The sequence below is a fragment of the Streptomyces sp. CG 926 genome (assembly GCF_003148825.1).
Lineage (GTDB): Bacteria > Actinomycetota > Actinomycetes > Streptomycetales > Streptomycetaceae > Streptomyces.
In genome coordinates this window covers 1-229968 of sequence record NZ_QGGZ01000006.1, presented here as the reverse complement: position 1 = coordinate 229968, position 229968 = coordinate 1, and the positions used below count along the sequence as shown (strand labels likewise).

194 protein-coding genes and 3 pseudogenes (1 of these 197 only partly in view) are annotated in these 229968 nt (G+C 72.9%); 100 read left to right on the top strand and 97 right to left on the bottom strand.

The features are described 5' to 3' along the window. Positions 1-237: the 5' end (the start) of an STM4015 family protein gene (locus BCL76_RS18055; protein WP_109780515.1), read on the bottom strand. 723 nt of this gene lie to the left of the window's left edge; 237 of the gene's 960 nt are visible here — the first part of the coding sequence; the start codon lies at positions 235-237; its stop codon lies off the left edge, out of view. Positions 238-354: 117 nt separating this feature from the next. Next, on the bottom strand, positions 355-750 hold the full coding sequence (locus BCL76_RS18050) for a hypothetical protein (protein ID WP_258309778.1): 396 nt from the start codon (positions 748-750) through the stop codon (positions 355-357). 188 nt (positions 751-938) lie between these two features. On the opposite strand from BCL76_RS18050, the gene BCL76_RS18045 reads away from it, so the two are divergent. The 14 genes from BCL76_RS18045 (at position 939) to BCL76_RS17980 (ending at position 17831) form a co-directional block, all read left to right on the top strand. After that, positions 939-1265, top strand: a complete 327-nt coding sequence (locus tag BCL76_RS18045; RefSeq protein ID WP_109780514.1) for a hypothetical protein — start codon at positions 939-941, stop codon at positions 1263-1265. A 31-nt stretch (positions 1266-1296) separates the two neighbouring features. Continuing rightward, complete coding sequence (locus BCL76_RS18040) at positions 1297-2334, top strand: DUF6745 domain-containing protein (RefSeq protein ID WP_181382599.1); 1038 nt, start codon at positions 1297-1299, stop codon at positions 2332-2334. A gap of 93 nt (positions 2335-2427) precedes the next feature. Then, positions 2428-2865, top strand: coding sequence for a hypothetical protein (locus tag BCL76_RS18035; protein ID WP_109780513.1), 438 nt, complete (start codon positions 2428-2430; stop codon positions 2863-2865). Continuing rightward, positions 2865-4226: a hypothetical protein gene (locus tag BCL76_RS18030; RefSeq protein ID WP_109780512.1), complete on the top strand. Its 1362-nt coding sequence runs from the start codon at positions 2865-2867 to the stop codon at positions 4224-4226. The genes BCL76_RS18035 and BCL76_RS18030 overlap by 1 nt, the downstream gene beginning before the upstream one ends. Positions 4227-4229: 3 nt before the next feature. Continuing rightward, a complete protein-coding gene (locus BCL76_RS18025; protein ID WP_258309777.1) occupies positions 4230-4694 on the top strand; it encodes a hypothetical protein in 465 nt (154 codons plus the stop codon). Positions 4695-5136: 442 nt separating this feature from the next. Next, the gene (locus BCL76_RS18020; RefSeq protein WP_109780511.1) at positions 5137-6639 is read left to right on the top strand and encodes an aldehyde dehydrogenase family protein; all 1503 of its coding nucleotides are present in this window, start codon (positions 5137-5139) and stop codon (positions 6637-6639) included. A gap of 32 nt (positions 6640-6671) precedes the next feature. Further along, the gene (locus tag BCL76_RS18015; RefSeq protein ID WP_109780698.1) at positions 6672-8198 is read left to right on the top strand and encodes a GMC family oxidoreductase; all 1527 of its coding nucleotides are present in this window, start codon (positions 6672-6674) and stop codon (positions 8196-8198) included. Continuing rightward, positions 8195-9301, top strand: a complete 1107-nt coding sequence (locus BCL76_RS18010; protein WP_109780510.1) for a quaternary amine ABC transporter ATP-binding protein — start codon at positions 8195-8197, stop codon at positions 9299-9301. Before BCL76_RS18015 ends, BCL76_RS18010 begins: the two co-directional genes overlap by 4 nt. A gap of 82 nt (positions 9302-9383) precedes the next feature. Then, complete coding sequence (locus tag BCL76_RS18005; protein ID WP_109780697.1) at positions 9384-11429, top strand: ABC transporter permease subunit; 2046 nt, start codon at positions 9384-9386, stop codon at positions 11427-11429. A 1-nt stretch (position 11430) separates the two neighbouring features. After that, the gene (locus BCL76_RS18000) at positions 11431-12405 is read left to right on the top strand and encodes an ABC transporter substrate-binding protein (protein WP_109780509.1); all 975 of its coding nucleotides are present in this window, start codon (positions 11431-11433) and stop codon (positions 12403-12405) included. Positions 12406-12602: 197 nt separating this feature from the next. Continuing rightward, positions 12603-14192 (top strand): alpha/beta fold hydrolase, encoded by a 1590-nt coding sequence (locus tag BCL76_RS17995; RefSeq protein WP_109780508.1) that lies wholly within the window; start codon positions 12603-12605, stop codon positions 14190-14192. Positions 14193-14204: 12 nt separating this feature from the next. Next, entirely contained in the window at positions 14205-15827 is a 1623-nt protein-coding gene (locus BCL76_RS17990) for an alpha/beta fold hydrolase (RefSeq protein WP_109780507.1), read from the top strand. A gap of 103 nt (positions 15828-15930) precedes the next feature. Beyond that, positions 15931-16767: a PP2C family protein-serine/threonine phosphatase gene (locus tag BCL76_RS17985; protein ID WP_109780506.1), complete on the top strand. Its 837-nt coding sequence runs from the start codon at positions 15931-15933 to the stop codon at positions 16765-16767. A 95-nt stretch (positions 16768-16862) separates the two neighbouring features. Beyond that, positions 16863-17831: an MASE1 domain-containing protein gene (locus tag BCL76_RS17980; RefSeq protein ID WP_181382619.1), complete on the top strand. Its 969-nt coding sequence runs from the start codon at positions 16863-16865 to the stop codon at positions 17829-17831. Positions 17832-17971: 140 nt separating this feature from the next. On the opposite strand, the gene BCL76_RS17975 is transcribed toward BCL76_RS17980, so the two are convergent. From BCL76_RS17975 to BCL76_RS17955, 5 genes are all read right to left on the bottom strand, one after another. Next, positions 17972-18208 carry a hypothetical protein gene (locus BCL76_RS17975; RefSeq protein ID WP_146228401.1) on the bottom strand — a complete coding sequence of 79 codons (237 nt, stop codon included), beginning with the start codon at positions 18206-18208 and terminating at the stop codon, positions 17972-17974. Between the two features lie 480 nt (positions 18209-18688). Next, on the bottom strand, positions 18689-19876 hold the full coding sequence (locus BCL76_RS17970) for a cytochrome P450 family protein (RefSeq protein ID WP_109780503.1): 1188 nt from the start codon (positions 19874-19876) through the stop codon (positions 18689-18691). Positions 19877-19992: 116 nt separating this feature from the next. Next, positions 19993-20370: an FKBP-type peptidyl-prolyl cis-trans isomerase gene (locus BCL76_RS17965; protein ID WP_109780502.1), complete on the bottom strand. Its 378-nt coding sequence runs from the start codon at positions 20368-20370 to the stop codon at positions 19993-19995. A 168-nt stretch (positions 20371-20538) separates the two neighbouring features. Beyond that, positions 20539-20844, bottom strand: coding sequence for an excalibur calcium-binding domain-containing protein (locus BCL76_RS17960; protein ID WP_258309776.1), 306 nt, complete (start codon positions 20842-20844; stop codon positions 20539-20541). An 88-nt stretch (positions 20845-20932) separates the two neighbouring features. Further along, a complete protein-coding gene (locus BCL76_RS17955) occupies positions 20933-21727 on the bottom strand; it encodes a hypothetical protein (RefSeq protein WP_146228400.1) in 795 nt (264 codons plus the stop codon). A 108-nt stretch (positions 21728-21835) separates the two neighbouring features. On the opposite strand from BCL76_RS17955, the gene BCL76_RS17950 reads away from it, so the two are divergent. The 3 genes from BCL76_RS17950 to BCL76_RS17940 all read left to right on the top strand — a co-directional run bounded on the left by BCL76_RS17950 (position 21836) and on the right by BCL76_RS17940 (position 25397). Continuing rightward, entirely contained in the window at positions 21836-22057 is a 222-nt protein-coding gene (locus BCL76_RS17950) for a hypothetical protein (RefSeq protein WP_109780499.1), read from the top strand. A gap of 225 nt (positions 22058-22282) precedes the next feature. Continuing rightward, positions 22283-23686, top strand: a complete 1404-nt coding sequence (locus tag BCL76_RS17945; RefSeq protein WP_109780498.1) for a DUF5685 family protein — start codon at positions 22283-22285, stop codon at positions 23684-23686. 184 nt (positions 23687-23870) lie between these two features. Beyond that, positions 23871-25397 carry a DHA2 family efflux MFS transporter permease subunit gene (locus BCL76_RS17940; protein ID WP_258309775.1) on the top strand — a complete coding sequence of 509 codons (1527 nt, stop codon included), beginning with the start codon at positions 23871-23873 and terminating at the stop codon, positions 25395-25397. Between the two features lie 271 nt (positions 25398-25668). Here BCL76_RS17940 and BCL76_RS17935 read toward each other — a convergent pair whose 3' ends face one another. Together BCL76_RS17935 and BCL76_RS17930 are read right to left on the bottom strand one after the other, a co-directional pair. Beyond that, positions 25669-27888 carry an SdrD B-like domain-containing protein gene (locus tag BCL76_RS17935; RefSeq protein ID WP_146228399.1) on the bottom strand — a complete coding sequence of 740 codons (2220 nt, stop codon included), beginning with the start codon at positions 27886-27888 and terminating at the stop codon, positions 25669-25671. 116 nt (positions 27889-28004) lie between these two features. Further along, complete coding sequence (locus tag BCL76_RS17930) at positions 28005-29198, bottom strand: Dyp-type peroxidase (protein ID WP_109780496.1); 1194 nt, start codon at positions 29196-29198, stop codon at positions 28005-28007. Positions 29199-29372: 174 nt separating this feature from the next. Between BCL76_RS17930 and BCL76_RS17925 the strand changes: the two genes are divergently transcribed. Beyond that, a complete protein-coding gene (locus BCL76_RS17925) occupies positions 29373-30596 on the top strand; it encodes a right-handed parallel beta-helix repeat-containing protein (protein ID WP_258309774.1) in 1224 nt (407 codons plus the stop codon). Further along, entirely contained in the window at positions 30593-31321 is a 729-nt protein-coding gene (locus tag BCL76_RS17920; protein WP_109780495.1) for a hypothetical protein, read from the top strand. The genes BCL76_RS17925 and BCL76_RS17920 overlap by 4 nt, the downstream gene beginning before the upstream one ends. 146 nt (positions 31322-31467) lie before the next feature. On the opposite strand, the gene BCL76_RS17915 is transcribed toward BCL76_RS17920, so the two are convergent. From BCL76_RS17915 to BCL76_RS17880, 7 genes and pseudogenes are all read right to left on the bottom strand, one after another. Continuing rightward, positions 31468-32289: an alpha/beta fold hydrolase gene (locus BCL76_RS17915; RefSeq protein ID WP_109780494.1), complete on the bottom strand. Its 822-nt coding sequence runs from the start codon at positions 32287-32289 to the stop codon at positions 31468-31470. A gap of 297 nt (positions 32290-32586) precedes the next feature. Continuing rightward, positions 32587-33327: pseudogene (locus BCL76_RS39845) on the bottom strand (TylF/MycF/NovP-related O-methyltransferase). A gap of 175 nt (positions 33328-33502) precedes the next feature. Next, entirely contained in the window at positions 33503-34279 is a 777-nt protein-coding gene (locus BCL76_RS17900) for an HAD family hydrolase (RefSeq protein ID WP_109780491.1), read from the bottom strand. Positions 34280-34472: 193 nt separating this feature from the next. Further along, positions 34473-35996, bottom strand: a complete 1524-nt coding sequence (exaC, locus tag BCL76_RS17895; RefSeq protein WP_109780490.1) for an acetaldehyde dehydrogenase ExaC — start codon at positions 35994-35996, stop codon at positions 34473-34475. Positions 35997-36050: 54 nt separating this feature from the next. Beyond that, on the bottom strand, positions 36051-37358 hold the full coding sequence (locus tag BCL76_RS17890) for a GAF domain-containing protein (protein ID WP_109780489.1): 1308 nt from the start codon (positions 37356-37358) through the stop codon (positions 36051-36053). Between the two features lie 227 nt (positions 37359-37585). After that, positions 37586-38743 carry an SWIM zinc finger family protein gene (locus BCL76_RS17885; RefSeq protein ID WP_146228398.1) on the bottom strand — a complete coding sequence of 386 codons (1158 nt, stop codon included), beginning with the start codon at positions 38741-38743 and terminating at the stop codon, positions 37586-37588. Between the two features lie 159 nt (positions 38744-38902). Continuing rightward, a complete protein-coding gene (locus BCL76_RS17880) occupies positions 38903-41872 on the bottom strand; it encodes a DEAD/DEAH box helicase (protein WP_109780487.1) in 2970 nt (989 codons plus the stop codon). Between the two features lie 185 nt (positions 41873-42057). On the opposite strand from BCL76_RS17880, the gene BCL76_RS17875 reads away from it, so the two are divergent. Next, complete coding sequence (locus BCL76_RS17875) at positions 42058-42240, top strand: hypothetical protein (protein WP_030767739.1); 183 nt, start codon at positions 42058-42060, stop codon at positions 42238-42240. A 271-nt stretch (positions 42241-42511) separates the two neighbouring features. Here BCL76_RS17875 and BCL76_RS17870 read toward each other — a convergent pair whose 3' ends face one another. Then, positions 42512-43522: a polyprenyl synthetase family protein gene (locus tag BCL76_RS17870; protein ID WP_181382616.1), complete on the bottom strand. Its 1011-nt coding sequence runs from the start codon at positions 43520-43522 to the stop codon at positions 42512-42514. Positions 43523-43893: 371 nt separating this feature from the next. After that, positions 43894-44682: a hypothetical protein gene (locus BCL76_RS17865; protein WP_109780485.1), complete on the bottom strand. Its 789-nt coding sequence runs from the start codon at positions 44680-44682 to the stop codon at positions 43894-43896. 135 nt (positions 44683-44817) lie between these two features. Here BCL76_RS17865 and BCL76_RS17860 point away from each other — a divergent pair, with 135 nt between their 5' ends. Then, a complete protein-coding gene (locus BCL76_RS17860; RefSeq protein ID WP_109780484.1) occupies positions 44818-45732 on the top strand; it encodes an oxygenase MpaB family protein in 915 nt (304 codons plus the stop codon). 51 nt (positions 45733-45783) lie between these two features. On the opposite strand, the gene BCL76_RS17855 is transcribed toward BCL76_RS17860, so the two are convergent. Beyond that, positions 45784-46383 carry a class I SAM-dependent methyltransferase gene (locus BCL76_RS17855; protein WP_109780483.1) on the bottom strand — a complete coding sequence of 200 codons (600 nt, stop codon included), beginning with the start codon at positions 46381-46383 and terminating at the stop codon, positions 45784-45786. A gap of 180 nt (positions 46384-46563) precedes the next feature. Between BCL76_RS17855 and BCL76_RS17850 the strand changes: the two genes are divergently transcribed. From BCL76_RS17850 to BCL76_RS17825, 5 genes are all read left to right on the top strand, one after another. After that, positions 46564-47343 carry an MHYT domain-containing protein gene (locus tag BCL76_RS17850; protein WP_109780694.1) on the top strand — a complete coding sequence of 260 codons (780 nt, stop codon included), beginning with the start codon at positions 46564-46566 and terminating at the stop codon, positions 47341-47343. Between the two features lie 583 nt (positions 47344-47926). After that, entirely contained in the window at positions 47927-50581 is a 2655-nt protein-coding gene (locus tag BCL76_RS17840; protein WP_109780482.1) for a sensor histidine kinase, read from the top strand. Next, positions 50581-51024: a roadblock/LC7 domain-containing protein gene (locus BCL76_RS17835; RefSeq protein ID WP_109780481.1), complete on the top strand. Its 444-nt coding sequence runs from the start codon at positions 50581-50583 to the stop codon at positions 51022-51024. Before BCL76_RS17840 ends, BCL76_RS17835 begins: the two co-directional genes overlap by 1 nt. A 17-nt stretch (positions 51025-51041) precedes the next feature. Continuing rightward, on the top strand, positions 51042-51422 hold the full coding sequence (locus tag BCL76_RS17830) for a DUF742 domain-containing protein (RefSeq protein ID WP_109780480.1): 381 nt from the start codon (positions 51042-51044) through the stop codon (positions 51420-51422). Beyond that, on the top strand, positions 51419-52081 hold the full coding sequence (locus BCL76_RS17825) for a GTP-binding protein (RefSeq protein ID WP_375137936.1): 663 nt from the start codon (positions 51419-51421) through the stop codon (positions 52079-52081). Before BCL76_RS17830 ends, BCL76_RS17825 begins: the two co-directional genes overlap by 4 nt. A 25-nt stretch (positions 52082-52106) precedes the next feature. On the opposite strand, the gene BCL76_RS17820 is transcribed toward BCL76_RS17825, so the two are convergent. Further along, positions 52107-52544 (bottom strand): PPOX class F420-dependent oxidoreductase, encoded by a 438-nt coding sequence (locus tag BCL76_RS17820; RefSeq protein WP_109780479.1) that lies wholly within the window; start codon positions 52542-52544, stop codon positions 52107-52109. A 106-nt stretch (positions 52545-52650) separates the two neighbouring features. Here BCL76_RS17820 and BCL76_RS17815 point away from each other — a divergent pair, with 106 nt between their 5' ends. Together BCL76_RS17815 and BCL76_RS17810 are read left to right on the top strand one after the other, a co-directional pair. Continuing rightward, complete coding sequence (locus tag BCL76_RS17815; protein WP_030009154.1) at positions 52651-53049, top strand: roadblock/LC7 domain-containing protein; 399 nt, start codon at positions 52651-52653, stop codon at positions 53047-53049. 166 nt (positions 53050-53215) lie between these two features. Beyond that, a complete protein-coding gene (locus BCL76_RS17810) occupies positions 53216-54019 on the top strand; it encodes a DUF6397 family protein (RefSeq protein WP_146228397.1) in 804 nt (267 codons plus the stop codon). On the opposite strand, the gene BCL76_RS17805 is transcribed toward BCL76_RS17810, so the two are convergent. The 3 genes from BCL76_RS17805 to BCL76_RS17795 all read right to left on the bottom strand — a co-directional run bounded on the left by BCL76_RS17805 (position 53983) and on the right by BCL76_RS17795 (position 57954). Continuing rightward, positions 53983-54384 (bottom strand): YchJ family protein, encoded by a 402-nt coding sequence (locus BCL76_RS17805; protein WP_109780477.1) that lies wholly within the window; start codon positions 54382-54384, stop codon positions 53983-53985. The genes BCL76_RS17810 and BCL76_RS17805 overlap by 37 nt on opposite strands. Positions 54385-54464: 80 nt before the next feature. Continuing rightward, positions 54465-55343, bottom strand: coding sequence for an acyl-CoA thioesterase (locus BCL76_RS17800; protein ID WP_109780476.1), 879 nt, complete (start codon positions 55341-55343; stop codon positions 54465-54467). 88 nt (positions 55344-55431) lie between these two features. Beyond that, positions 55432-57954: a DEAD/DEAH box helicase gene (locus tag BCL76_RS17795; protein ID WP_109780693.1), complete on the bottom strand. Its 2523-nt coding sequence runs from the start codon at positions 57952-57954 to the stop codon at positions 55432-55434. Between the two features lie 144 nt (positions 57955-58098). On the opposite strand from BCL76_RS17795, the gene BCL76_RS17790 reads away from it, so the two are divergent. After that, positions 58099-58890, top strand: a complete 792-nt coding sequence (locus BCL76_RS17790; RefSeq protein WP_030732753.1) for a metal-dependent hydrolase — start codon at positions 58099-58101, stop codon at positions 58888-58890. A 62-nt stretch (positions 58891-58952) separates the two neighbouring features. On the opposite strand, the gene BCL76_RS17785 is transcribed toward BCL76_RS17790, so the two are convergent. From BCL76_RS17785 to BCL76_RS17770, 4 genes are all read right to left on the bottom strand, one after another. Further along, positions 58953-60734: an ABC transporter ATP-binding protein gene (locus BCL76_RS17785; protein WP_109780475.1), complete on the bottom strand. Its 1782-nt coding sequence runs from the start codon at positions 60732-60734 to the stop codon at positions 58953-58955. After that, a complete protein-coding gene (locus tag BCL76_RS17780) occupies positions 60731-62626 on the bottom strand; it encodes an ABC transporter ATP-binding protein (protein ID WP_109780474.1) in 1896 nt (631 codons plus the stop codon). The genes BCL76_RS17785 and BCL76_RS17780 overlap by 4 nt, the downstream gene beginning before the upstream one ends. A 159-nt stretch (positions 62627-62785) precedes the next feature. Then, entirely contained in the window at positions 62786-65722 is a 2937-nt protein-coding gene (locus BCL76_RS17775) for an FAD-binding and (Fe-S)-binding domain-containing protein (RefSeq protein WP_109780473.1), read from the bottom strand. 40 nt (positions 65723-65762) lie between these two features. After that, positions 65763-66215, bottom strand: a complete 453-nt coding sequence (locus BCL76_RS17770) for a MarR family winged helix-turn-helix transcriptional regulator (protein ID WP_109780472.1) — start codon at positions 66213-66215, stop codon at positions 65763-65765. 140 nt (positions 66216-66355) lie between these two features. On the opposite strand from BCL76_RS17770, the gene BCL76_RS17765 reads away from it, so the two are divergent. The 3 genes from BCL76_RS17765 (at position 66356) to BCL76_RS17755 (ending at position 70126) form a co-directional block, all read left to right on the top strand. Then, positions 66356-68218, top strand: a complete 1863-nt coding sequence (locus BCL76_RS17765; RefSeq protein WP_109780471.1) for an ABC transporter ATP-binding protein — start codon at positions 66356-66358, stop codon at positions 68216-68218. Positions 68219-68281: 63 nt separating this feature from the next. Further along, on the top strand, positions 68282-69145 hold the full coding sequence (mltG, locus tag BCL76_RS17760) for an endolytic transglycosylase MltG (protein WP_109780470.1): 864 nt from the start codon (positions 68282-68284) through the stop codon (positions 69143-69145). 72 nt (positions 69146-69217) lie between these two features. Further along, entirely contained in the window at positions 69218-70126 is a 909-nt protein-coding gene (locus BCL76_RS17755) for a hypothetical protein (protein ID WP_109780469.1), read from the top strand. A gap of 647 nt (positions 70127-70773) precedes the next feature. Here the strand turns inward: BCL76_RS17755 and BCL76_RS17745 are convergent. The 5 genes from BCL76_RS17745 to BCL76_RS17725 all read right to left on the bottom strand — a co-directional run bounded on the left by BCL76_RS17745 (position 70774) and on the right by BCL76_RS17725 (position 74885). Then, positions 70774-71070: a hypothetical protein gene (locus BCL76_RS17745; protein WP_109780467.1), complete on the bottom strand. Its 297-nt coding sequence runs from the start codon at positions 71068-71070 to the stop codon at positions 70774-70776. Positions 71071-71271: 201 nt separating this feature from the next. After that, positions 71272-71712 carry a VOC family protein gene (locus BCL76_RS17740; protein ID WP_109780466.1) on the bottom strand — a complete coding sequence of 147 codons (441 nt, stop codon included), beginning with the start codon at positions 71710-71712 and terminating at the stop codon, positions 71272-71274. Between the two features lie 115 nt (positions 71713-71827). Further along, on the bottom strand, positions 71828-72232 hold the full coding sequence (locus tag BCL76_RS17735; RefSeq protein WP_109780465.1) for a nuclear transport factor 2 family protein: 405 nt from the start codon (positions 72230-72232) through the stop codon (positions 71828-71830). Positions 72233-72330: 98 nt separating this feature from the next. Next, positions 72331-73410, bottom strand: coding sequence for an NAD(P)-binding domain-containing protein (locus BCL76_RS17730; RefSeq protein WP_109780692.1), 1080 nt, complete (start codon positions 73408-73410; stop codon positions 72331-72333). An 89-nt stretch (positions 73411-73499) separates the two neighbouring features. Next, positions 73500-74885, bottom strand: coding sequence for a cytochrome P450 (locus tag BCL76_RS17725; protein ID WP_109780464.1), 1386 nt, complete (start codon positions 74883-74885; stop codon positions 73500-73502). A gap of 139 nt (positions 74886-75024) precedes the next feature. Between BCL76_RS17725 and BCL76_RS17720 the strand changes: the two genes are divergently transcribed. Together BCL76_RS17720 and BCL76_RS17715 are read left to right on the top strand one after the other, a co-directional pair. Further along, positions 75025-75441, top strand: a complete 417-nt coding sequence (locus BCL76_RS17720) for an SRPBCC family protein (RefSeq protein WP_109780463.1) — start codon at positions 75025-75027, stop codon at positions 75439-75441. Then, positions 75441-75869 carry a MarR family winged helix-turn-helix transcriptional regulator gene (locus BCL76_RS17715; protein WP_109780462.1) on the top strand — a complete coding sequence of 143 codons (429 nt, stop codon included), beginning with the start codon at positions 75441-75443 and terminating at the stop codon, positions 75867-75869. Before BCL76_RS17720 ends, BCL76_RS17715 begins: the two co-directional genes overlap by 1 nt. 66 nt (positions 75870-75935) lie before the next feature. Here BCL76_RS17715 and BCL76_RS17710 read toward each other — a convergent pair whose 3' ends face one another. From BCL76_RS17710 to BCL76_RS17700, 3 genes are read right to left on the bottom strand one after another with little or no spacing between them, the layout of a single operon-like run. Further along, positions 75936-76613 carry an HAD family hydrolase gene (locus BCL76_RS17710; protein WP_109780461.1) on the bottom strand — a complete coding sequence of 226 codons (678 nt, stop codon included), beginning with the start codon at positions 76611-76613 and terminating at the stop codon, positions 75936-75938. A 45-nt stretch (positions 76614-76658) separates the two neighbouring features. After that, entirely contained in the window at positions 76659-77138 is a 480-nt protein-coding gene (locus BCL76_RS17705) for an Lrp/AsnC family transcriptional regulator (protein ID WP_033214198.1), read from the bottom strand. 25 nt (positions 77139-77163) lie between these two features. Beyond that, complete coding sequence (locus BCL76_RS17700; protein ID WP_181382598.1) at positions 77164-77925, bottom strand: YoaK family protein; 762 nt, start codon at positions 77923-77925, stop codon at positions 77164-77166. Between the two features lie 70 nt (positions 77926-77995). Here BCL76_RS17700 and BCL76_RS17695 point away from each other — a divergent pair, with 70 nt between their 5' ends. From BCL76_RS17695 to BCL76_RS17685, 3 genes are all read left to right on the top strand, one after another. Beyond that, a complete protein-coding gene (locus tag BCL76_RS17695) occupies positions 77996-78589 on the top strand; it encodes a histidine phosphatase family protein (RefSeq protein ID WP_109780459.1) in 594 nt (197 codons plus the stop codon). A 63-nt stretch (positions 78590-78652) separates the two neighbouring features. After that, on the top strand, positions 78653-80185 hold the full coding sequence (locus BCL76_RS17690; RefSeq protein WP_109780458.1) for an APC family permease: 1533 nt from the start codon (positions 78653-78655) through the stop codon (positions 80183-80185). A 9-nt stretch (positions 80186-80194) separates the two neighbouring features. Then, positions 80195-80620 (top strand): universal stress protein, encoded by a 426-nt coding sequence (locus BCL76_RS17685; RefSeq protein WP_109780457.1) that lies wholly within the window; start codon positions 80195-80197, stop codon positions 80618-80620. 52 nt (positions 80621-80672) lie between these two features. Here the strand turns inward: BCL76_RS17685 and BCL76_RS17680 are convergent, their stop codons facing one another. The 3 genes from BCL76_RS17680 to BCL76_RS17670 form a co-directional block, all read right to left on the bottom strand. Beyond that, complete coding sequence (locus BCL76_RS17680) at positions 80673-81953, bottom strand: cation:proton antiporter domain-containing protein (protein WP_109780456.1); 1281 nt, start codon at positions 81951-81953, stop codon at positions 80673-80675. Further along, positions 81940-82581, bottom strand: a complete 642-nt coding sequence (locus BCL76_RS17675) for a flavin reductase family protein (protein ID WP_109780455.1) — start codon at positions 82579-82581, stop codon at positions 81940-81942. The genes BCL76_RS17680 and BCL76_RS17675 overlap by 14 nt, the downstream gene beginning before the upstream one ends. Positions 82582-82665: 84 nt before the next feature. Continuing rightward, a complete protein-coding gene (locus BCL76_RS17670) occupies positions 82666-84267 on the bottom strand; it encodes a tryptophan halogenase family protein (protein WP_109780454.1) in 1602 nt (533 codons plus the stop codon). A 174-nt stretch (positions 84268-84441) separates the two neighbouring features. Here BCL76_RS17670 and BCL76_RS17665 point away from each other — a divergent pair, with 174 nt between their 5' ends. From BCL76_RS17665 to BCL76_RS17595, 14 genes are all read left to right on the top strand, one after another. Then, entirely contained in the window at positions 84442-85440 is a 999-nt protein-coding gene (locus BCL76_RS17665) for an AfsR/SARP family transcriptional regulator (RefSeq protein ID WP_109780453.1), read from the top strand. Positions 85441-85568: 128 nt separating this feature from the next. Beyond that, a complete protein-coding gene (locus BCL76_RS17660; RefSeq protein WP_109780691.1) occupies positions 85569-87080 on the top strand; it encodes an aldehyde dehydrogenase family protein in 1512 nt (503 codons plus the stop codon). Continuing rightward, positions 87077-88984, top strand: a complete 1908-nt coding sequence (locus BCL76_RS17655; RefSeq protein ID WP_146228396.1) for a non-ribosomal peptide synthetase — start codon at positions 87077-87079, stop codon at positions 88982-88984. The genes BCL76_RS17660 and BCL76_RS17655 overlap by 4 nt, the downstream gene beginning before the upstream one ends. A gap of 3 nt (positions 88985-88987) precedes the next feature. Further along, the gene (locus tag BCL76_RS17650) at positions 88988-89764 is read left to right on the top strand and encodes a thioesterase II family protein (protein WP_109780452.1); all 777 of its coding nucleotides are present in this window, start codon (positions 88988-88990) and stop codon (positions 89762-89764) included. Further along, positions 89715-89984, top strand: a complete 270-nt coding sequence (locus tag BCL76_RS17645; protein ID WP_309136852.1) for an MbtH family protein — start codon at positions 89715-89717, stop codon at positions 89982-89984. The genes BCL76_RS17650 and BCL76_RS17645 overlap by 50 nt, the downstream gene beginning before the upstream one ends. Position 89985: 1 nt before the next feature. Continuing rightward, complete coding sequence (locus BCL76_RS17640) at positions 89986-91200, top strand: cytochrome P450 (protein ID WP_109780451.1); 1215 nt, start codon at positions 89986-89988, stop codon at positions 91198-91200. Between the two features lie 15 nt (positions 91201-91215). Continuing rightward, the gene (locus BCL76_RS17635; RefSeq protein ID WP_109780450.1) at positions 91216-95154 is read left to right on the top strand and encodes a non-ribosomal peptide synthetase; all 3939 of its coding nucleotides are present in this window, start codon (positions 91216-91218) and stop codon (positions 95152-95154) included. A 169-nt stretch (positions 95155-95323) separates the two neighbouring features. After that, entirely contained in the window at positions 95324-96358 is a 1035-nt protein-coding gene (locus BCL76_RS17630; RefSeq protein ID WP_109780449.1) for a winged helix DNA-binding domain-containing protein, read from the top strand. A gap of 119 nt (positions 96359-96477) precedes the next feature. Next, the gene (locus BCL76_RS17625) at positions 96478-97752 is read left to right on the top strand and encodes an MFS transporter (RefSeq protein WP_109780448.1); all 1275 of its coding nucleotides are present in this window, start codon (positions 96478-96480) and stop codon (positions 97750-97752) included. A gap of 187 nt (positions 97753-97939) precedes the next feature. Next, positions 97940-102031, top strand: coding sequence for a non-ribosomal peptide synthetase (locus BCL76_RS17615; RefSeq protein WP_181382597.1), 4092 nt, complete (start codon positions 97940-97942; stop codon positions 102029-102031). Beyond that, positions 102024-105380, top strand: coding sequence for a non-ribosomal peptide synthetase (locus BCL76_RS17610; protein ID WP_109780446.1), 3357 nt, complete (start codon positions 102024-102026; stop codon positions 105378-105380). The genes BCL76_RS17615 and BCL76_RS17610 overlap by 8 nt, the downstream gene beginning before the upstream one ends. Then, positions 105380-106777 carry a condensation domain-containing protein gene (locus tag BCL76_RS17605; protein WP_109780445.1) on the top strand — a complete coding sequence of 466 codons (1398 nt, stop codon included), beginning with the start codon at positions 105380-105382 and terminating at the stop codon, positions 106775-106777. The genes BCL76_RS17610 and BCL76_RS17605 overlap by 1 nt, the downstream gene beginning before the upstream one ends. A gap of 10 nt (positions 106778-106787) precedes the next feature. Then, positions 106788-107978, top strand: coding sequence for an acyl-CoA dehydrogenase family protein (locus BCL76_RS17600; RefSeq protein WP_109780444.1), 1191 nt, complete (start codon positions 106788-106790; stop codon positions 107976-107978). Then, the gene (locus BCL76_RS17595; RefSeq protein WP_109780443.1) at positions 107975-109120 is read left to right on the top strand and encodes an acyl-CoA dehydrogenase family protein; all 1146 of its coding nucleotides are present in this window, start codon (positions 107975-107977) and stop codon (positions 109118-109120) included. Before BCL76_RS17600 ends, BCL76_RS17595 begins: the two co-directional genes overlap by 4 nt. A 65-nt stretch (positions 109121-109185) precedes the next feature. Here the strand turns inward: BCL76_RS17595 and BCL76_RS17590 are convergent, their stop codons facing one another. The 6 genes from BCL76_RS17590 to BCL76_RS17565 all read right to left on the bottom strand — a co-directional run bounded on the left by BCL76_RS17590 (position 109186) and on the right by BCL76_RS17565 (position 118403). Beyond that, positions 109186-109767 carry a GNAT family N-acetyltransferase gene (locus tag BCL76_RS17590; RefSeq protein ID WP_109780442.1) on the bottom strand — a complete coding sequence of 194 codons (582 nt, stop codon included), beginning with the start codon at positions 109765-109767 and terminating at the stop codon, positions 109186-109188. 26 nt (positions 109768-109793) lie between these two features. Continuing rightward, positions 109794-110864 carry a threonine aldolase family protein gene (locus tag BCL76_RS17585; RefSeq protein ID WP_109780441.1) on the bottom strand — a complete coding sequence of 357 codons (1071 nt, stop codon included), beginning with the start codon at positions 110862-110864 and terminating at the stop codon, positions 109794-109796. Next, entirely contained in the window at positions 110861-111550 is a 690-nt protein-coding gene (locus BCL76_RS17580) for a DUF2461 domain-containing protein (protein WP_109780440.1), read from the bottom strand. The genes BCL76_RS17585 and BCL76_RS17580 overlap by 4 nt, the downstream gene beginning before the upstream one ends. Next, a complete protein-coding gene (glyA, locus tag BCL76_RS17575; protein WP_109780439.1) occupies positions 111547-112953 on the bottom strand; it encodes a serine hydroxymethyltransferase in 1407 nt (468 codons plus the stop codon). Before glyA ends, BCL76_RS17580 begins: the two co-directional genes overlap by 4 nt. Positions 112954-113170: 217 nt before the next feature. Beyond that, entirely contained in the window at positions 113171-116440 is a 3270-nt protein-coding gene (locus BCL76_RS17570; protein ID WP_109780438.1) for a non-ribosomal peptide synthetase, read from the bottom strand. A 91-nt stretch (positions 116441-116531) separates the two neighbouring features. Further along, positions 116532-118403 (bottom strand): AfsR/SARP family transcriptional regulator, encoded by a 1872-nt coding sequence (locus tag BCL76_RS17565; protein WP_109780689.1) that lies wholly within the window; start codon positions 118401-118403, stop codon positions 116532-116534. 200 nt (positions 118404-118603) lie between these two features. On the opposite strand from BCL76_RS17565, the gene BCL76_RS17560 reads away from it, so the two are divergent. Further along, positions 118604-118825, top strand: coding sequence for a hypothetical protein (locus tag BCL76_RS17560; protein WP_109780437.1), 222 nt, complete (start codon positions 118604-118606; stop codon positions 118823-118825). A gap of 68 nt (positions 118826-118893) precedes the next feature. On the opposite strand, the gene BCL76_RS17555 is transcribed toward BCL76_RS17560, so the two are convergent. Both BCL76_RS17555 and BCL76_RS17550 read right to left on the bottom strand, forming a co-directional pair. Next, positions 118894-121926: an AfsR/SARP family transcriptional regulator gene (locus BCL76_RS17555; protein WP_258309770.1), complete on the bottom strand. Its 3033-nt coding sequence runs from the start codon at positions 121924-121926 to the stop codon at positions 118894-118896. 160 nt (positions 121927-122086) lie between these two features. Then, on the bottom strand, positions 122087-122557 hold the full coding sequence (locus BCL76_RS17550; protein WP_258309769.1) for a MarR family winged helix-turn-helix transcriptional regulator: 471 nt from the start codon (positions 122555-122557) through the stop codon (positions 122087-122089). A gap of 382 nt (positions 122558-122939) precedes the next feature. On the opposite strand from BCL76_RS17550, the gene BCL76_RS17545 reads away from it, so the two are divergent. Then, on the top strand, positions 122940-124433 hold the full coding sequence (locus BCL76_RS17545; protein ID WP_109780435.1) for an FUSC family protein: 1494 nt from the start codon (positions 122940-122942) through the stop codon (positions 124431-124433). Here BCL76_RS17545 and BCL76_RS17540 read toward each other — a convergent pair. Further along, positions 124423-126720, bottom strand: a complete 2298-nt coding sequence (locus BCL76_RS17540; protein WP_109780434.1) for a HelD family protein — start codon at positions 126718-126720, stop codon at positions 124423-124425. The genes BCL76_RS17545 and BCL76_RS17540 overlap by 11 nt on opposite strands. Before the next feature lie 141 nt (positions 126721-126861). Here BCL76_RS17540 and BCL76_RS17535 point away from each other — a divergent pair, with 141 nt between their 5' ends. The 3 genes from BCL76_RS17535 to BCL76_RS17525 all read left to right on the top strand — a co-directional run bounded on the left by BCL76_RS17535 (position 126862) and on the right by BCL76_RS17525 (position 129924). Continuing rightward, a complete protein-coding gene (locus BCL76_RS17535; RefSeq protein WP_109780433.1) occupies positions 126862-127455 on the top strand; it encodes a GNAT family N-acetyltransferase in 594 nt (197 codons plus the stop codon). A 212-nt stretch (positions 127456-127667) separates the two neighbouring features. Then, positions 127668-128804 (top strand): nitric oxide synthase oxygenase, encoded by a 1137-nt coding sequence (locus BCL76_RS17530; protein ID WP_109780432.1) that lies wholly within the window; start codon positions 127668-127670, stop codon positions 128802-128804. Between the two features lie 55 nt (positions 128805-128859). Next, positions 128860-129924: a lactonase family protein gene (locus BCL76_RS17525; RefSeq protein WP_258309768.1), complete on the top strand. Its 1065-nt coding sequence runs from the start codon at positions 128860-128862 to the stop codon at positions 129922-129924. A 97-nt stretch (positions 129925-130021) separates the two neighbouring features. On the opposite strand, the gene BCL76_RS17520 is transcribed toward BCL76_RS17525, so the two are convergent. The 3 genes from BCL76_RS17520 to BCL76_RS17510 all read right to left on the bottom strand — a co-directional run bounded on the left by BCL76_RS17520 (position 130022) and on the right by BCL76_RS17510 (position 132822). Beyond that, positions 130022-130936 carry a sirohydrochlorin chelatase gene (locus BCL76_RS17520; protein ID WP_078913245.1) on the bottom strand — a complete coding sequence of 305 codons (915 nt, stop codon included), beginning with the start codon at positions 130934-130936 and terminating at the stop codon, positions 130022-130024. Positions 130937-131032: 96 nt separating this feature from the next. Next, positions 131033-131719 (bottom strand): uracil-DNA glycosylase, encoded by a 687-nt coding sequence (locus BCL76_RS17515; RefSeq protein ID WP_030762111.1) that lies wholly within the window; start codon positions 131717-131719, stop codon positions 131033-131035. An 11-nt stretch (positions 131720-131730) separates the two neighbouring features. Continuing rightward, positions 131731-132822, bottom strand: coding sequence for a WD40/YVTN/BNR-like repeat-containing protein (locus BCL76_RS17510; RefSeq protein WP_109780686.1), 1092 nt, complete (start codon positions 132820-132822; stop codon positions 131731-131733). Between the two features lie 224 nt (positions 132823-133046). On the opposite strand from BCL76_RS17510, the gene BCL76_RS17505 reads away from it, so the two are divergent. The 3 genes from BCL76_RS17505 to BCL76_RS17495 all read left to right on the top strand — a co-directional run bounded on the left by BCL76_RS17505 (position 133047) and on the right by BCL76_RS17495 (position 136030). Further along, on the top strand, positions 133047-134369 hold the full coding sequence (locus BCL76_RS17505; protein ID WP_109780431.1) for a wax ester/triacylglycerol synthase family O-acyltransferase: 1323 nt from the start codon (positions 133047-133049) through the stop codon (positions 134367-134369). A gap of 76 nt (positions 134370-134445) precedes the next feature. After that, the gene (locus BCL76_RS17500; RefSeq protein WP_109780430.1) at positions 134446-135546 is read left to right on the top strand and encodes an NADH:flavin oxidoreductase/NADH oxidase; all 1101 of its coding nucleotides are present in this window, start codon (positions 134446-134448) and stop codon (positions 135544-135546) included. 136 nt (positions 135547-135682) lie between these two features. Further along, positions 135683-136030, top strand: coding sequence for an ArsR/SmtB family transcription factor (locus BCL76_RS17495; protein WP_109780429.1), 348 nt, complete (start codon positions 135683-135685; stop codon positions 136028-136030). 15 nt (positions 136031-136045) lie between these two features. Here the strand turns inward: BCL76_RS17495 and BCL76_RS17490 are convergent, their stop codons facing one another. The 3 genes from BCL76_RS17490 to BCL76_RS17480 all read right to left on the bottom strand — a co-directional run bounded on the left by BCL76_RS17490 (position 136046) and on the right by BCL76_RS17480 (position 138949). Beyond that, entirely contained in the window at positions 136046-136654 is a 609-nt protein-coding gene (locus BCL76_RS17490; RefSeq protein ID WP_109780428.1) for a prealbumin-like fold domain-containing protein, read from the bottom strand. Between the two features lie 173 nt (positions 136655-136827). Then, a complete protein-coding gene (locus tag BCL76_RS17485; RefSeq protein ID WP_109780427.1) occupies positions 136828-138192 on the bottom strand; it encodes an FAD-dependent oxidoreductase in 1365 nt (454 codons plus the stop codon). Positions 138193-138244: 52 nt separating this feature from the next. Further along, complete coding sequence (locus tag BCL76_RS17480) at positions 138245-138949, bottom strand: DUF305 domain-containing protein (protein ID WP_109780685.1); 705 nt, start codon at positions 138947-138949, stop codon at positions 138245-138247. An 82-nt stretch (positions 138950-139031) separates the two neighbouring features. Between BCL76_RS17480 and BCL76_RS17475 the strand changes: the two genes are divergently transcribed. Then, on the top strand, positions 139032-140516 hold the full coding sequence (locus BCL76_RS17475) for an LVIVD repeat-containing protein (protein ID WP_109780426.1): 1485 nt from the start codon (positions 139032-139034) through the stop codon (positions 140514-140516). A gap of 20 nt (positions 140517-140536) precedes the next feature. Here BCL76_RS17475 and BCL76_RS17470 read toward each other — a convergent pair whose 3' ends face one another. The 4 genes from BCL76_RS17470 to BCL76_RS17455 all read right to left on the bottom strand — a co-directional run bounded on the left by BCL76_RS17470 (position 140537) and on the right by BCL76_RS17455 (position 143564). After that, positions 140537-141166, bottom strand: coding sequence for a TetR/AcrR family transcriptional regulator (locus BCL76_RS17470; RefSeq protein WP_109780425.1), 630 nt, complete (start codon positions 141164-141166; stop codon positions 140537-140539). Positions 141167-141268: 102 nt separating this feature from the next. Then, positions 141269-141928 (bottom strand): phosphatase PAP2 family protein, encoded by a 660-nt coding sequence (locus BCL76_RS17465; RefSeq protein WP_109780424.1) that lies wholly within the window; start codon positions 141926-141928, stop codon positions 141269-141271. A gap of 61 nt (positions 141929-141989) precedes the next feature. Further along, entirely contained in the window at positions 141990-142928 is a 939-nt protein-coding gene (locus tag BCL76_RS17460; RefSeq protein ID WP_109780423.1) for a M56 family metallopeptidase, read from the bottom strand. Positions 142929-143009: 81 nt separating this feature from the next. Then, positions 143010-143564: a DUF5134 domain-containing protein gene (locus BCL76_RS17455; RefSeq protein ID WP_109780422.1), complete on the bottom strand. Its 555-nt coding sequence runs from the start codon at positions 143562-143564 to the stop codon at positions 143010-143012. A 130-nt stretch (positions 143565-143694) separates the two neighbouring features. On the opposite strand from BCL76_RS17455, the gene BCL76_RS17450 reads away from it, so the two are divergent. Further along, positions 143695-144234: a GNAT family N-acetyltransferase gene (locus BCL76_RS17450; RefSeq protein ID WP_109780421.1), complete on the top strand. Its 540-nt coding sequence runs from the start codon at positions 143695-143697 to the stop codon at positions 144232-144234. Positions 144235-144285: 51 nt separating this feature from the next. Here the strand turns inward: BCL76_RS17450 and BCL76_RS17445 are convergent, their stop codons facing one another. Continuing rightward, positions 144286-144978 carry a glycerophosphodiester phosphodiesterase gene (locus BCL76_RS17445; RefSeq protein ID WP_109780420.1) on the bottom strand — a complete coding sequence of 231 codons (693 nt, stop codon included), beginning with the start codon at positions 144976-144978 and terminating at the stop codon, positions 144286-144288. Positions 144979-145168: 190 nt separating this feature from the next. Further along, positions 145169-145795 carry a PadR family transcriptional regulator gene (locus BCL76_RS17440; RefSeq protein WP_109780419.1) on the bottom strand — a complete coding sequence of 209 codons (627 nt, stop codon included), beginning with the start codon at positions 145793-145795 and terminating at the stop codon, positions 145169-145171. Between the two features lie 49 nt (positions 145796-145844). On the opposite strand from BCL76_RS17440, the gene BCL76_RS17435 reads away from it, so the two are divergent. The 5 genes from BCL76_RS17435 to BCL76_RS17415 all read left to right on the top strand — a co-directional run bounded on the left by BCL76_RS17435 (position 145845) and on the right by BCL76_RS17415 (position 151155). After that, complete coding sequence (locus tag BCL76_RS17435; protein ID WP_109780418.1) at positions 145845-146966, top strand: LLM class flavin-dependent oxidoreductase; 1122 nt, start codon at positions 145845-145847, stop codon at positions 146964-146966. A 235-nt stretch (positions 146967-147201) separates the two neighbouring features. Beyond that, entirely contained in the window at positions 147202-148608 is a 1407-nt protein-coding gene (locus tag BCL76_RS17430) for a DUF6421 family protein (RefSeq protein WP_109780417.1), read from the top strand. 26 nt (positions 148609-148634) lie between these two features. Then, entirely contained in the window at positions 148635-149396 is a 762-nt protein-coding gene (locus tag BCL76_RS17425) for an SDR family NAD(P)-dependent oxidoreductase (protein WP_109780416.1), read from the top strand. Continuing rightward, on the top strand, positions 149375-150469 hold the full coding sequence (locus BCL76_RS17420) for a threonine aldolase family protein (protein WP_375137935.1): 1095 nt from the start codon (positions 149375-149377) through the stop codon (positions 150467-150469). Before BCL76_RS17425 ends, BCL76_RS17420 begins: the two co-directional genes overlap by 22 nt. 86 nt (positions 150470-150555) lie before the next feature. Continuing rightward, positions 150556-151155 (top strand): transglutaminase-like domain-containing protein, encoded by a 600-nt coding sequence (locus BCL76_RS17415; protein WP_109780414.1) that lies wholly within the window; start codon positions 150556-150558, stop codon positions 151153-151155. On the opposite strand, the gene BCL76_RS17410 is transcribed toward BCL76_RS17415, so the two are convergent. Next, entirely contained in the window at positions 151091-152353 is a 1263-nt protein-coding gene (locus BCL76_RS17410; RefSeq protein ID WP_109780413.1) for an MFS transporter, read from the bottom strand. The genes BCL76_RS17415 and BCL76_RS17410 overlap by 65 nt on opposite strands. A gap of 80 nt (positions 152354-152433) precedes the next feature. On the opposite strand from BCL76_RS17410, the gene BCL76_RS17405 reads away from it, so the two are divergent. Further along, positions 152434-152997, top strand: a complete 564-nt coding sequence (locus tag BCL76_RS17405; protein ID WP_109780412.1) for a CGNR zinc finger domain-containing protein — start codon at positions 152434-152436, stop codon at positions 152995-152997. A gap of 148 nt (positions 152998-153145) precedes the next feature. Continuing rightward, positions 153146-153553, top strand: a complete 408-nt coding sequence (locus BCL76_RS17400) for a hypothetical protein (protein WP_109780411.1) — start codon at positions 153146-153148, stop codon at positions 153551-153553. 73 nt (positions 153554-153626) lie between these two features. Here BCL76_RS17400 and BCL76_RS17395 read toward each other — a convergent pair whose 3' ends face one another. Then, complete coding sequence (locus tag BCL76_RS17395; RefSeq protein WP_109780410.1) at positions 153627-154349, bottom strand: lysophospholipid acyltransferase family protein; 723 nt, start codon at positions 154347-154349, stop codon at positions 153627-153629. A 234-nt stretch (positions 154350-154583) separates the two neighbouring features. On the opposite strand from BCL76_RS17395, the gene BCL76_RS17390 reads away from it, so the two are divergent. From BCL76_RS17390 to BCL76_RS17360, 6 genes are all read left to right on the top strand, one after another. Further along, positions 154584-154913: a thioredoxin family protein gene (locus tag BCL76_RS17390; protein WP_258309765.1), complete on the top strand. Its 330-nt coding sequence runs from the start codon at positions 154584-154586 to the stop codon at positions 154911-154913. Positions 154914-155288: 375 nt separating this feature from the next. Next, entirely contained in the window at positions 155289-155810 is a 522-nt protein-coding gene (locus tag BCL76_RS17380; RefSeq protein ID WP_109780408.1) for a flavin reductase family protein, read from the top strand. 200 nt (positions 155811-156010) lie between these two features. Beyond that, entirely contained in the window at positions 156011-156796 is a 786-nt protein-coding gene (locus BCL76_RS17375) for an electron transfer flavoprotein subunit beta/FixA family protein (protein ID WP_030012969.1), read from the top strand. Between the two features lie 58 nt (positions 156797-156854). Beyond that, positions 156855-157817, top strand: coding sequence for an electron transfer flavoprotein subunit alpha/FixB family protein (locus BCL76_RS17370; protein ID WP_109780407.1), 963 nt, complete (start codon positions 156855-156857; stop codon positions 157815-157817). 238 nt (positions 157818-158055) lie between these two features. After that, positions 158056-159603: a serine/threonine-protein kinase gene (locus tag BCL76_RS17365; RefSeq protein ID WP_109780406.1), complete on the top strand. Its 1548-nt coding sequence runs from the start codon at positions 158056-158058 to the stop codon at positions 159601-159603. Positions 159604-159812: 209 nt separating this feature from the next. Further along, positions 159813-161111 (top strand): DUF6986 family protein, encoded by a 1299-nt coding sequence (locus tag BCL76_RS17360; RefSeq protein ID WP_109780405.1) that lies wholly within the window; start codon positions 159813-159815, stop codon positions 161109-161111. Between the two features lie 191 nt (positions 161112-161302). Here BCL76_RS17360 and BCL76_RS17355 read toward each other — a convergent pair whose 3' ends face one another. Next, positions 161303-162289, bottom strand: a complete 987-nt coding sequence (locus tag BCL76_RS17355; protein WP_258309790.1) for a LacI family DNA-binding transcriptional regulator — start codon at positions 162287-162289, stop codon at positions 161303-161305. Positions 162290-162478: 189 nt separating this feature from the next. On the opposite strand from BCL76_RS17355, the gene BCL76_RS17350 reads away from it, so the two are divergent. Further along, positions 162479-163516, top strand: coding sequence for an NUDIX hydrolase (locus BCL76_RS17350; RefSeq protein ID WP_109780404.1), 1038 nt, complete (start codon positions 162479-162481; stop codon positions 163514-163516). Positions 163517-163554: 38 nt separating this feature from the next. Here the strand turns inward: BCL76_RS17350 and BCL76_RS17345 are convergent, their stop codons facing one another. Beyond that, positions 163555-164190 (bottom strand): MBL fold metallo-hydrolase, encoded by a 636-nt coding sequence (locus BCL76_RS17345; protein WP_258309764.1) that lies wholly within the window; start codon positions 164188-164190, stop codon positions 163555-163557. Between the two features lie 108 nt (positions 164191-164298). Continuing rightward, positions 164299-165663 carry a dipeptidase gene (locus BCL76_RS17340; protein WP_109780402.1) on the bottom strand — a complete coding sequence of 455 codons (1365 nt, stop codon included), beginning with the start codon at positions 165661-165663 and terminating at the stop codon, positions 164299-164301. A 351-nt stretch (positions 165664-166014) separates the two neighbouring features. On the opposite strand from BCL76_RS17340, the gene BCL76_RS17335 reads away from it, so the two are divergent. Both BCL76_RS17335 and BCL76_RS17330 read left to right on the top strand, forming a co-directional pair. Beyond that, the gene (locus BCL76_RS17335) at positions 166015-167217 is read left to right on the top strand and encodes a geranylgeranyl reductase family protein (RefSeq protein WP_109780682.1); all 1203 of its coding nucleotides are present in this window, start codon (positions 166015-166017) and stop codon (positions 167215-167217) included. 150 nt (positions 167218-167367) lie between these two features. Then, positions 167368-167904 carry a hypothetical protein gene (locus BCL76_RS17330; protein ID WP_109780401.1) on the top strand — a complete coding sequence of 179 codons (537 nt, stop codon included), beginning with the start codon at positions 167368-167370 and terminating at the stop codon, positions 167902-167904. Positions 167905-168022: 118 nt separating this feature from the next. On the opposite strand, the gene BCL76_RS17325 is transcribed toward BCL76_RS17330, so the two are convergent. Further along, on the bottom strand, positions 168023-168481 hold the full coding sequence (locus tag BCL76_RS17325) for a nitroreductase/quinone reductase family protein (RefSeq protein WP_109780681.1): 459 nt from the start codon (positions 168479-168481) through the stop codon (positions 168023-168025). Between the two features lie 157 nt (positions 168482-168638). On the opposite strand from BCL76_RS17325, the gene BCL76_RS17320 reads away from it, so the two are divergent. After that, positions 168639-169337, top strand: a complete 699-nt coding sequence (locus tag BCL76_RS17320) for a TetR/AcrR family transcriptional regulator (protein ID WP_109780400.1) — start codon at positions 168639-168641, stop codon at positions 169335-169337. Between the two features lie 171 nt (positions 169338-169508). Next, complete coding sequence (locus BCL76_RS17315; protein WP_109780399.1) at positions 169509-170453, top strand: spherulation-specific family 4 protein; 945 nt, start codon at positions 169509-169511, stop codon at positions 170451-170453. Positions 170454-170710: 257 nt separating this feature from the next. Here BCL76_RS17315 and BCL76_RS17305 read toward each other — a convergent pair whose 3' ends face one another. The 3 genes from BCL76_RS17305 to BCL76_RS17295 form a co-directional block, all read right to left on the bottom strand. Next, positions 170711-172243 carry an FAD-dependent oxidoreductase gene (locus BCL76_RS17305; RefSeq protein ID WP_109780398.1) on the bottom strand — a complete coding sequence of 511 codons (1533 nt, stop codon included), beginning with the start codon at positions 172241-172243 and terminating at the stop codon, positions 170711-170713. A 225-nt stretch (positions 172244-172468) separates the two neighbouring features. Further along, entirely contained in the window at positions 172469-172720 is a 252-nt protein-coding gene (locus BCL76_RS17300; protein ID WP_109780397.1) for a DUF6332 family protein, read from the bottom strand. 77 nt (positions 172721-172797) lie between these two features. Beyond that, positions 172798-173541, bottom strand: a complete 744-nt coding sequence (locus BCL76_RS17295; protein ID WP_109780396.1) for a maleylpyruvate isomerase family mycothiol-dependent enzyme — start codon at positions 173539-173541, stop codon at positions 172798-172800. Between the two features lie 39 nt (positions 173542-173580). On the opposite strand from BCL76_RS17295, the gene BCL76_RS17290 reads away from it, so the two are divergent. Further along, positions 173581-174264 (top strand): alpha-ketoglutarate-dependent dioxygenase AlkB family protein, encoded by a 684-nt coding sequence (locus tag BCL76_RS17290; protein WP_109780395.1) that lies wholly within the window; start codon positions 173581-173583, stop codon positions 174262-174264. A gap of 43 nt (positions 174265-174307) precedes the next feature. Continuing rightward, positions 174308-175585 (top strand): ROK family protein, encoded by a 1278-nt coding sequence (locus BCL76_RS17285; RefSeq protein WP_109780394.1) that lies wholly within the window; start codon positions 174308-174310, stop codon positions 175583-175585. 542 nt (positions 175586-176127) lie between these two features. Here BCL76_RS17285 and BCL76_RS17280 read toward each other — a convergent pair. After that, entirely contained in the window at positions 176128-176676 is a 549-nt protein-coding gene (locus BCL76_RS17280; protein ID WP_109780393.1) for an ATP-binding protein, read from the bottom strand. Positions 176677-176875: 199 nt separating this feature from the next. Between BCL76_RS17280 and BCL76_RS17275 the strand changes: the two genes are divergently transcribed. Next, on the top strand, positions 176876-178030 hold the full coding sequence (locus tag BCL76_RS17275) for a PLP-dependent cysteine synthase family protein (RefSeq protein WP_109780392.1): 1155 nt from the start codon (positions 176876-176878) through the stop codon (positions 178028-178030). A gap of 369 nt (positions 178031-178399) precedes the next feature. Further along, complete coding sequence (locus BCL76_RS17270; protein ID WP_146228394.1) at positions 178400-178930, top strand: hypothetical protein; 531 nt, start codon at positions 178400-178402, stop codon at positions 178928-178930. Here BCL76_RS17270 and BCL76_RS17265 read toward each other — a convergent pair. After that, positions 178902-179390, bottom strand: coding sequence for an SRPBCC family protein (locus BCL76_RS17265; protein ID WP_109780390.1), 489 nt, complete (start codon positions 179388-179390; stop codon positions 178902-178904). The two genes, BCL76_RS17270 and BCL76_RS17265, sit on opposite strands and share 29 nt — an antisense overlap. 241 nt (positions 179391-179631) lie before the next feature. On the opposite strand from BCL76_RS17265, the gene BCL76_RS17260 reads away from it, so the two are divergent. After that, entirely contained in the window at positions 179632-182010 is a 2379-nt protein-coding gene (locus BCL76_RS17260) for a hypothetical protein (RefSeq protein ID WP_258309763.1), read from the top strand. Here BCL76_RS17260 and BCL76_RS17255 read toward each other — a convergent pair. From BCL76_RS17255 to BCL76_RS17235, 5 genes are all read right to left on the bottom strand, one after another. Then, positions 181952-184423 (bottom strand): right-handed parallel beta-helix repeat-containing protein, encoded by a 2472-nt coding sequence (locus BCL76_RS17255; protein ID WP_109780389.1) that lies wholly within the window; start codon positions 184421-184423, stop codon positions 181952-181954. The two genes, BCL76_RS17260 and BCL76_RS17255, sit on opposite strands and share 59 nt — an antisense overlap. Before the next feature lie 155 nt (positions 184424-184578). Further along, positions 184579-185208 (bottom strand): Rv1733c family protein, encoded by a 630-nt coding sequence (locus BCL76_RS17250; RefSeq protein WP_109780388.1) that lies wholly within the window; start codon positions 185206-185208, stop codon positions 184579-184581. Between the two features lie 208 nt (positions 185209-185416). Further along, positions 185417-186241, bottom strand: coding sequence for an MOSC domain-containing protein (locus BCL76_RS17245; RefSeq protein ID WP_109780387.1), 825 nt, complete (start codon positions 186239-186241; stop codon positions 185417-185419). Between the two features lie 46 nt (positions 186242-186287). After that, on the bottom strand, positions 186288-186797 hold the full coding sequence (locus tag BCL76_RS17240; protein ID WP_030713698.1) for a DUF6643 family protein: 510 nt from the start codon (positions 186795-186797) through the stop codon (positions 186288-186290). 246 nt (positions 186798-187043) lie between these two features. Further along, entirely contained in the window at positions 187044-188222 is a 1179-nt protein-coding gene (locus tag BCL76_RS17235; protein ID WP_109780680.1) for a glycosyltransferase, read from the bottom strand. A 616-nt stretch (positions 188223-188838) separates the two neighbouring features. Here BCL76_RS17235 and BCL76_RS17230 point away from each other — a divergent pair. Continuing rightward, entirely contained in the window at positions 188839-189630 is a 792-nt protein-coding gene (locus BCL76_RS17230) for a glutamate racemase (protein ID WP_181382595.1), read from the top strand. Between the two features lie 144 nt (positions 189631-189774). Next, complete coding sequence (locus BCL76_RS17225) at positions 189775-191391, top strand: ABC-F family ATP-binding cassette domain-containing protein (RefSeq protein ID WP_109780386.1); 1617 nt, start codon at positions 189775-189777, stop codon at positions 191389-191391. Here the strand turns inward: BCL76_RS17225 and BCL76_RS17220 are convergent. Next, positions 191361-191677: pseudogene (locus tag BCL76_RS17220) on the bottom strand (ADP-ribosylglycohydrolase family protein); the annotation flags it as partial. The gene BCL76_RS17225 and the pseudogene BCL76_RS17220 sit on opposite strands and share 31 nt — an antisense overlap. A gap of 286 nt (positions 191678-191963) precedes the next feature. Here BCL76_RS17220 and BCL76_RS17210 point away from each other — a divergent pair. The 4 genes from BCL76_RS17210 (at position 191964) to BCL76_RS17195 (ending at position 196068) form a co-directional block, all read left to right on the top strand. Next, positions 191964-192479, top strand: a complete 516-nt coding sequence (locus tag BCL76_RS17210; RefSeq protein WP_109780384.1) for a hypothetical protein — start codon at positions 191964-191966, stop codon at positions 192477-192479. A gap of 105 nt (positions 192480-192584) precedes the next feature. Further along, entirely contained in the window at positions 192585-194210 is a 1626-nt protein-coding gene (gene lnt, locus BCL76_RS17205; protein WP_109780383.1) for an apolipoprotein N-acyltransferase, read from the top strand. Positions 194211-194253: 43 nt separating this feature from the next. Continuing rightward, positions 194254-194736 carry an NUDIX hydrolase gene (locus BCL76_RS17200; RefSeq protein ID WP_109780382.1) on the top strand — a complete coding sequence of 161 codons (483 nt, stop codon included), beginning with the start codon at positions 194254-194256 and terminating at the stop codon, positions 194734-194736. A gap of 102 nt (positions 194737-194838) precedes the next feature. Beyond that, positions 194839-196068, top strand: a complete 1230-nt coding sequence (locus BCL76_RS17195) for an acyltransferase family protein (protein WP_109780381.1) — start codon at positions 194839-194841, stop codon at positions 196066-196068. 246 nt (positions 196069-196314) lie between these two features. Here BCL76_RS17195 and BCL76_RS17190 read toward each other — a convergent pair whose 3' ends face one another. The 3 genes from BCL76_RS17190 to BCL76_RS17180 form a co-directional block, all read right to left on the bottom strand. Continuing rightward, entirely contained in the window at positions 196315-197541 is a 1227-nt protein-coding gene (locus BCL76_RS17190) for a cytochrome P450 (RefSeq protein WP_109780380.1), read from the bottom strand. A gap of 352 nt (positions 197542-197893) precedes the next feature. Beyond that, complete coding sequence (locus BCL76_RS17185) at positions 197894-198658, bottom strand: trypsin-like serine peptidase (protein WP_109780379.1); 765 nt, start codon at positions 198656-198658, stop codon at positions 197894-197896. Between the two features lie 140 nt (positions 198659-198798). Then, positions 198799-200283 (bottom strand): glycosyltransferase family 39 protein, encoded by a 1485-nt coding sequence (locus BCL76_RS17180; RefSeq protein ID WP_109780378.1) that lies wholly within the window; start codon positions 200281-200283, stop codon positions 198799-198801. Between the two features lie 159 nt (positions 200284-200442). Here BCL76_RS17180 and BCL76_RS17175 point away from each other — a divergent pair, with 159 nt between their 5' ends. Both BCL76_RS17175 and BCL76_RS17170 read left to right on the top strand, forming a co-directional pair. Beyond that, positions 200443-201732, top strand: coding sequence for an ATP-binding protein (locus BCL76_RS17175; RefSeq protein WP_109780377.1), 1290 nt, complete (start codon positions 200443-200445; stop codon positions 201730-201732). A gap of 120 nt (positions 201733-201852) precedes the next feature. Continuing rightward, positions 201853-202197, top strand: a complete 345-nt coding sequence (locus tag BCL76_RS17170; protein WP_109780376.1) for a DUF6191 domain-containing protein — start codon at positions 201853-201855, stop codon at positions 202195-202197. On the opposite strand, the gene BCL76_RS17165 is transcribed toward BCL76_RS17170, so the two are convergent. The 5 genes from BCL76_RS17165 to BCL76_RS17145 all read right to left on the bottom strand — a co-directional run bounded on the left by BCL76_RS17165 (position 202175) and on the right by BCL76_RS17145 (position 207440). Next, the gene (locus BCL76_RS17165) at positions 202175-202801 is read right to left on the bottom strand and encodes a hypothetical protein (protein ID WP_109780375.1); all 627 of its coding nucleotides are present in this window, start codon (positions 202799-202801) and stop codon (positions 202175-202177) included. The genes BCL76_RS17170 and BCL76_RS17165 overlap by 23 nt on opposite strands. After that, positions 202798-204414 (bottom strand): serine/threonine-protein kinase, encoded by a 1617-nt coding sequence (locus BCL76_RS17160; RefSeq protein ID WP_109780374.1) that lies wholly within the window; start codon positions 204412-204414, stop codon positions 202798-202800. Before BCL76_RS17160 ends, BCL76_RS17165 begins: the two co-directional genes overlap by 4 nt. 145 nt (positions 204415-204559) lie before the next feature. Next, positions 204560-205813: a Tm-1-like ATP-binding domain-containing protein gene (locus tag BCL76_RS17155; protein WP_109780373.1), complete on the bottom strand. Its 1254-nt coding sequence runs from the start codon at positions 205811-205813 to the stop codon at positions 204560-204562. A gap of 48 nt (positions 205814-205861) precedes the next feature. After that, the gene (locus BCL76_RS17150) at positions 205862-206341 is read right to left on the bottom strand and encodes an NUDIX domain-containing protein (RefSeq protein WP_109780372.1); all 480 of its coding nucleotides are present in this window, start codon (positions 206339-206341) and stop codon (positions 205862-205864) included. 58 nt (positions 206342-206399) lie between these two features. Continuing rightward, complete coding sequence (locus BCL76_RS17145) at positions 206400-207440, bottom strand: cation diffusion facilitator family transporter (RefSeq protein ID WP_109780371.1); 1041 nt, start codon at positions 207438-207440, stop codon at positions 206400-206402. A gap of 179 nt (positions 207441-207619) precedes the next feature. On the opposite strand from BCL76_RS17145, the gene BCL76_RS17140 reads away from it, so the two are divergent. Genes BCL76_RS17140 through BCL76_RS17130 form a run of 3 tightly spaced genes read left to right on the top strand, consistent with a single transcriptional unit; the run spans position 207620 to position 211823 of the window. Further along, on the top strand, positions 207620-210010 hold the full coding sequence (locus tag BCL76_RS17140) for an ABC transporter ATP-binding protein/permease (RefSeq protein ID WP_109780370.1): 2391 nt from the start codon (positions 207620-207622) through the stop codon (positions 210008-210010). 5 nt (positions 210011-210015) lie between these two features. Next, a complete protein-coding gene (locus BCL76_RS17135) occupies positions 210016-210780 on the top strand; it encodes a hypothetical protein (protein WP_109780369.1) in 765 nt (254 codons plus the stop codon). Between the two features lie 2 nt (positions 210781-210782). After that, entirely contained in the window at positions 210783-211823 is a 1041-nt protein-coding gene (locus BCL76_RS17130; RefSeq protein ID WP_109780368.1) for a serine/threonine-protein kinase, read from the top strand. A gap of 91 nt (positions 211824-211914) precedes the next feature. Here BCL76_RS17130 and BCL76_RS17125 read toward each other — a convergent pair whose 3' ends face one another. Next, positions 211915-213210 carry a streptophobe family protein gene (locus tag BCL76_RS17125; protein WP_109780367.1) on the bottom strand — a complete coding sequence of 432 codons (1296 nt, stop codon included), beginning with the start codon at positions 213208-213210 and terminating at the stop codon, positions 211915-211917. A 93-nt stretch (positions 213211-213303) separates the two neighbouring features. Between BCL76_RS17125 and BCL76_RS17120 the strand changes: the two are divergent. Further along, a pseudogene (locus tag BCL76_RS17120) lies at positions 213304-214578 on the top strand (DUF6777 domain-containing protein); the annotation flags it as partial. 403 nt (positions 214579-214981) lie between these two features. On the opposite strand, the gene BCL76_RS17115 reads toward BCL76_RS17120, so the two are convergent. Continuing rightward, positions 214982-215221 carry a hypothetical protein gene (locus BCL76_RS17115; RefSeq protein ID WP_109780366.1) on the bottom strand — a complete coding sequence of 80 codons (240 nt, stop codon included), beginning with the start codon at positions 215219-215221 and terminating at the stop codon, positions 214982-214984. A 125-nt stretch (positions 215222-215346) separates the two neighbouring features. Between BCL76_RS17115 and BCL76_RS17110 the strand changes: the two genes are divergently transcribed. From BCL76_RS17110 to BCL76_RS17100, 3 genes are all read left to right on the top strand, one after another. After that, on the top strand, positions 215347-216534 hold the full coding sequence (locus tag BCL76_RS17110; RefSeq protein WP_109780365.1) for a sensor histidine kinase: 1188 nt from the start codon (positions 215347-215349) through the stop codon (positions 216532-216534). Positions 216535-216713: 179 nt separating this feature from the next. Continuing rightward, entirely contained in the window at positions 216714-217325 is a 612-nt protein-coding gene (locus BCL76_RS17105) for a response regulator transcription factor (protein WP_258309789.1), read from the top strand. Between the two features lie 120 nt (positions 217326-217445). Next, a complete protein-coding gene (locus tag BCL76_RS17100) occupies positions 217446-219521 on the top strand; it encodes a SpoIIE family protein phosphatase (RefSeq protein WP_109780363.1) in 2076 nt (691 codons plus the stop codon). 149 nt (positions 219522-219670) lie between these two features. On the opposite strand, the gene BCL76_RS17095 is transcribed toward BCL76_RS17100, so the two are convergent. The 3 genes from BCL76_RS17095 to BCL76_RS17085 all read right to left on the bottom strand — a co-directional run bounded on the left by BCL76_RS17095 (position 219671) and on the right by BCL76_RS17085 (position 223219). After that, positions 219671-221671, bottom strand: a complete 2001-nt coding sequence (locus BCL76_RS17095) for an ABC transporter permease (RefSeq protein ID WP_109780362.1) — start codon at positions 221669-221671, stop codon at positions 219671-219673. Positions 221672-221871: 200 nt separating this feature from the next. Then, positions 221872-222666, bottom strand: a complete 795-nt coding sequence (gene modA / locus BCL76_RS17090; protein ID WP_109780361.1) for a molybdate ABC transporter substrate-binding protein — start codon at positions 222664-222666, stop codon at positions 221872-221874. Positions 222667-222823: 157 nt separating this feature from the next. Then, positions 222824-223219, bottom strand: coding sequence for a TOBE domain-containing protein (locus BCL76_RS17085; protein WP_030772813.1), 396 nt, complete (start codon positions 223217-223219; stop codon positions 222824-222826). 135 nt (positions 223220-223354) lie between these two features. On the opposite strand from BCL76_RS17085, the gene BCL76_RS17080 reads away from it, so the two are divergent. Continuing rightward, entirely contained in the window at positions 223355-223741 is a 387-nt protein-coding gene (locus BCL76_RS17080) for an RNA-binding S4 domain-containing protein (protein WP_030772809.1), read from the top strand. Positions 223742-223851: 110 nt separating this feature from the next. Here the strand turns inward: BCL76_RS17080 and BCL76_RS17075 are convergent, their stop codons facing one another. The 8 genes from BCL76_RS17075 to BCL76_RS17040 all read right to left on the bottom strand — a co-directional run. Then, entirely contained in the window at positions 223852-224265 is a 414-nt protein-coding gene (locus BCL76_RS17075; RefSeq protein WP_109780678.1) for a PTS-dependent dihydroxyacetone kinase phosphotransferase subunit DhaM, read from the bottom strand. Positions 224266-224315: 50 nt separating this feature from the next. After that, the gene (gene dhaL / locus BCL76_RS17070) at positions 224316-224930 is read right to left on the bottom strand and encodes a dihydroxyacetone kinase subunit DhaL (protein WP_109780360.1); all 615 of its coding nucleotides are present in this window, start codon (positions 224928-224930) and stop codon (positions 224316-224318) included. 60 nt (positions 224931-224990) lie between these two features. Then, complete coding sequence (dhaK, locus tag BCL76_RS17065) at positions 224991-225995, bottom strand: dihydroxyacetone kinase subunit DhaK (protein ID WP_109780359.1); 1005 nt, start codon at positions 225993-225995, stop codon at positions 224991-224993. A gap of 190 nt (positions 225996-226185) precedes the next feature. Then, positions 226186-226770, bottom strand: a complete 585-nt coding sequence (thpR, locus tag BCL76_RS17060; protein WP_109780358.1) for an RNA 2',3'-cyclic phosphodiesterase — start codon at positions 226768-226770, stop codon at positions 226186-226188. After that, on the bottom strand, positions 226763-228241 hold the full coding sequence (locus BCL76_RS17055; RefSeq protein ID WP_109780357.1) for an MFS transporter: 1479 nt from the start codon (positions 228239-228241) through the stop codon (positions 226763-226765). Before BCL76_RS17055 ends, thpR begins: the two co-directional genes overlap by 8 nt. 293 nt (positions 228242-228534) lie before the next feature. Then, the gene (locus BCL76_RS17050) at positions 228535-229170 is read right to left on the bottom strand and encodes a VOC family protein (protein ID WP_109780356.1); all 636 of its coding nucleotides are present in this window, start codon (positions 229168-229170) and stop codon (positions 228535-228537) included. A 75-nt stretch (positions 229171-229245) separates the two neighbouring features. Further along, positions 229246-229650, bottom strand: a complete 405-nt coding sequence (locus BCL76_RS17045; protein ID WP_109780355.1) for an ArsR/SmtB family transcription factor — start codon at positions 229648-229650, stop codon at positions 229246-229248. Positions 229651-229764: 114 nt separating this feature from the next. Then, on the bottom strand, positions 229765-229968 hold a 204-nt coding region (locus BCL76_RS17040; protein WP_146228393.1), incomplete at its 5' end, for a CbtA family protein.

Below are 229968 nucleotides of genomic sequence, written 5' to 3'. Positions count from 1 at the left end.
GTCGTAGGCCTCTTCCCAGGAGCCCACCACGATCGCGCGGACCAGGGAGGTGTCGACCGAGGCGGTGAACCGGGCGAACGCCTCGGTCCAGCTCTCCTCGCTGTCGTAGCTGTCGCAGGAGATCCGCCACGCGACGGCGTCCGCCGGGGGCAGGGGAGTGGTCTCCGCGTCCTCCGGGGTCGGGAAGTCGAAGACGGGCAGCCCGCACGATTCCGTCAGGTGTCTCGGGTAACTCATGGGGTGCCCGCCGTTCCTCGCCTGTCGCGTCCGATGTGCTGCAAGTTGTACCAAGGGGCACTGACAGCGACCGCGGCAGGGGCCGGTGCGGGCGGCCGAGACCCTGAGAGTGTCCGGTCAGATTCGGTAGGGGTGGAGAGCGACGCCCCGCGATCCGACGCCGATCTCCACCCAGGACCCGTCCGTGCTGCTGGGAATGGGCGATGCCAGGTCGAACAGCACGGACCAGTCGCCCATCTCGAGGTAGGCGGCTCCGTCCTCGGTCAGGCGAAGCCGGCCGCGCATGGTCACCCGGTCGCCTTCCTGCCGGAGTTCCGGCTCGGTGGCAGCGACCGGACGGGTGTTCCGGCCCCAGTGGATGTCCGCGTCGACGGTCCATTCGACGAGGTGCCGACCGTCCGCTTCTCGCGGATCACCGTGCCAGAGCACCACGGCGGACCCGACGGGGGTGTGAACCCGAACGCGCATGCGCTGCTGCGGGGCCTGCGGCAGGATCTCCGTGCGGACGAACATCGCCTCATCATCCACGACGGCAAGGCACGGCACGGCGCGGCACGGCACGTCTCCGGATCGAGGAGTGGTCGGGCCGCCGGATGCGAGCGGTGCCTGGTGCCACCGGGCGGCGGGCCGTTGTCAGACCCGCGCCCTACCTTCGGAGAAGAACGCGGCGCACCGGGCGGCGCGGGGGGAAGGGGACACCCATGTACCGGCAGGGGGACGTGCTCATCGTGCCGCTCGACGAGTCGGCGGTGCCGCCGCACGCGGCCGACGTGGACCAGGAACCGCGGGACGGGCGGGGCCGGATGGTCCTCGCGCTCGGCGAGGTCACCGGACACGCGCACGCCGTGCTCGGGCCCGGCCGGCTCGTCCGCGAGCCGGGAGCCTTCGGCCCGCTGCTGCTGCACCTGCCGGACGGCGGGCGGGTGGTGCACGAGGAACACGCCGCGATACCGCTGCCCAAGGGCTGGTACCGGGTGGTGCGGCAGCGGGAGTACATCCCCGGAGCCGTACGGATCGTGGCGGACTGACAGCGTGTCGGACAGTGGGGGGAGCAAGATCGTGTCGACGGACATCGACGTGTGGAGGGCCGCCGCGGCGGCCACCGGGCCGGCCGATCGCGCGGCCGCCGAAGCCGGGGTGCGCCTCGCGTACCGGACCGCGGGCCTGGCGGAGCCGGAGCGGATCGTCTGGGCGGACTCGCCCCGGGCCGCGGTGCGTCTGCTCGGCGAGGACGACGGGCCGTGCGGCCCCGCCGCGCGCGGGCGCGGCGTACGGGAGGCGGTGCGCAGCGCGCCGTGGGCGGCCGAGCGGGACCGGGCGCAGCGGCGGCTCGGCCCGCAGGGCTGGGGCCGGCACTGGGGAGCGACGGGCGGCCACCTGTGGGAGCACACGGAACGCCTGGCGGAACGGGTCCGCAGCGGCCTCGTCGAGGAATTGACGGCCGGGTCCGCCGACCCCGCCGCCGCGGAGCGCTCGCTGCGCCTGCTGCTCCTGGACGCGGTGCTCGGGCAGCACGACGCGGCCTGGCTGTGCGCGTTCGACACCCAGGAGGGCACGCCCCTGCACGGACTCGGTGTCCTGGCCCGCTCGGCCGGTTGGTGGTGGCCCTACGAACGGCTGGCCGTGCTGTGCGAGCGCCCGGTGGAACTGCACCGGGACGAGGCGGGCAGGCTGGACCGCGGGGACGGCCCGGCACTGGCGTTCCCCGACGGATTCGCGCTGCACGCCTGGCGAGGCATGCCCGTACCGGCCGAATTCCTGGCGGGACTGAGCACGTTGACGCCGGAGCGGATCCGGGAGGAGGAGAATGCCGAACTGCGGCGGGTGATGCTGGAGTTCTACGGGTACGACCGCTATCTGCGGGAGTCGGGCGCCACCCCCGTGTACCAGGACGAGACGGGTGTCCTGTGGCGCATACCCATGCCGGACGACGAACCCGTCGTGATGGTGGAGGTCGTCAACTCGACACCGGAGCCGGACGGCACCAGCCGCACCTACTGGCTGCGGGTGCCGCCGACGACCCGCACGGCCCGCCAGGGAGTGGCCTGGACGTTCGGTCTCGAGCCCGAGGCGTACGCGCCGATTCGGCAGACGTGATCCGACACCGGCGGGCGAATGTCCGCGAGCAGACGTGATGTCCGGTCAGAAAGTGGTGCAGCAGCGGCAATCCGGGTGTGCGAGGCTAGGGAAATGACGTTCGAATTCGACGCGGAGTGGACGCGGGCCAAGGGGGAGGCGGCGATGCGCCTCGCCTCCGCCGAACCGTCGCCCGGACCGACTCCGCAACCCGGTCCGACCCCGTCCCCGTTCGGGGCGAAGCCGGATCTTGGCCTGGCCGCCGGACCCGTGCACTCCAAGGCGTCCGGCCTCCGTACGGCGAACGCCGAGGCGCGGGGCAAGTCCACCCTCGACGACGCCGAAGCCGTGGGCAAGAGCCACTCCGGCTGGGTGGCCGGTCCGGCCAGCAACGACTGCGTGGCCGGCTGGCAGCGGCGGCTGAGGGAGCTCGCGGACCTCGTCGACGACGCGGCCGACGCCCTGACCACGGGGGCGAACGGCATCACCGCCGAGGACCAGGCGATAGCCGACCGGCTGCGCGCGGCCGGCGGCGTACTGGAGGACGCCTGATGGTCTCCGTACCCGAGCTGAAGCAGGCCGACCCGCAGAAGTGGCGCACCGCCGCCGACGACGCGGTGGCCGTGGCGAAGCAGTGCGACGGCCTCGCCACGTACGCGCGCCAGGACGTCGCCCGTACGGTCAGCCGGTGCTGGACCGGCGAATCCGGCCGCGCCGCCACCGAACGGTTCGTGAAGCACGCCGACGACTACGAGACGTCCGGGCTGGCCCTGCGCGCGATGGCCAAGGTCTACGACGACCTGGCCGAGGCGATCGTGGGGGCGCAGCGGGACCTGACCAGCGCCTTGGACTACGCCCGCGCCCGTGACCTCAAGGTCGACGACAGCGGCCGGGTCCAACTGGCGCGCCCCGTCATGGTCCCCGCGGGCAGCACCGAGCACCTCGAACCGGTCAACCACGCCCAGGGGATCATCGTCGACGCCCTGCGCAGGGCCACCCAGGCCGACGTGGACGCGGCGCGGGCCCTGCGCACGATCGAGGGCCTGACCGCCATCTCCGATCCGGCCCTGGCCAAGGAGGCCCTGACCCCTGGCTCACCGCTCGCCATCGCCCTGTCCCTCTCGGGCGGTACCGACGGCCTGCACCCGATCAACGTCTCCCCGGCCCAGTTCGCCGCGGTGAACCGGGCATCGGCCGAGACGGGCATCAGCCGCAAGCTGCTGCTGGCGATCCTGTGGCAGGAACAGCAGTGGTACCAGAACTTCAGCCCCGGCCTGAGCGGCCCGCTCGCCCAGGCGGGACGGATATTCGACTGGACGCTGCAGCAGTCCCTCAAGCCCGACAAGTCCCTCGGCATCACGCACATGAAGCCGGACACGGCGAGGGAGGTGATGACGCAGAACCGGCGTGCGTTCACGCTCGCCGACGGCACGTTCCTCGGGGATCTCGATGACTCGGAACTCACCAAATACATCGAGGAGAACCCCGATGAGAACATCCGGATGAGCGCCTATCACCTCCAAGGCTTGCAGGAAAATCCGTACGGGGCGAGGACTGACAAACAACTCTTCACCCTCTACGCGGCGGACACCCCGGAGGTCCGGGAGCTCAACGAGCAGTACGGCGACGAGTCGGGCAGCCGAGGCGGCGACATCAAGATCCGCGGAGGGAACTGGGACAAAGTGGAGCCGCACCTGGACGATGCCATGGCCTGGTACGCGCTGACGGACGAGCAGCGGGCCACCGCTGTGCGGCAACTGGAGTCGCAGACCCCGGTCGGCCATCACGTGTCCATCGACCCGATCTACCATGAGGGCGGGGGCCCGCACACCGGGACGGGAACCGGTCCCGCGGAGCCCGGCACCCCCTCGCCGAGCCCGGGTCCGGCACCCACGCCGCCGAGGAGCGACTGACGCATGCGCACACGGAAGTCCATCCCGCTGCTGCTGTGCCTTGTGCTGACACTGAGCGGATGCGGTCTCGTCGGCGGCGACCGTGGTCCCAAGCCGTTGACGCCGATGCCGAGCGAGGTGCCGGCCGGTCCCGAATACGCGTCGGTCGACGACGTGGTCGCCGCCCTGGTGAAGGGCGGCTTCGACTGCAAGGTGACCCTGCGGAACGAGAACAAATTCGGCTCGGACGCCACCTGCGAGGTGCAGCACCGCGGGACGACCGTCTACAACGAGGTCAAGGTGCTGAGCACGGCGCGGTTCAGCCGGGACGAGGTCGGCGATTCGATCGCCACCGGGCGTCGGGCCTACCGGCACACCTTCGTCGCCGCCGGAAACTGGTTCATCTGGGTGCGGCCCGGGGTCTACGCCCACGACATGGCCGCGGCTCTGCCCGGTTCCGTGGTGCTGGACCCGATCGTGGACAAGTAACCGGGGCTCAACCCCGCCGTAGGGGCTTCCCCCGGCGACGCGAGCAGGGGCAGCCCCATGTAGGCGCCGCCGAGCCGGATGCGCCGGCGGCTCGGGGGCGTGATGCCGTCCTCGTGCTCGCCCCCTCCCGCGGCCCCGCGACCGCGCTCACGCGCCGTGGCCACCCCCGTGATGGACGCCCGCGTCGTGCGAGGGCCGCCGGTGGCGGCCCTCGCGGCCGAAAGAGGCGTCCGCCCCACCCCTCCCGCCCGGCCGATCGGTACGTCGGCCGACCTTGCTCCGGAGACATGTGTCACATGTCCCTGTTTGGGGTGTTTTCGAGAGTGAACCAGAACACTCTCCGCGATGTATTGCGCATGGGTTCCGAGAGTCGGGGCAGGCGGCCGGATCAAGTCGGTCTGACCGACAGGGGGACTCTGAGGAACGAAAGGCAATACGTACCGTGACGGCAGCACAGCAGACCATCCACGTGGGCGGAGAGTGGCGCGCAGCCCTGTCCGGGGCCACGCGCGAGATCATCGACCCCGTCGACGCGACGCCCTTCGAGGTCGTGGCGGAGGGCGGTGTCCTGGACACCGACGACGCCGTGGCCGCGGCGCGAGCCGCCTTCGACGCCGGCGCCTGGCCGCGTACGCCCGTCGCCGAGCGGGCCGCCCTGCTCCGCCGGGTCGCCGCGCTGCTGGAGCGCGACCGGGAGCGGATCGGTGCCCTGGAGAGCCGGGACGCGGGCAAGACCCTCGAAGAGGGCCGCGTCGACGTCGACTGCGTTCGTGACGCCTTCCTGTACTTCGCCGACCTCGTGGAGAAGGAGGACGGCGGGCGGATCGTCGACGCCGGCTCGACCGAGATCCACAGCGTCGTCGTGCACGAGCCGGTCGGGGTCTGCGCGCTGATCACCCCGTGGAACTACCCGCTCCTCCAGGCCAGCTGGAAGATCGCACCCGCGCTCGCCGCCGGCAACACCTTCGTGATCAAGCCCAGCGAGATCACCCCGCTGACCACCGTCGTGCTGATCGAGCTGCTCCTGGAGGCCGGACTTCCGCTCGGCGCGGCCAACGTCGTCACCGGCCCCGGCGACACGGTCGGCGCCCGACTCGCCGAGCACCCCCACGTCGACCTCGTCTCGTTCACGGGCGGTCTCGTCAGCGGTACCAAGGTGGCCCGGGCCGCGGCCGACAGCGTGAAGAAGGTCGCTCTCGAACTGGGCGGCAAGAACCCCAACGTCGTCTTCGCCGACGCCTGCTCGACGCCCGAGGGCTTCGACACCGCCGTCGACCAGGCACTCAACGCCGCGTTCATCCACAGCGGTCAGGTCTGCTCCGCCGGCTCCCGCCTCATCATCGAGGAGCCGCTGCGCGACCGGTTCGTCGCCGAGCTCGCCCGCCGGGCCGAACTGATCAGGCTCGGACGCGGCACCGACCAGGGTGTCGAGTGCGGTCCGCTGGTCTCCGCGGCCCAGCTGGCACGGACCGAGGCGTACGTGGCCTCCGCCATCGCCGAGGGCGCGGTCCTGCGCGCGGGCGGCGAGAGGCCGGCCGGCCCCGGCTACTTCTTCCGGCCCACCGTCCTCGACCGGTGCCACCGCGGCATGCGCGTCGTCCGCGAAGAGGTCTTCGGTCCCGTCCTCACCGTCGAGACCTTCCGCACCGAGGAAGAGGCCGTCGCCCTCGCCAACGACACCGAGTACGGCCTCGCCGGAGCGGTCTGGACCTCCGACGAACACCGCGCCCGGCGGGTCGCCGGCCTGCTGCGGCACGGCACCGTCTGGATCAACGACTTCCACCCCTACCTCCCGCAGGCGGAATGGGGCGGCTTCGGGAAGTCCGGCATCGGCCGCGAACTGGGCCCCGGCGGCTTCGCCGAATACCGCGAGGCCAAGCACATCTACCAGAACCTCGCCCCGCGCCCCGTGCGCTGGTTCGCGGGCGCGACGGCGAAGGGCTGAACATGAACGACCAGCACATGAACGACGGGCACATGGACGACCAGCACGTGTACGACTACGTCGTCGTCGGCGGCGGCACCGCCGGCTCCGTCATCGCCTCCCGGTTGACCGAGGACCCGAACATCAGCGTCGCCGTCATCGAGGGCGGCCCCAGTGACGTCGGCCGTGACGACGTCCTCACCCTGCGCCGCTGGATGGGCCTGCTCGGCGGTGAGCTCGACTACGACTACCCCACCACCGAGCAGCCGCGCGGTAACTCGCACATCCGCCACAGCCGCGCGCGGGTGCTGGGAGGCTGTTCCTCGCACAACACCCTCATCGCCTTCAAGCCCCTCCCCTCCGACTGGGACGAGTGGGCCGAGGCCGGTGCCGACGGCTGGGACGCGAAGGCGATGGATCCCTACTTCGCCCGGCTGCGCAACAACATCGTCCCCGTCGGCGAGGCGGACCGGAACGCGATCGCCCGGGACTTCGTCGACGCGGCGCAGACCGCACTCGGCGTGCCGCGGGTCGAGGGCTTCAACAAGGCCCCCTTCGACGAGGGCGTCGGCTTCTTCGACCTCGCCTACCACCCGGAGAACAACAAGCGGTCGTCCGCCTCCGTCGCCTATCTCCACCCGTTCCTGGACCGGCCCAACCTGCACATCGCCCTGGAGACCTGGGCGTACCGGCTGGAACTGGAGGGCGCCCGCGCCACCGGCGTGCACATCCGCACCAAGGAGGGCGCGGAGCACGTCGTACGCGCCCGGCGCGAGGTCCTGGTGTGCGCCGGGGCCGTGGACACCCCGCGCCTGCTGCTGCACTCCGGCATCGGGCCGCGCGCCGACCTGGAGAAGCTCGGCATCCCCGTCGTGCACGACCTGCCGGGGGTCGGGGAGAACCTGCTCGACCACCCCGAGTCGGTCATCGTGTGGGAGACGCACGGGCCGATCCCGGAGAACTCCGCGATGGACTCCGACGCCGGACTGTTCGTCCGCCGGGACCCGCGGTCCGACGGCCCGGACCTGATGTTCCACTTCTACCAGATCCCCTTCACCGACAATCCGGAGCGCCTGGGCTACGAACGGCCCGCGCACGGCGTGTCGTTGACCCCGAACATCCCCAAGCCGCGCAGCCGCGGCCGGCTCTACCTGACGAGCGCCGACCCCGAGGTCAAGCCCGCGCTCGACTTCCGGTACTTCACCGACGAGGACGACTACGACGGCCGGACCCTCGTCGACGGGATCCGCATCGCCCGACAGATCGCGGCGAGCGAACCGCTGGCCGGCTGGCTGAAGCGCGAGGTGTGCCCGGGCCCCGAGGTGACCTCCGACGAGGAACTCAGCGCGTACGCCCGCCAGGTCGCGCACACCGTGTACCACCCCGCCGGCACCTGCCGCATGGGGGCCGCCGACGACGAACTCGCCGTCGTCGCACCCGACCTGAAGATCCGGGGCCTCGACGGCATCCGGATAGCCGACGCGTCCGTTTTCCCCACCATGACCGCCGTCAACCCCATGATCGGCGTGCTCATGGTCGGCGAGAAATGCGCCGACCTGCTGGGAGGAACCATCCGATGAACCATCCCGTAACCCCCCTGACGAACCACCCGACGAAGACGCCGGACTCCGCCGCGGAGTCCGTCTTCTCCGTACGCGACCTGTGGAAGGTCTTCGGCCCGAAGGCGGACCGCGTGCCCGCCGACCCGGAGCTCGGAGCCCTCGACGCCACCGAGCTGCGCGAGCGTACCGGCTGCACCGCCGCGGTCCGCGACGTCTCCTTCGACGTCCGCAAGGGCGAGGTCTTCGTCGTCATGGGCCTGTCCGGCTCCGGCAAGTCGACGCTCGTACGCTGCCTCACCCGGCTCATCGAACCGACCTCGGGCACGATCTCCATCGACGGGGAGGACGTGCTGTCCATGGACACCGGCCGGCTCCGCGAGCTGCGCCGACACCGGGCGGCCATGGTCTTCCAGCACTTCGGACTGCTGCCCCACCGGACGGTGCTCGACAACATCGCCTACGGGCTGGAGATCCAGGGCGTGGGACGCGGCGAACGGCGCGAACGCGCGGCCGAGTTCGTCGCCAAGGTCGGCCTCGACGGCATGGAGCACCGCAGGCCGAGCCAGCTGTCCGGCGGCCAGCAGCAGCGTGTAGGACTGGCCCGCGCACTCGCCGTGGACCCCGAAGTCCTGCTGTTCGACGAGCCGTTCAGCGCACTGGACCCGCTCATCCGCCGGGACATGCAGGAAGAGGTCGTACGCCTGCACCGGGAGGAGGGACGCACGATGGTCTTCATCACGCACGACCTGAACGAGGCGCTCAAGCTCGGCGACCGCATCGCGCTGATGCGCGACGGCCGGATCGTCCAGCTCGGCACGCCGGAGGAGATCGTCGGCGCACCCGCCGACGACTACGTCAGGGACTTCGTCCGGGACGTACCGCGCGAGCAGGTGCTCACCGTCCGCTCGGCGATGCGCCCCGCTCGCGCCGCCGAGTCCGACGCCACGGGCCCGGCACTCGCCCCCAGCGCCACCGTCCACGAGGCCATCGAGGCCGTCGCCCGTACCGGCGAGAACGCTCGGGTCGTCGAGGACGGCCGGTGCCTCGGCGTGGTCGACCACGCGGGACTCCTCGGTGTCGTCGCCGGGGTCCCGGCCTCGACCGGGAAGGCGGTGGCCTGATGTACGACCATACGACCTGGCCGCCGCCGTGCGGCACGACCTGCGCCGCCGCGACGGCGACCCACGCCGGGCGGTGCGGCCGATGACCACCACCGCCACCCCCGCTCCGCCGGACCCCACGAACACGAACACGGCCACGAACACGGCCACGAACACGAGCACGGCCACCAGCGCGACCACGACCGCCCCCACGCCCTCCACCGACACCGGGCCGGGTGCGCTGCGTACGCTCACGCGCCACCGCGGCCGGCTGATCGTCGCCTGCGCGGCCGTCGCGTTCGTCCTCGGCTGGGCGCTCCTCGGCGCCGGGAACTGGCCCGCTTCGCTCTCCGTCGACCTGTCCGGACCGCTCGAACGCACCAGCGACTGGATCATCGACAACCGCGACGGCCACCCGCTCTTCCTCTACTTCCTCGGACACGTCAGCAACGTCGTCGTCGTGTCCGTCCGCGCCGTGTACCTGGTGCTGCTCGCCCTCGGCTGGGCCGGCGTCACCGCCGCCGCCGCTCTGCTGGCCTGGCGCGTCGCCGGTGTCCGGCTCGCGCTGGCCTCCCTCGCCGCCTTCGCCGTGTGCGGACTGCTCGGCATGTGGGTGCCCACCATGCAGACCCTCGCCCTGATGGTGGTCGCCGTCGCCGCGTCCGTGCTGCTCGGAGGTCTCCTCGGGCTGGCCGCCGGCCTGTCGGACCGGATGCACCGGATCCTGCGGCCCGTACTGGACACCATGCAGGTGCTGCCGGCCTTCGCGTACCTCCTGCCCGTCGTCCTGGTCTTCGGCATCGGCGTGCCCGCCGCCGTCCTCGCGACCGTCGTCTACGCGGCTCCGCCCATGGCCCGCCTGACCGCGCTCGGACTGCGCGACGCGGACGCCGGGGTCGTGGAGGCCGCCACCTCCCTCGGCGCCACCGGCCGGCAGCGTCTGCTGACCGCCCGACTGCCGCTGGCCCGCAAGGAACTGCTGCTCGGCCTCAACCAGTCGATCATGATGGCGCTCGGGATGGCCGTGATCGCGTCCGTCATCGGCGCGGGCGGTCTCGGCGACCGCGTCTACCAGGCGCTGGCCTCCGTCGACGTCGGTGCCGCGCTCGCGGCCGGCGTACCGATCGTGCTGCTCGCCGTCGTCCTGGACCGGGTCACCGCCGCGGCCGGACAGCGGATCGGCGAAGCCCCGGCCGACCACTCCCGGCTCCGCTGGGCCGTCGTCGCCCTGGTGACCGCCGTCGTCGCAGTCGGAGCCCGCCTCCTTGACCGGCTTTCCTGGCCCGACGCGTGGACGGTGGACTTCGCCGAGCCCGTCAACGGGGCGGTCGACTGGATGACCGCCCACCTGTACTCCGGTGTGCCCCTCGTCGGCGGCACCGCGGACTGGGCGGGGCACTTCACCAGCTGGGTCCTCAACCCGCTGCGCGACGGACTGCAGTGGCTGCCCTGGTGGGCGGTCCTGCTGACCGTCGGCGTCCTCGCCCTGCTCATCGGCACCTGGCGCACCGCCGCGACCGCCGTCCTCGCGATGGCCGCGATCGGCGTCCTCGGCGTCTGGGACCCGGCGCTCGACACCCTGTCCCAGGTCCTGGCCGCCGTCACCGTGACCCTGCTGCTCGGCTTCGCCCTCGGCGTCGCCGCGGCCCGCAGCGCCCGCCTGGGGCGCGCGCTGCGTCCGGTGCTCGACGTCTTCCAGACGATGCCGCAGTTCGTCTACCTGATCCCCGTCGTCGCCCTGTTCGGTGTGGGCCGCGCCCCGGCCGCCGCGGCCGCCGTGGTCTACGCGCTGCCCGCGGTCGTGCGCATCACGGCCCAGGGCGTGCGCGCGGTGGACCCGTCCGCGATGGAGTCCGCGCGCTCGTTGGGCGCGACAGGTCGCCAGCAACTGCTGCAGGTGCAGCTGCCACTGGCCCGGCCCGCGCTGCTGCTCGCCGTCAACCAGGGCGTGGTGCTGGTCCTCGCCGTGGTCGTCATCGGTGGTCTCGTGGGCGGCGGCGCGCTCGGCTACGACGCGGTCTTCGGCCTCGCCCAGGGTGACCTCGCGACCGGTCTGGTCGCCGGCGCCGCGATCGTCTGCCTCGGCCTGATGCTCGACCGCGTCACCCAGCCGACCGGACGCCGCGACCTCACCGGAAAGGGGGCCTGACATGGCTCGCACCACACGCACCGCCGCCCTCGCGGCGGCAGCCGCCGTCTCCGTCGCCCTGACCGCCCTCACGGGCTGCGGCGCCGCCGACATGACCCGCCAGGCCTCCCCGTATGCCGACGCCAAGGGCTCCCGCACGGTGACGCTGTCCGTGCAGTCATGGGTCGGCGCACAGGCCAACGTCGCCGTCGCCCAGTACCTGCTGGAGCACGAGCTCGGCTACCGGGTGGACACCGTCCAGATCGACGAGGTCCCGGCCTGGGACGCCCTCAGCCAGGGCCGGGTGGACGCCATCATGGAGGACTGGGGTCACCCGGAGCAGGAGAAGCGGTACATCGACGACAAGGCGACGATCGAGCGGGGTGGCGACCTCGGGGTGACCGGCCACATCGGCTGGTTCGTGCCGACGTACTTCGCCGAGCAGCACCCGGACGTCACCGACTGGAAGAACCTGAACAAGTACGCCGACCAGCTCCGTACCGCGGAGAGCGGCGGAAAGGGCCAGTTGCTGGACGGCTCCCCGTCCTACGTGACGAACGACAAGGCCCTCGTGAAGAACCTGGACCTCGACTACCAGGTCGTCTTCGCGGGCTCCGAGGCGGCGCAGATCACGCAGATCAAGCAGTTCGCCAAGGAGAAGAAGCCCTTCCTGAGCTACTGGTACAAACCCCAGTGGCTGTTCGAGCGGGTCCCGATGACAGAGGTGAAGCTGCCCGAGTACAAGGAGGGCTGCGACAAGGATCCCGAGAAGGTGGCCTGCGCGTACCCGCACACGCCGCTGCAGAAATTCCTCAACGCCCGCTTCGCGGCCGACGGAGGTGACGCGGCGGCCTTCCTGAAGAAGTTCCGCTGGACGACCGACATGCAGAACGACGTCGCCCTGATGATCGCCGAGGAGAAGCTGTCCCCCGAGGAGGCCGCGGGCCGCTGGGTGAAGCGGAACGAGGCCACCTGGCGGCAGTGGCTCCCGTCCTGACGCGAGGGCACGGAGGGCGCCCCCGCCCTCCAGGCACCCTCCCCACGGCCCGGCCGGCCCCGGGCCGTGGGGGGCTGATCGCCCCGCGTGCGCGCGTACGGTCCAGCCGGTAGCGTCGAGAGCGAGTGTTCCGCCCGAACCGCTGTCGCCTGGCCCCGGCGGGGTAGCCGCCGCTGTCGGCAGAGGAACGAGATCACATGCCACAGCACGCCGCCCACGCGGTGACCGCCGCGGCCGCTCTGGTCTGCCTGGCAGCATTCGGCCCCGCACCGAGCAGCGCCGCCGCAGCACTCTCCGCGCCATCAGCCTCCGCGCCGTCGGCCTTCGGGCAGCCGGCGCAGCGAACGGGTACGGCAGCCCCGTCCCGGTTCGTGCCCGGGCCCTGTCCGAAGCCGCCCGAGCCGATCGAAGCGCTGGGCAGCGCGCGGTGCGGCTACCTGGAGGTGCCCGAGAACCGCTCCCGCCCCGGCGGCCGGACCATCGAGCTGGCCGCGGCGGTCATTCCGGCCGTCCGACCGGCGAAACCGGCCCAGGACCCCGTGGTGTTCATGGCCGGCGGCCCCGGTGGCGACACCTTCGACGACATTCCGTTCCTCGTCGAGTCCGGCCTGAACAAGGACCGCGACCTGATCGTCATGGCCCAGCGCGGCAACCTCTACGACCGGCCGAACCTCGCCTGCCCGGAGCTCGACCGCTTCAACGCCCAGGCCGTGGGCCTGGGTTATGACGCCGAGCAGGCGGAGCGGCTCATGCTGAAGGCGGTGCGGGAATGCCGGGACCGCCTGACCGCCGAAGGCGTCGACCTGAGCGCCTACAACACCACCGAGAACGCGGCCGACTTCGCCGACCTCCGTCGGGTGCTGGGCATCCCCCGCTGGAACGTCTACGGGTACTCCTACGGCAGCGACCTGGCGCTCACCTACCTACGCCTGCACCCCGAGGGAATCCGCGCCGTCGCGATCGACTCGGTCACGCCGCCCCAGCACGCGACCCTGCCCTGGGGATGGAGCAGCGCCGCCGAGGGGATCGACAACATATTCAAGGCGTGCGCCGCGCAGCCGGCCTGCAAGAGCCGGTACCCGGACCTGCCGCGCCTGTTGACGCAGCAGGTGCGCAAGTTGGAGGCGCACCCCCTCACCCTGAACGTCCCGCCGCCCGGCGGAGGAAAGCCCGTCAAGGTCGTCCTGGACGGAGGCGCTCTGCTGAACCTGATCGTCGCCTTCACCCCCCGGCCCAAGGACATCCCGGCGGCGCTCGACGAACTCAGTCGCGGGAACCCGCAGCGCTTCGCGCAGGCCCGGGCGGCCGGCTCGGTCCAGAACGTCGGCGCGTTCGCACACGGCCTGACGGAGTCGGTGGCGTGCGCCGAGTGGGCGCCGGGATTCTCGGAGTCCGACGTACTGGAGGCGGGGCGCAAGGCCTTCCCCGGGTGGCCGGACACGGTTCTGGCCCAGGTGCCGCAACTGCCCTTCCAGTACCCGGCGTGCCGGATCTGGAACGTGCCGGACCGCGCGTCCGTCCAGCGGGTGGCCACGCTCAGCTCGGTACCGGCGCTCGTCGTCTCCGGCACGTTCGACGCGAAGACCGGGGCCAGTTGGGCGAAGGGCGTGGCCCGCGACCTGTCCCGTTCGACCGCCGTGCAAGTTCCCGGGATCGGCCACTGGGTGGTCCCGCAGTCGCCTTGCGCGCAAAGCGTCCTGGCTTCGTTCCTCGCGCGCCCCACCGCGCCCGACACCACCTGCGTGGACGACCTCGAACCAGAACCGTTCACGATCATCCCGAAGTGACCAGGAGGGCAGATGGCACTCCACCCGGCGCCCCGTCGGCGCCGCACCGAACGACGACTCCTGGCCACCTCGGCCGGCCTGGTGACCGGGCTCCTGGTCACCGGCCTGCTCACGGCCCCCGCCCAGGCGCGGTCCCGGACCGACACCACCCCCAGCCCCAGCTCCGACGCGCCCATCGGCACGGTCGCCCGGACCGTGGGCGACGCCCGCTTCGTACCGGGTCCCTGCCCGAAGACGCCGGAACCGATCGAGGCGCTCGACGAGGCCCGCTGCGGAACGCTCACCGTGCCCGAGAACCGAGCCGAACCGAGCGGCCGGACGATCCGACTCGGCGTCGCGATCGTGCCCGCCGCGACCGACAAGCCGAAACCTGATCCCATCGTGTGGCTCGCCGGCGGCCCCGGCGACGACGCCGTGGGAGAGGCGAAGATGGCCATCGACGGCGGCCTGAACCGCGACCGTGACGTGATCTTCATGTCCCAGCGCGGTACGTACTCGGCCGTTCCGGACCTCCTGTGCCCCAACATCGACGAGTTCAACGCGCGCTCCGTCGGCCTCGTGCAGAACGACCCGTCCACCGAACGCCTGCACGTCGAGGCCACGAAGGCCTGCCGCGACAAACTGGCGGCCCGTGGGATCGACCTCGGCGCCTACAACGACACGGAGAGCGCCGCCGACTACGACGACCTGCGCAAGGCCCTCGGCATCGAGCAGTGGAACCTGTACGGGATCTCCTACGGCACCCACCTGGCGCTGGTCTACATGCGCCTGCACCCCGACGGGCTCCGGTCGGTGGGCATCGACGGCATCCTGCCACCCTCCACGTCCGGGTCGGCGGCGACCTGGAGCAGCGCCCGGCAGGGCTTCGACGGCCTGTTCAAGGCCTGCGCGGAGCAGCCGGCGTGCAACAAGCGGTACCCGAACCTGTCGGCCACCTTCGACCGGCTCGTCCGTGAACTCGAAGCCCATCCGGTCACCACCACCGTCACCCTCCCCGACAGCGACAAACCGGTGAAGGTCGTCCTGGACGGCGCAGCCCTGGTGAACTGGATGACCTCGGCCACCCACGTGGCGCCCCAGGTACCCGCCGCGCTCGACGAGCTGGCGCACGGCAAGCCGCAGCGGATCGCCCAGCAGTGGGCGGGCGGCAAGCTCAGCCCCCAGGCCATGGGCAGGGTCGCGCACGGGCTCGTCTACGGCGTCTTCTGCAGCGAGTGGACCCCGTACGAGACCCAACAGGAGGCGCTCCGGGGCGGGCAGCAGGCCTTCCCGTCGTTCCCCCGCTCGGTACAGGCCCAGGCTCCGCAGCTCGCCTTCCTCCGGCCGGACTGCGACGCCTGGAACGTCCCCGCGGCGGCGCCCTCGATCCGGGACGTCACGCGCGGTGACATCCCGACCCTCGCCCTGTCGGGCGGGTTCGACTCCCAGACCGGGGCCGACAACGGACCGTACGTCGCGAGCACGCTCAGCAAGGCCAAGGTCGTCACCGTCCCGTACGAGCCGCACGTCGTCTTCGCCACCTCCAAGTGCGCCCAGGAGATCGCCGTCTCCTTCTTCGACGACCCGGCCGCGCCGAGGACCACGTGCCTGGACAGCCTGAAGGCACCCGAGTTCGAGATCACTCCTGAGTCCTGAGACCACCTGGCCCGTCGGTCCACCGCCGATCCAGCCCTGTGGAGGCAGCCGGGAGCAGCGGTTAGTGTGAGGTGGGGACGCTGCGGGAGAGCCAGGAGCCGTGATGCGCGGACACCGGCCCGAGCAGCCCGACAACGTGCAGGAACTCCTGGTCGCTCTCGGGCAACTCGTCGATCAGGCCCTGGACCGGATCGAGTACCAGCGGGCCAGGGTCGAACTGGCCGTGGCTCTGCAGCGCCACATGCTCCCACCCGGCCTGCCCGAACTGCCCGGGCTACGGCTGGCCGCCAGATACGCACCCTCACGAGGCGGTCTCGAGGTGGGCGGCGACTGGTACGACGCCTTCGTCATGCACGACGGGTCACTGGGGCTCACGGTCGGCGACGTGCAGGGTCACGACGTGGAGGCCATCGCCTTCATGGGGCAGGTGCGCACCAGTCTGCGCGCCCTCGCACAGACCACCAGCGACACCCGCGAGGTACTGGGCCGCGCCAACGATCTGCTGATCGCCATGGGGCGCGGCCTCTTCGCGACGTGCTGTTTCCTCCGCCTCGACCCGGTCAGCCGCGATCTCACCGTTTCCAGGGCCGGCCATGTCCCCATGGTCTGGGCCACGGCCGGCGGCCGTCACGGCATCGCACTCGACCGCGGCGGCCCACCCCTGGGCATCCTGCCGGGGGAGCGGTACCCGGTCACCCATCGGAGCCTGACCGAGGCAGGGGTGCTCGTCCTGCTCACCGACGGAGTGGTGGAGGGCCCGCACTACCCGATGGAGTCCGGTCTGGCCGAGGTGGAGAAGCTGGTGCGCGCGGGGTTCGACGCCGATCCGGACGTGTTGGCCTCCGCCGTCGTCAAGGTCGCCGACCTGACGGGACACCGCGACGACGCCGCGGTCCTCGTCGTCCGGTACGACGGCGGCGGCCCGCGGGAACCGTACTGACCGACGGCGCTGCCCGGCGGCGCTGCCCGGCGGCGGCCGCTGGGGTCGCCGGCGCCGGGATCTGAGCGCAGACTGCTGTCGTGGGCAGCGCGGAGATGGGTCGTCTCGGGTCCGCCGCGCTGCGCATCCTCGCCGTCGCCGCCGTGTACTACGGGGCCGCGAAGATCGGCCTCCTCGAGCAGCTGGTACGCGACCAGGTCACCCCCTTGTGGCCACCGACGGGCGTCGCCCTGGCCGCGCTGCTCCTGATGGGGTTGCGCGTCTGGCCGGGTATCGCACTGGGCGCGTTCCTCGTCAACGTGTCCCTCGGGCCGTCGTTGGTCGCCGTCCTGGGCATCACCGCGGGCAACACCCTGGCTCCGGTCTGCGCCGCCCTGATGCTGCGCAGCGCCGGGTTCAGGAACGACCTGGACCGGCTGCGGGACGTACTGGGCCTCGTCTTCCTCGGTGCGCTCGCCGGGATGTCGATCAGCTCGACCATCGGCAGCGGCGTACTCGTCCTCTCCGGAGCGCTGGACACGGGCGACTTCTGGCCGACGTGGTCGATCTGGTGGACCGGCGACGCGATGGGAATCCTCGTCGTCACGCCGTTCCTGCTGGTGCTGCGCAAGGCCCGGTGGCCGGTGCGGGCCGGACTCGGCCGCTGGTTCGAGGCGGTGGCGCTGGCGCTCGGTACGGTCTTCGTCACGCTCCTGGCCACGCGCACCCGCGATTCGAACCTGCTCTTCCTCGTTTCGCCGTTCTTGATCTGGGCGGCCTTCCGCTTCCGGCTGGCCGGGGCGGCGCCGTGCGCGCTCGTCGTGGTGACGCTGGCGATCCTGGCCGCCGACGGCGACAGAGGCCCGTTCGTCGGCGAGGACGTCGTCGCCGGCATGGTCACGCTCCAGGCCTTCAACGGCACGACCGCGCTGACGGCTCTCCTGATCGCGGCCGTCATCACCGAACGCGACAGAACGCATGAGGAGATCAAGCAACTCTGCGCGCGGCTCGCGGAGGTGGTGTCCCGGATGGAGCCGCGACCCGAGTCGTACCGGCAGCCGCCCGAGGACCGTCCGCCGCCGTGACACCGCCGACGACACCCCGGTGGGGCACCCCCGTGGTCGAACGGGGCGTCCGTGCCGCGATCGGAGCGGCCTCCGCGCAGGGAAGGGCCGGCGCGGGCATGCCCGCGCCGGTCCGTCCGTTCGTGCCGAAAGCTGCGCGATCAGCAGTCGCCGTCGTCCCAGCCGCCACCCCAGTCGTCATCGTCGTCCCAGTAGCCGTGGCCGTGGCCGCCGTACCCGTGGTCGCCGTGGCCCCAACTGCCGCCACTGACGCTCGTGGCCGAGTGCGTGGGAGCCGCTGCCGAGGCCGTACCTGCGGCTCCGAGGGCGGCGCCACCTGCCATCAGAACACCGACGGCGGACACGGCGAAGAGCCGCTTCACTCTCAGTGCTTGCATGATTCCGAACCCTTCTTTTCGTTGACGTGTCACGCGATTTCGGACGCGACGAAGAGCGCCCTCCCGCGCCAAGGGGTGGAGCGCGGGTGCGTGAACGACCGCGTGGCTGCGACGCGCGATTCCCCTGTCAACGCCACCTGTTGGGGAGGCGGACCTCTGGGCCGACGCGCGAATCCTCAAGCATGGTGCTTGGGCGCACTACTGCGGGACGAGTGTTCCCCGCAGTTGCGGTTCTCACTTAGTGACGCTAGTCCCATATCCGCCGCTCGGCATCTCGGGATGAGGGGCACGGCCCTCTCCCGAATCCTGCATTCGGGGCAAGCCGGGAGGGGCCGCAGCGCGCGGAACACGCTGCGTGCTCAGGTTAGGACCGCATCGATGCGCCATGCACGAGAAGGGACCCGGTCAGCCCATCGGGTGACATCGATGCGAACGGATGACTCGAACCACCCGCACAGGGAGGGCAGTTGTGTACGGGCTTCAGAGCGTCAGGGGGAGAGCGGCCAGGCCACGGGTGAGGCGGGTCCGGCGCCAGGTCAGGGACTGCGCGGGGACCGCCAGGCGGGTGTTCGGGAAACGGGTCACCAGGGTGCGCAGCGCGATCTCCGCCTCGGCACGGGCCAGCGGGGCGCCCGGGCAGCGGTGGATGCCGTGGCCGAAGGAGAGGTGGCCGCCGGCGTCGCGGTCGAGGTCGAGGCGGTGCGGGTCGGGGAACGCCGTGGGGTCGCGGTTGGCGGCTCCGGGGGCGATGAGCACCGGGAAGCCCGCCGGGATGTCGATCCCGCCGACGCGGAGGTCCTCCGTGCTGTGGCGGAAGGTGGCCACGCTCACGGGGGAGTCGAAGCGGAGCAGCTCCTCCAGGGCGCCGGGGATCAGGTCCGGGTCCTGGCGCAGGCGGTCGAAGGCCTCCGGGTGGCGGAGCAGGGCCAGCACGGCGTTGCCGATGAAGTGGGTGGTGGTCTCGTGCCCGGCGACCAGGAGGAGGGCGGCCAGGGACACGGTCTCGTCCCGGTCGAGGTCACCCGCGTCGCAGTCGCGCAGGAACGAGTGCAGCGGGCCCTCGCCGTCAGTGGCGCGGGCCGTGTCGACGAGGTGGGTGAGGCGCTCGCCGATCAGGTGCGAAGCGGCGTCGACGCGGTCGGTGTCGGACGCGTCGAAGAGGTCGTGGGACCGGTCGGCGAGCGTGGCACGGTCGGATTCCGGCACCCCCAGCAGCTCGCAGACGACGGTGACGGGCAGGGGTACCGCCAGATCCGCCACCAGGTCGACCTCCGCGCCCGGGCGCCAACCGGCCACGAGGTCGTCGACGACCCGGGTGATGTACGGGCGCAGCTCCCGGACGCGTCCGGTGGTGAACAAAGGCGACGCCACCCGCCGGTGGCGGGTGTGGGCGGGTGGGTCGCTCGCCAGCATGTTGCGGGAGATCGCCGGGTGCAGGTCGCGCATCGAGGGGCGGTCGGCGAAGAAGCGGCCCGTGTCCTTGGACAGACGGGGGTCGACGAACGCCTCGCGGGCCTCGGCGTGGCCGGTGATCAGGTACGCCTGGCGGCCGCCGGAACCGGTGGGGACGCGTTGCACCGGGCAGCCTTCGCGCAGCCGGTCGTAGGTGGCATAGGGGTCGGTGAAGAAGCGCGGGTCACGCAGGGGGTCCGGCCGCGCGGCGGTCATGAGGCCGCGCACGCGTGTACGCCCGCGTGCCTCACACGCCGCGCGCGGCGCGGCTGCTCAAGGTCCATGTCCTCATTCTGACGACGCCGGGCGGCCGGGCCGTGGCCGGTCCGTCCTCACACCACGGACAGCAGGTCCACCACGAAGACGAGCGTGGAACCCGCCGGGATCAACGGCGAGGGGGACTGCTTGCCGTAGCCGAGGCGCGGGGGAACGATGATCTCGCGCCGACCGCCGACCTTCATCCCCCGGATCCCCCGGTCCCAGCCCTTGATGACCCGGCCGCCACCCACGGCGAACTTGAACGGCTCACCCCGGTCCCAGGACGCGTCGAACTCCGCTCCGGACGCGAAGGTGACCCCGACGTAGTGGACCCGGACCACCCGGCCCGGCTTCGCCTCGGCGCCGTCCCCGACGACGATGTCCCGGATGGTCAGCTCCTGCGGAGCATCACCCTCCGGAAGCTGGATCTCGGGCTTCGTCAGTTCACTCATCGCAGCCTCATCACTCTCCGCCGGTCCCTCGTACCGACCGACCGGCCGCATGATCACTCCCTACGGCACGCACATCGACCGAGGTACATCAAACCCCACGGAGATGCGTCGTGCCCGGCCGCGGGCGTCCGAAGGACACCCGGGCCGGGCACGACGGCACCCTTGCCACTACGTCGGCGGCGGTTTGATCGGCTCGATGATCGGCGCGCCGTCCACGTCGGTCATGAAGTCGCGGTGGACCGGCTTCCTGTCCTTCGGCTCGGGGAGGTCCGGGCACGCGATGCCGTCGCCGTCCCGGTCGAGTCCGTTGGGGTCGAGCGCGTCCGCCCGCAGCACCGCCTGCGCGTCGGCCTGGGCCTTGAACGTGCCGCAGTCGACCACGTGTCCCTGGTGCACGTACGGAGCGACGTCGAACGGATGCTCCGGGGGCGCGGGGTCACCGGAGCACGCGGTCAGTGTGATCGCCGCGATCACGCCGACCACCGCGTGACAGGTACGACGAACGGGTCGTGGACGGTGGTCCGAACCCTGGTGGAGCGTGCGTGGCTGCTCTGGCATCGTCCTAGGCCGTCCCTGTCCGGAACACCGCGACCTTGTTGTTCACCGTGTCGACCGCATACACCTTCGCCGTGATGTTGTTCGCGGCCAACGCGGTGAACGCGCGGGGAGTGCCGAGCGGAGCCTGCGTCAGCAGCGCGCTCCCGTCGACGATCCCGATGCCGCCCGGCGAGCCGACGACATTCTGTTGGGCGATGAAGACCCTGTTCAGGTTCTTCAGCACGGTGATCTTGCGCGGCAGGTTCCCGCCACCTGTCGCCGGGCAGACCAGCGATTGCCCCGTGACGGTCCTCCCGACGATCCGGTCGATGCGGCCGCCGGTACCACCGCAGTGCGTGCCACCGCCCGAGTAGACGTAGACCGCCCCTGCCGCCGAGTTGTAGACCGCGGCGTAGTTCCCGGTGGGTATGGCGGGTGAGTCGTTGATCGGCGTCGAGCTGCCGTCGCCGGGGTTGATGACGATCGTCGTCGGAACCTGCTTCCAGTTCGAGGGCTTCCCCGGTTCCGGGACGCACCTCCTGGCGAGGAGGTAGACCAGGTTGCGCGCGGAATCGACAGCGACGCTGGCGCGAGCGGAGTTTCCGACGAGGAAATTCCCGGTATTGGTGCCGCAGGATCCCCTCGTCGGGAACTGCGTCACGATGTCGGCGGTGTGGTCCTGTGTCGAGATGCGATAGAGGCCGATGGTGGTGTTGGGGCCTGTGTTGGTGGCGGTGCCGTTGACGAACGCCTGCTTGGCGAAGTAGACGGCATGGCGCACGGGGTCGAAGGAGAACTCCATGCCGCCGCTCGCGCCCACGACTCCCGGAGCGGGCATGACGATCGGCGTCGCCGACGAGGTGCCGGCCGCGATGTAGGAGACCTCCGGGGCGAGTCCGGGACCGCCGGCGACGTAGACGCCTTCGAGGTGCTGGTGGGTACGGCGGCGATCCGCAACCTGATCCGCGAGGGCAAGACCCGCCAGATCCGCAACCTGATCTCGACCGGCCACCGTGACGGCATGCAGACCCTTGAGTCCTGTATCAACGCCTCTGTCGCCGCCGGCACCATCACCTACGAGGAGGCCGTGCAGCACACGGCCTACCCGGACGACATCCAGCGGCCCCCGGTCCCGGTCGGCCGCCCCTGACGGCGGGGCTGCGACAGCGGCGCCGCTGCCCTCGTCTCGCTGTCCCCGTACCGGCTCGACCTCGCGGACACCCCTCGGAAGGGACCCTTTAGGATGTCGGCCGCGCGTCGATGTCACATGCGGTCGACGTCACGCCGGGTCGTGTCTGTCTCATCTGCGGTCGTATGTCCGTGAGCCACCCGAGCGGACGCGTGCGGGTAGCTGTTCCTACGGGGGAGAACATCGGTGTTCGGAATCATCAGACCATGCCGTCATCGCCTGGGCGAGGGCCTGCGTACCGAGTGGATGGCGCATCTGTGCGGGCTGTGCCTGGCCTTGCGGAGCGAGTACGGGCAGTTCGCGAGAGTGGCCACCAACTACGACGGCCTGATCGTCTCGGTGCTGACCGAAGCGCAGTCGGAGCGTACCGGGGACCGGCGGCGTGGTGCCGGTCCGTGCCCGCTGCGCGGGATGCGGTCGGCGGACGTGGCGCAGGGCGAGGGCGCGCGGCTGGCGGCGACGGTGTCGCTGGTGCTGGCCGCGGCGAAGATGCGCGACCATGCGGTCGATGGCGACGGGCTGGTGGGGCGCCGCCCGGTGGCGTCGGCGGCACGCCGTATCGCCCGGAACTGGGACCGTGCGGGCGTCGCGGGCGGCGACCGGCTCGGCTTCGACACCGCGCTGCTGCTCGACGCGGTCGAGCGCCAGCCGGACGTCGAACGGGCTACCGGCCCCGGCGACTCGTTGCTGACGGTCACGGAGCCCGCGGAGACGGCGACGGCGGCCGCCTTCGCCCACACCGCGGTGCTCACGAACCGCCCGGGCAACGCCGAACCGCTGGCGGAAGCCGGCCGGCTGTTCGGTCGGCTGGCGCATCTGCTGGACGCGGTGGAGGACCTGGACGCGGACGAGGCCTCCGGCGCGTGGAACCCGGTCGCGGTGACCGGCGCGGACCGCGCCGAGGTCCGCCGGCTCTGCGACGACGCCGTCCACGGGATCCGACTCGCCCTTTCCGACGCCGTGTTCGTCGACGGTCGGCTGGTGCAGGTGCTTCTGGGCGGCGAGTTGGAGCGCGCCGTCGATCGCGTCTTCGACCCCCGGCACCGTCACCATCAGCACCGCCGCCAGGTCCGGGCCCCGCGCATGCTGCCCTGGCTGGGACGCCGTACGGAGACGGCAGCGCCCTCGCAGACCGGCACGGGCGCGGCCTGCGGCGTGGGGGAGCTCACGGGCGCGGCACCGCAGGGCGGGGTGATGGCGTCGGGCCGGCCCTCACAGGGGCAGTGTCCCCGGTGTCGCGAGTCGGCCCGGTTGTGCGGCGACTGCAGGTTGTGCTTCCGGTGCTGCCGCTGCCGCGTGGACGACGGCCAGGACGGTGGCGAGTCCTGGCAGTTCGGCGACGGCAACCGCAACGGCGGCTCGAGCCGGGACGGTTCCGGCAGGGACGGTTCCGGCGGTGACGGCTGGTTCGGCGGCCAGAGCGGCGGCAACGGGGGCGGGTCGTACGGCGGCTCCGGCGGCTCCGGCTCCGGCGGCGGCCATGGCTCGGGCGGCTCGGGTGGCTCCGGCGGAGGCTCGGGTGACGGCTGCGGCGGTGGTGGGGGCGGCTGCTGCAATCCGTGCAAGTGCTGCTGCGACTGCTGCGACTGAACCACGGATGAACCCGGTTCCCCGCCCGGCGGAATACCCCCGGAAGCCGTGTCCCGGCCGTTCCGGGTCGGCAAAATGGTTGGCGCTCGGGCGGCGGCACCGAAAGGATTCGGAGAACACCGATGAGTTCTTCCCGGCGCCGCAGTCTGACAGTGTGACCTGCCCACGTGCGGAGGACACTCACATGACGGAAGGCACCATGCCCGCGCCACACGCAACGCCCACCCTCCCGCCCACCCTCTCGCCCGCCCGCGTCACCGCCGTGCTGCGGATTCTCGTGCTGTCCACGTTCGTCGTCCTCCTCAACGAGACGATCATGGTCAACGCGATCCCGCGGCTCATGCGCGATTTCGAGGTCACCGCGGCAGCCGCCGGCTGGCTGTCCACGGCCTTCATGCTCACCATGGCCGTCGTCATCCCGGTGACGGGGTGGTTCCTGCAGCGCGTGACGACTCGGACCGCCTTCACCCTCGCCATGGCGCTGTTCCTCGCCGGCACGGCTCTGGCCGCGGCCGCGCCCGCCTTCCCCGTACTGCTGGCCGCCCGCGTCGTCCAGGCCGGCGGCACCGCCGTCATGATGCCGCTGCTCATGACGACGCTGATGACCCTGGTGCCCCCGCACGACCGCGGCCGTGTCATGGGCAACATCACCCTGGTCATCTCGGTCGCACCCGCCCTCGGCCCCGCCGTCTCCGGTGTGCTGTTGCAGCTCGGGTCATGGCGCCTGCTCTTCCTGGCCGTGCTCCCCATCGCCGGAGCCATGGCCGTCTTCGGGCGGCGCAACCTGATCAACATCGGCGAGCCGCAGGCCACCCCGATCGACTGGATGTCCGTCCCCCTGGCCGCGGCGGGCTTCGGCGCCCTGGTCTTCGGCCTGAGCGGGCTCGGCGCCGAGAACGCGGCCCAGGCCCTCGTGCCCCCGGAGGCCACCACCCTGGCCGGCGCCGTGCTCGTAGGGCTGTTCGTATGGCGACAGCTGGCACTGCAGCGTTCGTCCGCACCGCTGCTGGACCTGCGTGCCCTGACGTTCCGCCACTTCTCCGTGGCGCTCGGCCTGATGTGCCTGTCCTTCATGGCCCTCATGGGGACGTTCATCCTGCTGCCGATCTATCTGCAGGAGGTGTGCGGCCTGACCTCGCTGCAGACCGGGCTGCTCCTCATCCCCGGTGGCCTGACCATGGGCCTGCTCGGACCACAGGTCGGTAAGCTCTACGACCGATTCGGCGCACCGCGCCTGGTCGTCCCGGGAGCCGCACTGACAGCGCTCTGCCTCGCGCTGTTCGCCCTCACCGCGGAACGGACCTCGCCGTGGCTGGTGCTCGCCCTGCACGTGGCCCTGAGCGCGGGCATGGCCTTCGTCTTCACCCCCGTCTTCACCTCCGGCCTCGCCGTACTGCCGCCGCACCTCTACCCCCACGGCTCCGCCATCCTGGGCTCGCTCCAGCAGGTCGCGGCCGCCGCCGGCACCGCCCTGGTCATCAGCGTCATGTCGGGACACGCCGCCACGGCGGCGGCCGAGGGCGCCGACCCGACCGGCGCCCTCGCCACGGGCATCCGCTGGGGCTTCGGCATCGGCGCCGTGCTGGGCACCCTGGCCGTGCTGGTCGCGTTGCTGATCCGCACCCCACCCGCTCCACAACAGCCCGCTGCGCCCGAGGCCCAGGACGAAGACGGCACCACGACGAACAAGACGGCCCACACCCCCACCTGACGCCCAGCATCAAGGGTCCGATGCCCGCCGGCGGTCGAAGAAGGCGCCTGGCCGGGGGAAAGCCCCGGCCAGGCGCCGCTTCTCGTGCGCCTGGAAGAAGCCGAGGCGCTTGGGGGAGTACGAGACCAGGAGGTTTTTCGTCTGCCGGTGGTACAGCAGCTGCACCCATGCTGACCTGCTGAAACCGTGGTACGCGTGGCGCTCTGGTGGGGGCTGGCCCGGAAACCCCGGCCGTCCACGGACGGCCGGGGTCCCGTTGGTGCGTGGAACGTCAGAGGCGCTGTACGAACAGGCCGGCGTCGATCGTGTGGTCGACGGTTCCGGGCGGACCGGTGGTGATGTCGACGGTGGCGGTTCGGGCGTTGGCCGGGCCGTCGGGGGACGGGTCGGAGTCGAGGTCGCCTGCCGCGCCCGCGGCGTTCTGCGGGGACCAGACGAGGCTGCTGGCGGCCGGGGGCCGGCGGGGGTTGATGACGCCGGTGTCGGCGGTGGACTTGTCGAAGCGGATCTTGTACGAGGTGTTCGGGCGCAGTCCGTGCTGCGGACCGAAGTAGTAGGTGCCGTCCGCGCCGGTGGTCGTGGTGGCGAGGAGGGTGCCGTCGGCGGTGAGGAGCTGGACGGTCACTCCAGGAATGCCGGGCTCGTCGACCTCGACGCTCTGGCCGCCGCCCTGGTTGCGGTCCCACCAGACGCGGTTGCCGATCTGTACGGCGGGTTCGTCGCAGAGCAGTTCCAGGTCGCCGAGGCCGTTGGCCTTGCCGAAGCCGCCGTCCTGGTGGGCGTTGAGGTACTGGATCGTGAAGCCCTGCTGATTCGGGTCGGACCCGCGGCTGCCGGTGAGCCGGTCGAAGTAGCCCGTTCCGCCGGTGAAGTACTGGCCCCCCGGGTCCAGCATGGTGCTGGCCACCCGTTGCTCGCGCAGGGACAGGGCGATGGCGCCCTGGGCGGTCTCCAGGTGTTCGAGGGTGGTGATGAAGTCACCCGGGTAGAACTCCACGACGTTCGCGGGCTGTCCGCCGTTGGGCTGGGTGGGCGCGTTGTTAGGGCAGTTGCCCGTGCCCTCCCAGTCGAAGGTGCCGTTGGCCTTGCGGCAGGCGCGGTTGAGGTCGCCTCCGGAGTGGGTGGTCCAGAGGCGGCCCTGGAAGGCGGGGTTGGGGTGGGGCATCTCGTAGCCGGTCATGTCGGCGAACCGGTCGCGGAAGCCGAGGATCAGGTCGCCGTTGCTCTCGACCTCGATGTCGCTGAGCATGGGCTCGGGACGGGAGACGATCTGCTGCGGGAACGCGCTCGCGTTGGGGAGCCAAGGGTTCCAGACGTTGGAGCCGGGGACGGCGGAGCTGGCCTGGCCACGCGGGAAGTTGAGGATCTTGCGCAGGACGGGCGACGCTCCGAAGGTGTTCGTCTGAGGGGAGTACGTCCAGACGACGGCCTCCATGTCCGCCCGGTTCTGGGTGGACTCGCCGGAGCAGACGCCGCCGACGTAGACGACGCCGTCCCGTACACCGAGACCGAACGGGCGCCAGTCCCCCGCGGCGCGGCACCCGGGGTTGGGGATCGGGACGACGTCGATGGGGGCCGTGGCCGTGGGCTGGTCGGCGTCGTAGGTGTAGAGCTGCCGGTCGTTGAGGTTGACGACGTAGAGCTCCTTGTTGTCCTCGGAGATCTCGATGTCGCCGAGCGATTCTTTGCCGACGGCCGCGACGAACTCGCCGTCGAAGCGGACGGGATCGTTGTGCGCCGTGTTGCCCGCGTTGGGCACCGTGGCGAACAGGGTCGTCGCGCCGCCGGCGCGCGGGGTGACGTAGATGCCGCCGGTGCCGGCGGGGCCGTAGACCGTGTGCCGCTTGGCGTAGGCGCCGGCGAAGATGCGCCGCTGTTCGCGGTGGTAGGCCAGGCCGTAGGTGTTGCCCGTGTCGTCGCGGGTGGCCAGGGTGGTCACGTTGTTCTGGGAGGTGCTGTCACCGCGGGCGCTGAACGGGAAGCGCACGGTGGTGCGTACGTCGCCGTCCTTGTTGGCGGCGACCTGGCAGGGGGTGCTGAGTTCGGGGTTGTCCTGGCAGTAGTCGGCCGGGTTCCACACGCCCATGGTGATCTCGGCGTCCTCGCCGTCGCGCACGTCGACGATGGTGCCCTGGGCGGCGAGACCGCCGGTGGCCGCGAAGGAGTCGTGGAGGAAAGTGCCGTTGGGCAGCCGGAGCCGTACGTAGTACTTGCCCTCGAAGAGGTTCGCGGACGGCGGGAAGACGGCCACGCCGTCGGGGCCGGTCCGGGCCGTCCGGACGTTCCCGTCGACATCGGTCAGTTCCACGGTGATGCTGGAGACGCCGATCTCCTTCAGCCGGTCCCAGAAGCCGTTGGAATCGGAGTCCCGGATCACCCTGACCCGGACCGTGCCGTCGTCGACATCCGCCGCCACGGCCTGTTGGAGCAGACCGCCGCTGAGGGCGACGACAGCCGTCATCGCCAACGCGGCTCGTGTGAATGCGCGCAAGAAAAGCCTCCCTGATTACACAAAGTCGCGAAATTGAATACTCTGTGTAGTCATTGATCATGGTCGGCGGGTTGCGCGCGGCGCACGCCGGACACACGGAAGTTCCCTCCAAAGGGTCAGGGGGTGCGTCGCGTTGACGTTGTGCCGAACAGTGGCTGCCCGAGGGGGCGCCTACCGTCGAAGCCGGGCAGGATCAGAAAGGTGCCCGAGGCGGTGGCGGTGACGAAGCGCATCAGGTCATCCCCTTCGTCCAGCCGCTGCTGGGTGGCGGTGAACGTGCGCAGCTCCCGCTGGTGGCTGACGAACAGCAGGCCCTGGTCGTCGGGAGCGTTGCGGTAGCTGTAGCCGCGCCGGAGCATCAGGCCGCCCCCCGAGGCGAGGGAGTTGGCGCGCCGGGCGTGGGCCATGGCTGGTACGAGGTAGCGCCCGTCCGAGGTCTTGGCCGACAGGTCGAGCCGGTCCGTCGCGGAGCCGCCGCTCAGGGGCGAGCCGTCGTCGCGATGGCGGCCGATGACGCGCTCCTGCCCGGACACCGGCTGCGCCTGGAATTCGGGTACGTCGATGCGCAGACGCCGGACGACGGCGATCGTCCCCCCGGCGAGCGGCCCGCCGGCCGGCAGCCACACGTGTCCCGCCAGCTCGGCGGCGGAGCGCGGGTTCTCGATGCCGTCGGGGAAGCCGAGAAGGTTGCGGACGGCGCCGGTGCCGGCGGGGCGGAATCCTGGCTGGGACCAACGCGGGACGCAGCCGTCGGCCGCGAGGGACGCGGACAGGGAGGTGTCGGCGAGGCCCACCACGAGGGGATCGCCCGCGCAGATCTGGACGAGGAGATCGCCGCCCCAGGTCAGCTCCCCGCGCTCCTCCCGTGCGAAGGCGGGGAGTTCTGCGGCGCCGGGCAGCTTCGGGTCGACGGCGGACACCAGCCGGGGTCCCACGCCGACGGTCACCGTCAGATCGCCCGGTGGCATGCCTGCCAGCCGCCCGCCCGCCGCTCGGGAGGACAGCTCCGCGATCACGGCCCCGAGGCGGCCCAGCATCCCGGCGGGGGGAGCCCCGCCCTCCGGGAGTCCGTAGACCGTGAGCACGGTGTGCTGCTGCGGCTGCCGCGGCCGGTCGATGCCGGCCTGGTGTGCACCGGCCGCCACCACGGGTGCCCCGGGTCCGGGTGCCGCGGGCGGTGTCGTCGTGACGGTGCGGCCCGGTGGGCCGGGTGTCGCGCGGCAGGCTCCGAGGGCGAGGGTCGCGGGGATCAGGCCGAGCAGCAGCCGGCGTCGCCCCTCCGAACCAGAGTTGTTACTCGGTGAGTTCATTCGACTACTCTAAGTGTCGATCTTGTTTCCGTCCGACCCGGAAGGAAAGGCCTCCCAGTGCTGCGTTCACGGTGGCGAACCCTCGCGGCGGTACCGACCCTTGCCCTCACCGCCTCCTGCGGACTGCTCCCGGCGGGCGGTGCCGCGACCACGGACAAAGGGCATTCGCCAAGCGTGATCCGGGTTCCGGCCGATGCCTCGACCATCACGCAGGCGGTGGACCGTGCCCGTCCCGGGGACCTCGTCCTCCTCTCGCCCGGCGTCTACAAGGAGACCGTCACGATCCGCACCGAGCGGATCGTGCTCCGCGGCGCCGACCGCAACCGCGTGGTCATCGACGGCGAAGGGCGCCGGGGCAACGGTGTCGTCGTGACCGCACCGGCTACCTCGGTGGAGAACCTCACCGTGCGCGGCCACCTCCAGAACGGCGTCCTCGTCACCGGCATGACCAGCGGGGGCGAAGGCGTGGGCCGCGGCAGCGACGGCTACCACCTGCTCGATCCGAAGACCGACCCTCCCCTGAACGGCTTCCGCGTCCGCTACGTCACCGCGGTCAACAACGGCCTCTACGGGATCTACGCCTTCAACGCCCACCACGGCCTCATCGAGCACAACTACGCCTCGGGCTCCGCCGATTCCGGCCTGTACGTCGGCCAGTGCAAGCCCTGCGACATCGCCGTCCGGGGCAACCTCGCCGAACGCAACGCGGTCGGCTACGAAGGCACCAACGCCAGCGACCGCATGTGGGTGACCGGCAACCGCTTCAGCGGCAACCGGGTCGGCATGACCGTCAACTCCGACTACCTGGAAGCCCTCGTACCGCAGACCGGCGCCACCATCGCGGGCAATCTGATCGCCGACAACGCCGCGCCGGACACGCCCGAGCAGGCCGACGGCGGGTTCGGCATCGGGATCGGCATCGCCGGGGGGCGTGCCAACACGATCCTCCGTAACCGTGTCACCGGCCATCCCCGCGCCGCCTTGGTCCTCGCCTCCGCCGAGGACCTGCCTCCGAACGGAAACCGTGCCGAGGGCAATCTCTTCCAGGCCAACACCCTCGATGTCGCCTACCTGGCATCCCCCCGCGCCCCAGGCAGCAACAACTGCCTCACCGGGAACACCCTCGCCACCACCCTCCCCGCCGACCTCGCCACGACCATGGCCTGTCCGGGCGACGCGGCACCGGCCGCCGGACCGACCACCGGGCTCACGAGCCCGCCCGCCCCCGTCGGAACACCTTTCCTCGACGTCCCGGCTCCCCCCGCCCAGCCGCAGATGCCCCACGCCGCCACGGCCCCCGCCGAACCCGCCACCGGCCTGCCCGGCCCCATCGACCTGGCGTCCGTACACCTGCCGGCCCCCGGCCTCCTCACCGAGTGGAGCCGGGACCGCCGATGACACCCCGCCGTCACCTCGCAGCCGCAGCGCTCACCTGCCTCCTCGCCCTCACCGCCTGCACCACACCGTCCGATGGCACCACCGACGCCGCCGGCTCCGGCCCCAGGCGGCTCACCGCCGAGGAAGCCGACCGCCTCGCCCTCGCGCGCTTCGCCACCTACCGGCGCGGAACCGGCAACATCACCGTCACCATCCCCACCCGGGGCCGCACCCTGTACCTGTCCGGCCGCATCGACTGGCGCCGCCACACCGGCTACGCCACCCTGCGCACCGACGACCACCCACCGACCACCCAACTCGTGCGCTGGAACCTCACCCGCCTACGCACCCACCCGGCGACCACCGGCCCCCTGCCCGAGCACCCGCCCGCGGACGGCTGGCAGGAGCGGCCCCTCGAACGGCTCAGCTCGACCCTGGACACCGTCCTCCTGCTCCTCCTCAACCTCTCCGCCGACCGCCCCGACAACGCCCAGCTCCTCGCCAACAGCACCGCCCGCCGACTCGCCGAGGAACGCATCGGCACCACCCCGGTGATGGTCGTCTCCGGCCCGGCCCCCGCGGGGCGCGCCCCGAACTCGCCCGGCAACACCCGCTACTGGATCGATGCGAAGGGCAACCTCCTGCGCTTCACCGCCCGCCCCGGCGGCGAGACCGCCTGGACCACCGCAGACCTCCCCCAGACCCCGGCCCCGCCCTTGCCGCCGGATCCGACACCGTCTCCCTGAACCGCGCCCTTGACGTTCGGCCGTGGCGTACAAGGCCCCGCACACGTGGGGATGGCCCCCAACCGGGCGGTACAGGATCCTCGCACGGGGAGTCCCCCACCTACGTGGGGGCCGCGTGACAGCGAGGGCCCGGGTCCTGCCCGGGCCTACCGCGGCGGGCCGAGGTGCTCCAGCAGCAGCTTCGACGTGATCTCGGGCGCCTCCTCCGGAGCGAAATGCCCTACGCCCGGCAGAAGTTCGAGTCGGTAGGGGGCGTCGACCCAGTTCGCGGTGTCCTCGATCCCCGACAGGGCTACGGCCACATCGTCGGTGCCTGCGATGAGGAGGGTGGGCACACACGTCTTGGCAGGCTTGGGAAACCCGCCGGCGCGGTACCAGTTCAGGGCGGCGGTCAGCAGCCCGGGCTCCTTGGCGAACCGTGCGTAGTAGTAGTCCACGAGCTGCGGGTCGGGCAGGCCGAAACGGTCGAAGTCGGCGAGCATCGCCTCCTCGGGGACGGGAGGGGGCTGGCGGAACAGCTCCTGGTACCGCGACATGCGTTGCTGTACGGGATCCTGGCGCAACGCCCGGCCGAACGCACCCGGGTGCGGCAGGGAGACGGCCGTCAGAGTACGCACCCGCCCGGGCTCCAGGGTGGCCGTCGCCCAGGCGATGGCGGCGCCCCAGTCGTGTCCGGCCAGATGGAAGCCGTCCCAGCCCAGCGCGTCGGCGATCCGCAGGACGTCGTCGACGAGGTGGCCGGTCGCGTACTCCTTCAGGTCCGTCGGCCGTACGCCCGGCGAGTAGCCCCGCTGGTCGGGGGCCACGGCTCTGAAACCCTGTTCGCCAAGAGCCCGCAGCTGGTGCTCCCACTGGACGGAGAACTGCGGGAAGCCGTGGAGCAGCAGGACCGGCGTTCCGTCCGAGGGCCCTGCGGCCAAGGCGTCGAAGACACCAGCCTCGGTGGGAATGGTCTCCTGGGTCAGCACGTTCGGGCACTCCTTCGGGCGGCGGTATGCGCGTACGGCACAGCGTCCTTCCGCCCTCGTCGTCGATTTGCTCGAGGTATTTCCACTGCGGCCAGGCAGGCCTTCGCGCCTGCTCTGGGGAAGCCTGTCGGGGGAGGAAGCCGAACAGCGGATGGCCGCACACAGGTGCTCCGCGATCAGCTCCGACAACCACTGCGCGAAGTGTCCGGGCTCGGTCGGAACCTGATCCGCCGGCTCCTGCACGCGCGCGACGGAGCCGTCGACCCCGCCCTCCTCCATGTCCTGGAACTCTTTCGTTCAGACGGCGGGCGGACGCGAGTGGAACGCCGCGTGGCGGTAGATCCCGAGTTCGCAGCCCTCACCGGCACGGACCACTGGGTAAGCGGTGGTGCCGAAGTAGTCCTGGCAGGCTTTGAAGACCCCTGGGTACCTCGGTTTGGCGACGGCGGGCCGCTGGAGCGGGATGCCGGGGTCGGCATAGTCGTCGACCAGGATCACCGCGCCGGGTGCCAGGCGGGGCACGCAGTGGGTCAGGCCGGTGAGGATCGAGTCGTACATGTCTCCGTCGAGGTAGACGAGCGCGATGGTCTCGGGCAGTCGGCCGGGAAGGGTGTCGGCGAACTAACCGGCGTGGATGGTGGGCTGCCGGAGTCCGAAACGGTCGTGCAGCGCGGTGACGTCCTCGGGGCCGGCGGTGAACTCGCCTTCCGGGACCGTGGCATTGTCTCGCCGGCCGCCACTGGGCAGGCCTTGGAAGGAGTCGTAGGTGTGGACGGCCCGCTCGTCGCCGAGCCCGGTCAGGACGGTCCGGAGCCAGGTGGTCATGGCGCCGCGGTAGCAGCCCAGCTCCACGATCGCGCCTTGGATGTTCTCGTGGGTCAGGCGGGTCAGCTCGCGCTCGACGACGGGGAGCCGCCCGCGGTCGACGGTGCGCGTGTACTCGCTCTCCAGGACGGAGCGGATCTGGTCGCGGTGGGGGTGGGGCATGGTGGTCCTGTCTCGGACGGGTTGACGGTCCTGCCGCCTCGGGCAGTACACGGCGCAACGATTCAGCAGCCTCGGCGGACACGTGCGGCCCCGCACGGTCGGAGGAGCGCGGGAAGCACGGCCGAGCCCGGGGGAGCCGCCCGGCAGGCGCTCCGGGAGCCGGTGTGCCGGATGTGCCCCGGTCGCCCGGGCCACCCGCGGATGGAGGTGCCGCACGCGGCAGCGGCTACACGGGCGGCTCCGGGAGGACCTCGGATCCTCCTGCACGCCAGCAGGTGAGCCACCGGTCCAGTCTGAGATCCAGGAGGGACTCCCAGGCGAGGTCCGCCAGTGGGCACGTGCCCCCGACCACCACGACCGGGATCCCGGCGGCCTTCGCGGCCCGCACCCCCACGGCGGAATCCTCGAACGCCAGGACGGAGCCCGGCGGGACCTCGAGGTCCCGGCACGCGGCGAGGTAGATATCCGGAGCCGGCTTGGAAGCGCCTACCTCGTCCGCCGCGACCGTGACGGCGAACCGGCCGCCGAGCCCGATCGCCTCCAGCGTCAGGTCCAGCACGCGCCGCGGCGCGTTGCTCGCCACGGCCACCGGCATCAGCTCCGCGATCCGGGCCACGCACCGCAGGGCCCCGACCATCGGGCGCACCCCGGACCGAATGCGCCGCATACCGGCGTCCAGGAGCTCCCGTTCGATGAACCGCTCACGCCCCGTCTCCGTGAAATGCCCGGCCATCATCGCGGCCACGTCCGGCACGTCGAGCCCGAGCAGTGCCTCCCGCTCGACGTCTCCGAAGGCCAGCCCCCTGCGCCGGTACAGCTCGGCTCTCGCCGCGGCCCACAGGGGCTCCGAATCGGCCAGCAGGCCGTCGCAGTCGAACACCACGGCCGAGGGCGCCGGCCCGCGCCAGACCGTGCCGCCGTCGGCCGCCGTGGGAAACGTCGTCCACTCGGCAGGCCCGGACCATCTGCCGGGAGCAGCCCCGGCCACCTGTTGCTTGTTCACGTGAGGGCAACGCTCTACCGGCTACAAGGTCACCAGCGGCGCGGTCGGACCACCCGTACCTGCACAGCGGTCAGAACGATCTCCTGGGTGAACGAACCGCTTCTCCGTGCCCGGGGCCCTGCCTGCGCCCGGTACGACGCCGCGGGGTGCCTTTGGATCGGCAATCTCCATACCGATGGGCAGACTTGGGACGCTAGAAGAACCCCAGTGCCTTCGGCGAATAGCTGCAAAGAATGTTCTTCGTCTGCTGGTAGTGCTCCAGCATCATCTTGTGGGTCTCCCGGCCGATGCCCGACTGCTTGTAGCCGCCGAACGCGGCGTGGGCCGGGTAGGCGTGGTAGCAGTTCGTCCAGACCCGGCCCGCCTGGATCGCGCGGCCGGCGCGGTAGGCCGTGTTGATGTCCCGGGTCCATACGCCCGCGCCCAGGCCGTACGCCGTGTCGTTCGCGATCCGGACGGCGTCCTCGAAGTCGTGGAAGGAGGTCACCGACACCACCGGGCCGAAGATCTCCTCCTGGAAGATCCGCATGCGGTTGTCACCCTCGAAGATGGTCGGCTCGACATAGAAGCCGCCGGCGAGGTCGCCCTCCAGTTGCCGGCGCTCGCCGCCCGTGAGGATCTTCGCCCCCTCCTGCCGGCCGATCTCCACGTACGACAGGACCTTCTTCAGCTGCTCCTCGGAAGCCTGCGCACCGATCATCGTGTCCGTGTCCAACGGATGCCCAGGAACGATCAGTTCGGTACGGGCCACGGCGGCGTCGAGGAAGTCCCCATACCGGCCCCGCTCGACCAGGGCGCGCGAGGGGCTCGTGCACACCTCGCCCTGGTTGAGGGCGAACATGGTGAAGCCCTCCAACGCCTTGTCGCGCAGGTCGTCGTCCGTGGACCAGATGTCGTCGAAGAAGAGGTTCGGGCTCTTGCCGCCGAGTTCCAGGGTGACCGGCTTCAGGTGCTCGGCCGCGTACTGCATGATCAGCCGACCGGTGGCCGTCTCCCCGGTGAAGGCGATCTTCGCCGCCCGGGGGCTGGACGCGAGCGGCTTGCCCGCCTCCTCCCCGTAGCCGTTGACGATGTTGACCACGCCCGCCGGCAGCAGGTCAGCCACCAGGCTCAGCCAGTAGTGGACGGAGGCCGGGGTCTGCTCGGCCGGCTTGAGGACCACGGTGTTGCCCGCCGCCAGCGCCGGAGCCAGCTTCCACACCGCCATCAGGATCGGGAAGTTCCACGGGATGATCTGCCCGACCACGCCCAGCGGTTCGTGGAAGTGGTAGGCGACGGTGTCGTCGTCGATCTGGCTCAGCGCGCCCTCCTGTGCGCGCAAGGCTCCCGCGAAATACCGGAACTGGTCCACGGCCAGAGGCAGGTCGGCAGCCAAGGTCTCGCGTATCGGCTTGCCGTTCTCCCAGGTCTCCGCGACCGCGAGCGCCTCCAGGTTCGCCTCCATCCGGTCCGCGATGCGCAGCAGGACGGACGCGCGCTCGCCGACCGAGGTACGCCCCCACCCGGGCGCCGCCGCGTGGGCCGCGTCCAGCGCCCGCTCCACGTCCTCGGCGGTGCCCCGGGCGACCTCCGTGAAGACCTGGCCGTTGACGGGGGAGGGGTTCTCGAAGTACCGGCCGCGGGCGGGCGGGGCGTACGCGCCGCCGATGAAGTGGTCGTAGCGGGGCGCGTACGACATGAGCGCCCCCTCGGTTCCGGGCGCAGCGTAGCGGGCCATGGTGTCCTCCCCTTGCCGGGCGCCGGCCGCCGTCGGACAGCGCTCGGGGGGAGGCTAGGAGCGGGCAGGTTGCGGATACGTTGCACGCCGCCGACCAGCGGGATCCGGGCGCGCGCCGAGCTCCCGGTCCAAGGCGTGTACGCGGGCGAGCGCGGCCGGACGGCGCTCCGGCGGCAGCGCCGTCGCCAGCGCCCGCCACGCCTCCGGGTCGTCCGCGCCCCACGGGCGGCACACCCAGTCGGCCAGCAGCCCGGCATCGGCCCGCGCGATCACCGCCGCCCGCGCCTGCTCCTCGATCCGGCGCCGCAGCCGGACGATGCCGGGCGCGGTGGAGGCCGGCAACAGCGGCCCGGGGTAGCGATGGAGGGCCGCGGACACCGCCCCCGCGGCCAACTGCCTGGTCAGGAGGGTGAAATCGGTGTCCAGCGGACCGGCCGTGCGATACGGCCGCGAAAGCGGCGCCGACGGTCCGAGCAGGGCGCGCAGCCGGGACATCTCGGCCCGCAGCGTCACCGGTGACACCGACTCGTCCTCGTACAGGGCGATCGCCAGCTCCTCGCCCGAAAGACCCTCGCGGTGGTGCGCCAGCAACGCCATGATCTCGCTGTGCCGCCGTCCCAGTCGAAGGGTGCGACCGGCGGTCACCAACAGAGCCTCGTCCTGGCCCAAGGCGGCCAGGGTGTCCGCGGCGGCCGGCGGCCTCGGTTCGAGCAGCGTCAACTGGGCTTCCGCCGCTCGGGCCACCGCTTGAACGAAGCCGAGGGAGTGCGGGTGGGCCAGGCTGTCGCCCCCGGTGATGTCCACGGCCCCCAGCAGCCTGCCCGTCCGGGGGTCCCGCACCGGCGCTGCCGCGCAGGTCCACGGGTGCACCCGGCGGCTGAAGTGCTCGGCCCCGAAGACCTGCACCGGTTCACCTGTCGCGACCGCCGTCCCGGGGGCGTTGGTCCCCATCGCCGACTCCGCCCAGCGCGCACCCGGAACGAAGCCGAGGCCCTCGGCCCGCCGCAACGTGCCCGGTTCGCCCTCCACCCACAAGAGGCTGCCCCGCGCGTCGCACACGGCCAGCAGATGCGCCCCGTCCGCGGCGAACGCCCCGACGAGATCCCGGAACAGCGGCATCACCCGGGCCAGCGGGTGCTCCTGGCGGTACGACCGCAGCTCCGCCTCCGTGAGTTCCACCCGAGGCGTGCACTCCGGGCTGAGGCGGGCTCGCGCGCACCGCCGCCAGGACCGCGCGATGACCGCCCGCACCGGGGCGTCGACCCGCCCGTCCCGGGTGAACGCGGCATGGGCCCGGCGTAGTTCGCGCGTCCGCGCGGCCGGATCGGCCCCGCCCGGCAGCGCCACCGACGGATCGCCCATGTCACCCTCCTGTGGTTCCGCGCGGTACGGGGCTGCGGAGTTGCGGAGTATGCGGAGTTTGCGGAATTACGAAGCCCCGGACTCGTCGAGCTGCTGGGCTGCCGAGCTGTCGAGCCGTCGAGCTGCTGAGCCGTCGAGCGTCCCCATCGTCGTCCGGGGATCGGGTCCCGGCAAGCCGTGTGTCGGCCAGGGCGCCGGTGGTACGCCGCCCGCGCGGGGCCGAAACCTCACGGGGCGGGATCGGCCTCCCACGCCGAGCCCGGGTCCGGGGCGGAGGGACCGGACGGGATCCACCGCCCCGCCTCGCGGTGGTACGGCCACCAGCGTCCCTCCCGCCCCAGCCGGAGCTGGCGGTCGGTGCCCGCCTGCGTCCAGCGGGCGCGGACCCGGCGGAGCGCCGGCGCCTCCCCGTCCGCCCAAGCCGCGGCCAGGGCCGCCCGGGCGCGGGCCAGGGTGCTCCGGTCCGGCGTCCAGTCGTCCTCCAGCGCCGAGAGGCCCGGGGCCGCGCCGAAGCCCCAGGCGCGTACGGCCAGTTCCATCTCGGCCCGGCTGCGTCCGGTAGCCGCCGCCAGGCGGGAGCGGACCCGGAAGTCATCGGCCTCGGCCGTGAGGCGTACGGCGTCCTCGGCGAGCGTGAGCGGGGCCGTCGGGGCGCGATCGGCGTGGCCCGGAGCCAGGGCCTCCGCGAGCCGCCGGTGGGCCTCGGTCGCGGCCGCCTGGGCCAGGAACTCCACCGCGTCCACATCGAGAGGCGGTTCCGGTTCCGCCTCCGTGTCCAGCGTCGGAGGCTGGCCCGGCGCCTCGGGCAGCTCCGGCAGCGGGGGCAGCACGGGACGGGCAGCACCCGCCGCGAAGACCTCCGCCGCCGGGACCCCCTCGTCGACGGGCCCGTCCGGAGCCTCCGCTTCTGCTTCCGCCGTGCTCCGCTCCGCCAGGTCGTCCACCAGCTCCCGCTCGCCCCGGCCCCGCAGGAGCAGCAGGACGAAGGGGTCCTGGTCCAACAGCCGAGCCACCTGGTAGCAGAGCGCGGCCGTGTGCGGGCAGTGGTCCCACTCACCGCAGTCGCAGCGCGGATCGAGGTCCCCGATGCCGGGCAGCAGTTCCACCCCGGCGGCGGCCGCGTCCTCGGCGAGTTCCGGCGGCACCTCCCGGTCGAGCAGAGCCGCGATGTGCCCGGCCTCCGCGGCCGCCAGATCCAACAGCCGGTTCCACTGCGCTTGCGTGAACTCCTGTACCAGCACGTCCGTCCGATGCGCCGTCCCGTCCGGGTCGCGCACCACCGCGGTGATCCCGCCGGGGCGCACCGACACCGCGCCGACCGCGCCCGAGCGGGCGTACCGGCGACCGTGTTTGACCTGCGTCCCGTCGAGCGCGCTGTCCTCCAAGGCGCGCAGCCAGGCATGGCCCCACCAGGTGTGGGCGAAGCCGCGGCCGCGAAGGGGCGCAACGGCCGGGAAGGTCTTCTCGTACGGCTCCCGGTCCCGGCCTCCGTCTCGGTCTTGGTCTCGGTGTCGGTTTCGGTTTCGGTTTCGGCTGTTCATCGCTCACTCCCCGCGTGTGATCGGGCGTAGCGCCACGAGTTCGGCCAGTTCGGCATCGGTCAGTTCGGTCAGCGCGCCCTCGCCGCCCGCGAGGACGGAGTCGGCGAGTGCCCGTTTGCGCGCGAGGAGCTGTGCGATCCGGTCCTCGACGGTGCCTTCGGCGATGATCCGGTGGACCTGGACGGGCTGGGTCTGGCCGATGCGGTAGGCGCGGTCGGTGGCCTGTTCCTCGACGGCCGGGTTCCACCAGCGGTCGAAGTGGATGACGTGCCCGGCCCGGGTGAGGTTCAGCCCGGTGCCCGCCGCCTTCAGGGACAGCAGGAAGACGGGGACCTCACCCGCCTGGAACCGGTCCACGAGCTCCTCACGGCGCGGCACCGGCGTCCCCCCGTGCAGCAGTTGCGAGCTGATCCCGCGGGCCGCCAGATGCTTCTCCAGGATCCTGGCCATCGCCACGTACTGGGTGAAGACGAGGACCGAGCCGCCCTCCGCCAGGATCGTGTCGAGGAGTTCGTCGAGGAGCTCCAGCTTCCCGGAGCGGGCGCCGCCGCCACCGGTCGCCTTCGCGCCGGGTTCCGCCGGACCGTGCTCCCGCAGGTAATGGGCCGGGTGATTGCAGATCTGCTTGAGGGAGGTCAGCAGCTTGACCACCAGACCGCGCCGCTCCATCCCGTCCGACTCCGAGATCGCGGCGAGGGTCTCGCGTACGACCGCCTCGTAGAGCGAGGTCTGCTCGGGGCTGAGGGCGACGGCGTGGTCGGTCTCGGTCTTGGGCGGCAGCTCGGGTGCGATGCCGGGATCGGACTTCTTGCGACGCAGCAGGAACGGCCGGACGAGCGCCCCGAGCCGGGCGGCGGCCTGCGGGTCGCGGCCGTTCTCCACGGGGTCGGCGTAGCGGGAGCGGAAGGTGCCGAGGCGGCCCAGGATCCCGGGGGTGGTCCAGTCGAGGACGGCCCACAGCTCGGAGAGGTCGTTCTCCACGGGGGTGCCGGTCAGGGCCACGCGAGCCGGGGCCGGGATGGTGCGCAGGGCCTTGGCGGTGGAGGAACGCGGATTCTTGACGTGCTGGGCCTCGTCGGCCACCACCATGCCCCAGCGGACGGCGGCGAGTGCGGGCGCGTCCAGGCGCATGGTGCCGTAGGTGGTGAGGACGAAACCCCCGCTGAGGTCGGTGGGGCCCGTGGGGCTGGTGAGGTCGGTGAGGCTGCGGCCCGGGCCGTGGAAGCGACGTACGGGGGTGCCGGGGGCGAACTTCTCGATCTCCCGCTGCCAGTTGCCCAGCAGCGAGGCCGGGCAGACCACCAGGGTCGGTCCGGCGGTGGTGGGGTCCTCGGGCCGGTTGCGGTGCAGGTGGAGCGCGATGAGGGTGACGGTCTTGCCGAGGCCCATGTCGTCGGCGAGGCAGGCGCCGAGGCCGAGCGAGGTCATCCGGGCCAACCAGCGCAGGCCGCGCAGCTGGTAGTCCCGCAGGGTGGCGCGCAGCTGCGGCGGCACGTCGACGGCGTCGGTCTCCTCCTGCGGGTCGGCGGTCAGCCGCGCACGTAGTCCTTCCAACGGACCGGTGGCCGCTACGTCGACCCGCTTGCCGTCGATCTCCGCAGACCCGGTGAGTACGGCGGCCAGCGCCTCCGCGGCCGCGATCCTACGGTCCTGGCGGGCGCGGGCCTGGCGGGCCTCGGCGGGATCGACCAGGACCCAGCGGTCGCGCAACCGCACCAGGGGGCGCTTCGACTCGGCCAGGCGGTCGAGCTCGGCCCGGGTCAGATCGCCCTGGTCGCCCAAGGCGTGGCGCCAGCTGAAGGAAAGCAGGGCACCCGGGGAGAGCAGGCCGGAGGGGCGGGCACTCACGGTGGTGTCGTCGGGGGAGCCGAGGACGGCCCGGGCGCTGAGGTCGCGCAGGAGACCTCGCGGCCAGTGCACCTGGACCCCGTCGGCGGCCAGGGCGGCGGCGGCTTCGCCGAGCAGCTCCGTGACCTCCTCGTCGGCGAGTTCGACCGAGTCCGGGACGGCCGCGCCCAGCAGTGGGGCGAGCGGGGGCCACACTCGGGAGGCGCGGCGCAGGGCGCGCAGCGCGTCCATCCGGGCTCCGGCCGGGAAGGCGGCCGCGGTGGCTCCGGAGCCGGCCCAGACGTCGGCGGCGTCGGCGACGAGGGCGGCGTCGGCCGGGCTGTGCAGCTGCAGGACGGCGCGGAAGACGGGGGCGGCGTCGAGGGCGGAATCGGGGGCGGCTTCCGGCGCGGCTTCGAGGGGATGTACCGCGTCCGGGTCGGGGACGTGGTCGAGTTCGATCCGTAGGGAGATCCGCACCCCGGCGTCGTGGCCGGCGGCGACCTCGGCGACCCATCCGCGCAGCTCGGGGTGGAGCCGCGGCGGGCGGTCGGCGTACGTGGGCCCACCGGCGGCCGCCGGGGCGGCGGGAGAGCGGGGGAGGGTGTCGGCGACGGCATCGAGGAAGGCCCGCAGCAACGGCTCCGGCGCGGGCAGCCGGGGCGGTCCGTCGGAGTTCAGCGGCACGCAGTGGGCGGCGGCCGGCATAGCGGCGGCCAGCTCCCGGATCTCGTCGAGGTCGGCGGCCCCCAGAGGTCCGATCCTCCAGGCGTCGTGCCCGGTGGGGCTCAAGCCGGGCAGGAGCTGCCCGCGCGCGGCGAAGCGCAGGGCGAGCAGCGCGGCGGCGCCCCAGAACGCCGCGGTGCCGGCACCCGCGGCCACGGTGTCGGCCTCCGCCGCGGTGGACCGGGCGCGGGTGAGCAGGGGCAGGGCTTCGTCCATGGACAGGACGAGCGCGAGCACGGTGGCCCGACGCAGGTCAGGGGTGATGACCGTGAGCTCCTCCAGGCCACCGACGGAGGCCCCGGCAGCGGTGGCGACGGGCTTGCCGTCGGGCCGCCAGAGGGCGATCCGGCCGCAGCGGGCCGGGTCGGCGGGAAGGAACACGGCGGAGTGGTGGATGAGGCCGGAGATCTCGGAGAGCACGCATTCCTCAAACTTGACTACTGGGTACGGGGTGGCCGAGGGTACCCCAACGCGGGCGCCCGACGCTGGGAGCGCCGCCGTGACCCGGGTCACTTCGAAGGTCGGTCGGGCGTAGGGGAACGCGCGGTCGTGACGGCACGTTGAGGGGGTGAGTAGTGGTCGACGGCAGAAGGAGGTGTCCGCAGATGTCCACGAGCGGAAAGATCGCGGTTGCCGGAGTCGTGGCAGCCATCGCACTGTTCTGGACGGTGGGGTTCTGGGCGGGGTTGCTGGTCCTGATCGGCGTGCCGCTCGCCGCCTATCTCCTGCTGGACCCCTCCCAGCGGCGTCGGCTGCGGGGTGTGTCCAGGAAGCAGATCGGCCGCTGACGGCGGCCGCGCGCGCGGTCGCCCCTCGGGGTGCGGCCGGGCTCCGGCTTCGATGCGGAGCCCGGCGGGCGTGACCGCGGGGCGAGGTCCTCGTGCGTACCCGCTCGGTGGCGGTCACGCCCGAGTGGTGTGGCGGCCCCGCCCGCGCGGCGCGGTTCACGACGAAGCGGGTCGGGCGGCGCGGTTCACGACGACGCGGTTCGCGCGGCGCGGGTCCGGCGGCGCCGCTCGCCACGGCAAGGTCCGGCGGCGCCGCTCACGACGACCGGGGTCAGGCGGCGCCCCGTACGGCGACCGGTGTGAGATCGAGGTCGAGGTCGGCTTCGAGCAACATCTGGGACGCGTGGTCCACGAGGTGCCGGAGCACCGGCAAGTAGGTCTCGTCACCGCCCAGTTCGTCGAGGATGCGGTGCCCCTCGGCGCGGAACACGTCGATCTCCGCCCGGTACCGGGCGAGGGCGGTGGGCGTCCGCAGCAGCCCGTCCAGTTCCGTTCTGGCCTGATGTGAGCGCCCGGCGGCAGCGCACAGACCCAGGATGCGCTCCCGGTCATCGGGCGAGGCGTCCTCGACGACGGAGGCGAGGAGATAGGTGACGGTGCCGTTGAGCAGGTCTTCATTGCGACCGGACAGGATGTCTTCCTGGTCGTTGAATATCTGCCAAAGGATGCCGAAGACGTAGCCGAATTCACGCCACAGCTCCACCTTCTCGGCCGTCGTTCCCGAGAATATGGCGGCCATCGCCGTGATCATCCCGAAGGGGGCGCCGGACTTGCCGCGGTACGTCTCGACCACCGATTTCCGCGAGGCGCAGCCGATGTCCCCGCGCATGTCGTCGATCTGCCCGTCGACGCCGATGATCCAGCCGTTGAGGATCTCGGTTATCAGCGCACTGCGCGCCGATTCCGGGAGATCCTGCGACAGGAGGATCTGAATGGGGAGAGAGTTGCCCGTGATGACGGAGGCGAGCAGTGCTTCGTTCTCGGTGAGCTCACCGGAGATGGAGGCGCCGTCGGCGTCCGCCAGGTCGTCGAGATAGCAGGCCGAGGTCCACCACAGCAGATGGACGGCGGACAGCGGAATGGCCGGTTTCGGATTACCGGTTTCTATGGCGTGCGTGAGGAGCGGCAGCACCGAGAGGGGATGTCTCAGTTTGCGCTGCTCCAAGAGCTTGGCCACCGAGTTCCTGGTCGTGCCGGCCAGGGGGCCGAGGCGCTCCAGCGCGGTGTCGATCTCCGCGTCGATGTCCTGCGAAACTTCCCGGTGCAGGTCCAGGTAGGACATGGAATTCAAGAATGGCCTCCGTCGTGGAATGGGCCGCAGGTGCGCGGGGCACACCTTTGAGCCGCGTGACTGGCCGATTCGATCATTCCGGACGAGGGGGATCCAGAGCTATTTCCAGCCACTCAGGCCGAATCTTTTCTCTCATGAGGGGTCCGCGCGGACCGCGCCCGACCCCGGGCGTCGACGAACCGATCGGTATGGGGCGTACATCACGGCCCCTGTCGTCGCCGTCGCCGTCGCCGTCGCCGTCGCCGTCGCCGTCGCCATCGTCGTCGCTGTCGCTGTCGCTGTCGCCATCGTCGTCGCTGTCGACATCGGCGCCCGCGGGCTCATGACAGGGCCCCTTGGGCTCATGACAGCGCCCCGCGGGCTCATGACGGGCGGACCGCGATCCGGTCCAGCGCCGTCAACAGGTCCGGCAGGTCCGGCAGATCCGCCTCCCCGTCGTGGGGAACGGTGAGCACCTCGCTCGGTTCCTCGTCCAGCAGGACGAAGGCCGCCTCGCCGGTACGCGCCACCAGCGACCAGCCGGGCCCGTCCACCCGCAGCGTCCTGGCCCCCTCGCCGGCGAAGGAGGACCGCACCCGGCCGGGCGGCGGCGGGGTCTTCGTGTACGCCGAGGCCTCTTCCAGCGCCCGCGCGAGGCCGGGATGCGCGGCGGCCGCCGCCCCACCGTCCGTGGCCTCGCGCTCCCGCCAGTCCGCCCACTCCCGCGCTATCTGGTCCGCGCCCATCCGGCGCTGCACCGGACCCCACGCCTCCGCCGAGGGCGGGGCGAGCGGGACCCGCCCCGTGCCGTCCGCTCCCTGCTCGGGATCGTGCGGATCCGGGATCCCCGACGCGGCCACCGACAACTCCAGTGGCCAGCCCGCCAGCGAGACCACGATCGACCGTTCGTCGGGGGACAGGTCGTACTCCATCCCACAGTCCCAGGAGGCGATGGCCGTCGCGACGAGCGAGACGTCGTCCACGACGACCGTCCAGCGCGCGCCCTCCTCGTCCTGGCCGAGCACCAGCCCGTACCCCTCCCCGCCCGGCGCCACGCCCAGCAGGGCGCACGCCTCGGGGAAGTCGTCGCCCAGGATGCTGGGGAACTGCGCCGGGGTCAGCAGCACAGCGGTCAGCACGTACAGCGAGCCGCCACCCTCGTCGTCGGACACCTGGCCTCCTGGTAGCTCTCTCGTCGGCGCACCTTAACCAGCGGGTAACCCGCCCGTCGAGAGCTTGCGGGACACGATTTCCAAGGCTGCTACCTGCACGTAGAGTTGGGGACCCGCCACAGAAAGGGACACCAGGTGCAGCGTTACGATCGGCTGAGGGAGATCCTCCGTCTCGATCCCGACAAGGACTTCCTCGCCATCTACCGGCTCACCGCCACCTACGAGTTCCCCTGGGACTTCACCCGCGCCCTGGAACTCGCACTGTTCCGGACCTATGCGGTCCCGAGCATCGGTGGCCTGCTGGCCGAGACCGCCGAGTTCACCGACCGCGCCCAGAAGCGCTACGACGACACCGCGCTGCTCCTGGACGCGGTCGTCGAGCACGGCTTCGAGAACGACACCGCGCGCACCGCCATCCGCCGCGTCAACCAGATGCACCGCAGCTACGACATCTCGAACGAGGACATGCGGTACGTCCTGTGCACGTTCGTGGTGATTCCGGCGCGCTGGCTGGACGCCTACGGCTGGCGTCCGCTGACCCACCACGAGCGTCGGGCCTGTGCGAACTACTACGCCACCCTCGGCCGCCATCTGGGCATCACGGACATCCCGGGCTCCTATGAGGAGTTCGAAGCCACTCTCGCGGCCTACGAGGAGGCCCACTTCGGCTGGGACGAAGGCGCCCGCAAGGTCGCCGACTCCACGCTCGACCTCATGGCCTCCTGGTACCCGGCGCCGGTCGCCCCCGCCGTGCGGCGCGCGAGTCTCGCCCTCCTCGACGAGTCGCTCCTGGGTGCCTTCCGGTACGACGCCCCGCCTGCCCCGGTCCGGCGCCTGGTCCAGGGTGCCCTGTGGCTGCGCGGCCGCGCGGTACGGCTGCTGCCCCCGCGCCGGGCCCCGCACTACGCCCGCCAGAACCCGGAGATCAAGGGCTATCCGGACGGCTACGACGTGGGCGAGCTCGGCACGTTCCCCGTGCCCGGCTCGGGTGGCTGCCCCGTGCCGCATCCCCGCCGGCCCGCCGGAGCCGAGGCCCAGCCTCCGACCTGATCCCGGGCACCTCCGCGGACCCCGGGCCGGTGGCCGACGTACAGGCGTATCTCACGGGCGGCGCACGGCCAGCACCAGGAAGCGGTCGTCGTCGTCCGCGTACGAGGTCAGGTCCCAGCCCGAACCGCTCAGCAGCGGGCCGAGGTTGTGCTCGGCCCGCATGTCCTCGGGGGTCAGCTCGCGGCCGTGGCGCGCGGCGAGGGCCGCTCGCCCGATCGGGTGGAAGAGCGCGAGCCCGCCACCGGGACGGACCACGCGGGCGAGCTCACGCAGGTTCGCCCCGGGGTCGGGCAGGTGGGCGATGAGCCCGGCGGCGAAGACCGCGTCGAGCGCCTCGTCGCGCAACGGCAGCCGGGCCACGTCGGCGAGCACCAGGGCGCCGTCGGCGTCCCGCCCCGCTCGCCGCGCGGCGGCCAACATCTGCGGGGTGAGGTCCACTCCGAGCACGGTCCCGCCGGGTCCGACGGCGGTCCGCAGCGCGGTCATGGCCCGCCCGGTGCCGCAGCCCGCGTCGAGCACCCGGTCCCCGGGCCGCAGTCCGAACTCGGTCACGGCAGTGGTGAACGCGGGCCCGTCCCCGGGGAACTTGCGGTCCCAGTCGGCCGCGCGGGCCCCGAAGAACTCCTGCACGTGTGTCTGGTCTTCGCTCATGCGCCCATGATCCCCCACGGGTGTCCGCCGGCGGCGTCCCAGCGGACCGTGTGCAAGCTGGCACGTGGTGTGATCGGAGATGAACGTAGCTCTGTCATATTCCAGCAGTTCCAGCTGCTTTCGAAATGCGCCCCTTGTTCGCGCCCTCACCCGGACTAGCGTCCCGTGGCCATGGGACACCTGGGACATCTGGACCACGCCGCCTATGGGTGGCTGACACCCGTGCTGTCATACGTGATGGCATCGATCGGCGCCGCCCTCGGGCTGCGCTGCACCGTCCGCGCGCTCGCCACCACCGGGGCCTCTCGCCGCAATTGGCTCCTCACGGCGGCCTCCGCCATCGGCACCGGCATCTGGACCATGCACTTCGTCGCGATGCTCGGCTTCGAGGTCACGGGCACCGAGATCCGCTACAACGTGCCGCTCACGATCCTCAGCCTGCTCGTTGCCATGCTGGTCGTCGGCGCCGGAGTCTTCGCCGTCGGCTACGGCAAGGAACGCGGCAGGTCCCTCGTACTGGGCGGCCTCACCACCGGACTCGGTGTCGCCAGCATGCACTACATGGGCATGGCGGCCCTGCGACTGCACGGAGAGGTCTCCTACGATCCGCTCACGGTCGGACTCTCGGTCGCCATCGCCGTGATCGCCGCGACCGCAGCCCTGTGGGCCGCGCTCAACATCAAGTCACCGCTGGCGGTCGCCGTCGCCTCGCTCGTCATGGGCGCCGCCGTCAGCAGCATGCACTACACGGGGATGATGGCCGTCGCCGTCAGCGTCAGCCCTTCGGACGCGGTCCTGCCCGGTGCCACGGCGATGCAGTTCATCTTCCCGCTCGCCGTCGGGCTGGGGTCCTACCTGTTCATCACCGCCGCCTTCGTCGCGCTCTCCCCGACGGTCGACGGGCGCGCCGGCTCCGCTTCGAACGGGCAGGTGGGGGAACGCACGATGACGGCCCACTGACCCTCCCACCGACGCCCGCCGCCCGCCCGACGGCCGGCCGCCCACCCACCGACTGCCGACCGCCGACCGACGGCCGACGGCCGACCCGACTGCCCACCCACCCGACTGCCCACCCACCGAAGGCCGCCCCGACCGACCGCGGCCCACCCGTGCGACCGCCGCCCACCCACCCACCGACCGCCCACCCACCGACGACCGACCAGACCGACCACCCACCGACGACCGACCGCACACCGGCGGCCCACCGGCCACGCGGCGCGCACGGGCCGGCCCGTCGACCACGCCGATCCCGCGGCACCGCACCACCGCGCACCGGCCGTCACACCCCCCCCCCGCAGCCCCGCCCCGCAGCTCCGTCCCGCAGCCCCGCCCCCCCCCGCCGGGCCCCCCCCCCCCCCCCCCCCCCCCCCCCCCCCCCCCCCTCCCCCCCCCCCCCCCCCCCCCCCCCCCCCCCCCCCCCCCCCCCCCCCCCCCCCCCCCCCCCCCCCCCCCCCCCCCCCCCCCCCGCCCCCCCGCTCTGCAGTCCCCCCCCCGCCCCCCCCGCCCCACCGCACCCGTAGGCACCGCCCGGAACGAGGAGCCCATGCGAACACCCCGCAGAAAACCGGAAGCAGCGGCGCCGAGGCCGCCCGCGCCCCCGGCACGCGGCCGCCGGGCCCACGCCGGGCCGCCCGCCGAGGAACCGGCCGAGCTCCAGGCCCACCGGCCCTACCCGCCCGCCGCGCGCCCGAGTGGACCCCGGCCGCGATTGCGGCTGCGTCCCGCCACCGTCCGCGCGAAGATCGTCTCGCTGCTGATGGTCCCGGTCGTCTCGCTCCTCGCCCTCTGGGCCTTCGCCACCGTCAACACCGCCCAGGACATGGCCCGGCTCAGCCGCGTCCACCAGGTCGACACCGAGATACGCACGCCCGTCGCCGCCGCCGTCACCGAGCTCCAGGCCGAACGCCGCGCCGCCGTCCGGCTCCTCGCCGACCCCGCCGCCGACCAGGGCGCCCTGGACCAGCAGGCCCGCCGGACGGACGCCGCCGTGCAGCGGCTGCGCCTCGGCGACCAGCACACCGTCGCGGACTCGGGCGACTACCGCTCCGACATCGTGGTCCGGATGGAGGCGTTCGTCGCCGCCGCCGAAAGCCTGGCGGCCTCGCGCAAGGACATCGCCGACCGCCGCGCCACCCCCGAGGCGGCCTACACCATCTACACCCGTGTGGTCGACTCCGCCTTCGCCGTCGGGGGCGCCCTGACCGGCGGGAAGAAGGCCGAACTCGGCCCCGACGCCCGGGTCCTGCTCGAATTCTCCCGCGCCGCGGAACTGCTGTCCCGGGAGGACGCACTGCTCGCCGCCCCCGGCCCGCGTACCGCCGAAACGCTTCGGCAGCTGACCGGCGCCGTGGAGGCCCGCCGCGCGCTCACCGACTCCGCCGCCCGCGACCTCCCCGCCGACCAGCAGGCCGTCTGGGAGTCCGCCGCCAAGAGCGCGGCCTACGCCGACCTCACCGGCGCCGAGGACCGGGCGCTGGCCGCCGGCGCCGCCAAGGAGAGCCGCGGGGTGCCCGCCGGCTGGGAGGCCGCCCACAACGTCATCGCCTCCTCGATGCGGGAGGTCGAGGCGGGGGCGCAGGTCGCAGCCGCCGACCGGGCCGACCCGTTCACCGAAGGGGCGCTCACCCCGGCCGGGGCCGCCGTGCTGCTGGGCCTGGTGGCCGTCGCCGCCTCGCTCGTCATCTCGGTCCGGATCGGCCGGGGCCTGGTCGTCGAACTCGTGTCGCTGCGCAACACCGCCCTGGAGATCGCCCACCGCAAACTCCCGCAGGCGATGGAACGGCTGCGCGCCGGCCAGGAGATCGACGTCGCCGCCGAGACACCGCCCGGGCCACCGGCCGAGGACGAGATCACCCAGGTCGGCGAGGCGCTCGGCACCGTTCACCGGGCCGCGCTCAGCGCCGCCGTCGAACGGGCGGAACTCGCCAGCGGGATCTCCGGCGTCTTCGTCAACCTCGCCCGCCGCAGCCAGGTCCTCGTCCACAAGCAGCTCAGCCTGCTGGACTCGATGGAGCGGCGTACCGACGACCCGAACGAACTCGGTGACCTCTTCCGCCTCGACCACCTGACCACCCGGATGCGCCGGCACGCGGAGAGCTTGATCATCCTGTCGGGTGCCACCCCGGGCCGCGCCTGGCGGATGCCGGTCCCGCTCACGAACGTCGTGCGCGCCGCCGTCTCCGAGATCGAGGACTACCCACGGATCGAGGTCCGGCAGCTCGCGGAGGCCGCCGTGGTCGGGGGCGCGGTCGCCGACCTCACCCACCTGCTCGCGGAACTCATCGAGAACGCCGCCCAGTTCTCCCCGCCGCACACCAAGGTCAGGGTCAGCGGCGAGCCCGTCGGCGCCGGCTACGTCCTGGAGGTCGAGGACCGCGGCCTCGGCATGGGCTCCGAAACCCTCGGCGACGCCAACCGTCGCATCGAGCAGTCCGAGTCGCTCGACCTCTTCGACAGCGACCGGCTCGGGCTCTTCGTGGTCAGTCGGCTCTCGGCGCGCCACGGAGTGAAGGTGCACCTGCGCACCTCGCCCTACGGCGGTACCACCGCGGTGGTGCTCCTGCCCAACTCCATGCTCCAGAGCGCGATCACGGCCGGAGTCCCCGCCGGAGCCCCTGCAGGCGCTTCCGCCGCTTCCACCGCTTCCGCCCACGGCTCGGCCACGATCTCCGCCGAGGCCCCGGAATCCGACCCGGCGGTGCGACCGGAGCCGCCGGCTGCCGCTCCGGCCCGTACCCCGTCCCGGTCCTCATCCCCGAAGGCGGTCCTGCGGGCCGAAGAGCCACCCGCCATGACCGTCGTACGGGAGGACGCCCACCCCCAGCCGCAGGCCCACCCCCACCCCCACCCCCAGTCTCAGGCCCCGGCGCCGCATCCCGTAGGCGAGGAGCCCCGCCCGGCACCGGTGGCTTCGCTCCGGCCGCGTACCCCCGGTGGCGCGGGCGCCCGTACCCAGACGGCCGCCGCGGCGCCCCCGGCCTCGGTGACGGAACTGCCGCGCCGGGTGCGCCAGGCCAGCCTCGTGCCGCAGCTTCGGGAGGCCCCCGCCCCCAAGGCCCCAGGCGCGGCCCGTCCTCCCGAGGAGCCGCCGGGCCGCAGCCCGGAGCAGGCCCGGGATCGGATGGCGGCCTACCGGGCCGGCTGGGTCCGCGGCGCCCAGGAGAACTCCCCTCACGCAGGCAGCGAAGGAGAAGTGTGATGATCGAACATCAAAGGATCGACCTCGACGGCGGCCGCAGGTCCGGCGACCTGGACTGGCTGCTCGACGACCTGGTGCTCCGGGTCCGCGAGGTCCGGCACGCCGTGGTCCTCTCCAACGACGGCCTGGCGGTCGGCGCCTCCAGCGCGCTCAGCCGGGAGGACGCCGAGCACCTGGCCGCGGTGGCCTCCGGCTTCCACAGCCTGGCCAAGGGCGCGGGCCGGCACTTCCACGCCGGGGGCGTGCGCCAGACGATGGTCGAGATGGACGAGGGCTTCCTCTTCGTCGCGGCCGCCGGTGACGGTTCCTGCCTGGCCGTGCTCAGCACCGCGGGCGCCGACATCGGCCTGATCGCCTACGAGATGGCCCGCCTGGTGAAGCGGGTCGGCGAGCACCTCTACACCCCGCCCCGGTTCGCGGCGCACCCGCCGGCCGCAGGCTGAGGGCGGCGGTCCGGCACATGAACGGCCAGTGGTACGACTCCGACGCGGGCCCGCTCGTCCGCCCGTACGCCATGACCGGCGGGCGCACGAAGCCGGGACCCCACGGGGTGCGCTTCGATCTGATCGCGCTGGTCGTGGTCGATCCGGAGGGTACGGACGAGGCGGCCGAGTCCCTGATGGGCCCCGAGCACCGGGCACTGCTCGGACTCTGCCGGTCCGAGACCCAGTCGGTGGCCGAACTCGCCGCCGACGCCGACCTTCCGGTGGGGGTGGTGCGGGTGCTGCTCGGGGACCTGCTGGAGGGCGGGCACGTCAAGGTCAGTCGGCCCGTACCGCCCGCGCAACTACCGGACGAGCGGATTCTGCGTGAAGTCATCGAGGGATTGAGAGCGCTTTGATGGGACAGCATGACGACCGATCTGCCGGACCGGCCCCGGGGGTGGATCCCGGTCCCGGGGAGGATCCCGAACTGGCCGCGCTCGCGCTGAAGATCCTGGTCGCGGGTGGCTTCGGGGTGGGCAAGACCACGCTGGTGGGCGCGGTCAGCGAGATCCGGCCGCTGCGGACGGAGGAAGCGCTGAGCGAGGCGGGTGAACTGGTCGACGACACGGGCGGCGTGGCCCAGAAGACGACCACGACCGTGGCCATGGACTTCGGGCGGATCACCATCCGATCCGGACTGTCCCTGTACCTGTTCGGCACGCCGGGGCAGGACCGGTTCTGGTTCCTGTGGGACGAGCTGTCGCAGGGCGCGCTGGGCGCGGTGGTCCTTGCCGACACGCGGCGGCTGGAGGACTGCTTCCCGGCGGTGGACTACTTCGAACACCGGCGGATCCCGTTCGTGGTGGCCGTCAACTGCTTCACGGACGCCCGGCGGTTCGGGGCGCACGACGTGTCGCGGGCGCTGGACCTGGAACAGGGGACTCCGGTGGTGCTGTGTGATGCGCGGGACCGGGACTCGGGGAAGGAAGTGCTGATCAGGCTGGTCGAGTACGCCGGGCGGGTGCACACCGCCCGGCTGCTGGACTCGGTGGAGCCGCAGGCCGATTCCGTGTGAACCGGCCGGTCGGCGGGGGTGGATGTCAGTCGGCGATGTCGGCGAGGGCGATCACCTTGTCGATGGGCACCCTGACGAGGAGTTCGGTCGGGACGGCGTTGCGGCGGCCGAAGGCCTCGCCCTGCTCCTCGCCCATGTAACGGGCGCCGATCCGGGTGGCCCAGGCGAGCAGTTCGTCGGGGCCGTCGCTGTGTTCGCTGATCTCGGCGCGGCCTTCCAGGACGACGAAGGAGAAAGGCGGCCGGTCGTCGTCCACGCAGAGCGCGACCCGGCCGTCGCGGGCCAGGTTGCGCCCCTTGACGGTGTCCTTTCCGGTGTTGAAGACGAAGGAATCGCCGTCGAGTACGAACCAAATGGGAGCGATGTGCGGACTTCCGTCGGCGCGCACGGTGGTGAGCTCTCCGGTGCGGGTGGAGTGCGAGACGAATGCCCGCCATTCCTCTTGAGTCATCTTCTTCGTCATGGGGACATCCTCCTTGCCCGAAAGGCGCTGGTGGGGAAGGCTTGCGGCACGACTATGCGGGGTGGGGCGCGGCCAAGTGGCCGACGTCAACGGGGAGGGGCTGGGAATGGCACTGGACAAGCAACTGGACTGGCTGTTGGACGACCTGACGCGCAGGGTCCAGCAGGTGCGGCACGCGGTGGTGTTGTCCAACGACGGCCTGGTCACGGGGGCGAGCGCGGGCCTGGCACGGGAGGACGCGGAGCACCTGGCGGCCGTCGCGGCCGGCCTGCAGAGCCTTGCCAAGGGGTCCGGCCGCCACTTCCGGGCCGGCGAGGTACGGCAGACGATGATCGAGTACGACGAGGGAGCACTCTTCGTCATGGCGGCGGGCGCGGGCAGCAGCCTGTGCGTGCTCAGCGCCGCCGAATCGGACATCGGCCAGGTCGCGTACGAGATGACGCTGCTGGTCAACCGGGTGGGCGAGCACCTGGGCGTCGCGGAACGGCGCATCACCGGCGGCTGAACCGAGCCGAGCCGAGCTGAACCGAGCTGAGCAGACTCGTGCCGAGATCGAGCCGGGTTCGAGCCGCTCGGGGAGTTGTCCACAGGCCTCGCGGGGTGTCATTGCGTTGAGTTACGTTCTTCACACAGAGTAATCACTGCTCGTGGGGGAGGACGTAATGACGCAGATGGGGACCACACTTCGGGAGGATGTGGCCGACGGCGCCACGGACGTGATGCTGGGTGGCGCGCAGGCCGCCGGTGAACTGGGGCTGAGCCGAGCCGAGTTCGCCAGGGCGGTCCAGCTGGGGATCGTACGGGCCGGACCGCGTACCCTCGGCGGCGCCGCGCGTTACGCACGGGCCGAGCTGGACCGGGTCGGATCGGCGGCGGAACCGCCGGGCGCGCTGCGGGAGCAGGTCGAGACCGTGGCCGGGGCGGAGGCCGCGGCCGAGGTGGTGGGGGTCGGCCCGAGCCGGTTCACCCGGCTCGCACGCTGCGGGCACGTGACCCCGGTCGGCTATCGGATCAACCGGTACCGGGCCGTGGTGTGGCTGTATCTGACCAAGGAGCTACGAAGCTTCGCCGCGCGCGAGCCCGCACTGCTGCGCGGCATCGCGCCGTCGGCGGACCGGGAGCTGATGGCGGCCAAGACGGATCTGCGCCCGCGCTCGTGGCGCGGGCGGCACGTCGGGCTGCTGCTGAGACGAACAGCCGACCCGTGGGAGCGCGCCGCCGTGCTGGCTTCCGTACTCCCCGAGGTCGAGCTGCTGGAGGCCGTGCCCGACCCGGCGGAGCGGATCGTCCTGGCAGCCCTCGGCCCGCCCCCGCCGTACGGGCACCCACAGGTACCGGCGGCTGCCGCGGTGGCGTCGGGACTGCTCAAGGCCGGTCCGCCGGACGAGATCCACTGGTACCGCACCAGCCTGGACTTCGCCCTCGCGGGGGCGCGCGATCAGTCGAAGTCGACGGGGGAGAGGGGGCCGACGTAGACCCAGGCCCCGGCCTCGCGGGAGAAACTGCTGTGCTCGTGCAGCGAGCCCGTGTGCCGACCCTCGCGGTAGTGGGCACGGAACTCCACCGAGCCCTCCGTCTCGAACATCCCGCCGCGTTCGGTGGCGAGGATCTCCAGCCGCTCCCAACGCTGTTCGGGATCCAGGTCGAGGCGGTCCGGGCGGGTGTCCGGGTGCCAGGAGCGCAGCAGGTAGGCGGTGTCGCCCACCGCGAAGGCGCTGAACCGGGAGCGCATCAGCCGCTCGGCGGTGGGCGCCGAGCGGGCACCGGAGTGGAAGGGTCCGCAGCACTCCTGGTAGGTGGCGGACAGCCCGCAAGGGCAGGGGACGGCAGGGGTGGGCATCGGTGTGCTCAGTTCTCCGGGGCGGGCTCGGACGACGGGGCGGGCTCGGACGACGGGGTGGGCCGGGTCGGACGGGCCGGCTAGGACGGCTTGGCGGGGTACGGGCGGAAGAGGCCCTCCTGGACCACGGACACCAGCAGCCTTCCCTCCACGTCGTAGATGCGGCCCCGGGCCAGACCACGGCCGCCGTGCGCGATGGGCGACTCCTGGTCGTACAGGAACCACTCGTCCGCACGGAAGGGCCGATGGAACCACATGGCGTGGTCCAGCGAGGCCATGTCGAAACCGCGCATGCCCCACAGGGGTTCCACCGGGATGCGCACGGCGTCGAGGAGGGTCATGTCACTTGCGTAGGTGAGGGCGCAGGTGTGGATGAGGGGGTCGTCGCCCAGCGGGCCGACCGCGCGCATCCATACCGCGCTGCGGGGATCGGACCCCTTGAGCTCCTCCGGAGTCCAGCGGAGCCGGTTGACGTACCGGATGTCGAAGGGCTGGCGGCGGGCCATCCGCTCCAGCGCCTCCGGCAGCGCCCCGAGGTGCTCGCGGATCTCGTCCGCGAGCTTGGGGAGCGTGTCCGGATGAGGAACGTGGTGAGGAGGCAGCTGGTGCTCGATGCCGCCCTCCTCCGCTTGATGGAAGGAGGCGGTGAGATTGAAGATCGTCTTGCCCTGCTGGACCGCGGTGACCCGGCGCGTGGTGAAGGACCGCCCGTCGCGCACCCGCTCCACCTGGTACACGATCGGCACCCCGGGGATGCCGGGGCGCAGGAAGTACGCGTGCAGCGAGTGGACCGGGCGGTCGCTCTCGACGGTGCGCCCCGCGGCCACCAGCGCCTGGCCGGCCACCTGCCCGCCGAAGACGCGCTGGAGGGACTCCTGCGGGCTGGCGCCGCGGAAGATGTTGACCTCGATCTGCTCCAGATCGAGCAGATCGACCAGTCTCTCGGCGGGGTTCGTCATCAGAGGATCTCCACGGTCGGGTCCGGCGGGTCCGGCAGGTCCGGTGAGGCGGGCGGGGCGGGCGGGTACGGCGGGGTGCGAGGGACGGTCAGAGCGCTCCGAGCTCGCCGACCGAGGTGACCCGGATGACGGCCCGGCCCTCCTCGTCGGAGGCGGCCAGGTCGACCTCGGCGCTGATGCCCCAGCCATGGTCCCCGTTGGGGTCCGCGAAGGTCTGGCGGACGCGCCACAGGCCGTGCGCCGGGTCCTCCTCGATCTGCAGCAGCTTCGGGCCGCGCGCGTCGGGGCCGGTGCCCAGGTCGTCGTACTCGTCCCAGTACCCGTCCAGGGCCTCGCCCCAGGCATCCGCGTCCCAGCCGGACTCGGCGTCCAGCTCGCCCAGCACGTTGACGTGGTCGAGGGCGGCCAGCTCCACCCGACGGAACATGGCGTTGCGGACCAGGACGCGGAAGGCGCGCGAGTTCGCGGTGACCGGCTTGACCTGGTCGGCCTTCTCCTGGGCCTGCTCCGCCGTCTCCACCTCCGGGTTCGCCAGCTGCTCCCATTCGTCCAGCAGGCTGGAGTCGACCTGGCGGACCAGCTCGCCGAGCCAGGCGATCAGGTCCTGGAGGTCCTCGGACTTGAGGTCGTCGGGGATGGTGTGGTCCAGCGCCTTGAACGCGCTCGCCAGGTAGCGCAGCACGATGCCCTCGGTACGGGCCAGCTCGTAGAAGGAGGTGAACTCGGTGAAGGTCATCGCGCGTTCGTACATGTCGCGGATGATCGACTTCGGCGAGACCGGGTGGTCGCGCACCCACGGGTGGCTCTTCGCGTACACGTCGTAGGCGTGCGACAGCAGTTCTTCGAGCGGCTTGGGATAGGTGACGTCCTGGAGCCGCTCCATCCGCTCCTCGTACTCGATCCCGTCGGCCTTCATCTGGCCGACCTGGATACCGCGCTCCTTGTTCTGCTGGGCGGCGAGGATCTGGCGCGGGTCGTCCAGCGTGGACTCCACGACGGAGACCATGTCCAGCGCGTAGGAGGGGGACTCCGGGTCCAGCAGGTCGAAGGAGGCCAGGGCGAAGGTGGACAGCGGCTGGTTGAGCGCGAAGTCCTGCTGGAGGTCGACGGTGAGCCGGATGGTGCGGCCCTCCGCGTCCGGGGTGTCGAGCTTCTCGACCACACCGCCGTCCAGCAGCGAGCGGTAGATCGCGATGGCCCGGCGGATGTGCCGCAGCTGGGCCTTGCGGGGCTCGTGGTTGTCCTCCAGCAGGTGACGCATCGCCTGGAAGGCGTCGCCCGGCCGGGCGATCACCGACAGCAGCATGATGTTGGTGACCTTGAAGCGGGAGGTGAGCGCCTCCGGGTCGGCGGCGATCAGCTTCTCGAAGGTGGTGTCCGACCAGGCGACGAAGCCCTCGGGAGCCTTCTTGCGCACCACCTTGCGGCGCTTCTTCGGGTCGTCGCCGGCCTTGGCGAGCGCCTTCTCGTTCTCGATGACGTGCTCGGGGGCCTGGGCGACCACATAGCCCGCGGTGTCGAAGCCGGCCCGGCCGGCGCGCCCCGCGATCTGGTGGAACTCCCGGGCGCGCAGGGTGCGGACCCGGTTGCCGTCGTACTTGGTCAGGGCGGTGAACAGCACCGTGCGGATCGGGACGTTGACGCCGACGCCGAGGGTGTCCGTACCGCAGATGACCTTCAGCAGGCCGGCCTGGGCGAGCTTCTCGACGAGGCGGCGGTACTTGGGCAGCATGCCCGCGTGGTGCACACCGATGCCGTGTCGGACGTAGCGGGAAAGGTTCTGGCCGAACTTGGTGGTGAACCGGAAGTTGCCGATGAGCTCGGCGATCTTGTCCTTCTCCTCGCGCGTGCACATGTTGATGCTCATGAGCGACTGCGCCCGCTCGACCGCCTGGGCCTGGGTGAAGTGCACGATGTAGACGGGGGCCTGCCGGGTCTCCAGCAGCTCGGTGATCGTGTCGGTGATCGGGGTGGTGACGTACTCGTAGGAGAGCGGGACGGGCCGGGTCGCGGAGCGGACCACCGAGGTGGGCCGGCCGGTGCGCCGGGTCAGGTCCTCCTCGAACCGCTTCATGTCGCCGAGGGTCGCCGACATCAGGATGAACTGCGCCTGCGGCAGCTCCAGCAGCGGGATCTGCCAGGCCCAGCCGCGGTCCGGCTCGGCATAGAAGTGGAACTCGTCCATCACGACCTGGCCGATGTCGGCGTGCTTGCCGTCGCGCAGGGCGATGGAGGCCAGCACCTCGGCGGTGCAGCAGATCACCGGGGCGTCCGCGTTCACGGAGGCGTCGCCCGTCAGCATGCCGACGTTCTCGGTGCCGAAGAGCTTGCACAGGTCGAAGAACTTCTCCGACACCAGCGCCTTGATCGGGGCGGTGTAGAAGGTGACCTTGTCCTGGGCCAGGGCGGTGAAGTGCGCGCCGGCCGCCACCAGGCTCTTGCCGGAGCCGGTGGGGGTGGACAGGACGACGTTCGCCCCGGAGACGACCTCGATCAGCGCCTCCTCCTGAGCCGGGTACAGGGTGATGCCCTGGTCCTCCGCCCACGAGGAGAAAGCCTCGAAGAGGGCGTCGGGGTCGGCGTTCGGCGGGAGCTGATCAATGAGGGTCACACCCCCCATCTTGCCTGGCTTCCCCCCGGATCAGGGAACCGGCGGACGGAACGAAGATCACCGACGGTACGCTGTGCCGTCGATGCGGCCCGAACGAACCAGTCGACCGGGCCCGACCACACACCAGCGGGGCGGGAAACGACCATGATGGGTCCGGCGCACTCATTGTCCGGTGCAGCGGCCTGGCTGGGGGTGGGCGCGGCCACCGCGGCCGCCGGCCACCCCATGCCCTGGCCGGTCCTCGTCGTCGGCGCGCTGATCTGCGCCGGGGCGGCCCTCGCCCCCGACCTCGACCACAAGTCGGCGACGATCTCGCGCGCCTTCGGACCGCTCTCCAAAGGCGTGTGCGAGGTGGTCGACAAGATCTCGTACGCCGTCTACAAGGGCACCCGCTCCAAGAAGGACGCCCGCCGCACCGGCGGCCACCGCACGCTGACGCACACCTGGCTCTGGGCCGTGCTGATCGGCGGCGGGGCCTCCCTGCTCGCCGTCACCGCCGACCGCTGGGGTGTCCTCGCCCTGCTTTTCGTGCACCTGGTGCTGGCGGTCGAAGGCCTGCTGTGGCGGGCCGCCCGGATGTCCAGCGACGTCCTGGTCTGGTTGCTCGGCGCGACCAGCGCCTGGATCCTGGCCGGGGTGCTCGACCAGCCCGGCAACGGTGCGAACTGGCTCTTCACGGGTACGGGCCAGGAGTACCTCTGGCTCGGCCTGCCGATCGTGCTCGGGGCGCTGGTCCACGACATCGGCGACGCGCTCACCGTCTCCGGCTGCCCGGTCCTGTGGCCCCTGCCGATCGCAGGCAAGCGCTGGTACCCGATCGGCCCGCCGAAGGCGATGCGCTTCCGCGCCGGCAGCTGGGTGGAGCTGAAGGTCCTGATGCCGGTCTTCATCCTGCTGGGCGGCTTCGGCGGAGCCTCGGCACTCGGCTTCATCTGAGCAAGAGACCGGGCGGCGGAGGGACCGGTCACCTCCGCCGCCCGGTGCTTTCGTGGCTCGGCTCAGCCGTGCCAGGAACGCCACAGGGCCGCGTACGCCCCGTCGGCGGCGACCAGCTCGTCGTGCGAGCCGAGTTCGCTGATCCGGCCGCCCTCCACCACCGCGATCACATCCGCGTCGTGCGCGGTGTGCAGCCGGTGGGCGATGGCGATGACCGTACGGCCGTCCAGCACCCGGGCCAGCGAGCGCTCCAAGTGCCGTGCCGCGCGCGGGTCCAGCAGCGAGGTGGCCTCGTCCAGCACCAGCGTGTGCGGATCGGCCAGCACCAGCCGGGCCAGCGCGATCTGCTGCGCCTGCGCCGGGGTCAGCGCCGTGCCGCCCGAACCGACCTCGGTGTCCAGGCCCGACTCCATGGCCCGGGCCCAGCCGTCGGCGTCCACCGCGGCCAGCGACGCCCACAGCTCGGTGTCCCCGGCGTCCGTCCGCGCGAGGCGGAGGTTGTCCCGCAGCGTGCCCACGAACACGTGGTGCTCCTGGTTGACCAGGGCCACGTGCTCCCGCACCCGTTCCGCGGGCATCCGTGACAGCCGCGCCCCGCCGAGGGTGACCTCGCCGGTCCGGGGCGCGTAGATGCCCGCGAGCAGCCGTCCCAGGGTGGACTTGCCCGCGCCCGAGGGGCCGACCAGCGCCATCCGCGTGCCCGGCGGCACGGACATCGACACCTGGTGCAGGACGTCCACGCCCTCCCGGTAGCCGAAGCGGACCTCCTGGGCCCGCACGTCCCGGCCCTCGGGCGCCACCTTCGCGTCCCCGGCGTCCGGTTCGATCTCCCGCACGCCCACCAGGCGGCCGAGCGAGACCTGCGCGACCTGCAACTCGTCGTACCAGCGCAGGATCAGACCGATCGGATCGACCAGCATCTGCGCGAGGAGCGCGCCCGTGGTCAGCTGCCCGACCGACATCCAGCCCCGCATCACGCAGAACCCGCCGATCATCAGCACCGAGCCGAGGATCGTCACAAAGGTGACGTTGATGACCGGGAAGAGGACCGTCCGCAGGAACAGCGTGTACCGCTCCCACGCCACCCACTGAGAGATACGCCGTTCCGACAGCGCGATCCGCTCCGGCCCGAGGCGGTGCGCCTCGACCGTGCGGCCCGCGTCCACCGTTTCGGTGAGCACGGCCGAGACCGCCGCGTAACCGGCCGCCTCCGAGCGGTACGCCGACGGCGCCCGCCGGAAGTACCAGCGGCAGCCGATCACCAGCACCGGCAGCGCCACCAGCGCGGCGAGCGCCAGCGGCGGCGCGGTCACCGCGAGCGCCCCGAACAGCAGCCCCGCCCACACCACGCCGATGGTCAGTTGTGGCACGGCCTCGCGCATGGCGTTCGCCAGCCGGTCGATGTCGGTGGTGATCCGCGACAGCAGGTCACCGGTACCGGCCCGCTCCAGCACGCCCGGCGGCAGACCTACCGACCGCACCAGGAAGTCCTCGCGCAGATCGGCCAGCATCTCCTCGCCGAGCATCGCCCCGCGCAATCTGACCAGCCTGACGAAGAACGTCTGGACCGCCAGGGCCAGCGCGAACAGCAGCGCGACGCGCCCCAGATGCAGCTCGCGCGCCCCCACCGAGAGGTCGTCCACGACCTGGCCCAGCAGGTACGGGCCGGCCATGGAGGCGATCACCGCGGCCGCGTTGACGCTCACCAGCACCACGAAGGCCCGCCGGTGGCGTCGGAACAGGCCGCGCACATAGCCCCGTACGGTCGCCGACGTGCCCACGGGCAGGGTCGCGGCCGACTCCGGGGCGGCCGGATCGTACTCCGGCGGCGCCACGCCGATCATGCGGATTCCTCGATCTCTGTGAGTACTTCTTCCAGTTCCGTCAGTTCCGTCGGTTCCGCCCCGCCGAGCCCCCGCTCCTCGTCGGTCTCGCGCGTGACGACCGCCCGGTAGCGCGGCTCGCGCTGCAGCAGCTCGCGGTGCGTACCGACCGCCGCCACCGTGCCCTCGTCGACGAGCACGACCCGGTCCGCGCGGTCCAGCAGCAACGGCGAGGACGCCAGTACCACCGTGGTCCGCCCGGCGCGCAGGGCCGCGATGCCGTCCGCGATCCGCGCCTCGGTGTGCGAGTCGACCGCGGAGGTCGGCTCGTCGAGCACCAGCACCTCCGGATCCGTGACCAGGGACCGGGCCAGCGCGAGACGCTGACGCTGGCCGCCCGACAGGGACCGGCCGCGCTCGGTGATCCGGGCGTCCATCGGGTCCTCGACCCCGTCGGGCGCCGACTGCAGCAGCGCGTCCAGGACGTCCGCGCACTGGGCCGCGCCCAGCGCCGCGGCGGAATCGACAGCACCGGAGGCCGGAACGTCGAACAGCTCCCGCAGCGTCCCGGACAGCAGCACCGGATCCTTGTCCTGTACGAGGACCAGGGTGCGCGCGGTGTCCAGGTCCAGCTCGTCCAGCGCGACCCCGCCGAGGAGCACGGACGGCGCACCGGCCGTGGCCTCCTGCGTGGCATCCGTCCCCGCGTCCGAAGCCGCGGCCTCGTCCATCGGGTGGCCGCCCAGGCGTTCGGCGAGCCGTCCCGCCAGGTCCGGGTCCCCGCACACGACGGCGGTGAACCGCCCCGCGGGGGCCAACAGTCCGGTCCGCGGGTCGTACAGGTCCCCGCCGGGGGCCGGTGCCCTCACCGGCTCGGTGCGGGCGAGGTGCTCGACGGCGGCGGTGGCGGCGGCGTCCGTCCGGTTCAGCGACAGCACCCGGGCGGCGCGCTTGGCGGAGGGACGGGAGAAGGAGTACGCCATGGCGATCTCCTGGAAATGCCGCAGCGGGTAGAGCAGGGTCGCCACCGCGCTGAACGCGGCGACGAGTTCGCCCACCGCGATGTGCCCGTCCGAGACGAGCGTGGCGCCGTACCAGACCACCGTGATCATCAGGGCGCCCGGGAGCACCACCTGGATCGCGGAGATCAGTGCCCACATCCGCGCGCTGCGCACGGCGGCCGCGCGGACCTCCTGCGAGGCCTCGCGATAGCGGCCGAGGAAGAGTTCCTCACCGCCGATGCCGCGCAGCACGCGCAGGCCCGCGACGGTGTCGGAGGCCAGCTCCGTGGCCTTGCCCGCCTTCTCCCGCTGGACGTCGGCGCGTCGGGTGGCGCGCGGCAGCAGGGGCAGCGGCGACAGGGCGATCAGCGGGACGCCGATGGCGACGACCACACCGAGCTCGGGGGCGAAGAACAACAGGCCCACGCAGACGAGGACGACGGAGAAGAGGGCCGCGAGGAAGCGCGAGACCGCCTCGACGAACCATCCGATCTTCTCCACGTCGCCCGTGGACACGGCGACCACCTCACCCGCGGCGACCCGCCGGGTGAGCGCGGAGCCCAGTTCGGCCGTCTTGCGCGCGAGGAGTTGCTGCACCCGGGCCGCGGCGGTGATCCAGTTGGTGACGGCGGTGCGGTGGAGCATCGAGTCGCCGACCGAGATGGCGACGCCGATGGCCAGGAGCAGCGCGCCGACGAGCAGCAGGCGGTTCGGCTCGCGGTCGACCACCGCGTTGACACCGAGGCCCACGGCGTACGGCAGGGCGGCGACACCGGTGAAGTGCAGCATGCCCCAGCACAGGCTCTTGAGCTGTCCACCGAGTTGACCGCGCCCCAGCCACAGCAGGAACCGGGGGCCGGAACGAGCGTCGGGTACCCCTGGATCCGGATACGGAAGATCGCTGATCTGCATGACGCCCCATGACTGGTCGAGTGGTCCAAACCGTGCAAGGTTCGCCTTCCGGACCGGTGCCGGGCAATCGATTTTCCGCGGGACGCCCGCCGCGGCCAGCGGGTTTACGGCGGCGGGGGCGGCGTGGCGCCTGGTCACGGGGGTCGCGCGCCCCGGCGCTCAGGGGCGGGTGGCGCGCTCCAGTTCGAGCAGCGCCGAGTGGTAACTCCGTCCCGTCGCCCCTTCCATGCCCACCTCGCACATCCGGTTCGCCGACAGATGGACGTCGAAGGCCCGCGCGGTGACCTCGGCCGCCTCGCGCGCCGTCGCCGAAGCCGTCAGCTCCGGATGCAGCATGCCCCGATCGCCCGCGAAGGCGCAGCAGCCCGCGTCGTCGGGGACCACCACCTCCTCGGCGCACGCCTCGGCCACCGCCCGCAGCCGGTCCTCGTCACCCAGGTGCCGCATCGAACAGGTGGGGTGGAGCACGGCGGAGCCCACCGTGCGACGGATCTCCAGACGCGGCAGCAACTCCTCGGCGGCCCACACGATCGAGTCGAGGACGCGCAGCTCCGCGTGCAGGGTCCGGTTCTGCGGAGTCAGGTACGGAACCACCTCGCGCGCGATGCCCAGCGTGCAGGAGGAGGCGTCGACGACCAGCGGCAGCAGCCCGCCGGCGGTCCAGCCCCAGGCCGCCTCGACGATCCGGTTGGCCATCACCCGGGTGCCGGCCTCGTATCCCTTGGAGTGCCAGATCGTGGCGCAGCAGGTGCCGCCGACGTCGCCGGGGATCCAGACGGGTCGGCCGGCCCGCTGCGACACGGCCACCACGGCCTGGGGCAGCGAGGGGCCGGGCGGGCCCTCCGGGCCGCCGAAGATCCGGTTGACGCAGGCCGGGTAGTACACGGCCGCCGCGCCCACCCGCCGGGTCGCGGGCAGGTGCCGCGCCGCGGCGCCCGGGAGCTCCGCGAGCCACCGCGGGACCAGGTCCGGACGTACGGCCTTGCGCGCGGCCCCGGTGACCGCCGCCAGCAGCGGGTCCCCGACCCGGGGCGGGATGCGGTCGGCGGCCGCCACCACCAGCCGTGCCGCGGACTCGGCGACCCCGAACCGCCGCGCGGCCAGCGCGGCGGCGGCCTCCTCGCGCGGGCCGTGCTGGCGGTGGCGGAAGTCCTTCATCAGCGCCCCGGTGTCGATGCCGACCGGGCAGGCGAGCTTGCAGGTGGAGTCGCCCGCGCAGGTGTCCACCGCGTCGTAACCGTAGGCGGCGAGCAGTTCGTCCAGCACGGGGGAGCCGGGCTGCTGGCGCATCATCTCGCGGCGCAGCACGATCCGCTGGCGCGGCGTGGTCGTCAGGTCCTGGCTGGGGCAGACCGGTTCGCAGAAGCCGCACTCGATGCACGGGTCGGCCACGGCCTCCACCTGCGGAATGGTCTTCAGACCGCGCAGATGGGCGCGCGGGTCGCGGTCGAGGAGGACGCGCGGCGCGAGCACTCCGTCCGGGTCGACCAGCCGCTTCGTGCGCCACATCAGGGCGGCGGCCGCGGGACCCCATTCCAGCTCCAGGAAGGGGGCCATGTTGCGGCCCGTGGAGTGCTCCGCCTTCAGGGAGCCGTCGAACCGCTCCACGGTGAGCCGGCAGAAGGCGTCCATGAAGGCCCCGTACCGCTCGACGTCGGCGGGGTCGGCGGCGTCGAAGGCGAGCATGAAGTGCAGGTTGCCGTGGGCCGCGTGACCTGCGACGGCCGCGTCGAAGCCGTGCTCCGCCTGGAGCGCGAGGAGTGCCTCGCAGGCCTCGGCCAGCCGGGCCGGAGGCACCGCGAAATCCTCGGTGATCAAGGTGGTGCCCCGGGCGCGGGCGCCGCCGACGGCGGTCACGAAGGCCTTGCGGGCCCGCCAGTAGCCGCCCACGGTCTTCGGGTCGCCGGTGAAGGCGTTGGTGATCGAGGCCACCGGGGCGACCAGGTCGAGGTCGCCGAGGACCCGGGCGGCCCGGTCCGCGCAGGCGTCCCGGCCGGCTCGGTCCGGCGCGCGGAACTCCACGAGCAGGGCCGTGGTGTCGCGGGGCAGGTCCGCCCAGTCGGCGGGCACCCCCGCGACGCTGACGGAGGCGCGCAGGGTGTTGCCGTCCATCAGCTCGACGGCGACGGCTCCCGCTTCGTTGAAGAGGGGCACCGCCGCGGCCGCGGCGGGCAGCGAGGGGAAGAAGAGCAGGGCCGAGCAGACCTCGCGGTCCAGCGGGAGGGTGTCGAGGACGACCTCGGAGATGAAGCCGAGGGTGCCCTCCGAGCCGACCATGAGCCCGCGCAGGATCTCGACGGGCGTGGTGCCGTCCAGGTAGGCGTCGAGGCGGTAACCGGTGGTGTTCTTGATCTCGTACTTGGCGCGGATCCGGGCGACCAGAGCCGGATCGGCCTCGATCTCCCGCTTGATCTCCATCAACCCGTGGCACAGGGCCGGTTCGGCGCGTGCCAGTTCCTCGTCGGCCAGGGGGTCGGCGGTGTCCACGACGGTGCCGCCGGGCAGGACGAAGGTGAGGGAGGAGAGGGTGCGGTAGGAGTTGCGGGTGGTGCCCGCCGTCATGCCGGAGGCGTTGTTGGCGACGACCCCGCCCAGGGTGCAGGCGGCGGCGCTGGCCGGGTCGGGGCCGAGGATCCGGCCGTGCCGGGCGAGGGCCGCGTTCGCCCGGGCCACGGTGGTGCCGGGCCGGATCCGGGCCCGCCTCCCCTCCTCCAGCACCTCGATCCCGACCCAGTGGCGGCGTACGTCGACCAGGATGTCCTCGCCCTGGGCCTGGCCGTTGAGCGAGGTCCCGGCGGCCCGGAAGACGACCTCGCGCCGGCGGCCGTGGGCGTAGGAGAGCACCGCGGAGACGTCGTCGATGTCCTCGGCGACCACCACCACCTGGGGGACGAAGCGGTAGGGGGAGGCGTCGGAGGCGTAGCGGACCAGGTCGGAGACCTTCCACAGCACCTTCTCGGGGCCGAGCAGCGCGGTCAGCTCGGTGCGCAGCGGCTCGGGCGTGCCGCCGGACCGGTGCCCGGGGAACCGGTCGGGGGCGGGGCCGCCGATGCCGCGGGGGCGCAGGGCCCCCGGCTTCGGTTCCAGCAGCGGCATCTGCGACCCCTCGCGTCGTCGAGGCCCTCGGGTGGCCTACTCAGCAGGTGCGCTCCGCCGGGGCGTCCGACAGGGCGTTCAGCAGACCGCCGAGCACTTCGCGCTGGTCGGCGGTCAACGGAGCCAGGATCTCCTCCGCCGCGTCGGTTCGCGCGTTGCGCAGCCGGCGCAGCGTGGCGCGGCCGGTGTCGGTGAGCTCGATCCGGATGACCCGGCGGTTCGCGGGGTCGGGGGCGCGCCGTACGCACTCGGCCGCCTCCAGGCCGTCCACGAGGGTGGTCACCGCGCGCGGGACGACTTCCAGACGGGCGGCGAGATCCGCCATACGGGGTGCCTGCTCGCCCTCGTAGTGCGAGACGAGGCGCAGCAAACGACTCTGGGCGGGAGTGATCCCGAGCGGCACCATGTGGCGCTTCTGGATCCGGTGCAGCCTGCGCGTCAGGCGCAGGAGCTGTTCGGCGAGGAGGCGATCGCTGTCGGAGGCGGAGCTCATGCGGGAACAATATCAGGATGCCGTTCATTGTGAGTATAGGTAACAATGACCTATGCTCCAATGGTCCCGACCTCACCGAAGGGGACCTTCGCGTAGACCCGACCGCCGACCACCGACTTCCGACCCCCGAGAGGGTGCCCATGCCACACGACGAACCGAAGTGGATCCCATCGAAAGACCCCATCGACCCCGCCCGTCCCGCCCCGGCGGAGCAGCCGCGTGAGCTGCGCCGCATCGTGGGGCTGTTCCGGCCCTACCGCGGTCGGCTCGCCGTCGTCGGCCTGCTGGTCGGCGCCTCCTCGCTGGTCGGCGTCGCCTCGCCGTTCATGCTCCGCGAGATACTCGACGTCGCGATCCCGCAGGGACGCACGGGGTTGCTCAGCCTGCTCGCGCTCGGCATGATCCTGACCGCCGTCGTCACCAGCGTCTTCGGCGTGCTCCAGACCTTCATCTCCACCACCGTCGGCCAGCGCGTCATGCACGACCTGCGCACCGCCGTCTACGCGCAGCTCCAGCGGATGCCGTTGGCCTTCTTCACGCGGACCCGCACCGGAGAGGTGCAGTCCCGCATCGCGAACGACATCGGTGGCATGCAGGCCACCGTCACCTCCACCGCGACCTCGCTCGTCTCGAACCTGACGGCCGTCATCGCCACGGTGGTCGCCATGCTCGCGCTCGACTGGCGGCTCACCCTGGTCTCGCTGCTCCTGCTGCCCGTCTTCGTGTGGATCAGCCGGCGGGTCGGACACGAGCGCAAGCGGATCACGACGAAGCGGCAGAAGCAGATGGCCGCCATGGCCGCGACGGTCACCGAGTCGCTCTCGGTGAGCGGCATCCTGCTCGGCCGCACCATGGGCCGCTCCGAGTCCCTCACCGCGGCCTTCTCGGTCGAGTCCGAGAAGCTCGTCGACCTGGAGGTGCGCTCCAGCATGGCCGGGCGGTGGCGGATGTCCACGATCGGCATCGTGATGGCCGCGATGCCCGCGCTCATCTACTGGGCGGCCGGCATAGCCCTGCAGACGGGCGCCCCCTCGCTGTCCGTCGGCACCCTCGTCGCCTTCGTGACGCTCCAGCAGGGCCTGTTCCGGCCCGCCGTGAGCCTGCTGTCGACCGGTGTGCAGATACAGACCTCCCTGGCGCTGTTCGCCCGCATCTTCGAGTACCTCGACCTGCCGGTGGACATCACCGAGCGTGCGGACGCGGTGCGCCTCGACCGGGCCAAGGGCGAGGTCACCCTGGAGGACGTGCACTTCGCGTACGACGCCAAGAACGGTCCGACCCTCTCGGGGATCGACATCACCGTCCCGGCCGGCGGCTCCCTCGCCGTCGTCGGCCCGACCGGCTCCGGCAAGAGCACGCTCAGCTACCTGGTGCCACGGCTCTACGACGTCACCGGCGGACGGGTCGCCCTCGACGGGGTGGACGTGCGCGACCTCGACTTCGACTCGCTGGCCCGCTCGATCGGCGTGGTCTCCCAGGAGACCTACCTCTTCCACGCCTCGGTCGCCGACAACCTGCGCTTCGCCAAGCCGGACGCCACCGACGAGGAGATCACCGAAGCCGCCCGCGCGGCCCAGATCCACGACCACATCGCCTCCCTGCCCGACGGGTACGACACCCTGGTCGGTGAGCGCGGGTACCGCTTCTCCGGAGGCGAGAAACAGCGCCTGGCCATCGCCCGCACCATCCTGCGGGATCCGCCGGTACTGATCCTCGACGAGGCCACGAGCGCCCTGGACACCCGCACCGAGCATGCCGTCCAGCGGGCCATCGACAACCTCTCCGCGGGGCGTACCACCATCACCATCGCCCACCGCCTCTCCACCGTCCGCGACGCCGACCAGATCGTGGTCCTGGACGCCGGGCGCATCGCCGAACGCGGCACGCACGAGGAGCTGCTGGGGGTCGACGGTCGGTACGCGGCCCTGGTCCGCCGGGACCAGGACGCCGAGCCGGCGCCCGAGCCGCCGGAGGGCGTCCAGCTGGCTCCGGTAAACGTATGACCGTATGACCGGCGCGCAGGTCGGGTGCCGGAAATGTGACGAATCGCGGGTTAGCGTTCCCGTATGCGTCATGAGTACCGGCCGCCGCAGCGCCGTTCCCGGCTGACCCGCCGGGGCCGGCTGGCGCTCTTCCTCGGCACGCTGCTCGCCCTCGGTGCGGCGGTCCTGATACCGATACTGCGCGGTGGCGACGTGCCGGAGACACCACGTCGGCTGCTGATCCCCGAGGGCTGGCGGGCCCCGCAGGTGTACGCCGCGATCGACCGCGAGCTGAAGCTCCCGCCGGGATCCACGAAGAAGGCGGTGCCCACCGCCGGGCTGGCACTGCCCGCGGAGGCCAAGGGCAACCCGGAGGGCTTCCTCTTCCCGGCGACGTACCCCGTGACCTCGAAATCCACCCCGGCCACCCTCCTCACGCTCATGGTGCGGACGGCGAACCAGAAGCTCGCCACCCGGGCCGTCGCCGACGGCGGCAAGGCCCACGGGATGACCCCGTACCAGACGGCCACCCTCGCGAGCATCATCGAGGCGGAGGCCGAAGGCCGCGCCGACATGGGCAAGGTCGCACGGGTGGTGCACAACCGGCTGGCGAAGTCGATGCCGCTCCAGATGGACTCCACCATCAACTACGCCCTGAACCGCAGCACCCTGCACACCAAGCTGAGCGACACCCGGATCGACAGCCCCTTCAACACCTACGAACGCCAGGGGCTGCCCCCCACGCCGATCGACAACCCCGGGCTGGGAGCGATGGCGGCCGCGGTCGCCCCGACGCCCGGCGACTGGTTGTTCTTCGTCACCGTCAAGGCGGGCGACACCCGTTTCTCGGCGACCTACGAGGAACACAAGAAGCACGTCGCGGAGTTCAACCGGATCCACGCGAGCGCGGGCTCCCGCACCGGTCAGGCCGGGCCCACCGGGAAATGAGGGGCGCCGGCCGCGGCGGCGGCCCTACGATCGGCGGCCTGCCGGAAGCGTCGACCGAGGGGGCCGAGAGCCGTGAAGTGGCCAGGGAGAGCGAAGCCGCAGCGAGGCGGGCCGGGTGCCGGCGCCGGGCGACCCGTACGCGCCGAGCCGACGGAGCGGGCCGAGCAGGCGGCGCAGGCCGAAGCGGCGGCGCAGGCCGAAACGGCCCGGCGGCACCTGATCGAAGAACGCTGGGGAAGGCAGACCGCGGCCTGGGCGGACTGGCTGGCCCGTTCCCCGGCCGGTGTGGACCTGCACCTGTGGTGGCAGAGGCAGAACGACCTCGTTCCGCTCATCGGCGAGGAGCCCTACCGCGACCGACTCGCCGAGCTGCTCTCCCGGGCGGCCCCGCGCGATCTCGCGGCCATGGGACTCGGCTGTTCCCGGCGGGTCGACCGGGCCTGCCGCACCCCCGAGGTCTGCGGGCAGGATCCCGAGCCGCGTCCGGACGTCCGCCCCTTCGGCCGCAGCGGCCCGGTCCCGGGGGCGTGCAGCTCCTTCATCGACTGCTACACCTCGCACGAGATCCGGGTCCGGTTCAGCGGCGACGACCGCCACAGCGCAGTGATGCTGCTCCGCGGCGGCCCCGGCGAGGCGCGGCTGTGGGTGGACGGCGTGCCCGTCCTGGAGGGGGAGTGGCTGGACAACGGCGGTCACTGGCTGGACGAGCGGTTCTTCGTCATCCGGATCGGCGGCCCGGACGACCATCCGGAGCAGGGGTACACCTCGATCGGCCAATGGCTCTACGACATCGTGTCCCTCCTGGTCTACGACGCCGAGCTGCGGATCCCCCACGTCCTGATCCCCGGACCCACCGAGAACTGGCGGGATCCGGTGGCGGATGTACGGGACGGGACGGTCCGCGTCTACGCGGACGAGGCGGCCCAGGCCGCCGCCACCCCGGACCGGGAGTTCCCCGTCGGGGCTCCCCCGACAGGCTGAGGGCGGAGTGCTGACATCACCTCGGCCGGTCATCCGTTCACCTGACGAGAACGGGTGGCGCCGGGATCATTCAGTGAGGGATCCTCAGGAAATACTCAAGTCTGTTGATCGTCCTGTACGGATCGCTAGTGTTCATTTCGATCCACCCGACACGACTCTCCGTCGACGGGGGACCGTTGCGGCCGGAGAGTCGCATGCCGTCTTCCGATCGTGAAAGGTTGCGGAATGAATGGTCTCACTGCTCTGGCGGCGGCCGCTTTCGGCTCCACCGTGTATCTCGTAACTTTATCCACGGTGAAATGGCTGAACGCGTCGGCCCCCCGCGTCAAGGTTGCGGGCCTGGTCGTGACCGGCATGATTCTGTGCGGGCTCATAGGGGTCGTCGCGTCCGCGAGCCAGAGCGTGGCGATCGGGTTTGTCGTGGGTGCCGGCCTGACACCGCCCGTACATCGATGGATTCTGCGGCGACGCTTGTCCGTACGGGGAGGGGGCTCTCTTTCTCCGCGATAGCGGTTGTCGTCATCGAGGACGAGAATCTCCGGTGCCTTCCGTCCCGACAGTCGATGAGGGCTTCGGCCTCTCGCTCGTCACGCCGCCGCAAACCTCGGCATCCGGCCGCCCGAAGCGTTCGCCGCAGGTGGTTGTCGTCAGGTGCCGGAGTTGTCGACGAACCCCACGACATCGAGGAACTCGATGTGCGGCGCCACACCGTAGATGTGCGTCACCTTGTCGACGATCTCCTCCGTGAAGAAGGCGCGGGCCTTCGCCTCGTCGTCCCACACATAGAAGTTCCTTGCTCGAACGCCGTCTTCGTCGAGCATGAAGCTCTTGAAGCGAAGGCCGGCCATACCTTCGAATGGCGCTCGGAGTTCGTCGGCGATCTTTGTGAGAGCGGAGCGATCGAACGTTCCGGTCTGCGTGAAAGTCACGAGCACGCCGATCATCGGGCCTCCTGTCGATGGGGTGAGCAAACCGTGGATCGAGTCGCGTCAGCGGCGGAGCCCAGTGCATGCGAACGGAAATTCTGGTTGCTGGGGCCGCGAGTCGGTGCAGGAGCGCGTCGAGTTTCGCGTGCGTGCATGCTCGATCGAACTTATGGGTGAGGTGGGCTTCGCCGGTCCGTCCGCTGTCCGTCGCGGTCTCGATCAGGTCTTCGGGGCGCCGAAATCGGGCAGGGTGACCGATCCGTCCGCGGCGAGGGGGAATCCCGGATTGTGTGCGACTTCCCAGCAATGGCCGTCCGGGTCCGTGAAAGCGCTGGAGTAGAACCCGATCGCATTGACGGCCGCCGGCTTGGTGACGGTGCCGCCCGCCCTTCGCGCCGCGGCCAGCACCTCGTCCACCTCGGCCTCGGAGCGGACGTTGTGGGCGAGGGCGATCCCGCCGAAGCCGCCGCCCGGTCCGGGCTCGACCCCGCAGTCGCGCGCCAGCTTCTCCCGGTCCCACAGCACCAGTGCGAGCCCGCCGGTCTGGAAGAAGACCGTCTCCTCGACCTCCTGCCCCCGCCAGCCCAAGGCCTCGTAGAAACCCTTCGCGCGGGCGAGATCGGAAACCCCCAGGGTGACCAGGGTGATGCGCTGTTCCATGCGAGCACAGTAGAACGCCGCGCGGGACGGCCGCCGCATCCGCGCCCGGCGGCGCGAGGCGGCTCGGGGGTGGGGTCCGGGGTGGGGTCCGGGTCGGGGTCCGCTCGGCGGCCGATCAGTCGCCGAAGTAGGCCGTGGCCACCGCGTAGGTGTCCTCGTAGAGGTGGTAGCGGGTGATCCGCCCGTCCCGGACCGTGGCGTGCAGCGCGAACGCGGTGTCGATGTCCCGGCCGGTCTTCCTGACCTCGGACACCATGCGGCCGAGGAGCACCACGTCGTCGCCCTCGGCGATGACCTGGCGCAGGTCGAACTCCTTGGGCCGCACATGGGTCCGCAGCAGCTCGAAGAACGTCCGCATGCCGTCCGGCGAGTCCACCTCCGGAACCCACGGAATGCCCGGCGGGTGCGGGATCGAGAACGACACCCGGTCGGCGAACAGCGCCGCAGCCTCCGCACTCTTCCCTTCGGCCAGCAGCGGGAACAGGCGTTGGACGGTCTCCGTCGGTGAGGGGGTGGCCATGCCCGTCGACCCTACGCGGGCGGGCGAGGCCCTCGCTCGATGCTCGCCGGTGATGTCCGGGAAGCGGCCCGGAAGGGCCACCGGATCAGCCCACCGGATCAGCCCACCGGCGCGCCCGCCGTTTCGCGGCTCAGGAGCCGACGGATCTCGCGGACCGCGGCGCCGCCCGCGCGGTTGGCTCCGACGGTCGACGCCGACGGGCCGTAGCCCACCAGATGGATCCGCCCGTCGCGCACGGCCCGGGTCCCCTCGACCCGGATGCCGCCGCCCGGCTCGCGCAGGCGCAGCGGGGCGAGGTGGTCGACGGCCGCCCGGAATCCGGTGGCCCACAGGATCACGTCCGCGTCCACGTGGCTCCCGTCCGCCCAGGCGACGCCGGCGGGGGTGATCCGGTCGAAGACGGGCCGCCGGTCGAGCACGCCCGAGGCCAGACCGGCCCGGACGGCGTCGTTCAGCGGGAGTCCCGTCACGCTGACCACGCTCTGCGGAGGCAGTCCCTGGCGCACCCGCTCGTCCACCTGGGCCACCGCGGCCCGGCCCTCGGCCTCACCGAAGCTCCCGTCGCGGAAGACCGGGGGCCGTCGGGTCACCCAGGTGGTCCCCGCCGCCACCTCGGCGATCTCCAGCAGGTGCTGCACCGCCGAGGTGCCACCGCCGACGACGACCACTCGCGCCCCGGCGAACTCCTGCGGCCCCGGATAGTTCGCGGTGTGCAGTTGGCGGCCGCGGAAGGTCTCCTGGCCCGGGTAGCGCGGCCAGAACGGCCGGTCCCAGGTTCCGGTGGCGTTGATCAGGGCCCGGGCCGTCCAGATGCCGACCGAGGTCTCCACGCGCAGCCGCCCCGCGTCCCCCTCGCGTACGGCGGAGACGTCCACGGGTCGGTGCACGCGCAGGTCGAAGCGGTCCTCGTAGGCGGCGAAGTACTCCCCGACGACCTGCGAGGACGGTCGGAGCGGGTCGGCGCCCGTCAGTTCCAGGCCGGGCAGGGCGTGCATGCCGTGGACCTTGCCGTAGGTGAGCGAGGGCCAGCGGAACTGCCAGGCGCCGCCCGGGCGGGGCGCGTGGTCGAGGACCACGTGGTCGATCTCCGCCCGGGTGAGGTGGTAGGCGCTGGACAGGCCCGCCTGACCGGCACCCACGACCACCACGTCCACGTCCCCGGCGGCGTTCCGCGTCATGTTGTTCACGGTTCTACCAACCGGTCGCGGGCCCCGGATCTTCCCGGGAGGTTCGGGGCACCCCCGTGGTTCAGGGGCACCCCCGTGGTTCAGCGGGCGGCCCCGCCGTGCGCGCCGGCGCCTGCGCGGCGCAGGGTCGCCAGGACCGGATCGGTCGGTTGCAAGGTGAGCCCGGGGAAGACCCCGGCCCGGGCGCTCCCGCTGTCCAGGTGGAACCGCTGCGCCAGCACCGCCAGTACGAGCGCGGCCTCCACCAGCGCGAACCGCGCGCCCAGACAGGCCCGCGGGCCGCCGCCGAAGGGGAACCAGGCGTGCTCGGGCACCGGGTGCGGGGCGTCCGCGTCCCACCGTTCGGGGCGGAAGGCCTCCGGGTCCGGGAACCACCGGGCGTCGCGGGGCATCGACCAGGGGCTGGTCCATACCGAGGTTCCGGCCGGTACCGCGCGCCCGCCGAGGGTCGCCCCCTCCGTGGCCACCGCCGAGATCAGCCAGATCGGCGGATAGATCCGCAAGGCCTCCTTGACCACCTGCTGGGTCCAGGGCAGCCGCGCGTAGTCGTCGTAGGTCGGCAGCCGCCCGCCGAGCACCCGGTCGAGTTCCTCCGTCAGCCGGGCCCGTGCCGACGGCGCCCCCGACAGCAGCTGCCAGGCCCAGGTCAGGGTGGTCGAGGTGGTCTCGTGGCCGCCGATGTAGAGGGTGATCGACTCGTCCCGCAGCTCCTTGCGGGAGAGCGGCCCGCCGCTCTCGTCGCGGGCCGCGAGCAGTCGGCTGAGCAGGTCGTCCCGTTCCGCGCCGGCCGCCGATGCCGCCTCGTGCTCCCGGATGACGTGCTCGATCTCCCGGTCGAGCACCGCCACGGCCGCCCGCATCCGGCGGCGCCCGGGAGTGCGTACCCAGGGCGGCAGGAACAGCGTCAGCCCGCGGAACTCCGCGCCCAGTTCGCGCTGCGCCGTGGCCATGGCCGCGCTGATGGGCGCCTCCCGGCCGGCGGCGTCGCTCCCGAACAGCGTGCGCACCGCGATCCGCTGGGTGAGTCCGGCCATCTCCCGGTGTACGTCGACCCGTTGCCCCGCGCGCCAGCCGCTCGCGAGGGCGTCCGCGCACTCGACCATCGTGGCGGCGTACGAGCGCACCTGGCGTGGCCGCACGGCCGGCTGGACCAGCGCCCGCTTGCGCCGCCAGTCGTCCCCGGTGGCGACGACCACGCCGTCGCCCAGCAACTGGCGGAAGGCCCAGCCCAGTTCCGTCGGCCGGAAGGTGGACTCGACGGCCCCGAGCAGCTCGCCGGCGTGCTCGGGTCGGGAGACCAGGATGTTGCGCCGGCGGCCGAGCGCCCAGGGCACCCAGTCCCCGTAGCCGTCGCGCAGGGACTCGAAGAAGGCCAGTGGGTCGCGGGCGAAGGCGGGCAGGTTGCCGAGCAGGGGCCAGCGGCGCGGTCCGCCGCTCCGGGTGCCCGGGGTCAGGGTCGCGGTCACGCAGGCATGGTGACAGCCGCCCCCGCAGGCCACCAGAGGGCGGACGGTGTCTCCTCGGCGCGGTCGGGCCCGGCATCGTTGACGAATAGTCTGCGCGTAGATAATCTATGGACAGACGATCCGATCAGGGAGACCAGCCATGTGGGAGTACGAGCACAGCATCGAGACCGGCGCCACCCCCGAGGCGATCTGGCGGCTCTGGGCGGACGTGGAGAACTGGGGCGCCTGGAACGCCGAGATCCAGAAGATCGAGATCGACGGCCCCTTCGCGGCCGGTACGCGGATCACGATGACGCCGCCGGGGGAGGACCCGATCCCGCTGCGCATCGCCGAGGCGGTCGAAGGTGAACTGTTCGTCGACGAGGCGCGCTTCGACGGCCTGCTGCTGCGGACCGTCCACCGGATCGACCCGATCGGCCCGGACCGGATCCGGGTGGTCTACCGGATGGAGATCACCGGCGACGGCGCCGACGAGATCGGCGCGCAGATCGGTCCGGGCATCACCTCCGACTGGCCCGACACGATGGCCGCGCTGGCCGAGCTGGCGCTCCGCTGATGCCGCTCAGCCCCGGCGAGAGCCCCGGGTTCCTGCTGTGGCACGCCACCCTGCGCTGGCAGCGCGACATCGCCACGGCCTTGGCCCCGCTCGACCTCACCCACGTGCAGTTCGTGCTGCTCGCCTGTACCTGGTGGCTCAACGGCCAGGGCGAGCACCCCAATCAGCTGGCCGTCGCCCGCCAGGCCGGTACCGACGTCAAGATGACCTCCCAGGTCCTGCGCACCCTGGAACAGAAAGGGCTCGTCGCGCGGGAGGTCGACCCGGCCGACACCCGCGCCAAACGGCTGCGCGTGACCGATGCCGGAGCCGAACTGGCCCCACGGGCGATCGCCGCCGTCGAACAGGCCGATGCGGAGTTCTTCCGGCCGGTGCCCCTCGGCGACGCGGTGGCCCTGCTCGGTCGCCTGGCCCGTCCGGAGGCCTGAAGGTCCGGAGAGCCCGAACCCCGGCGGGCGGTCGCCGGGGGATGAGGTCGGATACCGCTCGACGCGCTAGGCGGTCCGGCGTGCGGCCAGCCAGTCGTACGCCGCGTCCGCGCTGAACTGCGGCTGCCCGCCCGGGAAGAGGAGTTCGGCAGAGGCGAAGGCCGGGTCCTGCGCCATGTCCGGGGTGTACGGGACGGCCACGCAGGCCATGCCCGCGGCGTGCGCGGCCCGCGCCCCGGGCGCCGCGTCCTCGACGACCACGCAGTCGGCGGGCTCGGCGCCCAGTCGGCGCGCCGCCTCCAGGAACACGTCCGGCGCGGGCTTGCCCCGCGCCACCTCCTCGGCGGAGACCGTCGTCGTCAGCAGCGCGTCCAGCCCGGTGCCCGACAGCACCGCGTCGATCGCCTCCAGCGAGGAGCCGGAGGCCACCGCCATCGCGACGCCCTCGCCGTGCAGCCGCTCGACGAACCCCCGCATCTGCGGGAAGACCTCGGTCCGGGTGCGGGCCAGCTCCAGGTACGCGGCGTTCTGCTCGGCGAGCAGCCGCTCGACCGGCGCCCGGATCCCGTACCGGTCCCGCAGGATCTCCAGGGTCTCCCGCGTGCCGATGCCGATGAAGCGGGAGTGCTGCTCCCAGGTGAAATCGGGGACCCCGTGCCGCTCCAGGGTGCGGCGCCCGGACTCGTAGTAGTTGGGCTCGCTGTCCACGAGGGTGCCGTCGAGATCGAATATGACGGAAATCATCCGATACACCCGTCCTACAGGTCGCGTCCTGTTTCGATAATCCTGTCAGGTTTTGCTGGCATTTCTTCCCACGGATTCGACCAGCGGCAGCAAGCGGTGCGGCACCCGTTCGCGCAGTGCCACCTCCGTACGGGTGCGGACCACGCCCGGGAGCTGGATCAGCCGCTGGATCACGTCCTCCAGGTGCCCGTTGTCCCGGGCCGCCACCCGGGTCAGCAGGTCCCCGCCGCCGGTGATCGAGAAGGCCTCGATGATCTCGGGCACCGCGGCCAGCGCGTCCCCCACGTCGTCCAGATGGCCCTGCGTGACCTCGATGTGCACGAAGGCCAGCACCGGATGGCCCAGCGCGGCGGGGGAGAGCACCGGCCCGGTGCCCGTGATCACGCCAGTGCGCTCCAGCCGGTCCAGCCGTGCCTGCAAGGTGCCGCGCGCGACGCCGAGGATCCGGGCGTACTCGCGGACACTGGTGCGCGGCTGCTCGATCAGCAGGCGCAGAATTCTGGTGTCGAGCTCGTCCACCGCCACGTCCCGACTGTACCAATGGCCCCGCTCACCCCGGCTTTTCCCGGCCGGGTGTCTGGTCGGTGTGCAACGCGGGCTGGCCCCGGTAGAGCAGGCCCACGACCAGCACCGTCACGGCGGCCGGCAGCAGCAGTCGGCCGACCGTGCAGCCGGCCCGCAGCATCAGCGCGCCGAGGAACCCGCCGGCGAACATGGCCAGGACGGACAGGCCGCGCAGCTTCCAGCCCGCCGTCCGGTACCCGTAGATGTTCTCCCGTCCCATGGCCGAAGCCCCGATGAAGGCCGTCATCGACCGGGTGACCAGCGTCGTCGGTACGCCCGGCACGTTCGCCCGCATGATCGTGGTGTTGCGCAGTCCCATCGCCAGGGCCAGCACCACCATCGCCGCCAGATGCCGCACGGTCGGGGATCCGTACTGCGGAGCGAGCCCCCAGCCGATGCCCGCGGCGATCAGGATCAACCCGGCCTCGGCGAGGAGGCCGATGACGAACCAGCGCCTCCCGCGGATCTCGCTCACGGACTCCAGATGCGACCCGCCCACCACTCCGACCACGAACGCGGCCAACGAGACCCCGGGCGCGAGCGTCTCCAGCCTCCCCGCCCCGGCCGCCCCGAAGGCCACGAACAGCACATTGCCCGTCTGCATCGCCGTGAAGGCCGGCCCGAGCGCCAGCAGGCTCACCGCCTCCACCAGCCCGGTCACCCCGGTCAGTACGACCATCAGCGCGGGCATGTGCGGGGGCAGCAGCGGCGCACCGGCCCTCCGCCCGGCCTCCCGGTTCTCGTCCATGACGCCCGACAGTGACACGCCCGCCCCCGTGCTCCGACGCCGACATGCCGGAAGACATAGGGTCCGGAGGATGAGTGACCTGTTGCTGGTGAGGCACGGCGAGACCGCCTGGAGCGCGAACGGGCGGCACACGGGGCGCACCGATCTGCCGTTGACCGCGCGCGGGGTCGAGGAGGCCATCTCGCTGGCCCCCTTCTTCCGGGACCAGCAGCCCGCCCTGGTGCTGACCAGCCCCCTGCGCCGGGCCGTCGCCACCGCCGAACTCGCCGGCCTCACCGGCGGCCAGGCCGACCCCGACCTGTACGAATGGGACTACGGCGGCTACGAGGGGATCACCACCGCGCAGATCCGGGAGACGACGCCCGACTGGTCCCTGTGGACCCACGGCGTCCCGCCCGGCGACGCCGAGCACCCGGGCGAGAGCGCCGCCCAGGTGGGCGCCCGCGCCGACCGCGCCCTGGCCCGCGTCGCCCCCGTGCTCCGCGCGGGCGGCGGCGACGTGGTGCTCGTCGCCCACGGCCACTTCCTGCGCGTCCTCACCGCCCGCTACCTGCGCCTGGAGCCCGAACACGGCCGACTGTTCCTGCTGCGCACGGGGACGGTCAGCGTGCTGTCCACGGAGCACGACCTCCCGGTGATCGCGGGCTGGAACACCCGCCCCTGACAGCGGCGCCGGACGCGCTCGCCTCGCCTCGCGCGCCGCCGGGGCGTGCGTGACCATTCGTACATGGGTCACGACGCGTACACGGACGAAGGCAGTGCGGGTGCCGGACCGGAGGGCTTGGACGAGAAGCTCAAGGCCAACGCGATCGGATTCCTCGACGCACTCGTCATCGGCCTGAACTCCACCTCGCCGGCCTACTCCCTGGCCGCCGTCCTCGGCCCGATCGTGGCGCTGGCCGGCATCTACGCGCCCGGCGTGATGCTGGCCTCCTTCGTGCCGATGCTCCTGATCGCCGCCGCCTTCTACTACCTCAACAAGGTCGACCAGGACTGCGGGACCACCTTCTCCTGGGTCACCCGGGCCATGGGTCCCTGGGCCGGCTGGCTCGGCGGCTGGGCCATCGCCATGACCGGCGTCCTGGTCATCGGCTCACTCGCGGACGTCGCCGTGCACTTCGGGCTGCTCGCCGTCGGACTCGACAGCTGGGCCGCCAACGCCTGGATCCGCCAAGGCCTCACCGTCGCGGTGATCCTCGCCATGACCGGCATCTGCGTCATCGGCACCGAGCTCTCGGCCCACCTCCAGGACGTCCTCATCCTCGCCCAGGTCTTCTTCCTGCTGGCCTTCGCCGTGGTCGCCATCTACCGCGTCTACGCCGACACCAGCACCCTGGACTCGATCGAGCCGTCCCTCAGCTGGCTCAATCCCTTCGGCGCGGGCGGCGCCGCCCTCACCGGCGGGCTGCTGCTCGGCGTGTTCATCTACTGGGGCTGGGAGTCGGCGGTCAATCTCACCGAGGAGGTCGAGAACTCCGCCACCGCGCCCGGCAAGGCGGGCATCTGGTCGACCGTGATCCTGCTGGTCACCTACCTGTCCGTGGGCTTCGCGGTCGTCGCCTACGCGGGCACCGCCTACCTCGCCGAGAACGCGGGCGAGGAGGAGGCCATCTTCGCGGTCCTCGCCCACGAGGTCATGGGCGGCTGGGACTGGGTGGTGCTCCTCGCCGTCTGCACCTCGGCCCTCGCCTCCACCCAGACCACGATCATCCCCGCCTCCCGTACCGCCCTGTCCATGGCCCGCCGGCACGCGCTGCCGCACCGGCTCGCGCACATCCACCCGAGGTTCCGCACGCCGGACGTGAGCACGTGGTGGGTGGCCGGCATCGCCATCGCCTGGTACCTCGTCGTCAACCAGATCAGCGAGAACGCCCTCCTGGACTCGCTCACCGCGCTCTCCCTGCTCATCGCGTTCTACTACGCGCTCACCGGCCTGGCCTGCGCCGTCTACTACCGCCGGCACCTCCTCGAGAACGTGCACAACTTCCTGCTGATCGGACTCGGCCCGGTGATCGGCGCCGGCCTGCTGACCTGGCTGCTGGTGGAGTCGATCGGCGACATGTCCGACCCGGAGAACTCCGCCGGCGGTGTCTCCTGGTTCGGACTCGGCCCGCCGCTGGTCATCGGCATCGGCATCGCGCTCGTGGGCGTGGCCGTCATGTGCTTCTGGCGGGTCCGGGACGGCAGGTTCTGGCAGGAACGGCGCGGCGTCGTCGACCCGGAACTCGTCCATGCCGGGAAGCCCAAGACACCCTCCTAGGAGCCCCCGATGTCCGTGGTCCTTGGATACGACGAGTCACCGGGCGCCGAGCGGGCGCTGCAGGTGGCGCTGGAGGTGGCCACCGCCTTCGGCGAGCCCCTCGTCCTCGTCTACGGCGCGGCCGCCCCGGGCCCCACCGGCGAGGAGTCCCGCGCCCACCGCGAAGCCGTCCGGCAGGCGGGCCGCAGCGCGCTCGCGCACGCCGTCGAGGAGGCCGATGCCGCCGGGGTGCCCTCCTCGGTCGAGGTGGCCGACGAGAAGCCCGCGCAGGCCCTCTTGGACGCCGCCGAGCGCCACCGGGCCCGCGTCATCATCGTCGGCAGCTGGGGCGACAGCCCGCTGCGCGGCGCGCTGCTCGGCTCCACCCCGCACAAGCTGCTGCACCTGTCGCCGATCCCGGTGCTGTGCGTACCGACCGGACCGGAGGGCGCCTGACCGCCGTGGTGCGGCCGGGGCGGGCGGACACCCTCCGGTACCGGTCCGCCCCTCAGGGCCCGGAGAGGGCGCTTTCGGGCTCGGCCCGCGCCGGGGCCCGGCGGCTCACCCCCTTCCCGGCGCGCAGCCGGCTCAGGGCCGGGCTGGTGATCGCCGTGGTCACCAGGGCCATCAGCACCAGCATGGTGAACAGTTGCGGTCCGATGACGCCGAGTTCCAGGCCGACGTTGAGCACCACCAGCTCCGTCAGCCCCCGGCAGTTCATCAGCGCCCCGATCGACAGGGCCTCCCGCCAGGGTCTTCCGCAGACGCGCGCCGCGCCCGCCGCGCCGCCCCACTTGCCGAGGAAGGCCACCAGCAGGATCGCGGCCGTCCAGAGCCACAGCTCCGGCGCGGCCGTCAGGCCACCGATGTCCGTACGCAGACCCGTGTGCACGAAGAACAGCGGCAGCAGCACGGGCACCGTGAACGCGCGCAGCCGGGCCGCCGAGGCCTCGATGCGCCGGCCGGTGCGCGGGGTGACCACCCCGAACAGGAACGCCCCGAACAGCGCGTGCACGCCGATCCGGTCGGTGGCCAGCGCGGACAGGCTCAGCCCGCTGAACAACGCCACCAGGACCGCAGCGTCCCCGGCCCGGTCGGCGCGGGCCGACCAGCGGGCCAGCAGCGGTCGTACCGCGTACAGCATCACCAGGGTGAACGCCACGGCGAGTCCGGCCGTGGTGGCCGCCTCCAGCGGGGACCCCGCGGTGGCGAGGGCCACCACCAGGGCCAACAGGCACCACGCGACGACGTCGTCCACGGCCGCGCAGGCCATGGCGAGCGCGCCGAGCGGAGTCCCGTACAGGCCCCGGTCGATGAGGATCCGGGCGAGGACCGGGAACGCGGTGATGCTCATGGCCACGGCCATGAACAGGGTGAACGGCATCCGGCCCACCCCGTCGGGGGCGAACTCGCCGTACATCGCGACCGCGAGGAGCGCGCCCAGGACCAACGGCAGCAGCATGCCCGCCTGGCTCACGGCCACCGCGACCCGGGTGTGGCCGCGCAGGCTCTTCAGGTCCAGCTCCAGCCCGACCAGGAACATGAAGGCGAGCAGCCCGAGCTGCCCGAGCACCGAGGTGTACGGCAGCACGGACGGCGGGAAGAGCGCATGCTGTGCCTGAGGCCAGATCCAGCCCAAGAGTGACGGGCCCAGCAGGATGCCGGTGGCGATCTCGCCCACCACCGGCGGCTGCCCGAACCGGCGGCAGACGGCCGCCCCCACCTGGCAGGCCAGGATCACCACCGGCACGGCGACGAGCAGGGCGGGCAGCGGGTCAACGGACGACACGGGTACCTCCCTCGGGCGCGGCGGGCCGCAGGGCGGCGGGCCGGTCGCGGTGCGGGGCGGCCTGCGCGGCCTGAGCTGCCGGCTGTGGGGCCGCGGCCGCCGCGGACCACGGGGCGTACCGGCGCAGCCCGTAGAGCAGCGGTTCCCGGTCGTCCCGTACGGTCACCCGGCGGGCCTCGGCGAAGACGGCCGTATGGTCCCCGAAGCCGACGGTTCTCACCACGGCGCAGTCCGCGACGGCGTGCGCGTCCGCCGTCAGGTGCGGTCCGCCCGCCCCCAGCGGCAGCCGCCACTCGACGCGGTCGAAACGGTCGGGCGCCCCCGAGGCGAACAGGTCCGAGGTGCCGCGGGCCCGCTCGTGCAGCAGGTTGACGGCGAAGTGGCCCTCGGCGAGCAGCACCGCGAGGGTCGGGCTCGCCGCCCGTATGCACACCACGAGCGTCGCCGGTTCGAGGGCGACGCTCGCGAGGGAGGTGCAGGTCAGTCCGTGCGGCACGGAATCGGAGTCCAGTGTGGTGACGACGGACACCCCGGTGGGGAAGGAGGCCATGAAGGGACGGAGGTCCGTCGGCCGGCCCCCGGCCGACTCGTCCGGTGCGGCGGGGTGGGGCACGGAGCGGTGGGGCATGTCTGACTCCTGAGGTGGCTGAAGCAACTGCGGCCCGGCAGCCGGCGGGAGAGCCGTACTGCCGGGCCGTGGGAGCGGTGGGCCTTACGCGCCGTGCAACTGGCGCAGGTAGTCGTAGGCACTGGGCAGCGTCTCCAGCAGGTTCTGCTGTTGGCGCTTGACCGCGTCGAAGAGGGGTTCGGCACCGGCCACCGAGTCCGGCCGGTGCGCCAGGGAGGGCAGCGGGGCGTCCGGCTCGAGGCCGAGCCCCGCGAAGATGCAGTAGTAGCTGCCGTTGGTCCAGAAGTTACGGAACTCGGCCTCGAAGTTGCCGTAGTACGTCGACTCGTCGGTGATCGGCGAGTTGATGGGCAGACCGGCCTTGTAGGCGGAGATCTTCTGCTGGATGTTGTCGGGGAGGGTGAGCTTCTTGTTGGCCTGCCAGAACGGCGTGTCGTTGCGCGGCGCGTAGAAGAAGTGCGCCTGGATGAAGTCGCGGGTGTCGTCGAACATCACCTCGATCTCGTGGTTGAAGCTGTTGATCAGACCGTCGTTGAAGGTCTTGTCCGGGAAGTGCTTGGCCAGCTGGTAGATCGCGGCGGTGATGAAGTAGATGCCGGTCGACTCCAGCGGCTCCAGGAAGCAGGAGGACAGACCGATGCTGACGACATTCTTCACCCACGCGCGCCGGTTGCGGCCGACGCGGAAGCGGATGTGGTTGAACTTCGTCTCCTCCACGTCCAGGCCCCACATGTCCGCGAACTCGCGGGTGGCGGTGTCCTGGTCGGTGAACTTGCTGGAGTACACGTAGCCGGTGCCGAAACGGCCCAGCATGGGGATCTTCCACGCCCAGCCGGAGGACATGGCGATCGCCGACGTGTACGGCTCCACGCCGTTCGCCTCGTCGTCGTGCGGGACGGCCGTCGCCACCGCGCTGTCGCACAGCAGGTGGTCGCTCATGTCGATGAAGGGCTCCTCCATCGCCTGGTTGATCAGCAGGCCGCGGAAGCCCGAGCAGTCCACGAACAGGTCGGCGTCCAGCGCCAGTCCGCCCTTGGTGTGCAGGGTGGTCACGTAGCCGCGCTCGTCCTGCTCGACCCGCACCATCTCGTCCTGTACGTGGTTCACGCCCTGCTTCTCGGTGCTGAACCGGCGCAGGAAGTCGGCCACCAGCTGGGCGTCGAAGTGCCAGGCGTAGCGGGTGGCCGGCCGGCCGTCGAGCCAGCGCGGCGCCTTCATCGCGTCCATCACGGGGGGCTCGCGGAAGCAGGCGTAGTCGAACGGCTCGGTGGTGCGGCCCTCGTACTTGCGCTTGAACCAGTAGTGCGACAGCGGGGTCTGGTCGTAGTCGGGGAGCAGCCCGAACGGGTGGTAGAAGTGGTCCGGACCGCCGCCCGGCAGCTCACGGGCCGCCGACTCGCCCTGCCCGTCCGTCCGCCAGTTGACGAAGCGCACCGCCATCTTGAAACTCGCGTTGCACTCCCGCATCCACTCGTCCTCGGCGATGCCCAGGTAGTCGAAGAAGGAACGCTGCAGGTTGGGCACGGTGGCCTCGCCGACACCGATGCGCGGGATCGTCGGCGCTTCGAGCACGGTGATGTCGACCGTTCCCTGCAGCGCCTTTCCGAGGTATGCGGCCGTCATCCAGCCGGCCGTGCCGCCGCCCAGGATGACGACCTTCTGAAGCCGGGTGTCGCTGCTGGTCATGAAACAGCCCTCATTTCGGATTCGGCGGTTCGGGTGGTCGTGCTCATCAGTGTCGAAAAACCCCCTATCACCGCTCTACACCGCTCGGATCCGGCCGTTGTAGGGCCCTTGTAGAACCCCCGGACACACTCCTCGCAGGCAGAGCGGCAGGCTGAAAACCACCGGGAGGACGCGATGACCACCGCAGCGACCGAAACAGCGGGACCGGCCGTACGGGTCCGCTTCCTGGGCGACTTCGAGCTGACCGTCAACGGCACCCCCGTCCAGCGCTGGCGGGCCGGCAAGGCCCGTGGCCTGTTCCAGTACCTCGCGGTCCACCGTGGCCAGATGCTCACCCGCGACCGGCTCTACGCCTCCCTGTGGCCCGGCGCCGACTCCGCCGCGGGCAGCTCCCTGAAGGTCGCCGCCCACGCGCTGCGCCGGGTGCTCGACGCCCACCCCGACCGCCCCGGTGACTCCGGGATCCAGTTGGTCTACCGGGACTTCGGGTACGTCCTGCACATCACCGGCCTCTGGTGCGACCTGGACCGGTTCCAGGAACTGGTGCACACCGGCCTGCGCGCCGCCGCGGCCGGTGACGCCCCGCTCGCCCGCACCCGGCTGCGGGCGGCGATCGGCCTCTACGGCGGCGAGTTCCTGCGGGGCGAGAGCGCCGACTGGGTCGTCGAACAACGCGAGTACCTCCGGGCGCTCGCGCTGCGGGCCCTGGGAGCGCTGCGCGCCGACGCCGAGGCCCGCGAGGACTTCGTGGAGCTCATCGAGGTCTGCAGGCGCACCCTCGAGATCGACCGCCACCACGAGGAGACCTACCGCGCGCTGATGGCCGCGCACGGCCGGCGCGGTGAACTCGCCTGTGTCCGGCGCTGGTACGAACTGTGCGCCCGCCGGATGCGCGACGAGCTGGCCGTGGCGCCCGGCCACGAGACCCAGCGGCTGCTGGGCACCCTGATCCCGGCCGCCGCTCGCGCCGCCGCTGCCGCTCCCGTCTCCGCCGTCACCGGCGCCCCACCCGCCACCGTCCGCGCGCTGCGGCCGACGGCCCGCCGGGCCGGGACCCCCGCCTGGAGCCCGGAGGCCCGTACGACCGCCCTGGCCCGCACCGTGCGGCGGGCCAGGCCCGACAACCGGGCCGCGGCCGCCCTGGCCCGTGCGGCCGACCAGGCGACCGCGTGAGCCCGACCCAGCTGTTCAGCGAGCCCGTGATCCCGTGACCGAGTGAGGACCCCACCGTGACCGTGCTGACCGTGCCGACCGAGCCACAGGACTCCAGACCCGCCGGGGCCGAGCTCGACGCGGCCCCCCTGCCGCCCCGCTACACCGACCAGTGGATCGGCGGCGCGTGGGTCGCCTCCGACGCCGACGGCCGCCTCGTCGTCACCGACCCCGCCACCGAACGCGCCCTGGCCACCGTGCCCGCGGGCACCGCCCGGGACGCCGACCTCGCCGCGCGCGCCGCCGCGGCCGCCTTCCCGCGCTGGGCCGCCACCCCGCTGCGCGAACGCACCGCGCTGCTGCGCCGGGTCGTCGAGGCCATGGAGGTCCGGGCCGACCGCTTCGCCGAGACCATCACCGCCGAGGTCGGGGCGCCCGCCCGGATGGCCCGCCAGACCCATGTCGGGCTCTCCCTCGGCATGGCGGCGCACTGCGTCGAGACCGCCGCCTCCTACACCTTCGAGGAGCGCGTCGGCCACTCGCTCGTCGTGCGCGAGGCCGCCGGCGTGGCCGCGTGCATCACCCCGTGGAACACCCCGCTGCTGCTCACCGTGCAGAAGATCCTCCCCGCGCTCGCTGCCGGCTGCACGGTCGTGCACAAGCCGAGCGAGATCACCCCGCTGCACGCCCGGCTGCTCGCCGAGGCCGTCGCCGAGGCCGATCTGCCGCCCGGCGTCTTCAACATGGTGGTCGGCACCGGCACCACCGTCGGCACCGCCCTCGTCACCCACCCGCTGGTCGACGTGGTCTCCCTGACCGGTTCCACCCGAGCCGGCCGCGAGGTCTCCGCGCTCGGCGCCGACACGGTCAAGCGCGTCCACCTCGAACTCGGCGGGAAGAACGCGAGCCTCGTTCTGGACGACGCCGACCTGGCCGCGTCCGTGGCCGCCACCGTCGACCAGATGCTCTTCAACACCGGCCAGACCTGCCTGCAATGGAGCCGGCTGCTGGTCCCGAGGCACCGCCAGGACGAGGCGGTGGCGCTCGCCGGTGAGGCCATGGCCGGGTATGTCACCGGCGATCCGCGCGACCCCGCGACCGACCTCGGCCCGTTGGTGTCCGCCGCCGCGTACGCACGGGTCACCGACCACATCCGGCGGGGCATCGAGGAGGGCGCCGGGCGGCTGGTCCGCGGCGGCCCCGACCGGCCCGCCGGCCTGGACACCGGCTACTACGTCCGGCCCACCGTCTTCGCCGACGTGGACCCCCTGAGCACGATCGGCCAGGAGGAGATCTTCGGGCCGGTGCTCTCGGTCATCCCCTACGACGACGAGGACCAGGCCGTCCGGATCGTCAACGGCACCCGCTACGGGCTGCACGGCGCGGTCTGGTCCGGCGACGACGCCCGCGCCGAAGCGGTGGCCCGGCGCTTCCGCTCCGGCCTGGTCGACGTCAACGGCGGCCAGTTCAACCCGGCCGCCCCGTTCGGCGGGTTCAAGCAGTCCGGGATCGGGCGCGAATGCGGCGCCGCCGGACTGGAGGCCTTCCTGGAGACCAAGTCGATGCAGCTCCCGCAGGGCACGGGAGGCCAGGTGGTCGGCCCGCGCCTGCGGGCCACCGCGGCCGCCCGCCCCGCGGACACCGAGAGGAACGACGGATGACCGACCGGCACGCCGAGTCCCCCGGGGCCACCGCCCCGGGCGCCCCGGCCGACGACGCACCGCCGCGCGCGGCCCGGGCCGAACCGGGCCCCGCCGAGCCGGCCGACGCCGCGCTCCCGCCGCTGTTCGCCCGCCTGGAGCGGTGGACCCGCGAACAGCCGAACGAGACCGCCGTCAAGGCCTTCGACGGCACCCTCACCTACGCGGCGCTCACCGCCCGCACCGCCCGGTACGCCACCGCCCTCGCCGGGGCCGGGGTCGGCCCGGAGACCGCCGTCGGGCTGCTGCTCGGTCGGTCCCGGGAGAGCGTGCCCGCCCTGCTCGCCGTCTGGAGCCTCGGCGCGACCGCCGTCCCCCTGGACCCCGCGCATCCCGTCGAGCGCCTCGGCCGCGTCCTGCGCGACGCCGGGGCAGCCGTCCTGGTCGCCCCCGAGGTGCCCACGGGCCTGGAGCCCGGCGGGATCACCCTGCTGGCCCCCGCCGACATCCGCCGCAGCGCCCCCGGGCCGCTCGGGGTGTCCGTACCCGCCGCCGACAGCTGCTCGTACCTCATCTACACCTCCGGAACCACCGGCCGCCCCAAGGGGGTCGAGGTCACCTACCGGGGCCTGGACACCTTCGTGCAGGCCCTCGGCGACCTCGGACTGCCCCCCGGCGGGCTCGGCCTCAACGCCGTCTCGCCCGCCTTCGACGGCTGGCTCTGGTGCACCCTGCTCTACCTGACGCACGGCCAAGGGGTCGCCCTGACCGACCTCTCCCTGGACGGGCTGCGCCAAGCCGCCGCCGAGGGCCGCGAGCCGCTGCCCGTCGGCCTGCGCACCGTCTCCCTCACCCCTTCGCTGCTGGCCGCGCACGGCGCCGGGATCGACTCCGCCGAAGTGGTCGTGGTGGCCGGGGAGGCCTGCCCGGCCGCGCTGGCCGAGCGGTTCGCCCGCGGCCGCCAGCTGCTGAACGTGTACGGGCCGACGGAGGTGACCATCGCCGCCACCTGGGCCGACAGCCGACGAGGGGACGACGTGACCACCATCGGACGACCGCTGCCCGGCTACCGGGCCTACGTCCTGGACGAGGAGCTCCGCCCGGTCGCCGCCGGAACCGAGGGTGAGCTCTACCTCGGCGGCCCGGCCGTCGCCCGCGGCTACCGGGGCCGTCCCGGGCTCACCGCGAGCCGCTTCCTGCCCGACCCCTTCCAGGGCGGCGGCACCCGCATGTACCGCACCGGTGACGTCGTGGTCCGCCGCCCGAGCGGCGAACTGGAGTACCGGGGACGCCGCGACGACCAGGTGAAGATCCGCGGCCACCGCATCGAACTGGGCGAGGTGGAGCGGATCGCCGCGGAACTCCCCGAGGTCGTCGCCGCCGCCTGCTGCCCGCTCGCCGCGGGGCAGACCCTCGGCCTCGCCGTGGTCGCGGCCCCCGGTGCCGACCCGGCGGGCCTCGCCGAGCTGGTCGTGGAACGCTGCCGCAAGCAGCTGCCCGCGGCCGCGGTGCCCGCCGCCGTACGGGTGCTCGACCGGATCCCGACCCTCAGCACCGGAAAGGCCGACCGCGAGGCGCTGGCCAAGTACCTGGCGGCGCCGGACCGGACACCGGGCACACCGGTGGTGGCCCCGGGCAGCGGTCCGACCACGAGCGAGCGCGTCGTCATGGCCGTCTGGGCCGACGTGCTCGCCACCGAGATCCCCGGCCCCGACGCGGACTTCTTCGAGCTGGGCGGCCACTCACTGGCCGCCGCCCGCGCGGTCTCCGAACTGCGCCGCGTCACCGGACTGCGCGTGGGCCTCGGCGCGTTGCTGGCGGAGCCGACGGCCCGGCACTTCGCCGCCGAACTCGACCGGCTGTCCGCCGAGCGGGAGGCGTCCACCCCCGCCGGCCCGGCCGACGACACCGCCGAAGGGGCCTGAGCCATGGGCACCTGGATCTCCACCTGGACGGACGACCCCGCCGACCGGGCCCTGCCCGCCCTGCTGTGCCTGCCCCCCGCCGGGGCCGGTTGCCAGCAGTTCCGCTCCTGGCAACCCGAGCTGGCCGGCACCGCCCAGGTGTACGGAGTACAGCTGCCGGGCCGGGAGAACCGCTGGCGGGAACCGATGCCGGACACCTTCGACGAGGCCGTCGAAGCCATCGCGGCCGAACTGGTGTCCACCCTGGGGGACCGGCCGCTGATCGTCTTCGGCCACAGCTTCGGCGGCCTCCTCGGCTACGAGGTCTCCCGCCGCGTCGCCCCGCGGGCCCTGGTCGTCAGCGGCTGCCGGGCACCCGGCCACTGGGACGGGGCCGGCCGCGGCATCGTCGACGACGGCGAGGAGCTGGACAAGCTCTTCGACACGGCCGGGCTCGACCCGGAGCTGCTCGACGAGGACACCCGCGCGCTGATGGTCGCCATGCTCCGCAAGGACGCCCAACTGTCCCTGAGCTACGTCCACAAGCCCGGCGTCCGCCTCGACGTGCCCGTCCATGCCTGGGGGGCCGACGGCGACGAGACCGTCACCGCCGCCGACCTGGACGGCTGGGCCGCGATCACCACCGCCGCCTTCTCCCGGCACACCACCACGGGCGGCCACCACGCCGTACTGCGCCACCCGAGGCCCGTACTGGACCAGCTGACCGCCCTGCTCCGGGCCGAGGGCGCCGATTCGCCCGCCCCTGCCCCCGTACCGACCCCCACCACGACCGGCGCCTGAGCGCCCGACCGTCCCCTTCCGCCCGAGTCCGGAGGACACCGTGCCCACCACCCACCAGGTCCTCGTGAACCACGAGGGGCAGTACGCGCTGTACCCCGCCACACGCGAGACCCCCGACGGCTGGACGCCGGCCGGGTTCGACGGCACCGAGGACGAATGCGCCGGCTTCGTGGACGCCCACTGGCCCGACACCCGCCCGCTCAGCCTGCGAGGAGCCTGAGATGGAGATCGACCTGCTCGACCCGGGCCCCTTCGGCCGCAACGACTTCTGGCCCACCTTCACCTGGCTGCGCGCCCACTCGCCCGTCCACTGGCACCCCGAGGCCGGGAGCGAGGACGGCGGCTTCTGGGTGCTGAGCCGGCACCGCGACATCATGAAGGTCTACGCCGACAGCGACACCTTCAGCTCGGCCCGTGGGATGCGCCTGGGCAGCGACCCGGCCGCCGTCGCCGCCGTCGCCCAGCGCATGCTCATCGTCTCCGACGTCCCCCACCACACCCGCCTCAAGCGGGCCCTGCACCAGGCCTTCGGACCTCAGCAGATGCCGCGCCTGGAGGCGATGGTCGACAAGGTCGTCGGCGAGCTGGTGGCCGAGGCCGTCGAACGCGACGAACTGGACTTCATCGACCTCGCCAAGCAGCTCCCCAACCGGGTCGTCTGCGCCATGATGGGCATCCCGCGCGCCGACTGGGCCTGGATCGGGGCGCTGACCACCGACGCCTTCGACTCCCCGGACGACGAGGTGCGCACCAACGCGCACTCGGAGATCTTCCTCTACTTCATCGAGCTGCTCGCCGAGCGCCGGGCCCGCCCCGGCGACGACCTGGTCAGCCAGATCGCCCACGACACCCTCGTCGACGAGGGCGACGGGGTCGAACGGCCCCTCAGCGACCACGAGATCGTCTTCAACCTCAACGGCGTGCTGTCCGGGGCCAACGAGACCACCCGCTACTCGGCGGCCGGCGCGGTCCACATGTTCGCCGAACACCCCGACCAGTGGCGGCTGCTGCGCGGCCTCGGCCAGGACGGCATCGCCCCGGCCGTCGAGGAGATCCTGCGCTGGACCACCCCCGGGGTGCACGCCCTGCGCACCGCCGTCCGCGACACCGAGATCAACGGGATCCCGGTGGCCGCGGGCGCCCGGGTGACGCTGTGGAACGTCTCGGCCAACCGCGACGAGGACGTCTTCGCCGACCCGCACGCCTTCCGGGTCGACCGCCGCCCCAACCGGCACGTCGCCTTCGGGCACGGCCGCCACCTGTGCCTCGGCGCGCGGCTGGCCCGTTTCGAACTCGGCGCCCTGCTCACCGAGATGCTCGGCGCGCTGGACGGCTTCGAACTCGCCGGACCCGTCACCTTCAACTCCTCCAACTTCACCTGGGGGATCAACGCTCTCCCCGTGCGGCTGCTGCGCAGCCGAGCCTTCGCGAAGTAAGAAAGGGCCCGCACTGTGACCACCGCACTCGTCGACTTCAACCGCTCGGACGCCGCCTTCCCCACCACCGGGTATCCGCAGCTCCTCGCCGAACAGGCCGCCCGCACCCCCCGGGCCACCGCCCTCGCGCAGGGCGACCGCAGCTGGACCTACGCCGAACTGGAGGCCGCCACCAACCGGCTGGCGCACGCGCTGATCGCCCGCGGCGCCGCCCCCGGGACCCGGATCGGCCTGTGCTACCCCCGGAGCGCCGACTACGTCATCGGCTCCCTCGCCGTCCTCAAGACCGGTGCCGCGATCGTCGCCCTCGACCCGGTCAACCCCGACGACCGGCTCGCGGCGATGATCGCCGACGCCGCCCCGCTGCTCGTCCTCACCCCGGCCGACCTCGGCCGCCGGATACCCGAGGACGTCCCACAGGCCGAGGTCGCCACCGCCGGAGCGGGCCTGCCCGACACCGCGCCCGCGGTCGTCACCGGCCCCGACACCGTCAGCCACCTCATCTACACCTCCGGATCCACCGGCACCCCCAAGGCGGTCCTCGAACGGCACGGGGCGCTCACCAACCTCGTGCACTGGACCACCCGCGCCTACGGGGTCCGGCCCGGCGACCGCGCCTCCTGGATGTCCACCCCCGGCTTCGCCGTCCAGATCATGGAGTGGCTGGCCTACCTGCCCGCCGGCGCGGCCATCCACATCCCCGAGGCGGGGCAGGCGCAGACCCCCGAGCAGATCCGCGAGTGGCTCGTCGGCGAGGGCATCACCCACACCATGCTGGTGGCCGCCCTGGCCGAGCCCGCCTGGGGCCTGGAGTGGCCCACCGACACCGCCCTGCGGATCCTGGTGACCACCGCCGAGCGCGTCCACAGCTGGCCGCCCGTCGACACCCCCTTCCGGGTCGTGATGACCTACGGCACCACCGAGACCACCAACGTCCTGTCCTGCCTCGACCTCGGCGCCGGCATCGACTTCACCAGCCAGGCCACCTCCGACGAGGTCCGCGCCACCCGGCAGGTCCCGGTCGGCGTGCCCATCGCCAACCTCCGCGTCCACCTCCTCGACGAGGACGGCGCCCCGGTGCCCGAGGGCGAGGTCGGCCGCCTGCACGTCTCCGGCGCCGGCGTCGCGGCCGGCTACCACGGCCGCCCCGAGCTCACCGCCGCGAAGTTCCACCCCAACGTCCTCGCCGACGACCCGCACCCGGTGCTGTACGACACCGGCGACCTCGCCCGCCGCCGCGAGGACGGCGCCGTCGAACTCCTCGGCCGCTCCGACTCCCAGGTCAAGATCCGCGGCTTCCGCGTCGAGCTCGGCGAGGTCGAGACGCACATCGCCCGCCTCGACGACATAGCCGAGGCCGTCGTCGTCACCCAGGAGCGCGGCCCCGGCGACAAGCGGCTCATCGCCTACGTGTCCCCGGCCGGCGCGGCCGAACCGGACTCCGCCGCCGTGCGCGCCGAGGTCGCCCGCACCCTGCCCTACTACATGGTCCCCGCCACCGTCGTCGTCCTGCCCTCCCTCCCACGGCTGCCCAACGGCAAGGTCGACCGGCGCAGCCTGCCCGAGCCCCCGGAGGGCCGCGACGCGGTCGGCGCCGGCTACGAGGCTCCCCGTAACGAGGTCGAGGACGGGCTCAGCAGGCTGTGGGCCGAGGCCTTCCGCACCGACGGCGTCGGCATCCACGACAACTTCTTCGAGCTGGGCGGACATTCACTGCTGGCCTTCCAGCTGATCGACGAGATCCGCCGCCGCTACAGCGTCGAGCTCAGCCTCTCCGACCTCTCCACCTGCCCCACCGTCGCCGAGCTCGCCACCCTCGTCACCACCGAGCGCGCGGGCGGCCGCGGCTCCTTCGGCGGACTCCCGGCGATCGTCCCGGACCCCGCCGCGCGCTTCGAGCCCTTCCCGCTCACCGAGAGCCAGCAGGCCCTGTGGATCGGTCGTGGCGGCCTCGTCGAGCTGGGCAACGTCGGTTGCCACGGCTACTTCGAGTGGGAGAGCGAGAAGCTCGACGTGCCCCGCTTCGAGGGCGCCTGGCGCCGGCTCGTCGAACGCCACGACGCCCTGCGCACCCGCGTCCTGCCCGACGGCACCCAGCAGGTCTTCGAGGAGATCCCGGCCTACGAGATCCCCGTCACCGACCTCGGCGACCTCGACGAGCAAGCCCGGGGGGCCGAACTGGCCGCGCTGCGCGAGCGACTGTCCCACCAGGTGCTCGACGGCGACGCCTGGCCGCTGTTCGACGTACGGATCAGCCTGCTCGGCGGCGGCCGGGCCCGGATCCACCTCTGCCTGGACTTCCTCGTCGCCGACGCCTGGAGCTACTTCCAGGTCCTCATCCCCGACCTGGTCACCTACTACGTGGAACCGGGCGCGGAACTCGCCCCGCTGGAGCTGACCTTCCGCGACTACGTGCTCGCCGTCGGGAACTCGCTGCGCGACAGCGAGCTGTACCGCCGCTCCGAGTGGTACTGGCGCGACCGACTCGCCACCCTCCCGCCCGCCCCCGAACTGCCCGAGCGCCCGGCCGACGCCCCCGAGCTGCCCGTCCGCTTCGAGCGCCGCAGCCACGTCGTCGCCCCGGAGCGGTGGAGCCGGATCCAGGAGCGCGCCCACGCCCGCGAGGTGACCCCGTCCGGGGTCCTGGCCGCCGCCTACGCCGAGATCCTCGGCCGCGCCGCCGGACAGGCCCGGTTCACCATCAACTTCCCCCTGTTCAACCGCCTTCCGCTGCACCCGCAGGTCAACTCGCTGCTCGCGGACACCACGACCACCCTGCTGCTGGCCGTCGAGCAGACGGAGAGCACCTTCGCCGGACGGGCCCAGGCCGTCCAGCGCCGGCTCTGGGCCGACCTGGAACACCGCTACTTCAGCGGGGTGCAGGTGCTGCGCGAGCTGACCAAGCTGCGCGGCTCCCTCGCCCCGGCCATGCCCGTCGTGATGACCAGCCTGGCCGGCCACCCGCCGCAGTACGAGGAGACCGAGCTGGGCGCGCCCGTCTACGGCATCTCCCAGACCCCGCAGGTCTCCCTCGACTTCCAGGTCTTCGAGAAGCCCGACGGCCTCACCTTCAACTGGGACTTCCTGCCCGCCGTCTACCCGGACGGACTCATCGACGCGATGTTCGAGGAGTTCACCGCCCTGCTGGACGCCCTCGCCGAGGACGAGATCTGGGAGCGCCACTCCCCGCCGCCCGGCGAGGAGAGCGCCGCCCCCGTCACGGCCGAGGAGCGCGACACCGGCGACGCCTGGGAGCGGTACTGGGCCGGGATCCGACGCACCGGGCGCGGCGGCGACGTCATCTGGGACGCCGACAGCGGCGAGGAGTTCCACTGGTTGCTCGACCAGGCGCGGCGCCACTTCCGCGACGGCCTGCCGCTCATCGACCTGGGCTGCGGCAACGGCCGCTACAGTCGCGAACTCGCCCCGTACTACCCCCGGGTCGTCGGCGTCGACGTCTCGGCCAGTGCCATCGAGCACGCCACCCGTGAGGCGGAGGGAGTGCCGAACGTCGACTACCTGGCGATCGACATGACCGACGCCGAGCAGGCCGCCGTCCTGGGGGAGGGGCCGTACAACATCTTCGTCCGCGGCGTCTTCCACGTCCTGGACAGCGAGGCCCGGGCCCGGCTCGCCGCCGTAGCCGATCGCCTGCTGGGGGACGAGGGCACGCTGATCGTCCACGAGCCCGACTACTCCAGCAACTCCTTCGGGTACCTCGGCTTCGTCGGCGGCAAGCGCGGCCGCGCCGAGGACCTGGTCGGCCCGCTGGAGGCGGCCGGCGTCCGGCACTCGCACCGCTTCACCCGGCCCGAACTGGCCGAGGCGTTCGGCGCGGACGGGTGGGAGGTCGTCGAGGACGAGGCGATAGAACTGCACGCGATCGACCCGCGGTCGGACTCCGACGCCCTGCGGTTGCCCGGATACTACGCGGTGCTGCGCCGCAAGCGCTGACGTCCGCACGCTCCGGCCCGGCTCTGTGCCGGGCGGCTCCCCGCCGCCCGGCACAGGGCCCGCGCGTCGTTCGGAGCACCGGACCGGTTGCGGTGAACGGGCCGTCGCAGCATGGCGGCCCGCGGGTGGGAAGACGCGGCCACGGCCGCACGGCTGAAAGACTGGACACGTGGAACGACGTACGACGACCGACCGGCTGCTCAGGGCGCGCGCACAGGCGATCGGGGGCGAGGTCCGGGAGGAATCGGTCGCCGCCGTCCTCGACCGGGTGCTGGCCGTACAGGCACAGGACCTGCCCGCGGCGGAGCTCGGCCTGCGGGTACGGGCCCGCGGGCTGACCCAGGACGCGGTGCGCCGGGCCACCGACACCGAACGCAGCGCCGTCCGCGGCTGGTTCATGCGCGGCACCCTCCAGCTGGTGCCGGCCGCCGACGCCCGGTGGCTGCTGGCCCTCTTCGGCCCCGTCCACCTCGCGCTCGCCGCCCGGCGGCTGCGCGAACTGGGCCTCGACGAATCCCTGTGCACACGCTCGGAACAGCTCATCACCGAAACGATCGGCGCCGAGGGGCCGTTGACCCGCGCCCAGCTCACCGACCGGCTCACCGCCCTCGGGGTGGAACCGAAGGGCCAGTCCGCCTTCCACCTGATCCGCCGCGCCGCGCTCGCCGGCCGGATCTGCCACGGACCCCAGCGGGAGGGCGAGGCCACCTTCGTCCTCCTCGACGACTGGCTGCCCGCGACCGGCCCCCTCCCCTTCACCGGAGCCGCCGCCGAACGCGAACTCGCCCGCCGCTACCGCGCGGCCTACGGCCCCTCCGACGCCCTGGACTTCGTCCACTGGTCCGGGCTGAAGACCACCACGGGCAAGAGCGCGTGGGCCGCCGTCCGCGAGAGCGGGCCCGAGCCCTCGCCCACCCCGGGCGAGCCCGACGTACGCCTGCTGCCCGCCTACGACAACTACCTCGTCGGCTACCGCAACCGGGACCTGTCCGTGCCCGCCGCACACGAGCGCCGGGTGTGGCCCGGCGGCGGCCAGATCCGCGCCACCGTGCTCGTCGACGGCCTGGCCGTCGGCACCTGGTCGGGAGGTCGCCGCGGGGCGCCGGTGGCCGTCGAGCCCTTCCCCGGGGCCGAACCCCACACCCCCGCCGTGGCGGCCGGCATCGCCCGCGAGAGCGCCGACATCCGACGCTTCTCCAGCTGATCTCATCGCCTCTCTACAAGGGCTCTACAGTCCCCGGATTCATAACCGGCCGCTAACTCGGGATCCATAGCGTCAGTGCCGTCCGACAATTCCGTACCCAATCAGAAAAGGGCGTCGACATGGCACTCGGTCGGCATTCCGATTTCAATCGCCTGTGGTTCGGGCAGACCGTCAGCAACTTCGGCGACAAGATCTCCCTCCTCGCACTCCCGACGCTCGCGGTCGTGGTCCTGGACGGCGGAGCCCTGGAGGTCGGCGTGCTGGGCGCGCTGCGCTTCCTCCCCTTCCTGCTGCTCGCCCCGATCGCCGGGCTGGTGGCCGACCGGGTCTCGCGACGCACGGTGATGATCGTCGCCGACCTGGGCCGCTTCCTGGCCCTCGGCACGATTCCGCTCGCGTTCGCCCTCGACTCCGTCAATATGACGCACATCTACATCGTGGCGGCCGTCACCGGCTGCCTCACCACCTTCTTCGAGGTCTCGTACCAGTCCTGGCTGCCCCAGCTCATCGGCACCGAGAACCTCATCGAGGGCAATACCAAACTCCAGATCAGCCGAAGCGTCGCGGAAGCGGTCGGGGCCGGCGCCGGCGGCGCCCTCATCCAGCTGCTCGGCGCGGCACGCGCCATCACCGCCGACGCGTTCACCTTCCTCGTCTCGCTGATCGCCCTCCTCGTCATCCGCCACCGGGACACCCGCGAGCGGACCGAGGAGCGCAAGGCCTCCGCCAAGGCGGAGCTCAAGGAGGGCATGAAGACCCTCTTCGGCAATCCGGTCCTGCGCGGCCTGTTCACCGCCAACGTCGTGGTCAACCTCGGTGCCGCCATGGGTGACGCCCTGCTGATCGTCTACGCGTACAAGGTGCTGGACCTCAGCCCCGGCCAGGTCGGTATCGCCTTCGCCGTCATGTCGGTCTTCGTGATCGTCGGCGCGGTGCTCTCCGAGGTCGTCTCCAAGAGCCTCTCGGTGGGCCGCCTCCTGGTCATCACCGCGGTCGTGCTCGGCGCCGGTTACATCCTGGTCCCGACGGGCGGCGCGGTCGGCGGCTTCGTCGGACTGATCGTGGTCCAGGCCGTCATCGGCTTCGTCTCCCCGATGTTCGACATCCACGTCCTCAGCCTCGTGCAGGGGGTCACCCCGAACGAGCAGATGGGCCGCGTCAGCGGCACCGCCCTCTCCGCGGTCTACGGCGCCCTGTCGCTGGGCTACTTCGCCGGCGGCGCGCTCGGCGAGGGCATCGGCCTCACGGCCGGCCTCGCGGTGGCCGGCGCGGTCACCATCGTCGGCGGACTGACCCTGCTCGCCGGACCGGTGGCCAAGATCAAGGAAATGCCCGCCGGCGACACCGCCGAGGAGGGATCTCCGGCGGCCGACGAGGCCAAGATCACCGCCTGATCGACGCACGACGGGGGAGCGGGAGTGGGTGCTGGCCGAACGGCACCCACTCCGCACCGCGCCCCGGGCCCCACCCCGTACGTCCGCACCCGCGCCCGTACCCACCCGCACACCCAGCGCCGCGCACCCCGCGGCGCCACCTCGCCGTATCCCTCTCCCGACTCCCGAAGACGCACGGAGGCTCAAGGTGAGCGAGTCCCTCGCCGAACGCATAGCCGCACTGCCGAAGTCCCGCCGGGCACTGTTCCAGGCCCTGACCGGCCGAGGTGGTGGGCGCGCCGCCGTACGGGAGGACCCTGAGCCGGCACCCCGCGACCCCGCCGAAGCGCCCGTGCTCTCCTTCGCGCAGCGCCGCCTGTGGTTCATCGACCAGCTGCAGCCCGGCAGCCCCGCCTACAACGTGCCCGTCGCCACCCGCATCCGCGGCCCCCTCGACGTCCCCGCCCTGCACGCGGCCCTCCAGGACATCGTGGACCGCCACGAGGTGCTGCGGACCGTCTACACCTACCAGGAGGGCGCCACCGAGGCCGTCCCCCGCGTGGTGGACGGCTACCGGCTTCCCCTGCCGCTGACCGAACTGCCCGACGAGGCGGCGGCCCGCCCCTTCTACGACGCCGACGCGGGCGCCCCCTTCGACCTGGCCGGCGCCGTCCCGCTGCGGGCCCGGCTCGGCCGGATCGACGCCGAGGACCACGTCCTGGTCCTCAACCTGCACCACATCGTCACCGACGGCTGGTCCATGCGGGTCCTCTACACCGAACTGGAGCGCGCCTACGCCGCCCGCACCGGTGCCCCCGCCGATCCGGCGGCCCCCCTCGCCCTCCAGTACGCCGACTTCGCCACCTGGCAGCGCCGCCGCGTCAGCGGGGACCGGCTGGAGAGCCTCACCTCCTTCTGGCGCGAGGAACTGGGCGGCGCCACCCCCGTGGACCTGCCCACCGACCGGCCCAGACCGCCCGTCTTCGGCCACGCCGGCGCCTCCCGCTACATCGACCTCCCGCCCCGGCTCATCGCCCGGCTGCGGGAGTTCGGCAAGTCCGAGGGCGCCACCCTCTACATGACGATGCTCGCGGGCTTCGCCGCCACCCTGCGCCGCTGGACCGGCCAGGAGGACATCGTCGTCGGCACGTCCGTCTCCGGCCGCGACCACCCGGCCTTCGGCGAGCTCATCGGATTCTTCGTCAACACCCTGCCGCTGCGCATCAGAACCGGCGGCGACCCCGGCTTCGCCGAGCTGGTCCGCGCGACCCGCCACACCACCCTCCAGGCGTACGCGCACCAGGAACTGCCCTTCGACCTGATCGTCGACGCCCTCGGACTGCCCCGCGACCCCAGCCGGCCGCCGCTCACCTCCGTGATGTTCCTCCTCGACGAGACCCCGGACACCGCCCCGGGCCTCGCCGGCGTCGCCACCGAGCCCATCGACTTCTCCTCGCACGCCACCAAGTACGACCTCATGATCAGCGTCCACGACACCGGCACCGCCGTCCGCGCCCTCGTCGAGTACCCCACCGCCCTGTTCGACGCCGCGACCGTGGACCGGTTGCTCGGCCACTTCCTCACCACCCTCGAAGGGGCGCTCGACCGCCCCGACGCCCCGCTGTCCGCCCTGCCGCTGCTCACCGACGCCGAGCGCCGGGCCGCCCTGGTCGACTGGAACGCCACCCGCGCCCCCTTCCCCCAGGACGCCTGCCTGCACGAGCTGTTCGAGCAGCACGCCGACCGGCGGCCCGACGCGCCCGCCGTGATCCTCGGCGGACTCGGCGGCTGGAACATCACCTACCGGGAGCTGGAGGAGCGCGCCAACCGGCTCGCGCACCGACTGATCGAAGCCGGCGCCGGCCCCGACCGGACGGTGGCCCTGTGCCTGCGCCGCGGCCCCGCGCTCGTCACCGCGATCCTCGCCGTCCTCAAGGCCGGCGGCGCCTACGTCCCCCTCGACCCGGACTACCCGGCCGAGCGCCTGGCGCTGCTGCTGCGGGACTCCGCACCGCCCATCGTCGTCTCCGACGCGGAACTGATCGGCCGGCTGCCCGTCCCCGCCGGCACCGCCCAGGTGCTGCTCGACACCGACCGGGCCGCGCTCGCCGAGCTGCCCGCGACCCGCCCGGCCGTCCCCGTCACCTCCCGGGACCTGGCCTACGTCATCTTCACCTCGGGCTCCACCGGCACCCCCAAGGGCATCGCCCTGGAACACCGCGGCGTCGTCAACAACCTCCTCGACCTCAACCGCTCCTACGGCATCGGCCCGGGCGACTCCGTCCTCGCCCTGTCCTCGCCCAGCTTCGACATGAGCGTCTACGAGACCCTCGGCATCCTCGCCGCCGGCGGCACCCTCGTCCTGCCCGACCCGGCCGCGGCCAAGGACCCGGCCCACTGGGCCGACCTGGTCGAGCGGCACGGCGTCACCGTCTGGAACTCCGCCCCCGCCCTCCTCGGCCTCCTCGCCGACCAGCTCGAACACGCCGGCGGGCCCCGACTGCCGAAGCTGCGCACCGCGTTCCTCGGCGGCGACTGGATCCCCGTCACCCAGCCCGACCGGATCCGCGCCTTCGCGCCCGGTCTGTCGTTCGTGGCGCTCGGCGGGGCGACCGAGGCCTCCATCCACTCGGTGGAGTTCCCCGTCGGCCGGGTCGATCCCGCGTGGACGAAGCTCCCGTACGGGCGCCCCATGGCCAATCAGCTCACCTACATCCTCGACCCGAACGACCGCCTCGTCCCCGTCGGCGTCCCCGGCGAACTCCACCTCGGCGGCGTCGGACTCGCCCGCGGCTACCTGGGCCGGCCCGAACTGACCGAGGAGAAGTTCGTCCGGGTCGAACTGGAGCCCGGCCGTACCGAACGCCTCTACCGCACCGGCGACCTGGCCCGCTACGGCGCCGACGGCACCATCGAACTCCTCGGCCGCACCGACTTCCGGATCAAGCTCAACGGGCTGCGCATCGAGCCCGGCGAGGTGGAGAGCGCACTGCGCGAGCGCCCCGGGGTCCGCGAGGCCGTCGTGGCCGCCCGCCGCACCGCCGGCTCCGACCGCCTCGTCGGTTACGTGGTGCCCGAGGAGGGGGCCGACCTCGACCCCGCGGCCCTGCGCACCGCCCTCGCCGCCGTCCTGCCCCCGCACTGCGTCCCCGCCGAACTGGTCCTGCTGGAGCGGCTGCCGCTGAGCCCCAACGGCAAGGTCGACCGGGGCGCCCTGCCCGATCCGCGCCCCGCCGCCGCCCCGGACCGGCCCGCCGCCGCACCGGCCGACGGCGACCCCGTCGCCCTGCGGATCGCCGCCGTCTGGGCCGAGGTGCTCGGCGTCGCGCAGGTGGCACCCGACGACGACTTCTTCGCCCTCGGCGGGGACTCCTTCGCCGCCGTGCGCGCGGTCCGCGCCGTCGCCACCGCCCTGCCGGACGGCGGAGCCGCCGCCCTGCGCGTCGTCGACCTGTTCAGCAATCCCACCCCGGCCGGCCTCGCCGCCCGTACCGCCGAACTCGCCGGAACGGACACGGGAGCCGGACCGCAGCACCACCGACTGCTGCACCGGCTCACCCCCGAACGCCCGGCCGGCACCACCACGCTCACCCTCGTCTGCTTCCCGCACGGCGGCGGCGACGCCATCGCCTACCAGCCCCTCGCCGCCCAACTCCCGCCGCACATCGCGCTCCTGGCCGTCTCCCCGCCCGGACACGACCCGCTGCGCCCCGGCCCGATGCTGCCGGTCCCCGAGTTCGCGGAACTCGCCGCCGAGGAGATCGCCCGCACCGTGCGGGGCCCGTACGCGGTCTACGGCCACTGCGCCGGAGTCGTCACCGCCCTGGAGACCACCCACGTACTGGAACGCCTGGGGCAGCGCCCGATCGCCCTCGACCTCGCGGCGGCCCTTCCCGAGGAGGACCCCGAGTACGCCCTGGAGATGGAACGCGTCTCCGGTGACGACGACCTCGTCGCGTACCTGACCACGATGGACGGCTTCGACGGCGTCCTCGACGACAGCGACCTCACCGCCGTCCTGCGCATGGTCCGCCACGACATGACCGAGGCCGCCCGCTTCTTCGCGCGCACCCCCGGGGGCTACGACCGTCCCCTGACCACCCCGCTCACCGTCATCATCGGCGACGCCGACGACGCGACCGAGGGCTACGAGAACGGCTACCGCGCCTGGGGCCGGTACGCGGCCGACGTACGCCTCGCCGTGATCCCGGGCGGCCGCCACTACTTCGCCAAGCACCTGCCCGACGCGCTCGCCGCGCTCCTCGCCGACCTGCACCGCAACGGAGGAACCCATGTCTGATCTCGCCGAACGGCTCGGCCGGCTGCCCCAGGGACAGCGCTCCCGGCTGCTGGGCCGGATGCGCAACCAGATGACGGCCGGCGTGGGCCGCCGCGTCGAACTGAAGCGCGCCGACCACGGACCGCGCTCCCGCACCTCCTTCCAGCAGGAGCAGATGTGGTTCGTCGACAAGCTCGGCGCCGGCAAGGCCCGCAACAACATAGCCCTGGCCATAGGCCTGGGCGGCCCCCTCGACCGGGCCGCCCTGCACGAGGCGCTCAACGCCGTCGTCGCCCGCCACCAGGTGCTGCACAGCAAACTCGTCGAGATCGACGGAGTCCCCTGGCAGGAGCCCGTCCCCTCCTTCGTGCTCGGCGTCCAGAGCACCGACCTCTCGGGCAGCGAGGACGCGGACCGCGCACTCGCCGAACTCACCTCGAGCTGCGCCGCCGCCCCCTTCGACCTGGCCGCCGGCCCGCCCGTCCGCGCCCACCTCGTGCGGCTCGCCCCCGAGCGCCACGTCCTGCTCTGGGTCGTCCACCACGTCGCCTGGGACCCGGGCTCGACCCGGATCTTCACCGAGGAACTGACCGCCAGCTACGCGGCCGCCGCCGCGGGCGAGCGCCCCGAGACCGCCCGGCTCGCCGTCGAGTACGCCGACTTCGCCGCCTGGCAGCGGGCCAAGCTGGAGAACGACGAGCACGGCCGGGCGCTGGCGACCAAGTGGCGCCAGATCCTGGCCGGCGCCGTCGCCACCGAGGTGCTGCCCGACCACCCGCGCGGCCCCGAGACCCGCGGCGACGGCCGCGGTCTGAAACTGACCCTGGACCAGAAGCTGCTGGACCGCCTCACCGAGCTCGCCGACGCCAACAGCACCACCGTCTTCACCACCCTGCTCGCCGCCTTCAACGCGCTGCTGCGGCACTGGACCCGCACCGAGGACGTCGTCGTCGGCACGGCCAGCGCCTCCCGGCCGCACCCCGACCTGGAGCAGGTCATCGGCTGCTTCGTCCAGATGATCACCCTGCGGACCGAGGTCACCGACCAACTCACCTTCCGCGAGCTGGTCACCCGCACCGCGTCCTCCGTCATGGACTCCTTCACCAACAGCGAGCTGCCCTTCGAGCAGGTGGTCGAGGCCGTCCGCCCGGTGCGCGACCCGCTGCGCCACCCGCTCTTCCAGATCGAGTTCACCTCGCTGGGCCGCTGGGGCACCCACCGGGCGCAGGCCGCGGACCTCGAATTCACGATGGACCAACTGCACGACGGAGCAGCCAAGTTCGACATGAGCTTCCTGGTCGGCGAGAACGACGGCCTGGAACTCTCCCTGGAGTACAACACCTCCCTCTACCGGCACGGCACGGCGAGCGCCCTGCTCGGCGCCTTCCGCCAGGTCCTGGAGCAGGTCGCCGAGAACCCCGACCTCCAGGTCGGCGACATCAGCCTGGTCGAGGAGCCGGCCGCCTCCCGGCACGCCCGCGAGCTGTCCCGCGGCGGCCCCGTCGACGAGGCCGCCTGGACCACCACCCTGGACCGCGCGTTCCGCGAGCGGGCCACCATCCACCCGGACGCCGTCGCCGTCCGCCACGGATCCACCCGGCTCGACTACGCGGCCCTCGACCGCTGGTCCGAGGCCATCGCCCACCGGCTGCGCGACCGCGGGGTCCGCCACGGTGACCCCGTCGCGGTGTGCGTCTCCCGTGGCCCGGCCGCCGTCGCCGGCGTCCTCGGCGTGCTCAAGGCGGGCGCCCACTACATCCCGATCGACCCGGCCGCCCCGGCCGAGCGGACCCGTACGGTCCTGGCCGACGCCAAGGTCCGGCACGCGCTCGTCGACGAGGCCGCACAGCTGCCCGTACCGCTGGAACTGGTGACCACCGGAACGGCCGCCCCCGTCCGGGAGGTTCCCTCCCTCGCGCCGACCGCCACCCCCGGCGACCTGGCCTACGTGCTCTACACCTCCGGCAGCAGCGGCACCCCCAAGGGGGTCATGATCGAGCACCGCTCGGTCACCCACTTCTCCCGCACCATCGCCAAGGCCTACGAGATCCGGGCCGAGGACCGGGTCCTGCAGTTCGCCCCGCTCACCTTCGACGTCTCCGTCTTCGAGATCTTCACCACCCTGCTGGCGGGCGGTTCGCTCGTCATCGCCACCGACGACGAGCGCCGCGACCCGGCCCTGCTCCAGACCCGGATGCGCGAGGACGCGGTCACCGTCGCCGAACTCCCGCCCGCCCTGCTGCCCTTGCTCGACCAGGCCGGCCTGCCCGACCTGCGGCTGGTGTCGGTGGGCGGCGAGGCCTTCCCGGGCAGGCTCGTCGCCGAATGGACCGCGGGGGAGCGCAGGTTCGTCAACGGATACGGGCCCACGGAGGCGACCGTCGCCGTCACGCTCATGGACTGCACCGGCAGCTACGACCGCAACCCGCCGATCGGCCGCCCCATGCCGGGCCACCAGGCCTTCGTCCTCGACGAGCGGCTGCGGCCCGTCCCGCCCGGCGTCCCCGGCGAACTCTGCGTCGCAGGTCCCGGCGTGGCCCGCGGCTACCTGGGCCGCCCCGACCTCACCGCCGACCGCTTCGCCGACAACCCCTACGCGGACGGCCCGGAGACCGAGCGCCTCTACCGCACCGGCGACCTGGTCCGCTGGCTGCCCGGCGGGAACCTGGACTTCCTCGGCCGCACCGACCGCCAGCTCAAGGTGCGCGGCCACCGCATCGAGCCGGGCGAGGTCGAGTCGGTGCTCACCGGGCACCCCTCCGTGCAGCAGGCCGTCGTGGTCGCCCAGCCCGCCGCGGGCGGCGAGCGCATGCTGGCCGCCTACGTCACCGTCGAGCAGGTGGGCTCGTACGCCTCCGAGGTCGCCGACGCCGAGGGCCTGCGGGCCTACGCTGCCGGCCGACTGCCCGGCTACATGGTCCCGGTCGTGGTCGTCCTGGACGAACTGCCCCTCACCCCGCACGGCAAGGTCGACACCGCCGCGCTGCCGCAGCCCACCGAGCTGTCGGCCCAGGGCGGCACCGCGCCCCGCGACGCCGTCGAGGAGCAGATCTGCCGGGACATCCTCACCCCGCTGCTCGAATGGCAGAACCCGGACGTGGAGGGCGACTTCTTCGCCCTGGGCGGCAGCTCCCTGCAGGCCACCATCGTGGTCTCCCGGGTCCGCGCCCTCTTCGGTATCGACATCGCCCTCGCCGACTTCTTCGGCCGGCCGACCGTCTCCGGGCTCGCCGAACTGGTCCGCACCGCCAAGGCCGAGGCCGCCGGCGAACAGGACCGGCTCCTCGCGGTCTTCGAGCAGATCGAGAACATGAGCGACGACGAGGCCGCCGCCCTCCTCGGCTCCCTCCAGCACCCGGACGGCCCCTGATGGCCGACCCGGCCGGGCTCGAAGGAGCACTCGCCGCGCTCCCCGAGGCGAAGCGCGAACTCGCCCGCCTGATGCTGGCCGCCCGCCGGCCCGTACCCGCCCACCCGGCCCCGCGCTCCGGCGCGGGGCCGGTCCCCCCGACCGCCCTCCAGTCCCGACTGTGGCGCCGCGAGCGCACCCACCCGGCCGTCGCCACCGGCTCGCACGCGCTCCGGCTGACCGGCCCGCTCGACGCCGACCGGCTCGTGGCGGCCCTCACCGGGGTGCTGCGCCGCCACGAGGCGCTACGCACCCGGCTCACCGTCTCCACCTCCGGCCAACCCCGGTTGCACGTGGACGAGGAACCGGTGCTGCGGCTCACCCGGGCCGACCTCTCCGGCTTCACCCCGCAGGCCGCCGCCGAACGCGTGGCCCTGCAGAGCACCGAGAGCGCCTCCACCGTCCTGGACCTGGCGAGCGGCCGCACCAGCGCCTTCCGACTGCTGCGGCTCGCCCCGGACGAGCACGTCCTGATCCTCGCCTCGCACCTCGCGGTCTTCGACGGCTGGTCCTCCGGGGTCTTCCTCGCGGACCTGGCGGCCGGCTACCGCGCGGGCCCGGCGGGCCTCACCCCGCCCGAGCTCCAGTTCCCCGACTACGCCGACTGGCAGCACCGCTGGCTCGCCGGACCCGACGGCTCCGCCGAACTGGCGCGCCGTCGAGCGGTGTTCGCCGCCGACCCGCCCGCACCCCGGGCACCCGGCGGATTCGAACGCGGCCATCTGCCGGTACGGCTGGCCCGCGGGCCCGTCGACGCCGGGCTGGAGCTCGGCGCGGCCGAGGGGGCCACCCCGTTCATGACACTGCTCGCCGCGCTGGCCGTCGTACTGGCCCGCAGGCAGGGCCGTACCTCCCAGGTGATCGGCACCCCCGCGGCCGGCCGTTTCGCAGGCGCCCTCGAAGGCGCCGTGGGGCAGTTCACCACCGTGGTGCCGATCCGGCTCGACCTCGCGGGCGGCCCCACCTTCCGGGAGCTGCTGCACCGCACCCGAGCCGCGGTGGCCGACGCCCTCGCCCACCAACGCCTGCCCGTGGACGTCCTGTTCGGCGACGGAACACCCCCGCCGTACAACGTCCTGTTCGCCCTCCACAACTACCCGTCGGTCCCCCTGGACCTGCCGGGCATCGAGGTAGGCCAGCTGCCCGGGCCGCCCGCCCGGCACCTGGAGCTCTACAGCCCCGACCCGGCCGCCGCCCTCGCCTGCGTCGGCCTCGTGGAACGGGACGGCGAGATCGGCGGCACCGCCGAGTACAACCGCCACGCGGCCACGCCCGAGGACGTGCGAGGGCTGCTCACCGGAATCGAGGACGTGCTGGACCGGGCCGTCGCCGCGCCCGCATCCCCACTCACCACCTAGGGAGTTGCCCGTGCTCACCACCGAGTTCTACCGCGCGCCCGCGGACTGCGGGCTGCTGCGGAGCGGAGCCGACGTGCCCCGCACCCCCATGCGGGCCCTGCGCGAGGACATCCACGACATCCTGGTCTCGGCCCCCGTGGCCGAGGCCCGGCGCACCCGCGACCCCCGGCCCATCCACCGGGCCCTGGGCGAACAGGGCCTCCTCGCGCCCCAGTGGCCCGAGGAGTACGGCGGCCGGGGCATCAGCCAGGTCGCGGCCGCCGTGCTGGTCGAGGAACTGGCCATGCACGACGTCCCCGACCTGCTGCACACCCTCACCGTGCAGATCGTCGGATCCACCCTGCTCAATGTCGCGAGCCCGGCGATGAAGGCCCGGCACCTGCCGGGCTTCGCCGCCGGCACCGCCTTCGGCTGCGTGCTGTTCAGCGAACCCCAGGCCGGCTCCGACCTCAACATCCTCTCCACCCGGGCCGTTTCCGACGGCAACGGCGGCTACAAGCTGTACGGCACCAAGGTCCACTCGCTCTTCGCCCGGCTCGCCGACTACGGACTGTGCCTGGCCCGCGGCGAGGACGACGCCTTCAGCCTGTTCCTCGTCCCCCTGGCCCAGCCGGGCGTCACCATCCGGCAGATCCCGGGCATGGGCGACGACGCCTTCCACGAGGTCACCCTCGACGGCGTGGCCGTGACCGCCGACGACGTGGTCGGCGAGACCGGCCAGGGCTGGGCCATCGTCGTCAAGACCCTCGCCTTCGAGCGCACCGGACTCGACTACTACGTCAAGGCGCTGCGCTGGTACCGGGCCGCCGTGGAACGGCTGGAGGTCCACACCGACCGGCTGGAGGCCGGCCAGCACGACCAGATCGGCCTGGCCAAGCTCAACGCCCGGCTGCTCGCGGCGGGCACGCTGGTGCGCCGCGTCCTCACCCGCCTCGACCGGGGCGAACTCAACGAGGACGAGGCCGCCGCCGCCAAGTGGTATACCACCGAGCTCGCGGCCGAGGTGGCCTGGTGGGCCGCGGAACTGGACGGCGACCGCAGCATGACCCTCGACGACCCCGAGGTCGACGGGGTGGCACACCCACTCGACGCGGCGTTGCGCGAAGCCCCGGGGATGCGGATATCGGGCGGCACCGCCGAAATGATGCTGGAGACGCTGGCCCGGCTGCGTCTCGACTCAGGGGCGGAGGTACGGCCGTGACATCACAGGCGGTAGGCGGGAACGGTACGGGCGGGCCGGGCGCGGCGGCGCCCGAGCGCTGGCGGGAGCGTGAGGACGAGGACTCCCTCTTCCGGCAGCTGCGGCTCACCGTGCGCCAGGGACTGGAGGTCGACGGGGACACCCCCGCCGGCGCCTGGGAGGCGCTGACCCAGGTCGGCGCCTGGGAGTTCGCCCTGCCCATCGGCCACGACGGCCTCGACCTAGGGCAGGCGGTCGTCGCCATGGTGTGCGAGGAGGCGGGCAACGCGACGCAGCCCGTCCCGCTCACCGACACCCTCCTCGCCCTGGACCTGATCTCCGGCCTCGGCCCGCTCGCCTCCGAAGCCGCCGACGTCCTCCTGGACCAGGTCCGCACCGGGGAACTGGCCCTCGCCGTGCCGGGTCGGCTGCCCGATCCGCGCGGGACCGTACCGCCGGGCATCACCTGGAAACCGGACCCGGACACGGGCGACGTCCTGCTCACCGGCACCGGCGGCCCCTTCGCCGCCGGCGTCGCCCCCGGCGCCCTGCTGGTCCTGGCCGGCGGCCCCGACGGCCCGTGCGTGGCACTCGTGACCCTGCCCACCGAGGGCGTCCGGGTACGCCCGCTGCGCGACCACGGCGGGGGAGCGGTCGCCGGCGCCGACTTCGACGAGGTACGGCTGCCCGCCGAGGCGGTACTGCTGAGGGGCCTGGCCGCCGAAGCGGCCCTCGCCCGCGTGGGCCTGCGCGCCGCCGTCCATCAGGCCTCGCTGCTCGCCGGGATCACGGCGGCCGCCCTGACGGCGGTCGTCTCCCGGATCCGCGGCCGACAGCAGTTCGGCCAGGCCCTGGTCAAGCACCAGGGTCCCCGGCTGCGCGTGGCCGGCCTGCTGGCCCGCCTCGACGCCGTGCGCTGGGCCGTCGGGGACGCGGCCCGGGACCTCGACGAGGACCGGCTCAGCGCGGGGGAGGCCGCCGGGCTCATCGCCCTCACGGCGGAGACCACCCTCGACGTGACGCGTGACGCGGTCCACCTGCACGGCGCCTCGGGCCTGGTCCGGGACGGCCTGGTGGCGGGCTGCTACCGACGCGCGGCCTGGGAGGCCATGCGCTGCGGACGTCCCGCCCACCTCTGGGACATCGCCGCGCACACGCCCTGACCGGCACCCGCACGAGGAAGGGGCCCCCGCACCGCGGGAGCCCCTTCCCCGTACCCCGAGGACCGTCAGACCAGGTCGCGGCGCATGACCCAACGATGCCGCTTGTCGCTCTTGGCCTCGGTGCGCCGCACCCGACGGAAGCCCGCCCGCTCGAACATGTCCATCGTCCCGACATAGGCGAGGGTCGGGTTCACCCGGCCGCCCTCCGGGTCCACCGGATAGCCCTCGACGGCGGGCGCACCGTGGGCGCGCGCGTGCTCGACGGCCCCCTCCAGCAGGCCCGAGGCGACCCCCTTGCCGCGGAAGTCCTTGCGTACGACGAAGCAGGTCACCGACCACACGGGCAGATCGTCCACCGGTGTGATCGTCTTCGAGGAGGTCAGCCGGTCGAGCTGCCGGCGCGGTGCCACGTTGCACCAGCCGGCCACCTCGCCGTTCAGGAAACCGAGGACCCCGGGCGGCGGATCGGCCTTCTCCATCAGGCCGCGCAGGTGCTCGCCCCGCTCGTCCGCCGTGAGTCGCCCGTAGTCGCCGGTGGACAGCCGCCACGCCATGCACCAGCACGTGTGCGCGCTCTTCTTCGGCTGGAGCACCTGGCGGATGTCGTCCCACAGATCCGCCGTGGCGGGCCGTACTTCTAAACTCATGCTGCTACTTCGCTCTCTTCCGCTGCTTACGAGCGTCCCGCGGCCGCGGTGTCCCGCGTCCCGGCGACGACATCGGTCATCACGGCGGTCAGCACCCCGAGGGCCCGCCGACACGCCTCTCGTCCTGCGTCCAGATGGGTGACCAGCCGGACCGTCTCCGGGCCGGGCGCGGTCACCAGTACTCCTTCCTTGGCGGCCCGTGCGACGACCTCGTCGGCGCCGGGAACCTCGATGAGGACGATGTTGGTCTCCGGCGGGCGCACGGTGAACCCCGCGTCCCGCAACCCCGCCGCCAGCAGGGCGGCATGGGCGTGGTCCTCGGCGATCCGCTCCACGTGGTGGTCCAGGGCGTACAGCCCCGCAGCCGCCAGGATGCCCGACTGGCGCATGCCGCCGCCCAAGCCGTGCCGCAACTTCCGGGCCCGCGGCAGCTGTTCGGCCGCCAGCAGGAGCACCGAACCGACGGGCGCGCCCAACCCCTTCGACAGACACACGGACAGCGAGTCGGCCGTCCGCCCGTACGCGTGGGCGGAGGTGCCCGTCGCGGCCATCGCGTTCCAGATCCGGGCCCCGTCCATATGGACCGCGAGGCCCGCTCCGGACGTCAGTTCGCGTACGGCGCGCAGCGTGTCCAGCGGGTGGACCGCACCGCCGGCCCGGGTGTGGGTCTGCTCCACCTCGACGGCACGGGTGCCGAGCGTGTACGGGTTCCCCCGCCGGACCACCCCGGCCAGCAGGGCAGCGGTGACCACCCCCCGCTCCGCCGTCACCGTGCGCGTCTGGATCCCGCCGTAGCGGGCCGGGGAGGCCTCCTCGTGCGCCAGGATGTGCGCCTCGGCGTCGCACACCAGCTCCTCGCCGGGACCGACGAGGAGCTGGAGGGCGATCTGGTTGGCCATCACCCCGGACGGGGTGAACAGCGCCCCGGAGAAACCGAAGAGCCCGGCGAGCCGGTCCTCCAGCGCGCGGACGGTCGGATCCTCCCCGAACAGGTCGTCGCCGACCTCGGCCGAGGCCATCGCGGCCCGCATCCCGGCACCCGGCCGGGTCACCGTGTCGCTGCGCAGATCGACGGTCTCGAAGCTCCCGATGCTCATGACGGTACGTCAACTCCTTGCTCGCGGGGTCGTGGGGTGAGTTCGCGGGCCGCCACCCAGTCCAGCAGCGGGCGCACCAGCCGCCAGGTATCCCGCACCAGTTCCCCGGCGCGCGCCGTGTGCAGCCCGGCGTCCGGACCGTGGCGGCGCCACGCGTCGATCTTGCGGTGGCGCAGCAGCCCCAGCCGCGGGTGGTCCGCCGGGACCCCCCGCGGCCGGGACTTGAGCCGGTCGCCGCCCAGGGTGAACCCCTGGGCCTCCAGCCGGCCCGCGATCGCGGCCAGCTCCGCGCCGCCGTCCTCCTCCTCGACGGCGGCGCGGTACCGGGCGACCTCGGCCCCGGCATAGGGGTACCAGCGCCCGGAGGCGTAGAGGCCGTGCCGGTCCAGGTGCACCCACAGGCCCAGGCAGGGCAGCAGATCCAGATAGGCGCCCTGGTAGGTCTTGTACGGGGACTTGTCGTGGGACATCCGGGTGTCCCGGACCGGGCCCAGCACCTGCACCTCGCCCGACCCGGTCGACTCGGCGAAAAGCACGCTCAGTTCAGCGGCAAGCTCGTCCATCGGCGCACGTACGTCACGCTCGTACCGCTCGCGGTGGCGCAGTCGCCACGCCTCCTTGCTGTTGTCGGCCGCGAGGTCCTCGTACAGGCGCAGTGCCGAGGGCGGGAAGCCGCTGAAGGTCACGGCAGATACCCCGGCAGGGGGTGGGCGGCGCACAGTTCGGAGACCCGGGCACGCACCCGCCCGCGCAGGGCGTCCGGCAGTACGCCGCCCTGCGCGCGCAGCGCCACCAGCACGTCGGCGACCAGGTCGGCGCACTCGGCGGCCACCGTGCGGTCCATCCCGCGCGCGGCCAGCGTGTTGGTGCCCAGCCGCAGTCCACCGGTCACCCGCACCGGCGTGGTGTCGCCGGGGACCCGGTTGCGGTTGACGACGATCCCGCAGGACTCCAGGGCCTGCTCGGCGACGTCCCCGGTGACCCCGGTGCCGCGCAGGTCCAGCAGCACCATATGGGTGTCCGTACCACCGGTGACCAGCCGGAACCCCCGGTCCAAGAGGCGCTCGGCGATCGCCTGCGCGCCGTCGGCGAGCCGCTTGGCGATCTCGGCGAAGTCGGGGCTCGCCACGAAGTCCAGGGCACGCGCCTTGGCCGCCACCGATGCCAGGTCGGGCGTGCCCTGGGTGAAGGGGAACACGGCGCGGCGCAGGGTCGCGGCCAGGGTGCCGCGCTCCGGCCCGGCCTTTCGGGCCTCCCGGCCCAGCAGGATCAGCCCGCCGCGCGGACCGTACAGCTGCTTGTAGGTGCTGGTGGTGGTCACGTGGGCATGGTCGACGGGGCTCTGGTGGAGGCCGGCCGCGACCAGTCCCGCGATGTGCGAGATGTCGGCCAGGAGATAGGCGTTGGCCTCGTCCGCGATCTCCCGGAAGCGGGCGAAGTCGATGCTGCGGGGGTACGCGCTCGCCCCGCAGACGATCAGCTTCGGGCGGTGTTCCAGGGCCAGTTCACGGATCTGGTCGTAGTCGAGCAGCCCGTCCGGGGTCACCCGGTAGCCGTGGGCGCGGTAGTAGCGTCCGGTCACCGAGGCCGGGGAGCCGTGGGTGAGGTGCCCGCCGCAGTCCAGGTCCAGCCCGAGCAGGGAGTCGCCCGGGTTGAGCAGCGCCGTGATCACGGCGAGGTTGGCGGAGGAGCCGGAGTGCGGCTGCACGATCGCGTCCTGGGCCCCGAACGCCGCGCACGCCCGGTCGATCGCGAGGCGCTCGATCTCGTCGGCGACCCCGCAGCCCGCGTGGTAGCGGTTCCCGGGGAAGCCCTCGGCGGTCAGGTTGCCGAGCGCGCTGCCCTCGCAGGCCAGGACGGAGGGGTCCGCGACACTGGACGCCGCGACCATCATCAGGGTGTCGCGCTGACGTGCCGACTCCCGGGCCAGCAGCGTGTACAGCTCGCCGTCGCGCTCTCTGAGCCGCGTCGCGGCGTGCCCGGCGAAATCGACCAGATCGGGATCGGGATCGGGCCCGTGACCGGAGCCGGAGCCGGGCGCCCCGGGCAGCTCCGGCTCGGTGACGGGCGCGGGCAGGGTGAGACTCATGACTGTCCCCTCTCGGAATCGTCCGTGATGACCGTGCTGTGCCGAACCGCGGCCTGGGTCGTCTCTTTCGGATCGTGGCGGCCGAGCCCGCGGCGTCCGGTGCCGTGCCCGGCAAGGCGGAGGGGCGCCCGTGTACTGGACGTACTCGGTCGTCCCGACAACGCAGCCGGGTGCGGTGCCGGGCGTCGCGGGCCCGGCAAGATCCGAAAGAGACGGCCTATGCCGACGCGCCGGCCTCGTCCGCCTCCAGCTCTCCGAAGGCCTCCGCGGCGGCGACCGCCTCCGCGCCGTGCTGCTCGTCCGCGGCGATCTTCTCGGCCAGCTCGCGGATCAGCGGGTTCTGGAACACGGTCTTCACCGGCACCGGCACCCCCAGCAGCTCCCCCAGCAGACCGGCCAGCCGGGTGCCGCTGAGCGAATCGCCGCCCAGGCTGAAGAAGTTGTCACCGGGCGCCACCCCGTCCAGGCCGAGGATGTCGGCGACCGCCGCGCACAGCACGAGCTCCAGCGCACTGCCCGGCCCGTCCCCGGCGTCCCGTACGGCCGCCTCGTCGGCGGACTGCTGCCGCCCGGCGGAGGAGGCCAGCAGCAGCCGGTCGACCTTCCCGTTGCGGGTCAGCGGCAGCTCCGGCAGCACGGTGAGCGCGGCCGGCACCATGTACCCCGGGAGCTGGGCCGCGAGCCGCTCCAGCACCGGCCCGGCCGCCTCCGCGCCGGCCACGACGTAGGCGTGCAGCCGACGCACCCCGTGGGCACTGGCCGGGGCCACCACCACGGCCGCCTCGACCTCGGCGTCCTGGCGCAGCACGGCCTCGATCTCACCGAGCTCGATCCGGTGGCCCTGGATCTTCACCTGGAAGTCGTCCCGGCCCAGGATCTCGATGCTTCCGTCCGGCAGGTACCGGCCCAGGTCCCCGGTCAGGTAGGCGCGTTCGCCGCTCTCCGGCAGGCGCACGAAGCGGTTCGCGGTGCGCTCGGCGTCGTTCCAGTAGCCGAGGGCGAGCCCGACGTCACTGGCCACGGCCATCTCGCCGACCACCCCGAGCGGGCGCTCGTAGGCGGCCGCGTCGACGATGTAGTAGCGCTGGTTGGTGATCGGCTTGCCGTACGGGATGCTCGTCCAGGCCGGGTCGACCTCGCCGATCGGCTGGAACAGCGACCAGCAGATCGTCTCGGTCGGACCGCCCGAACCCACCACCTCGATCCGGGGACTCTGCGCCCGCAGCCGGTCCGGCAGCGTCAGCGGGATCCAGTCGCCGGAGAGCACGGACAGCCGCAGCGACTCCAGCGGCCGGTCGCCGCCGCGCCGCTCGCGCACCTCGGCCTCGCCGACGAGCAGCTCCATCAGGACGGGCACGGAGTTCCACAGGGTGACCTGCTCCGCCCGCACCAGATCGGCCCACACATCGGGCTCGGCGTGCTCGAACGGCGGCGGCAGCACCACGGTTCCGCCCTGCGTCAGCACCCCGAACACATCGTAGATCGAGGCGTCGAAGTGCAGCCCGGAGATGGCCAGCAGCCGGTCCCGCGCCCCGACCTCGAAACGGGTCGCGACATCGCGGATCAGGTTGACCACGCCGATGTGGTCGACCATCACGCCCTTGGGCTCACCCGTCGAGCCCGAGGTGAAGATGGTGTACGCGAGGTCCGCCGGGGTCTGCGCGGTCTCGGGCCGCATCGCGTTCCCGGACTCGAAGTCCTTGTCGACCCGGTAGCGACGGGCCGTGGGCGGCCAGCTGATGCGGGATTCCAGCCAGGACTGGGTGAGGATCCGGTCCACCTTGCCCTCGGTGAGCAGGCGGCGAAGCCGCTCCGGCGGCACGCTCGGGTCCAGCGGCAGATAGGCGGCGCCGGCGGCGAGGATCCCGTACACCGCGGCGTACTGCTCCCAGCCCTTCTCCATCACGACGGCGACCAGCTCGCCCGGAGCCGCCCCGTGGTCCCGCAGCGTGTGCCCGATCCGCCAGGCGTACGAGGCCAGTTCGGCGTAGCTCAGGCGCCGCCCGGTGCCGTCCACCACGGCCTCGGCGTCGGGCGTGCGCTCGGCCTGCCGGGCGAACAGCTCGTGCAAGGTGGTGTACGGGATCTGCCCGGCGGTGTCGTTGACCTCGCGGCGCAGCGTCCGCTCGGCCGCCGGGATCAGGTCGAAGCGCCCGGTGTGCAGGGCCTCCGGGTCCCGGGTGAGCCGCTCCAGCAGGTCCACGTACACGCCGAAGGCGGCGTCGACGAAGCCGGGCGCGAACGCCCCGTCGACGAAGTCCCAGATGACGCGCAGTTCACCGGCCAGTTCGCGCAGCTGTACGTCCAGCGAGACCTGCGGGGTCTGCGAGATCGAGTACACCTCGCGGCCCAGGTCCGTGACGGGCCTGCGCACCGGGTAGTCGAGCAGGCTGGTCACCACGATCGGCATGCCGGCCTGCGCGCCCACCCCGTGCAGCCGGGTCAGCTCGCGCAGCACCCGGACACCGTTGAAGGAGCCGTGCTCCGCGTCGCGGGCGAGCTGGTCGCGCAGGGCGTGCGCGCGGTCCAGGAAGGTCGCGCCCGAACCATCGGCGGCGAGCATCACGGCGTTGGTGAAGTCACCGAGGACGCCGGTGATGTCCGGGTGCACCGCCGGGCGCTGGAAGATCGGGTAGTTGACGGTGAAGTCCGACTCCTCCGCCCAGCACCGGACCACCTCGGCGAAGGCGGCGGTGAGCAGGACCGACGGGGTCAGCCCCGCCTCGTGCGCCCGCGCCGAGAAACGCTGCCACTCGGCGGGGGACAGCCGGTGCTCGCGCCGGTCGAAGCGCACCTCGCGGCCGGGGTCGGCGGAGCCGCCCGTGGGCAGCGACGGGGCCGGCGGCAGGGTGGGGACGCGCTCCAGCCAGTACGCGCGGGCGGCACGGAAGGCCTCGGTGTGGGGCAGGGCGTCGGCGCGCCACCGGGCGTACTCGGCGAAGCTGATACCGGGCTCGGGGAGTTCGGCGTCGGGGTCCTCGTACAGGTCGACGAGCTCGGGGAAGAGCACCTGGAAGGCACTGGAGGCGTCCAGTACCTGCAGGTCGATCCCGAGGTGGACGCGGCTGAGGTTCCCGGGGCCGCCCAGCCGGATGATCCGCAGGTCGAACAGCGGCCAGCTGCCCACCGGGAAGACCACGTGGCTCATCTCCTCGCGCAGCGCGGCGAGCCGCTCCCGCGAGGCGTCGGCGGACAGCTCGCTCAGGTCCACGACCGGTATGTCGAAGGGCAGCGGGTCGGCCGGCACCCACTGGGTGCCGTCCGTGCGCCCGATCGCGCGGAGCATGTCGTGACGGGCGACCACCTTGCGCCAGGCGGCGGCGAAACGCTCGGGATCGAGGTCGGCGCGCTCCCATTCGAAGTATCCGTAGCAGCCGATACCGCCCAGCTCGACTGCTTCACCTCGCCCGATCATCAGTGCCTGCTGCGTCTCGGTCATCGGGAAGGACGCGGCACTGTCCGCGCGAGCGGGCAGGAGCTCGGTCATGGTCCAACTCCATTCGGTGTTACGGGCCGTCGGCTGGTGGGTGCCCGGGGTGGGTACGGGCCGGAGCGCCCTGCTGCGGGGCAGGGCGAGGCTAGGGGCGGTGAGTTAGCCGCCGGTTATGTTCGGTGCGGGCGGTGCTCCCGCGGTCGGGCGCGGCCCTCTCGCCCAGGGAGAGCGCGAAGAGTCGTACGAGCGGATGGAACAGGTAGCAGGGCCTGCCCTGCTCGTCCGCGCCGCTGACCTCCAACAGGGCCGCGTCGGCCAGCGCCTCCGACAGCCGCTCGGCCTCGACCTCCGGCAGGTTCAGCGACATCGCCGCGTCCACGGCCGGGAACGGCCTGGGGCCCAGTGCGGCCAGCGCCGGGAACACCGAACGCACCTCCGGGTCCAGCGCCCGCCAGGACGGCAGCAGCGAGCTGTGCACGTCCAGATCACCCGAGTGCAGCTCCCGCAGCCGGGTCACGGGATCCGCCAGCCGGCGGGCCAGCCGGTCCGGGGTGGAGTGCGGTCGGGCGGCGATCCGGGTCCCGACGATCCGCAGGGCCAGCGGCAGGCCTGCGCAGTGCTCGACGATCGAGGACGCCGCACCGGGTGCCGAGGCCACCCGGGCGGGACCGGCCGCGGCCGAGAGCAGCTCCAGCGAGTCCCCGGGTGCCAGCGGGGCGAGGGCCACGGTGTGCGCCCCGGCCACGGTGGGCAGGGCCGTTCGCCCGGTGACCAGGACCGCGGGCTCCGGGGTGTTGGGCAGCAGCGGACCCAACTGGGCGGCCCCGGAGGCGTTGTCCAGCACGATCAGCAGCTGCTTGCCCCGGGTCCGCTCCCGGTAGAGACGGACCAGCTGGTCCTGGTCCTCGGCGGCCGGTACGTCGTCCATCGGGCCCAGCGCGCGCAGCAGCCCGCGCAGTACCCGGGTGGGGTGGCGGGGAGTGCCGTCGGGCGCGCGCAGGTCGGCGTACAACTGCCCGTCGGGGAAGTGGCGCCGGCAGCGGTGGGCCGCGTGCACGGCCAAGGCGGTCTTGCCGAGCCCGGCCATGCCGGTGACCAGGACCCGGCGGGGCCGCTCACCGCCCTGCGCGTCGGGGGCCAACGCACGACACAGCAGCTCCAGTTCGGGCTCCCGGCCGGTGAAGTCGACGGTGTCGGGCGGCAGCATGGCCGGGGCACCGTCCGGGCGCCCGGCGGCGTCGCGCCGGGGACCGGACAGGACGGCCGGGGCGGTGCGCGGCTGCCGGTCCAGCGTCCCCTCCAGCAGTGAACGGTAGGTGGCCTGGAGCTCCTCGCCGGGGTTCACCCCCAGCTCGTCGGCGAGCACCGCGCGGCCGTGGTGGTAGAGGTGGATGGCGTCCGCCTGCCGCCCCGACCGGCACAGGGCCGTCATCAGCTGGCACCGGATGCGCTCGCGCAGCGGGAACTCGGCGACCAGGCCGGTCAGCTCTCCGGTGACCTGTTCGTGCCGGCCCAGCGCGAGATCGGCCGCGATGCGGTACTCCAGGGTGACCGCCCGGGCCTCGGTGAGCCGCGGCGCCTCCGCGTCGGCCAGGTATTCCGTGGCGTTGGCGAAGGGCAGCCCGTTCCACCGGGCCAAGGCGCCGCGCAGCAGCTCACCGGCCTTTTCGAAGTCCTCGGCGATCAGTGCCTCACGGCCGCCGATCGCCATCTTCTCGAATTCGTTCAGGTCGAGCGTCGCATTACCGATGCTCATGGCATATCCGGGCGGCCGACGATCGATCAGAACACCGTCGCCGAGAATCTTGCGCAAACGGGAAACATAGGTGTAGAGCTGTGCGCTGACGGTGGCCGGTGGAGCCCAACCCCACAGCAGCCGGCACAGCCGTTCGTCGGAGATCACCTCCTCACGGGCCACGAGGAGCGCCGCGAGCACGGTGTGCAGCTTCGCCCCGGAGAACGCGACCCGGCGGCCGTCCCGCCGTACCTCGACCGGCCCCAGCACTCGGAATTCCATGTACCGCCCCATCCGTGATTCATGGAGAAGAATCTCTGAACGAAGCTAGTGGAGTGCGTTGTCTCCTCGATATCGTGTCGATTTCGAGGGCGGCCCGGGGCACGAAATCGATGGAACACAGAAGGAAAAGGAGGCGTCCCTACTGTTCCATCCATGCCGCAGCGAGCGGCAGTGATGCTCCACCGAGAGGGGATTCCCAGATGCGCAGCACGCGGACGGCGAAGACGGCGAACACGACGGCGGCGGCCTGCCTGGTCGTTCTGGCGGGGATGTTCGTCGGCACGGGGGCAGCGTCGGCCGGCCTGACGGACACGCACACCGCCACACGGGCTGACGGCGACATGCCCTGGGGCGTCGTCAAGCCGCTGGACCCGCCGCGCCACGGCTCCGCCGGCACGCACGGCGACATGCCCTGGGGCTGACCCGCCCCACTCCCGGCCCACTCCCGGCCCGCCCCTGCCCCGCTCTCCCCACGACGCCCAGCCGGCGGCTAGCCCTCCGGGCGCGTCAGCAGCACCGTCAGTTCCGCCGCGGTGAAGGAACGATGCGGCATTTCACCGGCGCCCCCACCGCCCAGTTCGTCCGCCGTGTCCGACGCGGCCTGGACCGCCGCCAGCAGCCGGTCCGCCTGGGCCCGCCAGGGCTGCGCGCCGACCTCGCCGAAGGCGGCCCGCGCCCGCCGGAACCTCTCCGCCGCCTCCGCAGGGCGGCCGCCGATCGCCTCCACGCACCCGAGATCGGTCTCCACCCGGGCGTACAGGAAACGGTCCGCCAGCTCATCGGTGATCTCCAGGGCCTGCTGCAGCGTTCCCCCCGCCGCCGGCAGCAGGCCCTGGCTCCACTGCGTCTGCCCCAGCCCGCGCAGCGCGTGCGCCTCCCCGACCCGGTCGCCCTCGCCCCGGGTCAGCCGCAGTACCGCGCCGAAGGCCTCCGCGGCCTCGTCCAGATCTCCCGCCCGCAGCCGCACCTCGGCCAGCCGGTACACGCTCTGCGCCTCCGCCCGTACCGATCCGGTGCGCCGGCTCAGCGCCACCGCCCGCTCCGCGAGTGGCAGCGCGCCCCCCACGTTGCCCCGGTCCAGCTCGATCTGCGCCTGGAAACCGAGCAGGTGGGCCTCGTTCCCGATGTCACCCGTCGCGTGGAAACCGCTGAGGGCCGCCTCGCAGTACTCCAGGGCCCGCTCCCAGTCCCCCTGGAACCGCGCGCACATCGCCAGGTTCCGCTGGGCGAGCGCCGCCCCGCCCATGTCACCGGCGTTGCGCAGCAGCCGCAGCGCGGCCATGTTCCAGCCCTCGGCCTGCTCGTACCGCCGCTGGTAGATCGCCAGCGACCCCAGCAGCCGGAGCATCGTCGCCTCGCCCGGCTCGTCGCCGGTGCGCCGGGCCGCGGCCAGCGCCTGCTCGGCGCAGCGCTGCCAGTCCTCCAGGTAGTTCTTCGTCTCGAAGTGCGGCACCGCGCTCTCGGTCAGCGTCCACGCGTACCGGGCCCGGCCCGTCTCCGCCGCGTGGGCCACCAGGTCCGTGACGGCCGTGCGCTCCGACTCGAACCAGTCCATCGGCGTGGCCAGCAGCTCGTCGGCCAGCTCCGGCAGGAAGCGCGGAGCCGGTTCGGCCGGCCGGCCGACCGGGAACTCGCGTCCGTCGATCCGCCGGTGTGCCTCCTCGGCCAGCCAGAGCCAGGACGCGAAGGCCCGCTCCAGCGCCCCGTCGGTCTCCCCCTCCGGCTCGTCCGACTCCGCCCGCTCACGGGCGAACAGCCGCAGCAGGTCCTGGAACCGGTAGCGGGCGGCCCGCCCCGGCTCGGCGTCGGCCACCTCCAGCAGCTGCGCGTCCACCAGGTGGTCGATCAGTTCCTCCGCGTGCCACACGTCCGTGTCCAGCACGGCCGCCCCCGCCCAGGCGGCGAAGTCGGCCGTGCGCAGGAGTCCGAGCCGGCGGTACATCCGGGCCGCCTCGGGGGGCAGGTCCCGGTAGGTGAGCCGGAAGCCGGCCCGCACCCCGCCCTCGCCCGGGCTCAGCACGTCGAGCCGCGACCGGTGGTCGCGCAGCCGCGCCACCAGGCTCCGTACGCTCAGACCGGGTTTGGCCGCGAGTCGCGCCCCGGCGATCCGCAGCGCGAGCGGGAGGCGGTCGCAGAGCGCGCCGAGCTGCTCGACCGCCACCGGATCGCTGCCGAACCGGTCGGCTCCGGCCAGTTTGATCAGCAGCGCCGTCGCCTCGGTCGGCTCCAGCATCCGCAGCCGCAGGGTCAGCGCCGTGTAGTCCCCGGTCAGGTCACCCAGGCTCTCCCGGCTGGTGGCCAGCACCACGCTGCGCCCGCCCCCCGGGAGCAGGGGTCTGAGCTGGTCGAAGGAGCGTACGTTGTCCAGGACGATCAGGGTCTTACGGGTGCTGAGCAGGCTCCGGAACAGCGAGGCCCGCTCGTCGGGATCCGCGGGTATCTGGGGCGCGCCGATCCCGAGGGCCCGGAGGAACCGGTCGAGCACGGCGGCGGGGGACACCGGCGCGTGCTCCTCGTCGTACCCGCGCAGATCGGCGAAGAGTTGGCCGTCCGGGAACTGGTCGGCGACCTGGCTCGCCCAGTGCACCGCGAGGGCGGTCTTGCCCACGCCGCCCACGCCGACGATGGTCGCCAGCGCCGGGGTGTGGGGGTTGTAGGGCTCCTTCAGCAGCCGGTCCAGTGAGGTCATCTCCCGCTGCCGGCCGGTGAACGCCATCACGTCGGCGGGCAGTTGTGCCGGGATGGTGCTCAAGGCCGCGGGCGCGGGCGCCGCCGTGGCGGGGGGCCGGGTCAGTTCGGGGGAGTCGCGCAGGATCAGCTCGTGCAACTGGCGCAGTCCGGGACCCGGTTCGATCCCGAGCTGCTCGGTGAGTAACCGGCGGCCGTCCAGGAACACCTCCAGGGCCTCGGCGCGCTGCCCGGACCGGTACAGGGCCAGCATGAGGTGCTCGCGGCACTGTTCGCGCAGCGGGTGCCGGGCCACCAGCTCGGCGAGCTCCCCGGTGAGCGCGCGGTGCCGGCCAAGCTGGAGCATCAGCCCGGCACGTTCCTCCATCAGCGCCAGCCGCATCTGCTCCAGCCTGGTCGTCTCCGCCTCCAGCCGGGAGCCGGACGGCTCGTCGAGCGCGGAGCCCCGCCAGATGCTGAGGGCCTCCTCCAGCTGCGCACACGCCTGTTCGGTCCGTCCGTGCCGGGCGGCGTCCCGCCCCTGCTCGGCCCGCTCCAGGAACTCCTGGACGTCGATCCGGTGCTCGCCCTTGGCCAGCAGGTAGCCCGGGGGAGAGGTGATCAGCAGATCGGTCACCCCGGCCTGCTTGAAGGTCTTGCGGAGGGTGGCCACGCAGATGGCGATCTGGTTGCGGGCCGTCGCCGGGGGAGATTCCGGCCAGACGGCGTCCACGAGCGTGTCCACCGACACGATCCGGTCGGCGTAGAGGACCAGCATCGCGAGGACCGTGACCTGGCGCCGGCCGTTGATGCGCAGCGGACCGTCATCGGTCTGGACGAGCAGCGGCCCCAGCACTCTGAAGACAAACCGATTCAAAAGGTCCCCCGGCCTTGAAACCCCGCGTCAGGCGCGAACGGTACCGCAAAGAGCGTTCCTCGGTGCAGTCAACTCTTTGGAAAAACATCGGCAGTTTCAGGCCGGCTTGTCCGTATAGCGGCGGACACGTGCGCGGGCTTCACGCAGAGTCGTCGGATCCGATCGACGACAACGCGCCGGAAAGGCCCCGCAGCACCTCGGCCGTGCGGTACACCTCGTCCTCGCCGCCGAGGCCCTCGCACAACTGCCGGGCCAGCTCGGCGAGACAGGAATCGATCTCCCGTTTCGCGGCCACGCCCTGCTCGGTGGCGGTGAGCAGCTTGGCCCGCCGGTGCGCCGGATTGTCCAGGTAGATCGCGAGCCCTTGGCGCACCAGCAGGTCCGCTATGCGCTGCACGCTCTGGCGCGTGGTCCCCACCCGCCGGGCCACGGCGGACACGGAAAGTGACTCACCCGTCACCGTGGTGAGTATCTGCCAGCGCGCCGCGCTGAGCCCCGAGGCGAGCGTGAGTCGGTCGAGGGCCGCGGTGAACCGTCCGTTCAGCCGGAATACCGCCACAGCGGCCCGGCTGAACGCCTCGGCCTCCCCGAACTCCGCCGTGCGCGTCAACGTCGGTCCCCTTCCGTACGTTCCGCGGGTCGCTGCACGATAACAGCGCGTGGTCACGTGGACGAGAGTCGGCCAGGACGGCGTGACCCGGCCGGTGCCAGGCTCCCGCCGACGATGGTCCGATGGCAGGCCCATGGCCGACATGTCCGTGCCTCGGCTGTACCAATGGCCCAGTACCCAAGGGTCCGTTTGAGCCAGTAGGCCCTCGGATGCTTATCTGTGTCGTATCCATGTACTTACGGCGCCGCGCAGCGCCGGACGGCAACGAGGCCGGTTCCGGAGCGCGGCGCCTTCGCCGTGCCCGTTCGCCGCCCACCACCCCCGGGCGGCGCCGGGCCGGCGCGCAGCACTCCGAGGGGGGCGGCACACCGCCGTGAAGAGGATGTTCGTGGCTCCGGATCCGGGGCGTATGAGACTGCGGAACTCGGCCCGCGCGGTGATCGGCGTCGCCGCCGCCGTCGCGCTCGCCGAAGCGTGCGGTCTCTCCCAGACCGCCTCCATCACCGGGGGACTGGCGGCCCTGCTCGCCCTCTTCACCGTGCTCGACGCGGACGTCCGCGCCCAGCGCGTCACCACCGCCCTGCTGCCCGTCGCCGGATTTCCCGTCCTGACCCTCGCGACCACCCTGCACGGGGTGCCGCTCGCCCGGGACGCCGCCTTCCTCGCCGTCGTGTTCGCCGGGGTCCACGCCCGCCGCTTCGGCCCGCGCGGACACGCCCTCGGGATCTTCGGCTTCATGATGTTCTTCGTCACCCAGTTCCTGCACGCCCGGCCCGGGCAGCTGCCCGAGCTGTACGCCGCCGTGGGACTGGCCCTCCTCGCCGCCGGAGCCGTGCGCTTCCTGCTGTGGCCCATCGAGCGGCGCACCCCGCCCCCCGCGGCCCCGCCCGGCCTGCCCGGGACCGGACTCGCGCGGCCGACCACCCGGCAGGCCTTCCAGGCCACCGCCGCCTGCGCCTTCGCGCTCGGCATCGGCCAGGCGCTCTCCGACGACCGCTGGTACTGGGCCGTCGGCACCTCTTGGTGGATCTTCGTGAACACCACCTCCCGGGGCGAGACCCTCGTACGGGGCTTCCGCCGCGTCCTCGGCACCGTCGTCGGCATCGCCGCCGGCCTGCTGATCGCCGTACCCCTGCACGGCGCGCCGGTGCCCACCGCCGCACTGGTCGCCGTATGCGTCTTCGGGATCTTCTACACGGCCGCGCCCTCGTACTCCTGGATGATGTTCTTCGTCACCGTCATGGCCGGGCTGCTCTACGGCCTGCTCGGCGTCCTGCACCCCGGACTGCTGCTCCTGCGCTTCCAGGAGACCGCCATCGGCGCGCTCGGCGCCGCCCTCGCCGTCGTGATCATCCTCCCCGTCACCACCCACGCCGCCAACGACGCCTGGATCCAGCGCGCCCTGCACTGCGTACGCGCCTGCACCGCGGCCGCCCTGGACCGCCTCGCCGGCGACCCGGACGCCGACCCCGCCCCGCACGCCGCCGAACTGGAGCTGCTGCTGGGCCGGGTCCGGACCGCCCTCGCGCCGCTCGTCCACCCGCTGAGCCCGCTGCGCGCCCGCAAGGCCCGGGCCCGGCAGGTGCTCGCGCTCCTCGACGACTGCGCCCGGGACGTGCGCGGGCTGGTCGCCGTCGCCGCCGACCCGCAGGCCTCCCACGACGCCCGGCTGGCCGCCGCCTGCTGGCGCGTGGAGGCCGCGGTGGAGGCCCTGACCGCCCCGGGAGCCACGCCCGGTCCCGCCACCGTGCCGCAGCCCCGGCCCGCCGCCGCGGAACCGGCGCTCGCCCATCTCCACGGTCTGGAACACACCCTCGTGGCACTGGCGACCCCGCTGCGCACCGACCCCCGGGCGCCGCTCGTCATCAGCGCCTGAGCAGCCCCTGCGGACCGTCGGCCAGCCCTGCCGGCAGCCGGCCGGCGGTGTGCACCACCCCGAGGGTCTGGGTGGCCCGCGTCAGCGCCACGTACAGATCGCTCGGCCTCAGCTCGACCGGTTCCACCACGATCACCGTGTCGAACTCCAGCCCCTTGGCCTGGCGCGGGTCCAGCAGGACCACCTCCCCGGTCAGATCCGGTTCCGCGCCCTCCCGTACCCCCGGCAGTACGGCGGCCAGGGCCGCGTGCCGCGCCCGCGGCGCGATCACCGCGAGCCGCCCTTCGGCCGGCAGCTCCCGCGCCACGGCCTCCCGGGTCGCCGCCGCGAGGTCACCGGTCGCCTGCGCCCACGGCCGCACCCCGGTGGCCCGTACCGACCGCGGCGGCTCGAAGCCGGGATCGCCGGTCCGCAGCACGGCCGCCGCCACCTCCATGATCTCGGCCGGCGTGCGGTAGTTGACCCCCAGCCGGACCAGCTCCCAGCGCTCGCCCACGTACGGCGAGAGGATCCGCTCCCACGACCCGCAGCCCGCCTCGTCGGCCGTCTGCGCCGGGTCGCCGACCAGCGTCATCGACCGGGTCGGGCAACGCCGCATCAGCAGCCGCCACGCCATCGCCGACAGCTCCTGCGCCTCGTCCACGATGACGTGTCCGAAGGCCCAGGTCCGGTCGGCCGCCGCCCGCTCGGCGGTGCTGCGGTGATCGGCCTCCTCATGGCGCTCGGCCATCCGCTCCGCGTCGATGATGTCGTGGGCCGCGAGGTATTCGTTCTCCTCGTCCTCGAACTCGTACGACTGCGAGCCCTCGGACAGGTCCAGCACCCCCTGCGCGTAGGCGATGCGGCGCTGCCGGTCCCGCTCCTCGGCGGCTCGCCGGGCGCTGTCGTCCTCGCCGAGCAGCTCGGCCGCCTCGTCCAGGAGCGGCACGTCGGCCGGGGTCCATTCGGGCCGGCCCGAGGGCGCGCGCCGGATCAGGTCGGCCTCGTGCGCGGGCAGGTGCGTGGGATCCGCGAGGAAGTCGGCGATCAGTCGCTGGGGGGTGAGGGAGGGCCACAGCGAGTCGATCGCCGCGTGCACGGCGGTGCTCGTCGCGATCTCCTTGCCGAGCTGGGCGATGTCGTCCGAGCCGAGCAGGTTCGGACCGCCGTACGGATCGGCGCCCAGCCGGTCGACGAGCTGCGCGGTGAGCGCGTCGATGATCGGGAAGGCGAAGGAGGGACGCGCCTGGTTGTGCGGCAGCCCGGTGGCCCGGGCCCGGTCGCGCGCCTCGTACGCCATGGTGCGGTCCAGCCGCAGCGTCCCGTACTCCTCGTGGTCGATCTCCAGCGCCGGCTCGGGGACGGTGTCGTACTCCTCGCCGGTGTCCGCCGGCACCGTCTCCGGCAGGCACTGCCGGTCGGCCACCACCCGGGCGAGGACCTCCGCCATCGCGGCCCGCCCCTTCACCGCGGCGGCCCCCGGGCGGTCGGCGGCGGTGGCGTGCACACCGGGGAAGAGCTCGCCGGGGGTGGCCAGCAGCACGCCCGTCTCGCCGAGGGCCGGGAGCACCCCGCCGATGTAGCCGAGGAAGGCCGGGCCCGGTCCGACGATCAGCACACCGCGCTTGGCGAGCAGCTCCCGGTGGGCGTACAGCAGGTAGGCGGCGCGGTGCAGCGCGACCGCGGTCTTGCCGGTGCCGGGACCGCCCTCGACGACCAGCACCCCACGGTGCGTGGAGCGGATGATCCGGTCCTGCTCGGCCTGGATGGTGCGCACGATGTCGTGCATCCGGCCGGTCCGGGCGGCGTCGAGCGCGGCGAGCAGCACGGCGTCCGCGTCGGCGCCCTCGTGCCCGGTGCGCTCCGCGTCGGTCAGGTCGAGGATCTCGTCGTGCAGAGCGGTGACCACACGCCCCTGGCTGCTGATGTGCCGGCGGCGGCGCAGACCCATCGGGGTGTGACCGGTGGCGAGGTAGAAGGGGCGGGCCACGTCCGCGCGCCAGTCCAGGACCAACGGGGTGCGTTCCGCGTCGTCGGCCCGGATTCCGAGCCGGCCGATGTGGTGGTCCCGACCGTCGGAGAACTCCAGACGGCCGAAACACAGGCCGTTCTCGCCCGCATTCAGGGCGGAAAGCAGACCGGACTGCTCGGCGACCAGGACGTCCCGCTCCAGCCGCGCCTGAAATCCGGTCCCGACATCGCGCAGCGCCCCCTCGACCGCCTGTTCGGCCTGGTCACGCAGACCGTCGAGGCGCCGATAGAGGTCGGTGACGAATTGCTGCTCTTTCCGGAATTCCTCGGTTGACAATTGCACTCCTGCCGCGCTACAATGTCCTCGTAAGCTTCACCACGACTTCGTTCGAAGCAAAGTCGTGAACCATTGAATATACGCTCTTCTCTCCCTCGTCAGCCAATTCGGACGGGGGATTTTTTGCGTACGGTGGATCTCATGACCACCGCACACGGCTCGGCCGACACGATCGTGTACCGCCCCGCCCGTCCCGAGGACGCGGGTGCCATCGAGGCCCTGGACAGCTCCTTCACCACCGCCACGGTCTTCGAGGTGAGCGAGCCGGGTCCGGACGACGGCTACGCTTCGGGCTTCCTGCTCCGCGAGGTCCCCGTGGACCCGCCCGTGCACAAGGTGTTCCCGCCCGAGGAACACGACGAGCAGGTCTTCGGCGGGGGCAAGGACTCGGACGCCGACGCGCGGACCTTCGTGGCCCTCGACGGCGAGCTGCTGTGCGGGTACGCCGCCGTCGGATACGCGCCCTGGAACCGGCGGCTGACCGTCGAGGACATCGAGGTCGCCCCCGGCCATCGGGGTCGCGGCATCGGCCGCGGCCTGATGGAGTGCGCCGAGCGGTTCGCCCGCGAACGGGGCGCACACCACCTGTGGTTGGAGGTCAGCTCGGTCAACGCCCCGGCGGTGCACGCCTATCGACGGATGGGGTTCACCTTCTGCGGCCTCGACACCGCGCTGTACGACGGCACGCCGGCGGTCGGTGAGCGGGCGCTCTACATGAGTCGCCCCTGCCGCTGACCCGGCGCACCACCAACTCCCGGAACGCGCCGGATCGTACGCCCCCGCGTGCTCCACCGCAGCCCGATTCATGAGGGATCACTCCAAGGAGTGCTCCCTCACGGCCAATCACCCCGCGCTGACCTGCGACATGTACAACGGGTAATTGTTTATTGCACATTCATCCGGCAAGTACAGGGTGGATCTGGTCGGACAGGGGGTAACCGCCCGGAATGGAAATTCTTCAACAGCGCTCCACCACCGCTCAGGTGTGGGAAGCGGCCGAGGAGTTCATCCGACTCTTCCACCGGGAGAACGCGGACGCCGGCGACCCGCGCGCCCGACTCGCCGCCGTGCGGGCCGAGCTCGCCGCGACCGGCACCTATGTGCACACCCCCGCGGAACTGGTCCACGGGGCCCGGGTCGCCTGGCGCAACAGTAACCGCTGCATAGGGCGGCTCTACTGGAACTCGCTGCGGGTCCGCGACCGCCGCGGGCTCACCGACGCCGACGGCATCGCCGCCGAGTGCTTCGACCACCTGCGTGAGGCGACCAACCGGGGCCGGGTCAGGCCCACCATCACCGTCTTCGCCCCGGACGCCCCGGACCGACCCGGCCCGCTGATCTGGAGCGAGCAGTTGGTCAGATACGCGGGCTACGGCGACCACCCGTCCATAACCGTCGGCGACGCCCGCAACGCCCCGCTGACCGAGGCCCTGCTCCGGCTCGGCTGGCCCGGCGGCCCCGGTACCCCCTTCGACCTCCTGCCGCTGGTGGTCCAAGGCGTCGACGACAAGCCCCGCTGGTTCGAGACCCCCGCCGACGCCGTCCTGGAGGTGCCGATCGACCATCCCGACGGCGACGGCTGGGCGGATTGGGGGCTGCGCTGGCACGCCGTACCCGCCATCTCCAACATGTGCCTGGAGGTCGGCGGCATCCACTACCCGGCCGCGCCGTTCAACGGGTGGTACATGGGCACCGAGATCGGCGCGCGCAACCTCGCCGACACCGACCGGTACAACCTCCTCCCCGCCGTCGCCCGCCGCCTGGGTCTGGACACCTCCAGCGACCGCTCCCTCTGGAAGGACCGGGCGCTGGTCGAACTCAACCGGGCCGTCCTGCACTCCTTCGACCGCGCCGGGGTCACCATCGCCGACCACCACAGCGAGTCCCGGCGCTTCCTGTCCCACATGGAACGGGAGGAGCGCAAGGGGCGCGAGGTGGGCGCGGACTGGTCCTGGATAGTGCCGCCGATCTCCGGCTCCGCCACCCCGGTCTTCCACCGCACCTACGAGGACCGCAGCAGCAGCACCGCCTACGTCCACCACCCCGGCGCACAGGAGCGGGCCCAAGGGCGGGATTTGGTCTAGACCTTCTGTTACCGTCGGCTCCGAACGGATCCGGCAGCGGTGAAAGGGGCTCGACGTGGGCGACGCGGACATCAGGGACCGGGGCGGTGAACCCCGGGCCTACATCGGCTCGTTCACCTCGACGGGTGGCCGCGGAGTCACCACCGCCGCCGTGGATCCGAAGACCGGGGCGCTGACCCCGCTCTCGATCACCCCCGCCGAGGACCCCTCGTACCTCGCCCTCTCCCGCTCCACCGGCGTGCTCTACGCGGTGAACGAGACCGAGCGCGGCGCGGTGGCCGCCTACCGGCCGACCGCCGCGGGCCTCGCCCCCCTCGGCGCGCCCGTCCGCGTCGGGGGCTCCGGTCCCACCCACCTCAGCCTGGCCGGGCGCCGGCTGCTCACCGCCAACTACACCTCCGGCAGCGTCAGCAGTATCCCGCTCGCCGCCGACGGCCGCCCGGACGGACCCTCCCACGTCCTGTCGCACCAGGGCTCCGGTCCCGACGCCGACCGGCAGGAGGGCCCGCACGCCCATCAGGTGCTGCCGGACCCGACCGGCCGCTGGGTGCTCAGCGTGGACCTCGGCACCGACTCGGTACGGGTCTGCGCGCTCGACCCGACCACCGGGGCGGCTCGGGTGCACACCGAGACCGTGCTGCGCGCCGGGACCGGCCCCCGCCACCTCGCCTTCCATCCGGAGGGTGAGGTGGCGTACGTACTGCACGAACTGGAGCCGCAGGTGACCGTCTGCCGCTGGAACGCGCGGTCCGGGCGGCTGGAACCGGTCGGGGAGGTTCCGGTGGCCTCCGGGGGCTCTTCAGGGGCCGTACGGGCCTACCCCTCGGCGATCGTCGCCTCGCCCGACGGCCGGTTCGTCTGGGCGGCCGTCCGCGGAACCGACGCGATCGTCACCCTCTCCCTCGCCGACGGGCCCGCGAGGCCGCGGCTCACCGGCGCCGTGGCCTGCGGAGGCGCGTGGCCGCGCGATCTCGCCGTCGATCCCTCGGGGAACCGGCTCTACGCGGCCAACGAGCGCTCGGGGGACGTCACCTGGTTCGAGGTGGACCCGCTGACCGGACAGCCGCGCCGGGCCGGCTCGACAGCCGTACCGGCGGCCACCTGCGTCGTCCTCGGCTGAGGCGCGCGGCCGCGCAGGGGGACGGGAGACGCGAAAGGGCCCGCGCCCACCACGGGTGACCGTGGCGGCGGGGGCCCTTTCGCGTCGTACGGGTGGGTCAGTGCGCGGCGGCGTCCTGGGCGATCCCGAGAGCGGCGGCGTACTGCGCGACGGCCAGCTTGCCGAGCGCGCCGTAGGCGCCGAGCACCTCGGCCGTGGCGCAGTCGGCCTCCTTGCAGGCGGTGTCGAGCAGCCCGTCGGCGGCCTCCGGGCCGATCAGGTACGGGGCGAGCGCGAGCAGCGTGGAGCCCTCGCGGCGCAGCTGCTCGGCGACCGCGGCCACCGAGCCCTCCTGGTCGAGCGCGGCGGCCTTGACGGGCACGGCGAGTCGGGCGGCCAGCAGCATGCCGGTGATCCCGGCGGCCTGTACGGCCTCCTCGCCACCGGTGGTCGCCAGGACGATGCCGTCGGCGGCGGTGGTCACGGTGAAGAGCCGGGCGCGGTCGGCGCGGGCCAGGCCCGCCTCGGACAGGCGCACGTGCAGGCCCTCGGCGAGCAGCGGGTGCGGGCCGAGCACGTCGGCCAGCTCGGCGGCGGCGGAGGAGTCCATCAGCGCTTGGCGCATCCGGCGGAGCAGATCGCTGTCGGGGCCGGCGAGCAGCGGTACGACCACGGCGTCCGGGCCGGTCGGCGCGGGCACCTCGTGGCCGGCCGCGCGGGCGAACTCCGCGCGCGCGACACGCTCGGTCGCGACGGCGGACAGCACGCCGGACAGGGACGGGAACTCGGTGGCGTCGTCACCTTCGAGGAAGCCGATGCGGGCGTCGAGGCCCGGCAGCTCGGAGCGGCCGATGCTGATGATCTCTTCCGCCAGCCCTCGCGAGGCGGCCGAGGGGGCACCGGGCACGGCGAGCACCAGCGCGGGCGCGCCCTCGGGCGCCACCGCGGGCTCGGGCCGGCGGTGCCGTCCGGTCTGGCGGGGTCGCGGCATTCGTACGGGCAGGCCATTTGCGGGCCCAGTGGGGGAGCTCATGGCGCCGCATGCTACTGGCTTATCGGAACAAGGTGTTCGGGCAGGGCCTTCTCGCGAGGCATCTGTCCGTATTTATCCGGTGAATATCAGATACGTTCAACTGACTGACGGCAAGCGCCAGTCCACAGCCTGTGAGCCCAGCCCCACCAGCAGCTCGTTCGTCCGGCTGAACGGCCGGGAGCCGAAGAACCCGTAGTCGGCGGACTTGGGGGAGGGGTGCGAGGACTCCACCACGGGCAGTTCGCCGAGCAGCGGCCGCAGGTTGCGGGCCGCCCGTCCCCAGAGGATGGAGACCAGCGGCTTGCCGCGTGCGGCCAGGGCCCGGATGGCCTGGTCGGTGACGGCCTCCCAGCCCTTGCCCTGGTGCGCGTTGGAGCGCCGGGGCGCGGTCGTGAGCGACCTGTTCAGCAGCAGGACGCCCTGCCGGGTCCACGGGGTGAGGTCGCCGTTCGCCGGGCGGCCGGTGCCGATGTCCCGGTGCATCTCCAGGAAGATGTTGTCGAGGCTCGGTGGCACCGGCCGTACGTCGGGTGCCACCGAGAAGGACAGTCCCACCGCGTGCCCCGGTGTGGGGTAGGGGTCCTGCCCGACGATCAGCACCTTGACCTCGTCGAAGGGCTGTTGGAAGGCGCGCAGCACATTGGCCCCGGCCGGTACGTACGTCCTCCCCGCCGCGATCTCGGCGCGCAGGAAGTCGCCCATGGCGGCGATCTGCCCCGCCACCGGCTCCAGAGCACGGGCCCAGCCCGGCTCGACGATCTCGTTCAACGGTCGTGCTGCCACGGTGGATCACTCTACTGGCCGAACGTGGCCGCCCGCACGCACAGGACGTCGGGGAGGTGCTCGGCGAGGAGTTGCCAGCTCTCGCCGTCGTCGTGGCTGGCGTACACCTCGCCGTTGCGGTTGCCGAAGTAGATGCCCGCCGGGTCCGCGTCGTCCGTGCACAGCGCGTCGCGCAGCACCGTGCCGTAGTGGTCGCCGGCGGGGAGTCCGCGGGCCAGCGGCTCCCAGGTGGCGCCCGCGTCCCGGGTACGGAAGACCCGGCACCGGTGCTCGGCCGGGACCCGGTCGGAGTCCGCGTTGAGCGGGAAGACGTAGGCGGTGTCCGGGCGGTGCGGATGGGCCGCGACCGCGAAGCCGAAGTCGGAGGGGAGGCCGCCGCCGATGTCGGTCCACCGGCCGCCCGCGTCGTCGCTGCGGTAGACGCCCCAGTGGTTCTGCAGGTAGAGCCGGTCGGTGTCCCCGGCGTCCTGGGCGATCTTGTGCACGCACTGGCCGAACTCGGGGTTCGGGTCCGGCAGGAACACCGCCGAGACCCCCTGGTTGGACGGGTTCCAGCTGGCCCCGCCGTCCGTGGTGCGGAACACGCCGGCGGTGGAGACGGCCACCGTCACCGCGTCCGGGTCGCGGGGGTCGGTGATCACCGTGTGCAGGCCCTCGCCCCCGCCGCCCGGTACCCACTTGTCGCGGCTCGGGTGCTCCCACAGCGGGCGGACCAGCTCGAAGGAGTCGCCCCGGTCGGTCGAGCGGAACAGCGCGGCCGGTTCCGTCCCCGCGTACACGACGTCGGGGGCCTCCGGGCCGGCCGGCTGCAGCTGCCAGACCCGTTCCAGGGAGGCCCCGGTGTCCTTCGGGAACTTCACGGCGGGTGCGGCGGGCTCCCGCCAGGTCGCCCCGAGGTCGTCGGAGCTGAAGACGGACGGGCCCCAGTGGGCGCTGTCCCCGCCGACCAGCAGTCGGGGTACCGGTCCCCGTCGGTCCACGGCGACCGCGTAGACGGCCTGGGCGTTGAACTGGGGTCCGTCGAACTCCCAGGGCGCCGCGCCCCGGCGACGTCCGACGAAAAGTCCCTTGCGGGTTCCCACGAGCAGCACTGCGTCGGACATGGCCGGCACCTCCGGGCCTCGTCGCCCTCCATGGGCGTTCCTTGCGGAGTATGTTTTCGGCCAGTCTGCACCCACCCGGTGACAGTGACCCGGCGGACGGTGCGGGGCTGCTGATGAGCAGATCAATACCGATCGTTTACCGCCTCGAAATGATTGCTACTTGCATGTAGGTGTCCGTAATGGATTGACTTCAGGTCACTGCCGCCGCACGCGAGAGGACGTATGTGGCCACCGAGCACCTGTCCCCGCTCGACCTCGCCTTCTGGCGGATCGAATCCGCCGACCACCCCATGCACCTGGGGGCCCTCGCCGTCTTCCGTGCCGCCGGACCCGGCGCCGCGGAACGGGCCGCCCGCCTGCTCACCGACCGGTGCGTGGCCGTGCCCCGCCTGCGCCGCCGGATCCGCGACGTGCTGCTGCCCGTCGGGGCGGCCGCCTGGTCGCCCGACCCCGGCTTCGACCCGGCCCGGCACGTGTTCCTCGTCCGTACCGACGAGAGCGTTCCGCACGCCGCCGCCGGACCGCTGATGGCCCGGCCGCTGGACCGGACGCTGCCGCCGTGGGAGGCGCACGTACTGGCCGGACCCGATCCGGACTCCTTCGCGGTCCTCTTCAAGTTCCACCACGCCCTCGCCGACGGCCTGGGCGCGCTGGCCCTCGCGGCCACGCTGTTCGACGAGGCGACGGCCCCACGGCCGCCCGTGCGCCCGGTCCCCGAGCAGCGGGGCGGCTCCGTCCTGCGCCGGCTCCCCGCGGCCTTGGCGGCCCGGGTCCAGGACGTCGGCCAGGCCTTGGAGATCGGGGCCGCCGTGGCCCGCGCCGGACTGCCGCTCGGGGTGCCGACGGCCCTCACCGCGGACCCCACCGGCTCGGGCGCCCGTGCGGTCGCCTGTCTCGCGCTCGACCTGGACGAGGTCAACCTCGTCCGCAAGGGCGCCGGCGGCACCGTCAACGACGTGCTCATCGCCCTGGTCGCGGGAGCGCTGCGGCGCTGGCTGGCGGAGCGGGGCGATCCCGAGCCCTGGGGCGCGGGCCCACGAGCGCTGATCCCGGTGTCCCGCCGCCGCGGGCCCGGAGGGTCGGGAGGCGCGGGCAACCGGCTCTCCGGCTATCTGCTCCGGCTCCCGCTCGCCGAAGCCGATCCGCTGCGCCGCCTGGACAGCGTGCGCGCCGCCATGGACCGCAACAAGGACGCCGGACCCGCGCGCGGCGCCGGGGCCGTCGCCCTGCTCGCCGACCACGTCCACCCGCTCGGCCATCGGCTCGGCGGCCCGCTCGTGGCCCAGGCCGCCCGGCTGCTCTTCGACATCCTGGTCACCAGCGTGCCGCTGCCGAGCTTCACCTTCACCCTCGGCGGCAGCCCGGTCGGCGAGGTCTACCCGCTCGCCCCACTGGCCCGAGGACAGTCGCTGGCCGTCGCGGTCTCCACGTACAAGGGGACGGTCCACTACGGGCTGGTCGCCGACGCGGGCGCCGTGCCGGATCTGGCGGCCCTGACCGGGGCGTTGCGCGCGGAACTCGACGAGCTTGTACGAGAGGTCTCGTAGTACGAGGGAATCCGTAGTACGGTGACTCTCGTACTTGACCGATCCCCGGCATGCCCGGTCGTATCTGGAGAGCCTGATGAGTGCTGCCCCCGCCGCCTTCGCCGCCCTGTTCGCGCCCTACACGCTCCGCTCCGTCACCATCCCGAACCGGGTGTGGATGGCCCCGATGTGCCAGTACAGCGCCGAGGCGTTCGGACCGAACGCGGGCGTGGCCGGCGACTGGCACTTCGCGCACTACGCCGCCCGCGCCACCGGCGGTACGGGCCTGATCGTCCAGGAGGCCACCGCCGTCTCCCCGGAGGGTCGGATCTCGCCCTACGACCTCGGCATCTGGAACGACACCCAGGTCGAGGCGCTGCGCCGGATCACCTCCTTCGTCAGGTCCCAGGGCGCCGTCCCCGCGATCCAGCTCGCTCATGCCGGACGCAAGGCATCGACCGACCGGACCTGGAAGGGCGGGCGCCCGGTCGGGTCCGAGGCGCACGGCTGGCAGCCGGTCGCGCCGAGCGCCGTGCCGTTCGCCGAGGGTTACCCGGTACCGCACGAGCTGACGGTCGAGGAGATCCGGGAGATCACCGGCCAGTTCGCGGTCGCCGCCGAGCGCTCGCTGGCCGCGGGGTACGAGGTCGTCGAGATCCACGGCGCCCACGGCTACCTGATCGGTGAGTTCCTCTCCCCGTACAGCAACAAGCGCACCGACGAGTACGGCGGCTCCTTCGACAACCGCACCCGCTTCGCCCTCGAAGTCGTGGACGCCGTCCGGGCGGTGTGGCCCGAGGAGCTCCCCCTCTTCTTCCGGATCTCCGCCACCGACTGGCTGGAGGAGGAGGGTTGGACCGCGGACGAGACGGTCCGGCTGGCCGACCTGCTGCTCGAACACGGCGTGGACCTGCTCGACGTCTCGACCGGCGGCCTCGCCCCGCACGCCGTGATCCCCGTCGGCCCCGGCTACCAGGTTCCCTTCGCGGCGCGGGTCAAGGCCGGCACCGCCCTCCCCGTGGCCGCCGTCGGCCTGATCACCGAACCGGAGCAGGCCGAGAAGGTCCTCGCCAACGGGGAGGCCGACGCCGTCCTGCTGGGCCGGGAACTCCTGCGCGACCCGTTCTGGGCCCGCCGCGCGGCCAAGGAGCTGGGCGGAGAGCTCCGTACGCCCGAGCAGTACCACCGCTCCTGGTGACGCGGGTACGGCTCCGGCGGCCCCGCCCCGGAGCCGTACCGCCGGTTTCCCCGACCGGCCCGCCTTCTTCGACGACTCTCGTACCATGGGGCCCGCGGCATCCGGAACACACCGACCGAGCGAGTGGAGCAGGGACATGACGGAACGGGACCCCTCCCGCACCCTCGTCCACCCCGAGGCGGGCGAGATCCGCCTGGAGGGCGTGCTGCACGCGCTCTCCGATCCGGTCCGGCTGTCCATCGTCCTGGACCTGGCCGCCTCGGCCGAGGACCTGGCCTGCTCGTACTTCGACCTGCCGGTCACCAAGTCCACGACCACCCACCACTTCCGCGTCCTGCGCGAGAGCGGCGTCGTACGCCAGGCCTACCGTGGCACCGCCAAGCTCAACGCCCTGCGCCGGGAGGAACTCCAGGAGCTCTTCCCCGGCCTCCTCGACAGCGTCCTGGCGGCGGCCGCCGCCGAGGCGGCCCGACTCACGGCCTGAGCGGATCGAGCCACCTCACCGGGTGGACACGGGTGTCAGGCTGTTCTCGGCGATCACCGTCACGCCGTCGGAGATGTTGCCCTCGGTGAGCAGCAGCGGGCCGAACACCGGGTCCACGGGCAGGTCGTGGCCGGGCGGGGCCTGGGTCTCCTGCCAGTAGTAGAGGCCGGTCACCACCGCGCGGGTGCAGGTGCCGTCGGTCGCGGTGGTGCAGGGGTCGCCGATCGCGACGTCCGGGTCGAGGCCGGTGGTCTGCAGTCCCGGGATGCCGTTGGCCTCCACCCAGAGCTGGAACTCGGCGCCGGACAGGCGGGCGCCGGTCAGCGCGTCCTCCTTGATCACCGTGACGTCGCCGAGGGGCTCACCCGGGCCCGCGCAGCCGGGAGGCCCGCCATCGCACCGGGGTGGGGGGCACCACCCCTGGCGGTCGGCCCCGGTGTGGTCCGGGCAGCGGGCGGCGCCCCCGGCGACCTGGCTCTCGATGCCCGGCCGGCTCCGGACGTCCGCGCCCGCCCCGGCCGCCGCGGCGTACGAGGGCGTCGGGACCAGCAGAGCCGCCGCCACCGTCCCGAGGATCCAGGGCCGCCACCCGGCCGCCCACCGGAAGAATCCGTTCGCTGCCATGACACTCCATCCGCACGCTGCTCCGGGGCTTCGATCCAGCGACATGATCGGCCCGCGCGCACGGGGCGGCACGGCGACACTCCCGCAGGGGCCCCTTCCGGCCGGACGACCACCCGGAAGCACGTCCGGGGCCGGCCCCCGCGGCGAGCCCGGCGTGATCGGCGAGAGACGGACTACGCCGGGCCCGAGCCCGCCGCGTCCAAGAGGCCGGGCCAGTCGGGAATCTTGACGGAGCGTCGGCCCAAGGAGCGCCCCAGATCGGCCTCGGCCGCCTCGATGGCCAGCCAGCCCGGCCACCGGACCGGGCGCAGACCCGCCGCCCGCAGGGAGTCCAGCGGATCTCCCGGGAGGTCGCGCCGGACCAGTGTCCCCGCGTCCTGGAGCAGTGCGGACACGGTCTCCTTGGCGCAGGGCCGGTTCGTACCGATCACCCCGGTCGGGCCGCGCTTGATCCAGCCCGCCACGTACTCGCCGACCGAGGCCCGGCCCGCGCGCAGCACCCGGCCCGCCGCGTGCGGGACCGTACCCTTCGCGGGATCGAAGGGCAGCCCGGCGAGCGGAACGCCCTGGTACCCCACCGAGCGCAGCACCAACTGCGCCGCGATGTCCTCGTACCCGCCCGTCCCGGTCACCCCGCCCCGGCCGTCCGGGGCGGTGCGCTCGAAGCGCATCCCGGTGACCCGACCGTCCGGCCCGCCCAGGATCTCCACCGGGCGCAGGTAGAACCGCAGCGCGATGTGGCGCGGCTGCCCGCCCGGATCCGCCTGCGCCCAGCCGCGGAGCACCTCCAGGTTCCGCCGGGCCACCGCCGGCAGGGCGGCGGCCGCCACCGGGTCGGCGTAGACGGGGTCGAGGGCCAGTTCGGCCGGATCGGCCCGGATGTCCACCTCCGGCAGCGTGCCCAGTTCGCGGAGCTCCTTGGTGGTGAACCGACCCTGCGAGGGACCGCGCCGGGCGACCATCGACACCGCGCGCACCCCGCTCTCCGCGAGCGCGCCGAGCGCCGGCTGCGGCATGTCCGTAGGGGCCAGTTCGGCCGCGCCCCGGGCCAGGATCCGTGTCACGTCCACCGCGACGTTGCCGGCCCCGACCACCACCGCCGCGTCCACGCCGGGCAGGTCGAACGCCTCGGCGGCGGCGTCCGGGTGCCCGCTGTACCAGGACACGAAGGCCGTGGCGGAGTGCACCCCGGTCAGCTCCTCGCCGGGGATCCCCAGCATCCGGTCCCGGGCCGCGCCCACGCAGTACACCACCGCGTGGTACAGCTCCAGCAGCCGGTCGGTGGGCAGCGCCTCCCCGCCGACCTCGACGTTGCCGAGGAAGCGGATCCGCTCGTCCTCCAGCACGGTGCGCAGGCTGCCCTGGAGCGACTTGATCTTCTCGTGGTCCGGGGCGACCCCGTAGCGGACGAGTCCGTAGGGGGCGGGGAGCCGGTCCAGCACGTCCACCCGTACCCCGGGCACCTCGCGCTGCTGCACCAGCGTCTGGGCCGCGTAGACCCCGCTGGGGCCCGATCCGACGACGGCGACACGAAGCACGGCGGAGCTCCTCCCGCAGGTGGTCCCAGCATGACACCGGCCCCTCGCGGAGTCAGCCCATCGCGCGCATCCGGTGGATCTCGGCGCTCTGGGTGGCCACCACCTCGGTGGCCATCTCCTCCACGGCCACGTTGTTCCCGCCCGCCAGCGCCTCGCCGGCCATCTTCACGGCGCCCTCGTGGTGGGCGGTCATCAGCTTCAGGAAGAGCCGGTCGAACTCGGCCCCTGTGGCCGCGGTGAGCTCGCTCAGCTGCTGCTCGGTCGCCATTCCCGGCATCCCGCCGTGGTCATGGCCCGCCGCCGGCGCCCCGGGAGCGGCGGGGGCAGGGGCCGGGTCCGCGGTCGTGGCGGGGTGGCGGACCAACCACTTCTCCATCGCGCCGATTTCGGGCTTCTGGGCCGCCGCGATCCGCTCCGCCAGCCGTTTGACCCCGTCCGCGGCGGCTCGATCCGGTGCCAGCGCGCTCATCGTGAGCGCCTGCCGGTGGTGTTCGATCATGTGTGACACGTAGGTGCGGTCGGCGGCGTTCGGACTGTCGTCGGGTTTCGCCTTCGCGGCCTCCTCGGGGGTCAGGCGGCGGGCCTTCTCGCCCGGCCCGCCCGGGGCGACGATCGTGGCGCGGTCCGATCCTTCGTCCGCCTGGCAGCCGGGGAGCGTCAGCAGGAGGGCCGCGGTCGCGGTCGCGACCGCCACGGCGAACCGTCGGGGCCGCGCCGATAACACCCTGCGGACCCGGACCCTGTGGGCTTTTGCCATGTCCATGAAGGGAAGATACTGCCGGGGTCCTGGTTCCGCTCCCTCACGGGCGGAACCGATCGGGCTCTCAAGGGAGGGCACAGTGACCTCGCTCCACAGCAGGCGATTACGGAACGGGAGGGTGGGGGCGGCCGTCGCGGCGGCCGGACTCCTCGCCACGCTCCTGGCGGCCGGACCGGCGGCCGCCACCCCCGACCCGGGCGACCTGGCACCCGGCGGTGCGCATCAGCACGATGCGGGCCTCACCGAGGGCCGGGAGCTCGCCCCGGGCGACATCCCCGGCCAGGACGAGATCGTGCACAGCGCCAACGTCAAGCCCCTGGCCAACATCCCCAGCACCGACCCCACGGGGATCAACACCGACCTGGCCTTCCAGGGCAGGTACGCCTACGCGGGCAATTACAGCGGCTTCACCATCTACGACATCGCGAACCCGAAGGCGCCGAAGACCGTCACCCAGGTGCTCTGCCCCGGCGGCCAGAACGACATCTCCGTCCACGGCGACCTGCTCTTCCTCTCCACCGACTCCTCGCGCAGCGACGACACCTGCAACAGCGTCTCGCAGCCCGCCACGGAGAAGTCCTCGTGGGAGGGCATCAAGATCTTCGACATCAAGGACAAGAAGAACCCCAGGTACATCAAGTCCGTGGAGACGGCCTGCGGTTCGCACACCCACACCTTGGTGCCGGGCGACCGCGACCTCTACCTCTACGTCGCCTCGTACTCCCCGAACGAGGCCTTCCCCGACTGCAAGCCGCCGCACGACGGCATCTCGGTCGTCAAGGTCCCGAAGAAGGCGCCGACGAAGGCAGCGGTCGTCGCCTTCCCGGTCCTCTTCCCCGACGGCGGCAACCCGGGCGCGCCCACCAACCCCGGCGTCTCCAAGACCACCGGCTGCCACGACATCACCGTGCTGCCGTCGAAGAACCTGGCCGCCGGCGCCTGCATGGGTGACGGCATCCTCTTCGACATCAGCAGGCCCGAGCAGCCGCGGGTCATCGACCGGGTCCAGGACAACGTGAACTTCGCGTTCTGGCACTCGGCCACCTTCAACGAGCGTGCGAACAAGGTGGTGTTCACCGACGAACTCGGTGGCGGTGGCGGCGCCACCTGCAACGAGGCCACCGGTCCCGACCGCGGCGCCGACGGCATCTACGACATCACCGGCCGTGGGGACCAGCGCAAACTCGTCTTCCGCGGCTACTTCAAGATCCCGCGGCACCAGGCCGACACCGAGAACTGCGTGGCGCACAACGGTTCGCTGGTCCCGGTCGGCGGCGGCCGCGACATCATGGTGCAGGCCTGGTACCAGGGCGGCGTCTCGGTATGGGACTTCACCGACTCCACCCGGCCGAGGGAGATCGCGTACTTCGAACGCGGGCCGCTGACGACGGACCAGCTCGGACTCGGCGGGTCCTGGTCGGCGTACTACTACAACGGGCACATCTACTCGAACGACATCGTCAAGGGCCTCGACGTGCTGCGGCTCGACGACCGGCGCACCGATGGCGCCGCACGGGTGCGCATGGACCGGCTCAACGTGCAGACCCAACCCGACTACCACTGACCTCAGGAGCGCCTGGGGTGTCAGGCCTGTGAGGGGAACGTTCCGCCGGGCGGCCCGCCGTCCGGCGGAACGCCGAGCTCCCAGTCCAGCCCGTAGCGCTGGAACAGCTCCGCCCGCAGCCGGCGCGCCGGCATCGGGGCCCCGGGCAGCAGGATCGCCACGACCGCGCCCATCAACAGGGCCCGCAGCAGCGGATAGTCCGCGTCCGGGTCCGCCGAGCCGTACCGCACCACGGTGTCCCGCAGCAGCTCCGCCAGCCGCTGCTGCTCGGGACACTGCACGAAGCCCTCGGCGGTCAGGATGCCTGCCATGTGCGTGCGCATCAGCAGGGGTTCGTCCCGGGCCAAGCCCAGGACCGCGTCGACGGCGCGCGCGAGCCGCTCGCGCCCGCACTCGCTGCGGGGCTCCCGCTCCAGGGCTTCGTGGAGGGTGAGGTGCATCAGCCGGTGCACCGCGGACTGCAGCAACTGCCGTTTGCCCGGGAAGTAGTACGAGACCAGGCCGCGTGCCGCGCCCGCCCGGTCGGCGATGTCGCCGAGCGTCGTGGCCTCGTAGCCGTACTCGGCCACGAGTTCGACCGTGGATTGCAGCAGCCGCTCCCGGGAACGTCTGCGCAATTCTTCATTGACCGATGCGCTGCGCGGGGACATGCTTACTCCTGCGTTGACTGGCTACCGGCCAATATACTCAGCGCACGGGGTCGCCTGCTCTGGGTGACACGGGGGATCATCCAGGGCAGGCACGCCGTACCCTCACCGCTCCACCGGGTCGCATCCGCGTTCGCGCACGGGCACGGACGTCGCCAGAGCCACCAGGGCCACTCCCAGCAGCCAGCCCGCCAGCACGTCCGACGGCCAGTGCACCCCGAGGTACACGCGGGTGAAGCCGACCCCGAGCACCGAGACCGCGGCCACCGTCCAGGCGGCCACCACGCGAGCACCCGGCCCCCGGCCCGGAGCCGGGCGGGGGAGCAGCCACAGGAGCAGTCCGCACACCACCGTCGCCGTCATGGCGTGGCCGGACGGGTAGGCCGCGTACTGCGCCGAGTCCACCGGATCCGACCACACCGGACGCTCCCGCCCCACCAGAACCTTCAGCCCCTGCTGCAGCGCCGACGCCATCAAGGTCACCAGGGCCACCAGCAGCGCCCGTCTCCGGTCGCCCCGCCACCACAGCACCACGCAGGCGACCGCCGCCAGCGCCCGCATGGTCCAGGGGTCCCACACCCAGTCGCTGAGCACCCGCATGAACTGTGTGACGGCGGGGTGGGTCACGGCGTGGGCGTGCAGCTCCCGCGCGACCCGCTCGTCGTAGGAGAGCAGCGGTCGCCACCCCGCCACCACGAGCGCCGTCAGGACCGCCGCGAGCAGCGCACAGCCGATGCCCGTCCACCACAGGGGATCTTTGCGCATGGCCCGATCCTCGCACCGTCGAGCGCCCACGGGCGGCGGGCAGCGCCGGGCGCCCGCGTTCTTACGCCAGGGCGCTCAGCCCCGGTACGAAGGCCACCACCAGCGGGATCGCGGGGACCAGTGTGGCCAGTGCCGTCAGCCGCAGCCGACGGCCGGGGGAGAGTCGGGGTGTCGCGGACAGCAGCCTGCGCACCCGCTGCGGCACGTGCGCGTGCTCGGGCGAGGAGGTCCCGAACACGCCCCGGTCCTCGTTGAGTCCGACCAGCGCCAGCGCGATCGTCAGCCGTCCGAACCGTCGGGAGGCCACATCGTCGGCGGCCATCTCCACCAGGCGGTGCATCTCCGCCTCGAACGCCGCGAAGACCGGCACCTGCGGGAAACCCCGGGCCAGCGCCCGCGAACAGTGCAGCAGCCAGTCGTGCCGGGCCGCCGCGTGCCCCTGCTCGTGCGCCAGTACGGCGTCCAGCTGGCTGCCCTTCAGCCGGGCCAGCGCCGCCGTCGTGACCACCAGCTGCGGGGCCGCTCCCGGCAGCCACCAGGCGTCCGGCCGGGGTCCCTCCAGGACGACGAGCCGCGCGCCCGTCGGGTCCTCCCCGGGCAGCAGCGGGGCCCTGACCAGCAGTTCGCTGCCCTGTGCGCGGCGTCGGGCCCGCGCCCGCAGCACCTCACCGGTCAGCATGGCCCCGGTCCACAGTCCGCCGCCCGCCAGCACCAGCGCGGTCAGAGCGGCCCAGGGCCCGCCGGCCGCGCCCAGGGCGTAGGCGTCGACCACCCCGTGCGGGGCGGAGGCGAACAAGCGGCCCCGGACGGCCTGCCAGGCGGCCGCCGCGCTCAGCAGCATCGACAGCCCGAGGCACAGGAGCACGGCGCCGACCACGCACTGCCACACCCACAGGGCGACGACCGGCTCACGCTCGGGCCATCGGGCCCGGGCCAGCAGACGGGGGGCGAGCACCGCGGTCAGGGCGCCGAGCAACAGGAGAACGGCGGGGACCATCATGGCCGCCAGCCTATGAGCGCGGGACTACCTGCGGGTACGCCCTCGGGCCATTGGTGACGCAGGACACGTCCGCCGGCGCCGTCACATCGTGAGCAGCATGGCCAACATGCCCATTCCCATGGCGAGTCGGCAGGCGCGGACGAGCTCGGTGGGTCCGCCCCGGCCGGCGGCCGACGGCGGGGGGACGGCGCCGCCCGTGGTGATCAGCCGGGCCCCGCCCAGCATCACGTACCCGGCGTAGTAGAGGAGCAGCGCGCCCGTCAGCAGGGCAGGTCCACCCGCCTGGGAGTGCTGCTGCCCGTGCCCGGACCCGGTCCCCGTCATCAGGGCCATGTAGACCATCGTCAGCGAGCCGACCAGGTGGTGGGCGTGGTGGGAGCCGCCCCGCAGCAGCCACAGGGCGTGCAGGGCCGCGCCGCAGAAGACCACGCCCAGCACGGGAGCCCGCCACGCCTCACCGCGCCCGCCGAGGGGCACGGCCATCAGGGCCATCCCGAATCCCATCACCGCCTCCCCGGCGGCGGCGCCGCCCGAACCCCGCGCCCGCCGCAGGCAGTACGCACCGCTCACCGCGCACAGCAGCACCAGCAGCCAGGAGGAGACGGAGGTGGTGAGGGACGTGGCGGAACCGTGCACGGCGGAACCTCCCGGTTCGTCGGCGTCACGGGGAGAGATGCCCCTCTCACAGCACCCTCACGCGGCTCCGGGTTAGGCTCTCCGTGCCTTCCCGGCATGTCATATGCCGCCGCACTGAACGGAGCGCCCGATGACGACCGCCCAGCCCGAAGCCCTGAGTTTCCGCAGCGCCGTGGAGACGGACGTACCGGAACTGGTGGAACTCGTCGAGTCCGCCTACCGAGGGGACGCGAGCCGGGCCGGTTGGACCACCGAGGCCGACTTCCTGGACGGGCAGCGCACCGACCCGGACGGGGTCCGCGCCGTCATCGCCGCCCCGGACGGGGTCCTGCTCGTCGTCGAGCGCGCGGGCGAGCTCGTCGCCTGCTGCCAGCTCGAACACCGCGACGACCACGTCTACTTCGGGATGTTCGCCGTCCGCCCCGGCCTCCAGGGCGCGGGCCTCGGCAAGGAGATCCTGGCCGAGGCCGAGCGCCGCGCCCGCGAGACGTGGGGCGCCAAGGAGATGCGGATGACGGTGGTGCACGTACGGGAGGAGCTCATCGCCTACTACGAGCGCCGCGGCTACCGGCGCACCGGCGAGATGAGCCCCTTCCCCTACGGTGACGAGCGCTTCGGCGTCCCGCGCCGTACCGACCTGGCCTTCGAGCTGCTGGTCAAGTCGCTCTGAGTCGGAGTCCGAGCACGGGTCCGAGCCGGATCAGGAGCCGGGCCGTCGCCGTCAGGCGGTGAAGCGGCCCGTACTGCGGATCTCCGGGAAGTCCGTGACCGCGCCGTCCAGTCCGAGCGCCCGCGCGAGCCGCAACAGGTCCAGGGTGTCGACCGCCAGGCCCGTCACGCGCAGGCCCGCCGCGTGCGCCGAGTCCACCGTCTCCAGGCTGAGCCGGTGGACGTCCACGGCGACCGTCGCGGCGCCTACGGCCGACGCCCGGTCCACGACCGACCCGGCTCCGTCGCCGGGGGAGTCCGCGTACAGGACGGTCCGTACGCCCGGCGCCAGGCGGGCCGTCTCGGCGAGCACCGCTTCCTGGGCGGAGGCCACCTCCACCCGGGAGGTCAGGTCGTGGCGCAGGATCAGTGCCGCGAGCGCGGTGGCGGTGGGCAGGTCGCCGACGAGGGCCTGGATCGGCACCCGGACCGCGTCCAGCACCTCCTCCAGGACCGGCACGCGCTCGCCCTGACCGGCGTCCAGCTCGCGCAGCTCGGCCACGGTCAGATCGGCGACGGCCCCCGAGCCGTCGGTGGTCCGGTCCACCTCGGGGTCGTGCACGGCGACCAGCGCCCCGTCCTTGCTCAGGCGCAGATCCAGAGCGATGACGTCCATGCCGCAACGTTCCGCTCGCAGGTACGACCGCAGGGTGTTCTCCGGTTCGACACCCATGACCCCGCGGTGACCGATGGTGAGGAAAGTCAAGGTTCTCTCGCTTCCGTCGACGGCGGCTCCCCGCGCGGCTTCGGTGTCCCGACCGGCCGCGCGTGATGAGGTCGCATGCTAGTGCGCCACGGGTGCGAAGGGACCGGGCGTGCAAGGCCCCCGAGGAGCGCCCCGGCCGCTTCCCGCCAGGGTTGTGCGCCCCACCGGGAGCGGCGCCGCGTCTGTCGCGTCACCCGGGCGTGGGCGCGTCCCCGTCGGCTTGACGGCCCGGGTCGCGCCGAGCCTCGGTCAGCCCGTCCAGGTCCGTGAGCAGGGCCTCGGCCAGTTCGAGTTCGGCCAGGTGCTGCCGCTCGCTCCACCGCAGCGCGAGGGTCGGGAACGTCCATTCCGGTACGCCGCTCGCGTGCTCCATCGCCTCCCGTACGGCGGCCAGCTCGCCCCGGGTGCGCTCCAGGTGCTCGCCGACCATCGCGCGCAGCCGCTCCGGCTCGGCCAGGTGACCGAGCCAGATCCGCAGCAGCAGCCCGTGCTTGAGCACCGGGGGCCCGGCCTCCGCGGTGTCGGCGGCCCAGCCGGCCAGCGCGCCGCGTCCGGCGTCGGTGATGGCGTAGCGGCGCTTGGCCCGCGCCTCCTCGGGTCCCGAGCGCACGGAGGCCGCGTAGCCCAGGTCCTCCAGTCGGCGCAGCTCCGCGTAGATCTGGCTGATGGCCGGTGACCAGTAGAAGAAGCGGAGCGAGGAGTCCGCCCACTTCTTCAGTTCGTATCCGGTCCGCTCACCCGGGAAGGAGAGCAGGCCCAGCACGGCCCACGCGGTCGGCGGCAGCTCTTGCTTCTTCGACTCCTGACTACTAGTCATATTTCGAATTGAAGTGAGACCGGGTACGCGACGCAACCCTGGAGGCACAGTGGAATTCTCCGTGATCTTCGAAGCTCAGCTTGCCGACCCGACGGTGGAACGGGAGCACCAGCTCATCCATGACTGCGTCGAGCAGGCCGTGCTCGCCGAACGCATGGGATTCGACCGGATCTGGGCGGTCGAGCACCACTCGCTCAAGTGGTACGCGCACATGTCGGCCCCCGAGATCTTCCTGACCTGGGTCGCGGCCAGGACGAACACCATACGCATCGGCCACGGCGTCGTGTGCATGCCCTTCAACTTCAACCACCCGGTGCGGGTCGCCGAGCGGGCCGCCATGCTCGACCTGCTCTCGGGCGGGCGCCTGGACCTCGGGGCCGGACGCGGCGGCACCGAGCAGGAGACCTCCTTGTGCGGGGTGGACCGGGACCGCACCACGGCCGAGGTCGAGGAGGCGCTGCGGATCATCGGTCGGGCCTGGCGGGAGGAGGAGCTGGAGTACCACGGCGAGCTGATCGACATCGATCCGCACCCGATCCTGCCGAGGCCGCGGCAGGCCCCGCATCCGCCGTTGTTCCTGGCGTGCAGCAGGGGCGAGACCCTGGTCCGGGCGGCCGAGCTGGGGATCGGGGCGTTGGTGATGGGCTTCGCCGGTCCCGAGTCCATCGCGGGGATGCGTTCCGTCTACGACGCGGCGATCGCCGGACGGGACGGCAGCGGCTTCGTGTCCACGGTGGTCAACGACCACTTCTCCGTACTGTGCCCGACCATCGTGCTCGACGACCGGGAGGAGGCGCGTCGGATCGGCGTCCGGGGGCAGCGGTTCTTCGCCCAGTCCATCGGTCACTGGTACGGCGGGGCGGGCGTCCCGGACGAGGCCGTGGTCGCGGGCGCCGACGAGGTCGAGGAGATGCGCACGGCCGCCGAGCAGGTGGTGGCCCGGCTGCACGAGCTGGACATCCCCGTCCGGCCGACCGCGACGGCCACCTTCAACGCCGACCACGCCTACGGAAGCGCCGACGACGCGATCGCGTACGTGGAGCGGCTGCGGGAGGCGGGCGCCGACGAGATCATGTGCCTGATCCAGATGGGCACGGTGGGGCAGGAAGCCTGCCTGGAGACCTTGAGGCAATGGGGCGAAAAGGTCATTCCGCACTTCCGGGGCGTGTGATGTGCGCCTCGGTCGCCTGTCGGTCCCCACCCGCCCGGGCCCGGTCGGAGGGTGGCCGAAAGGCGGACGAGCCTTGGCGCAATTGGGCGGAGTGGTCAGTTCCGCAGCAGCGAACGGGAAGACTTCCGGTGAAATGGGGGGTGACGCAGGATAATTTCCCGAGTTCCCTCTTGAGGGGGAGAGCCTCGCGCGCATACTCTGCCCATACGTGAGGTTCTCCTGTGGAGGAAGTGACATGACGGAAACTCTTGTGCCCGGTACCGGCGGCGCCGTGATAACCGCCGAAGCGCGGGTGGTCGACCACCCCGCGTGGCCCGAGCTCAAGGCCGCCGTGGAGGAGATCCGGCCCTGGCAGGCCAAGGACGGCTCCATCGACTTCGAGGTCGAGGGCGCGCACGGCCGTGCCACCGTCCTGGCCGCGGTGGACCGCGTGATCGCAGGGGTCGAGGCGCTCTCGCCGCTGCTCCCGCACGGTGCCGCGTACCACCAGGCTCTCGTCGCCGACCTGCGCAAGTGGGCCGCGGACGACTTCAAGGTGCCGGACTTCCTCGACTCCCTGCTGGCCTTCCACCCGGCCGCCGAGCGCGCCGACGGGCTCCAGCACCTGGTCGTCTTCCCCATGTACACCCAGAACGGCAACCTGGACCGCAACCTGGAAGCCGTCGTGCTCAAGATGGTGTGGCCCGAGTGGCTCGCCGAGCTGGAGCGCACCCGGTACGACAACCCGCTCTTCCTCGGCATCACCTTCGAGGACTTCACCCCGGGCTACGACACCCACTCCGCCGTGCTCTTCCCGGAGACCATCGCCGTGCGCGAGGCCCCCGAGCGCTTCACCTGGGGCGGTATCTTCTGCGACCGCGAGGCCGCCCGCTACCGCAAGGTGACCGAGGCCGCCGTCGACATCCTGGGCATCGACCTGCCCGAGGACATCGCCCGCATGGTCGAGGACCAGGAGCGCTGCGAGAAGGCCTTCGTCCTGTGGGACATGGTCCACGACCGCACCCACAGCCACGGCGACCTGCCGTTCGACCCCTTCATGATCAAGCAGCGCCAGCCGTTCTGGATGTACGGCCTGGAGGAGCTGCGCTGCGACCTCACCGCCTTCAAGGAGGCCGTGAAGCTGGAGTCCGAGGGCAACGAGCACGGCCGTGACGTGCAGTACGCCGTCCTCTTCGACCGGATGTTCCGCTTCCCGGTCTCCGGCGACCGCAACCGGAACTACGACGGCCTCGGCGGCCAGCTGCTCTTCGCCTACCTCCACAAGCACGACGTCGTGCGCTGGACGGACAACAAGCTGAAGATCGACTGGATGCGCGCCCCGCAGGTCACCAACCAGCTGTGCGCCGAGATCGAGGACCTGTACCGGGCCGGCATCGACCGCCCGAAGCTCGTGCACTGGTTCAAGGCCTACGAGCTGGTTTCCACCTACCTGGCCCCGCACCCGGGTTCCAAGTGGGCCAAGGGCGCCGACGCCCTGGACCTGACGCAGCCGCCGCGCAAGCTCGTGGACGACGTGCTTCCGGACGAGTTTCCGCTCAGCATGTTCTTTGAGGCGCTCGCCAAGAAGCTCAAGGGGACGATCGCGTCGACCAAGGGCATCACGGCCCTGAACGCAGAGCAGGCCGAGCGAGTCGCCGCGTGAGCACTCGCCCACAGGAGGCTGCACAGATGAACGGCTCCGGGAACGGCAACGGAAAGCTGCACGGAGCGGTGGTGGCGGTGGCCGGGGCCGGCGGGCCCGCCGGCCGCGCCACCCTGCTCCGCCTCGCCGAGGCGGGTGCGGTGGTCATCGCGTCCGACGCCGATCCGGCGCGGCTTGCGGAGGCCGTGGACGCGGCCCGCTACGCCCACGGTGGCGCCACCATCACCGGTGACACCGTGGACCTGCTCGACCTGGACGCCACCAAGGCCTGGGCCGAGCAGACCGAGAAGGAGTTCGGCCGGATCGACGGCCTGGTCCACCTCGTCGGCGGTTGGCGCGGCAGCAAGACCTTCACCGACACCGACCTCGCGGACTGGACCTTCCTGGAGAAGCTCCTCATCCGCACGGTCCAGCACACCTCGCTGGCCTTCCACGACGGCCTGCTGCGCAGCGATCGCGGCCGCTACGTGCTGGTGAGCCAGTCCGGGGCGCACAAGCCGGTCGCCAACAACGCCGCGTACAACGCGGGCAAGGCGGCGGCCGAGGCCTGGACCCTGTCCATGGCGGACTCCTTCCGCAAGGCGGGGGGTGACGAGGGTCCCGGCGCGGCAGCTGCGATCCTGGTCATCAAGGCACTGGTGCACGAGGCGATGCGCGCCGAGCGCCCCACTGCGAAGTTCGCGGGCTTCACCGACGTCACGGAGCTGGCCGAGGCCATCGCCGGCGTCTGGGAGCGGCCCGCCATCGATGTGAACGGACAGCGTCTGTGGCTCACTCCGCAACCGTGAGAACCGAGGCAGGGAAGACCGACGCCAGGCGCCACCACGACCCGGCGGTGCGCGGCTTCGCGAGCGACAACTACGCGGGAGTGCACCCGGAGATCCTGGCCGCCGTCGCGCTCGCCAACGGCGGCCACCAGGTCGCCTACGGCGAGGACGACTACACCGAACACCTGCAGAAGGTCATACGCAGCCACTTCGGGCCGTACGCGGAAGCCTTCCCGGTCTTCAACGGCACCGGCGCGAACGTCACCGCCCTCCAGGCGATGACGGACCGCTGGGGCGCCGTGATCTGCGCCAAGAGCGCCCACATCAACGTGGACGAGGGCGGCGCGCCGGAGCGGATGGCGGGCCTCAAGCTGCTCGCCGTACCGACCCCGGACGGCAAGCTCACCCCTGAGCTGATCGACCAGGAGGCCTGGGGCTTCGAGGACGAGCACCGGGCGATGCCGCAGGTCGTGTCGATCACCCAGAACACCGAGCTGGGTACGGTCTACACCCCGGACGAGATCCGGGCGATCTGCGAGCACGCCCACGGGCTCGGCATGAAGGTCCACCTCGACGGTGCCCGGATAGCCAACGCCGCGGCCTCCCTCGACGTGCCGATGCGCGCCTTCACCAACGCGGTCGGCGTGGACGTGCTGTCGTACGGCGGCACCAAGAACGGCATGATGTTCGGCGAGGCCGTGGTGGTGCTCAACCCGGACGCGGTCCGGCAGATGAAGCACATCCGCAAGATGTCGATGCAGCTCGCGTCCAAGATGCGCTTCGTGTCGGTGCAGCTGGAGGCCCTGCTCGCCAAGGACCTGTGGCTGCGCAACGCCCGGCACGCGAACGCGATGGCACAGCGGCTCGCCGCCGGTGTGCGCGAGACGGACGGCGTGGAGATCCTCTACCCGGTGCAGGCCAACGCGGTGTTCGCGCGGCTGCCCCACGAGGTCTCGCGGCGGCTGCAGAAGCGTTACCGCTTCTACTTCTGGGGCGAGGCCGCGGGCGATGTCCGCTGGATGTGCGGTTTCGACACCCAGGAAGAGGACGTGGACGGCTTCCTCCAGGCACTGAAGGAAGAGCTGGCGCGCTAGGTCGGCTCACCGCACCTGTCTGCATAGATATACCCTCGACCGTGCATCTATTGATTCACGGTCGAGGGTATATCTATGCTCCGGCCATGCAGCTGATCCAACAGAGCCCCGATATCCACGCCTATTTGGCGTCCAGCGAGGCGATCGACCACTGGCATCCGGTCGTACAGGAAATCTCCGACACGCTCTGGTCATCCAGCGGCGACGCATATTCATACGCCGAGGCCGCCTTCGAGTTCGTCCGCGACACCATCCCGCACTCGGGCGATTCGGGCGACCCGCGCGTCGCCTGGCGGGCGTCCGACGTCCTCACCACACGCAACGGCATCTGCTACGCCAAGGCCCACGCCCTCGTCGCGCTGCTGCGCGCCCAGGGCATCCCCGGGGCCCTGTGCTACCAGCGCCTCGCCGACGACGACGGCACGAACCCCGTCGTGCACGGCCTGGTCGCCCTGCGGCTGCCCGGCAGCACACGCTGGTCCCGCCTCGACCCGCGCGGCAACAAGCCCGGGGTGGACGCCCGGTTCGACCTCGACCAGGAACGGCTCGCCTTCCCCGTGCGCCCCGAACTCGGCGAGATCGACTACCCCGAGCTCCACGCCGCCCCGCACCCGGCCGCGCTCAAGGCCCTTCAGGAGTCCGCGGACCGGCCGCGGTTGTGGCGGAACCTGCCGACGGCTCTGTAGCGCCCGCGGTCACGGTACCGGCGGTGCGGCCCGACTCCCGCGGCACCGTCAGCGTGTGCAGCAGCGCCGCCGCGAGCAGCAGCCCGGCGATCCCGGCCAGCAGCGCCGCCGCGGGCGCGTCGGCCGCGAGCCCCACCAGGGCCGCCCCGGCCGACGCGGCCGTCAGCTTCAGCCCCGCGCCCAGGGTGAACACCTGGGTCCGCACCCCCTCCGGCGCGTAGCGCGCGCGGATCCGCAGCGTCGCCGTGAGCAGCGGCCCGTCGCACACCCCGGCGAGGGCGAACACCGCCGCCGTCACGGGCAACGACGGGGCGAACGCCGCCGCCGCGAGGGCCGCCCCGGTCCCGGCCAGCGCCCACCGCACCAGCCGGCCGGGCTCCACGGAGGTGATCCGGCCCAGTGTGAGCGAGCCGCCCAGCGCGCCCACAGCGAATGCCGTCATCAGCACGCCCCCACCGCCCGGGCTGCCGAGCTCCGTCGCCAGCAGCACCGAGACCGTGGTGAGCGAGCCGATGCCCACGAAGCCCAGGGTCGTGGCCGAGGTGACCGCCCGCAGCTCCCGGATCCGCCACAGGGCCGCGAGGCCCGCGCCCAGCCCGGCCCGGGGTGTGCCGGGGACCGGGCCCGCGCCGTCGCCCGCGCCCCGGTCCTCGTACGGGAGGGTGGCCGCCAGCGCCGCCGCCAAGGCTCCCGACGCCGCCAGGACGGCCATGGCGGGCCCGGCCGAGCCCAGCGCCGCGACCAGTCCGACCACCGCCGGCGCGGTGACCGCCGCCGCGTTGTAGGTCGCGGCGTCCCAGCCGTACGCCCGGTCCCGCCCGGGTCCGGCCGGGACCAGGGCGGTGATCAGGCTGGACAGCCCGCCCGTCACCATCGGCCCGCAGGAGCCGCCGAGCACGGCCACGGCCAGGACCAGCGGTACGGGGGCCCGGCCGAGCAGGAGGGTCAGCGCCGCGACGGCCGTCGCGAAACCGGCCAGGGCTCCCGCGTGGAACAGGCGCGGTCGACGGGTCCGGGCGGCCGCCCCTGCGAGCGGGGCGGCCAGGACGTGCGGGGCCAGCCAGGCCGTCAGGACGAACGCCCCGTGCGCCGCGCTCCCGGTGCGCTCCAGGGCGAGCAGCACCACGGCCATGCCCATGCCCTCCGAGGCGATGCGCGCGGCCAGCGCCGCCGCCAGGTATCGCCCGAAACCGCCCATGGACCCCTCCCCGATACGCTGTAACGCGATAGGCGCACAAGACGTTACGTGATGTCCGTGTAGGGCGAAAGGACCTGGGGATGGGTGACCCGCAGGAGGGCCTCTCGGCGGCCCGTCGGCTGATCGACCTCGCCGAAGCGGTCCGGACGACCCCCGACCTGCCGCGCGCCGAACTCGCGGAGCTGCTGGCCGGGCACGGGGAGCGCCCCGCCGACCTCACGGAGGAGGTGTTCTGCGAAGCGAGCGCGGCGGAACTGCGCGCCGCGGCCCGGCGGATGGTGGCGGTGCTGGGCGAGGGCGACGAGGACCGCGCCGCCGAGGCCGTCAACGCCCTCTTCGCGGAGTACGGCACCCGTCCCCGCCTCACCCGCCACGACGGGCACCCTTGGCACCTGCATGTCGACCGGGGCGAGGAGGCCGGCTGGGGCGAGTGGTTCCTCGCCTCGGGCGCCCTCGCGCTCGCCCAACTGCTCACGGAGTACGGGCGGATCGCCTGGGGCTCCTGCGCCGCCGAGAGCTGTGGGCGCCTCTTCCTCGCCACCGGCCCTGGCAGTACGCGCCGCTACTGCTCCGGTAGTTGTGCCACCCGGGCCAGGGTCGCGGCCCACCGCCGCCGGAGGCGGGAGGGGGAGGGGGAGGGCTGAGCGGGCTCCTACGGCCGACGAGCCGAGCCGAGCCGAAATCAGAGGCTCGGCGATCCGTCAAGCCACGAGATGCAGCGACGTGACGGGAGGTGAGGGATGCGGCGTACTGGAGGGGTCCACTCCGGCTTCCTTCACGAGGAGAACACTCATGACCCGCCTCTTTCGACCCCGACGCCTCGCACTGCTCGTAGCCTCGACCGCCATCGCGGCGGGAGGCGTGCTCGTCCCCACGACCGCCTTCGCCGCCACCCCCGCGTCGCCGCACACGATCGTGGCGGACGGCTCCGACGGCGGGGTGCACGTCCCGGACAAGGGGCAGCAGTGGCAATGTTTCGCGGCCCCGTGCGAGGCCCCCGGCGGCACCACGCCGGAAGAGGACCACCACGACAAGCGCGATCACGACAAGAGGGATCACCGCGACAGGCGGGACCGCCACGACAAGCGGGATGACCACCGTCCCGGCCGGCACGACGAAGGCGGGGTGCACGTCCCGAACGGGGAACAGCAGTGGCAGTGCTTCGCCGCCCCGTGCGGGCCCCCCGGCGGAGACCACTGACGGGCGCCGCGCCCGCCCTCGGCCTCCGGGACCGCCTCGCGGTCCGGGAGGCCCTCGTCAGGAGCGGAAGGGGTCAGCCCGCCTCGCGGACCTCGGCCGCCGTCGGCGCGGTGCCGCCGAGGTGGGCCGGCAGCCACCAGGAGTCGTCGGTGCCCTTCGGCTTGTCCGGGTAGGCGCGCTGCGCCGCGTCGAGCAGCTCCTGTACGCGTTCGCGCACCCGGCGGGTGATGGCGCCGGCGTACTGGTCGGCCGGGGCCTCCACGGGCTCGCCCACACGCATCGTCACCGGGATGTGGCTGCGCTTGAGGTTCTTCGGGCGGCCCTTGGTCCACAGCCGCTGGGTGCCCCACAGCGCCACGGGGATCAGCGGGACGCCGGCCTCCTGCGCCATGCGCGCCGCACCCGACTTGAAGCTCTTGAGCGTGAAGGACTGGGAGATCGTCGCCTCCGGGAAGACGCCGATGATCTCGCCGGATCGCAGCGAGTCCAAGGCGTGCTGGTAGGCGGCCTCACCCTGCTTGCGGTCGACGGGGATGTGCTTCATCGCGCGCATCAGCGGGCCGGACACCTTGTGCCGGAACACCGACTCCTTCGCCATGAAGCGGACCAGGCGCTTCTGCGGCCGCGCCGTCAGGCCGGCGAAGATGAAGTCGAGGTATCCGATGTGGTTCGACACCAGGACCGCACCGCCCTTGCGGGGGATGTTCTCGGTGCCCTTCATGTCGATACGGATGTCCAGCGCGCGGAAGAGTCCGTGCGCGGCGCCGATCACGGGAGGGTAGACGAGCTCAGCCATGGTGGGGAGACCCCGCTTTCTGCCTGGGGAGGTGCTCCCGGCCGGAAGTTACGGAAGCGTAGGTACGCGACCATGGGGATCGTGCCCCATACGCGGCCCGCTGGCCAGTCCAGACGCCCCTGCCCGGAGAGATTCTCATCACGCCGGGAATGTAGCGGCCCCGCCGGGTGCTCGGTTGCACGGACGAGCGTACGGGGATGATGTACGCGGACGAATACGGCGACGGGAGCGCGGGTGCTGGGGCAGGAAGACGTGCGGGCCCGGCTGGGCGCCGCCGAACTGGGCGCGCGACCGGGGGAGCGGGCCACCCTCGTGCAGTTCTCCAGCGCCTTCTGCCAGCCCTGCCGGGCCACGCGGCGGATCCTCGCCGAGGTCGCCGCGATGGTGGACGGGGTGGCGCACATCGAGATCGACGCCGAGGAGCGGCTCGATCTGGTGCGGGCCCTCGGGATCGAGAAGACCCCGACCGTACTGGTCCTGGACTCGGCGGGCCACATCGTGCGGCGGGCCGCCGGGATGCCGCGCAAGGTGGACGTGATCGCCGCCCTGGGGGCCGCCGTATGACGCGGGGCCTGGCCGCCGGGGGCCCGGACATCACCGCCGGGCGCCACGGCCTCACCGCCGGGCGGCCCACCGTCGAGGGGCCCGAGGCGCCGGTGCGCACGCCCGCACACAGCGTGACGCGCCTGACATCTGCCCGATCTCGCTTGACTGTGTCCACGGGAGATCGCCAGGCTGGCGGCATGCGGTATGAACTCCTGCTCTACGGACGGGTCCATGTGGACCTCGTCCGCCACGCGAGCGCGCGCTGTCGGGCCCACTGAACACACCGGCCCCCGATCCTCGACAGCGCCCGCGCGTCCCGCGGCAGAAGGCAGAACCCTGATGACTGCTCCGACAGTCCCGACGGTCCCCACGGCTCCGTCCCCCCGCTCCCCGATGTCCACCCGTCCCGGCTCCGCGCCGGCCGCCGGCGCGACCCGCCCCGGTTCGCCCGACCTGCTGCGCTCGGTCTTCCGGCAGCACGCCGCCGGCGTCGCCGTGATCACCGCCCAGGACGGCGGCCGCCCGGTGGGGTTCACCGCCACCTCGCTCAACTCCGTCTCCGCCGATCCGCCGCTGCTGTCCTTCACGATCGGCACCGGGGCCTCCAGCTGGCCCGCGGTGCGCGACAGCGAGTACCTCGGCGTCCACATACTCGGCGAGCACCAACGGGAGCTGGCGGGGTTGTTCGCCCGCAGCGGAGCCGACCGTTTCGGTCCGCCGACCGGCTGGGCCGCGGGCCCGCACGGGGTGCCGGTGCTGGACGGCGTACTGGCCTGGCTGGTCTGCCGGGTGGTGGCCCGTGTGCCCGCCGGTGAACATCGTGTGATCATCGCTGAGGCGGTCGTCGGGGATCCGGCCGGGGAAGGTCGCCCCCTGCTGTACCACCAGGGGCGCTTCAACGCGTTGCGCGACTGAATCGTCCCTGCTTGGGAGGGTCGGACGGCGTTGGGCAGATCACAGCTCGGCAGCCTTGCGACTTGGCGGGACCCACGGTGTACTGACGAGTAACATTCCCTTCGGAGCGCGGGCCGCCCCGACCGGGATCCGCCCGACAAGGCGCCTATGCTGCCTGCATAAGGCGGTACCAGAAAAGACGATGCGGTAGGAGAGCCGGCGTGAGCCTGAGGATCGTTGTCTGTGTGAAGTACGTGCCCGACGCCACGGGCGACCGGCAGTTCACCGAGGACTTGACCGTCAACCGTGACGACGTCGACGGCCTGCTGTCGGAGCTCGACGAGTACGCCGTCGAGCAGGCGCTGCAGATCGCCGACGAGGCCGACGATGCCGAGATCACCGTCCTGACGGTGGGCCCCGAGGACGCCAAGGACGCGCTGCGCAAGGCGCTCTCGATGGGCGCCGACAAGGCCATCCACGTCGAGGACGACGACCTGCACGGCAGCGACGTCATGGGCACCTCTCTGGTGCTCGCCAAGGCGATCGAGAAGGCCGGCTACGACCTGGTCATCACCGGTATGGCGTCGACCGACGGCACCATGGGTGTGCTGCCGGCGATCCTGGCCGAGCGCCTGGGCGTCCCGCAGGTCACCCTGCTCTCCGAGGTCAAGGTCGAGGACGGCACCGTGACCGGCCGCCGTGACGGCGACACCGCGAGCGAGCAGCTGGAGGCCTCCCTCCCCGCGCTCGTCTCGGTGACGGACCAGTCGGGCGAGGCCCGCTACCCGTCCTTCAAGGGCATCATGGCCGCCAAGAAGAAGCCGGTCGAGTCCTGGGACCTGTCCGACCTGGACCTGGAGTCCGACGAGGTCGGCCTCGAGGGCTCCTGGACCGCGGTCGACTCCGCGGCGCAGCGCCCGGCCCGCACCGCCGGCACGATCGTCAAGGACGAGGGCGAGGGCGGCAAGCAGCTGGCCGAGTTCCTGGCCGGCCAGAAGTTCATCTAAGAACTTCGGCCACCCCTCTTAGCCCCCAGACACTTCGCAATCGCAGGAGAGCAGTCCCATGGCTGAAGTTCTCGTCTACGTCGACCACGTGGACGGCGCCGTCCGCAAGCCCACCCTCGAGCTGCTGACGCTCGCCCGCCGCATCGGCGAGCCCGTCGCCGTCGCCCTGGGCGCCGGTGCCGACGCCACCGCCGCGGTGCTCGCCGAGCACGGCGCGGTCAAGGTCCTCACCGCCGACGCCCCCGAGTTCACCGAGTACCTCGTGGTACCGAAGGTGGACGCGCTCCAGGCCGCGTACGAGGCCGTGTCCCCGGCCGCCGTGCTCGTCCCGTCCTCCGCCGAGGGCAAGGAGATCGCCGCACGCCTGGCCGTCCGTATCGGTTCGGGCATCATCACCGACGCCACCGACCTGGAGGCGGGTGACGAGGGCCCGGTCGCGACGCAGGCCGCCTTCGCCGCGTCGTTCACCACCAAGTCCCGCGTCTCCAAGGGCACTCCGGTCATCACCGTGAAGCCGAACTCGGCCCCGGTCGAGGCCGCTCCGGCCGCCGGCGCCGTCGAGGCGCTCGCCGTCACCTTCGGCGCCTTGGCCACCGGCACCAAGGTCACCGCTCGCACCCCGCGCGAGTCGACCGGCCGCCCCGAGCTGACCGAGGCCGCGATCGTCGTCTCCGGTGGCCGTGGCGTCAACGGTGCCGAGAACTTCCACATCATCGAGGACCTCGCGGACTCCCTCGGTGCGGCTGTCGGCGCCTCGCGTGCCGCCGTGGACGCCGGCTGGTACCCGCACTCCAACCAGGTCGGCCAGACCGGTAAGTCGGTCTCCCCGCAGCTGTACATCGCCTCCGGCATCTCGGGCGCGATCCAGCACCGGGCCGGCATGCAGACCTCGAAGACCATCGTGGCCGTCAACAAGGACGCCGAGGCCCCGATCTTCGACCTCGTCGACTACGGCGTCGTCGGCGACCTCTTCGCGGTCGTCCCGCAGCTGACGGACGAGATCAAGGCGCGCAAGGGCTAGGTGCCCCGATCCCGGGAAGGCGATCGGTCGCCTACCGGGTGCACGAACGAGTGAGGGCCTTCCGGGGCCGGTGCGGACGGCGACGTCCCCATCGGGACCGGAAGGCCCTCGTCGTATACCGACCTCGGCGTCCCCGAGCAGGCGGCCGCTGCCCGCAACCCCCCTCGTACGGTCACGGGAGGGGCGTAGGCTGCGATCAGCCCGGGGAGGGCGCGGGAACGGGGAAGGGGTTCTTCCGATGCGGGGCGCGTTACTGGAGGGGCGTTACCGGCTGGAGCGCAGGCTCGGGGCCGGTGGGATGGGCGAGGTGTGGCAGGCCCGGGACCTACGACTCGACCGGGCGGTCGCGGTCAAGGTGATCTCCCGGGGCGTGGCCGGCGACCACCTCCTGGAGGAGCGCTTCCGCAAAGAGGCCCGCACGGCCGCGAGCCTGACCCACCCTCGGATCGTGACGGTCCACGACCACGGCGAGGTCGAGGTCGACGGCAGCCCGGTGCTGTTCCTCGTCATGGAGCTGGTACCGGGGCGGCCCCTGACCGCCGTGCTGGGTGAACACCGCTCGGGTGCGGATCCCGCCGCCGTGGTCCGGTGGGCGGTACAGATCTGTGAGGGCCTGGCCGCGGCACACGGGGCCGGTGTGGTCCACCGGGACATCAAGCCGGCCAACATCATGGTCCACGGGCCCGCCGAGGCCGACGTCACCATCTGCGACTTCGGTATCGCCCGCCTCGCCGAGGAGACCGGCACCGGTCTGACGGCCACCGGCGCGGCCATCGGCACGCCGACCTACATGTCCCCGGAGCAGGCGCGCGGCGACCGCCGCATCGACGGCCGCAGCGACCTGTACTCCCTCGGCTGCATGTTGTACGAGCTGCTGTCCGGCAGGCCGCCGTTCACCGGCTCCGGGCTGTCGGTGCTCTCGCAGCACCTCACCAGCGAGCCCACCCCGATCAGGGACTCCCGGCCCTCGGTGCCCGAGAAACTGGAACGGCTGGTGCTGGAACTGCTGGCCAAGGAGCCCGCGGCGCGACCGGCCGACGCGCAGCAGGTGATCGACCGCTTGCGCAAGGCGGCGACGCGTCCCCGGCCCGGGCCCCGGCCCCGCCCCGAGCCCCGGCCGCGCCCTCGGAATGCGGCCGATCCGGCCGGCGGGCGCGGGAAGGCGACCGCCTTGGGGGCCGATGCGCCCGCGGCGGCGCCGGCCGTCCGCACCGGGTCCGGCCACCCGATCCCGGCCTCGTCCGTACCCGGCACCCGGCCCCGCCTCCTGTGGGGCTCGCTGCTCGCCGCCGCCGGGGTGTACGCCCAGCTCGTGGGACTGGGTCGATGGGGCGCGCCGGCCCTCGGGACGCTCGGCGCCGCGCTGCTCGCCTACCTGGTGGCGTTCTTCGTCTCCAGGAGTTCCGCCGACGCCACCGACCAGGACGGCCGGGGGGTCGCGGCCGCCGCCACGACCGGCGTCCTGATCGGTGTGGTGCTGCTGTTCTGGCCGCCGGCCCCGTGGTGGGTGGGGGTGCTGGTCCTGTGCGTGTCGTGGATGGCGCTGCTGTTCCTGTCCTACCTCGTCCAGGGCCTGGTGGGCGCGCTGGCCCGGCGCGACCCGTGGGTGGCCTGGCTCGCCACCGAGGCCGGGCTGCTCAACGCGGCGGTGTTCGCCGGCGTCCTGGCGGCGGACGGGAAGGCCGTGTACGCGGCGGTGGCCTTCGGGCTGGCGATGTGGCCGGCCGCGGCGCTCGTCATGGCGGTCTGTGTTCCCCGTATGCGGGCGGCGCAGGTCCCGGCCTGAGTCGGGACCGTAGCTGCCCGGCCTGAGTCGGGACCGTAGCTGCTGACCTGCGTACTCTCCGACCGCGGGGCTGTGTGGTGTTTGTCACCGCGCAGCCCCGGGTCGTTTGTCCCAGGCGGCGGGGGGACCATTGACGGAGCGGAACCCCGTGACTAAATTCTGCTATGCGGATCTAAGCTTCCGTGAAGCGGAAAAGAGGAGAGTGCACGATGGGTCAGCAGGAGAAGGTGGCGACGAGCCTCGCAGGCGCGGTCAGCGAGGGCATCAGCGCCTCCCTCGCGCCGGTGGACGCGGAGCTCGCGCGCCACTACCCGGGCGACCCCGGCACCCGGCAGCCCATCCACACGGTCTACGTACCCGGTGACGTCTTCGCCGCGGACACGATCCGATCCTGGGGCGACCAGGCCCTCGCCGCCCTCGACGAGCACGCCCCGGACGCCGCCACCTTCGCCAAGGTGCTCGGCATCTCCGACGAGCTGGCCGTACCCGTCTACGACCGCGTCCGCGCCAAGCTCCGCAGCGAGCCCATCGAGGACCTCCGCGTCGACTTCGAGGACGGCTTCGGCGTCCGCTCCGACGAGGAGGAGGACCAGGCCGCGGCCCGCGCCGCCCGCCTCGTCTCGGAGGCCTTCTCCAACGGCACCAACGCGCCGTACATGGGCATCCGCATGAAGTGCATGGAGTCCAACGTCCGCGACCGCGGCATCCGCACCACGGACATCTTCCTCTCCGGCCTGCTGGAGCACGGCGGCCTGCCCGAGGGCCTCGTCCTGACCCTGCCGAAGGTCACCTACGCCGAGCAGGTCAGCGCCTTCGTCAAGCTGCTGGAGGCCTTCGAGAGCACCCGCGGCCTGCGCCCGGGCCGCATCGGCTTCGAGATCCAGATCGAGACCAGCCAGTCCATCGTCGCCTCCGACGGCACCGCCACGGTCGCCCGGATGATCGAGGCCTCGAAGGGCCGTGCCACCGGCCTGCACTACGGCACCTTCGACTACAGCGCCTGCGTCGGCGTCTCCGCCGCGTACCAGTCGAGCGACCACCCCGCCGCCGACCACGCGAAGGCGATCATGCAGGTCGCGGCCGCCGGCACCGGCGTACGCGTCTCCGACGGCTCGACCAACGTGCTGCCGATCGGCACCACCGAGCACGTCCACGAGGCCTGGAAGCTGCACTACGGCCTGACCCGCCGCGCTCTGGCCCGCGCCTACTACCAGGGCTGGGACATGCACCCGGCGCACCTGCCGACCCGCTACGCGGCCGTGTTCACCTTCTACCGCGAGGGCCTGGAGGCCGCCGCCGCGCGCCTGAAGGCGTACGTGGCCAAGATCGAGGGCGACGTGATGGACGAGCCCGCCACCGCGAAGGCCCTGGCCGGCTACCTGGTGCGCGGCCTCGACTGCGGCGCGGTGGGCGCCGACGAGGTCACCGCCCTCACCGGCCTGACCCGCGCGGAACTGGACGCCTTCGCCATCCCGCGCCGCTCGGCCACCCTGACGGCTTCCAACTGAGCGACCCGAGCCGCCCGACGGCATGAGCGACCCGGCCCGGATCCCCGGCGCCGGGCCGCCGCCATGCCCGGGCCCGGGCCGGGGCCCGGCAGCACTCGGTACGTGCCGCCGACGTGCCGATCGCCGCGATCTCGAACGACCTCGCCCCGGGCGGCCCGACGCCGTGTCGCGCGGGCCGACCCGGTGAAAGGTCAGCCCGTCGGCGGGAGTTCGCCCGAGCCGCGCGGGATCAGGTGGGTCGGGAGTTCGATGCGGGACGGGGTCAGGTCCGCGCCCGCGAGGCGTTGGAAGAGGCGGTCCGTGGCTACCCGGCCCAGGGCCGCCGGGTCCTGGGCGACCACCGTCACGCCCGGCCGGAGCAGATCGGCCAGCTCGAAGTCGTCGAAGCCGACCAGCGCCACCGGACGGCCGTGCGCCGCAAGAACCCGTACCACCGTCACCGTCACCCGGTTGTTGCCGGCGAAGACGGCGGTCACCGGGTCCGGGCCCCTGAGCATCGCCTCGGCCGCCGCCGAGACCCGTTCCGGGGCCGTGGACCCGAGCGAGACCCAGGCTTCCGCCACCGGCAGGCCCGCCTCCGCCATCGCCGCGCGGTAGCCGCGCAGACGCTCCGCCACCGTGTGGATGCGGGGCTGGTCGCCGATGAAACCGATCCGGCGGTGGCCGCCCGCGATCAGGTGGGCCACCCCGCCCCGGGCGCCGCCGAAGCTGTCCGACAGGACGACATCGGCCTCGATCCGGCCCGCCGGACGGTCCACGAACACGGTGGACACACCGGCCCGCATCTCCGGCTCCAGATAGCGATGGTCGTCCCCGGCCGGGATCACGATCAGCCCGTCCACCCGGCGGGCGCACAGCGCGAGCGCCAACTCCCGCTCCCGGTCCGGGTCCTCGGCGCTGGAGCCGTTGATGAGCAGCGCCCCGTGCGCCCGGGCCACCTCCTCCACCGCCCGGTTGAGCGGACCGTAGAAGGGGTCGGCGAGATCCTCCAGGACCAGGCCCACGGTGGCCGTGCGGCCCTTGCGCAGCACGCGGGCACTGTCGTTGCGGCGGAAGCCGAGGGCCTCGATCGCCTCCTGGACCCGTCTCTCGGTCTCGGGGGTCACCCCCGGCTCACCGTTGACCACGCGCGACACCGTCTTCAAGCCGACGCCCGCCTGGGACGCCACGTCCTTCATGGTCGGCCGGTTGCCGTAGCGGAGCTCGGACGGGTGGCGGTTGTGGGGCACGGTGGCGAATCCTCCGGGGCTCACGAGCAGGGCTGTGACCTTGAGGATAAGCACTGGGCCGATCCCGAGGTTTTCGTGGCAGGCTGATGCGGGCAAGCCACTGGGGGCTCCGGACGAGCCATGGGGAAAGGGGTAGACGTGATTGTCTGGATCAACGGCACGTTCAGCGCCGGAAAGACCAGCACGGCCCGCGAACTGACCGGAATCCTGCCGGACAGCACCCTGTTCGACCCGGAGTTCATCGGCGACGCGTTGCGCGTGCTGCTGCCGGCCAAGCGGCTGGCCGAGGTCACCGACTATCAGGACCTCCCGAGCTGGCGGCGGTTGGTGGTGGACACGGCCGCGGCGATGCTCGCCGAACTGGGCGGGGTGCTCGTCGTACCGATGACACTGCTGCGCCAGGAGTACCGGGACGAGATCTTCGGCGGCCTGGCGGCTCGGCGGATCCCGGTGCGGCATGTGGTTCTGGCTCCTGCGGAAACGATCCTTCGGGAGCGGATCGCGGCACGGCAGGAACCGGGGGAGCCCGCGGAGGTCGACCTGCGCGTCCGACAGTGGGCCTACGACCACATCCCGGTCTACCGGCAAGCACTCGGCTGGCTGACCGGCGACGCCCACGTCATCGACAACGGGGTGCTGACCCCGCGGCAGACCGCCGAGCGCATCGCCGAGGCCGTCCGCTCCGACACGGCGAAGGTCTGCGACATCGTGCAGACCCCGGAGCCCACCCGGGAGACGGTGGCCGCCGGGGTCCTACTCTTCGACGAGCAGGACCGGGTGCTGCTGGTCGACCCGACGTACAAGGCGGGCTGGGAGTTCCCGGGCGGGGTCGTCGAAGCGGGCGAGGCACCCGCGAGCGCCGGCGTACGGGAGGTCGCCGAGGAACTGGGCCTCGTACTGGAGCGGGCGCCCGGGCTGCTGGTGGTCGACTGGGAGCCGCCCCAGCCGCCCGGCTACGGAGGGCTGCGCCTGCTCTTCGACGGCGGCCGGCTGTCGGCGGAGGCCACGGCCCGGCTCCGGCTGCCCGGACCGGAACTACGGGCCTGGCGCTTCGTCACGGAGGCCGAGGCCGCCGACATGCTCCCGCAGCACCGCTACGAACGCCTGCGCCGGGCCCTGCGCGCCCGCGAACGCGGCCGGCCCGCGTACCTGGAGGCGGGCATACCCGTCGGCTGAGCAACCGGGCCCCGGCGCGCCCCCCTCGGACGGGTACCTCAGGCGGGTACCTCGGACGGGTACCTCGGACGGGTACCTCGGACGGGCGTTCCCGACGCGGCTGCCGCGGCGGCTGTGCCCACCGTCAGTGGATCGCCGTGGCCGAAGCGGGCGACCGAGGGGGCGAGCGCGGCCGGGCGGTGGAAGCTCGCGATCGCCCGGCGCCGGTCCACGTCGAAGATGTCCGGCAGCGGCCGCCCGACGGCGCCGACGTAGTCACCCGTGAACAGCACGCCGTGGCGCGGACGGTGGATCCCGATGCTGCCGTCAGTGGGGCCCGGGGCGTGCACGACGTACGGCCCCGTCCCCGAGTCCAGGGCCTCCCCGTCCTCGACCTCGTGGTCGACCGGGGTGGTCGGGGTGGTCGGGGCCTCGGGGACGGCCGGGCCGTGCGCGTACGGCGGTATCTCCCGATCCAGCAGCACCGGTTCGGGCACGGGCACCGGCCGCTCGCCCCGGATCACCGGTGCGTCCGAGCGGTGCGCCGGCACCCGGACGCGCCGGCGGGCGGCGAGTTCACCCGCCGCGCCGACCTGGTCGCGGTGGCAGCGCGTGAGGACGATCCGCTCCAGCCGTTCGGGCGTCACGGTGAGGGCTTCGTCCGGCCGGCCGCGGCCGCGCGTCCGCGAATGCACCGGGAGCCGAGTACGCCCAAGGCGCACTGCGCGGTGCAGTGCGCCTCGGGCGTTCACGTTCCGGTCAGCTACGCGTCCACTCGGCCGATACCGGCCCCGGCAGGCGGGTCAGGCGCGCTTGGACTCCGCGTAGTCGACGAGGAAGAGGGCCTCCGCCACCGACAGGCGCTCCAGCTCCTGCGGCGACACGCTCTCGTTGACCGCGTGGATCTGCGCCTCCGGCTCGCTCAGCCCGATCAGCAGCATCTCCGCCTCCGGGTACAGCGACGTCAGTGTGTTGCACAGCGGAATCGACCCGCCCATGCCACTGATCTGCATCTCCTGGCCGGGGTAGGCGGCCTCCAAGGCCCTGCGCATCGACGTGTACGCCGGGCTGTCGGTGTCCGCCTGGAACGGCTGACCCTGACCGACGACCTCCAGTTCGAGGCGCGCCTTCCACGGGGTGTGCGCCTCCAGGTGGGCCTGCAGCAGCTTGACGGCCGAGGCGGTGTCCACGCCCGGCGGCACCCGCAGGCTGATCAGCGCGCCGGCGCTCGCGTGCACCGACGGGGTCGCGCCGACCACCGGCGGGCAGTCGATGCCGAGCACCGTGACGGCCGGGCGGGCCCACAGCCGGTCCGCGATCGTGCCCTCGCCGATGAGCTCGACACCGTCCAGGACCTTCGCGTCGCTGCGGAAGTCCGCCTCCGGGTACTGCAGGCCGTCCCAGACCTCGTCCGAAGCCAGCCCGTCCACGGTCGTCGAACCGTCCGCCGCGCGCAGCGAGTCGAGTACGCGGATCAGCGCGGCCAGGGCGTCGGGGGCGGCGCCGCCGAACATGCCCGAGTGCAGGTTGCCGCCCAGCGTGTCGATCTTCACCTTGACCAGGCACATGCCGCGCAGGGTGGCCGTCACCGTCGGCAGGCCGAGCCGGAAGTTGCCCGCGTCACCGATGACGATGGTGTCGGCGGTCAGGAGCTCCGGGTGCGCCTCGGCGTACTGCTGGAGGCCGCCGGTGCCCTGCTCCTCCGAGCCCTCGACGATCACCTTCACGTGCACGGGCACACCGCCGTTGGCCTTCAGCGCGCGCAGCGCCAGCAGGTGCATGATGAACCCGCCCTTGCAGTCGGCCGCGCCGCGCCCGTACCAGCGGCCGTCGCGCTCGGTCAGCTCGAAGGCGGGGGAGGTCCAGGCCGCGTCGTCGAGCGGCGGCTGGACGTCGTAGTGCGCGTAGAGCAGCACGGTCGGCGCGCCCTCGGGGCCGGGCAGGAAGCCGTAGACCGACTGGGTGCCGTCGGGGGTGTCGAGCAGCGCCACGTCCTGGAAGCCCTCGACGCGCAGGGCGTCGGCCACCCAGTTCGCGGCGGCTTCGCTCTCGCTCCGGGGGAACTGCGCCCAGTCCGCCACCGACTGGAAGGCCACCAGCTCGGTCAGCTCCTGCTTGGCGCGGGGCATCAGCGAGGAGACGGTCTCGGCGATCGGATTCTGGGACATGGGCACGCTCCTTTTGGGTGCGACGTTGTTCTGTGTGTACGCCGCCCGCATCCGCGGGGTGTGCGTATGTCGGGTGGGCGAAAGACAGTCTTGATCCTCGCACAGCGGGACCGGGCGGTGTCTCGCCGTAGGATTTCCCCGGCATCGGAGCAACCGGGTGATCAGGAGCAGCAACACATCGTGAGCAGCGACGACGACGTACGCGACGCAGGCGCAGGCGCAGGCATGGACGCAGACGCAGGCATGGACGCAGGCGTGGGCGCAGACGCGGCAGACGCGGCAGACGCAGGCGTGGGCACGGGGCAGGACGCCCAAGGGGCGGGCGACGAGGCGGCCGGGGAGAGCGGCGAGGTGTGGGACGTGGTCGTGGTCGGGGCCGGACCTGCCGGGTCCTCGGCCGCGTACGCGGCGGCAACGGCCGGGCGGCGCGTGCTGCTGCTGGAGAAGGCCGAGCTGCCGCGCTACAAGACCTGCGGCGGCGGCATCATCGGCCCCTCCCGCGACGCCCTGCCCCCGGGCTTCGCTCTGCCCCTCAAGGACCGCATCCACGCGGTCACCTTCTCGATGGACGGGAAGCTGACCCGCACCCGACGCTCGAAGCACATGCTTTTCGGGCTCATCAACCGCCCGGAGTTCGACGCCGGCCTGGTCGCCGAGGCCGAGAAGGCCGGCGCCACCATCCGTACGGGTACGGCCGTGACCCGCGTGGAACAGCACGGGGCGGCCGTTCCCGATCGGCGCACCGTCGCCGTGGTGCTCGCCGACGGGGAGACCGTGCTGGCCCGCGCGGTGGTCGGCGCGGACGGCAGCGCGAGCCGGATCGGCGCGCACGTCGGGGTGGAGATGGACCAGGTGGACCTGGGCCTGGAGGCCGAGATCCCCGTTCCCGAGACGGTCGCGGAGGACTGGAAGGGGCGGGTGCTGATCGACTGGGGCCCGCTGCCCGGCAGTTACGGCTGGGTCTTCCCCAAGGGCGACACCCTGACCGTCGGGGTCATCTCGGCCAAGGGTGAGGGCGCCGCGACCAAGCGCTACCTGGACGACTTCATCGCCAGGCTCGGCCTCGCCGGCTTCGAACCGGCCGTCTCCTCCGGCCACCTGACCCGCTGCCGCAAGCCCGATTCGCCGCTCTCGCGCGGCCGGGTGCTGGTCGCGGGCGACGCGGCCGGACTGCTGGAGCCGTGGACCCGGGAGGGCATCTCCTTCGCGCTGCGCTCCGGACGGCTGGCGGGGGAGTGGGCGGTGAAGATCTCCGAGGCGCAGGACGCCGTGGACGCGCGCCGCCAGGCCCTCAACTACGCCTTCGCGGTGAAGGCCGGGCTGGGCGTGGAGATGGGGGTCGGCACGCGGATGCTGCACCTCTTCGAGGCCAAGCCGCGGCTGCTGCACGCGGCGATCACCGGCTTCGGTCCGGCGTGGCGGGCGTTCGCCCGGATCACGCGGGGCTCGACGACGCTGGCCGAGTTGGTGCGTAGGTATCCGCTGGCCCGCAAGGCGCTGCACATGATGGACGCCCGACAGGCGGCAGCCCGCAACGGTGCCGGTCAGGGCTAGGTCGTCTCTTCCGGATCTTGTCGGGCCCGGCCCGCTCGGCGCGGCACCTCATCCCCCGGACCCGGTCCGGGGGCCCTCCCCGCGGTAGCTGGGGGAGAGGCACCGCACCGGACGGCCCGGGCTCACCCGACAAGATCCGAAAGGGATGGCTTGGGCGCCGTCGTGGGCGGGGTCGGCGAAGCCCGGCCTGACGGTACGGGCCCGGTGGCGGGTACGGCCGGCGGCCCCGGCCCGGCCGATGGCCCCGGCCGGGCCAGCGGTGCGAGCCCGGACGGCGACGGCGGTGGTGGTCCGGACTGGGGGAGCGGCTCGAACCTTCTCGGGGTCGACCGGCCGGATGTCGTCCTCGCGGCCTTCGAGCGCGGCGAGCCGATGGTCGGGGTGGCGGTGATCGGGCTCGCCCTCAACCATGCCGACCCCGCGGCTGTGTTCCCCGTGGTCGCGAGAGCGTTGGACTCGGCGGACCGGGAGGTCCGCCGGCAGGGGGTCATCGCCTTGGCCCATGTGGCGCGGCTCCACCGCACGGTGGACCGACGCTGTCTGGAGCTGCTGCGTCGCTGCCCCCGAGGCAACGAGGCCGACGACGACCTGTGGTCGTTCGTCCCGCACCGGGAGCTGCCGCTCTGGTTGTGGCGGCACCACGCTGGGGAGCGGCTGGTGTTCCGGCTGCGCCGGCTGTTCGGCTGAGCGACCGGTCCGGCCCGGAGCGGTCGCCGTCCGGGCGTCGAGCGGTTGCCGTCCGGGCGGCGCGCGGCCGTCCCGGGAGGTCGCCGTCGCCCGCTCGCCCGCTCGCCGGGTCAGTCGGTCAGTCGGAGACGGTGATCAGGAAGACCGGGTGGTCGGCGGCGGCCGCACGGAGTTCGGCGTCGGAGGACTTGGCGGTGACCCCCTGGAAGAACCGGTTGACCTCCCAGCCCCACTTCTCCAGGTAGGCGCGCAGGATGTCGGCCTTGCGCATCGGGTCGGTGATCTCGGTGACGGTGAACGCGCGCACCTTGCGCCCGACGCGCAGCTCGCCGCCGCCCGCCACCCGCATGTTGCGGACCCACTGGGAGTGGCCGCGGGCCGAGACCAGGTACTGGGCGCCCTCGAAGGTGTGCGGGTTGACCGGGATCCGCTGCATCTCGCCGGACTTGCGACCGCGTACCGACAGCTCGGCGGTGCCCGCCAGGCTGATGCCGAAGCGGGCCAGCTTGCCGAAGAGCGCGTTGAAGCGGGTCGCGAACGGGGTGGCCTGGACGTAGTAGGGGGTGGGCGCGTTCATCGTGACCTCCGGGGCCGCTTCCTGCATTGAGAGAGCACCGCTCTCGCTTGAGAGCAGTGTGCACGGATCGATGCACCAAAGCAAGAGCAGTGCTCTCGAAATGGAGCGCCAATCTGTTTTCTGGGCAGTGCTCCGCTCGCGTGGCAGACTGACCCGCATGAACACCGTGCGAGGGGCCAGGGAACGGGCCCGCATCGAGGTCACTGCTGCCATCAAGGACGAGGCCCGCCGCATGCTCGCGGCCGAGGGTGCCGCCAAACTCTCCCTGCGCGCCGTGGCCCGCGAGCTGGGCATGGTCTCCTCCGCCCTCTACCGGTACTTCCCGAGTCGGGACGAACTGCTCACCGCTCTCATCATCGACGCGTACGACAGCGTCGGCGCGGCCGCCGAGTCCGCCGACGCCCAGGCCCGTGCCGCCGGGGCCCCGCCCCGCGCCCGCTGGATCGCGGTCTGCGAGGCCGTCCGCTCCTGGGCGCTGGAGCACCCGCACGAATACGCCCTGATCTACGGTTCCCCGGTCCCCGGCTACAGCGCCCCCGCCGACACCGTCGGCCCCGCCTCCCGTGTCGCCAACGCCTTCATCGGCATCCTCCGCGCCGCGTACGAGGGCCCCGGCCTCGCCCTCCCGCCGCTGCCACCCGCCCTGCGCCCCGAGGCCGACCGCATGACCGCAGACTTCGCCGAGGGTCTGCCCCCGGCGGTCACCGCCGCGCTCGTCGCCGCCTGGGCCCAGTTGGTCGGGCTGGTGTCCTGCGAGTTGTTCGGCCAGTTCAACCGGGTCGTCGAGGACCGCGCCGGCTTCTTCGCGCACGCCGTCGACCAGTTGGCGCACGGGGTCGGACTGCCGTCCGTATGACGGGAGGGCAGTGACGCCCGGACCGCCGCGCAGATCCCGGAGATTCACATGATGAGGGGATGGCTCGCTCTTCTGTTCCTCATACGAATGCGGGCGGTTCAGCCTTGAACGATGGGCCGCCCGTCTAGTGTTCCTCGGGTCGCCCCCCTGCCGCCGCCGGAGGAAACGTTCATGCCTCGCGCCGTGAAGGCCTTGTACGCCGCCCTGGTCACCGCCTTGTTGGCCGTGTCGGCGCCCGCCATCATCGCCGCGGCCCGTGACACGCCCCCGCGGGCCGCTCCGGCGCCCGATCCGCCCCCGACGCCCCGCACGCCGGGCGTGCGGGGCCTGGACATCGGGGTCCCCGCCTATGTCTGGGCGGACGACCCCATGCTGACCGACCTCACCGCCACCGCGCCGGCCCCCTCGGTGGTCGTGCTGAACCCGGGCAACGGCGACTCCCCGTTCGACGGCCGCTGGCGCTCCCGCGCCGACGCGCTGCGCGCCCGTACCACCGCCACCGGTGAGAAGACCCGGGTACTGGGCTACGTCCACACCGACCACGGCAACCGCGACATCGCCGCGGCCAAGGCCTCCGTCGACAACTACCTGAGGCCCCCCGACGGCCGCCTCCACGTGGACGGCATCTTCTTCGACGTCGTCAGCCGCGACTGCGGCCCGGCCAACGTGACCCGCGACTACTACGCCGAGCTGCGCCGCTACGTCCAGGAGCGGATGGACGCCATCGACCCGACCGCCGCCGACCTCGTCGTCAACAACCCCGGCACCGCCATAGCCGACTGCTACCTGGAGCCGGGCCACCGCACTGCGGACATCTTCGTCACGTTCGAGGACACGTACGCCGCGTACACCGGCGCCGGATGGCTCGGCGGCAACGTCTTCGACCACTCCTCCGGCTACCGCTCCGGCACCGAACTCGACCCGAGCGGCACGGCGTTCTGGCACCTCGTCCACGACGTCCCCGACCCCGAGGCGATGCGCGCCACCCTCCGCACGGCCTTCGACCGGGGCGCGGGCTACGCGTACGCGACCAGCACGGTCATGCCCAACCCCTGGAACGCGGGACCGACATGGAAGTACCGCACCCAGACCACGTACGCGGCCACCCTCGGCTGAGGACCGCGCCACACCCCCGTGCCACACCCCGTGCCACACCCCGGCCGGCGTCGGGTGGACGCCGCCCGGCGGTGTGGCACTCCGCCCCGGTCGTGGCGGCGAGAGAGGCGAGCACGCCCGTCCGGCGGCCGGCGTCACTCGCCGGCGGTGCGCGGCGGGTAGCCGGACCCGAGACCGTCCTCGCTCCGCGACCTTCGGCAGTCGGTGATCGAATCACCGGTGGACATCACCGTACTTCCCGGGCCGGACAGTGATCGTCATGCCGACTCTCCCTGACCCGACCGGCCGAACCACCGGCCGACGGCCTGCTCGCACGCCTCCGGTTCGAAGTCGCGACCGCCCGCCCAGGCGACGACGCCGTCCGGCCGTACCAGCACGGCGCCCAGTCCGAGGTCGTTCCTCGCCGCCCCGGCCGCGTACCGCAGCCGGCTCTCCAGGCCCGTCGCCACACCCCGTAGACGGCGGTCGGTACCGAAATCCAGCACGACACCACGTCCGTCCTGCGTCAGATCGCCCAGACGAGTGCCGTCCTCGAGCCGGAAGTCCGGGGCGTCGCGGCCGATCAACGGATGCTCGCCGCCCAGGTCGTGACGTATCCACGATCCCGACAGCCTCTCGAACGCGTAGGTCGTTCCGGCCCGGGTCCCGAGCAGGTCGCCGACCACACCTTGGAGCGCCCGGGCGTGCGGGCCGGGCCTCATGACCGCCACCTGGGCGCGCGTCCAGTCGAGCACCTGGGCGCCGATCGGACGGCGCTCCTGTGTGTAGCTGTCGAGCAGCCCGTCCGGCGCGTACCCGTGCACGGTCGCGGCGAGCTTCCACCCCAGGTTCACGGCGTCCCCGATGCCCGTGTTGAGTCCCTGTCCGCCCAGCGGCGAGTGGATGTGGGCGGCGTCGCCGGCGAGCAGGACGCGTCCCCGCCGGTAATGCGTCGTCTGCATCGCGCGATCGGTGAAGGTCGAGACGAGACGCACGTCGTCCAGCGTCACGTCGGTGCCGGACACGCGGCGCAGGACCGCCTGGAGATGCTCGCGCGTCGGCTGCCGGGACCGGTCGAACGCGCCGCCGTCGAAGTCCATCATGCCGATGTGCCCCTCGGCGGCCATCCGGATGTACATGCCCGTCGGCGTCAGGTGGAACCCGGGGCTCAGCAGGCCGGGATCGGCGAGCGTGGCGAGCATGACATAACCGGTGAACAGCGGCTCGGTGCCGGTGAATTCGAAGCCCGTGAGGCCGCGCACCGCGCTGCGTCCGCCGTCGCAGCCGACGAGCCAGCGCGCCGGGTAGGCGTCCTCGCCGGCGTACGCGACCACATGTCCGTCCTCCTGCGCGACGCCGGAGACGGTGACACCGCGCCTGATCTGCACACCGAGCTTCGCGGCCCGCTCGGACAACACCCCTTCCACCGCTTCCAGGTTCGTCAGGATGCCGTCCGTCGCCGGGCCGGGAAGCCGGAACGGCAGGGCGGCGAGGTCGACCTCGGCCGGATCGAGCACCAGGCCGGCGAAATGGCCCACGCCGCGCGGAGATGACGGTTCGTCCGCGTCGGCTCCCGGACCGGGATCCTCGGGGACACCCGACGCCGTCAGCAGGGGGCGCAGCATTCCACGGCGGTGGAACGCCCCGACCGACGCGGCGGACAGGCCCCGCATCCCGAGCGGGGCCGCCCGCCACGGGGAGCCGGGCTCCGTCTCCCGTTCGAGCACCAGGACAGAGCAGCCCGCGAGGCCGAGCTCACAGGCAAGGAACAGACCGACCGGGCCTGCGCCGACGATCACTACGTCATGCACGAGAGTTCCCCTTTCCGACGCCACGGCCGGATGGGCACCGGCCGGACCTCTCGAAAGGTGCCGGACCCGACCGACATCGGGCCGACAGCCGCCGACACCGCATCGACAGCCGCCGACCCGGCATCGACTCCCTGCCGACAGCCCGCCGACACGCCGCCGCCGACACGCCGCCGACGACGCGGCCCCCCGCGCCCGGTCCGCATCGGTGGCCCGCCCTGGGTCGGGTCAGTCCCCGTCGTTCTCCGGGCGGCGGGCGAATCCGAGCAGCACATGGGTGACGCGGAGCAGGAACACCACCGCCGCCAGGATCACCCCCGCCACGGCCAGGGTCCGGCGCGTCGCCGGGGAGAGGGAGAACGCGAGCGCGGGCCCGTACACCGCGCCGAAGGCGAGGGCGGCCGCGAAGCAGGCGCTGACGAAGGCGTAGCCGATCTCGATGGTGATCGCGTCCCGGTCCGCCTGCGTACGTCGCCCCATGCGTGGAGTGTCACAGCGCACACGGCCCGTCACAAGCCCCTCCACGCCCCTTCGCGCCGCGCCCCGTCGTGCGGCGGTCAGATTCCCGCCGTGTCCGTCCACAGCCGGGCCAGCGCCAGGTCGCCGCTCACCCCCGGACCCGCCAGCGGGACCCGGTTCCACAGCGCCTCGTACAGCCAGGCCGCCTCGCCGATCAGTTCGCAGTCGGCCGCCTCGCCCGTGTCGCCCCGCACCGTACGGGCCGGCGCCGCCGACAGGTGTACGGTCCACGCCGCCCCCGTGTCGGCGGCCCGCACCCGCACCACCTTCGGCTCGGCCGTCCGCACCCGGCTGCGCGGCCGGGCGTGGAAGCCGGTCAGCAGCTCGTCCACCCCGTCCTCCGCGAACTCCGGCTCCAGCGCCGAGAACAGCACACCGAGCGCGGCCTCCGCGTCCATCCGGTGCACGGCGGTCTCGTGCGCCTGCCGCCGGGCCCAGAACGCCACCGGCGAGGGCGGGGCCGTCGGCAGGAAGGTCCAGCACTGCACATCGGCCGGCGCCTCGCCCAGCGTCCGCACCAGGTCCGCGTGGCCCTCCCGGAACCAGGACAGCAGCTCGCCGCCGACCAGCTCGGGGGCGTCCGGGAAGCCCACCGGCTCCAGCCGCCGCTCCGCGACGTACGCGGTGGCCCAGCGGTGCACCGAGCCGGTGTGCCGCAGCAGGTCGGTGACGCGCCACCCCGGACAGGTGGGGACCGCGGCGTCCGTACCGGCGCGTTCGGCCACATCGGCGAGCAGCTCGCCTTCGCGCGCGAGGGTCTTCACATGTTCGGTGATCTCCATACCGTGAGTCTTATCAGCCCGCCCGCGACAATGGAGAGCATGAACGGGGAACTCTTCCCGCGCGAGCGGACCGTGATCGCCCCCGGCGCGGTGCACGTGCCGGACTGGCTCGGGGCGGGGCGCCAGGGCGAGTTGCTGGCGGCCTGCCGCGCCTGGGCCCGGCCGCCCGCCGGACTGCGCACCGTGCGTACCCCGGGCGGTGGTGTGATGACCGCCCGCCAGGTGTGCCTCGGCCTGCACTGGTACCCGTACGGATACGCGCGCACCGCCGTCGACGGCGACGGCGCACCGGTCAAGCCGATGCCGCCGTGGCTCGCCGAACTGGGGCGGGAGGCGGTCACCGCCGCCTACGGGGTCCCGCCCGGGTCCGGGTCGGGGTCCGAGCCCGGGTCCGAGCCCGGGGAGTCCTACGACATCGCGCTGATCAACTTCTACGCGGGCGACTCCCGCATGGGCATGCACCGCGACGCCGAGGAGCGGTCGAGCGCGCCCGTGGTCTCGCTCAGCCTCGGCGACACCTGCGTCTTCCGCTTCGGGAACACCGCCTCGCGCGGGCGCCCGTACCAGGACGTCGAGCTGCGCAGCGGGGACCTCTTCGTCTTCGGCGAGGCGAGCCGACGGGCCTATCACGGGGTGCCGAAGGTCCTGCCGGGGACGGGCCCGCGGGAGCTCGGACTGACCGGGCGGCTGAACATCACACTCCGGGTCGGTGGGCTGGGCTGAGCGGCGGCACCCGGCGCCCTCCGATCATGCGAGGATCGATGCCATGAACGGCAACGGGGCCCCGCCGCGGGTGGGGGATGTGACCACGCCGTCCGCGTCCGGTACGGCGGCGCGGACCAGGCTGGAACGGGGTCGCGGCGCGCTCGGGCCGGCGCTGGAGCTCGTCCACACCGGCCGTGCCCCGACCCGCGCCGTGCTGACGGCCGAGCTCGGGGTCACCCGCGCCACCGCCGGCGCGGTCGCCGCCGAGCTGGAGGCCCTCGGGCTGATCCGGGTCGATTCCCGCCCGGGAGGCGCCGGCGGGACCGGTGGCACCGGCGGAGCCCAGGGCCGCCCCTCGCACCGCCTCTCGGTGGCCGAAGACGGCCCGGTGGCGCTGGCCGCCCAGGTGCACTCGGACGGCTTCCGTGCCGCCCTGGTCGGCCTCGGCGGCCGCATCGTGGCCACCGCCCCCGGCAAGGTCACCGTCTCCGCCGATCCGGCGCAGGTGCTCGGCGCGGTCGTGGAGGCGGGCGCGGAGCTGCTCGCGCAGAGCGGTCGCCGCTGCGTCGGCGCGGGACTCGCGGTCCCCTCGGCGGTCGCGGAACCGGACGGCACGGCGCTGAACCCGCTGCACCTGGCGTGGCCGGCCGGTTCTCCGGTACGGGCCATCTTCGCCGAGTGCGTGAAGGCGGCCGGGATCGACGGCCCGGCCCTGACCGGCAACGACGTCAACCTGGCGGCTCTGGCCGAGCATCGGCACGGCGCGGGGCGCAGCGCCCAGCACCTGCTGTGCGTGGCCACCGGGCACCGCGGGGTCGGCGGGGCGCTCGTACTGGACGGCCGCCTGCACAGCGGGAGTTCGGGCCTGGCCCTGGAGGTCGGCCACCTCACCGTGAACCCCGAGGGGCGGGCCTGCCACTGCGGCAGCCGCGGCTGCCTGGACGTGGAGGCGGACCCGCTGGCCTTCCTCACCGCGGCGGGCCGCAGCCCCGGCCCCGAGGTGTCGCTGCTCCAGCAGGCCCGCGACCTGTTGCGCGACGAGCCCACGGAACCGACGGTACGGGCGGCCACGGAGGAACTGATCGACCGCCTCGGCCTCGGCCTCGCGGGCCTGGTGAACATCCTCAACCCGGACCGGATCATCCTGGGCGGACTGCACCGGGAGCTGCTGCACGCCGACCCGGAGCGGCTGCGCGCGGTGGTCGCGGACCGCAGCCTGTGGGGGCGCAGCGGCGGGGTGCCGATCCTGCCGTGCACCCTGGACCACAACAGCCTGGTCGGCGCGGCGGAGCTGGCGTGGCAGCCGGTGCTCGACGACCCGCTGGGAGCCCTGGCCTAGGTCGTCTCTTCCGGATCTTGCCGGGCCCGCGACGCCCGGCACCGCGCCCGGCCGCGTTGTCGGGGCGGCCGAGTACGTCCGGTACACGGGGGCTGCCCCTCCGCCTTGCCGGGCACGGCACCGGACGCCGCGGGCTCGGCCGCCACGATCCGAAAGTGACGACCTAGGTCGTCTGTTCCCCCGGCCGGGAGGGGCCACCGGGGGAGGGGCTCCCTTGCGCTGGACGTCCTCGGGTGCCCCGACAGCGCGGGCAGGTGCCGGGCGGGCCGGGCCGGGCGAGATCCGGAGGAGAAGGCCCAGGTCGTCCCGGTCCTGCCGGTCAGGCCCGTCAGGCCGGGCTCAGACCGTCCACCCCGAACCGGACCGGTCGGTCCGGGACGCATCAGACCGGTCCCGGACCAGGTCGGGCTGGACCGCATCGGGCCGGGCCGCATGTGGTGGGATCGGCCCGGGTCGGGCTGGACCGGACCCCGCCGCATGGGGTGGGCCCGGATCGGGCCGGACAGGGGCCGGGCCCGGCCGGGTGGGTCGGCCGGCGTCGGTCACCCGGGCCGGGCGCCGACCGGCGAGGCCACCGGCAGGCCTGTCGCGACGGCCCCCGGATCGACGGCCAGGAGCACCGCCCGCGCGGGTTCTCGTACGGGCGTGGCCCTGATCGGGACCGGCCGTACCAGTGCCGCCGGGGCCGGGGACGCCGTGAGGGAGAACCACACCGCCTTCCCGGGGCCGTCGGGCCGCTCGCGCGCCCCCCAGGCCTCGCTCAGCGCCGCCACCAGGGCGAGCCCGCGTCCGCAGGTCTCCAGCGCCTCCGCCCGCGTCTCGTGGACGACCGGTAGCCGCGGATCGCTGTCGATGACCGACACCGTGAGTCGCCCGAGCCGGAGTTCGATCTCCACGGTGCAGGTCTTGTCCGGCTGCGCGTGGCGGTGGACGTTGCTGAGCAGTTCCGTCACGCCGAGCGCAGCCCGGTCTATGAGCGGATCCAGCTCCCAGTGACGCAGTTGTGCAGAAACGATTCTGCGGATTTGGCCGATCCGCGACGGCAAGGCCTGCAGTTCGACGACGCAGTGCCTGCGGGAATGACTGATCACGGCTGCGACTCCCCGACATGAGTGTTACGGGTGCTGCACCCTCGGTAATGCTCCACCAGGGTCACCCACGGTGCCCCGCAGTGCAACCGAACGCCATCGAAAGGGATTCGCATGGATCCCCAAAGCGAACGTTTGTGCAGGTGGGAGAGGTACATTGCGAAGAAGGGGGGCGAAGTTCACCCACGAAGGAGCGCGGCACATGAGCACCACCGGCACCACCAGAACGTCCGGTACCACCGGTACGACTGCCACGACCATCGATGTCGATCGCAGCGACGCGGACTACCGGGCCTGGCTGAAGGAGGCCGTCCGTAAGGTCCAGGCCGATGCCAACCGCTCCGCCGACACCCACCTGCTGCGCTTCCCGCTCCCCGAGGCGTGGGGCATCGACCTCTACCTCAAGGACGAGTCCACGCACCCGACGGGCTCCCTCAAGCACCGACTCGCGCGCTCGCTGTTCCTGTACGCGCTCTGCAACGGGTGGATCCGCCCCGGCCGCCCGGTGATCGAGGCCTCGTCCGGCTCCACGGCCGTCTCCGAGGCGTACTTCGCCAAGCTGATCGGTGTCCCCTTCATCGCCGTCATGCCGCGCACGACCAGCCCGGAGAAGTGCCGCCTCATCGAATTCCACGGCGGCGAATGCCACTTCGTGGACGACTCGATGAAGATGTACGAGGAGTCGGCGGAGCTCGCCGCCCGGACGGGCGGGCACTACATGGACCAGTTCACGTACGCGGAGCGGGCCACCGACTGGCGCGGCAACAACAACATCGCCGAATCGATGTACCAGCAGTTGCGTCTGGAGCGGTACCCCGAGCCCGCCTGGATCGTGGCGACGGCCGGCACCGGCGGCACCTCGGCGACCATCGCGCGCTACGTGCACTACATGCAGCACGACACCCGCATCTGTGTGCCGGACCCGGAGAACTCCTGCTTCTTCGACGGCTGGACGAACAACGACCCGGACGCGAGCAGCGATTGCGGCTCCCGCATCGAGGGCATCGGCCGGCCGCGGATGGAGCCGAGCTTCGTGCCGGGGGCCATCGACCGGATGATGAAGGTCCCGGACGCGGCGAGCATCGCCGCCTGCCGGGCGCTGGAGACGGCCATAGGGCGCAAGGCGGGCGGCTCGACGGGCACCGGTCTGTGGAGCGCCCTGAAGATCGTCTCGGAGATGGTGGCGGAAGGCCGCACGGGCAGCGTCGTCACCCTGCTGTGCGACCCGGGCGACCGCTACCTGGACAAGTACTACTCCGACGAGTGGCTGGCGGCGCAGCGGCTCGACATCGCCCCGTACGCGAAGACCCTCGACACGCTGCTGACGACCGGGGCCTGGAGCGAGCCCACCGTCTGACGGTCCGCGGGCTCGTCCGGGCGCTGTCCTGGTGGCGCGGGCGGTGACGAAGCCGTGACGAAAACTCCCTGGTGGCAGGGGGGTTACCCGATTACGCTCGGCGCGTTCGGATCGCGGGTGGTCGGGGGGAACATGGCGGGCATCGAGTACAACAGACCGGAGCGGGATGCGCGCACACGGGCCCAGGTGACCGGTCCGGGTGTCCGGCCCGGGGGTGGGAACCGGGCTTCCCACCTGGAGTGCCCGAGCTGCCTGAGCTCCGACTCGGTCCGTGCCGTTCCGGCCGTCTGCCTCGGCGGGGAGCGCCGGTTCCATCAGGAGACCCGTGACGGCGACCGGGGCACCGATGCCCGCGAGACCGTCCCTCGGTTGGCCGACGCACTGGCTCCGGCCCCGCCGCCCCCGGTGACCGCGGGCCGGACCGCGCTGGGCGTGCTGCTGGTCCTGGTGGCGATCGGTACGTTCATCGGCGGTGCGCTGGGTGGGCACTGGTTCGCCGACGCGCCCGAGGCCGAGCAGGCCGGATGGCCGGGCGGGGGCTGGAGCGGCAGCTCCCCGTCCGCTCCGCCCGAGACCGGGGCGGAGCTGCTGTTCCTGGCCTGGATCTCGGCGTTCGCCCTGCTGGGAGCGGCCCTGCTGATCGTCACCTCCGTACGGACCCAGCGGGCGTTCCGGGCGCGGATCGCAGCCGGTCGCGACGCCGCCGAGGAGGTCTGGTCCCGGGGCTGGTGCTGCGAGCGCTGCGCGGTGGTCCACTGCGCCGACGGGCCGGGGATGACCCTGCAGGAGTTCCGCAGGGCCGTCTGGGGCGCGGGCGGCTACGGAGAACTCGCCGAGGTGTACCGCGTGTCCGGCACGATGACCGCCCCGGCTACTGATCCGCCCCGCTCCGGGAGCTGAGTCTCCGGTCCAGGCTGCGGACCGCCGTGCGGAAGGAGTGGCCCAGGCCCGGGCGGGCGGCGGTCAGGCCCAGGCGGAACAGGGTCGGCCCGTCCGCCGCGAAGGTCCAGCGGACGTGCGTGCCGGTACCGGCCGGGGTCAGCCGCCACTCCTCCAACAGGGCCTGCATCCCGGGCGCGTTGGTGGTGTCGACCCGGTAGGCGTAACGCCGCTCGGGATCGGCGGCCATGACGGTCTCCTGGAAGCGCACCCCACCCCTCAGCCTGACCTCGCGGCCAGCGCCCCCGTGCGTGGGGCGGGCCGACGTCACCGCCCCGAACCAGTCCGCCCAGCCCTCCACTTCCTCGGCGAGCGCCTGGTACACGGCCTCGGGCGGTGCCACGGTGTCGGTGGCGAAGACCAGCCGTACCGGCGCGTCCTCGATGAAGTCGAGCCCCACCGGGCGGAGTCGGCGAGCCATGGGCGGTACCCCCTGGGGTGAGGTGCTGAACGGGCGTGCGCGCCACCATAGCCCCGCATCCGCGAGAAGTCCGTAGTGATCTCGACCGAACCTGAGCGATCCCGTCCGACGCCTTCCGACCTCGCCCGACCTCGTCCGACCCCGTCCGATCCGTGTCGATCCCCGCGTGGGACCTGGGCAGCGGCCCCCGCGCGCGAGATGCTGGAGTCGCGTGGATCCCGCCCCGCGAGCGGAGGCCGCTGTGCCCGACCCTGCACCCGACACGACGTCAGGTACCCCCCTCGCCCTCGAACTCCTGGTCCACGGAGTCGCCGGCGCCGCCCCCGGCGAGCTGCTCGGCGACCCGCGCACCGTCCGGGTCACCGGCGACTCCACCGCCGCCGTCTTCCGTCGTACCGAGGACGCCGACGCCGAGGCCCACCCCGAGCGGTACGCCGGGCGCCCCGTCCCCGAGGCCTACTGCTGGTCCCGGCTCACCTCCGGCAACGGCGCCCGAGCCCTGTGGCTGCTGCTCCTGCCCTTCATGGTGGCCAACCTCGCCCACTGGGCTCGGCCGGCCACGCCCGCCGCCGACCCCGCGCCGCGCGCCGTGCGCACGTACGGGGTCCTCGTACGGATCCTCGCCCTCAGCCTGACCGTGCTGCTGATCGCCGCCGCCTGCGAGGTCGCGCTCGACCTCCTCGCCTGGCAATGCGCGGGCTCCGGGACCTGCGCCGGCTCCCGGTACCGCTCCTGGCTGGGCTTCCTCGCGCCCGGCGGCGGCTGGTGGGCCCAGCCCGGGCGGCGCCTCGCCCTCGGGGCCCTGGTCCCCACCGCGTTGACCGGGCTGCTCTGGTACCTGTCGAACCGCACCTGGAGCGCCTACGAGTCCCAGCCCCCGCCCGCCGGCGCCGCCGACCCGGACACCGCCTCGGATCCCGTGCCCGCGCTCGGGCGCCCCGGGTTCTGGTACGGCCGCCGGCTCGTCGCCCGGCTGCGTGCCGCGCACACCGCCGCCGGGCTGCTCACCGTGGCGGTGGCGGTCTCCGTGCCGACCGCCCGCCACGACCGCCGGTCCGGCGCCCCCGTCCTCGCGGCCTTCGGCACGCTCACCCAGGTCCTGCTCGCCGCCGGGGCCCTCGCCGTGGCCTCGGTCGTCTGCCGGCGCGGCCGCACCGAGGCCCGGCCCGACCACCGGCTCGACCGGGCAGCCGTCACCCTGCTGCCCGGCGCCTCCGTCGCCCTGCTCGTCGTCGTCCTCGTGCACGCCTGCTGGTCGCGCCCCGACTGGACCGCCACCGGACGGCTCCCCGGGGACCTGACCTTCGGCGTCCTGATGCTGGGTCAGGGGCTCTGCGTGCTCGCCCTGGCCGCCGTCGCCCGGTACCTGCACCGCAGGGCACCCGACCCGGCGGCCGCTCTGCGCGGCCTGGGTGGACCCGCCGTCGCCATGCTCGGCTGCGCGCTCGGCGGGGTGATGTCCGGCGGGGTCGCCCAGCGCGTCGCCGACTGGCTGGACGGGGGAGCCACGCCCGGAATGCCCGGCGCCGCGCTGCCCGGGCCGCCCGTACTGCTGTCCTGGCAGGCCGCCGTGCTGCCCCCGCTGCTCCTCGTACTGGCCCTGCTCGCGGTCCGGTTCGCGGTACGCGGGGCTCGGGCGCGGGGTCGGCTCGCCGCCACCGTGGCCGCCGAGTACCCGGGGGAGACGCCGGACCTGGCCCGTAGCCGCCGGATCGCCGGGGCGCGGACCGCGGCCGCGCTGACCGACTCCGCGCCCTGGTTCGTCGCGGCCGTCTCCGGGATCACCCTGGTACTCGGCGCGGGCGCGTTGGCCGGGGCTTGGTTCACCGGGAAGGTCCCGGGCGAGGCGGCCCGTGGGACCCTGCCGGTCCTGGAGGCCGCCGCCCGCGCCGCCCAGGACGCCGGGTCCTGGCTCATCGGCCTGGGCATCGCCGCCTTCATCGCCTGGGGCCGCCGTGCCTACCGGGACCCCGCCGCGCGCCGGACCATAGGGATCCTGTGGGACGTCGGCACCTTCTGGCCGCGCGCCGCGCACCCCTTCGCACCGCCCTGCTACGCCGAGCGGGCCGTCCCCGACCTGACCTGGCGGATGGCCGGTTGGACCGGCCGCACCGGCGGCCGCATGGTCATCTCGGGCCACTCCCAGGGCAGCGTGCTGGCCGCGGCGGCCGTCTGGCAACTGCCGCCGGCCGCCCGTCGCCGGGTGGCCCTGCTCACCTACGGATCCCCGCTCGCCCGTCTCTACGGTCGCTGGTTCCCCGCCTACTTCGGCCCCGAGCCGCTCACCGCCCTGCACCGCGAGGTCGACTGCTGGCGCAACCTCTGGCGGGCCACCGACCCCATCGGCGGCCCGGCGCTGCCCGGCGCCGAGCCCGGCGTGGACCGTGGCCCGCTCGCCGACCCGCTCGCCTACGGGCGCACCGCCCGCCATCCGCTGCCCGCCCCGATCCTGGGCCACGGCGACTACCAGGCCGATCCGGCCTTCGCCGCCGAACGCGACGCCCTGCTCGCCCGCCTGGACGCCGCGGCACGGGCCGACCTACCGGGTCAGCGGCTCCCGGTCAGCAAGGAGCGGGCAGGGCCGGCAGCGCCGGCAGATCCGCCGGGAACAACAGGGTGAGCTCGTCCGTACTGGGCTCCGCGAGCTGGGCCACCCGGCCCGCGTGCCGCTCGACCATCGACTCGAAGGTCTGGCGGGCCGTGCGGCCGTTGCCGAAGGCCGGGCCCTTGGGCAGCTCCGCGAAGTACGTCAGCAACGCCTGCGACGTACCCTCCCCGAGCCGGTACTCGTGCTCCTCCGCCTGCTGCTCCACGATCCGCAGCAGCTCCTCGGGGCCGTAGTCGCCGAAGGTGATCGTCCGGGAGAACCGCGAGGCCACTCCCGGATTCACCGTCAGGAAGCGCTCCATCTCCGCCGTGTACCCGGCGACGATCACGACCACCGCGTCCCGGTGGTCCTCCATCAGCTTCACCAGCGTGTCGATCGCCTCGCGCCCGAAGTCCCGGCCCGAGTCCTCCGGCGCCAGCGCGTACGCCTCGTCGATGAACAGCACCCCGCCGCGCGCCCGCTCGAACGCCTCCTGGGTACGGATCGCCGTGGAGCCGATGTGCTCGCCGACCAGGTCCACCCGGGACACCTCGACCAGGTGCCCGCTCTCCAGCACCCCGAGCGAGGCCAGGATCTCCCCGTACAGCCGGGCCACCGTGGTCTTGCCGGTGCCGGGGGAGCCGGTGAAGACCAGGTGCCGGCGCACCGAGGCGGCCTTCAGGCCCGCCTGTTGCCGCCGCCGGCCGACCTCGATCATGTCGGTGAGCGCCCGTACCTCGCGTTTCACGCTGTCCAGGCCCACCAGCGCGTCGAGCCGACCCAGCATCTCGCCGGAAGCCGGCGCGGCGGCGGCCGGACCGTCCTCGGCCCCGTCCGCCGGCCGTGGCACGGTGGGCGGGGGCGGCGACGCCGGCGCCGGCCGCGCCACGGGCCCCTGTGTCCCGGTGGCCGTACGGATGCCCGGCCGCGCCTCGCCGGGTGCGCCACCCGGGACGGACCGGTCCGTGAGACGCGCGCCGGACTCGTCGCCGGTGCACTCCGCGACGGTCGGCCCGTCCTCCGCGAACTCGTAGCCCCCGCGGGCGCAGCGCTCGGTGTGGCACCGTGTCAGCGTGGTGCGGCAGCCGTCCATGACGTGGAAACCGAAGCCGGAACTGCCGGTCACCCGGCAGGCGGTGAAGGTGCCCCGGCCGCCCGCCGACACGTAGAAGCCGGCCTCGGCGGGGGAGGTGACGGTGCACCGCTCCAGGGTGGGGTCGGCGCCCTTGGTGACGATCACGCCGGTCTGTACGGCGTCGATGGTGCAGCCGGCGAGCGTGCCGCCGCTGCCGTGGTCGCGGAACCAGGCCCCGGTCGCCGCCTCCCGGATCCGGCAGTCGTCGAGCTGGGCGGTGGCCCCGTCGCTCACGGACACGGCGGTGTTGCGCACCTGGGACAGATCGCTGTCGACGACGTCGACGCGCGATCCGCGGTCGAGTACGAACAGCGCGTCCGGCACGTCGTGCACCCGGCAGGAGTCGAGGGAGACCGTGGCACCGTCACTGATCCACACCGCGGGATAGTCACCCGTGCTGTCGTGGATCTCGCAGGACTCGGCGTCCACCCGGGTGCCCGGGTCCCACACGGACAGGCCGTTGCGGCCGAACCGGCGCACGGTGGTGCGGCTGAGGGTGAGGACCGAACGGGACCGCAGATCGACCGCGTTCTCCGGGATGTCGTGGATGTCGCAGCCGGTCAGGGTGAGCACCGCGTCGGTGTCGAGCGTGACCCCGTCGGCCGAGGTGCGGTGCACCGAGCAGTCCGTGAGGCGGGCCGTGGCGCGCGCGGCGATCTGCACCCCGGCGCCCTTGACCTCGTACACCTCGCAGCCCAGGGCCTCCAGCCCCGAGCCCTCGCCGGTGATCCCGATACCCGCGCCCGTGGCGTGGTGGACGCGGCAGCGTTCCAGCCGGGGCCGGCCACCGCCGCGCACCGAGATGCCGTTCTGCCCGGCGGCCACGACCTCGCACTCCTCGAACACCCCGCCGCCGCCGTCCAGTACGGCGATGCCGACACCGGCCGGATTCTCCACCGTGCACCGTCGCACCAGCGGCCGGGCTCCGGAGCCTCGTACCTCGATACCGGCGGCGGAGTGGGTGCTCACCCGCAGATCCGTGAGCTCGGGGCAGCCGTCCTCCACCAGCAGCGCGGGCGCCGCCCGGTCCTGGCCCTCCAGATACAGATCCTGGACGACGGCCGAGGCGCGCACGGTCAGCGCGACCCCGTCGACCGGGGCGATCCGCACCGACCCCCCACCGCCCTCGGGTCCGCGCAGGGTGACGGCATGGTCCAGCACCAGGTTCTCGCGGTAGGTCCCGGGGGCGATGGTCAGCACGTCCCCGTCGCCCGCCACGGCGAGCGCGGCGGTCAACGTCGGATACTCACCGGAGCGGCGTCGCCACCGCGAAGTCCCGCCGTGCGTCACCTGGACCGTGCCCTGAACCATGGTGCTGTCGTGCCCCCACCCTCGTACTCGCGCTGCCGATACGACCGATGCCACTGACGTCCGAAGTCACCGCAGCCACCGGAGCCACCGCAGTCGCTGGAGCGACCCGTCCGGCGGCTCCACCGTAGCGCGCGCGGAGCCGATGAGCTGCCAGGTCAGCTGCCCGCGCCCGCTCGACCCCAGTCCGGCCCCGCCGCCGCCCAGGCCCGGTCCAGACGTATGTACCGCCGATGCATGAGCCGTCGTACGACCAGCCGCCGGACCGTCTCCACCAGAGTGGCCACGCAGATGGCGGCGGCCAGCCCCGCCATCCCCGCGTGGAACACGGCCGCGGACGGGTCCAGCGGTTGCCCCACGACCTTGCCGCGCGCGTCGGTCCAGATCCGGAACCGCTCGCCGGGATGCGGCGGCTCCTCGGCGGCCGGCACCGTGCCCTGGTGGCTGCTGCCGTCCGGGGCGGTCCACGAGGCCACGATCTGGGTCCGGTGCGGGGTCGTCCGCTGCGCCGACGTGTCGGCACTCGCGCTCGCCGACGCCTGCGCGGCCGTCCCCGACTCCGAGGCGGGCCGCAGGACCACCGCCGGGACGAGATGGCGCTCCTGCCGCTGCTCGTGCGCCGCCTGCTGGAGCGTACCGTCCACCTGCAGGCCCGCGACCCAGCCGATGGTCGGAGCCACCACCAGGACACACACCAGCGCGGCGAACGCCACCCACGCCTCGAAAAGATCGGTCGGCCGGCGCAGCGGATTGCGCCGCCAACGCCACACACCCATTGCTGTCCGCACGGTCCGGCTCCCCCAACCTGTGCCAGTCTCCGCCTGTCTGCGCCTCTGTCCTGACTGCTCCAACGGCTTGGTCGTGCCAGTTGGTTCCAGTCCGGGCGCCGAGCCCCTCGAAGGTGTCAATCCGGTCGTCCGGTCGCCGGTCCGCGACCACCCTTCCGACACCTTCCCTCACTTCTGTCCCCCCTGTAGCGGGCGGGTACCGCACGCGTCAGAGGAGGACCCGCACCTCGTCGCCGACACGCACCGTGCCGACGCGCACCGGTACCAGCATCCGGCCGAAGGCCAACGATCGACCGATCCGCCGATGCTTGGCCAGGGTCTTGAGCGGTTCCTTGCCCCGCTCCGCCGTCTCCTGGTCGGTGGTGGTCACCACGCACCGGCCGCATTCGCGCACGCCGCGGAAGACGGCGTCGCCGATCGCGATGCGGAGCCAACCGTCCTCCGCCCACGCCTCGGCCCCGGAAACCACCACATTGGGGCGGAAACGGTTCATCGGCAGCGGACCCTCCTCAGGATGGTCCCCCTGCGCGATCAGCGAGTTGAGCGCGTCCAGCGAGGCGAGCGTGGTGATGAGCAGCGGATAGCCGTCGGCCAGGCTCACGGTCTCGCCCGGCAGGGCGTAGTCCGGATCCACGGGACGGCGTACCGCCGGATCATCCATGTGCACCAGCCGTACCGGCTCCCCGAGGTACGTGCTGAACCAGTCGGCCGCGGTGGTCGCCGCGGCCACGGTCTCGACCTTCTTCCCGAACAGCATCGCCGGCTCCAGCGGACCCGGCTCGGGCACCTCCACGAACAGCTCCGCCATACCCGGGGCCGTCACGGCGATCCGGCCACCACCCGCGGGACGGGCCGCGGCCAGGGCCAGCCGCGGATGGCGGCGCTGGGTGATGACCGTGCCCTCAGGATCGATCAGCGCCCAACGTCGGTCCCCGGACAGACCCCAGGGCTCCACGGCCACCTCGTCGGGAGCGGTCCCCGCTACCGATTTGACGGGATGGATATGGAGCGCCTGCACGTGCATGTTCGACATAGGGGCATACTGCCGGCCCCTCCGTGACCCGCGCCTCGGCGCCCCGTCAGTAGCCGCGCCCCTGGTAGGGGCGGCCGTACGGGTCCTCGTAGGAGGCGGCCGGCACCGGTGCGGGCACCTGCATCGGACGCGGCGCGGCCGGACGCATCGCCTCGTACCCGGTGGCCATGGCGACCGGGCGGGGCTGCTGCGGCTGGGGCTGCGGCATGTATCCGCCGCGGGCCGCCATCGGCTGCTGCTGCGGGATGTACGGGGCCGGGGCCTGCTGCAGCGGCATCGGTTGCGGGGCCGACTGCTGCTGGTACGGGTATCCGTACCCCGAGGTCTGTTGCTGCTGGGGCTGGGCCGGCGGCAGCGCGGGCATCGACGACGCGAGAGCCGGCAGGTACCCGCCGCTCGAGTATCCGGCGCTCGGGGACTCGTAGGCGGCCGGGACGCGGATCGGGGCGATCTGCGGGGTGCCGCGTTCGGCGACGAGGGAGTCGTAGATGGGGGTGTCCGGGAAGGAGGGCGCGGAGTAGTAACCGCCGCCATAAGTGGAGCGGGGGGAGGTCATGGGACCTAAGTTAAGCCCACGACTTCACCGGGTCCATAGCGAGGTGTCGTCAACCCCGCCCTGACCTGCATATTCGCAGGTCAGGGCCTCACCTTTCACTTGACGTTCACGTGCACGATTCGCCACTTCCGCCCCATCTTGTTCGTACTCGTGCTAGCCGGGCGGGTGTTGCGGCGACTTCGTGCTGACGCAGCGTCACAACGCCATGACCTCGGATGACTCCGTTTCGTGCGGCAGTTCACGGTTTCAGGCGTCGCTGGGCCGGGCATAGGTACGGCCCTTCCAGGCCGCCCCGCGTCCCCGGTAGTGCTGCACGGCCGAGTCCACGGTCATCAGGAGGTACAGCAGCGCGGTGAACGGAAGCAGCGGTGCGAGCACGACCGACTGGCGGTAGTACCGGAGCATCGGCAGGTAGGTGCCGGCCATCAGCAGCCACGCCAGGCCGCCCGCCCAGGCGACGGCCGGATGCCCGGTCGCGAGCCCGGCCAGGAGGGCGGCCGGGGGTACGAGGTAGACGAGCGCCAGCCCGGCCACCGTCCCGGCCAGCAGCAGGGGCTGGTGGCGCAGTTGCGCGTAGGCGCTGCGCGAGACCATCCGCCACAGGTCCGCGAGCGCGGGGTACGGGCGCACGCTGTCGACCCGCTCCGCGAGCCCCAGCCAGATCCGGCCGCCGGAACGCTGCACCGCGCGGGCGAGCGAGACGTCGTCGATCACCGCCTGGCGGATCCGGTCGGGGACCCCGGCCCGCACGGCGGCGGTGGTGCGCAGCAGTACGCAGCCGCCGGCGGCCGCCGCCGTCCGGGCGGAGGGCCGGTTGATCCGGCGGAAGGGGTAGAGCTGGGCGAAGAAGTACACGAAGGCCGGTACGACGAGTCGCTCCCACACGCCGACCACCCGCAGGCGGGCCATTTGGGAGACGAGGTCGAGGTCGGCGGAGGTCGCGGCGGCGACCAATTCGCGCAGACTGTCTGGTTCATGTGCGATGTCGGCGTCGGTGAGGAGGAGGAAGTCGGGCTCGGCGGAGTGCGCGGTGCGGGCGATCGCGATGCCGTGCCGGAGGGCCCAGAGTTTGCCGGTCCAGCCGGGGGCGGGGTCGCCGGGGGAGACGACGGTGAGCGGGAGTCCGGGGTGCTCCCGGGCGAGCCGGCGGGCGAGTTCGCCCGTGCCGTCGGTGCTGCCGTCGTCGACGAGGATCACCTCGGCCTCGCCGGGGTAGTCCTGGGCGATCAGCGAGGGCAGGCTGCGCGGCAGCACCTCGGCCTCGTCCCGGGCGGGGACGACGATCGCGACGGACGGCCAGTGGGCGGGGGCCGTGCGCGGCGGGAGGCGGACGTCGGTCCGCCAGAACATGCCTTGGGCGAGGGTGAGCCAGAGCCAGGCGGCGAGGGAGGCGTAGGCCGCGCAGGCGGCGGTGAGGAGGCCCATGGCGGCAGTGTGCCGCGCCTCGGCGGGTGTGTCGCGCATCCCGACGGCCCCGGGTGCGGCGCCCTCCCGGCGGCGGTCGCCCGACTCGGTCGGGACGGTGTGCCGGTGTGCCGGTGTGCCGGTGTCCCGGGTGCTCGGCCGCACGGGCGCGGTGGCCCTCCGGGCTCGGTGCGGTGGGCTCCCGGCTCGGTGTGGGTCGTCTTCCGTGCGCGGTGTGGTGGCGTTCCGGGGTGGGTGGGGTGGGCTTCCGGTCCGGTGTGGGTCGTGTTCCGGGCTGGGTGGGATGGCGTTGCCGGCCAGGCGCGACCGGCTTCCGGCTCAGGAGCGACGGCGGTCGGGGGCGGGTGCGGCCGCTGCCCTCCGGGCGGGGTGCGATGGGCTCCCGGCTCGGTGTCGGCGGTGTTCCGCTCCCGGTGCGGTGGCGTTGCCGGCCAGGCGCGACCGCTGCCTTCCGGGCTCGGTGCGGTGGGCTTCCGGTTCGGTGTCGGCGGTCGGGAGTGGGTGTGCTCCGGCTGGGGTGCGCGGGCGTTGCCGGGGGCCCTGGGCGGGGTTCGGGGGTTCGCGGGTGTTGCGGTGGGAGAGCCTTGTCGGGGCGGGGGTCGATTAAGGTGGCCGGGTGAAGATCGCACTCATGGACTCCGGAATCGGCCTCCTCGCGGCGGCCGCGGCGGTGCGGCGGCTGCGGCCGGATGCCGACCTGGTCGTGTCCTCCGACCCGGACGGGATGCCCTGGGGCCCGCGCACCCCCGCCGACCTCACCGAGCGGGCGCTGGCCGTCGCCCGGGCCGCCGCCGCGCACGGTCCGGACGCGCTGATCGTCGCCTGCAACACCGCCAGCGTGCACGCCCTGGACGCCGTACGGGTCGAGCTGGAGCCTGCCATCCCGGTCATCGGGACCGTGCCGGCGATCAAGCCCGCCGCGGTCGCCGGCGGCCGAGTGGCGATCTGGGCCACCCCCGCCACCACCGGCAGCCCCTACCAGCGTGGGCTCATCCGTGACTTCGCCACCGGGGCCCGGGTCACCGAGGTGCCCTGCCCCGGGCTCGCCGATGCCGTGGAGTACGCCGACGACGACGCCGTGACGGCTGCCGTCGCCGCGGCCTCCGCGCTGACCCCGGTCGATGTCACCGACGTGGTGCTGGGCTGCACGCACTACGAACTGGTCGAGGGCTCCATCCGGGCCGCCCTCGCCGCGCGGACCCAGGGCGCGGAGCTGATCTACCACGGTTCCGCCGAGCCCGTCGCGGTCCAGGCGCTGCGCCGCTTGGGTCTGCGGCCCGAGCCCGGCCTGCCGCGCACCGGCGGGCTGGTCGTGCTGCGCAGCGGTCGCGAGGGGGCCCTGCCCGCCGCCGCGCTCGCGTATGCCGAAGGCCGGCTGCTCGCGGGTGAGGGCGCGCCCGTCGGCTGACCGGGCTCGGCCTCCTCCCACCTGCTCCGGCGCCCCACCCCCGGCGAGACGAAACGTCTTGCATGCGATGCGGTTCTGCCTTACGGTTGCCGATGTAGCGAGACGAAACGGTTCGTCTTGCACATCTCGAAAGGGGGATCGCCCTTGCGCGCTCCACTCGCCACCACCCAGATCGTCCTGTCCGAGGTCAGCAAGAGCTACGACACCCGCGTCGTCCTGGACCGCGTCAGCTGTACGGTCCGGCCCGGCGAGCGGGTCGGCGTCGTCGGCGACAACGGCTCCGGCAAGTCCACCCTGCTCCGGCTGCTCGCCGGACGGGAACGCCCCGACCACGGCGAGGTCGCCGTCACCGCCCCCGGCGGCCTCGGACACCTCGCGCAGACCCTCGACCTCCCGCCGACCGCCCGGGTCGGCGACGCCGTCGACCTCGCGCTCGCGGACCTACGCGCCCTGGAGGGCCGGATCCGCGCCGCGGAATGCCGGCTCCACCGGGCCGACCCCGAGGAACTGCTCGCGTACGGAGACCTCCTGGCCGCCTACGAGGCGCGCGGCGGCCGCGATGCGCGGCGACGCGTCGCGGCCACCCTGCGCCGCCTCGGCGAACGCGCCGAGCTCGACCCGGACCGTCCGCTCGGCACCCTTTCCGGCGGTCAGCGCTCCCGCCTCGCGCTCGCGGCGACCCTCGCCGCCGAACCGGAACTGTTGCTGCTCGACGAGCCCACCAACGACCTCGACGACGAGGCGGTCGCCTGGCTGGAGGACCATCTGCTCGCCCACCGCGGCACCGTCATCGCCGTCACCCACGACCGGCTCTTCCTCGACCGCGTCACGACCGCCGTCCTCGAAGTGGACCAGGACCGCCGGACGGTACGCCGCTACGGCAACGGCTACGCGGGCTACCGCACCGGCCGCGCCGCCGAACGGGCCCGCCAGGAGCGGGATTACGAGGAGTGGCGCGAGGAGGTGCGGGACGCCGAGCGGCTCGCCGACACCAACATCGGTCGGTTCGCCGCGATCCCGCGGAAGCTGCCGCGCGGCTTCAGCGGAGCCGGCGCCTTCCGGGCGCGGTCCCGCACCCATGGCGCCGCGAGCCGCGTCCGTGCCGCCCGCGAACGGCTGCGCCGGCTGACCGAACACCCGGTCCCGTCGCCCCCGCGCCCGCTCGTCTTCACCGGGCACTTCGCCGAGGGTTCGGCGGGAGCGGGAGTGGTGGAGATCGCCGACGCCGCCCTACCGGGACGGCTCGCGCCCCTCTCGCTCACGCTGGCGCCGGGGGAGCGGCTGCTGGTGACGGGGCCCAACGGCGTCGGGAAGTCGACCCTGTTGCACCTGCTCGCGGGTCGACTCGAGCCCGCGCGGGGCAGCGTACGGACTCCGCCGCGGGTCGGGCTGCTCCGGCAGGACGATCCGTGGCAGCGTGAACCACGTTCCGTCGTCGAGGTGTTCGGCCAGGAGTACGCCGACCGGGTGGCGGGTCACGGACTGCTCGCCCCGGCCGACCTCACCCGGCCCGTACGCGCCCTCTCCGCCGGGCAGCGCCGAAAGCTGGAGCTGGCCCGGCTGGTGGCGCGGCCCCTCGACCTGCTCCTGCTGGACGAGCCGACGAACCACCTGGCCCCGGCCGTGGTGGAGGAACTGGAGGCGGCCCTGGCCCACTTCGGCGGCACCCTGGTGCTGGTCACGCACGACCGGCGGCTGCGCTCGGCCTTCCCCGGACGGCGCCTGGAACTTCAGCGGGAGCCGGCCGCCGCGAGCCGCTGAGCCAGACCGCGCAGGTCGTCCGCGTCCAGGACCCGGTCACCGAAGCCGGGCAGCGGCACGTGCAGCGTCGCCGTCCAGTGCTCCGGGACCGCCGCCCGGCCGTACCGGGCCCCGGCCAGGGTCCCCGTGACCGCGGCCACCGTGTCGGTGTCCCCGCCGAGGTCCACGGCGGCCCGGACGGCTTCGGCGAAGGTGGTGGTGGTCCGTAGGGCCCACACGGCCGAGCCCAGACACGGCCATACCGCCCGGTTTACTCGGTGGCCTGCGCCGGATGCCGTATCGGCGCGCTGCTCGCCGCGCTCGACGGCCTCGGCGGCGAGCGGATCGCGACGGCCGGCGCCACACCGACCCGGCCGTACTCACCGCCGGCCTGGTCGTCGGTGCCGACGGCATCCGTAGCGCTCCGCCGTAGCGCCCAGCGGGTCGCCTTCGCCTCGCGGAACCTGCACCGCTGCATGACCGGCCGGCACCCGGACCCTGCGCGACGCGCTCGTCCGCGGTGCGGGGGCCGCGGGGCACCGGGTGGGCGAGGGACGGTGGCGGGCAAGCGGAACGTGAGTACGCTGCTACTCATGACGGGTCACCCTCCGGGTCCGCTCTGGGCGGGCCGCGCCTCCAACCGCGTGCAGTGGCTGCTCGCCGCCATCGGTGCGGCCTGTCTCGCGCTCGGCATCGAGCTCGCCGTCGACTACGCCTGGACCGCCGGCATCATCCCGCTGCTCATGTCCGTGATCGGCTGCCTCGCCGTCGGGCTGCTCATCCTCTACGGCACCCTCGCCTTCGTGCACGTCGCGGTCACCGTCGACGCCGAGGCCATGGAGGTACGCTGCGGCCACATCGGGGTGCCCCGCCGCAGGATCCGGCTCACCGAGGTCACCTCCGCCGAGTTCGTGCCCAGCATCACCCCGCAGCAATGGGGAGGCTGGGGCCACCGCTGGCGCCCGGAGAAGGGCACCGCGATCATCGTCCGCCGCGGCGAGGGCGTGGCCCTCGTCCTCGTCGACGGCAAGCGGTTCACCGTCACCGTCGACGACGCCGAGAACGCCGTCCGCGTCATCCGCACCCACCTGCGCGCCCTCGCCCGGTAGATCCGGTAGATCCGGTAGACCCGGTAGGCCCGGTAGAGGGGTGTCCCGGCTAGCGCGGCCGGGCGCTTACCGGCCCGCGAGGCGCGGGGACGTACACTCCGCCAGATGAGCAGCAGTGTCACCCGCACCACCGGGAACGAGCCCTCGCAGTCCGCCGACGGGCCCCCGGCCGAGGCGGCCGCGCCCCCCGCGACCGCCCGGTCCGCCGCGAACCGGAGGGGGCTGTGGCTGCTGCGCGCCGTGCTCGCCACCCTCTCCGGCGTGCTGCTCTACCTCAGCTTCCCGCCCCGCCCGCTGTGGTGGCTGGCCCCCCTCGCGCTCGCCCTGCTCGCCGGCTGCCTCCACGGCCGCCGCGCCCGGGCCGGCTTCGGCCTCGGGCTCCTCGCCGGCCTCGGCTTCCTGCTGCCGCTCCTCGTCTGGACCGGTGAGGAGGTCGGCCCGGTGCCCTGGCTCGCGCTGAGCACCCTCGAAGCGCTCCTCATCGGCCTCACCGGCCTCGGGATCGCCCTGGTCAGCAGGCTCCCGGCCTGGCCGCTGTTCGCCGCCGCCGTCTGGGTCGCGGGCGAGGCCCTGCGGGCCCGGGCCCCCTTCGGCGGCTTCCCCTGGGGCAAGCTCGCCTTCGGTCAGGCCGACGGCGTCTTCACCCCGCTCGTCGCCCTCGGCGGTACACCGCTGCTCTCCTTCGGCGTCGCCCTCTGCGGATTCGGCCTCTACGAAGCCCTGCGCACCGCTCGTCGCCACCCCGGCCGCACCACCGCCGCGCTGACCGCGCTCACCGTCCTCGCCCCGATCGGCGTGGGCCTCGCCGCCCGCCCGCTGGTCTCCGACGCGGCCGAGGACGGTACCGCCGTGGTCGCCGTCATCCAGGGCAACGTGCCCCGCCTCGGGCTCGACTTCAACTCCCAGCGCAGGGCCGTCCTCGACAACCACGTCAAGCGCACCGTCCAGCTCGCCGAGGACGTCAAGGCCGGGCGCGCCCCGAAGCCCGACTTCGTCGTCTGGCCGGAGAACTCCTCCGACCTCGACCCGTACGCCGAGCCGGACGCCCACGACGTCATCGATCAGGCCGTCAAAGCCATCGGCGTGCCCGTCGCCATCGGCGCCGTGGTGGCCCCGGAGACGGGCCCGCTGCGCAACACGATGATCCTGTGGGACCCGGTCAAGGGCCCCACCGTGACCTACGACAAGCGCAAGATCCAGCCCTTCGGCGAGCGCATCCCGATGCGCTCCGTCGTCCGGCTCTTCAGCGCCGACGTGGACCGGGTGCGGCGCGACTTCGGTCCCGGCAAGGACCCCGGCGTCTTCGACATGGCAGGCAGCGGCGTCGGCATGGTCACCTGTTTCGAGGCCGCCTTCGACGACGCCGTCCGTTCCACCGTCCAGGCGGGCGCCCAGGTGATCGCCGTACCGAGCAACAACGCCACCTTCGGCCGGACCCAGATGACCTACCAGCAGCTCGCCATGGACCGGATCCGCGCCGTCGAGCACAGCCGGACCGTCCTCGTCCCCGTCACCAGCGGGGTCAGCGCGGTCATCCGCCCCGACGGGAAGATCGTCGCGCAGACCGAGATGTTCACCGCCGACGCGCTGGTCGCCGAGATCCCGCTGCGCTCCGGCCGTACCCCGGCCACGGTCGTCGGCCCGCTCCCGGAGTACGCGCTGCTCCTGCTGGCCGCGGGCGGCTTCGGGTGGATCCTGAACCGCCGGATCCGCTCGCGCCGCGCCGCCTGAGGCCGGATCGGGGTACGGGCCGTCGGCCTCGTAGGGTCGGGGCATGACCACACCCGATTTCATCCGCCGGATCCGCGCCACCGCCGGGCACCAGCTGCTCCTGCTGCCCGGAGTCACGGCCATCGTCTTCGACGACCTCGGCCGGGTGCTGCTCGGCCGGCGCTCCGACACCGGGCACTGGGCGGTGGTCGGTGGAATCGCCGAGCCGGGGGAGCAGCCCGCCGAAACCGCCGTGCGTGAGGTGTACGAGGAGACGGCGGTGCGCTGCGTCGTCGAGCGCGTGGTCCTCGTCCAGATGACGGAGCCGATGACCTACCCCAACGGGGACGTCTGCCAGTTCCAGGACATCACCTTCCGTTGCCGGGCGACGGGCGGCGAGGCACGGGCCAACGACCACGAATCCCTTGAAGTGGCCTGGTTCGACGTGGACGCGTTGCCTCCGCTGGATCCCTTCGGCCTGGACAGGATCCACCGGGCGCTGCGCGACGAGCCGACCTGGTTCGAGGCCCCCACCGCGCTCGACTGACTCCCCGAACCGGCGATGTGAGCCGCCCGTACGTGAGCTGTATGGTTCCGCTGGTCCAGAGCGGTAATCGGACAGTCGTACATTCAAGGAGGCGGTCGAGGGATGACCTCGCGCAGTGCAGCCGGTGTGTCCGAGAGGGGCGGCCACGGTCGCGCGTCGGCCGGAGCGGTTCCCGGCGGGCGCCTGGCGGTCCTCGACGGGATCCGGGTCCTCGCCGCGCTCGGCGTGCTCTTCTACCACTACTTCGCCCTCGAGAGCGCCTGGGGGAAGGCGCCCGCGGAGATCTTCCCGCGGGTCCACGGGCTCGCCGTCTACGGCTGGCTCGGCGTCGAGATATTTTTCCTGGTCAGCGGGTTCGTCATCTGCATGAGTGCCTGGGGTCGCACGGTGGGCGACTTCGCGGTGTCCCGGATCTCCCGGCTCTTCCCCGCCTACTGGGCCGCTGTGGCCTTCACCACCCTCGTGCTGTTCGCCTGGCCCGAGGTCAGAAAGGTGAGCGCGCTCAGCGATGTCATGGTGAACCTCTCGATGCTGCAGAGCGGCGTCGGGGTCCCGAACATCGACGACGCGTACTGGACGCTCTTCGTCGAGCTCAAGTTCTACATACTGTTCGCGATCGTGGTCATGCGCGGTGTGACCTATCGCAACTGCGTCCTGTTCTGTGCGGCCTGGACCCTGGCCGGTGTCGTGGCCCCCAGCGTGGACAACGGCGTGCTGTCCTTCTTCGCGGCCTCGACCTCCTCCCCCTACTTCGTCGCCGGCATCGGCTTCTACCTGATGCGCCGCTTCCGGCCGAACGCCGTGCTGTGGGCCGTCGTGGGCGTCCAGTTCCTGCTCGCGCAGCACCACGTGCACGCCCGCATGATCTCCAGCCTGGGCCGGGCGGCCACCGAGCGGACGCCGGCCTGGCCCGCCCATCTGATCATCGCGCTCGGCTTCGCCCTGATGGCGGCCGTGGCGCTGGGCGCCCTCGACGGCGTCCGGTGGCGGTGGCTCCCGCACGCCGGAGCGCTCACCTATCCGCTCTACCTGATCCACATGATGGCCGGGCTGACCCTCATCCATCACTTCCGCCAAGAGGTGGCTCCCGTACCCCTGGTCATCGGGGTGACCGCCACGATGCTGGCGCTCGCCTGGCTCATCCACCGGCTCGTGGAACGCCCGCTCGGCCGAAAGCTGCGCGACGGGCTGCGCTGCGGGTTGCGGGACATCCGGGCGGACACCGCCCGGGGGCCGTCGATCGAACTGCTCCCCGCACAGCCCTCGGCCCCCGACGCGGAACGCATCCCGGCCGGCCGCCGGCCGGCCACCGTGACCGGCCCCGCCGGGTGAGGTTCAGGGGGAGGGTGGAAGCATCGCCGCGATGTCGCGCCTGCTCCGTCTGGCGGGGCATCAACGGGCCACACCTCGTGCGGTGGCCAATGTGGATTCCAGGCTCGCCGCCGTCGAGGAGCTCGGCCACTTTCCGGCCCTGCTGCCGTCCCGCAGCCGGGCGAAGCGGGCCCGGGAATCCGGGTGGGGTCCGGGGGCGGCGCCCAGGGCGGGACCCCCGTGTCGGACCCGCATCGCGCGGTTGCCTCAGCCTACGGTCGGCGTGAACTCCACACGCACCGACTTCGGTCCGCGGGTGAAAACACCCTGCTCGGCCGGGTCGTACCCGTCGGCCGGTCGCATGTCCGGCATCGCGTCGAGGAGTTGGTTCGTGGCGATCTCCACCTCCGCCTTGGCCAGCAGCGCTCCCACGCAGAAGTGCCGTCCGAGGGCGAACGCCAGGTGGTCCGCGGCTGCCGAGAAGGCGGTGGTCGCCGTCAGGTCGTCGCGGAGGATGTCGAACCGGTCGGGGGCGGCATACCGTTCCGGATCGCGATTGGCCGCTCCGATCAGGCAGGTGACGGTGGATCCGGCGGGGATGGTGCCTCCGCTCATCGGGACGTCGGTGCCGGCCTGACGCATGATCATGTGGACCGGCGGGCTGTAGCGCAGCGTCTCCGCGAAGGCCCGGTCGATGAGTCCGCGGTCCTTGCGGACGGCCTCGAGCTGTTCGGGATGGGCCAGGAGGTTCGCGAAGAGGCCGGCGATGGCCTTGTCCGTGGTCTCGGCGCCCGCGGTGAGCAGCAGGCTGCAGAAGGCCTTGATGTCCTCGTCGCTCATGCTCACGCCGTCGACCTCGGCTGTGCAGAGCGCCGAGAGCAGGTCGTCGCCGAGGTGGCCCCGCCGTTCACCGATGACGGGGAGCATGTACGCGGCGAACTCGGCCTGGGCGCGGGCTCCGGCCGCGGCGCACTCGGGGTCGCCGGACAGGTTGCCGGTGAACGCCACGAAGGCCCGGTACCAACCGCCGATGTGCTGCTGGCCGGACCGGTCCAGTCCGAACATGTCGGCGATGACGGTGATGGGGAAGTGGGAGGCGAAGCCGCTGACGAGGTCCACGGACCCGGTCCGGCGGAAGCCGTCGATCAGGTCGCGGGCGTTGCGTTCGATGACGGGTACGACCTTCTCGCGGAGCTCGTTGCCGCGGAAGGCAGGGGCCACCAGGGCGCGCCGGGTGGCGTGCTCGCGGCCGCTCATCTGGAGCAGGGTCTTCCCGTGCACGGGCTCCGCCTGCCAGGCGTAGTTGTCCGTGGTGAAGAGCGACTCCTTGTCCTTGAACACCCGCGCCACGTCCTCGTAGCGCGAGACCAGATAGCTCTGCGTCGCCTCGTGCCACACGAGCTCTCCGCTTTCGCGCAGGGCGCGGTACGTCGGGTACGGGTTCTCGGCGAACTCCTGCGACAGGATGTCCGGGACGTTGTGCGCGGCGGTCATGGAGATCCCCCATCAGCCTGGCTTCCGGCGCGCCGGCCCGGCCGACTCCGTCTTCGCCCCGGTACACAGGACACCGGTCCGACGCGCTGGGAAAGCCTGCGGAATACGGTCCGGTCGGTGGTGTCCGTTCAGCTGAACATCTTCAAGGAAACACCACGCCGACCCGCCTCGCCAGGGCTTTGGCACCCACGCCTGAACGGGCTCCCGCAGGGCGGGACATGAGGCGATCCATGGGGTGCGACGGACTCCTGGGAGTTCATCGGCAACGCCTTTTCCGCACCCGCACCCGCACCCGCACCCGATTGCGGTCCTGCGGTCCTGCGGCCCTGCGGCCCTGCGGTTCCTGCGGTCCTCAGGACCGCGCTTGCCGGTACAACTCCGCCGCCCGGTCGCCCAGTACCGCGCTGTACGAGATCTCCGGGACGCTCCCGCCGCCCTCGTAGCCACCGAGCACCCCGGCCAACTCGCCGTCCACCAGCCAGGGGCTGCCGCTGGTGCCGCCGGTGAGGTCCGGGCAGCCGATCCGGCGCTGGGTCGCCGAGAAGAGGTCGGTGGTGTTCACGCAGAGCACCGGCGCCTCCAGGCTCCGCGGGTAGCCGATGATCGTCACCGTGGCGTCGTCCGGCTGCTCGGCGGCGACCTTGAAAGCGCCCACGAGATCCTCCACGGCCTCGGTCCGTCCGCCGTCCACCGGGGCCACCGTCGCGAAGGCGACGTCGTCGTCCGGGTCCTGGCCGTCCGTCCAGCCCGGAGCCAGGTACGCGCGGGTGAGCTTCCAGAAGCCGTACGGGGCCTTGCCGTCGCGGTAGCCCGGCGCGAAGAGGGTGGTGTCGGGGCTCTCCAGGCAGTGCGCGGCCGTGGCGATCACATCGCCCCGCTCGCTGTGCACCACGGAGGCGGTGCAGTGATGTCCGCCGTCCGGCCCGCCCGCGAAGATCGCGCCCACCCGGTCGGTTGCCGTGCCGGGCAGGGCCGTCTCGGTCACGCCGAGCGGCGGTCCGGAGTCGGGCACGTCCACGCCGAGCATCGCGCCCATCGCGGCCAGCGCGAGCAGGATCCGGGACGCCCGCCGCGCACGGGTGCGCCGGGCCGTTCGGGGGAGCGTGGAGTGGATCATTTTTCCACCCTGCCCCCCGAACCTATGTCCGGAGGATGGTGTTCCGTATGAATCTCCTGTGAATCCTGTGAAGCTCGCGTGAAGGACGGGGCATGCCCGGACAGGCCCCGCTATGTCGGATGTCGGCAGCCGATCGGCGGCTATCCCCGCCGCTCGTAGACCGTCACCCGGCGCCCCCGCACCTGCCGGTCCGCCACCACCGCGAAGTGCTCCCGCAGGACGGCAGCCTTGGCCTTGTCCCGGTCCGCCGACGGCGCCTTCGCCACCTGCTCCGAGTCCGTCACCAGCAGCACCCGTCGCTGCCCCAGCAACGCCGCCCGGATCCGCTCGGGGCCCTCCTCCTCGCCCTTCAAGGTGGCCGAGGCGGCCGGGGACGCGGCCAGCGCCACATCGGCCAGCCCTCCGAAGGCGCCGGGCGAGACCAGTGCCGTGTCCCGCCGCGCGGCCGGCACGAACAGCACCGCGTCCCCGTCCCGCTTCAGCCCGGCCACCTCGCCGGCCACCGCGAGCACGTCGTCGATCCGGCTCGCCGGGGCGCGCTTGTCCAGTTCCACCGGCAGCAGGGTCAGCACCGAAACACCGATCAGGCCCGGCACCACCAGTCCCGCCGCTCGCGGCAGGCGGAGCGCGCAGGCCCGTACGGCGGCCCCCAGGGCGGCGCCGATCAGCAGCGCCAGCCCCGCCATGCTGAACAGCACGTACCGGTCCTGGAACAGCGGCTGCACCAAGGACACCCCGATCAGCCCGAGCTGCGGTACCGCCAGCAACGGCAGGCCCACCGCCGCCACCGAGAGCGTCCTGCGGTCCGCCCGCCCCGCCCGCCCCGCCCGCCCCGCCCACGCGGCCAGGCCGCCGATCGCCAGGAGGATGCCCGGCCCGATCAGCACGGTCCAGCTCAGCGGCGGTATCCAGGACACCTGCTCGGACTGGCGGCGGCTGAACAGGATCAGCGGCAGCGCCCCCGCCACCGCGCCCGAGCCGTACGCCGCCCAGCGCAGCCATGTCCGCCGCCCGGCCCGCACCCACCCCAGGGTCGCCGCGTGCGCGGGCAGGACCAGCAGGGACAGCCAGTTCAGCAGGGCGCACACCAGCACGGCGATCCCGTACGCCGCCCAGCGCGGCCAGGCCCGCCGCCCGGGCCCGCGCTCCAGGAGCGAGACCAGCAGCAGCGTGGAGAGCCCGACCCCCGCCGCGACCAGCGCGTACGGGCGGCCCTCCTGGAGGTAGAACTGGACCGCCGGCAGCAGTCCCAGGGTCAGCCCGCCGCCGAGCCCCGCCCAGAACCCGGCCAGGCGCCGCCCGATCAGCGCCACGCACGCCGCGGCGGCGGAGACGGCCAGCACCGACGGCAGCCGCAGGGTGGTCGTACTCGCTCCGAAGGCATCGAAGAGGCAGTGCATCAGCAGGTAGTAGAGCCCGTGCACGGCGTCCACGTTCGCCAGCATCGCCCATATCTCGCCCGCCGACCGCCCCGCCACCTGCCAGGTCGCCGCCTCGTCCCGCCATACGCTGTCCTGCCGGGAGAGCCCCCACAGCCCGAGCCCCAGGGTCCACACCAGCGGGATCAGCCACACCACAACGCGCCGACAACGGGATCCGGATATGGCAGATATGTCGGAAGGCATGAAGGTGTGCGGATCCTCGGTGCGGTTCGTCGGCGGAAAGCACCAGTCTATGGACGCCACGGACGGTTCCCGGGCCGGGTGTTGTGCATGACGGAGCGTGATCGTCAGGCCCGCCGCCCCTAGCCTCGCCGCAGGAGCACGAACGAGGGGCGGTACCCGGTGAACTGGCTCATCCACGACTACCGCGAGAGCGATCTCGCGGCGGTGGTCCATCTGATCGACACCACGGCCGAACTCGGCCAGGAGTCCGTCTTCTCGCTCGCCGAGTGCATCAGCGCGCTCACCGACCGCCAGCCCTGTGTTGTCGCCGTCCACCAGGGCGTCCCGATCGGCGCGGCGCTCGCCTGCGTCACCGGCGAACGGGCCTGGGTCATGCGCATCGCGATCGCCGCCGGCTGGCGCGGTCGGGGCCTGGCCAGCGCCCTGCTCGTGGAACTGGAGCGACGACTCATCGCCGCCCGCGTCGGCCGCATCGCGTACGTCCTGCCGGAGGAGGACATGCTCGGCGAGGGCCTCCTCAACGCCGGATACACCCGGCAGCCGGCCGTCGCCTACTTCGAGAAGACCGAGCCGCTGCACGGACCGGCCGCGGGTCTCCTCGACGACCTCGGCGGCCGCTTCCTGCCGAACGACCTGTGGTCCAAGGTCGCCGGCATGGAGAAGGAGAAGGACCTCATCGAGCGGCGCGTGGTGCTGCCGCTCGCCGAGCCCGAGCGGGCCGCCACGCACGGCGTGCGGCCGCCCCGCGCCATCACCCTCTTCGGCCCGCCCGGCACCGGCAAGACCACCTTCGCCCGGGCCATCGCCTCCCGGCTCGGCTGGCCCTTCGTGGAGCTGCTGCCCTCCCGCCTCGCCGACCAGGGCAACCTGGCGGCCGCACTGCGCGACGCCTTCGCCCGGATCGCCGAGCTGGAGCGCGTCCTCGTCTTCATCGACGAGGTCGAGGAGATCGCCCCGGTGCGCACCGAGCCCGCCCACCCCGGCGGGATCCACGGGGTGACGAACGAGCTGCTGAAGCTGATACCGGGCTTCCGGGAGGGCGACGAGCGGCTGTTGGTGTGCGCCACCAACTCCATCCGCTCGTTGGACCCGGCCTTCCTGCGGCCCGGGCGCTTCGACTACCTCATCCCGATCGGCACCCCGGACGCCGGGGCGCGCGCCGCGATCTGGTCCCGCTACACGGCGGGCCGCGCGGACGTCGACGTGAGCGCCCTGGTGGCCGCCACCGAGCTGTTCACGCCGGCCGACATCGAGCACGCGGCGCGGATCGCGGCGCAGGTGTCCTTCGAGCGGGATCTGGAGGCGGTGGGCGCGCGGGGCGCGGCGGCCGCGCAGTTGGGCGCGTCCACCCAGGACTACCTGGCGGCGGTCCGGCAGTGCAGGCCGACGGTGACCCCGGCGATGACGGGCGAGTTCGAGGCGGACATCACCGCGCACGCCCGGTTCTGACCCCGGTCGGAGCCCCTGACTTCCGTCCCCCGGTTGCGGCGGGGGCGGAACGCGGAACGGCCCGCGGCCACCCACGGAAGTGGCCGCGGGTCCGGGCCCGGCCTCGGTTACCGTGGCCGCATGGGCTTCGTCATCTTCATGACCCTTCCCGGTCTGGCTCTGGTGCTCACCGCCGTGGCCTTCCTCGACCTGGCGCTGCTCCGCGCAGGCCGCGCCGGACTGCTGCCCTGGCGGTGGAACGGCCGGCAGGGGCAGATGTCCGCCACCGGCTTCGAGCAGCTGCACGCCAGCTTCTCGCCGGGCAAGCAGAACGAACTCAAGGAGCGGCAGAGCGCCCTGGTCATGCGCGACGACGAGGAGGACGGGGCACCGCCGCGCACCCGGGTCGACCTCGCCGGCGGGCTCGCCGTCATCCGACTGCCCGGCGCCGCCGCCGCGCCGCCTACGGGGAACAGCGGTACGTGAAGTCCACCGCGGCCGTGCGCTGCCCGGGCGAGACCAGCTGGAGCTCCGCCTTCGCCGCGTAGTTCCCTGTGCCCTTGAAGGTCCACAGCAGGTGCAGCCGGGCCTCCCGTTGACCGCGCGGCACCCGCTCGGTCAGCTGCTCGGACCGGGTCCCGTCGCTGCGCACCCACCGGTAGGTGAGGATGCCCGGGCGCCCGTTGGTGGCCACGACGGCCACCACATCGGCCGCCGCGTCACAGGCCGGGCCCTTGGGATCCGTACGCACGGCCACGTCCCGGACCTCGATGCCGGGCCCGAACCGCTGCCACCCGAGGTACGCGAGGACCCCGGCCAGGACGACCGCCGCGAGGGTGTACCGCCGCAGGCCCGCCAGGCGGCGCCGCCGGGGTGCCGGCGCGAAGGCCGTCGTGGTGTGGACGGGGAACGGCGCGGGCATCGCCGCCGTCACCCCGGGACCGAACCGGAGGACGGAGCCCTCGACCCGGTCGGGAGCCACCGGCTCGGGAGCCATCCTCCTGGTCGCGTCCGGGGGGCCGCTGAACCAGTGGCTGCCGAGGACGGTGGCGCTGTAGTCGTCGCCCTCGGGGGTGGCGGAACCGCTCATCGGGGCACCTCCTGCTCCGTGCAGCGCAGCAGGTACTGCGAGGCCGACGCGGACTTGTTCCCGGCGGTGGGCTTGGTGGTGACGCGGACCCCGCCGTAGCAGCCGCGGCCGCGGGAGAAGGCGTGGGACTTGACCACCGGGGCCGCCGAGCCGGCCGGGACCACGAAGGATTCCGTGCCGTCGGCGACCGAGTAGGAGCCCTGCGCGCTGCCCAGGAACCACTCCACCGTCACGGTGACCGAGCCGGCGCCCTGTGAGTTGACGGCGATCGTCGCGTCGCCCCGGTAGACCCCCGTCTTGAGCGACACGGAGACGTCCGTGACCTTCAGTGTCGGCGTCGGCGTCGGCGTCGGGGTCGGGGTGGTCGACCAGCTCACCGTCGGTGTCGGGGTGGGGCTCGTCGACCACGAGGGGGAGGCGGACGGCGACGCGGACGCGGACGGCGAGGGGCTCGGGGACGCGGAGGGGCTCGGACTCGGCGAAGGGGACGCGGACTCGCTCGGGCTCGGGCTCGGCGAGGCCGAGCCGGGCGGAGCCGCGCTCGTCGTGGCGAAGGAGCTCACCGCCGAGGCCGCGTCCGGGGCCGCGCCGATCGCGTCCGTGGTCAGGACCAACACGGTTCCCAGCACCAGCGCCACCCCCGCCGCCAGCCAGCCGCGACGACCCGGAGCCCAGCCGGAACCACTGGGCACCGTCGTCGTGGCGACCGCCGTGGTCCCCGCCGCCGCGCCGCCCGCCGAGGGGAACAGCAGCGGCAGCAGCGCGGCCAGCGCAGCCAGCTTGCGCTGGCCGCGCTCCTCCCACTCGGGCCCGTACGCCGCCAGCGCCACGCCCTCCAGCTCGGCCACGAACGCCTCGGCGTTCTCCGGCCGCTGCTCGGGTGCCTTCGCGAGGCCGCGCCGGATCAGCGGACGTACCGGCTCGGGCGCCTCGGTCTCCGGCACCGGCGCCTCGATGTGCTGGACGGCGAGCTCGGCGAAGTTCTCCCCGTCGAAGGGCTTGCGGCCGGTGAGGCACTCGAAGAAGGTCGCCGTCGCCGCGTACACGTCGGCCGCGGGCGAGGCCGGCCGGCCCTGCCACTGCTCGGGAGCCATGTAGGCGGGGGTGCCGGCAACGCCGGGCGTGCTGCCCCGGTTCGCCGCGATCCCGAAGTCCACCAGCTTCGACGAGCCGTCCGGCGCGACCAGGACGTTCTCCGGCTTGTAGTCACGGTGGACCACGCCCGCCCGGTGCGCCGCCGCGAGCCCCAGCAGGGAGCCCTTGAGGACCACCAGCGCGGCCTCGGCGTCGGCCCGCCCGGACTGCTTCAGCAGGGCGCGCAGCGAGATCCCGTCCACCAGCTCCATGACGATGGCGGCGCCGCCGGACGCCTCCACGTACTCGTACAGCCGGACCACGTACGGGGTCTGCAGCCCGCCCAGGAGGCGGGCCTCGGCCCGGAACTCGCCGACGAACGCCGGATCCTGGCGCAGCCGGTCGCTCAGGTACTTCACCGCGACCGGGGTGCCCGTACCGTCGTGGACGGCGAGCACCACGCGCCCGCTGCCGCCCGAACCGAGCTCACGGACCTCCGTGTAACCGGGGACCGACCATGCCGCCCGCGTGTCGTTCATCGTTCCTGCCCCCTGCCTGCCGTGTGGCGCCGCCGCATTCGCTCGGACGACCGGTCCCGGACCGGCGTCCACCGGCCCTCCCCGGACCGGACGCCCCAAGGGACGTGGTTTCCGCCGTGGCCGGTTCCCAACCACGGCGGATGGCTCAGGCCGCGGCCGACAGCGCACCGATCATGGCGTGCAGCCGGTCGGCCGCCGCCTGCCCGAAGGCCGGATCGTTGATGTGCGTGTCGTAGTCGTAGAGCCTGGTGGCACTTCCCCGCAGGCCCTCGCGCAGCGCCGAGAACAAGGCCCGGTCCGCGCCGGCGTCATGGTACGGCCCGCCCGGCGCGCCGAGCGTGGACAGTCCACGGAGCGGGACGCAGACCGCCGTGGGTCCGGTCGCCACGCGCAGTTTGGCGGCGACCCGGCGGCCGAGTTCCGCGCACTCGGCCGGGGTCGTACGGGTCACCGTGATCGACGGATTGTGGACGTGGACGCCCCGGTCCAGGAGCTGTCGGGGCAGGCTCTCCAGCGGGCCGAACTTCACCATGTCCAGCGCCCCCAGGCTCACCACCTGCGGGATTCCGGCCCGGCCGGCCGCGCTGAGCCGGTCGGGGCCCGCGCTGAGGATGCCCCCGCACAGGTCGTCGGCGAGCTCGCTGAGGGTGAGGTCGAGGACGCCCGCGAAGACCCCCTCGCCGGCCAGGGTCTCCAGGGTGCGACCGCCGGTGCCGCTGACGTGGAAGACCAGTACCTCGTAGCCGAGCTCCGTCAGCCGCTCGCGCGCCGCGTCCACCCCGGCCGTGGTCACGCCCGCCATGCTCGCCGCGATCAACGGGCGGCTCCCCGTGCCCAGCCGGGGCGGGCGGCCCTCCGGGGAGGTGCGGGCGTAGGCCCGGGCCATCCCGGTGATCGCCGCCACGGCGTTCGCCAGGACCGGTGCCGAGACGCTGTTGATCCCCGCGATGTCCACGACGCTGTACATCAGGGTGATGTCCGAGGAGCCCACATACGGGCGGACGTCCCCGGACGCCATCGACGAGACCATCAGTTTCGGTACGCCCAGCGGCAGGGCGCGCATCGCCCGGGTGGCGATGGAGGTGCCGCCGCTCCCGCCGATGGCGAGCACCCCGTGCAGCCTGCCCTCGGCGTGCAGGCGTAAGAGGGTCGCCTCCGCGCCCCTCGCCATGGTGGCCACGGCCGCACCCCGGTCGGCGGCCGTGCGCAGTTCCGACAGTTCCGTTCCCGCGGCCCGGGCCACCGCGTCCCGCGGGACGTCGGCGGGCACCCGGGGTTCGCCCATGATTCCTGTGTCGACCAGTACCACTTCGACGCCGGCGCGCAGCAGCCTCTCGCGCAGCCAGCCGTACTCCACACCCTTGGTGTCCAAGGTTCCCACCAGCACGACGTTCGTCATGTGTGCAATGTCCATGCAGGTAAGGGTGTTGGCAAGTGCAAGTGTGGGTCAAACCTTCAGGAGCGCCAACAGTCGCTCCAGGAAGGGGAGTTGGGAGGGGATCAGCATGTTTTGCGCCACGGTGGGAGCAAACCAGGCCACCCGGTCCAGCTCCGGGAAGTCCTGGACGTTCCCGGAGTGCGGCGGCCACTCCATCGAGAAGGTCCCGGGCACCATCAGCGCGGGGTCGAGATCCGCCTCCACCGCCCAGATGGTCACCAGCTTTCCGCTGGTCAGGCGCACCTCGCCCAGGGGAACGTACTCGCCCTCCGGCGGAGGCAGCCCGATCTCCTCGGTGAATTCCCGGCGGGCCGCGTCCCGCGGAGTCTCCTCCGGTCCGTATTCACCCTTGGGGATGGCCCAGCCACCGGCTTCCCGCCCGGCCCAGAGCGGACCGCCCATATGTCCGAGGAGTACCTCGACACCGGTCTCCGGCTCCGGACCGGTCCGCCGGAAGAGGAGCAGTCCGGCACTGCGTTTGTGCGTCATGGGTCCATCTCTGCCCCGTCGGGACCCGTGCCAATGACGTGCGGTACGCGTTCCGCCGTCAGTGGTCGTGCGGTCCCTGCCGGTGGACCGGTCCGTGCGCGTCCGCGCAGTGCGCGTCGGACGCGCCCCCGCCCGCGCGGCCGACCGTCAGGAGGGAGTCCTGGGCGTGATCGACCTGGAGGGTGGTGTGCGTGATCCCGTACTCCTTCTCCAGCAGCCCCTCCAGGTCCCTGCGGACGGCGTGACAGTCGCCCGCCGGCTCCACCAGCACGTGCGCGGAGAGCGCCGCCTGACCCGAGGTGATCGTCCAGATGTGCAGGTCGTGGACCTCGGTGACGGGCGGGTGCCCGACGAGCCGGTCGCCGACCGCGTCCGGGTCCACATGGGCGGGAGCTGCCTCCAGGAGGATCCGGCCGGACTCGCGGACCAGCCCGTAGCCCGCCTTGAGCATCAGCACCACCACGACCAGCGTGGCGATCGCGTCCGCCTGCCGGAAACCGGTGGTCAGCACGATCAGACCGGCGATCGCGGTCCCGATGAAGGCGAACAGGTCGTTCAGGATGTGCTGGTAGGCGCCCTCGACGACGAGCGTGGAACGGTTCGCCCGGGAGATGCACCAGGCCGCGGCCACATTGACGACGATGCCCGCGAGCGCCGTCACCACGACCAGCCCGCCCTCCACGGGCGGCGGGTCCATCAGCCGCCGCACCGCCTCGTACGCGAGCCAGAGCGCCAGCAGGATCAGCGTCAGCCCGTTCGCCTGGGCGGAGAGTATCTCCGCCCGCTTGAGGCCGTACGTGAAACCTCCGCGGGCGGGGCGCGCGGCCAGCCGCATGGCGATGAGCGCCAGGACGATCGAGACGGCGTCGGTCAGCATGTGGGCCGCGTCCGAGATCAGGGCCAGCGAGTTGGCCATGACGCCGATGACCACCTCGACGGCCATGAACCCGCCGATCAGGGCCAGCGCGATCGCCAGCCAGCGCCGGTCGGCGTCCGCCGACACGCCGTGGCTGTGCCCGCCGGGTCCGTGGCCGTGTCCGTGGCCGTCCGACCCGGGCCCGTGTCCGTGGCCGTCGTGCGCGTGGTCGTGCCCACTCATGGCGTCCCCCGTCTCGTCGCGGCACCCGTGTGTTCGGTCCCGTCGCGTGAAGTGAAGCGCACCCCGGCGGGATCGGCAAAGGCTGCAACGGGGACCGTTGTCATTACCCATAAGAGGGCTCTGACCTGCAACGATGCCCGACCGGTGCCGGACCTTCGGGATCGTGGGAAAATCTGGTCATGGTCCAGCGCCCCGGTGTGCCGACCGCGCCCCAGCTCGTCCTGGTGACCGACTGGGGCGCCACCGAGATGGATCCCGACCGGATCTACCACGTCGGTCGGGACCCCCTTTGCGAGATCTGCCTCGACGACGCCCGCGTCTCCTGGCACCACGCGATCCTGCGTCCGGACGGCGACCACTGGACGCTGGAGGACGAGGGCAGCACCAACGGCACCTATGCCGACGGCCACCGCATCCACGAGTGGAGCGTCGGTGTGGGCACCGAACTGCGCTTCGGCAGCCTCGACGACGGGCCGCGCGCCGCCGTCATCGGCGCCGCGCCGCCGCCTCCGCCGCCCCCGCCACCACCCCCTTCGGCGGGCACCGGCCGGCCCTCCCAGGTCGCGAACCCGTCCCTGACCGGCACCTTCCGACAGCCGACGAGCGTACGACCGCTGCCCGTGCGTACCACCGTCCGCATCGGCCGCGCCCCCGACAGCGACCTCGTCGTCGACGACCTCACCGTGTCCCGGCAGCATGCCGAACTGCACGCCCTCGCCGACGGCGGCTACGAGATCGTCGACCTCGGCAGCCACAACGGCACCTACCTCAACGGCGCCGCCGTCACCCGGGCCACCCCCGTCACCGAGGGCGACATCGTCGGCATCGGTCACTCGGTCTTCTGCCTCGTCGGCGACCAGCTGCAGGAGTACGTGGACACCGGGGAGGTCTCCCTCGACGTGCAGGGCCTCACCGTCGTCGTCGACCGCGGCCGCAAGACCCTCCTCGACCAGGTCTCCTTCCCGGTCGGCGCCAAATGCCTGCTCGCCGTCGTGGGCCCCAGCGGAGCGGGTAAATCCACCCTGCTCGGCGCACTGACCGGCCTGCGCCCCGCCGACCAGGGCACCGTCCTGTACGACGGGCGCGACCTCTACCGCGACTACGCCGAGCTGCGCAGCCGCATCGGCCTCGTCCCGCAGGACGACATCCTGCACTCCCAGCTCACCGTCCGGCGCGCCCTCACCTACGCCGCCGAACTGCGCTTCCCGCAGGACACCGCCAAGGCCGAACGACAGGCCCGGGTCGACGAGGTGATCGGCGAACTCGGCCTCGAACAGCGCGCCGACCAACCCATCCACAGCCTCTCGGGCGGCCAGCGCAAACGCGTCTCCGTCGCCCTGGAACTGCTCACCAAGCCCTCCCTGCTCTTCCTGGACGAGCCCACCTCCGGCCTCGACCCCGGGATGGACCGCTCGGTGATGAACATGCTGCGCGACCTCGCGGACGACGGCCGCACGGTCATCGTCGTCACCCACAGCGTGCTCAACCTCGAAGGCTGCGACCGCCTCCTGGTCCTCGCGCCCGGCGGGCGCATCGCCTACTACGGCGCCCCCGGGGAGGCCCTCGACTTCTTCGGCTTCGAACAGTGGCCCGAGGCCTTCGAAGCCTTCGAGAACGAGCGCGACCGCGACTGGGCGGGGGAGTACCGGGCCTCGCCGCTGCAGCGCCGCCACATCGACGTCGCCGCCGGCCGACCCATGCTCACGGCACAGGCCGAACGAGCCGCCGGCGGCTCGCCGCAGCCACCCCCCAAGGCCCAGAGCTGGGGCTCCCAGCTCTCCACCCTGACCCGCCGGTACGCCGCCGTGCTCAGGTCCGACCGCACCTTCCTGATCATCATGGTCGCGCTGCCGTTCGTCATGGGAGCCATGGCCCGCGCGCTGGCCGGCAACTCCCTCACGGCCGAAACGGCGCTGAACGCCCTGTTCATCCTGTGCGTGGGCGGAGTCCTGATCGGCGCCGCCAACGCGGTGCGCGAACTCGTCAAGGAACGCGTCATCTACCAGCGTGAGCGCTCCGTCGGCCTCTCCCGGTCGGCCTACCTGATGTCCAAGGTCGTGGTTCTCGGCGTGATCACCGTCGCCCAGGCCGTGGTCCTCACCCTCGTCGGCCTCGCCGGAGTCACCATCAACGCTCCCGGCGGCCGGGGCAACTTCATGCCACCACTGCTGGAGATCACCCTCGCCGTCGCCCTGCTGTCCCTCACCGCGATGCTGCTCGGCCTGCTGATCTCCGCCCTGGTGACCAAGGAGGAGGTCACCATGCCACTCCTGGTCCTCCTCACGATCGTCCAGGTCGTCTTCTGCGGCTCCCTGCTGAAACTCACCGGCGTCCCCGTCATCGAACAGCTGGCCTGGTTCGTGCCGGCCCGGTGGGCCATGGGAGCGATGGCGGGCACCATCGACCTCGGCGCGATCGTGCCCGGCAAGATCACGCAGGATCCGCTGTTCGACCACAAGGCCCACCTGTGGCTCCTCGAGATGGGCATGCTCGTCGCCTTGTCCGTGCTGTTCGGCGTGCTGGTCGCCCGGCTGCTGCGCCGGCACGAGCCGACCATCATGCGGAAGTAGGCCCTATGAGCAGCCCGCTGGGATACCCCGGAGGCGAGGTGGCGGACTTCCGGCCCACGCATGTGGTGCCACAGGAGGGGCTGTCCGCCTGGGAGGCCCCCGACGTCTCCCGGCCGACCGTGCCACTGGACCCGTTCCTGCCCGTGCAACTGCTGTCCCGGCGCGGGGAGTGGGGGGAGGTCCTGTGCGCCAACGGCTGGTCCGCCTGGGTGGACGGCCGACTGCTGGTCGCGGTGCCGCACCCGCCGCCGACGGTCGGCGGCCGGACCCCGGTCCGCTCCGAGGACCCCCGGCCGCTGCTCGCCCGGGGCTCCGAGGCACTGGAACGCTACCGGCGGGCCATGGACGAGCTCGCCTCGGGCCGGATCGACACCGACGCCTTCCGCCGCTCCGTACGCGGCCTACGGGCCGGAGTGGTCATCGAGGGCGAGTCGGTGTGGCTCTACGACGAGAATTCGGGCCGGTGGCTGTACGACGACGGGGACCGCATGACCACCTACGCGGTCGTCGCCGGACCGGGGGCCCCCGCCGCGCCCGAACCCGAACCCGCGCCCCGGCCGCCGCCCACGGAAGTGCCGCCCACGGAAGTGCCGCCCACGGAAGTGCCGCCGACGGACGCGCGTCCGGGCGGCGCGGACGCCGTACGGAGGGAACCGACCCCGACCGACGCGGTCGATGTCCCGGGCGAAGGGCCCGGGGAGCGGTCCGACCGGTCGGGGGCGCATGACCCGACCCGGATCGTGGAGACCCGCGACCCCGGAGGCGACTGACGGTGGACGAGGAACGCGCGGAGCCCGCCGAGCCCGCCGGCCGGTCCCCGACCGACCTGCGGGGGAAGCAGATCGCCGGGTACCTGGTGGAGAGCGAGATCGGGCGCGGCGGCATGGCCGTCGTCTACGAGGCGCGGGACCTGCGGCTCGACCGTCGGGTGGCACTGAAACTGCTGGCCCCCGAACTGGCCCGGAACGACACCTTCAGGCAGCGGTTCGTCCATGAGTCCAAGGTGGCCGCCACCATCGAGCACCCACACATCGTGCCCGTGTTCGAGGCGGGGGAGGCGGACGGACTGCTCTACATCGCCATGCGCCTCGTCGAAGGCCCGGACCTGCGGGTCATGCTGGACCGGACGGGCCCGCTGCCGGTGGAGACGGCCGCGCGGATCGCCGGCCAGGTGGCCTCCGCGCTCGACGCGGCGCACGCCCACGACCTGGTCCACCGGGACGTGAAACCGGGCAACATCCTGATCGCCGCGGGCACCGACCGCGACCACCCCGAGCACGCCTACCTCACCGACTTCGGGCTGACGAAGAAGACGCTGTCGCTGACCGGGTTCACGACCGACGGACAGTTCGTCGGAACCGTCACCTACGTGGCGCCGGAACAGATCTCCGGGAAGCCGGTGGACGGCCGGTGCGACGTCTACAGCCTGGGGTGCGTCGTCTACGAGACCCTCGCCGGGGAACCGCCCTTCCAGCGCGACGACGACATCGCCCTGCTGTGGGCCCACCAGTACGACCCCCCGCCCCCGCTGAGCTCGCGGCGCCCGGACCTGCCGGAGGCGGTGGACGAGGTACTGGCGAAGGCGCTGGCCAAGTCGCCGGACGACCGGTGGAACAGCTGCCTGGAGTTCACGGGTGCCCTGCGGCGGGCGGGGGAGGGCGGCCGACCGCAGACGACCGGGGTGGCCGGTGCCCAGGGGGATGCCGAGGGCGGGGCGGTGCAGGCCGCGCGGCCCGAGCTGTCCGCCCCGCCGCCGGTTCCGTCATGGGCGCTCCCGGTGTTCGACCGGCCGGCGTCCGGCGGGACGGGCTGAGCGGCTTCGCCTTCGCCTTCGACTTTGGCCTCGGCTTCGGTTTCGGCCGCGCCCGGCCCGCGCAGGCGGTTCGGACCGCGCGTCGGCCCCGCTACTCGGGTGTCACGCGGGTCGCGGCGGCCGGTTCGTCGACCCGGCCGGGTCGACGCAGCGGACGGGCCGCCAGGGCGCCCAGGAAGCCCGCCACCGCCCCCCACAGCAGCCCGAGCCCGACATTGCGCCACAGCACGGGCTCCAGCCGCACCTGGCCACCGAGGCCGTCCACCTCACCGATACCCAGCAGGGAAAGGCCGAACTGCGCCTGGACACGCCCCAGCAGGCAGACCGCCAGGGTCGCCAGGGCCAGCGCCACACCCAGGTGGAGGGCGTGCTGCCAGGGACGGACGTGGGCAGGGGAGCGTACGGCGGCCAGTACGCCCGTGCCGAGCAGCAGGACGGCGGCCACCACCACCAGCCACCACGCCCGGGAGTCCTGCTCCGCGAGCGTGGACACGTCGATCCGGGACGGGTCGGAGCCGCGCAGGACCTGGTCCAGCACCTGCGGCATCGGCAGCCCGAAGGGACCCTCGACGTTGCCCTCCCAGGCGCCGCCGAAGCCCAGGGTGAGCGCGAGCCAGACGAGGTTCGGCAGCCCGAGCAGGATCACGGCCAGGGTCCGGTCGGCATGGCCCTGGGTGGCCGCCACGACCACGCCGACCCCGATGCCGAGGACCACGTAGGCGAGGAGCAGCAGCATCGTGGCGAAGGCCGCCGGGCGCAGCGCCGTGTGGAAGCGGATCAGCCGGGCCGGGAGCGGGGCGCGGCGCGAGACCAGCAGGGCGATCAGCAACAGGCCCAGGATCCAGAGCAGTCCGTACAGGAGGGTGGCGGGCAGGTCGGCCCGGAAGCCCACCGTGGGAGCGGCGTCCAGGAGTTCGGTGATCGTCCCGATGGGGGAGTCCCCGGTGGAGATGCCGAAGGTCTCGCGGGCGAGGAAGGCGGCGCCGGTCAGGGCGAGCAGCCAGAGCACGACCAACGGGACGGCGCGGCCGATGAGTTCGCGGGGCCGGGCCACGGCCCGGTTGTGCAGGGGGCGTAGGAAGAGGTAGCCGGTGACGAGGGCGCCGGCCAGACTCACCGAGAGGGGGACCACCGACAGGCTCACCTGCGCCCCCGCCAGTGAACCGGCACCGCCCGACACCTCCAGTGAACCGCCCGCCGCCATCACCACGACCGCGGCGACCACATGGGGGAACGCGCCGCCCGGAAGGTCGCCCGCGCCCGCGCACAGCAGCCCGGCGGCGGCCACCACGGCCATCAGGACGAAGCCCACGACGACGGCGACGAGGGCGTCCCGCCATGCCCTCGCGGAGCCCCCCGACGATGACGATCTTGGCGTCGGACTCACCCTGCCACCGTGACACCCTCGGCTTGCGGGCACCACCCGGACGGCGCACACAATGGTCCCCAGGGAACTCACTCCTCCTGGGAAGAAGAGCCCGTGACCACACAACCATCCGGCCGACCGCCGTCTCCGGAACGCCCCACCGGGCCACCCTCCGGCCCGCTCTCGGGCGGGCAGCAGGGGCCTCCGCCACCGCCGCCGCCGGCGCCGCCGGGCGGGCCGGTGGGCCCGGCAGGCCCCGGCGGATCCGGCCAGGGACCGGCGCACGGTCCCTGGTGGCGCTCCGTGCCACGGCTGGCCACCGCCCTGGTCGCGGTGGCGGCGGTCGTGGCGCTGGCCGTGGTCCTCACCCGGCCGAGCGGGACCACCGACAACGCCGGCGGTGAGGTGTTCCTCCAGCCGGTCGCCGCCACCGGCCCCGACCCCTTCACCGAGTCCACCGTGACGAAGGACGCTCCACCCCCACCCGAGAGCCCGCCGCCCTCTCCGCAGGGCACCGGCACCGCCCAGGTCAGCCCGAGCGCCAGCCCGACCGGACCGGTGGGCACCCGGAGCGTCAGCGGCTCCGCCCCGGGCGTGTACGGCGGTACCAGGAACGTCGCCAGCTGCGACGTCGAGAAGCTGATCGGATCCCTCGGTGCGGACCCCGCCAAGAACGCGGCCTTCGCCTCGGCGCTCGGCATCCAGCCGGCCGCCGTTCCCGGCTACCTCCGCTCCCTCACCTCCGTGCAGCTGCGGATGGACACCCGCGTGACGAACCACGGCTACCGGGACGGCAAGCTCGTCCCCTACCAGGCCGTGCTCCAGGCCGGAACGGCCGTGCTGGTGGACGACCGGGGCGTGCCGCGTGTGCGCTGCGCGTGCGGGAACCCGCTGGGTCCGCCGGTGGCGCTGAAGGCCGCCCCGAAGCGTTTCGGGCAGACGTGGCCCTCCTACCAGCCGACGAAGGTCGTGGCCATCGCGCCGGCGCCGACCGTCATCAACAAGATCGTGATCTACGACCACCGTGACAACCAGTGGTACGAGCGCCCCAAGGGCGGCGACCACGAGGGCGGCAAGCCCCGGCCGGACCGGCCGATTCCGCCGCCGCCCGTCCCGACACCGCCGCTCACGCCGCCCCCGACGGTGACGTCTCCGAACCCGTCCGGGACCTCGCCGAGGCCGACCCCGTCCGGGACCTCCACGTCGCCGTCGAAGTCCCCGTCCACGTCGCCGTCGAAGTCGACTTCGGAGTCTCCGTCGAAATCCCCGTCGAAGTCCCCGACCGAGTCGCCCTCGAAGTCGCCCTCGAAGTCGCCCTCCGAGTCGCCCTCGAAGTCCACGTCGCCGTCGCCGTCGGAGTCGCCGAAGAAGACTCCCTCGGAGTCACCCACGCCGTCCCCGTCGGAGTCACCGAAGAAGACTCCGACGGAGTCACCGAAGGAGTCACCGAAGGCGTCACCCTCGCAGTCGCCCGCCGAGTCCAAGTCGCCCTCGAAGCCGGCTTCGGAAACGCCCTCGAAGCCGGCTTCCGAGCCGGCCGCGCCGTCACCGACACCGAAGTCGGCGCCCGCGACCTCCGCGGCTCCGGCGTCTCCCACGGCCGCCGCCACCCAGGCGTCTCCGGCGCTGCCGCCGACCTCGGCCGCACCCCCGCCCCCGTCCGCTCCGCCGTCGGCAGCGCCGAAGCCGCAGCCGAAGCCGGAACCGGCCCGGACGGCGCCCCAGCAGCAGGAGCCCGAAGGTCCCGCCCAGCAAAGCTGACCCAGGCGACGCGGTGGAGAAGGACCGAGGATCAGCCGCGGCCGCGGCGGGAGAGCGTCTCGCCCGCGGCGCTCACCGCGACACCGAGGGCGATCATGACGAGGTAGCTGTAGATCTCGTAGCCGTCAGGGGCGAGGAAACGGACGAAGCCCATGAAGTGGATCCAGCCGAGCCACTCGTGCAGCAGGCCGCTCGCGCCGCCGACGACGAGGACGAAACAGAGCACATCCGTGACGGTGGTCAGCGGGGACTTCGGGGTGGTGGAGGTCATGCTCCGACGGTAGGAGTCGCTCCCCCGGCCGGACATCGGCCCAAAGGCTGCCCCGCTCGTACTTAAGTATTCGGTACGCGGCGCGGCCGCCCGCTCCGACACCTGCCCGCGTAGATTTCCAGGACATGCGCCGCCTCCACCGCACCCGCCGGGACTGGTTCGCCGACCTCGCCCTGTTCCTCTTCGCCGCCTGCTTCGCCGCCGTCAGCTCACAGGCCATTCCCGTCGAGGAGAGCCTCGGCCCGGGCTGGCGGGCCGCCGACCAGGTCGTCGGCGGGCTGGGCTGCGCGGCGGTCCTGCTGCGGCGGCGGTGGCCGGTCCAGCTGGCCGTGGTGCTGCTGCTGGCCGGCAGCGTGGCGCACTACCTGACCGGACCGGCGATGGTGGCGGTGTTCACGGTGGCCGCGACCCGGCCGTGGAAGGCCACGGCCTGGGTGGCCGCCCTGGCCTTCGGACCGCTGCCCTTCTTCCTGTGGCAGCTGCCGGACATGTCCGAGGAGCGGGCCGGTTCGGCGGTGACCTACTTCGCCCTGATCGCCGGGGCGATCGGCTGGGGGCTGTTCCGGCGGTCCCGGCAGCAGCTCATCGCCTCGTTGCGCGAGCGCGCCGAGCTGGCCGAGGCGGACGCGGAATCACGCGCCGAGCGGGCCCGGATGGAGGCGCGGGAGGAGATCGCCCGCGAGATGCACGACGTCCTGGGCCATCGGCTGTCGCTGCTCAGCGTGCACGCGGGCGCCCTGGAGTTCAATCCCGGCGCCCCGAGGGCGGAGATCGAGCGGGCCGCCGGGGTGATGCGCGAGAGTGCTCACCTGGCGCTGCACGACCTGCGCGAGGTGATCGGCGTACTCCGGGCGGGGCCGGGCATCGGAACGGGCTCGGGGAGCGCGGAGCGCGGCGAGCGCCCGCAGCCGGAACTGGCCGACCTGCCCCGACTCGTGGCCGAGGCCAGGGCCGCGGGCGGATCCGTCGAGCTGGCCGGACCGCCCGACGGGGTCGCGCCACCCGCACTGGTGGGGCGTACGGCGTACCGGATCGTGCAGGAGGCGCTGACCAACGTACGCAAGCACGCGCCCGGTGCGGCGGCGCACGTGCGGGTGACCGGGGGCCCGGGCGACGGCCTGACGGTGGAGGTCCGTAACACCCGGCCACCCGGACCGGATCCGGCCCGGGGCGCGGCACCCGGGGCTGCCGAAGGCGGCGGGCAGGGACTGATCGGGCTGGCCGAACGCACCCGGCTGGCCGGCGGCAGCCTGACGGCCCAGCCGGCCGACGGTGGGTTCCGGGTGCGGGCCTGGCTACCCTGGCAGAGCTGACCACGGGACGAGGACGGGACCCGGGACCGAGGACCGGACCCGGGACCCGGGAGCCGGTGCCCCGGGCACGGCGTCGAAGGACGGGACGAAGGACGAGACGAGAGACGGGAGACGAGGCGCCGGTGATCCGCCTCCTGCTGGTCGACGACGACGCGATCGTCCGCGCCGGGCTGCGCCTGATGCTGGGCGGCGCTCCGGACATCGAGCTCGTCGCGGAGGCGGCGGACGGGTCGGAGGTGCCCGCCCTGATCGCCGCGCACGGCCCCGACCTCGTGCTGATGGACATCCGGATGCCCGGCGTCGACGGGCTGGCAGCCACCGAGCGGCTCCGGGCACTGCCCGGCGCTCCCGAGGTACTGGTCCTGACCACCTTCCACACCGACGCGCACGTCCTGCGGGCGCTACGGGCCGGAGCGGCCGGGTTCCTCCTCAAGGACACCCCGCCGCAGGAGATCGTGACGGCCATCCGGACGGTGGCCGCCGGCGACCCGGTGCTCTCCCCGGCCGTCACCCGCCGGCTCATCGACCAGGTCGCGGGCGACTCGGGCCACGACACCCGGGCGGCCGCCGCCCGCGCCCGGCTGGCACTGCTGGCCGAACGCGAACGCGAGGTGGCCCTGGCGGTCGGGCGCGGCCTGTCGAACGCGGAGATCGGTCGGGACCTCCACCTGGCACTGCCCACGGTCAAGACCCACGTGTCCCGGATCCTGACCCGGCTCGACCTCAACAACCGGGTCCAGATCGCCCTGTTGGTCCATGACGCGGCCCTGCCGGGCGGCGCCCAGCACTGAACCGCCCGGCCACCGGGTACCTCCGTCCCGTGGCCCCACCTCCGACGTGTCCGACCGGACACGGAGGGTGTCCGAGGCTCCCGCAGGGACACCGGCGGGCGGGAGTGAGACCCTGGCTGCATGGCCCGTAGGGCAGAGAACCCCGCCGTCGGCTGGCCGGCGAGGCCGGACACCAGCCTCGCGCTCAACCGCATGGGCACCTTCGACTGGGACCTCGACGGCGGACGGATGCACCTCGATCCCACCGCCCTCGAGGTGTTGGACCTGCGCCAGGACGAGTACGACGGGACCCCCGGCGGACTCCGGATCCGCCTGGCACCCGGTGAGGAGGCCCGGCTCGACACCCGGGTCGCGCAGGCGATCAAGGACGGCCGAAGCCACTACGGCGCGTACGTCCGCAGCCGCGCGCGCGACGGCTCACCGACCTGGACCCATATCCAGGGACACATCCTGCGGGAACCGTCCGGTCGCCCGTACCGCGTCATCGGGATCCTCCGCGACGCCGCCCACGACCCCGGCGAGCCCGGTGCCGCCGGCGAGGAGATCGAGGGGCGGCGCCGGATGACCGGCGTCGTGGAGCGGACCACCGCCATCCTCGCCCACGCCCGCACCGTCAACGACGTGACCGACATCCTCAAGGACCCGCAGGCCCTCGGGCACCTCGGAGCGGTCAGCGTGATGCTGGGCGTCGTCGACGGCGGCCGCATCCACCTGGTCGCGGAGGGGCAGCTCGGCTCGTACGTGCCCGAGATCGAGTACACGCGGATCGACGCGCGGCTCCCGATGAGCGAGGCCGTACGCACCATGCAGTCGGTCTACCTCGTCTCCCGGGAGGAGTTCCAACAGCGCTACCCGGACCTGTGGCCGTACATCGAGCCGCTGTCCGTCCGCAGCGGCGTCTACCTCCCGCTGATCGCGCAGGGACGGCCCGTCGGGGCGCTCGGGCTGCTCTACACACGGGACGGCGATTTCACCGCCGAGGAACGCAACCTCCTGATGGCGCTCGGCAGCGGGGTCGCGCAGAGCCTGCAGCGGGCCATCCTCTTCGAGCAGGAGCACGACCTGGCCGAGGGACTCCAGCGGGCCATGCTGCCCCGCCGGATCCCGGACGTGCCGGGCGCGCGGATCGCCGTACGGTACCGGTCCGCCCGGATGGGGCGGGACATCGGCGGCGACTGGTACGACGTGGTCCCGCTCGGCGACGGACGGGTCGGCGTGATGATCGGCGACGTCGAGGGCCACGACACGGACGCGGCCGCCGTCATGGGGCAGCTGCGCATCGTGATGCGCGCCTACATCGTCGAAGGGCACACGCCGGGCGCGGCGATGGCCCGGGCCTCGGCGTTCCTGCGCGAGCTGGAGACGGAACGCTTCGCCACCTGCACCTATGCCGAGGTGGACCTCACCACCGGGATGGCTCGGCTGGTCCGCGCCGGGCACCTCGACCCGGTCGTGCGGCGCGGTGACGGCAGCGTCCACCGGGTCCAGGTGGCCGGCGGGCTGCCGCTCGGCCTGCCGCCGCCGCCGCGCGAGCAGTCCGGTACCGGCTCCGGCTACCCCGTCACCAGCCTCGAACTGCACCCGGGGGACACCCTGCTGCTGTGCACCGACGGCCTGATCGAACGCCCCGGCGCGGAGCCGGACAGCGGTATGCGGGAGCTGATGGCGGCGGTCCACAGCGGCCCCATCGACGTGGAGGAACTCGCCGACGTGCTGTGCGACCTGGTCGGCGACTCGGGCGGCGGGGACGACATGGCCATGCTCGTCCTGCGCCGCCGAGGTACGCCGACCGCGCGCGGTGGCGGTCCGCTGCAGCAGCGGCTGGAACCGGGCGACACCAAGGCCCCGGCGCTGGCCCGGCACCTGATCCGGGCGGCGGTGGCGGCCTGGGGCGCGCGGCACCGGGCCGACGAGATCGAACTGGCGGCGGACGAGCTGATGACCAATGCCCTGGTCCACACGGAGGGCGGCGGTCACGTCAGCATGCGGCTCACGGCGCAGGGCCGGATCCGGATCGAGGTGGAGGACAGCAGCAGCGCCCTGCCGAGGCGGCGCGAGGCGGGCGACTGGGCGGTGTCGGGGCGCGGGCTGATGCTGGTGGACCGGCTCGCGGACGAGTGGGGGGTGGAGCCCCGGGGCGGCGGGAAGTGCGTGTGGTGCGAGTTCGAACTGGCGGCCCCGGAGGACGCCGGCTGAGATCCGGGCGGGCGCCGGGTGCGAGCGGGGCGCAACGCCTCCCGGCCACCCCGACCGGGCCCCGGCTCCCGACCGGGGTGGCCGGCCACGACGGGTCCGACCGGGGTGGAGGGCCCCGACGGGTCCCGACCGCGCCTAGCGGTTCCCTGTCAGAGGCGTACCAGGGTGACCTCGGTGGCCTTCACGCTCGTCCACACCGCCGCGCCGTCCACGAGGCCCAGTTCGGCCGCCGCGTCGGGGGTGATCTCGGCGACCAGATCGGGCGCGGTGTCCGAGGCGATCAGTACGCGCAGCCGGCTGCCGACCGCGGTGATCTCCCGTACGGTGCCCGGCCAGACGTTGCGGGGGCTGCCGCCCGGACGGTCCGTGTGCACGGAGACCGCCTCCGGAGCGATGATCGCCAGCGCCTTCGCGCCCTCGGGCAGCGTCTCGGCCACCACGAGCCGACCGCCCCGCGCGAGGGCGAGTCCGTCGGCCGACGCCGTGCCCGGCCAGGCGTTACGGCCCAGCATGCGGGCCACCCACGGGGACCGCGGGTGCCGGGTCACCTCGGTGGGCGGCGCGTCCTGCAGGGCGCGGCCGTGGGCCAGCACGAGGACCCGGTCGGCCAGGGACACCGCCTCGACGGGGTCGTGGGTGACGATGAGGCAGACCCCGCCGAAGCCGGCCAGGTGGGTGCGCAGGGTGTGTCGTACCCGGGCCCGGGTGGTCTGATCGAGCGCGGCCAGGGGCTCGTCCAGCAGGAGGAGCCGCGGGCGGGCGGCCAGCGCCCGGGCCAGCGCCACGCGTTGGGCCTGGCCGCCGGAGAGCTGGGCGGGCCTGCGGTCGGCGAGGTGCAGTACGTCGAGCCGGTCCAGCCAGGTCAGGGCCTCGCGGCGGGCCTGCGCGCGTGGCACCCCGCGGGCGCGCAGCCCGTAGGCGGTGTTGGCCACGGCGGACAGGTGCGGGAACAGCGCCCCGTCCTGCGGCACCCAGGCCACCTGACGCTTGTGCGGGGGCAGGGCGGTGACGTCGGTGTCGCCGAGTCGCAGTGCGGCGTGGGCGCGCGGGGTGAGGCCGAGGAGGGCGCGGAGCAGGGTGGTCTTGCCGGCGCCGTTCTCGCCGACCACGGCGATGGTGGTGCCGGGTGCGCCGTCGAGGGTGAGCTCGTTGAAGCCGGTGACGGTGGCGTGCAGGGGCCAGCGGCCACTGTCGGGGGGCGGTGCGCTGCCGCCGACGTCGGTGGTGGTGCCGGCGGCCTTCGTGGCGGTGGTGCGGGCGTCGGAGAGGGGCGGCTCCTCGGGGGCCGACGTCCGGGGCGCATCCAGGGCAGGTGGGGTACCGGTCCACCGGCCGCGCAGGGCTATCAGTACGCCCATGGCGATGGCCAGGAGCAGCAGCGAGACGGAGGTGGCGGCCTCGGGCTTGTCCTGCAGCAGCAGGTACACCTGGAGCGGCAGGGTCTGGGTGGTGCCGGGCAGGTTTCCGGCGAAGGTGATGGTCGCCCCGAACTCGCCGAGCGCGCGGGCCCAGGTCAGCGCCGCACCGGCGATCAGTCCGGGGGCGACCATGGGCAGGGTCACGGTGAAGAACACCCGGACCGGCGAGGCGCCGAGCGAGGCGGCGGTCTCCTCGTAGCTCTGCTTGAGACCGCCGAGCGCACCTTCGAGGCTGATCACCAGGAACGGCATGGCGACGAACGTGGCCGCGACGACGGCGCCCGAGGTGTGGAACGGCAGGGTGATCCCGAAGGTGGCCTCCAGCCAGGGTCCGAGCAGCCCGCGCCGGCCGAAGCCGAGGAGCAGGGCGACACCGCCGACGGTCGGCGGCAGCACCATCGGCAACAGGACCAGGGAGCGGACCAGGGCCTTGCCCTTGAACTCGACGCGGGCCAGCAGCCAGGCCAGCGGTACGCCGAGGAGCAGCGAGAGGGCCAGGGCCCACAGGGACACCAGCAGCGAGAGCCTCAGGGCCTCGACCACGCCGGGGCTGGTGAGGTGGTCGACGAGTTCGCCCCACTGCGTACGGGCGAGGATGCCGATGAGCGGCAACAGCAGGAACGCGACGGCGAGCAGCGCCGGGAGCGCCAGGGCCAAGGGGGGCCGGGTGCGGGTACGGGCATGGACGCGTATGCCGGAGCGCGGGCCGGTTAGGCTGCGAAGTCTGCTCATCAGGGTTCCTGGCTACGGGTGTCGGATGCGGGAGAAGCGTAGACGGCGGGAGGCCGGTGGCCGGCCGGACGGCGTCGTGTCCGGGGACCTGTGTGCGCGGGCCGCGCAGAGGCCCTGTGTGCGCGAACCGCGAACGCCGAGAGGGGCCGCCTGTCCCCCCGGACCAGGCAGCCCCTCAGGGGGTGCGGGTCGTACGGCGGTTACGCCTTCTGGAAGCCCGCGTCCTGGAGGATCTTCTGCGCCTCGGGGGTGCTCAGCCAGGCCACGAAGGCGGCCGCGTCGGTGGCGTTCTTGGACTGCTTCAGCGTGGCGGCCGGGTAGGAGGCCACGGCGTTCTGCTCGTCCGGGATCTCCACGGTGACGACCTTGTCGCCGGACTTGGCGGAGTCGGTCTTGTAGACGAGACCGGCGTCGGCCTCGCCGAGCTCGACCTTGCTCAGCACGGCGCGGACGTTGGGCTCCTGGGAGACCGGCTTCACCTCGATCTTCTGGGCGTCGAGGATCTGCTTGCTGTAGCGGCCGACCGGGACCTCGGGCGCGGCGAGCACGACCTTGATCTTGGTGTCGGCGAGGTCCTTGAGCTCGTCGATCTTGAACGGGTTGGCCTTGGTGGCCGCGATGACCAGACGGTTCTTGGCGATGATCGTGGCGTCGCCGGTCTCGGCCTTCAGCCCGTCCATGGTCTTGGTGTCGGCGGTGACCAGCGCGTCGGCCGGGGCACCCTGCTTGACCTGGGCCGCGAGCTCCTGAGAGCCGGCGAAGGAGAACGTGATCTTCGTGCCGGGGTGGGTCTTCTGGTACTCCTCACCCGCGGTCTTGAAGACATCGGTGAGGGAGGAGGCGGCCAGCACCGTGAGGTTCACGGCCTTCGGCGCGGGGGTGGGGTCGGCGGCGGCCTTGCCGTCGTCGCTCTTGCCGCAGGCGGCCAGCGGCACGAGCAGGGCGGCGGTCAGCGCGGCGGCGGCGGTACGACGACGGATCATGATCGGGGACATGAGCAGATGCTCCTCGGTCGGGTCGGCGGCCGGCCTGGTGCCGGAACCGCGCGGTGGTGACCCGCGCCGGTGACGGGCGGAGCGGGTGGGGACGTTCGGTGATGCTGAGCGGCTGGTGCGGGGGACCGCGGGCGGACGGCGTAGGGCGTCGTCCGGATCAGGTGCGGTCGATGTGCACGCTGGTGGACTTCACGCGGGCGGTGGCCTGCATGCCGACCTCCAGCCCGAGCTCCTCGACGGCCTCACGGGTGAGCAGCGAGACGAGGCGGTGGGGACCTGCCTGGATCTCGACCTGGGCGGCCACGTCGCCGAGTTTGACGGCCGTGACGATGCCGGGAAAGGCATTGCGCGCCGAGGTGTACGGTTCCCCGTCCTCGATGTGGGCACCCTGGCCCACCTCGACGGAGAAGGCGGCAAGGTCGCGTCCGTCGATCAGGCGTCGGCCGCCTTCGTCGCGATGGGTCACGACCCGGCCGGCGTCGGCCCAGCGGCGTGCGGTGTCCGGGCTGACGCCCAGCAGACGCGCCGCCTGTCCGATGGTGTAGGACTGCATGGGCGACAACGTATGGGTACGTGTGGCGCATTTGCAATTCTCTTGGCCTGATCTCCATGGCAGATGCCATACTTCTTGGCGCATCTGCCGAAATTCGTTCCGGTTCGCCGTACCCGGCTCGCTAGAGTCGGGGGCATGGCTGATGAGGGAACGGGCACGGGCACGGTACGGGTCGACGCGTGGATCTGGTCCGTGCGCCTGACCAAGACCCGCTCGATCGCGGCGACCGCGTGCCGGGCGGGCCATGTGAAGGTCAACGGGGAGCGCGCCAAGCCGGCGCAGCCCGTGCGCGCGGGGGACGAGGTACGGCTCTTCCACGCGGGGCGCGAGCGGATCGTCGTCGTCAAGCGGCCCGTGTCCAAGCGGGTCGGCGCCCCCGTCGCCGCCGAGTGCCTGATCGACAACAGCCCGCCGCCGCCCACGCCCGTGGAGGCCGCCGTGGTCGGCATCCGCGACCGGGGAGCGGGCCGCCCGACGAAGCGCGAGCGCCGCGACATCGAAACCCTCCGCGGCCGGCCGTAGACCATCCCCTCCGGATCGTGCCGCGGGAGGCGGGCGGGCCGGCCGAGGCGGGCGGGTCCGGCGGGCCGCGTTGCCCGGGCCCGGCACGACCCGGGAGCGGCGGCCCGGACTCAGGCCTTGCGGTAGGTGTACGCCTCCTCGGCGGCCGCCGTGACCGCCGCCAAGGGAGCTCCGGTGGACGCGGTGACCACCGCCGCCACCGCGCCCTCGACGAACGGCGCGTCCAACAGGGCGGAACCCGCCGGGAGTTCGTCCTCCATCAGCAGGGCCTTCACCGTCAGCACCGAGCTGCCCAGGTCGGCCAGCAGGGCCACCCCGGCACCACGGTCCACCTCCCGGGCGGCCGCGACGATCCGTTCCGCGCTCGTGCCGAGCCCGCCCAACGGCGTGCCGCCGGCCGCGGCCACCGCAGCCACGGGTCCGCCGGCGGCCAGCTCGCGTGCCAGTTCGGCCACCGCCTCCGCGACCCGCTCACTGTGCGACACCAGCACGATGCCGACCAGGGCCGGGCCGGCGTCGGGCACGGGCGCGGGCACGGTGGCGGGCGCGGAGCCGGGCCCCTGCCGCTCGGCCGTCACCGCGCGCCCGCCGGCTCCGCCACGTCCGCCAGCGCCGCCAGCAACAGCGCCGACGAGGTGGCCCCCGGATCCTGGTGGCCGATGCTCCGCTCGCCCAGGTAGCTGGCCCGCCCCTTGCGCGCCCGCATCGGCACCGTCGCCAGCGCCCCGTTCTCCGCAGCGAGCGCGGCCGCCCGGTACGACGTACCCGCAGCGGCCACCCCGGGCACCAGCGCGTCCAGCATCGTCTTGTCGCCCGGCGCCGCCCCGCCCAGCTGCGCCACCGCCCCGACCCCCTCGGACAGGGCCTCGCGCAGCTCCGCGTCGGACACCTCGGCCGACTCCCCGAGCGCCTTGCCCGTGCGCCGCAGCAGCGTCCCGTACAGGGGTCCCGACGCGCCGCCGACCGTGGAGATCAGCGTCCGCCCGGCCAACTGGAGCACCGCGCCCGGCACCATCGAGGTCGGCTCCGCCTCCAGGGCCGCGAGCACGGCCGTGAAGCCCCGGCGCAGATTGCTCCCGTGGTCGGCGTCCCCGATGGGGGAGTCGAGCTCGGTCAGCCGGTCCGCCTCCCGCTCCACCGAGGCCGCGGCGGCCGCCATCCAGCGCCGGAAGAAATCTGCGTCACGCACCGGTTCTCCTCGCCTCGCACCTGTCCGGCCGGTTCCAACGCCACCATACGTTCCGCACGTTCAGCGACCCCAGCGCAGCGCCGCCGTCTGCACGGGCGCGTCCCACAGCCGCAACAGCTCCTCGTCGGCCCGGCACAGCGTCACCGAACACCCCGCCATGTCCAGCGAGGTGACGTAGTTGCCGACGAGCGCCCGCGCCACCGGCACACCACGCTCGGCGAGCACCCGCGCCACCTCCGCGTGGAAGCCGTACAGCTCCAGCAGCGGGGTCGCCCCCATCCCGTTGACCAGCGCCAGCACCGGACCGTCGGCCGGCCCGATCTGCGCGAGCTCCTCCAGTACGGCGCCCATCGCGACCTCCGCGATCTCCCGCGCCGACATCATCGGGCGCCGCTCCCGACCCGGTTCGCCGTGGATGCCGATGCCCAACTCCAGCTCCCCGTCCGGCAGGTCGAAGGTCGGGCTGCCCTTCGCGGGCGTGGTGCACGCGCTCAGCGCCACCCCGAAGCTCCGCGAGCACTCGTCGACCCGCCGGGCGAGCGCGGCGACCCGTTCCAGCGGCGCCCCTTCCTCGGCGGCCGCGCCGGCGATCTTCTCGACGAACAGGGTGGCCCCGGTACCGCGGCGTCCGGCGGTGAACAGGCTGTCGGTCACCGCGACATCGTCGTCGACCAGGACGCGCTCGATCCGCAGGCCGTCCTCCTCGGCGAGCTCGGCGGCCATCTCGAAGTTCAGCACGTCACCGGTGTAGTTCTTGACGACGAACAGCACCCCTTGACCGGAGTCCACCGCCGCGGCCGCCCGCACCATCTGGTCGGGCACCGGCGAGGTGAAGACCTCCCCGGGACACGCGGCCGACAGCATTCCGTAGCCCACGAACCCGGCGTGCAGCGGCTCGTGCCCGGACCCGCCCCCGGACACCACCCCGACCCGTCCGCCGGCCCGGGCGTCCCGCCGTACGACGACCCGTCGCTCCACATCGACGTCGAGCTCGGGATGGGCGGCCGCCATCCCCCGTAGGGCGTCGGCGACCACGGTCTGCGGACTGTTGATCAGCATCCTCATGCGTATCTCCCGGTGCGATGGACAGATGACTCACTCAGCAGCGGTCGTACGGTTCTTGTCGCATTCGGTGGCGCTCCGCCGGACGGCGCGCCGACCGCACACCCTGCACGTCGACGGTAGGGGAGTCCGCCCCGTGGGCACGGCGGACGGGGTCCCGGGCGTGCCACGGGGCCGGGGCGGCACGCTCGCCTCAGCCGCCGCCCTCGAAGGGCCAGGACCGGATGTCACGGTAGTGGATGGGCCCGGGTCCGCGGCCGGTGTTGCTTCCGACGAGGTGGAGGCGGTGGGTCTGCCACGGACGGCCGGTGAAGCCGTCGAGTCCGTCGGCGGCCTCCACCGCGCTGGTGGTGTCGTGGCGGCGGGCGCGCGCCAGCGTCAGATGGGGGCGCAGCGGCCGGCCGTGGAAGGGGATGCCGCAGTCGGTGACCGCGGCGCGGACCTCGGCGGCGAGGAGGTGCAGTCCGTCGAGGTCCCCGTCGATCCCCGTCCACAGGACCCGCTCGTCGAAGTGCCCGCCGCCGCGCAGCGCGAGCCGCAGGGGCCGCCGGGTCGCGGCGAGCTCCGCGAGCGGTGCCCGCAGGAGTTCGACGGCGGTGACCGGGAGCTCGCCGAGGAAGGCCAGGGTGATGTGCCAGTCCTCGATACGGTTCCAGCGCATGCGCGGGTACGCGGCGTAGGCCGGCTCCAGCCGCTGCTCCAGCTCTTCCTTCGCCTCGTCGGGCGGCGCCAGCGCTATGAACACGCGGACGGTCTCCGCCGGGGTCTTTTCACTCACAAGGATCTTCGTACCCTGTCGGGGCACCTCCCGTCATCTTCACCCGGTCGCCCTGATCCCCGCCGTGGACACCGCGCGCCCGGGCCGGGCCGGGCGATCGGGACGCCGCCCGGCGCGACCGGCCAGGTGTTCCTTCGGGCCAGCGGTGGTGGTGCCGGTCGATGACGTAGTGGTGCCCGTGCCGCCAACCGCCCGTGGCGGGGCGGGCGTCGGCGAGGTGTGGGTGGCCGGGCGGGAGGTCCGGGTGTACGTGTTCCAGCCGGTCCGGGTCCCGGGCCGGCCAGAGCGCCGCCGCGGCGGCGCCGGCGCCCAGGGAGACGGCGGCCAGGACCAGAACGGTCAGCGGCAGCCCCGCCCCCGCGGCGAGCCACCCGGCCAGTGGGTAGGTGAGCAGCCAGCAGCCGTGGGAGAGGGAGAACCGGGCGGCGAAGGCGGCGGGCAGGTCCGCGTCGGCGGTGGAGCGGCGGATCACCCGGCCCCCCGGAGTCAGCACGGCCGAGCAGGCGGCGCCGATCACGGCCCAGACGGCCAGGAGCGCGGGCCAGGACCACGCGCGCGGGCCGGTCGCGGCGAGCGCGGCCCCGACCGCCAGGGCCGGCGGGAGGGCGAAGGCGGCGCAGAGCATCACGGCCCGGTCGGTGGAGCGTTGCAGGAGGCGGGGCAGGAACAGCGCGGTCACCATGGAGCCGGCGCCGTATGCCCCGAGGGCGAGCGGGACGGCGCCGGCCGGGCGGTCGAGGGGTCCGCGTACCAGGGAGACGGTGTCGACGAGGACGGCGGCCCCGGCGGCGGCGACCGCGAGGTCGAGTGCGAGCAGGGCCCGCAGCCGGGGCGTGGCCCGGAAGAGGCGGGTGCCGAAGAGGGCTGTGGCGCGAACGCCGCCGGTGCGTTCGACCGGGGCGGGTCCGGGCAGGGCCGTGGCGACGATGAGCGCGGCGGAGGCGAGGAATCCGACGGTCGTGCCGGCGAACAGCCAGTCGTAGGAGAGCAGGCCGAGCAGCGCTGTGGCCAGGACCGGACTGAAGAGGCTCTCCAGGTCGTAGGCGAGCCGGCTCATCGACAGGGCCCGGGTGTAGTCACGTTCGGCGGGCAGGATCTCGGGGACGGTGGCCTGGAAGGTCGGGGTGAACGCCGCCGACGCCGCCTGGAGCAGGAAGATCAGGACGTGGATCTGCCAGATCTCGGCGACGAACGGGAGGGCCGCAGCCGCGCCGGCGCGGATCAGGTCCATGGCCGTCATCAGGACGCGGCGGGGAATCCGGTCGGCGACCGCGCCGATCACCGGGGCGATGGTGACGTAGGCGACCATCTTGATCGCGAAGGCGGTGCCGAGGACCGCCGAGGCATGCTCGCCCGCGAGGTCGTAGGCGAGCAGGCTCAGCGCGACGGTGGCGAGGCCGGTCCCGACCAGGGAGATGACCTGGGCGGTGAACAGGCGGCGATAGGCGCTGTTGCGCAGTACGGACAGCACGGTCGCCCCCGTCCGGTTCGGCGGATCGATGACAGCATGTCGGATTCAGCGTAATCAACATGTGCGCACCTGTGCACCTGTTGTGCGCCGTTCCGGGCAGGCGTCGCCTCGTACGGGCCCGGCCTGGTAGGCGATCGCGAGCGAGCCGGCCGGCTCGTGCGGCCGGGCCGCGCCAGTGCTGGAGGCGGTTGATGCACCGCTCGGCGGACCGGATCGACCGACCGACCCGTCGAAGAGGCTCGCGCCGGCCGGGAGATCCGGCCGGCCGCTCCCGCGGGGCAGTGGGGCTCCGGTCAGATGGTGACCGGGCCGTGGGCGGTGGCGAACTCGACCGAGACCAGACCCGGTTCCTCGTCCTCGACCCAGGTGACATCGATCTGGTCGAGGGGGTGGTCGGCCGGTTCGCCGAGGAATTCGGCGATGGAGGCGGCGTCGCCGGCGATGGAGAGCCCGTGGATGGTGGTGGAGGTGCGCGGGTCGGCGCTCGGGCGTTCCTCGACGGGAACCGACCACTGAAGGAAATAGGGCAGTTGAGGTTCCTCCAGCAGTTCCAGCAGGCCGATCTGCTTCCACCTCAGATCGAACCCGTCGGGGCGGACCCGGTGGCCCTCGGCCGAGGTGCGGCCGAGGCGGGCCTCGACCGGGGCGATGTCGTCGACGGAGACCACCCAACCGAGCCAGCCGCCGCCCTCGGCGGCGCGGCGCGCGACCGCCTGCCCGAAGGGTGCACGGTCGGCGGCGGGGTGGTCGAGTGTGGTGACGACCTCGACGAAGGTGCCGCCGCTCAGCGGGAGAATGAAGTTGCGGGTGCCGAAGCGCGGGTGCACGCCCCCGTCGACGAACCCGGCGCCCAGCGCCGATCCGATCCACTGGACGGTCGACACGAAGCTGTCGCGGGCCACCGCATAGGACACGTGATCAAGTCGCACGGCAGCATCATCACCCGACAACCGGCACAAATCCCGACGCCACGCCCGCCGCCCCGGCCACGACCGCCGTGGGGGTCAGTCGTGCGGCGGGAGGGAACCGAGCTGGTGGTCGGCGACGTTCAGCGCCTCGTCCACCAGCCGCCGCAGATGACCGTGCCCCAGCGCGTAGACGACCCGGCGGCCGTCCTTGCGGGTGGTGACCAGCCCGGCCAGACGGAGTTTGGCGAGGTGCTGGCTGACCGACGGACGGGCGGCTCCGCACGCCTCGGTGAGGGTGGTGACATCGGCCTCGCCCCGGCCGAGGTGTTCCATGAGCGCCAGGCGGGTGCGGTCGGCGAGCAGGGCGAGCACGGACGCGGCGGCCTCCAGCCGGTCGGCCTGCTCCGGCGTGACCTGGATGCCCGGGTCGACCCGCGTGCCCCGAGCCGGACGCGCCGGCCGCGCACCGTTCCCACCTGCCGGATGTCTGCCCGCACTCATGCGCACATCGTAGGGCGGCCCCGGCGCGCGGTGGGCGCCCGGACGCGCGAATGCCCGGGCCCCGCCGCCCCCGGACGGGGTCGGCAGGGCCCGGCACAGGCGTCACGGTCGACATCAGCCGAGCGCGGCAGCCTCCTGCGCGGCCGGAGCCGCAGCGTCCACGCCCTCGGCGCGCGCGGCCAGGAGCTTCTGGGCGAGGACGCCGAAGACGATGGCGAACACGGCCCACAGGACGAGCTGGACGGCGAGCGAGGCGACCCGGAACTCCCACAGCAGGGCGGCGGGGAAACCGGGCTGGACGGCGTCGCTGTTGTCCGG

What these genes read in the sequence shown, in the direction of transcription:
- BCL76_RS18025 (WP_258309777.1), top strand. Translation starts at nt 4,230, where the DNA reads ATGCGCACACGGAAGTCCATCCCGCTGCTGCTGTGCCTTGTGCTGACA.
- BCL76_RS17835 (WP_109780481.1), top strand. Translation starts at nt 50,581, where the DNA reads ATGATCGAACATCAAAGGATCGACCTCGACGGCGGCCGCAGGTCCGGC.
- BCL76_RS17410 (WP_109780413.1), bottom strand. Translation starts at nt 152,353, where the DNA reads ATGGGCGGTTTCGGGCGATACCTGGCGGCGGCGCTGGCCGCGCGCATC.
- BCL76_RS17655 (WP_146228396.1), top strand. Translation starts at nt 87,077, where the DNA reads ATGACCGACCGGCACGCCGAGTCCCCCGGGGCCACCGCCCCGGGCGCC.
- BCL76_RS17870 (WP_181382616.1), bottom strand. Translation starts at nt 43,522, where the DNA reads ATGTCCTACCTGGACCTGCACCGGGAAGTTTCGCAGGACATCGACGCG.
- BCL76_RS17800 (WP_109780476.1), bottom strand. Translation starts at nt 55,343, where the DNA reads ATGACGAACCCCGCCGAGAGACTGGTCGATCTGCTCGATCTGGAGCAG.
- BCL76_RS17785 (WP_109780475.1), bottom strand. Translation starts at nt 60,734, where the DNA reads ATGATCGGCGTGGCGCCGCCGGAGTACGATCCGGCCGCCCCGGAGTCG.
- BCL76_RS17180 (WP_109780378.1), bottom strand. Translation starts at nt 200,283, where the DNA reads ATGCCTTCCGACATATCTGCCATATCCGGATCCCGTTGTCGGCGCGTT.
- BCL76_RS17100 (WP_109780363.1), top strand. Translation starts at nt 217,446, where the DNA reads ATGGCCCGTAGGGCAGAGAACCCCGCCGTCGGCTGGCCGGCGAGGCCG.
- BCL76_RS17430 (WP_109780417.1), top strand. Translation starts at nt 147,202, where the DNA reads ATGACGGAAACTCTTGTGCCCGGTACCGGCGGCGCCGTGATAACCGCC.
- BCL76_RS17840 (WP_109780482.1), top strand. Translation starts at nt 47,927, where the DNA reads ATGCGAACACCCCGCAGAAAACCGGAAGCAGCGGCGCCGAGGCCGCCC.
- BCL76_RS17565 (WP_109780689.1), bottom strand. Translation starts at nt 118,403, where the DNA reads ATGGAATTCCGAGTGCTGGGGCCGGTCGAGGTACGGCGGGACGGCCGC.
- BCL76_RS17210 (WP_109780384.1), top strand. Translation starts at nt 191,964, where the DNA reads ATGACGGGTCACCCTCCGGGTCCGCTCTGGGCGGGCCGCGCCTCCAAC.
- BCL76_RS17995 (WP_109780508.1), top strand. Translation starts at nt 12,603, where the DNA reads ATGCCACAGCACGCCGCCCACGCGGTGACCGCCGCGGCCGCTCTGGTC.
- BCL76_RS17500 (WP_109780430.1), top strand. Translation starts at nt 134,446, where the DNA reads ATGAGTGCTGCCCCCGCCGCCTTCGCCGCCCTGTTCGCGCCCTACACG.
- BCL76_RS17740 (WP_109780466.1), bottom strand. Translation starts at nt 71,712, where the DNA reads ATGGAACAGCGCATCACCCTGGTCACCCTGGGGGTTTCCGATCTCGCC.
- BCL76_RS17510 (WP_109780686.1), bottom strand. Translation starts at nt 132,822, where the DNA reads ATGTCCGACGCAGTGCTGCTCGTGGGAACCCGCAAGGGACTTTTCGTC.
- BCL76_RS17695 (WP_109780459.1), top strand. Translation starts at nt 77,996, where the DNA reads ATGAGTGACCTGTTGCTGGTGAGGCACGGCGAGACCGCCTGGAGCGCG.
- BCL76_RS17830 (WP_109780480.1), top strand. Translation starts at nt 51,042, where the DNA reads ATGAACGGCCAGTGGTACGACTCCGACGCGGGCCCGCTCGTCCGCCCG.
- BCL76_RS18010 (WP_109780510.1), top strand. Translation starts at nt 8,195, where the DNA reads ATGAACCATCCCGTAACCCCCCTGACGAACCACCCGACGAAGACGCCG.
- BCL76_RS17240 (WP_030713698.1), bottom strand. Translation starts at nt 186,797, where the DNA reads ATGACCTCCCCCCGCTCCACTTATGGCGGCGGTTACTACTCCGCGCCC.
- BCL76_RS18050 (WP_258309778.1), bottom strand. Translation starts at nt 750, where the DNA reads ATGTTCGTCCGCACGGAGATCCTGCCGCAGGCCCCGCAGCAGCGCATG.
- BCL76_RS17815 (WP_030009154.1), top strand. Translation starts at nt 52,651, where the DNA reads ATGGCACTGGACAAGCAACTGGACTGGCTGTTGGACGACCTGACGCGC.
- BCL76_RS17650 (WP_109780452.1), top strand. Translation starts at nt 88,988, where the DNA reads ATGGGCACCTGGATCTCCACCTGGACGGACGACCCCGCCGACCGGGCC.
- BCL76_RS17605 (WP_109780445.1), top strand. Translation starts at nt 105,380, where the DNA reads ATGGCCGACCCGGCCGGGCTCGAAGGAGCACTCGCCGCGCTCCCCGAG.
- BCL76_RS17775 (WP_109780473.1), bottom strand. Translation starts at nt 65,722, where the DNA reads ATGCCGCTGCTGGAACCGAAGCCGGGGGCCCTGCGCCCCCGCGGCATC.
- BCL76_RS17985 (WP_109780506.1), top strand. Translation starts at nt 15,931, where the DNA reads ATGCGCGGACACCGGCCCGAGCAGCCCGACAACGTGCAGGAACTCCTG.
- BCL76_RS17520 (WP_078913245.1), bottom strand. Translation starts at nt 130,936, where the DNA reads ATGAGCTCCCCCACTGGGCCCGCAAATGGCCTGCCCGTACGAATGCCG.
- BCL76_RS17675 (WP_109780455.1), bottom strand. Translation starts at nt 82,581, where the DNA reads ATGCCCCACCGCTCCGTGCCCCACCCCGCCGCACCGGACGAGTCGGCC.
- BCL76_RS17150 (WP_109780372.1), bottom strand. Translation starts at nt 206,341, where the DNA reads ATGACGCACAAACGCAGTGCCGGACTGCTCCTCTTCCGGCGGACCGGT.
- BCL76_RS17535 (WP_109780433.1), top strand. Translation starts at nt 126,862, where the DNA reads ATGACCACCGCACACGGCTCGGCCGACACGATCGTGTACCGCCCCGCC.
- BCL76_RS17665 (WP_109780453.1), top strand. Translation starts at nt 84,442, where the DNA reads ATGACCACCGCAGCGACCGAAACAGCGGGACCGGCCGTACGGGTCCGC.
- BCL76_RS17610 (WP_109780446.1), top strand. Translation starts at nt 102,024, where the DNA reads ATGTCTGATCTCGCCGAACGGCTCGGCCGGCTGCCCCAGGGACAGCGC.
- BCL76_RS18015 (WP_109780698.1), top strand. Translation starts at nt 6,672, where the DNA reads ATGGACGACCAGCACGTGTACGACTACGTCGTCGTCGGCGGCGGCACC.
- BCL76_RS17625 (WP_109780448.1), top strand. Translation starts at nt 96,478, where the DNA reads ATGGCACTCGGTCGGCATTCCGATTTCAATCGCCTGTGGTTCGGGCAG.
- BCL76_RS18030 (WP_109780512.1), top strand. Translation starts at nt 2,865, where the DNA reads ATGGTCTCCGTACCCGAGCTGAAGCAGGCCGACCCGCAGAAGTGGCGC.
- BCL76_RS17965 (WP_109780502.1), bottom strand. Translation starts at nt 20,370, where the DNA reads ATGAGTGAACTGACGAAGCCCGAGATCCAGCTTCCGGAGGGTGATGCT.
- BCL76_RS17495 (WP_109780429.1), top strand. Translation starts at nt 135,683, where the DNA reads ATGACGGAACGGGACCCCTCCCGCACCCTCGTCCACCCCGAGGCGGGC.
- BCL76_RS18005 (WP_109780697.1), top strand. Translation starts at nt 9,384, where the DNA reads ATGACCACCACCGCCACCCCCGCTCCGCCGGACCCCACGAACACGAAC.
- BCL76_RS17875 (WP_030767739.1), top strand. Translation starts at nt 42,058, where the DNA reads ATGTCCACGAGCGGAAAGATCGCGGTTGCCGGAGTCGTGGCAGCCATC.
- BCL76_RS17930 (WP_109780496.1), bottom strand. Translation starts at nt 29,198, where the DNA reads ATGAACTCACCGAGTAACAACTCTGGTTCGGAGGGGCGACGCCGGCTG.
- BCL76_RS17190 (WP_109780380.1), bottom strand. Translation starts at nt 197,541, where the DNA reads ATGACCGCCGCGCACAACGTCCCGGACATCCTGTCGCAGGAGTTCGCC.
- BCL76_RS17045 (WP_109780355.1), bottom strand. Translation starts at nt 229,650, where the DNA reads ATGAGTGCGGGCAGACATCCGGCAGGTGGGAACGGTGCGCGGCCGGCG.
- BCL76_RS17415 (WP_109780414.1), top strand. Translation starts at nt 150,556, where the DNA reads ATGCAGCTGATCCAACAGAGCCCCGATATCCACGCCTATTTGGCGTCC.
- BCL76_RS17290 (WP_109780395.1), top strand. Translation starts at nt 173,581, where the DNA reads ATGAACGGGGAACTCTTCCCGCGCGAGCGGACCGTGATCGCCCCCGGC.
- BCL76_RS17975 (WP_146228401.1), bottom strand. Translation starts at nt 18,208, where the DNA reads ATGCAAGCACTGAGAGTGAAGCGGCTCTTCGCCGTGTCCGCCGTCGGT.
- lnt (WP_109780383.1), top strand. Translation starts at nt 192,585, where the DNA reads ATGAGCAGCAGTGTCACCCGCACCACCGGGAACGAGCCCTCGCAGTCC.
- BCL76_RS17165 (WP_109780375.1), bottom strand. Translation starts at nt 202,801, where the DNA reads ATGAGCGGTTCCGCCACCCCCGAGGGCGACGACTACAGCGCCACCGTC.
- BCL76_RS17140 (WP_109780370.1), top strand. Translation starts at nt 207,620, where the DNA reads ATGGTCCAGCGCCCCGGTGTGCCGACCGCGCCCCAGCTCGTCCTGGTG.
- dhaK (WP_109780359.1), bottom strand. Translation starts at nt 225,995, where the DNA reads ATGAGGATGCTGATCAACAGTCCGCAGACCGTGGTCGCCGACGCCCTA.
- BCL76_RS17355 (WP_258309790.1), bottom strand. Translation starts at nt 162,289, where the DNA reads ATGAAGGACGTGGCGTCCCAGGCGGGCGTCGGCTTGAAGACGGTGTCG.
- BCL76_RS17940 (WP_258309775.1), top strand. Translation starts at nt 23,871, where the DNA reads ATGACGGAAGGCACCATGCCCGCGCCACACGCAACGCCCACCCTCCCG.
- BCL76_RS17115 (WP_109780366.1), bottom strand. Translation starts at nt 215,221, where the DNA reads ATGACCTCCACCACCCCGAAGTCCCCGCTGACCACCGTCACGGATGTG.
- BCL76_RS17285 (WP_109780394.1), top strand. Translation starts at nt 174,308, where the DNA reads ATGAACGGCAACGGGGCCCCGCCGCGGGTGGGGGATGTGACCACGCCG.
- BCL76_RS17460 (WP_109780423.1), bottom strand. Translation starts at nt 142,928, where the DNA reads ATGATGGTCCCCGCCGTTCTCCTGTTGCTCGGCGCCCTGACCGCGGTG.
- BCL76_RS17155 (WP_109780373.1), bottom strand. Translation starts at nt 205,813, where the DNA reads ATGACGAACGTCGTGCTGGTGGGAACCTTGGACACCAAGGGTGTGGAG.
- BCL76_RS17425 (WP_109780416.1), top strand. Translation starts at nt 148,635, where the DNA reads ATGAACGGCTCCGGGAACGGCAACGGAAAGCTGCACGGAGCGGTGGTG.
- BCL76_RS17700 (WP_181382598.1), bottom strand. Translation starts at nt 77,925, where the DNA reads ATGGACGAGAACCGGGAGGCCGGGCGGAGGGCCGGTGCGCCGCTGCTG.
- BCL76_RS17235 (WP_109780680.1), bottom strand. Translation starts at nt 188,222, where the DNA reads ATGGGCCTCCTCACCGCCGCCTGCGCGGCCTACGCCTCCCTCGCCGCC.
- BCL76_RS17890 (WP_109780489.1), bottom strand. Translation starts at nt 37,358, where the DNA reads ATGGGCGATCCGTCGGTGGCGCTGCCGGGCGGGGCCGATCCGGCCGCG.
- BCL76_RS17765 (WP_109780471.1), top strand. Translation starts at nt 66,356, where the DNA reads ATGCCACACGACGAACCGAAGTGGATCCCATCGAAAGACCCCATCGAC.
- BCL76_RS17735 (WP_109780465.1), bottom strand. Translation starts at nt 72,232, where the DNA reads ATGGCCACCCCCTCACCGACGGAGACCGTCCAACGCCTGTTCCCGCTG.
- BCL76_RS17770 (WP_109780472.1), bottom strand. Translation starts at nt 66,215, where the DNA reads ATGAGCTCCGCCTCCGACAGCGATCGCCTCCTCGCCGAACAGCTCCTG.
- BCL76_RS17590 (WP_109780442.1), bottom strand. Translation starts at nt 109,767, where the DNA reads ATGAGTTTAGAAGTACGGCCCGCCACGGCGGATCTGTGGGACGACATC.
- BCL76_RS17380 (WP_109780408.1), top strand. Translation starts at nt 155,289, where the DNA reads ATGTCCACCCGTCCCGGCTCCGCGCCGGCCGCCGGCGCGACCCGCCCC.
- BCL76_RS17085 (WP_030772813.1), bottom strand. Translation starts at nt 223,219, where the DNA reads ATGCAGTCCTACACCATCGGACAGGCGGCGCGTCTGCTGGGCGTCAGC.
- BCL76_RS17325 (WP_109780681.1), bottom strand. Translation starts at nt 168,481, where the DNA reads ATGAACGCGCCCACCCCCTACTACGTCCAGGCCACCCCGTTCGCGACC.
- BCL76_RS17300 (WP_109780397.1), bottom strand. Translation starts at nt 172,720, where the DNA reads ATGGGGCGACGTACGCAGGCGGACCGGGACGCGATCACCATCGAGATC.
- BCL76_RS17185 (WP_109780379.1), bottom strand. Translation starts at nt 198,658, where the DNA reads ATGATCCACTCCACGCTCCCCCGAACGGCCCGGCGCACCCGTGCGCGG.
- BCL76_RS17160 (WP_109780374.1), bottom strand. Translation starts at nt 204,414, where the DNA reads ATGAACGACACGCGGGCGGCATGGTCGGTCCCCGGTTACACGGAGGTC.
- BCL76_RS17710 (WP_109780461.1), bottom strand. Translation starts at nt 76,613, where the DNA reads ATGATTTCCGTCATATTCGATCTCGACGGCACCCTCGTGGACAGCGAG.
- BCL76_RS17685 (WP_109780457.1), top strand. Translation starts at nt 80,195, where the DNA reads ATGTCCGTGGTCCTTGGATACGACGAGTCACCGGGCGCCGAGCGGGCG.
- BCL76_RS17780 (WP_109780474.1), bottom strand. Translation starts at nt 62,626, where the DNA reads ATGCAGATCAGCGATCTTCCGTATCCGGATCCAGGGGTACCCGACGCT.
- exaC (WP_109780490.1), bottom strand. Translation starts at nt 35,996, where the DNA reads ATGGCCCGCTACGCTGCGCCCGGAACCGAGGGGGCGCTCATGTCGTAC.
- BCL76_RS18035 (WP_109780513.1), top strand. Translation starts at nt 2,428, where the DNA reads ATGACGTTCGAATTCGACGCGGAGTGGACGCGGGCCAAGGGGGAGGCG.
- BCL76_RS17670 (WP_109780454.1), bottom strand. Translation starts at nt 84,267, where the DNA reads ATGACCAGCAGCGACACCCGGCTTCAGAAGGTCGTCATCCTGGGCGGC.
- BCL76_RS17170 (WP_109780376.1), top strand. Translation starts at nt 201,853, where the DNA reads ATGGGCTTCGTCATCTTCATGACCCTTCCCGGTCTGGCTCTGGTGCTC.
- BCL76_RS17365 (WP_109780406.1), top strand. Translation starts at nt 158,056, where the DNA reads ATGCGGGGCGCGTTACTGGAGGGGCGTTACCGGCTGGAGCGCAGGCTC.
- BCL76_RS17095 (WP_109780362.1), bottom strand. Translation starts at nt 221,671, where the DNA reads ATGAGCAGACTTCGCAGCCTAACCGGCCCGCGCTCCGGCATACGCGTC.
- BCL76_RS18045 (WP_109780514.1), top strand. Translation starts at nt 939, where the DNA reads ATGTACCGGCAGGGGGACGTGCTCATCGTGCCGCTCGACGAGTCGGCG.
- BCL76_RS17820 (WP_109780479.1), bottom strand. Translation starts at nt 52,544, where the DNA reads ATGACGAAGAAGATGACTCAAGAGGAATGGCGGGCATTCGTCTCGCAC.
- BCL76_RS17585 (WP_109780441.1), bottom strand. Translation starts at nt 110,864, where the DNA reads ATGAGCATCGGGAGCTTCGAGACCGTCGATCTGCGCAGCGACACGGTG.
- BCL76_RS17970 (WP_109780503.1), bottom strand. Translation starts at nt 19,876, where the DNA reads ATGACCGCCGCGCGGCCGGACCCCCTGCGTGACCCGCGCTTCTTCACC.
- BCL76_RS17745 (WP_109780467.1), bottom strand. Translation starts at nt 71,070, where the DNA reads ATGATCGGCGTGCTCGTGACTTTCACGCAGACCGGAACGTTCGATCGC.
- BCL76_RS17570 (WP_109780438.1), bottom strand. Translation starts at nt 116,440, where the DNA reads ATGACCGAGCTCCTGCCCGCTCGCGCGGACAGTGCCGCGTCCTTCCCG.
- BCL76_RS17855 (WP_109780483.1), bottom strand. Translation starts at nt 46,383, where the DNA reads ATGAGCGAAGACCAGACACACGTGCAGGAGTTCTTCGGGGCCCGCGCG.
- BCL76_RS17315 (WP_109780399.1), top strand. Translation starts at nt 169,509, where the DNA reads ATGCCTCGCGCCGTGAAGGCCTTGTACGCCGCCCTGGTCACCGCCTTG.
- BCL76_RS17255 (WP_109780389.1), bottom strand. Translation starts at nt 184,423, where the DNA reads ATGGTTCAGGGCACGGTCCAGGTGACGCACGGCGGGACTTCGCGGTGG.
- BCL76_RS17370 (WP_109780407.1), top strand. Translation starts at nt 156,855, where the DNA reads ATGGCTGAAGTTCTCGTCTACGTCGACCACGTGGACGGCGCCGTCCGC.
- BCL76_RS17405 (WP_109780412.1), top strand. Translation starts at nt 152,434, where the DNA reads ATGGGTGACCCGCAGGAGGGCCTCTCGGCGGCCCGTCGGCTGATCGAC.
- BCL76_RS17295 (WP_109780396.1), bottom strand. Translation starts at nt 173,541, where the DNA reads ATGGAGATCACCGAACATGTGAAGACCCTCGCGCGCGAAGGCGAGCTG.
- BCL76_RS17690 (WP_109780458.1), top strand. Translation starts at nt 78,653, where the DNA reads ATGGGTCACGACGCGTACACGGACGAAGGCAGTGCGGGTGCCGGACCG.
- BCL76_RS17450 (WP_109780421.1), top strand. Translation starts at nt 143,695, where the DNA reads ATGACGACCGCCCAGCCCGAAGCCCTGAGTTTCCGCAGCGCCGTGGAG.
- BCL76_RS17530 (WP_109780432.1), top strand. Translation starts at nt 127,668, where the DNA reads ATGGAAATTCTTCAACAGCGCTCCACCACCGCTCAGGTGTGGGAAGCG.
- mltG (WP_109780470.1), top strand. Translation starts at nt 68,282, where the DNA reads ATGCGTCATGAGTACCGGCCGCCGCAGCGCCGTTCCCGGCTGACCCGC.
- BCL76_RS17480 (WP_109780685.1), bottom strand. Translation starts at nt 138,949, where the DNA reads ATGGCAAAAGCCCACAGGGTCCGGGTCCGCAGGGTGTTATCGGCGCGG.
- BCL76_RS17340 (WP_109780402.1), bottom strand. Translation starts at nt 165,663, where the DNA reads ATGTCCCAGAATCCGATCGCCGAGACCGTCTCCTCGCTGATGCCCCGC.
- BCL76_RS17360 (WP_109780405.1), top strand. Translation starts at nt 159,813, where the DNA reads ATGGGTCAGCAGGAGAAGGTGGCGACGAGCCTCGCAGGCGCGGTCAGC.
- BCL76_RS17110 (WP_109780365.1), top strand. Translation starts at nt 215,347, where the DNA reads ATGCGCCGCCTCCACCGCACCCGCCGGGACTGGTTCGCCGACCTCGCC.
- BCL76_RS17400 (WP_109780411.1), top strand. Translation starts at nt 153,146, where the DNA reads ATGACCCGCCTCTTTCGACCCCGACGCCTCGCACTGCTCGTAGCCTCG.
- BCL76_RS18000 (WP_109780509.1), top strand. Translation starts at nt 11,431, where the DNA reads ATGGCTCGCACCACACGCACCGCCGCCCTCGCGGCGGCAGCCGCCGTC.
- BCL76_RS17790 (WP_030732753.1), top strand. Translation starts at nt 58,099, where the DNA reads ATGATGGGTCCGGCGCACTCATTGTCCGGTGCAGCGGCCTGGCTGGGG.
- BCL76_RS17640 (WP_109780451.1), top strand. Translation starts at nt 89,986, where the DNA reads ATGGAGATCGACCTGCTCGACCCGGGCCCCTTCGGCCGCAACGACTTC.
- BCL76_RS17105 (WP_258309789.1), top strand. Translation starts at nt 216,714, where the DNA reads ATGCTGGGCGGCGCTCCGGACATCGAGCTCGTCGCGGAGGCGGCGGAC.
- BCL76_RS17195 (WP_109780381.1), top strand. Translation starts at nt 194,839, where the DNA reads ATGACCTCGCGCAGTGCAGCCGGTGTGTCCGAGAGGGGCGGCCACGGT.
- BCL76_RS17245 (WP_109780387.1), bottom strand. Translation starts at nt 186,241, where the DNA reads ATGTCGAACATGCACGTGCAGGCGCTCCATATCCATCCCGTCAAATCG.
- BCL76_RS17145 (WP_109780371.1), bottom strand. Translation starts at nt 207,440, where the DNA reads ATGAGTGGGCACGACCACGCGCACGACGGCCACGGACACGGGCCCGGG.
- BCL76_RS17470 (WP_109780425.1), bottom strand. Translation starts at nt 141,166, where the DNA reads ATGTCCCCGCGCAGCGCATCGGTCAATGAAGAATTGCGCAGACGTTCC.
- BCL76_RS17715 (WP_109780462.1), top strand. Translation starts at nt 75,441, where the DNA reads ATGCCGCTCAGCCCCGGCGAGAGCCCCGGGTTCCTGCTGTGGCACGCC.
- BCL76_RS17490 (WP_109780428.1), bottom strand. Translation starts at nt 136,654, where the DNA reads ATGGCAGCGAACGGATTCTTCCGGTGGGCGGCCGGGTGGCGGCCCTGG.
- BCL76_RS17465 (WP_109780424.1), bottom strand. Translation starts at nt 141,928, where the DNA reads ATGCGCAAAGATCCCCTGTGGTGGACGGGCATCGGCTGTGCGCTGCTC.
- glyA (WP_109780439.1), bottom strand. Translation starts at nt 112,953, where the DNA reads ATGAGTCTCACCCTGCCCGCGCCCGTCACCGAGCCGGAGCTGCCCGGG.
- BCL76_RS17805 (WP_109780477.1), bottom strand. Translation starts at nt 54,384, where the DNA reads ATGCCCACCCCTGCCGTCCCCTGCCCTTGCGGGCTGTCCGCCACCTAC.
- BCL76_RS17730 (WP_109780692.1), bottom strand. Translation starts at nt 73,410, where the DNA reads ATGACGCGGAACGCCGCCGGGGACGTGGACGTGGTGGTCGTGGGTGCC.
- BCL76_RS17275 (WP_109780392.1), top strand. Translation starts at nt 176,876, where the DNA reads ATGAGCACCACCGGCACCACCAGAACGTCCGGTACCACCGGTACGACT.
- BCL76_RS17080 (WP_030772809.1), top strand. Translation starts at nt 223,355, where the DNA reads ATGGCTGATGAGGGAACGGGCACGGGCACGGTACGGGTCGACGCGTGG.
- BCL76_RS17395 (WP_109780410.1), bottom strand. Translation starts at nt 154,349, where the DNA reads ATGGCTGAGCTCGTCTACCCTCCCGTGATCGGCGCCGCGCACGGACTC.
- BCL76_RS17720 (WP_109780463.1), top strand. Translation starts at nt 75,025, where the DNA reads ATGTGGGAGTACGAGCACAGCATCGAGACCGGCGCCACCCCCGAGGCG.
- BCL76_RS17990 (WP_109780507.1), top strand. Translation starts at nt 14,205, where the DNA reads ATGGCACTCCACCCGGCGCCCCGTCGGCGCCGCACCGAACGACGACTC.
- BCL76_RS17545 (WP_109780435.1), top strand. Translation starts at nt 122,940, where the DNA reads ATGTTCGTGGCTCCGGATCCGGGGCGTATGAGACTGCGGAACTCGGCC.
- BCL76_RS17265 (WP_109780390.1), bottom strand. Translation starts at nt 179,390, where the DNA reads ATGGCTCGCCGACTCCGCCCGGTGGGGCTCGACTTCATCGAGGACGCG.
- BCL76_RS17320 (WP_109780400.1), top strand. Translation starts at nt 168,639, where the DNA reads ATGAACACCGTGCGAGGGGCCAGGGAACGGGCCCGCATCGAGGTCACT.
- BCL76_RS17200 (WP_109780382.1), top strand. Translation starts at nt 194,254, where the DNA reads ATGACCACACCCGATTTCATCCGCCGGATCCGCGCCACCGCCGGGCAC.
- BCL76_RS17560 (WP_109780437.1), top strand. Translation starts at nt 118,604, where the DNA reads ATGCGCAGCACGCGGACGGCGAAGACGGCGAACACGACGGCGGCGGCC.
- BCL76_RS17440 (WP_109780419.1), bottom strand. Translation starts at nt 145,795, where the DNA reads ATGACTAGTAGTCAGGAGTCGAAGAAGCAAGAGCTGCCGCCGACCGCG.
- modA (WP_109780361.1), bottom strand. Translation starts at nt 222,666, where the DNA reads ATGTCCCCGATCATGATCCGTCGTCGTACCGCCGCCGCCGCGCTGACC.
- BCL76_RS17920 (WP_109780495.1), top strand. Translation starts at nt 30,593, where the DNA reads ATGACACCCCGCCGTCACCTCGCAGCCGCAGCGCTCACCTGCCTCCTC.
- BCL76_RS17810 (WP_146228397.1), top strand. Translation starts at nt 53,216, where the DNA reads ATGGGGACCACACTTCGGGAGGATGTGGCCGACGGCGCCACGGACGTG.
- BCL76_RS17135 (WP_109780369.1), top strand. Translation starts at nt 210,016, where the DNA reads ATGAGCAGCCCGCTGGGATACCCCGGAGGCGAGGTGGCGGACTTCCGG.
- BCL76_RS17980 (WP_181382619.1), top strand. Translation starts at nt 16,863, where the DNA reads ATGGGTCGTCTCGGGTCCGCCGCGCTGCGCATCCTCGCCGTCGCCGCC.